This window comes from Amycolatopsis keratiniphila (assembly GCF_000400635.2).
Taxonomy (GTDB): domain Bacteria; phylum Actinomycetota; class Actinomycetes; order Mycobacteriales; family Pseudonocardiaceae; genus Amycolatopsis; species Amycolatopsis keratiniphila.
This window is the reverse complement of record NC_021252.1, coordinates 2,225,162-2,451,941: the sequence shown is the minus strand read 5'-3', so window position 1 is coordinate 2,451,941 and position 226,780 is coordinate 2,225,162. Positions and strand designations below refer to the sequence as shown.

Sequence of the window (226,780 nt, the reverse complement as noted above, 5' to 3'; positions counted from 1 at the left end):
CCATTGCGGTCCAGGATGGAGCCGCGCTGCGCGGGACTTTCGATCACCGACGTCCGCTGCCGTTCCGCCGCCTCGGACAGCGCGCCGGCCTCGAACCACTGCACCTGCACCAATTTGAGGCCGGCGAGCACCATCACGACGATCAGCAGGATCCGGACGCCGGTGAACCGGCTCCGGTTCCCGCCGTTGCCCCGGCGGGCGGTGGCACGGCGGGTCCCCGCGGCGTAGGTCCGCCGCGCGCTCCCCGCCGACCGGGCCCTGGCCTGCGCCGGGCGGCCGGGTGACATCACTGACCTCCCTGCGCCGGGGCCGTGTTCTCCTGGGGCACCGCGGGCTGGTCGCCCTCGTACGGCGTGCCCTGCTGCGTGCCCTCGGCGGGCGGGGGCGCCGTCGATTCGGCCGGGGCGGCGGGCGCCTCGGCTTCGGCCTTCTTCGGCTCACCGACCACAGTGGACTGTCCATCCGGGCCGACCACGATATGCGCGGGGTCGCCGCCGGGCACCATGCCCAGTTCCCTGGCCTTAGGCGCCAGCGAAGCGGGCGACTCGGCCTTCGCGACCTCGCGCTGCAGCCGCTCCTTCGCCTCGGCGAGCCCGGCGTTGGTCGTGCGGAGTTGTTCGAGCCGGTACGAATCGGCGATGGCCTGCGTGGTCAGCCACAGCGTGCACGCCACGCCGACGGCCAGCATGCCCATCATCATCAGCACGAACGACGCACGCGAACGCGGCCAGCGCAGCTTGAGCTTCTTCTTCGGCTCTTCCTTGCCCGCGCCGCCTTCCGCGTCGGGACGGTTGCGCTGCTGGTCTCGCTGCAGCAGATCGGCGCGCTGGGCACGGCGGGCGTAGGCACGCTCGGCCGCCGACGTCCGGCCACGGGAGGCGCGGGACGTCGTGGTCTCGGTGGTGTCGGGTGTCTGGTCGGCCGTGGCGGTCGCACGGGCACGCCGTCCGGGCGGCGGTGTCCGGCGGCCGCGGGACTTCGCGGGAGCGGTCATCGTGCTCGGTCTCCGATCCGTTCGGCGGCCCGTAGCCGCACGGAGGCGGCCCGCGTGTTCTGTTCGGTCTCCGCCTCGCCGGCCTTCTCGGCCCCTCTGGTGAGCAGTTTCAATTCCGGGCCGTGGCCCGGCAGTTCCACCGGAAGCCCTTCCGGCGTCCGGGATTTCGCCAGTTCCGCGAAGGCCTGCTTGACCAGCCTGTCTTCGAGGGACTGATAGGACTCCACGACGATGCGGCCGCCGACGGCGAGGCAGGACAGCGCCCTCGGCATCGCGCGCCGCAGCACCTCCAGTTCGCCGTTGACCTCGATCCGCAACGCCTGGAAGGTGCGCTTCGCCGGATGCCCGCCGGTGCGCCTGCTCGCCGCGGGGACCGCGTCGTACAGCAGTTCCACCAGCCGCCCGCTGCGCGTGAAGGGTTCCTTCTCCCGTTCCGCCACAACGGCTTTGACGATCCGCTGGGCGAAGCGTTCCTCGCCGTAGTCGCGCAGGATCCGGATCAGCTCACCGGGGGCGTAGGTGTTGAGCACGTCGGCCGCGGTGAACCCGGTGGTCGGGTCCATCCGCATGTCGAGCGGGGAGTCCTTGGCATAGGCGAAACCACGCTCGGCACGGTCGAGCTGCATCGAGGAGACGCCGAGGTCGAACAGGATTCCGTCCACTCTGGACAGTCCGAGGCCCGCCAGCGCGGACGGCATCTCGTCGTAGACGGCGTGCACGAAGTCGACACGATCACCGTGCCGCGCAAGCCGTTTCGCGGAGAGTTCCAGCGCGTTGGGGTCACGGTCGAGGGCGACCAGGCGCAGCGAGGGGAACGCGGTGAGCAGCGCGTCGGAATGACCGCCGAGCCCGACGGTCGCGTCGACCAGCACGGCCTCGCGGTCGGAGAAGACCGGCGCGAACAGTTCGACGATGCGCTCCAGCAGCACCGGGACGTGCTCGTGTTCGTCTGCCATGTCTTCCCCCCTTTCCTGTAGTGCCGGGGAAGATGCCGGATGCCGTCAGGTCCCTGTCCGCCCGCCTGCTGACCTGGTACCGGGGAAGGTGTACCAGGGCCACTGAGCGGACAGAGGCCTCACGGCATCCGTGTGGACGGTTCCCGGCGTGCCCGAAGCGTGAACCCGCGCCCCCCGACGGCGTGGGTGCTTCCTCGGCCACGTCTAGAAGACGCCCGGCAGAACTTCCTCTCGAGCCTTCGCGTAGCTGTCCTCGTGTTCGTCCAGGTAGCCCTGCCACGCTTGGGCGTCCCAGATCTCCAGCCTGGTGATCGCCCCGATCACCACGCACTCCTTGTTCAGCCCGGCATAGCGTCGGAGCTCGGACGCGATCGCGATACGTCCTTGCCCATCCGGGCGTTGTTCGTCCGTCCCGGCGAAGAGATAACGCTGATAGGCCCGGACCGCCTCGTTCGTGAACGGGGCGTCGGCGACCTTCCTCGCCATCTGCTCGAACTCGGCCCGGGGAAAGACGAAGAGACAGTGGTCCTGTCCCTTGGTGACCATCAGCCCACCGGCGAGCGCGTCGCGGAACTTCGCGGGCAGCGTGAGCCGCCCCTTGTCATCCAGCTTCGGGGTGTGGGTGCCGAGGAACACCGGCTCCACCTCCCTACCGATCCCGGCTGCGAACAACCAAGCTCGGCCACGGGGCTCCCTTCTGCCCCACTGCGCACCACCGTACCCCACTTTTCACCACAGTCAACGCGGCAAAAGCCGCGACCACTCCGTCGTGTCAGGCGTTTTCGCTGGTCAGCCAGGTGGGGCCTGGTGGGGGGTCGGTGGGGGACGGTGGCCAAGATCCCCCTGGGCGGGTATCGAAGCAACCTCATCCATGCCTGACACGTCCGGATATCGGCCGCCGGAACCCTGCTGTGGAGCGATGTGGGGGTGAAAGTGGGGAATCCGGTGGGGCCGGGTGGGGAGAACTCAGGACACTGTGGAGGGTGAGGTCGGGTCATCCCATGAACGGTGTCGACAAAGGACTCCCATCCCTCGTGGGTGACGAGGGACCCTCCGGTCCGTGTTCGTTCCGGAGCTCACGGCTTACTGCTGAGCCGATGGGTTGAGGATGCCGCGCGCCGCTCTCAAGACTTCGGCGTCGAGGTCCTCGACCGTGGCTTCCATGTAGTCGACTGTGTCGTAGAAGTCGTCGAGTTGGACGAGCCGCTCGGCGCGTTCAAGAGTTCCGTGGCCAAAGGTCGCGTGAGCCCATACGGCCAACTCCCTGGGAGTCATCGCACCCGACAGGACACGGGCGGCCATGGCTTGCAGCCCCGTCTCCTGCGCGGCCTGCGTGCCTTTCTCGAAGAAGGCCAGGCCCACATCCCGCAATGCTGCTTCCAGCAGTTCCGGGACCTCCTCGTCCGCGTGCCTTACCGACACGGCGGCGAGCATGCACAGCGATGGTCCGTCCAGACCTGCCACCAGCAGGTCACACGCCGTATGGACGATATCGGCGGCACGTGCCTGCCCCACGTACCAGCGTGCGACGACATCGCGCATGTGCGAGAGGGCAGTCTCGAGGTTCACCCGCCCATGCTGACCTGTCATGGTCGGCCTGTCATATGTCTTTCTTGCCCGCAGGTGATGGCCGAGCCGGTCGACATGCCACTCACGACGTCAGCGATCACCGGCACCTACCGGTCCGGGTCCAGCAACGAGGCCAGCCGCGCCGCCAGCCGCGGACCGTCCACAGGGGACACGTTCACCCACGCCTGCCCGCCGCGCCCCTCGGTCCGTGCCGCGCAGTACGCGCCGACGTCGGTGTCGAACCAGGTCAGCCCGCCCGCCCGGTGCGCCCGGCCGTCGCGGTCGCGGGTCCGCACGGTGAACTGGCCCGCGCTGTAGACGGGCCGTGCCTGGATCGCGAGCACCTCGCGCAGCTGATTGTCCGAAGCCGACGATCGCCCGCCGTCGCCGAACACCGGATCCTCCAGGGCGTCGCCGAAGCGCGCCGCGGGCAGGCTGATGCCGTAACCCGGACCGGGCCGCAGTTCGGGCAGGACGTCGACGATCGCCGCGAACACCTCGCCGTCGCCGATCCCGGAGAGCGCGATGGTCTGCTCGGGCTGCGTGGCCAGCACACCGTGCCGCCCCCTCGCGGCCGCGACCGCGCGGAACGGCGCCTGAGCCGTCATGTCGGCCAGCGCCTCGCATTCGACGTAGACCTCGGCTCGCGCGAGCAGGTCCAGCCGTGCTTCCAGGGCGGCGTCGAGCCGGTCCCCGTCATAGAGGCCTCGTTCGGCGAGGTTTTCGTAGACCGCGTCGCGGATCTCGGCGCGTTCCGCTTCCGTGACGCCGACGCTGCGCACGGACAGCGGCCACGGCGGAGCCGCGTGTCCCAGATCGGACCAGAGGACGTCGAACGCCGACGCGGAAACGCGGATCAAGACCGCCCCAGCTCGGGCGGCTTCCCGAAGGAGACCCGCGGGGTCAGCGCCCGCAGTGAGGCATCGCGGGTGTTCATGACGTCGACGGCCTTGCGGCGGGCCTCTTCGGCTTCCGCGTGCTTGGCCTCCATCTCGTCGGCGAGCGCGGCGAGGAGCGCGAGGTTCCCGCCCGCCGCGGCGCCGCGGATCATCGCGCCCGGGTCGTAGTCCACCGGCGGCGGCATGTCGGCACGGGCCCGCGCCGCCGCTTCGGCTTGCCCGGACACGGCCTTCCCGAGCGAGGACGAGAGGTCTGCGGACCAGGCCAGCCAGCCGGACGCGGTGGTCAGCACCCCGCGGAGCGCGTCGCCCGCTTCCCCGCGCCAGTTCTCTTCGCTGCTGCCGATCAGCCCGGCCAGTTCGGCCGTCGCGTCCTGCATACGCCGCGCGAGCGCGTCCCAGCCGGCGCCGATACCGCCCGCGGCCTCGGGGTCGTTGCCCGCTTCGACCTCGGCGGCCAGCGCTTCGTGGCTGTACGCCTCGTATCGCGTGGCCGCGACCGGGACCTCGCGACCCGGCGTCTCTCCTTCAGGCACTGTTTCTCCTAAGGCAGTTTGGGTTCGGCCAATCCCGCCACCGTCACCGCGCGCTCACAGGCGAGCGAGGTGTCGGTGAAGTTCGTGTTGCTCACGTCGATCTGGACGCTCGCCTTCTCCCCCATGCCGAGCAGGACCGCGCAGGTCCCGTCGGCGGCCTTCTTGTCGGCGACCTTGAGCGCATCCCTGCCGCCGACCTTTGTCCTGGTGGCGGTCTTGCGCGCGACCTCGAGATCGGCCAGGCCGTTCTTCTCGTCCACGGTGATGGTGACGCCGAAGGTCGCGGGCACCGTCCAGTCGCAGGCGCGGGCGCCGTTGATCTCCTTCGCGACGCCGAGCACGTTGATCCCCGCGGTCGACCGGTCGCTCGGATCGAGCAGCGTGCACGGATCGACGCCGCGATCCGGCGCGGGCGCCGAAGACGAGGGCGCGGGAGCCGGACCGTCGGCGGCCGGAATTCGTGCCTGCCCCGCGGGTCCTTGCCCGCAGGCGGACACCGCGAGGACGCCGAGGAGACCGAGCGCGGCAAGGCGGGATTTCACCGGGTCAGCCGCCGACACAGTCCACGTCCGCCGCCGCTTGTTCATCCTGCCGGGTGTAGCGGGCCAGCGCCTTCTCGATCCGGTTCTTGAGCGCCTCGAGTTCCTTCCCGAACGCGGTGAGCGCCTCGACCGCGGAGCCTTCGGCGCCGATCCCGTACTGCGCCATGAACTTGCCGACCTCGTCCGCGTATCCCCCGCCGAGGGGAACCGTGCGGCCGAGCACCTTGGCCTCGCGGACCATCTGGCCGACCACGTCTTGCAGGGCGGAGATCTTCACGTGGGCGTCGGCGGCCAGCTCCGGCGCGACCGCGAACCCGCTCAGATCGAACCGGGGTTTGGCGGTACTCACCTCGCTCATATGCGATTACGCCTCTCCGTAGTCGAGCGACCTCGCACCGGAGCATACGACAAAACAAGGCGTCAGCGGGAGCACCCGAAAACGCGCTCACCTCACCCGATCGAGGTAAGGTCTCTGGTTGCACAGAGTCATCGACTGGGGTTGGCGGGGTTCCCCCCACGAGTTCGCCCGAGTTTGACACACTTCGTGGGAGGCTGACCGCTACCCGGGGGACTGCTCGGGCCTTGAAAGCTGACCTTCAGCAGGATCCAGCGGACATCCAGCCACGCGGCATCAGGAGGTCGAGTGACGTCGAGAATCCAGTCTGCGACGCCCGGCGAACACCAGGGCGAGCAGGCAACCGGGCAAGCGCCGTACCCCACGGACGCCGGCTCGGTCAGCGGTCGGCAGAACGGCCGGGAGGCCAGAGCGTCGCTGGACGAACTGCACGAGACCGCGCGGCGGATCGCCGCCAACGTGGAGCGGGTACTGGTCGGCAAACCCGACGTCATCCGCATCGCGCTCGTGACCCTGCTCGCCGAAGGCCACCTCCTCGTCGAAGACGTCCCCGGGGTCGGCAAGACCTCGCTGGCGAAGGCGCTGGCCCGCTCGATCGACTGCACCGTCAGCCGGATCCAGTTCACCCCCGACCTGTTGCCCAGCGACGTCACCGGGGTGTCCATCTACAACCGGCAGAGCGGCGAGTTCGAATTCCGCCCCGGCCCGGTGTTCGCGAACATCGTGGTCGGCGACGAGATCAACCGCGCCTCGCCGAAGACGCAGTCGGCCCTGCTCGAATGCATGGAAGAGCACCAGGTCACCGTCGACACCTCGACGTACCACCTCGAAGAGCCGTTCATGGTGATCGCCACCCAGAACCCCATCGAGATGGAGGGCACCTACGCGCTGCCCGAGGCCCAGCGGGACCGGTTCACCGCGCGGGTGTCCATCGGCTACCCCGACCAGCAGGCCGAGCTGGCCATGGTCGACGAGCACGCCGGGCACAACCCGCTGGCCGATCTCGAGCCCGTGTCCGACCGCGAGTCGGTGCAGCGGTTGATCGAGACGGTGCGCTCGGTGCACATGTCGCCGGAGATCCGCCGGTACGCCGTCGACCTGGTGGCCGCGACCCGCCAGATGCCGGAGATCCGCCTCGGCGCCTCGCCGCGGGCGACCCTGCAGCTGGTCCGCGCCGCCCGCGCGCAGGCCGCGCTGTCCGGCCGCGAGTTCGTCGTCCCGGACGACCTGCACACGGTCGCGGTCCCGGTGCTGGCCCACCGCATGGTGCTCACCACCGAGGCGCACGCCGCCCGCCGGTCGGCCACCGACGTGGTCCGCGCGATCCTGCACCGCGTTCCCGTTCCGCAGGGCTCGAACCGCTGACACACGAGGAATAGCGCCATGCTGCGTGCTCTGTCCGGCCTGACCACACGCGGCCGCTGCCTCCTCGCCGCCGGCGTCGCCGCGGCGGCGTGCTCGTTCGTGCTCAACGAACGGGATCTGCTGCGGGTCGCGGTGTTCGTGATCGCCCTGCCGCTGCTGGTCGCCTTCTTCATCTCGGCGACCCGGCTGCGGCTGGGCGCGGCCCGCTCGCTGCGCCCCGAACGGGTCTCGGTCGGCTCGCCGGGCGAGGTCCAGCTCGAACTCTGGCGCAACGGCAGGCTCCCGGCAGGCGAGGTGCTGCTCGAAGACGGCGTGCCCTACGCGCTCGGTTCGCGGCCGCGATTCGTCGTCGAACGTCTCCCGCACGACCGCCGCGTCGCGCTGCGGTATCCGCTGCAGCCGGTGCTGCGCGGGATCCAGCAGGTCGGTCCGCTGCGGGCGACGATCACCGACCCGTTCGGGCTGTGCGAGTTCGAACGTGAGCTGATCGGGCATTCCCGGCTGGTCGTCGTACCGAAGGTGGCGGGTCTCTGGGGCCTGCCCAGTGGCGCCGGGATCGGCGCGGGCGACGACGGCAGCATCCGCCTGCACGCCGGGCAGGGCGAGTCGGACGTGATCGTCCGGCAGTACCGCCAGGGCGACGACCTGCGGAAGGTCCACTGGCGCTCGACCGCGCGCCGCGACGAGATCATGGTCCGCGTCGAGGAACGGCCATGGCGCGGTGGCACCACGGTGCTGCTGGACCACCGCGCGGCGGCGCATCACGGCACCGGCCCCGCGGCGAGCCTCGAATGGGCCGTCTCGTTCGCCGCTTCCGTGGCGCTGCACCTGCGCCGCTCCGGGCACCGGGTCCGCCTGATCACCGAACACGGCCAGACCCTGGCCGACACCCCCGGTGAGGGTGGCGAGCACTACGACAACGTCGTGCTCGACGTCCTCGCCGCGCTCCAGCCCGCGCACCAGCGCGACATCACCCTCGGCCACGACCCGGCCGAGGGACAGGAACTCATCGCGGTGCTCGGCACCGTCAGCAACGAATCCGTGCACGAGCTGTCCCGGTACCGCCCGCGCGGCATCCGGAGCCTCGCCGTGCTGCTCGACACCCCCGGCTGGTCGTCCGGCGTCAACCGCCCCGAAAACCGGGCCGCCGCCACCGAGGAATCGGTGGCGCTGCTGCGAGCCGCGGGCTGGGGCGTCGTCGTCGCCGGTCCCGGTTCGCCCATGCCGCAGGTCTGGGCCGAGCTCTGCCAGACGGCCACCCGCCGGGGCACGCTGATCGGAGGCGGCCTGTGACCGCGACCGCGCCGCCCCTGCCGCACACCCCCAAACCGCGTCCCGCCGCCCCGCCGCCCGTCTGGACGAGCAGCGTGCTCGCGCCGGTCGCCGCCGGGCTCGCCACGTTGTTCGCCTCGACCTCGCTCACCGGCGTGGTCTCCGGCTGGGCGTGGTTCGGTTATCTGCTGGTCGCCGTCGTGCTGATCGCCTCGACCGGGCTGGCCCTGCGCTCGCTGCGCGCGCCGACCATCGTCGTCGGGCTGGCGCAGCTGCTGGTGCTGCTGTTCCTGATCACCGGGGCGTTCACCACCAGCGGGATCCTGAAGATCTTCCCCGGCCCGGACGCGCTCGAAGAGCTGCGCGGTGTCCTCGCCGCGGCGGCCGAGCAGATCCGCGTCGGCCTGCCCCCGGTCGAGGGCACCCCGCCGATCCTCTGCCTGATCACCATCGCGATCGGCCTGGTCGCGGTCCTGGTCGACACGCTGGCCGTGGCCGCCGCCGCGCCCGCCGCGACCGGTCTGGTCCTGCTGTGCGTGTACGCCGTCCCGGCCGCGCTGGCCGAGGACATGCTGCCGTGGTGGACGTTCCTGCTCGGCGCGGCCGCGTTCGCCGGGCTGCTCGCCGTCGACGGCAACCACCGGCATCGCCGCTGGCGCAACCGGGACGCGCCCGGGCTGGGCAACTCGGCGAGCACGCTGTCGGCCCCCGTCGGCGTGGTGGCCGCCGCGATCGCGATGGGCCTGGTGATCGGCACCGCCGTCACCGGTGTCGGCACCGTCGGCAGCCTTCCCGGCGGCCAGGGTTCGGGCCGCGGTGGCGCGGGCGGCTTCGGCGTCGAGCCGTTCACCCAGCTGCGTGGCCTGCTCGACCAGGGCGAGAACGTGGAGCTGTTCAAGGTCTACGGGCTGGGCGCGGACAAGCGGCTGTTGCGCGCGTTCACCCTGGACACCTACACCCCGAACAAGGGCTGGGGGCTGGCGCAGAACGGCCGCGCCCAGCAGGGGGTGCAGGCCAACAAGGGACTTCCGCCCGCCCCGGGTGACGACGGCGCCGGGCCCGGCCGCGAGATCCGGATCGAGCCGACGAACTGGGTCGACAACTGGCTGCCGATCTACGGCGCGCCGAGGGCGCTCAACGGGCTGGCCGACAACTGGCTGTACGACCCGGTCGGCGGTGCCGTGTTCACCACGACCAAGCAGAACGCGCCCGCCTACACCGAGACCGCGTCCATCAAGGAACCGTCGAAGGACGAACTCCGCCTCGACGACGCCCGCCTGGCCGAGGTGCCGCCGCAGTTCACCCAGGTCGACCGCGTCGATCCCCGCGTGGTCGCGAAGGCCAAGCAGCTGACGGAGAACGAGTCCAACAACTTCGACAAGGCGCAGGCGCTCTGGTCGTTCTTCACCGCGCAGAACGGGTTCGTCTACGACACCAAGACCGCCGACGCCACCGACTCCGACGCGCTCGCCGACTTCATCCTCAACGGCAAACGCGGATTCTGCGAGCAGTTCGCGTCCGCGATGGCCGTGATGCTGCGGTCGGTCGGCATCCCGTCGCGGGTCGCCATCGGCTTCACGTCCGGGACGCCGAAGGGCGATCACGTCTCGATCAGCTCCGAAGACGCGCACGCGTGGGTCGAGGTCTACTTCCAGACGAAGGGCTGGGTCAGCTTCGACCCGACCCCGCTGGTCGACGGCCGCGCGGTCGTCCCGCCGTACCTGCAGAACGACGCGGGCAGCTCCACGACCAACGACACCCAGGAAGTGCCGAGCGCGCCCGCGTCGAGCGCCCCCGCCACCGGTACCCCCCGCGACCCGGGCGAGGACCTCGGCGCCGACGGCGGCACCGGCCAGCAGGAGGAAGAGCCGCTGTGGCCCGCGATCCTCGCCGGGATCCTCGGCGGGCTGGCGGCCGCGCTGACCGTGGTCGCGATCGTGCGGTCGCGGTTGAGATACCGGGCGCTGATGCGGTCGTCCTCTTCCCCGGATTCGCCCGCACCGGAACACGGGTTCCTGGACAACCAGAACGTGACGAACTGGCTGCCGCTGATCGCGATCGCGCTGTGGGTGGCGGCGTTCGCGTTCCTGGCGGCATGGGTGTCGTGGTGGTTCGCGCTGGCGCTGGTGGTCGTCCTCGGCGGGCTCGGCACGCCGACGGCGATCCGGGAGATCAAGCGACGGCTGCGGCTGCAGAAGATCGCGTCCCGCTCCCCCGCCGCGGCCGACGCGGCGTGGCGCGAGCTGATGGACGAATGCGCGGACCGCGGCCTGCCGCTGTCCGGCGGCGACACGGTGCGCGTGGCGGGCCGGAAGGTCGTCGAAAAGCACCGGCTGGACGAGGAGGGCCGCTCCGGCCTGCGGACGGTCATCGGTGTCGTGGAGCGCTCCTGGTACTCGGACCAGCCCGCGGACGACCAGACGCTGGGCCCGGCCTTCGACGAGGTCCGCAAGAGCCTGAAGCGGAACGCGCCGATGTCGTGGAAGGGCCGTCTGTTCCCGCGGTCGCTGCGGCGGCGGGACAAGTAGCGCTCGTGTCCTAGGTACGTCCCCACCGTGCGCGGGTGGCGATCTCGCGTGATCGGACGGACGACACACGTGTGCGGACGGACGACACGCGGCGACACCTCGGCCGAACCCGTGTCGTCCGTCCAATCACGCGTGTCGTCCGTCCAGTCACGCGTGCCGTCCGCCGGATCACGCGTGCCGTCCGATCAGCGCCTGCCGGGGCAGGACAACGCGAACATGCCGGCAGGGCGTCGCCCTGCCGGCATGTTCGCGTGTGTGAGAGCTATTGCTCCTCGAAGCGCTGGCGGAAGCGCTCTTCCATGCGCTGGGTGAACGAGCTCCGGCGCGTGGACGACTTGCCGCCGCCACCCCCGCCGGCCCCCGGGCCACCGCTGTCCTTACCGCCCTCCGCTTCGGCTCCTTGCCGAATCGATGTGACGGCCATCATGACTCCGAAGAACATCACGAGGAACCCGAGCACGCTGATCACTGGGATCTCGGCCACCCGGATGTTGACCACCACGCCGAGCACCAACAGTGCGACGCCCACTACGAACAGGGCGATGCCCTGCAAACGCCGTCGGCGGGCGGGGCGGCGCAACCGGGTGCCTCGCACCGTGGATGCGAACTTGGGGTCCTCGGCATAGAGCTCGCGCTCGATCTGATCGAGCAGCCGCTGCTCATGCTCGGAGAGTGGCATCTTTCCTCCTCCGGCACAGCTGTCGCGGGCGCCGGGCCGCGCAACGTCATGGACCCAACAGACAACCCCAGGCGGGGTGTCTCTGTCCAGGATACGAGCCCCGCGCTCGTCCGACTACCCGATCCCGTATCCAGAAGGAATCGAATTGGCCGAAACCACCCGACTCGGCTCTCTCGAAGACGATCGAGCGGGCGATGTCACTGGTCACGGGGGGTCAGCAGTGACGCGGGCCGCACCGCGGCGGCACCGAACTTCGACCGCGCGACGTCGGCGGCGACTTCCGCATCCCGCCAACGGGGTTCGGAAGATGCGAAAAGCAGTTGTTCTCCACTACTCTCCGTGCCCAAACCCTCGACCCTTACGCCGATCAGGCGGACTGCGCCCGTGGGCGCGTGCTCGGCGAGGAGCTCGACGGCCGTGCGGTGGATGTCGCGGGCCACGTCCACTCCTACGGCGGTTGTCCTCGCGCGGGTGATGGTCTTGAAGTCCGCGAACCGGACCTTGATCGACACCGTCCGCCCGCGAAGGCCCCGGCGGCGCAAGGTGGCGGCGACGCGCTCCGACAGCCGGAGCAGCTCCAGCCCGAGCGCCGCGCGGTCGTGGAGGTCGACGTCGAAGGTCACTTCGGCGCCGATCGACTTGTCCGGCGACTCCGGGACGACCTTGCGGTCGTCGTGCCCGTTCGCGAGCGCGTACAGGTGCTCCCCCAGCGCCCGCCCGAGCGACCGCCTCAGCCTCGCCAGTGGAGCGGCGGCGACGTCGGCGACGGTGTGGAGCCCCTGCTGCCGCAGGTGCTCCTCGGTGCGCTTGCCGACACCCCACAGCGCCGAGACGGGCAGCGGGTGCAGGAACGCGAGCGTCTCGGCCGCCGGGACGACGACCATGCCGTCCGGTTTCGCCATCCCGGATGCCAGCTTCGCGACGAACTTGACCTTCGCGACGCCGACCGAGCAGCTGATCCCGAAGTCGGCGGACACCCGCTCCCGGATCCGGGCCCCGAGCCGCGCGGGCGAGGAGTCCAGCCGTTTGAGCGCCCCGCTGACGTCCAGGAAGGCCTCGTCCAGGCTCAGCGGCTCCACCAGTGGCGTCAGCTCGCGGAAGATCCCCATGACGCCCTGGGAGACCTCGCCGTAGAGCCCCGGCGTCGGGGTGATGCAGATCAGCTGCGGGCAGAGCCGTTTCGCCGTCGAGAACGGCATGGCCGACCGGACGCCGAACTCGCGCGCCGCGTAGCTCGCGGCCGCGACGACCGACCTCGGGCCGCCACCGGAGACGACCACCGGCTTGCCCGCCAGCTCCGGGCGGGTGCGCAGCTCACAGGACACGAAGAAGGCGTCCATGTCGACGTGCAGCAGGCCGCAGCCGGTGTCGTCGGGCCAGGTGGTGGCCCCGGTCGTCACGCGGTAGCGGGCCATCCCTCCGGGCAGTTCGGCGTTTCGTCCCACGGGCAGACGCTAGCCCGGCCCACCGACAGTTCTCCGCTCCGAGTGTCATGAAAGGGTCGTTCAGGACATTTTTCGTCCTGAACGACCCTTTCATGACATCCGAAAGGCGCGCCGCGCCGTCAGGCGGGCCGGTGGGCCAGCAGGTGCAGCCGGCTGGAGATGTCCCGCAACGGCGGGACCGACGCCGCCGCCAGTTCGAACTCGGCCAGGTCCTCTTCCCGCACCCCTCCGGGCACGAAGTCGGCGACGACGCCGTCACCCTGCAGCAAGGTCACCTCGAGGCCCACCTCGATCAGCTGGGCGCGCAGGGCCTCGGCGTCGAAACGCCGCAGCACGGTCTCCCGGCCGCCGCCGAGCACGCCGCTTTCGGCCGCGAGCAGCTCCCGCGCCTCGCCGAGGCGTCCGGCCAGCGCGCGCTGCAGGATCGCGGCGTTCCGGTTCGCCACCAGCACCGAGACCGCGCCGCCGGGTTTGACCGCGGCGGCCAGCGCGGCGAGCACGAGCGCCGGGTCGTCGACGACTTCCAGCAGGCCGTGCGCGAGGACGAGGTCGGCCGATCCGGCGGCGACGTGGGCTCCGAGCGCGTCGGAGTCGTCGGCGATCACCGTGATGCTGCCGGAGACGCCCTCCTCCTCGGCGCGGCGGCGCAGGGTCGCCAGCGCGTTGGGGTTCGGTTCGACCACGGTCACCAGGCAGCCCGCCGAGGCCAGCGGCACCGCCCAGCCGCCGCTGCCGCCGCCGACGTCGACGACGTGCGGCTGTTGCGCGCCTCGCGCCCGTGCGGCCCGGAGTTCTGCTTCGAGAACCCGGCGAACCGCCCCCGATCCCCGCGTGGCCACGGTGTCCGTCTTCATAAACGCACAGGGTAATGCCCGCCTTCGCCGGCCCGTCGGGTGTAGTCCGATGCGGTGTTCGACACCTTGCCACGGGGCTGCCCCGCCGACTGCCCGTAGGCTGTATCGAGTGCACACGGTCGCTGTTCTCAGCCTGAAGGGTGGCGTCGGTAAAACGACGGTCGCCCTCGGTGTCGCGTCCGCCGCGCTGCGTAGGGGCGCCCGGACCCTCGTGGCCGACCTCGACCCGCAAGGCAACGCCACCACCTCGCTGGACCCGCCCTTCACCGATCGCACGCTGGCCGACGTCCTCGAGACGCCGGTGCGTTCGGTGCTCGAACGCGCGATCGCGCCCAGCGTGTGGAGCGACCAGATCGACGTCCTCGTCGGCGCCGAAGAGCTGGAGATGCTCAACGAGCCCGACGCCGACAGCCGCCGCCTGGAGAACCTCTCCCGGGCGCTCGACGAGCTGCACACGAACCCGCTGCGCGAGGAACCCTACGAACTGGTGATCCTCGACTGCCCGCCGTCGCTGGGCAGGCTGACCCGCTCCGCGCTGGTGGCCGCGGACAGCGCCCTGATCGTCACCGAGCCGACGATGTACGCCGTCTCCGGCGCCCGCCGCGCGCTCGACGCGATCGAGAAGATCCGCGAGGAGCAGAACCCGGGGCTGCGGCCGATCGGTGTCGTGGTCAACAAGCTCCGCGTGCGCTCCTACGAGCACCAGTTCCGCGTGGCCGAGCTGCGGGAGAACTTCGGCCCGCTGGTGATGCCGACGGCCATCCCGGACCGGCTCGCCGTGCAGCAGGCGCAGGGCGCGTGCAGCCCGATCCACGAGTGGCACTCCCCCGGCGCGCAGGAGATCGCGCTCACCTTCAACATGGTGCTCGCGAAGGTCCTGCGGTCGAGCCGGGCCGGGCGGCATCGCGTCCGCGGCGAGGAAGAGCCCGAGACCACCGAGGCACCCGCCAAGCTGAGCGACACCGGCACGGGATAGGCGCCGATGCCCGAAGGCGACACCGTCTTCCTCGCCGGCAAGGTCCTCGACAAGGCGTTGGCGGGCAAGACCTTGCTGCGCGGCGAGTTCCGGGTCCCACAGCTGGCCACGACGGATCTCACCGGACGTGACGTGCTCGGCGTCGGCACGGTCGGCAAACACCTGCTGACCCGTCTCTCCGGCGATCTGACCCTGCACAGCCATCTGCGGATGGACGGTAAGTGGGACGTCTACCGGGCGGGCGCGCGCTGGCGGCATCCGGCGCATCACGCGCGGGTCATCCTGGCCACCGGGGATCTGCAGGCGATCGGCTTCCGCGTGCACGACCTCGAACTCGTGCCCACGGACGAGGAAGACCGCCTGGTCGGCCATCTCGGCCCGGATCTGCTCGATCCACAGTGGACGGACGAGCTGGCGGCGCGGGCGGCGGCCGCGCTGGCCGCGGATCCGGATCGCGAACTGGGCGACGCCCTGCTGGATCAGCGGATCATGGCCGGGATCGGGAACATGTACAAGGTCGAGATGTGCTTCCTGCTCGGTGTCACGCCGTGGATACCGGTGTCCGAAGTGGACACGGCGAAAGCGGTCGCGCTCGGCCGCAAACTGCTGAAGAGCAACGCGTGGCGCACCTCGCAGACCACCACCGGCGATCTGCGGCGCGGCCGCGAGCACTGGGTCTACGAACGGACCAAACAGGGCTGCTTCCGGTGCGGCGGGCGGCTGAAGGTCGCGCCCCAGGGCGACGGGTACCAAGCGAGGCCGACCTGGTTCTGCCCGAAATGCCAGTCCGGGCCCGCTCCCGGCGGCTAAGCTGGCCCCGTGACGCTGTTCAAGCTCCCGCTCTACGGGGCCGACACCGAACGCGGCGACCTCGCTCCCTGAGCCGCCCGCTCCCTCCGCACGTCACCCTTCACTTCTCCCAGGGAGCTTTGTCATGCCCGGAATCCTCACGGGCGAGGCGCTGCGCGCGTTCGTGCACGCCCTGCCCAAGGTCGAACTGCACGTCCACCTCGTCGGCTCGGCGAGCCTGCCCACGGTGCTGGAGCTGGCCCGCCGCCGCCCGTCCGCGGGCGTGCCCACCGAACCCGCGGCGCTCGCCGAGTTCTTCACCTTCCGCGATTTCCCGCATTTCCTCCGCAACTACCTGGCGGTGACGTCGCTCGTGCGCGACGCCCGCGACATCCACACCCTCGTCACCGGGCTGGCGGCCGACCTGGCCACGCAGAACGCCCGCTACGCCGAAGTGACCGTGACGCCGTACAACCACGTCCTCGACGGCATGCCCGCCGACGATCTCCTCACCGGGCTCGCCACCGGACGGGCGGCCGCGCGGGCGGACCACGGCGTGGAACTGGCCTGGTGCTTCGACATTCCCGGCGAGAAAGGGGTCTTCGCCGGCCGTGAGACGGTCGTGTTCGCGCTGCGCGAACGCCCCGAGGGGCTGGTGTCCTTCGGTCTCGGTGGCCCCGAGGTCGGTGTCGGCCGTGCGCAGTTCGCCCCGTTCTTCACCACGGCGAGGGAGGCGGGGCTGCACAGCGTCCCGCACGCGGGCGAGACCACCGGACCCGCCACCGTCTGGTCGGCGGTGCACGATCTCGGCGCGGAGCGGATCGGGCACGGCGTCGGCGCGCACACCGATCCGGCACTGCTGGAATACCTTGCCGTGCAACGGATCCCGCTGGAGGTCTGCCCCACGTCGAATCTGCGGACCGGGCAGTTCCCCTCGATCGCGGCGCATCCCGTGCGGCGGCTGCTCGACCACGGCGTGACGGTCACGCTCAACACCGACGATCCGCCGATGTTCGGCGCCACCCTCGACGGCGAGTACGTGGCGGTGGCCGAAACCCTCGGGCTCACGGCGGCCGAAATCGCCCTGTTCGCGAAGAACGCCGTGGAAGCCTCTTTTCTGCCCTCGGCGGACAAGACCGTCCTGCTGCGGGAGATCGACGAAATCTTGTTGCAGGACCCCGAACTCCTCGCATAGCGTGGCGGTACACGAGAGAGGAGGTGGTCCAAAGTTGTATTCCAACAGGACTCGTGAGGTGGCTGTCCGCTAGCGGACCCCACGCGTAGGACTTCAGAGCAGCGATACAACGCAAGTTGGAGCCACCTTCGGCTCGTCGTCTCTGCTTCGCGTGATGCCTGCTAGCGAATACCAGGCAGTCACCGGGCCCCCGAGGTTCCCGAGCACCGGTCCGGCTCGGGCCCGGACGCCGATTCCCGGCGTCCGGGAGCCGCCTCGGGGGTACGCCTATTTCCGGGGCGGGCGGACCACCCGCCGCCCCGAAGGACCGTCCGCCGCAGTCCCGCCCCCAGGAACCCCGCAGACTGGATAGCCTGTCGCCATGCTGAGGCCCGATTTCCCGATCATCACCCAGCGACTGACCCTCCGCGCCTTCACCCCCGCGGATCTCGACGAACTCAACTCGTTCCAGTCCCGCGCCGACGTCGCCCGCTACCTCTACTGGGGCCCGCGCAGCCGGGCCGAATCCGCCGCCGCGCTCGCCAAACGCGTGCACAGCAGCACCCTGTCCAAGGAAGGCCAGTTCCTCGCGGTGGCCGCGGAACTGACCGAGACCGGTCAGCTGATCGGCGACCTGAACCTCGAGTACCTCAGCAGCGAGCACCGCCAGGGCGAGATCGGGTTCGTCTTCCATCCCGATCACCACGGGAAGGGCTTCGCCGCGGAGGCCGCGGTCGAAGTCCTGCGGCTCGGGTTCGAGGACCTCGGCCTGCACCGGATCATCGGCCGCTGTGACGGGCGCAACACCTCGTCCGCCGCGCTGATGGAGCGTCTCGGCATGAAGAAGGAGGCGCATCTGCGGCAGAACGAGATCGTGAAGGGCGAGTGGTGTGACGAACTCGTCTTCGCGATGCTCGAAGACGAGTGGAAGGCGAGGCCCTAGAGCTCACCAGGCATGATGGGGCCGTGCTCTTCGACAAGATCGTCCGCCCCGCTCTCTACCGGGTCTCCGGCAGCGACCCCGAAACCGTGCACGAACGCACCATCGGTTCGCTCGCCAGGCTGAGCCGGGTCTCCCCCGCGCTCGCCGCGCTCGGCCGCGTCTACCGGACGGACGATCCGGTCACCTTCCTCGGGCTGCGCTTCCCGAACCGGGTCGGCCTCGCCGCCGGGATGGACAAGAACGGCCGCGCGCTGCACGCCTGGCCCGCGCTGGGCTTCGGCTTCGTCGAGGTCGGCACGGTCACCCGGTATCCGCAGCCGGGCAACGACAAACCGCGGCTGTTCACCCTCGCCGAGACCGACGCGGTGATCAACCGAATGGGCTTCAACAACGAAGGCGCCGAAGCGCTCGCCGCCCGGCTCGCCGCGACCGGGAAGCCGCCGGTGCCGCTCGGCGTCAGCATCGGCAAGTCCAAGGTGACGCCGCTCGACGAAGCCGTCGAGGACTACCGGTTCTCGCTGCGGGCCTTGTACCCGTACGCCGACTACTTCGCGATCAACGTCAGCTCCCCGAACACCCCGGGGTTGCGCGCGCTGCAGGACAAGTCCGCGCTGGCCGAACTGCTCGCCGAGCTGCGCAAGACCTCGGCCGGGCTCGCCGGCGACGCGAAACCGACGCCGGTGCTGGTGAAGGTCGCCCCCGACCTCACCGACGAAGCCCTCGCGGAACTGCTGGAGGTCTGCCTCGATCACGGCGTCGCCGGGCTGATCGCGACCAACACGACGCTGTCGCGCGAAGGGATCGCCCCGCCCGAGGCCGCGATCGGCGAGCAAGCGGGCGGGTTGTCCGGCCGCCCGCTCACCGCGCGCTCGGTCGAGGTGGTGCGGTTCGTGCACGGCGAAACCGGCGGCAAGCTGCCGATCATCGGCGTCGGCGGGATCTTCGACGCCGGCGCCGCCGCCCGGATGCTCGACGCCGGCGCCGGTCTCGTCCAGCTCTACACCGGGTTCGCCCTGCACGGTCCCGGTCTGGTCAAGCGGGTCGCCCGAGGTCTCGCGGCCCGGCCGTACTGACGAACCTGAGGTAGGCGCGCCAGCACTGGTACCGCGTCAGCTCCGTCGCCGTCGCCGCGGCGGCCTGGTCGCACAGGACGGCCAGCGGCGTTTCCCCGTTCTCCAGCCGGATCCGGCCCAGGACGAACGGGGCGGGCAGCGTGGCGGCGAAGGCACCGAGAGCGGCGGGCGAGAGCCGCCAGCGTTCACCCGAAAGCATCGTGTGCTCGCCCGTGGCGCTCACCGGCACCACCCCCGGCTGGGGCGGATCGGTGGGCAGCAGCACCATCCGGTAGCCCTCGCCGGTCTGGACCGGCCCGGTGAACCGTGCACCAGCGCGGACCAGACTGCCGTTCAACGGCTGCCCGCGCAAATGCGCGCCGAACACCACGAGATCCGCACCCGGTGCGGGATAAGGGAAATCGGCCTGTTCGTCGGTGAGCACGGCGGCGAGGTCGATGGCGACCTGGTCGTCGAACGGCCGCACCACCACCGAAACCCCGTACGGCCCGAGATCCGACGGCGACGCCGGAACCGTGACGGCGGCGAGGTCGAGCAGGTTGACGAACGCCGTGAAGCGTTCCAGCCGCTTCGAGACACCGTCCGGATCGGACAGCGCCTCGGCGACGTCGGGATGGTCCGCGACGGTCGGGAGCACGAGGGCGTCGTACTCGGACAGCATCCGGAGCGCGAGCATCCCGGCTTCGGCGACACGGTGCCTGTCGGCGGTGAAGCCGTCGTCGTGGATCAGCTCGCCCACCTTCAGCAGAGCCGAGACCTCCACGGTCTCCACGAGGGCGCCGGACGCCCTCAGCGCCGAAACCGCGCCGAGGAAAGCGGATCGGGATTGCAACGAAAGGCCGGTGAGCGTGTCCGAGCCCGGGATCGCCACCCGGGGCCGGTCGCCGGCCGACAGCCGGACGTCCGGAGGCCAGTCGCGGGCGAGCGGGTCGATCCCGTCGGGACCGGTCATCAGGCCCAGCGCGCGTTGCCCCAGGGTGAGGCTGCGGGCGAACAGGGCGATCCCGCCGCACGGCGCGGCACCGGTCTTGGGCACGAGACCCAGCGTCGGCTTCAGCCCGACGATCCCGTTGAGCGAAGCGGGAATCCGGCCCGCGCCCGCCGTGTCCGTGCCGACGCCCAGATCGACGAGGCCGAGCGCGACGGCGACGGCCGCACCGCTGCTCGCGCTCCCGGAGACCCGGGCGGTGTTCAGCGCCGCGCTCACGGCGCCGTACGGGCTGCGGGTGTGCTCGAGGTCGCCGCCGAACCGGTCGCAGTTGGTCTTGCCGAGCACGACCGCCCCGGCCGCGGTCAGCCGGGACACGGACGTGGCGCCGGTGGCGCGGACCTCTTCCCCCGCCGTGGGAAGACCGGCGACGTCGATCACGTCCGCGACCGCCACCAAGGTGCCCGCGAGCGGCAGGTCCGCGCCCGCGCGCAGCCGCTCGTCGACGGCTTTCGCGTCCACGAGGGCGTCTTCCAGCGGGCGGAGGGTGATCCAGACGTCGGGGCGGTCGACTTCGGCTATCCGGTCGTAGGCGGCTATGACGCGCTGGTACGAGCTGGGAGGCGGGACGGGGGTCGGCTCTGGTTCCGGGGGGAGCGTCGTCACTGGGCGTCCTTTCCTCGGTGGGGACGAGAAAGACCACTGCGCGAGATCCACTGTGTCCGGTCCGCCACCCTGGGACGCCCGCTCACGCGGGCTGGGTTCAGGCCCGGGCTGGGATGAGCACTGCGTGCATGTAAGAAACGTTAAGCATCGCGGGTCGCCGTCACCAGCGGATTCGGGTCACGCGAGCGTTTCGGTACCACACAGTGAGCATGTCGTTACGCAATGGAGTATTAGCGACGACGAATGAGACGATGGTCCAGGAAAGCGCCTGCTCAGGCGCCGTGCGGCTGGGCGTGACTCGCGTGATTGAAGGCCGAACTCGCGTGATTGGAGGCGAAACTCCATGATGCGCCTCCAATCACGCGAGTTACGCCTTCAATCACGCGAGTTCCGGGTTCAGGAGAGTTCGCGCAGGGCCATCGCGAGGCCGGCGAGCTTGTCGGTGGCGTCGGACAGGGACTCCTTGGACGACGTCATGCCGTCCGAGCTCGCCGCGACGGTGTGCCCGGCGGCCGCGACGAGACCGCCGTAGCCGTCGAGGCCGTCTTCGAGCTGCTCGCGCAGTTGCTTGATGGCGGCGTCGAGGGCGCCGCGTTCCCGCTCGGGCGCGGCGTCGCGGCCGCGTTCGATGGCCTGGATCCGGCCGGCCAGCCCGCGCAGGGCCTGCGCCGCCTCGGCGGCGGTGGTGCGGGCGTCCGCGACCGCGATCTCCGAGACCGGCATGGTGCCGAGCGACGTCGGCTGCGAAAGCTGGCGAAGCAGCTCCGCCAGCGAAGCCTCGCTCTCGGCGAGGCGCTCCATCGGTTCCCGCGCGACCGACCGTGCCGGAGGCAGCGGCGGCGGAGCGGCGGGGGCGGCGGGCAGCACGGTGCGGTTGAGCGTCCGCAGCCGCAGCCCCGACTTCACCCCGAAAGTCCCGAAGATGACGGCGAAGGCGCCGCCCGCGATGGCCTGGAGGACGTCGGCCTGACCGTCCTTCAACAGGCCGGTGCCCGCGACGACGGCGAACAGTCCACAAAGGAAGGTGAGGAGGATCCAGAACGTCAGAGCCCGCGAGGCCCGGCGTTTGCGTCGCTCCAGTTTGGCGGCGGGTTCGTTCCAGCGCGCCCATTTGGCCTTCGCGTCGGCCACGACCGGGATCTGGCCCGCGGCCATCGACGTCAGCTGCTGCGAGATCTTCGGCATGGCGGGCATCTGCGGGCGGGGCCGCGGCGGCGCCGGCTGAGCGGGCCGCGAGGAACCCTGCTCGGAGGGCGGGATGTAGCGCTGCAGCTTCTCCTGCGCGCGCTGGGCGTAGTCGGGCAGCTTCTCGATGTGCTTCTCAAGCTTGGCGGTGAACTCCCCGAAGTCCTTGCGCCTGCCCTGCCCCATGCCCTCTCCCCTGTCTTCTGGTGAGACCGGTCCCGCACCCGCGCGGGGTGCGGGACCGGCTCCCGGTGGTGTGTCAGGCGGGGTTCTTGCCCTGTTCGGCCTGAACCCGTGCCTGGATCTCACGCTGGATGTCCGCGGAGCTCGACGCCTTCGGCGCGGCGGCTGTCTTGCCGTCGGTCACCTGAGCGACGGAGTCACCCTTCATGGACGCGCGGATCTGCTCGAGCCGCGAGTGCCCCGCGAGCTGCGTCGTGGAGGCCTGGACCTCCATCATCCGGCCCTGGACGGAGTTCTGTGCGAGTTCGGCCGAGCCGAGCGCGGTGGTGTAGCGCTTCTCGATCTTGTCGCGAACGTCTTCCAGCGACGGGGTGTTGCCCGGCGCGGCCAGCTGGCTCATCTGGTTCAGCGAAGCGGAGACCTGCTCCTGCATCTTCGCCTGCTCCAGCTGCGAGAGCAGCTTGGTGCGCTCGGCCAGCTTCTGCTGCAGCATGGTCGCGTTGCGCTCGACGGCCTTCTTCGCCTGCTCCGCCGCCTGGAGCGACTGGTCGTGCAGGGTCTTGAGGTCCTCGATGCTCTGCTCGGCGGTGACGAGCTGCGCGGCGAAGCTCTCCGCCGCGTTCTCGAACTCGGTCGCCTTCTGCTCGTCGCCCTTGGCACGCGCCTCGTCGGCGAGCACCAGCGCCTGGCGGGTCGAAGCCTGCAGCTTCTCCACGTCGCCGAGCTGGCGGTTCAGCTTCATCTCCAGCTGGCGCTGGTTACCGATCACCGAGGCGGCCTGCTGGGTCAGCGCCTGGTGGTTGCGCTGCGCCTCCTCGATGGCCTGCTGGATCTGTACCTTCGGGTCGGCGTGCTCGTCGATCTTCGACGAGAACGCCGCCATCATGTACTTCCAGAACTTCACGAACGGGTTGGCCATCTCCTCCGCCTGCCTTCTCGCATCCCACGGGCTGTTACCTCGAGGTGGGGCGTCCCCTCTGTGATGTTGCAACGTCCCGACCCCGGCGTTGAGTTCCATCGTGTCAGGTCGGCGTCCCGCGTTCCAGGCGACCCCGACGGAATTCAGGGATCCCCCTGACTGTGATGTCCACGACGTTTCGGGTTCACCCTCCGTCAGCGGCGCAGCGCGGTCTCCTCGTGCATGCGTGACAACTTCCCGGGGTTGCGCACCGCGTAGAGCCCGGTGACGAGTCCGTCCTCGATCCGCAGCGCGACGACCGTGTCGACCTCCCCGCCGAGCCGGAGGATGGTGTCGCTGCGGGCCAGCCAGCTCAACGGCTGCGGTTTCTGCGTCGACGCCCACGCCAAGGACCTGGCGGCCGCCGGGGAACCCGCGGTCCGGGTCAACCTGGTCGCCGCCTTGGTCTACCTGGTCGCGATGATCAACGCCGCCAACCGGCTGCTCGTGATCACGCACACCAAGGGCGGCTCCTACCAGGCGGGCACGTTCGACGCGAACTGACGCCGAAGAGGCCCCAGGCGGACTGCCTGGGGCCTCTCCGGCGTTCACGACCTTTGCTAGGCGGCGACCATCTTCGGGGCGGAGATCGTCGTCCGCAGCGTGGGACTCATCCGCGGCGGCGGCGAGATCCGCAGGTCGGCCAGATCGTTGCCGATCAGCTCGGACACCAGACGGCCGCCTTCGAGCTCGCCCGCTTCGGCGCTTTCCCGCTCCGGAGCGCGCCTCTTGCCCGCTTCGACCTTCTCGTCCACCGGGGCGACCTCGACGTTGTCCATCGCCGAGACGTCCGCCGCGACCTTGTGCAGGAGTTCGCCCAGCGGAAGGTCCAGGGCCTCGCAAATGGACGCCAGCAGCTCGCTGGACGCCTCCTTCTGCCCGCGCTCGACCTCGGACAGGTAACCGAGGCTCACCCTGGCGGCGCGGGAGATGTCCCGCAGCGTTCGACGCTGGTTCGTGCGGGCGTGTCGGAGCCGGTCGCCGATCGCCTCGCGCAACAGCACGGTCATCACGCGCCTCCCTTCCAGGACTGACTACCCCCTACGTTACCCAGTGCGGTGCCCTGGGCGCAGGTGTTGACACGGCAATACGCCAAGGGCGAACGCGGCGATCATGCGAGATGTTCCCCCAGCAGGGCGAACGCGCCGGAGACGGCACCGGTCCTGACCGAGGCTCGATCACCGCTCAAGCCCAGCGTACGGACGGTGAGCGTGTCCGGCCCGGCGAGGCCGATGTGGACGACGCCGGGCGCGACGCCGTCCTGTCCGTCCGGGCCCGCGACGCCGGTCAGCCCGAGGCCCCACGTGGCGCCGCACCGATCCCTCGCGCCGGCGGCCAACTGCGCCGCGACCTCGGGATGCACGGCCCCCTGCGCGGCGAGGAGATCCTCGTCGACCCCGGCCAGCTTCGCCTTGAGGTCGGTGGCGTAGACCACCAGCCCGCCTCGCACGACGGCACTCGATCCGGGGACCTCGGTCAGCGTCGCGCAGACCAGACCGGCGGTCAGCGACTCGGCCGTCGCCACCGTCTCTCCCCGCTCGATCAGGTGAGTGATCAAGGTCTCAGATCTCATGCGCCCGCGGCACGCCTTCCGGCCGCGCGCAGCCGGACCGCGCGCACGACGTAGTCGAGCCCGGTCACGACGGTCAGCACGAGCGCGAGCCCCATCAGCACCCAGCGCACCGGCTCGGCCGACGCGGGCAGGGGCAGCAGGTACGCGGTGATGGCCGCGATCTGCGCGAGCGTCTTCGCCTTGCCGCCCCGGCTGGCCGGGATGACGCCGTGCCGGATCACCCAGAACCGCAGCAGCGTCACGCCGATCTCGCGGACCGCGATGACGATGGTGACCCACCAGCCCAGTTCGCCGAGCACGCTCAGCCCGATCAGCGCGGCGCCGATCAGCGCCTTGTCCGCGATCGGGTCGGCGATCTTGCCGAAGTCGGTGATCAGCCCGTACTTGCGCGCGACCCAGCCGTCGACCTGGTCGGTGAACGACGCGATCGCGAACAGCGCGGTGGCGATCGCCCGCCAGAACGTGTCCTCCCCGTCCCCGGCGAACAGCGCCATCACGAACAACGGCACCAGCACCAGCCGCGACATCGTCAGCAGGTTCGCCAGGTTCAGGGTCGGGACCGGGGTGGCCTCGGGTACCCGGGCGGACTCACCGCCCGTCCCCTCACCGGCCCCGGCGTCGCTCGGGGCGGCATTCACCGGTCGGCCTCGGGCGGCGCGGGCCGCACGATCAAGTCGACACCCTCGGAATCGACGACCTCGCAGCGGACGAAGTCGCCCACCGCGAGCTTGGGCAGGTCTTCGGTCTCGATGAGGACGCATTCGCCGTCGACCTCGGGGGCCTGGTGCGCGGCGCGGCCGATCGGGTCCTCGCCGTCCTCCGCCTGCTCGATCAGGACGTCGACGAAGTCACCGATCCGGTCTTCGGCCCGCTGCGAGGTCAGCTCCTCGACCAGCGCGGAGATCCGCGCGACCCGCTCGGCGACCACGGACTCGTCGAGTTTACCGTCGAAGGTCTCGGCCTCGGTGCCGTCCTCGTCGGAGTACCCGAAGACGCCGACCGCGTCGAGCCGCGCGCCGGTGAGGAAGCGCTCCAGCTCGGCGAGGTCCTCCTCGGTCTCGCCGGGGAACCCGACGATGACGTTGGTGCGGATGCCGGCGTTGGGCGAGAGCTCCCGGATCTGGTCGCACAGGGCGAGGAAGGAGTCCGTGGAGCCGAAGCGGCGCATGCGGCGCAGCACGGTCTCGCTGGAGTGCTGGAAGGACAGGTCGAAGTAGTCGGCGACGCCCGGGGTGGTCGCGATGGCCTTGACCAGGCCGGGGCGCGTCTCGGCGGGCTGCAGGTACGAGACGCGGACGCGTTCGATGCCGGGCACCGCGGCCAGGCGCGGTACCAGCAGCTCGAGCGCGCGGGCGCCGTCGCGGCCGAAGTCCTTGCCGTAGGAGGTGGAGTTCTCCGAGACGAGGAAGACCTCCTTGACCCCGTTCTCCGCGAGCCACATCGCCTCGGCGACGATCTCGTCCGGCTGCCGCGACACGAAGGAACCGCGGAAGGACGGGATCGCGCAGAACGAGCAGCGGCGGTCGCAGCCGGAGGCGATCTTCAGCGCGGCCACCGGGGAGGTGTCGAGCCGCGTCCGCAGCACGCGCGGGCCCCAGCCGTGCTGCGCGTGCCCCGGCACCTCGACCGACTCGGCGGCGGTCGGGCGCTGGACCGGGCTGATCGGCAGCAGCTTGCGGCGGTCGGAGGGCGTGTGCGACTCGACCTTGCGGCCGGCCACGACGTCGTCGAGACGCTCCGCGAGGTCGGCGTAGTGATCGAAGCCCAGGACCGCGTCGGCCTCGGGCAGGCTCTCGGCCAGCTCGTTGCCGTAGCGCTCGGCCATGCAGCCGACGGCGACGACCTTCTTGCCGGTGTCGGAGGCCGCGAGCAGCGTGTCGACGGAGTCCTTCTTCGCGGACTCGACGAAGCCGCAGGTGTTGACGACCACGACGTCGGAGTCCTCGGGCTCGGCGGCGAGCTCCCAGCCGCCCGCCGCCAGCCGTCCGGCGAGTTCCTCGGAATCGACCTCGTTGCGGGCGCAACCGAGGGTCAACAAGGAAACGCGACGGGTGGCGACAGGATCAGTGGTGGGAGAAGGCACGTGCCTTAGGGTAGCTGGCCTGTTCGCGGGGTCGGCGATCGCTCGCTCGGGCGAGCCCTCGACCGGGCCGGGCGCCGGGGATGGCTTAATGGTGGACGTGCCCTCAGACCCTCTCCCGCACCGCCGCCCCACCGTCCGCCGGGCGCGGATCGCGGACGTCCGCAAGATCAAGGCGCTGGTCGACTCCGACGCCGGGACGGTGCTGCTGGAGAAGGAACTCGTCACCCTCTACGAGAGCGTCCAGGAGTTCTGGGTGGTCGAGGACGGCGACGACGTACTCGGCTGCGGCGCGCTCCACGTGCTGTGGGAGGACATCGCCGAGCTGCGCACCATCGCGGTCGACAAGGACTCCCGGGGCCGTGGCATCGGGCACGCGCTGGTGGGGCAGCTGATCGACTTCGCGCGCGAGATCGGGCTGAAGCGGCTGTTCGTGCTGACCTTCGAGACCCATTTCTTCGCCGGGCACGGGTTCGTCGAGATCGACGGCACTCCGGTGACCCAGGAGGTCTACGAGGAGATGCGGCGCTCGGCCGACCCGGGTGTCGCGGAGTTCCTGGACCTGCCGTACGTGAAGCCGAACACCTTGGGCAACAGCCGGATGCTGCTGGAGCTTTAGCCGAAGGGGACTTTCCCCGCGTCAGACGCGGTGAAGGGCGCTTTCCCCGCATCGCATGCGGTGAAGGACGCTTTCAGCCCTTCGCGGCGTGGCGCGCGACCCGGACGCGGTTGCCGCACAGCGACGGCGTGCACCACACCCGGCGGCTGTTGGCCGCCACGAACAGCATCGAACAGTCGTGCGCACCGCATCGCCGCAGCCGAGCCGCGCGCGGCCCGGACACGAGGTCGATCGCCGCGACCGCGACCGCGGCGAGCGCGATCTCCCCGCCGTCCCCGCCGTGCCAGCACGTCTCCGCTCGCCCGTCGATCAGCCGCGGGCTGGTGGGGACGGCGGCCGCGGCCGCGTTCACCCGCTCCGCCGCCCACGCCTCGGGCTCCCGCTTCGCCACGACCGCCTCCAGCAGCTCACGCACCGCCGAACGCAGCCGCCTCGTCTGCTCGGCCGAAGGCGCCCGGGCACCTTCGGGCAAGGCTTGAGTCGCCCAGAACTTCGCGTGCCCGTCGTCGAGCAGGTCGATCGACGGCGAGACGGCCAGCATGACCGTGTCGGCGAGGTTCACCGCGAGATCGTCACCGGGAAGCGAGTCGAGATCGAGCATGCCTTGACACTATCAGGTACTAATGGTTCGAGACAGTTTTAACCATTAGGGAGTGCTCATGGCGATCATCCGGCACCGTTCCGTCAAGCTCGGCGACGTCGAGGTCTTCTATCGCGAAGCCGGCGACCCCGACGCGCCCGTGCTGCTCCTGCTGCACGGCTACCCGACGTCTTCGCACCAGTTCGTGCGGCTGATGCGCCGTCTCGCCGGACGCTGGCGGCTCATCGCCCCGGACCTGCCCGGCTTCGGGCAGACCGTCACTCCCGAGGGCTTCACGTTCACCTTCGACCGGCTCGCGGAGGTCGTCGGAGACTTCGTGGACGCGCTGGAACTGCGGCGGTACGCGCTCTACGTCTTCGATTTCGGCGCTCCGACCGGCCTGCGGCTGGCCGTCTCGCGGCCGTCCCAGATCACGGCGCTGATCACGCAGAACGGCAACGCCTACGTCGAGGGGCTCGGCCCGGCGATGCCGGACTTCCCGTCCCTCACCGACGAAGCCGAGGCGCGGCGCGGGTTCGAGGCGATCCTCGAACCGGAACAGATCCGCTACCAGTACACCGGCGCGCGCGATCCGGAGACCATCGATCCCGCGAACTACCTGCTGGACGAGTACTTCCTCGGCCTGCCCGGGCGGGCCGAGGCGATGCTGGACCTGTTCTGGGACTACCGGAACAACCCGCCCGCGTATCCGGAGTTCCAGGCGTGGCTGCGTGAAGCCCAGCCGCCCGTGCTCGCCGTCTGGGGTCGCAACGACCCGTTCTTCGTCCCGGCGGGCGCCGAGGCTTTCCGGAATGATGTCCCCTCGGCGGAGGTTCACCTCTTCGACACCGGGCATTTCGCGCTGGAAGAGGACCTCGAACCGATCAGCGAGCTGATCGACCGCTTCCTGGCGAAGCATCTGTAGAAAGGCGGCATATGGACACCTCGGTCACCGATCATCTGCTCAGCACGACGCGAGCGGTCCGCCGCAAGCTCGACCTGGACCGGCCGGTGGAGCCCGAGGTGCTCGACGAGTGCCTGCGGCTCGCGCTGCAGGCGCCCACGCCGGGCAACCAGCAGGCGTGGCGGTGGCTCGTCGTGCGGGATCAGGGCGTGAAGGACCGGCTGTCCGAGCTGTTCCGCCGGGTCGGGAAGGCGTACCTGGAGACGAACGCGGCGGCGCTGGGCGAGGCGATCACCGAGCCCTCGGTGGCCCGAGCTTTCGCTTCGGGACAGCACCTGATCGACGTGATCGACCGGGTGCCCGTGTTCGTCATCCCCTGCCTGACCGGCAGGCCGAGCGGCGACAACGCGACCGACGCCGCCTTCTACGGCGGGATCTTCCCGGCGGTGTGGAACTTCCAGCTGGCGCTGCGGTCACGCGGCCTCGGCTCGACGCTCACGACGTATCACCTGACCCACGAGGCGGAGGCGGCCGAAATCCTCGGCATCCCCGCCGACGTCACGCAGGTCGGGTTGCTGCCGGTCGCCTACACGACGGTGCCGGACTTCAAACCCGCGGCGCGGGTGCCGCTGTCCGAAGTCGCGTATCTCGACGGGTGGGGCAACCCGAGCTAAGCCTTGGACACCCGCAGGGTGACCTGGTCGCCCCCCGAACTCACGGCGACCAGGTCCACCCGGCAGGCGGCGAACTCGACGGACTGCCTGCCACCACGTCCGGTGGAGGCGAGGGCCGCCGTCGTCCGCTCGCCGCGTCCCGGTTCGGCCAGGGTCAGCTCGACCACGGCCTCCCCTTCCCAGACGCAGACCATTCCCGTGGCGCAACGGGAATCGGACACCAGGCGAGCGAAGCGGATGCTGACGTCCTTCGACGCGACCTCGGTCGTGTCACCGGTCTTGAGGACGACGGTCTCCCCCAGCTCGACGCTGTTCTGGGCGTCGCGGGCGGGCTGAGGCCGTTGCACCGGCGCGGGCTGGGCCGGCACGGGTTGCTCGCGCGCGGCGGAGCTGCCGGCCCCGCAGGCGAGGCCGGCCAGTGCGCAGAGGACGACGAGCAGCTTCTTGAGGTCCACGGGTCATGGACGTAGCGGAGGCTCCGGTCCGTTGCACCGGTCTTTCGAAAAGGCCGGTTCAGTCGTCGGAGACGTCGCCGCCGTTCGCGTCCCCGCCGCCGCGGATCATGAACAGCACCGACTCCAGCTCCTCCGGCTTGATCAGCACGTCCCGAGCCTTCGAGCCCTCCGAAGGACCGACGACCCCCCGGCTTTCCAGCAGGTCCATCAGGCGCCCGGCCTTGGCGAAGCCGACCCGCAGCTTCCGCTGCAGCATCGACGTCGAGCCGAACTGCGAGGTGACGATCAGCTCGGCGGCCTGCAACAGCACGTCGAGGTCGTCGCCGATGTCGGAGTCGATCTCCTTCTTCTCGCCCGCCTTCGCCGCGGTGACGCCGTCGGTGTAGTCCGGCTGCGCCTGCTCCTTGGCGAAGTTCACCACCGCGGCGATCTCCTCGTCACCGACGAAGGCGCCCTGGATGCGGACCGGTTTCCCGGCACCCATCGGCAGGTACAGCGCGTCACCCATACCGATGAGCTTCTCCGCGCCCGGCTGGTCGAGGATGACCCGCGAGTCGGTGAGCGAGGACGTCGCGAACGCCAGCCGCGACGGCACGTTGGTCTTGATCAGGCCGGTCACGACATCGACCGACGGGCGCTGGGTCGCCAGCACCAGGTGGATACCGGCGGCACGCGCCTTCTGGGTGATCCGGACGATCGCGTCCTCGACGTCGCGCGGGGCGGTCATCATCAGGTCGGCGAGCTCGTCGACGATCGCCATGATGTACGGGTACGGCGCGTACACGCGCTCGCTGCCCGGCGGCGCGGTGATCTCGCCCGAGCGCACCTTCTTGTTGTAGTCGTCGATGTGCCGGACCTTGTTGACCTGCATGTCCTGATACCGCTGCTCCATCTCCTCCACCAGCCAGGCCAGCGCGGCGGCGGCCTTCTTCGGCTGGGTGATGATGGGCGTGATCAGGTGCGGAATGCCCTCGTACGGGGTCAGCTCGACCATCTTCGGGTCGATCAGGATCATCCGGCACTCGTCGGGCGTCGACCGCGCGAGCAGCGACACCAGCATCGAGTTCACGAAGCTCGACTTACCGGAACCGGTGGACCCCGCCACCAGCAGGTGCGGCATCTTCGTCAGGTTCGCGGTGACGAAGTGGCCTTCGATGTCCTTGCCGAGCCCGATGACCATCGGGTGGTTGTCCTTGACCGTCGACGGCGCGCGCAGCACGTCGCCGAGGCGCACCATCTCGCGGTCGGAGTTCGGCACCTCGATGCCGACCGCGGATTTGCCGGGGATCGGCGCCAGCAGCCGGACGTTGTCGGTCGCCACCGCGTAGGCGATGTTCTTGGTCAGCGCGGTGATCTTCTCGACCTTCACGCCGGGGCCGAGTTCGACCTCGTACCGGGTGACCGTCGGGCCCCGTGTGAAGCCGGTGACCTGCGCGTCGACGTTGAACTGCTCCAGCACGCCGGTGATCGCCTCGATCATGGCGTCGTTGGCCTTGCTGCGGGACTTCGGGGCGTCGCCGAGCTTCAGCAGGTCCGGCGGCGGGAGTTTGTAGTCGCCTTCGACGGTCCTGGTGACCGACAGCGGAGCCTCGGCCTTCTTCGGCTTCTTTTCCTCGACAGGCTTGGGTGCCGGCTTCGGCGCACGCAGCGGCGTCGGCGCCTCGGCCAGCGCGGCTTCGATGTCGAGTTGCTCGCCCTCGTGGTCGCCCGTGGCCTGGCGGCGCCGCGACGGCTTCCGCAGGCGGACGGATTTCGGGTCGGCTTCGGTGACGGCGTCGCGTTCCTCGTGGATGGCCTTGCGCTCGGCCTCGGCCTCCTCGATCTCCTCGGGGTCGAGGCCCCAGGTGCGCAGGCGGTGCGGGATCTCCCGGACCGGGGTCCCGGTGAACACGAGCGTGCCGAACAGCAGCGCCAGCACCAGCAGCGGCACCGCGACCCAGGTGGTGACCCCCATCGTCAGCAGGCCGCCGGAGAACGCGCCGATCACGCCACCGGCGTACATCCGGCCGTCGTTGGTCTCGGGCAACGCGGTGAAGATGTGCAGCAGGCCGAGCACCGCCAGCACCACCAGCAGGGTGCCGATGACCATCCGCGGCCGGGCCTCGGGCACCGGCTCCGACCGCATCAGCGCGACGGCCACCACGGTGAGCACCAGCGGGAGCGTCACCGCTCCGGCGCCCAGCAGCGAGCGGGTGCCGACCTCCACCCAGCCGCCGATCGGGCCGGCGGCCCGCCACCACACGCCGAACGCGATCACCAGCGCAAGCGCGATGAGACCGAGGGCGAGACCGTCGCGACGGTGCTCGGGTTCCAGTTCGCGGCCGCGGCCGACCGTCCGCGCGAGGGTGCCGAGGCCCTTCGCGAGCAGGTTCCAGGTGCCGCGCACGCCCTTGGCGAACGTGCCGGACGAGCGCTTCCGTGGCGCGGGACGTCGTGGAGCGGGCTTCCTCGCAGCCGTTGACCTGGGCTTCGCCGGGGTACGCGGCTTTCGCGCCGGCCCCTTGCTGCCGCCGCTTCGCGCCGTACTCCGCTTCCTGGTCGTCGACCCGCTAGCCATGTCTCCACGGTAGCCGTCTCGACCCTCCAGCCCCGGCCGCCACTCGGAGCACATCCGGAACATTCGTCTCAGGTCACAGCTTGAGCGGCCATCCGGGTGAAAAGCGGTTCATGACATGCTCTGCCCCATGTTCGCGCTGCATCAGGATGAGAATTCGGCTCGCCGCGCCCCGGCCATCTGGCGCACGATGCTGAACATCGACCGGGGGCTGGTCAACTTCGTCGGCAAACTGACCGTGACCGGCGGTGTTTCGGCGGAACTGCGACGGCAGCCCCTGCTCATGACGGCCAACCACATCGGCGTGTTCGACGCGTTCGTGCTGATGGCGGCCTGCAAACGGATCGGCATCAACCCGCGGTTCATGCTGGCGGGCGGCATCCTCGACGCTCCGGTCATCGGGCCGGCGCTGCGGGTCAGCGGTCACCTGCGGGTCGACCGCAAACAGGCGTCGACGGCCATCGGCCAGTTCGCCGAGGCCGCCGAAGCGCTGCGGACCACCCGCGACCCGCTGATCGTCTACCCCGAGGGCCGGATCAGCCACGATCCCGGCCTGTGGCCGGAGCGCGGCAAGACCGGCGCGGCGCGGCTGGCGCTGGCCGCCGGGGTGCCGGTGATCCCGATCAGCCAGTGGGGCGCGCACGAAGCCGTCTACTGGGGGACGGAGACCGTCAACGGCCCCGCCGATCTGGTGCCGCTCGCCAAGTCCGGGCTGAGCGCGCCCATGCGGCGACCGCGGTTCAAGGTGCATTTCGGCGAGCCGGTGGACCTGTCGGAGGTCGAGCCGGAGCGGCCGGGCGCCGGGGTCCGCGCGCACGCCAAGATCATGCAGGCGATCACCGACGGCCTGGTCCCGCTGCGCCGCGACGAACTGGACAAGCCCCGATTCCACGACCCGACGCGGCCGACGGACACCGTCAGCCCCTGGAAGAAGCACTGAGTCCCGGATCCTGAGACGGGGGCTCACGCTCGCCTAGGGTCGGCGGACGTGAGCACCCGCATCCTCGTCGTCTACTACAGCGCGACCGGCAACACCGCGAAACTGGCGTCGGCGCTGGCCGACGGCGCCCGCGAGGCCGGAGCCGACGTCCGCGTCCGCACGGTTCCCGAAACCGCCCCGCCCGGTGCGGTGGCGAGCAATCCGCGCTGGCAGGCGTGGGTGGACGCGGGGCCGCACCACGAGACGGCGACGCTGGAAGACCTGGAGTGGGCCGACGGTTTCGCCGCGGGCAGCCCGACCCGGTTCGGCGGGCCGGCCGCGCAGCTGAAGTCTTTTTTGGACAGCACCGGTGGCCTGTGGGCCAAGGGAAAGCTCGTGAACAAGGTCGCGACGTCGTTCACCACCGCGTCCACCGCGCACGGCGGGCTCGAATCGACCGTGCTGGCCACGAACAACATCTTCTACCACTGGGGCGCCATCGTCCTGCCGCTCGGCTACGCCGATCCCCACCTGCTCGAATCGGGCAATCCGTACGGCGGCTCGTTCGTCTCGCGCAAGTCCGCCGAACCCGACGATCTCGCCCTGGACGCCCTCCGTCTGCAGGGGCGACGGCTCGCCACCGTCTCGCGCTACATCGCCGACGGGCTTTTCAAGGACGGGTGAAGGGAACCGCGTGTCCATCTCCCGCGTCGTAGGGTGGTCACACAGCGTCACGCTACGGGGAGGAAGCGGGATGACCGGCGGGTACGAGGTGGCCTTGGCGGCGATCGGCGCGGCATCAGACGCGGCGAAACGGGCTTCGGCCGACGTCGGGAAGGTGGACCTCGCGGCAACGCTCGCCGGTGTCGCGGCGGGCTTGCCGGGTGGCGTTTCCGGTGAAGCGGCCCGGCTGCTCGCCGATGTCTGGGGGCGCGCGGTGCCCGGGTGGGCGCGGAACACCGCGGACTACGCCGAACGGCTCGACGAAGCGGCCGTCCGCTACCGCGCCAACGAGCTGGCGGCGTCACGGGAACTCGCCGTCTGATGCTCACCTGGGGTGAGGTGCGCCAGTGGGATCCGGCCGCGATCGGCCAGGTCGCCGACGCGCTCAACGACGGCTGCACCCGGATCATCGCCGCGAACGACGACGTCGATGCCATGGCGCGCTTCACCGGCTGGACCGGTGACGCGGCCATCGCCGCGTCGACGCGAGGCGAATCGCTGACCTCCACCCTGGAGGGACTCGTCGCCCAGGCGGCCGCGGTCCGGCGAGGCGCGCACGAGGTGCAGATCGCGCTGGACCGGATCGTCGCTTTCGTGCGGGAGACCGACGAACTGGCGCGACGGAACGGGCTGGCCATCGGTCCCGGCGGCGAGATCACGCCGGCGGGTGTCCCGTCGCCCGACCAGCCCCGTGTGATGGCGGAACTGGCGGACAGGGTCGAACAGGGCCTGCGCCGCGCGACCGACGTCGACGCCGATTTCGCCGAGATCCTGCGGCGGGCCCTTCGCGGCGAGATCACCGAACAGGGTGGCGGCACGCTCGCCCAAGCGGCCGACGCCGGAGCCGCGCAAAGCGGCCTGTCGATCATCGGCCCACCGGAGAACGGCACGCCCGGCGACAACAAGGCGTGGTGGGCGAGCCTGTCGGACACGGCGAAAGTCGCTCTGCTGCAAGGAAATCCAGGTCTCGTCGGGAATCTCGACGGTATCCCGGCGGCCGACCGTGACGCCGCCAACCGCGCCGTCCTCGCCCGCGAGATCGCACGACTCCAAGGCGATCCCAAACTCAGGGGTCTGGAAGCGATCCAACAGCGGCTGGACCGGTCGGACCCGCAGGCGTTCCTGCTGGGGTTGGACACCGGCGGCGACGGGAAGGCGATCGTTTCGGCGGGGAATCCCGACACGGCGGTGAACGTGGCGACGTACGTGCCGGGGACCGGCTCTGAGCTGTCGAAGATCGGCGGCGACCTCAACCGGTCCGACAAGATGTGGGCCGCGGCGACCACGTCGGGCTCCCCCTCGACCGCTGTGATCACCTGGCTCGGCTACGACGCGCCGAACGAGATCACCGACGCCGCGAGCCCCAAGTACGCCGACGGTGGCAAGGCGGCCCTCGCGCAATTCCAAGACGGGCTACGGGAAACGCATCAGGGAGCGCCCTCGCACAACACGGTGATGGGGCACAGCTACGGCACCACCGTCGTCGGGCACGCCGCCGTCGACGGCGGCCTCGCCGCGGACGAACTCGTCTTCGTGGCGAGCCCCGGCGTCGGCGCGCACGACGTGAGCGAACTGCATCTCGACGGGGTGAATCAGGACGAGATCGGCAAGCACGTGCACGCGACGGTGGCCGAACACGACATGATCAACCTGGCGAACCTCGAGATCGCCGGGTACGACCCGATCCTCGGCCAGGACCCGGCCGACGCGGACTTCGGCGGGCAGGTGTTCACGTCGGCGCCGGGCACGGACGGGTGGGGTGGGTACAGCAAGGAAGCGCACAGCGAATACTGGGAAGACAACAACCCGTCGCTCAACAATCTCGGCCAGATCATCGCCGGGAAACCGACGACGTGAACCGGGCCTTCACATTCATCCTCGCCTCGCTGATGTTCTCGGCGGCCTGTTCCCCTGGAGGTGGGGACGACATGGAATCGACGATCACCGAACAGCAGGCTCGCGACAAGGTCGAGCAGTACATCCAAGGCGCGCTGTCGGCGTTGCCCGCCGGTGCCGAGTTGAAGCCGTTCACGCGGAACCGTTCGGAATGCACGGACCCGACGGACAAAGGCCCGCTGGGCCGCTTCGAAATCTCCGCGACCTACGAGATCGTCGGCCTGGACTCCGCGAGCTTCGCCGAACACTTCACGGCGATCACCCAGTGGTGGGAGTCGCACGCGTTCAAGATCCTGACCGACTCCCGGCCGACGGATCAGTACGTCTTCGCCCGCAACACCGGCGATGCCTTCGACATGTCGATCAAGGCGAACGATCTCGGCAAGTTCTACGTCGGCGCCACTTCCCCCTGCGTCTGGCCGAACGGCACCCCCGAACCCCAGGCCCTCGAAGCCACCGCGCCCGAGCAGCCGGTCGCCGCTCCCCCGGAGCCGGAACCCGTGCGCAAACCGCGTCGCGCCCCCGTGGACGACGAGGACTTCGCCCAGACGAACTGGACCGACGGCGGCACCTCCTTCTGACCGCCCGCCTGCCACTGTGACTGCTGATGCATATGAGTGGTAAAGACGGCTCTAACCGACTCGTATTTACCTACCCTCTGGTGTGATTGGTGGTCGACGGGGGAGGATTCCGGCCGTTCAACGTCCGGAATCCTCCCCCGTCACCTCGTCTGCCACCGGTCGCGCCTCGCGACCTTGATCAACGGGAGGATCGGGGACGTTGAGTGTCCCGAACCTTCCGTTGATCAAGGTCCAAGGCCGTGCGTCCCTGGCGACGATGGAGAAATTGGGACGTTGAACGTCCCAAATCCTCCATCGTCGCGCCAGGCAGCCGCGGAACCCGAATCGCCATTCACTAGGACGGGGAACGGCACTCACGTGATCGAAGGCGAAACTCGCGTGATCAGCGGCGGAACACGCGAGTGCGGCCTCCAATCACGCGAGTCACGTCCCGGATCACGCGAGTCACGCCTTCCCTCACGCCACGCCCGCGGGCCCAGCTGGAGACCAGCGGTTGGGAAAACGGGTCGCCCCGCCGTCACCCGGCCTCTACCCTCCGGCCGTGACCGCCGAACTCGCCGCCGCCCCCAGCCAGCACGTCGCGCATCGCGGCCGGGGCATCACGCTGATCCTGCTCGCCGCGCTCTTCTTCGGCACCTCGGGTGTGCTGGGCAAACCGGCGATGCAGGCCGGGATGTCGCCGGAGCAGGTCGCGGCGATCCGCATCGGGCTGTCGGCGATCGTGTTGCTCACCCTGGTCGCCGTTTTCCGGCCGAAGCTCCTCAAAGTCACGAAGAACGAGTGGCCGCTGCTGCTCGCGTACGGCTCGCTCGGGGTCGCGGGCGTCCAGCTCATGTACTTCCTGGCGGCGGGCCGGATCCCGGTCGGGATCGCGATCCTGCTCGAGTTCACCTCGCCGGTGCTGATCGCGCTGTGGGTGCGGTTCGTGCGCCGCGTGCGGCTGCCGAGGGCGATGTGGGCGGGGATCGCGCTGGCGATGACGGGGCTCGTGCTGGTCGCCCAGGTCTGGGAGGGGCTCAGCCTGGACGTCCTCGGGTTGCTCGCCGGGCTCGGCGCGGCCGTCTGTTCGGCGGGTTACTTCCTCCTCGGCGAGCGCGGCGTCGCGGACCGGGATCCGCTCGGCATGGTCACCTGGGGGATGACGATCGGCGCGGTCCTGGTGTGCGCGGTCGCCCCGCCGTGGACGATCCCGTGGGGTGTCCTCGGCGCGCCGACGTCGTTCGGGCCGTGGGAGCCGCCGGTGTGGTCGTTGCTGATCGCGCTGGTGCTGATCGCGACCGTCCTCGCCTACGCGACGGGTATGGCGGCGCTGCGTCATCTCCCGGCGTCGGTGGCGAGCGTCGTCGGGCTGGTCGAGCCGTTGATCGCCGCCGCCGCGGCCTGGCTGTTGCTGGGCGAGGCGCTCAGCTGGATCCAGGCCGCCGGCGCGGTGGTGCTGCTGACCGGCGCGTACATCGTCCAGCTGAATTCGAACGTGGTCCAGACGGACTCAACCCTGCTGGAAGCCCCGTAGTTCGCCGATCTCCTGCTGCTGCGAACGCGAAGTCGTCGCGGCGAGATCGCGGGCGTCGGGGTTGCGGCCGTGCTGGGTCTCGGTGTCGGCGATGCGGACGCCCGCCTCGCGCTGGCGCAGCAACCGCGCGACGAACTGGCGGTCGAAGTCCTTTCCGGACAGTCCGGCCAGTTGCGCCATGTCGCCGGGGCTGACGTATCCGTCGCGCTGGACGTGTTCGAGGTTCGGGTCGTCCGGCGCGGGCTGCCCCCACGCCTCGATGAGCTTGGAGAGCCGCGCGATCTCCGGTTCGTGCGTGTCGATGATCCGCTTCGCGAGCGCCTTCAGCTGATCGTTCGCCGCGCGGGATTCGGCCAGGGAAGCCAGATCCATGCCCTGCTGATGATGCGCGAGGGCCTGCCGCGCGAAGGCGAGATCCGCGTCGTTGAACGGAACGGCGGCCTGCTGTGCCACCGGGGACGACCCGGGAGGCGCCGTCTGTGACTGGGGCGCCTCGTCCGAGCAGCCCGCGAGCACGACGGCGGCCAGGGCGACGGCGGGCAGGAACCGGAGGACGGCGTGCGGCATCGAAGAGCTCCTCGGAACGCGCGGTGGAGGTGCCTAGGTTGGCAGAGTCCACATCGGCCGGTTCACCTGGGGTTGCGCAAACACTTTTCCTCCCCGGCCCACGGTGCGACAATCCCGCGATCCGCCGCCGCTCCGACAGGAGGTAACCGCGACATGGACTCCGAAACCACGCGCGAACGGTCGGGTCTGCGCCCGGACCTGCGGCAACGCCACGTCCGGATGATCGCTCTCGGCGGCATCATCGGCGCGAGCCTGTTCATCGGCAGCGGCGCGGTCATCCACACCGTCGGCCCGGCGGCCGTCCTCTCCTACGCCATCGGCGGGCTCATCGTCGTACTGGTGATGCGGATGCTCGGCGAGATGGCGACCGCTTCGCCGTCGCAAGGGTCCTTCATGGAGTACGCGCGGACGTCGCTCGGCGGCTGGGCGGGCTTCACCGTCGGCTGGCTGTACTGGTACTTCTGGGTCGGCGTGGTCGCGTTCGAGGCCGTCGCCGGCGCGAAGATCCTCCAGACCTGGATTCCCGTTGTGCCGCAATGGATCTTCTCGCTGGTGCTGATGCTGCTGCTGACCGCGACGAACCTCGCCTCCGCCCGTTCGTTCGGGGAGACGGAGTTCTGGCTCGCGTCGGTCAAGATCGCCACGATCGTGGTGTTCCTGGTGGTGGGCATCCTGTTCGTGCTCGGCGCCTGGCCCGGCGGCTCGTTCTCGGTCGGCAACATCGCGCAGGACGGTTTCCTGGCCAACGGCCCGTTTTCGGTGGTGCACGGGGTGGTGATCGTGATCTTCTCCTACTTCGGCGCGGAGATCGTCACCATCGCCGCCGCCGAATCGCGGGAGCCCGAGACCGCCGTACGCAAGGCGACCTCGTCGATCGTGTGGCGGGTCATCGTGTTCTACGTCGGCTCCGTGACCCTGCTGGTGATGATCACCGGCTGGCGTGACATCCCGACCACGACCAGCCCGTTCGCCGCCGCCTTCGGCCGGTTCGGCATCCCCGCCGCCGAGACGGTGGTCAGCGCGGTGGTGCTGACGGCCGTGCTGTCGGTGCTGAATTCGGGGCTGTACACCGCTTCCCGGATGTTGTTCGCGTTGCGCGGCAACGGCTGGGCGCCGAAGTGGATCGCGGACACGAACCGGCGCGGCGTCCCGTGGAAGGCGATCCTGGTGTCGACTTCGGTCGGTTACGTGGCCGTGGTGATGAACTTCGTGTCCCCGGACAAGATCTTCTACTTCATCATCAACTCCGCCGGCGCGGTCGCGTTGTTCGTCTACGCGATCATCGCCGGATCGCAGCTGCGGATGCGGCGGCGCCTGGAGGCCGAAGCGCCGGAACGGCTGAAACTCCGCATGTGGGGCTACCCGTGGTTGAGCTGGCTCACCCTAGCCGGAACGCTGGCCGTGGTCGCGTCGATGTTGTTCGTGGACGACGACACGCGGGCCCAGCTCTACCTGAGCCTGATCAGCCTGGCGGTGATCCTCGCCGTCTACTTCATCCAGCGCCGGCGATCCGGCCGAGAGCCCCGTAAAACACCTCTTCGATCTTCGCGGGATCACGGCTGAGGAAGGCCTGGCCACCGGCGGGCGCGACGAGCTGCCCGAGCTCGGTCTCGTCGGCGTCCGGGCCGATCCCGATGGCGATCAACGGCACCGGACGCTCCCGGTCACGCAGCTTTTCCAGCTCGGCCACCAGGTTCTCGCGGCTGATCCCGCCAGGATCGGTGTTGCGGCCGTCGGTCATCACGATGACGAGGTTCAGCTTCCCACGCTCGAATTCCTTGTGCGCCAGCCGTTGGACGTCGAGGACGCTGTCGTAGAGCCCGGTCTGCCCGTCCGGCACGGCGCGGACGGCGCGCAACCGGCCGACCGCCGCCAGCTGCCGCCCGACCGGCGCCATCGGCAGGATCTCCCGGTAGTCCCGCTCACCGTCCACTTTGGTCGCGAAGGCCAGGAAACGGACCTGTGACGTGGGTTTGAACAAGTGCAGGGCGTTCTCCGCCGCCTCCAGCGTGATCGCCAGGCGGGACTTCCCGGTTCCCGGGACCGGCGCGCTCATCGATCCGGACACGTCGATCAGCACCTGGACCCGGGCGCTCGCGTTCACCGCGGCCCAGTGACTGAGCGCCTTGTCGACGTCGGCGGCCGCCGGGATTTCGGCACTGCGCTGCCCGTGCGTCTCGACGCGCCGATCGGTTTCGGGTAGCCGCAACGCTTGTCCTCCCGGAGCACGCAGCTCGGACCGCGGGCCGGTCGCGGCGCCGTAGAGCAGGGCGCGTTTCAGTCCGGCGACCGCCTCGGCCTGCCGCGGGGTCGCTCCCGCGATCTCGACGAACGGGTAGTCGAGCGCCGGAGCCGCGGGCTCGTACGCGGCCACCAACGCGGCCTCGCCTTCGGAAAGCGCGGAATTGTGCCGCAGCACCGCGTTCTCCGACGCGGGGAACACCGTCGCACCCGTTGTCGTGGCGGAGAACTTCCGGAGCAGGGCGACGTACGCGGCGGCGGGATCCGGCGCGTCCTTCGTGACCTCTCGGAGCGCCAGCAGCGCGGAAACACCGGCGGGATCGCGTACCGGGTCCGGCATCCCGGCGACGACACCGGCTCCGCCGAGCACCTCCGGCCACGTCAGCGGCTTGCGCGGCCAGCCGAGCGCCTGCGCGACCGGTTCCGCGACCGCGAGCACCACGGGCGAACTGGCGATCGACGGCCCGGAGGCGGGAACCCCGTCGGCGCGCCTCAAGAACAGCGTCGACGACGGGATCCAGGCCTGGGGCTTGGGCGCGGTTCCGGCCGGCTCGTCCGCCAGCTGGAGCGATTCCCTGGGCTGGACGTCGAACGTGACACACGCGAGTTGGAGGGCGCCCGCCGCCTCCTCGACGGCGGGGGCGATGTCGGGCGACGCCGCGACGACCACCCGCTCGGGCTCGCAGTCGGGTTCGGATCGCTCCATGGCCACGGCGACCCAGGTGGCCGCGCCGAGCACGGCCGCCAGCGCGAGCGCCAGCAGCGGCACCAGTATCCGTCTTCGGGTCCGGGTGGTGGCGTGGCGTCCCATCGGCTCTCCCGGCATGGGGCTCGAGGAGCGTCCGAGGGTACGCCGAGAGCACCCCTAGGGGAAGGCTACGACTTTCGGCGTAGAGAGACCCTACCGAGGCGGGAGGTGCGCCGGAGCGGCTCGCGAAACACTTGCCGGGTAAGGAAAGCACTCGAAACCGGGGGAATTCGTGATGAACCGGCCCACCCGTGCGGAACAGCGCAAAGCACGCAACGCCCTCTTCGGTCAGGCGATCACGGTCGCCTTCGCGCTGCTGCTCGCGTCCCGCCTCGTGAGTGGCGTTTCGGGTTAGAACCCGAAACGCCACTCACGAGGGCACTGACTAGACGGGGATGACCGTCGGCACGATCATCGGGCGGCGCCGGTAGGTGTCGGCGACCCAGCGGCCGACGACGCGGCGCACGGCCTGCGCGATGCGGTGCGTGTCGGTGATGCCCTCGGCCTCGGTCCTGGCGAGTTCCATCTCCACCATCGGGACCACGGCGTCGAGCGCCTTCGGGTCGTCGGAGAACCCGCGTCCGGACACCGTCGGCCGCGTCACCGCGCGGCCGGTGCTGGTGTCCACGGCGACGGTGATGGCGATGAACCCGCCCTCGCCGAGCACGAGCCGGTCGGACAGGGTCGACTCGCCGACGTCACCGACCGACAGGCCGTCGACGTACACGTGCCCGACCTCGACCCGGCCGGTCCGCGTGGCCTTGCCGTCGACGAGGTCGACCACGACGCCGTCCTCGGCGATCACCACGTTCTCCGGGGCGACACCGGTACGCACGGCCAGCTCTCCGTTGGCGCGCAAGTGTTTCCACTCGCCGTGCACCGGCATGACGTTGCTGGGGCGCACCGCGTTGTACAGGTACAGCAGCTCGCCCGCGGACGCGTGCCCGGACACGTGCACCTTGGCGTTGCCCTGGTGCACGACGTTGGCTCCGAGCCGGGTGAGGCCGTTGACCACACCGAAGACCGCGGTCTCGTTGCCCGGGATCATCGAGCTGGCCAGGACGACGGTGTCGCCGGCGCGGATCGAGATCTGCCGGTGCTCGCCGCGCGCCATCCGCGACAGCGCCGACAGCGGCTCGCCCTGCGAACCGGTCGACACGAACAGCACCTTGCCCTCGGGCAGGTCACTGGCCTGGTCGAGGTTGACCAGCAGACCGTCGGGCACGTTCAGCAGGCCGAGCTCGGCCGCGATGCCCATGTTCCGGACCATCGAACGGCCGACGAACGCGACCCGGCGCCCGTGCCGCACGGCCGCGTCGAGCACCTGCTGGACCCGGTGCACGTGGCTCGCGAAACAGGCCACGATGACGCGCTGGCCGACCTTGCGGACGACGTCGTCGAGCACCGGGCCGATGTCGCGTTCCGGCATGACGAAACCGGGCACCTCGGCGTTGGTCGAGTCGACGCAGAACAGGTCCACGCCCTCGTCACCGAGCCGGGAGAACCCGGCGAGGTCGGTCAGCCTGCCGTCGAGCGGGAGCTGGTCGAGCTTGATGTCGCCGGTGTGCAGCACGACGCCCGCCGGCGTGCGGATGGCCACCGCGAGCGCGTCCGGGATCGAGTGGTTGACCGCGAAGAACTCCAGGTCGAACTCGCCGACCTTGCGCCGCTCGCCCTCGCGGACCTCGATCAGGTTCGGCCGCTGGCGGTGCTCCTTGGCCTTGGCCGCGAGCAGCGCGTTCGTGAACCGGGAACCGTAGATCTTCAGGTCCGGCACGAGCCGCAGCAGGAACGGGACGGCGCCGATGTGGTCCTCGTGCCCGTGGGTGAGGACGAGACCGTCGATGTCTTCGAGGCGGTCTTCGATCGCGCGGAAGTCGGGCAGGATCAGGTCGACGCCGGGCTGGTCGTCCTCGGGGAAGAGAACCCCGCAGTCGACGATCAGCAGACGGCCGTCGAATTCGAAGACGGTCATGTTGCGGCCGACTTCGCCGATCCCGCCGAGCGCGACCACGCGCAAGGCGCCTTCGGGCAGCGCGGGCGGTGGGGTGGTCGGTCCGGGTCCGGTTGGCAATGAACTCACCGAGGCATGGTCCCTACGCTGGTATGTGAGGTCGGCGCCGTGTAGGCCGCCGCTGAATCTGCTTGTGCCACCCGTGCACCATGCCAGTCACTGGCCGCGCTTTCCCCGAGCGGCACGCCCCCCTGGGCGAGATCCGCGGAAATCGCCTGGAGCTGCTCGTCGTTCGCGGCCACGATGGGCAGCCGCGGGTCGCCGATGTCGAATCCGCGCAGCTTCAGCGCCGCCTTCGAGAACGCGACCCCGCCGACGCGGGACATCGCCCGCAGGACCGGCAGCATGCCGCGGTGGTTGGTGCGCGCGGTGGAGGTGTCGCCGGATTCGTAGGCGTCCATCATGCCGCGGATCCGGCCCGCCACGACGTGCCCGATCACGCTGACCACGCCCGCGCCGCCGACCGAGACCCACGGCAGGTTGAGGCCGTCGTCACCGGAGTAGTAGGCGAGCTGCGAGTTCGCGATGACCTCGGAGCCGGCGATCAGGTCGCCCTTGGCGTCCTTGACCGCGAGGATGCGCGGGTGCTCGGCGAGCCGCAGCAGCGTGTCGACCTCGATGGGCACGATCGAGCGCGGCGGGATGTCGTAGAGCATCACGGGCAGGCCGGAGGCGTCGGCGACCGTGGTGAAGTGCGCGTAGAGCCCGGCCTGGCTGGGCCGCGAGTAGTACGGCGTGACGACGAGGATGCCGTGGGCGCCTGCCGCTTCGGCCTGCTTCGCCTGCTCGATGCTGTGCGCGGTGTTGTTCGTGCCCGCCCCGGCGACGATCGTCGCGCGGTCGCCGACGGCCTCGACGACGGCGCGGACCAGCTCGGCCTTCTCGGCGTCGGTGGTGGTGGGGCTCTCCCCCGTCGTGCCGTTCACGACGAGACCGTCGTTGCCCAGTTCCACGAGGTGTTCGGCCAGCTCCTGGGCTCGCTTCAGGTCCAGCGCCCCGTCGGCGTCGAAGGGGGTGGCCATCGCGGTGAGCACGCGCCCGAACGGTCTTCCCGGCGCTGCGGTGGGTGGAGTGGACATGCTGTGAAGGTACCTCCTGCGAGCGCCGAACCCTTGCCGACGTGGTCGTTCCCGCCGAATGCGGGAGATTTTCCGCGATGAGGGCGAACTCGGCGCAAACTCTCTGTGAGCTATTTGACCTTGGTCGTGATCTGAGAGGGGATCTGGCTCCCGTCGGTCTTGGCGAGCAGGCAGTAGTAGCCCCGCGAATAGTCGCGGACCTCCTCGTTGGGCGACCGATTCCATTCCGCCTCGGTCGGGACGAGCGCCCGCCAGGTCAGCGAGGCCCGCTGCGCCGCGGGCACGACCTTCGAGTTGAAGGTCGCCGAGCAGGTCGCCTCGGCGATCCGGTTGACCGTTTCCGCCCCTGGATAGTCGACAATCTGCGCGTCGTCGTCGCTGGGGGACTCGACTTCGAGCAGGGCCCGCTTGGCGAAGATCTCCAGCAGGTGGTCCTTGTCGCAGCTGACCCCGTCGTTCAGGTTGATGCCCTCTTTGAGCGGCACGTTGTAGCAGTCCCCCGACGAACCGAGCTTGACCTGGCCGTTGATGCCGTAGGTCAGCGTCGGCTGCGCCTGCGAATTCCCCTCGGGCGCGGCCATCCAGCGGCCGAGGAAGATCCCGCCGACCAGGGCGCCGATCACGGCGACCGCGACGAGGCTCAGCCACAGCGGGCGCAGGTTGCGCTTCGCCGGGGCCGGAGCGAGCCGGGTCAGCGGCTGGCCGGACTGCGGCATCATCGCCGTGCCACCCGAGGGCGGCGTCGGCTGGGCCTGCACACCCTGCGCGGCCGCGAGCAGGCTGCGCACCTGGTCGTACGACATCCGCGCCTCGGGTTTGGTGACCAGCAGGCCGAGGATCGCGGCGGCCAGCGGGCCCTGGACCCGGGTCAGGTACGGCGCCTCGGTCATGATCGCGTGCAGGGTCGCGGCGGTGGTCGACCGTTCGAACGCGACGATGCCTTCCGCGGCGAAGAACAGCGTCGTGCCCAGCGACCAGAGGTCCGATTCGGGCATCGCGTCGCGGCCCTCGACCCGTTCCGGCGCCATGAACGCGGGCGAGCCGACGATCATGCCGCTGGTGGTCAGGCGCGGGTCGTCGGCGGCGTGCGCGATGCCGAAGTCGGTGAGCTTCACCCGGCCGTCCGGCGCGACCATGATGTTCGCGGGTTTGACGTCGCGGTGCACGATCCCGGCGGCGTGCGCGGCCCGCAGCGCGGACAGCACCCGCTCCCCCACCAGCGCGACCTGCTGGGCGGGCAGCGGCCCGCGTTCGCGCACCAGGTCGGCCAGCGTCGGCGCCTCGACCAGCTCCATCACGATGTAGGTGGCGCCGTTCTCGGTGACGACGTCGTACACGGTGACGACGGCCGGGTCGTTGAGGCGGCCACCGGAGCGGACCTCGCGCAGCATCCGCTCCGACAGCACCGAGGCGTCCTCGGGGGCATTCGGGAACTTGAGCTCCTTGATCGCCACCTGGCGGCCGATCACCTGGTCCTGCGCACGCCAGACGATGCCCATCCCGCCGCGGCCGAGCTCGCCCAGCAGGGCGTATCGGCCGGCGACGATCCGCGCGCCGGTGGCCTGCTGCGTCTGCTGGGGCGGCCCGTACGGACGGGTCTGTTCGTCGGTCAAGGTTCGGTGCTCCTTCGGTTCGCGCAGGATGCTAACTCGGACCCGTTCGCGTCCCGAAAGGTTCCTTCGCCCGGCTGGTGAATCAGACCGTGACCTCGTGCCCGGCCTCCCGGAGCGCCTTCACCGCGCGCTCCAGTTCGGCGGCACGGACCAGCACGTGGTCGGTGTCGAACGTGGACATCGAGAACAGCGCCACGCCGGCGGCGGCGAGCTCGCTCGACAACGCCGCGATGATGCCGGTCAGCGTGAACGCGAGCGGTCCGCGGACCGACAGCAGCCGCCAGCCGTCCTCGACGGTGGCCCCGGCCGGCGCGAGACCGGCCGGGCAGATCACCGACAGCTCCTCCGGCGTCCGCGTGAGGGAGATCAGCACGGGCTCGCCGGGGTCGAGCAGATTCGCCGGAACCGGCGCGTCCGGGGCGAGGCGGGCGACCGCGTACTCGCCGGGCCGGACGTCGATCGCGAGGCGTCGCATCAGCCCTCGAGAACCTTCGGGCTGGACGCGACCTCGGTGCCGTCGGGCAGCGCGGAGATGGTGAAGTCCGCGAAGACGTTGCTTGAGGCCTTCTGCAGCTCGCGCAGGCACTCGATGGCCAGGGCGCGGATCTCGACGTCGGCGTGCTCGGTGGCGCGCATCGCGATGAAGTGCCGCCAGGCGCGGTAGTTGCCGGTGACCACGATGCGGGTCTCGGTCGCGTTCGGCAGCACGGCGCGGGCGGCCTGGCGGGCCTGCTTGCGGCGCAGGGTGGCGCTCGGCACGTCGGCGAACTTCTCCTCCAGCCCGGCGAGCAGTTCGGTGTAGGCGTCCACGGCGGCTTGCGAGGCGGCGAGGAACTTGGCGTGCAGCTCCGGGTCCTGCGCGATGACGTCGGGCTCGACGAACGCGGCGTCGCGCTCCGGCACGTAGCGCTGCGAAAGCTGCGAGTAGGAGAAGTGGCGGTGGCGGATCAGCTCGTGCGTCAGCGACCGGGAGATGCCGGTGATGTAGAAGCTGACGGAGCCGTGCTCCAGCACCGAAAGGTGGCCGACGTCGATGATGTGCTCGAGGTAGCCGGCGTTGGTGGCCGTCTTCGGGTTCGGCTTCTTCCAGGACTGGTAGCAGGCCCGGCCCGCGAATTCGGCCAGCGCCTCACCACCGTCGGCATCGGTCGACCACGGTACGTCGGACGGCGGGAAGAACTCCGTCTTCGCGATCAGTTGAACCTTGGGTGACACGGTCTCGGCCACGTTCGCACTCCTTTTCGACCCCTGCTCCACGACTCCGGGCAGCGTAACCGCAAGCGACTTTGACGCCGGGGCGACATCACGGTGACGTCATGGCCTCCTTGACTGACACCACAGGTGACGTCATAGTGGTGTCATGGATCTGACGCCGTACATCACAAGCCTTCGCGAGGACCTCGCGAACACGGCTTCGGCCGGCGACGAGCAGACGCGGCGCGCTGCCGCGCTGCTGTCGTCGGCGCTGGAGCCCGCCGCCCGGCTGACCATCATGAACGCCCTCGCCGACCTCGCCGCCGAAGTGACTTCGGCGCTGCCGGGGCACGTCGTCGACGTCCGGCTCGACGGCCGCGACGTGCGCGTCGTCGTCACCGGCTCCGGCTCCGCGGAGGGCGCCGAGCGGTCCGCGCCCCGCTCCGAGGCGCCGCGGGAGACCCCGCGCCCGCCCAAGGTGGACACGGGCGACATCACCCGCATCACGCTGCGCCTGTTCGAGCAGGTCAAGGGCCAGGCCGAAGCCGCGGCCGCCTCGCAGGGGGTTTCGCTGAACACGTTCGTCTCGCAGGCCGTCCAGGGCGCGCTGGGCAAGAGCGGGAGCGAGCACTGGCAGCACAAGCAGAAGCCGGGCGGCGGTGCCGGTTCGCACCTGCACGGCTGGGTCCAGGGCTGAGGGGGACGGACATGACCGAGGAAAGCACTCCCGCCGGTGAAGAGACCGTGCGCGTCGAGGACTTCGAGGCCGAAGGCCCGATCGAGGTCGACGTGAGCGTGGCCATCGGCCGGGTGACCATCGAACTGACCGACGAGAACGGGGTCCACACCGAGGTCCGCCGGGACGGCGGCGAACAGCAGCCGTGGGTGGACGGGATGACGAGCCTGCTCAGCTGGGTCGGGGAACGTTTCGGCGACCAGCTCGGCGGCTCACCGGTGGGCTCGGCGGGCTCCGTGGGTGACGCCGTGGCGCAGACGCGGATCGAGAAGGTCGGCAACCGGCTGGTCGTCCAGGCGCCGAAGGCCTGGCAGCTGAAGAACGTCCCGCTCGCCGTGACCGTCCGGGCGCCCGCCGGTTCGCATCTGGAGGTGCGGGCCGGGGCGGCCGACGTCACGGTGACCGGTATCGCGGGCCGGGCCGACATCATGACCGGCGCCGGCAAGGTCGGCCTGGAGCGGGCCGACGGTTCGGCGATCGTCCGCACCGGCACCGGCGACATCAAACTCGGGCCGACCCTGTCGGGCCTGCAACTGCGCACCGGCAGCGGTTCGGTCGAGGCGGCCTCGGTGAACGGTTCGGCCACGGTCGCGACCGGCACGGGTGACGTCTGGCTCGGCGAGGTCGCGGGCGAGGTCCTGGCGCGCACCGGCAGCGGCTCCCTCTCGGTGGCGGACGCCGCCTCCGGGACGCTGGAGCTGACCACCGGATCGGGTGAGGTCCGGGTCGCCATCCGCGGTGGTGTCCAGGCCGAGATCGACCTCTCGTCGACGACCGGTTCGGTGTCGAGCGAACTGGAGGTCGCGGACAGCGCGCCCTCGGAGGTCTCGCTGAAGGTGCGGGCGCGCACCGGCACCGGTGACGCGGTGGTGACCAGCGCGGCCGGCTGAGCCGCGGACCGCAGGGGGATCGAGGGACCTTTGCTCGCACTTTTCCACGGGGGTGGGAGCAAAGGTCCCTTGCTCATTTCAGGTGCGCGGATCGGCGGAGAAGTAGCGAAGGCCTCCTTCCCTACTCTCAAGGTAGGGAAGGAGGCCTTCACGGACCTCCCCGCGAGAAGCGCCGACGCTATGAAAGGTCCTTTCATAGCGTTCGCGAAGCTCAGCGCACGAGGCGCGAAAGAACCGGAGCGAGGTCGCCCCGCTCCCCCACCGCGACACCGTCCAGCCCCTGCCATTCCGCCATCAGCCGCAGCTCGCCCGCCAGCTCGCTGGCGACCCGGGCGACATCGACCCCAGGCTCGGCGAAGGCGCCCTGGACGCGAAGCACCCCGGCGGCACGATCGCATTTGAGGTCGACCCGGCCGACGAGTTCGCCGTCGAGCAGGAACGGGAACACGTAGTACCCGTAGATCCGCTTCGGCTCGGGCACGTAGATCTCGATGCGGTAGAAGAAGTCGAAGATGCGCTCGGTGCGGGCGCGTTCCCAGATCAGCGGGTCGAACGGCGACAGCAGGGCCCGGCCGGTGACCGACCTCGGTGCCTTGGCCGCGACGTGCCGGTACGCCGGGGCGGGCCAGCCGTCCACGGTCACCGGTTCGAGCACACCCTCCTCGACCAGCTCCGCCACCGCACGCTTGCTGACGTCCGGGCCCAGCCGGTAGTAGTCCCGAAGATCCGGTTCGGTGCCGATGCCCAGCGCGACCGCCGCGCGGGTGATCAGTTCGCGGGCGCCTTCCTCCGGGCTCACGGTCCGCGACAGGATCTCCGGCGGGACGACGCGTTCGGTCAGGTCGTACAGCCGCTCGAACGACCGGCGCGTGCCGGTGGTCAGCTGCCCCATGCCGAAGAGCCACTCGCAAGCCTTCTTGACCTCCGACCGCTCCCACCACGAGCCCGGCTTCGCCCCGCCCGACTCGCCCACCAGGGCACGCTCGATGCCGCCCGCGCCGATCGGGCCCTGTTCCTTGATCACGGTCAGGATGTCGTCCACCAGCTGCGGCGTCTGGTCCAGCACCCGCGCGTAGTTCGTCCACCAGCCCATGCGTTTCGCCCCGGAGCGCAGCAACGGCCAGTCCGCCACCGGAAGCAGGCTCGCCTCGTGCGCCCAGGTTTCGACCAGCATCCGGGGTTTGCGCGCGGAATGGGACCAGGCCGCGTCGTCCACCAGCGTGGGCTCGTACGCGCCGAGCCGGGAGAACAACGGCATGTAGTGCGCGCGGACCGCGACGTTCACCGAATCCAGTTGCAGCAGCTGGATCCGCGACAGCACGCGCTGCAGATGCCTCCTCGTCACCGCTCCACCGGGACGCGCGTCGGCGAACCCTTGTGCGGCCAGGGCGATCCGGCGCGCGACCGGCCCGCTGATGGTCGTAGTGCTCATCGTCGGAATGGTGCCATCCACCACCGACAGTTTTCGGCGGTCCGGCTAATCTGCGCAGCATGGCCGCCGCCGAAGTCCGCCCAGCAGTCGTGTCCGACGCCCCCGAGATCGCCCGCATCCAGCGGGACACCTGGCGAAGCGCCTACACGGAGCTGCTCGGCGAAGCGGCTGTCGCCGGGCTCGACATCGAGGAACTCGAAAAGACCTGGACCGAGACGATCGAGTACCCGGGCACGCGGGTCTTCCTCGCCACCGAAGGCGAGTTCACCGTCGGTTTCTGCGTCGCCGGCCGCGCTCCGGTGAGCGAGGTCGCCACGGCCGACGGATCGCTGCCCGACGACGCGCCGACGACGGCGCTCATCGCCTCGCTGCTGGTCGAGCCGCGCTGGGGACGCCGAGGGCACGCGGGACGGCTGTTGGCGAACGCGTCCGCCTGGCTGCGCGAGGACGGCGCCACCCGCGGGATCAGCTGGGTCGCCCAGACCGATCACGCGTCACTGGGCTTCTTCCGCCGCGCGGGCTGGTCGCCCGACGGGACCGTCCGCATCCTCGACACCGGAAGCACGAACGTGCGCGAAGTCCGCCTCACCGGCGGCCTCGACCTCGAACTCACTCCCTGACTTCGCGAACACGACCCAGCGCATCACCGAGTACATGAACACGCCTTCGCACGCCCCGGCGATGAGCCGGGACAGGCGGTAGTCGACGCCCAGCGCGGCCAGTCCCGCGCCGACGCCGAGCAGGAACGCCACGTAGTTGATCACGATCGCGATCACGTACAGCACCGCCTGCCTGCCGACGGGCGCGTGCGAGCGGAAGTTCATGCTGCGGTTCAGCACGAAGCTCAGCCCGAACGCCGTCGCGTAGGCGAGCGTGATCGCCAGCCACACCGGCAGGCCGAGCCAGCCACGGAGCAGGGTCAGGAGGATCAGGTCGACCGCGAAGGTGAACCCGTTGATGAGCGCGAAACCGAGGAAACTCGGCGCCACCAGCCGGGAAAGCCCGAAGGGGAGGCGCCGCACCACGGCCGCGCAGAAGTCGGCGAAGCGATCCGCGAAACCCTTGCCGCGGACCGCGTCGTGCACGTCGGCCACGGCTCCAGCATGGCAGCGGCAGGTGGCCGCGAGCCGACGAACAGGTGATCTTCTGGTGCGGCCCCGAGGCCGGGAACGGGGGCTGGCCCCAGTGCGTCCAGGTTTTCAACTGATAACTTGGAGAGAACGAAGATAACGGGGAGGCAACGATGGTGGGCTGGTTGCTCCTGTCGTTCGGCGTCGCCTTCGGTTCGGCGATCCTCCCCGTGGTCAGCATCGAGATGTTCCTCATCGGCCTGTGCGCGAGCCAGCCGTCGATGCCGTGGCTGCTGCTCGGCGCCATCGTCGCCGCGGGTCAGGTGGGCGGGAAGACGCTCTACTACCTGGCCGCGAAGGGCACCATCAAGCTGCCGAAACCGCTGCACGACCGCCTGCACCGCGAGCGGCCGCCGACCCCGCGCCGGGAGCGGTGGCGGGCGCGTACCAAGAAGATGCGCGCCCGGCTCGACGCCCTGCGCGAGCGGTGCCATCGGCATCCGCATTGGATGGCGGGCACGTACGGCGTGAGTTCGGTCGTCGGGCTGCCGCCGTACATGGCCACGAGTGTGCTCGCGGGCCTGGTGCGGATGCCGCTGGTGACCTTTCTGGCCACCGGTTTCGTGGGCCGCTGGCTGCGGTTCAGCCTGCTGGCCGCCTCGCCCGCCCTGTTCGCGGGCTGGTTCCACTACTGACCCTGGGTCGTGAGTGGCGTTTCGGGTTAGAGCCAACCGTGTCCTGAGTACCTACTGGCGGTCTTGCGTGACTGGATGGACGACACACGTGATTCGACGGACGACATGCGTGTCTGGGCGGACGACTCACGGCGAAAGCTTCGCCGTGAGCGTGTCGTCCGTCTGATCACACGTGCCGTCCGGCCGATCACGCGAAGCCACCGATCGGTACAGGCGGTCTCAGGGGGCCACGGCCCCGCATTCAGTCCTCTAAGTGCGGGAGGCGGCTTCGAGTTCCACGGCTCGCCGCATCGTCGCGCGGGCCCGTTTCCGGTCCCCAGCGATCTCGTATGCGTACGCCAGCCGGTACCAGACGCGCCAGTTCTCCTGATCCGCCTCGACCTCGGCGCGGCGTTCGTCGAACCAGGCGTCCGCGGCGTCGCGGTCCACCCGGCCCGAGGGCCGCCGCGGCAGATCGGAGACGTCGGGCAGGCCGCCTTCCTCGTCCAGCCGCCGCGAGAGCCGCTGGATCTGGACGCCGGAACGCCAGGTGGTGACGATGATCCAGATCCCGAGGATCGGCAGCAGCAGGACCCCGATGCCGAAGATCACCGGCACCGTCTCGCCGGTGCGCAGCAACGCGATGGCCCGGCCCGCCAGCAGGACGACGTAGACGGCGAGCGCCGCCGTCATCACCAGCGCGAAATTGCGGGCCCTCACAGGTCGAGGATGTTCTCGAGACCGACCGTGAGGCCGGGCCGCGTGAGCACCGAGCGCACGCCGAGCAGCACGCCCGGCATGAACGACGTGCGGTGCAGCGAGTCGTGCCGGATGGTCAGGGTCTCGCCCTCGCCACCGAACAGGATCTCCTCGTGCGCCACCAGCCCGGGGAGCCGGACCGAATGCACGCGGACGTCGTCGACGAGCGCGCCGCGGGCACCGTCCACTTCGGACGTCGTCGCGTCTTCACCGGGAGCGAGACCGGCTTCCGCGCGGGCCTCGCCGATCAGCCGCGCGGTATGCGCGGCGGTACCGGAAGGCGCGTCGGCCTTGCGGTTGTGGTGCAGTTCGATGACCTCGGCCGAGTTGTAGAACCGCGCCGCCTGCTGCGCGAACCGCATCGCCAGCACCGCGCCGAGCGCGAAGTTCGGCGCGATGAGCACGCCGAGCGACGGGTCGGCCGCGAGCCACGAGCGCAGCTTCTCCAGCCGCTCCCCGCTGAACCCGGTGGTGCCGACCACGGCGTGGATCCCGTTGCCGGTCAGGAACTCCAGGTTGTCCATCACCGCGTCGGGATGGGTGAAGTCGACGACGACCTGTGCCTGCTTGAGCGCCGCGAAATCGTCACCGGCGTCGAGCGCGGCGACGAGCTCCATGTCGTCGGCGCCGTTGACGGCGTTCACCACTTCCTGGCCCATCCGGCCGCGTGCGCCCAGCACGCCGACGCGAATCCCAGCGGTCATGATGCGATCACCTCGTGCAGATCGTCCGGAAGGTCGTCGGCGTGAGCGTACGGCCCGACCACCGCCGCCGCCGACACGCCACCAGGGCGGGCGAGCAGAGTGCGAGCGAGCGCACAGACCTCTTCGGTGGTGACGGCGTCGATCCGCGCCACCGTGTCGTCGACGCCGAGATAGCGGCCGTAGTTCAGTTCGTTCTTGCCGATACGCGACATGCGCGACGAGGTGTCTTCCAGGCCGAGCACGAGCCCGCCCCGAAGCTGCCCCTTCGCCCGCGCGACCTCGGCTTCGCTCAGCCCGTCCTTGCCGACGAGTTCGAGCACCTCGCGGATCACGCCGGCGACCTCGCCGAGCTTCTCCGGCTGGCAGCCCGCGTACACGGCCATGTGCCCGGCGTCGGCGTAGCTCGCGACGGACGAGTACACCTGGTACGCCAGGCCGCGCTTCTCGCGCACCTCCTGGAACAGCCGCGAGCTCATCCCGCCGCCGAGCGCGGCGTTGAGCACCGACTGCGCGAACCGCCGGTCGTCGTGCCGCGACAGCGAACGCAGGCCGAGCATCACGTGCGCCTGCTCGGTGTCGTCGGTGTGCAGCGCGAGCTTCGGCGCCATCGCGATCCGCGCCCGCCCGCCCCGCGGCGGCACGGGGGTCGCCGTTCCGGTCAGCCGGTTCCGCAAAGCCTTGCGCACCAAGCGAAGCACCTGGCCGTGCTCGATGTTCCCGGCGACCGCGAGCACCATCCGCGGCAGCGTGTAGCGGCGCCGGTAGAACCCGCGCAGCGCCGAAGCGGACATCTCGACGATGGACTTCTCGCTGCCGAGCACCGGACGGCCGAGCGCGTGATTGCCCAGGATCGCGCCGACGAAAGTCTCGTGCAGCAGGTCTTCGGGATCGTCGTCGCGCATCGAGATCTCTTCGAGCACGACACTGCGCTCGGTCTCGACGTCCTTGTCCGTGCACAGCGCCTCGAACACGACGTCGGTGACGAGGTCCATCGCGAGCGGCAGGTCCTCGTCGAGCACCTGCGCGTAGTAGCAGGTGTGCTCCTTCGCGGTGAACGCGTTGAACTCCCCGCCGACCGCGTCGATCTCTTCGGCGATCTGGGTGGCGTCCCGGTTCGTGGTGCCCTTGAACAGCAGGTGTTCGAGGTAGTGGGCCGCGCCCTCGACCGACGACGGCTCGTCACGCGATCCGACGCCGACCCACAGCCCGACCGTCACCGAACGGGACGCGGGAACGTGTTCGGTGATGACCCGGAGGCCACCGGCCAGCACACTGCGCTTGACCACCGCGCCGTCCGAAGTGGACTCCAGCGTGCGGGTGCTGCCGACGGGCTGTTCGTGCCCGGGAACCTGACGAGCCAACGGATTCCTTACTCACATGTCAGGAAAGGGTCGTTCAGGACGAAAAATGTCCTGAACGACCCTTTCCTGACGTTTCACATCGGTCTAGCCAGGACTACTACGCGTCGGCCTTCGGGGCCTCGGCCTTGTCACCCTCGGCGGGCTTCTCGGCGGCGTCCGCAGCGTCGTCTTCCTTGACCACGATCAGGCTGATCTTGCCGCGGTTGTCGATGTCGGCGATCTCGACGCGGAGCTTGTCGCCCACGTTGACCACGTCCTCGACCTTGGCGATCCGCTTGCCGTTGCCCAGCTTCGAGATGTGCACCAGGCCGTCCTTGCCCGGCAGCAGCGAGACGAACGCGCCGAACGCGGCCGTCTTCACCACGGTGCCGAGGAAGCGCTCGCCGACCTTGGGCAGCTGAGGGTTGGCGATGGCGTTGATCTTGTCGATCGCCGCCTCCGCCGACGGGCCGTCGGCCGCGCCCACGTAGATCGTGCCGTCGTCCTCGATGGAGATGTCGGCGCCGGTCTCCTCGGTGATCGAGTTGATCATCTTGCCCTTCGGGCCGATGACCTCGCCGATCTTGTCCACCGGGATCTTCACGCTGGTGACGCGCGGAGCGAACGGGCTCATCTCGTCCGGGCCGTCGATCGCCTCGGCGATGACCTCCAGGATGGTGAGACGAGCGTCCTTCGCCTGCTTCAGCGCGGCCGCGAGGACCTCCGACGGGATGCCGTCGAGCTTCGTGTCGAGCTGCAGCGCGGTGATGATGTCCTTGGTGCCGGCGACCTTGAAGTCCATGTCGCCCATGGCGTCTTCGGCGCCCAGGATGTCGGTCAGCGCGACGTAGCGGGTCTCGCCGTCGACCTCGTCGGAGATGAGGCCCATGGCGATGCCGGCGACCGGCGCCTTCAGCGGGACACCCGCGTTCAGCAGCGCCATGGTCGAGGCGCAGACCGAGCCCATCGAGGTGGAGCCGTTGGAGCCCAGCGCCTCGGAGACCTGGCGGATCGCGTACGGGAACTCGTCCCGCTTCGGCAGGACCGGCACCAGGGCGCGCTCGGCGAGCATGCCGTGGCCGATCTCGCGCCGCTTCGGCGAACCGACACGGCCGGTCTCGCCGGTGGAGAACGGCGGGAAGTTGTAGTGGTGCAGGTACCGCTTCGTGGTCTCCGGGGAGAGCGAGTCGATCTGCTGCTCCATGCGGAGCATGTTCAGCGTGGTGACGCCCAGGATCTGGGTCTCACCGCGCTCGAACAGCGCGGAACCGTGCGCCCGCGGGATCACGGCGACCTCGGCGGCGAGCGAGCGGATGTCGGTCAGGCCACGGCCGTCCATGCGGATCTTGTCCGTGAGGACGCGCTTGCGCATGATCTTCTTCGACAGGGCCTTGAACGCCGCGCCGATCTCCTTCTCACGGCCCTGGAAGGCTTCGCCCTCGCCCAGGCCGATCTTCTCCAGCACCGCGGCCTTGACCTGGTCGGTCGCGTTGTCGCGGTCCTGCTTGCCCGCGATGGTCAGGGCGTTCGCGAGGTCGTCGGTCGCGATGGCGGCGACGGCGTCGTACGCGTCCTGCTCGTAGGCGAGGAAGACCGGGAACTCGCCGGTCGGCTTGGCGGCCAGCTCGGCCAGCTGCTGCTGGGCCTCGCACAGCACCTTGATGAACGGCTTCGCGGCCTCGAGGCCCTCGGCGACGGCGATCTCGTCCGGCGCCTTGCCACCGGCGGCGATCAGGTCGAGCGTCTGCTCGGTGCCCTCGGCCTCGACCATCATGATGGCGACGTCGTCACCGACGATGCGGCCGGCGACCACCATGTTGAAAGTGGCCTCTTCCAGCTGCTTCCAGGTCGGGAACGCGACCCACTGGCCGTCGATCAGCGCGACGCGGACGCCGCCGACCGGGCCCGAGAACGGAAGGCCGGCGATCTGCGTCGAGGCCGAGGCCGCGTTGATCGCGAGGACGTCGTACGGGTCCTCGGGGTTGAGGCTCTGGACGGTGATGACGACCTGGATCTCGTTGCGGAGACCGTCGGCGAACGACGGGCGCAGCGGCCGGTCGATCAGGCGGCAGGTCAGGATCGCGTCGGTCGACGGGCGGCCCTCGCGACGGAAGAACGCGCCGGGGATGCGTCCGGCGGCGTACATCCGCTCCTCGACGTCCACGGTCAGCGGGAAGAAGTCGAAGTGGTCCTTCGGGTGCTTCGACGCGGTGGTCGCCGAGAGCAGCATGGTCTCTTCGTCGAGGTACGCGACGACGGCGCCGGCGGCCTGACGGGCCAGGCGGCCGGTCTCGAAGCGGACGGTGCGGGTGCCGAAACGGCCGTTGTCGATGACGGCTTCGGTTTCGTGCACGGTGACTCCGGTGGAGTCGGTCATAAGGTGTATCTCCTCTTTTGATCCTCTGTAACGGCGCGAGTCTCCCACCCTGGGACCTGTTTCGCCTGCGGACGCTCGAGGAGTGAGGCCGGTCTTCGATCGAAGCCCCCGGGCCGTTGCCCGGAAGCCACTACCGAGGACCGGCGGACGGTTCCTCGTGCGCGCTCGCGCCGCGTGTTGCTGCACTTGGACCGAGGGGGAGCGACCGCAGTGGTCACTCCCCCTCGGGTTCAAGCTATCGGCGCAGGCCGAGACGCTGGATCAGCGCACGGTAACGCTCGATGTCCACCTTCATCACGTAGTTCAGCAGCCGGCGGCGGCGGCCGACCAGCAGCAGAAGCCCGCGACGGGAGTGGTGGTCGTGCTTGTGAGCCTTGAGGTGCTCGGTGAGGCCGACGATGCGCTTGGTCAGCAGCGCGACCTGGGCCTCCGGGGATCCGGTGTCCGAGTCGTGCACGCCGTACTCGGCAAGGATCGACTTCTTTTCTTCGGTGGACAAAGCCACAGTGGTGCTCCTAGATACTCTGTGCCGTGCGGCCCGGACGATGCTTCACGCCGGGTGAGACGGTCACGGCCGCCACGGACTGCAGCCGGACCCAATCATCGAGGTTACCAGCCTCGTGATCAGCGGCTTCAGTCGCGGGCGTGGTTCAACGCGTACGACCGGATCACCCGGTAGCGCGAGACGCCCTGCTCACGGTCACTGCTCATCAGAACGGCCTCGGTCGCCGTCCAAGTCTCACTGGTGAACCCGGCCAGCCGCTCCTCCCACGCGCTCGCGGCGTCCGGCCGGTCGCGGGGGAAGCGGGCCAGTGTCAGGTGGGCCACGTACGGCCTGCCCTCACTCTCCGCGCCGGCCCGCAGGGCCAGCTCGTGGAGCCCGGTTCCGGACACACTCAACCACAGCACCCCGGGGAATGTCGCGGCCTTTTCCAGCCGGAGGTCGAGCGGGCCCGCGCCCGCCAGCCGTCCGGCGAGCCAGTCGCCTCGTCCGGCCGGGTCGTCCGCGCCGTAGAAACCGAGGGTGACGTGCCAGTCCTCCCGCGGCGACCAGCGGAAACCCTCGCCGCCGGGAGTCCCCAGCGCGGCGGCGACCTGATCGAGGACGCGATCCGGCGGGATCAGCGCGCTGAAGAGTGTCACGAACCGTTCTTGGCCGCCCGGCGCAGCAAATCCGCCAGCGACGGGAAATCGTCGTCGAGCAGCTTCGCGGCCTCGGCGAGGTCTTCGTCCTCGCCGATGTCCCGCAGCGCCGCGAGCACACCCTGGTCGTCGGCGACGGCCCCGACCGGGATGCTGTCCCGGCCCACCGTCGGCCGCGAGTCGCGGACGTCCTCCAGCGCCTCCTGCATGGCCTTGCGGTCCCCCGCGGCGACCGCGGGGACGAGCACCTTGCGCTCCAGCATGATCATCTTCGCCAGGACGACCGGGTTCCCGATCTTCGCGCGACGCCCGCTCATCACCTGGCTGAGCATGGGCGCGCTGATGCCGAGCACCTCGGCGAGGAAGGCCTGGGAGATGTCGAAGGCGACGACCAGTCTCCGCACCCGATCGCCGAGCGGCTCCCCGTACCACTCCTTCTGCAGCGCGATGTTCCGCTGGACGATCTTGTGGTCCTCCACCTGGTCCGCTCCCCTAACCCCATCGAACGCCACGCGCGCGGTCCGTGACATCTTGCCACCGGAACGCACCCTGGCGGGCGTGTTTGTCGATTCTCGTCCGGCCGTGGCCGGGTCCGGTCAGTCCTGCTCGCCGAGCAGTTCCCTGGTCCGCGCGACGTCCTCGTCGATCTGTTTCACCAGACCCTCCGACGTCGGGAAACGGACCTGATCCCGCAGCTTGGCGACGAAATCGAGTGCGACGTGCTGTCCGTAGAAATCCTCGTCGATGTCGAGGACGAAGGCCTCGACGGTGCGCTCCCGCCCGGAGAAGGTCGGGTTGGTCCCGACGGACACGGCGGCGCGCAGCCGGCTGCCGGAATCCGACGAACGGGTGAACCAGGCGCTGTAGACACCATCGGCGGGCACCGCGGCGAAACGCGGCGTCGACAGGTTCGCCGTCGGGTAGCCGAGGTCGTGCCCCCGGCCGTCGCCCCGGACGACGATGCCCTCCAGCCGATGCGGCCTGCCGAGCGCCTCGGACGCCGCCACGACGTCCCCGGCGTCGATGCACGAACGGACGTAGGTCGAGGAGAACGTGATGTCGTTGTCCGCCTGCTCCTGCGCGAGCAGGCCCTGCAGTTCCGCGCCCTGCGCCACGAAACCGAACCGCTTCCCCAGCGTGCGGAGCAGGCCGACGTCACCGGCCGCCTTCGCGCCGAAGGTGAAGTTCTCCCCCACGATCACCGCGGCCGCGTGCAGTTTGTCCACCAGCACCTCGTGCACGAACTCGTGCGCCGTCAGCCGCGACAGCTCCAGGGTGAACGGCAGCACGCAGAAGACGTCCGCCCCCAGGCCCTCGACCAGTTCCGCCTTGCGGCGCAACGTGGTCAGCTGCGCGGGATGGCTGCCCGGCCGGATCACCTCCGACGGATGCGGGTCGAAGGTCAGCACCACGCTCGGCACGCCGCGTTCGGCGGCGGCGCGGACCGTCCTCGAGATCAGCTCCTGATGACCGCGGTGCACGCCGTCGAAGACGCCGATCGTCACCACGCACCGTCCCCAGCTCCCGGGGAGGTCACCCAAACCACGCCAACGCTGCACTTCTAGCCCCGTCTCCTCAGGCCCGCTCCGCGCACCAGCCTAGGCGGGCAGCAACACGACGACCGACCGGGCCAGTTCGCCTTCGTCCGCCGCGAGGGCGAGCACGCGACCGTCCGGCCCGAACATCCCGTACGTGCCCTTGATCCCGGCCGCGGGCACCCTCTGTCCATATCGGACCGCCTGCGCCGTGCGGGCGTCCAGATCGCGGCGCGGGAACGCGGCGGCGACGGCGGCGTCGAGGTCCAGCGACAGCTCCGGCTTGTCTTCGAGCTGGTCGAGGGTGCGGGCCTTGGCGAGGGTGAACGGGCCGACCGTGGTGCGCCGCAACGCGAGCAGATGTCCACCGGCCCCGAGCCCGGCGCCGAGATCGCGGGCCAGCGCCCGGACGTAGGTCCCCGACGAACATTCGACTATCGCGTCGAGTTCGATCCGGCCCGCCTCGCGGCGGGTGGCGAGCAGATCGAAACGGTGCACGGTGACCGGACGCGGCGGGATCACGACCTCTTCGCCCGCCCGGACGCGGGCGTACGCGCGTTTGCCGTCGATCTTGACCGCGCTGACCGCGCTCGGCACCTGCTGGATGTCGCCGGTCAGCGCGGCGATCCCGGCGGCGATCGCTTCGTCGGTGATCTTCTCGACGACATCCGGGGCGGCTTCGGCGATCGGCTCGCCCTCGGCGTCGTCGGTCGTGGTGGACAGTCCCAAGGAGAGGGTCGCGAGATAGGTCTTGCGGTCCAAGGCCAAGTGGCCGAGGAGTTTCGTCGCGCGTTCGATGCCGAGCACGAGGACACCGGTGGCCATCGGGTCGAGGGTGCCGGCGTGCCCGACCTTGCGGGTGCCCATGAAACGACGCGCCCTGGCGACGACGTCGTGGGAAGTCATCCCGGACGGTTTGTCGACGATGACGAGACCGGGCGGCGGGGCTGGACGTTTCTTGGCAGGAGCCTGATTGGGGCGCGACACGGGCCGAACCCTATCTTTCGGGCCTTCGCCTAGGACGAGACGGGCAGCGGCGCTTCGGCGTCCCAGCGGCGGCGCCGGATCTGCACCGGGATCGCCTCGCCGCGAGCCTCCGCCTCGAACAGCAGAGCGCGGGTGCGCCGCCACCACACGAGCATCCGGAAGGTGCCGAACGCGAGCACCGCGATCACCGACAGCAGCGCCAGGCGGAACGTACCGCCCGTCCACTCCAGCAGCACGCCGACCGCGAGGGCCGAGATCGTCGTGGCCACGAATCCGCCGACGTTCACCACGCCGGTCGCGGTGCCGACGCGCGCGAGCGGGTTGTAGTCCCGTGCCAGCGCGAAACCGATCATCGACGCCGGGCCGCCGAGGGAAAGGAAGGCGAACACGGGGACCAGGACCGCGACCGGGATCGTGCCGCCCCAGCCGAGCAGGATCACCCACATCACCGCGGCGCCGCCGATGTACCCGCCGACGAGCGGCATCCGCAGCGACGGGCGCCGCCCGATCAGCCCGCCGATCACGGGGCCGCCGAGCATCGAGCCGAACACGAACACGATCAGCAGCGAACTCGCGGTGGCCTTCGGGTATCCCTGCCCCTGCACGAGGAACGGGACACCCCAGAGCATGGTCAGCACGTTGGGCGCGAACATCGTGCTGAAGTGGACCCAGAACCCCAGCCGGGTGCCCGGGGTGCGCCACGCGTCGGCGACCTGGCGGCCCAGCAGCTTCGGGTGCACCCGTTCGCGCACGGGCGCCGGGCGGCCGGGCGGGGAGTCCTTGACGCGAAGGGCGACGACGGCGGCGTACAGCGCGGTCACCAGGCCGACGGCGAGGAACGTCGGGGTCCAGCCGGGACCGTCGAGCAGCAGGCCGAGCGGGACCGTCGCGGCGAGGTTGCCGACGTACCCGATGGCCCCGGTCAGCGCGGCGAGCAGGGCGTACTGGCGGCCGGGGAAATGCGCGGCGATCAGCCGCATGATGCTCACGAACGTCAGCGCGTCACCGAAGCCGACGACGGCGCGGGCGACCAGGCCGAGCGGGTAGGAATCGGCGACCGCGAGCAGGATCTGGCCGAGGCCGAGGAAGAACACGGCGGCGGTGAGTACCCGGCGTGGGCCGTAGCGGTCGACGAGGACGCCGGTGGGGATCTGCATCGCGGCGTAGACGCCGACCTGCAGGACGGTGAACGTGCCGAGCGCGGCCGCGCCGACCCCGAACCGGTCGGCGGCCTGGAGCCCGGCGACGCCGAACGAGGTGCGGTGGAAGACGGCGAGGAGATAGACGGTGACGGCGGCGAACCAGATGAACCAGGACCGGCGGGTGGCTCGGCCTGTCACGGTGTTTCCTCCTCGGGACGGTTTCGGACGGGAAGACGCCCGCGCTGCCGCCTCATATAGTTGTAGCTCCTAAGCAACGGTGAAACATAGCCGTTACCCGGGTGCTTTTCGCCACAGCGCCGGCCGCCACCACCGCGTTTCGTCCTCTGAATGCGGTAGTCGCACGCGCAAGGACCGCATCCAGAGGACTAAACGCGGACGGCGCCTTCCACGGCCCACCGGCCCGAGCGCCACCGCACCAGCAGGGTCGCCAGCCGCAGCAGCATGAACAGCGAGAGCCCGGTCCAGATCCCGGCCAGCCCCCAGCCGAAGGCGAGCGACAGCCAGATCAGCGGCAGGAACCCCACCGCCGCGCTCAGCAGGGTCGCGTTACGCAGGAAGGCGGCGTCGCCCGCGCCGAGCAGGACGCCGTCGAGTGCGAACACCACCCCGGCGATCGGTTGCAGCGCGACGAAGAACCACCAGGCGTGCGGGATCTGGCCGAGGACGGCCGCGTCCGAAGTGAACACTCGCGGCAGCACGCCGGCCACCGACGCGAACACGACGCCGAGGAAGCAGCCGAACACCAGGCCGTAGACGGTGATCTGGTTCGACACGCCGCGTGCCCGTTTGCTCGCCCCGGCGCCGAGCGCGGCGCCCACGAGCGACTGCGCGGCGATGGCGAGCGAGTCCAGCACCAGCGCGAGGAACGTCCAGAGCTGCAGCACGACCTGGTGCGCGCCGACGGCCTCGGTCGACGTCCGCGCGGCGACCGCGGCGGCGGACACGAAGCAGGCCTGGAACGCGAGACTGCGCAGCACCAGATCCCGGCCGAGGCCGAGCTGGGCGCGCATCACCTTCGGCTCCGGGCGCAGCGGGACCCGCTCCCGCACCAGGGCCGCGATGAACAGCGACGCCGAGATCACCTGCGCGACGACGTTCGCGATCGCCGAACCTTCCAGCCCCCAGTCCGCGCCGTACACCAGCACCGGGCACAGCACGGCCGAGATCCCGTTGCCCGCCAGGACATAGCGCAACGGTTTCGCGGAGTCCTGCACGCCGCGCATCCAGCCGTTGCCCGCCATCGTGATCAGGATGAACGGCGTGCCGAACAGCGCGATCCGCAGCCAGGAGACGGCGGCGTCGGTGATCGCGGCGTCCCCGGACAGCACGCGGGCGATCGGAGCGGCCAGCAGCTGCCCGGCGACGATCACCACCAGCCCGACGATCACCGCCAACCACGTCGCCTGGACGCCTTCGCGGACGGCGTCACCACGGCGGCCCGCGCCGTGCAGCCGCGCCGTCCGCGACGTGGTGCCGTACGACAGGAACGTCAGCTGGCTCGAAACCTGCGACAGCACGACACCGCCGACGGCGAGGCCCGCCAGCGGCAGCGCGCCGAGATGTCCGACGACGGCCGTGTCCACCAGGACGTACAGCGGTTCGGCGGCGAGGACGCCGAGCGCGGGCACGGCGAGGCCGAGGACGCGTTTCGGCGGGACGCGCTCGTCGGGTTCGGAAGCTTCAGGCACCACCGCAGACTAGACGTCTGGTACGACAGTCCCAGTCGCCGGGAAACCCGCCGGGCCGAAGCGGGCGTGCTTCACCCCGGTGGCGAACGCCCAGTACCGGTCGCCGTAGGACCAGTGCCACCATTCGCTCGGGTAGTTGACGAATCCGGTCGCGGTCATCGCGTCGATGAGCGTTTCCCGGTTGGCACGCGCTTCGGGACCGATCAGCGCGGACTCGGTGAAGCATTCCGTCCCGTATTCCGGCGGCGTCGCGTTCACGTCGGTCCCCATCGGCAGTTCGACGCCGTCGACGGTGCACAGCGTGAGGTCCACCGCTCCCCCGGCGACATGCGGCGCGACTTCCGGCGGTGACACGTAGGTGGCGGCTTCGGCGGCCACCTGCCCGGACGGCCATTCCGGGTTGGCGCGCGCGATCCGGGCCATGCTGTCCTCGAAGTACCGCTCCTGCACCTCCCTCGGCCGGAAGCCCTCGACGACGAGCAACCGGAGCCCGCGCGGGAGCTGGCATTGCGCCGCGACGAGCCGGTCGGCGACGCTGAGCCGCACGTGCGCGAAGGCACCCCGATCGTCGGCGAGCCTGGGGTCGATCCGGATGGCGCCGGTTTCCCGCAGGTCCACCAGGGGTTCCCCGCACTCCCGGACGGGCACGGCGGCGATACGGGGATCCGACAACGACACGAACGAAGACATGGGTCCCACTGTCGACGAGCGTCCTTCAGGAACGCTGTAACCCGGTTACAGCGAAGGCGCCCGATTTGGGTACTTTGGGAGGGGTCGCGAGTGGCAAAGAGGGTTACTGAGAGGCAAGTCAAACATGGCGTGATGGAGTTGGTGGCGAGAGCATGCTCACCACAGAGACCTGGCGCGCCCATGACTGTCCACAAGGGACAAATTCAGAGGCAAATTGCCCGATTTAGCCACTTTGCGCAGGGGTCGTGAGTGATTTGGGTGGTTCTAACCCTCATTAGCACTCACGACCTCGTCCAGAAACGGACATAAAGGCATCAATCGGATGCCCGATCGACGCGATATGTCCCTTGTGGACACTCGGGATCAGGCCTGTCCGCATCGCCAGTCCAGACTCTAGTGGCACACCACTTTAGAACGACCCGAATCACTCACGACCCCGCCCGGTTACAGCGGAGAGTTCCCGATACTCGCGGGCACCGTAGGTCCGGAAGATCTAGCACGCCTCCGCGGTCATCCGCTCCCCCGCCCGCACGTCGCCGAGCGCGTCGTGGACCTCCGCGAGCGTGCGCAGGGTCCGCGCCCGGAACAGTTCGGCGCGCAGGTCGGTCCACCGCCGGAGCGAGTCCTCCAGGCAGTCCTTCGCTTGGTACAACCGGCCTTCCGCGAGATGCACCTCCCCGACGACGCGGAGGGTGCACGCGTGGCCGAAGGCGTCGCCGAGTTCACGGCAGACCTCCAGCGCGTTCTCCGCCAGCCGCCGCGCCGCGACCGAATCCCCGCGCCGCAGCAGCGCCTTGGCCAGCGCGCGTTCGGAATACGCGGCCAGCATCCGGTCCTCGGTGCCCTCGAACACGGCGAGCGCGGCACGTGCGCACTCTTCGGCCTCGGCCCACTCGCCGCGGGCGCGGTGATACAGCGAAAGGCTGCGCAGGGTCAGCCCTTCACCGCGCCGGGACCCGGCCGCCGCGAACGACGCCCGCGCCTCGGTCAGCGCGGTCAGCGCTCCCGGGTATTCGCCCAGCTCCAGCCGCACCGTGCCGGCCAGCCGGTGGACGTGGCCCATCGCCCCCGGATCGTCCAGCCCGGACCACATCCGCCCGGCCCGGTCCAGGAAATGCACCGCCTCGGGCAGGTAGCCCTGCTCACGGCAGGCGGCGCCGAGCGCGGCGAGGGTGGCGGCCTCGCCGCGGACGTCACCGGCGGCGCGGAACATCGACAGCGCCTGGCTCAGATGCGCGCGGGACCGGGGGAAGTCGTCGTGCTCGTAGTACAACTGCCCGAGCCCCGCCAGCAAAGTCGCCTCGCCCAAGGCGTTCTCGGTGCGGCGGGCGGCGGTGAGCGCCGCGTCGTGGGTGCGGCGCCAGGAGCCGAGCGAATCGTCGAGCACCCGGTTGTGCCCGCCGAACGCGGTGCCGCACAAGGCCGACGAGAGCCCGACCGCGATGTCGACCAGGTCCAGTGCCGCCGCCAGCTCGACGGCGGTGGTCATCGCCTCCTCCTCGGCGCGGAACCATTCGTACGGCCTGGCCACGACCCGCCGAGCGATCTCCTCCCCGACCGGACGGCCCAGCCGGGAGATGCCCTGGATCGACGGCACGACCGGCGGCAGGGTCTCGTTGATCCGTTCCACCAGCCAGATCCAGCCACCGAGCACCCGCTCGACGGTGGCGGCGCGGTCCGCGGCGGACTCCTCCTCGACGGCACGTTCCAGCGCGAACAGGCGGACGAGGTCGTGCAGCCGGTAACGCATGAGCCCCAAGGGATCCACGCCGTCGACTTCGAGCAGCGACACGTCGACGAGGTCTTCGAGCACCTGCTCCGCGTCGTCCGGATCGGACTCCAGCGCCGCCGCGGCGACCCACGCGGGGAAATGCGCGAGACCGAGCGATCCCAGCCGTCGCAACGCGGTCCGCGCCGCCTTCGGCAGGAGCGTGTAGCTCAGGTTGATGCTGGCCCGCACCTCCTGGTCGCCGACCACCAGCTCGTCGAGGCGGCGCTGCTCCTGGGCCAGGCGGTTCGCCAGCCGGGACAGCGACCACTGCCGCCGGGACACCAGCCGCGCGCCGGCGACGCGGATCGCGAGCGGCAACTGCCCGCACAGCTCGGTGATCTCGGCGGCCGAAGCGGGCTCGGTGCTCGCCCGCTCGGCCCCGACGATGCGGGTGAGCAGGTCGAGCGCGGCGTCGGCGGGCAGCACTCCCAGTTCGCAGAAGGTCGCGCCCGCCAGTGCGGGAAGCCGGTTGCGGGAAGTGACGATCACCGCGCACCCCGGGCCGCCGGGCAGCAACGGGCGGACCTGTGCCTCGTTCGCGGCGTCGTCGAGCACGACGAGCGTGCGGGTGCCGGCGAGCACCGTCCGGTAGCGGGCGACGCGTTCGTCGAGCGAGCCGGGCGGCGTCGTCGCGGGGTCGAAGTCGCGCAGGACGCGGCCGAGCACTTCTTCGGCGGTCGCGGGGCTGCCGGTGGAACCGTGGAGTTCGAGATGCAGCTGCCCGCCGGGGAAGTGCTCGGCGATCTCGTGCGCGATCCGGTGCACCAAAGTGGACTTGCCGACGCCGCCCGCGCCGGACACGACCGCGACCGGCATCTCGCCGGGCCGCACCAGGGTCGCGCGCAGCTCCGCGAGTTCGGGCGCGCGGCCGGTGAAATCGGGTGGCGGCGACGGCAGCTGCCGCGGGGTGCGGGAGGTGACGGCCGGGAGCAGGGCGGCGTCGGACCGCAGGATCGACTCGTGCACCTGGCGCAGCTCCGGGCCGGGATCGATACCCAGCTCGTCGGCCAGCACCTTCCGGCCGCGTTCGTACACGTCCAGCGCTTCGGCCTGCCGTCCGGACCGGTACAACGCGACCATGAGGCCGCCGCGCAACCGTTCCCGCGTGGGATGCAGGGCGACCAGTTCGGTGAGTTCCGCGAGCAGCCGCGGGCCTTGTCCCGCCGCCAGATCCGCGTCGACGCGCTCCTCGACGACGGTCAGCCGCAGCTCGTCCAGCCGGCTCGCTTCGGCGCGCAGGAACGACTCCCCGATCCCGCCGAGCGCGGGGCCCCGCCACAGGGCGAGGCCGGAGCGGAAGAGGTCCGCCGCCCCGGTGTGGTCACCGCCCTGCGCGGCCTGCCGTCCCCGTTCCACCAGCCGCTCGAACATCCGCACGTCGAGGACGTCCTCGGCGACGTCGGCGCGGTAGCCGTTCCGATCGGACACGATGACCTGCGGCAGCCCCGCCGCGTCGAACGCACGGCGCAGCGTCGCGACATACGTCTGCACCACCGCGCGGGCGGTCGTGGGCGGCTCCTCGCCCCAGACCACGCCGATCAGCCGTTCGGCGGGCACCGTCCGGCCGTAGCCCAGCAGCAGCGCCGCGAGCAGCGTGCGCGGTTTGACCCCCGGGAGCGCGATCGGCCCCGACGGGCCCGCCACCTCCACCGGCCCGAGCAGAGAAAACCTCATCCGTCCCTCCCCAGAGCGGATCCACCTCCAGCGCGCCGCCTCGCTGTAGCCCGCGTTGAAGCGGGGCTACAGCGGCCTCCCGCAGCCTCTGTGTCGTCCACTCCACATCATGCTCAGGAAAGGTCGTCATGAACAGCTCCGGTTCTCCCAGAGCGGTCCGGTTCGCCGCCGCCCTCATGGCCCTCGTGACAGTCGTCGCAGGCTTGCTCACGTTCGGCACGCGGAACGAGGCGAGCGCGGCGTCCACGGTGGGCGGCGCGATCACCCGCGCCGAGATCATCGCCCGTGCCAAGTACTGGTACGACCGGGGTGACACCTGGTACAGCCAGGACCAGGCGGACGCGATCTCCGACGGCACCGGCGGGAAGTACCGCCCGGACTGCTCCGGCCTCGTCGCGATGGCCTGGCACCTGCCCAAGAAGTCCGACGGCTGGGACCTCAACACCGGCGACTTCGAGTCCTATTCGCACAAGTCCTGGCTGCCGAGCCTGCACGATCTGCTGCCCGGTGACGCCCTGCTCAAGAACGGTCACATCGAGCTGTTCGAAAAGTGGGTCGACCCCAAGGACCACTCGGCGGGCGCCTGGGTCTACTCGGAGAACACCTACGGCCAGAAGACCAACCACAACACCAACTCCTGGTCGGAGATGACCACCTACCGCGGCATCCGCTACGACAAGGTCATCGAGAAGTCCCTCGACGGCGGGGACTTCGACGGCAACGGGGCGGGCGACATCCACGCCACCGGAACCGGCACCCTGACGATCTGGAACGGCAAGGGCAACAACAACTTCGGCACCGCGGATCCCGTGGGTGGTGGCTGGGACGGCTTCACCCGCCCTGCGGCCGGTGACTTCAACAAGGACGGCAAGACCGACCTCGCCGCCGTCAAGAACGGCACGCTCTACGTCTGGAACGGCAAGGGCGGCAACAAGTTCGGCGCCGCCGACGCCGTCGGAAGCGGCTGGGAACCCTTCAGCGCCCCCGTCGCGGGTGACTTCAACAACGACGGCGTCAGCGACCTCTCCGCGGTCAAGGACGGCACGCTCTACATCTGGAACGGCAAGGGCGGCAACCACTTCACCCCCGCCGACTCCGTCGGTGGCGGCTGGGAACCCTTCACCGCGCCCGTCGCGGGCGACTTCGACAATGACGGGAAGACCGATCTGGCCGCGGTGCGCGACGGCAACACCCTCTACATCTGGAACGGCAAGGGAAGCAACAAATTCGGCGCCGCCGACGCCATCGGAAGCGGCTGGGGCAACTACCACGCCACCCTGATGTCCCTCGGTGATGTCGACAAGGACGGCCACAGCGACATCGGTGCCGTCAACAAGAACACGGGCACCCTTTACCTGTGGAACGGCAAGGGCGGCAACAAGTTCGGTCCGGCCGACGCCCTCGGCGGCGGCTGGCTCCCCCACTTCTGAAACGGTCAGCGGAGGAACGGTTCGTAGCGTCGTTGCCGGCGCAGCGACTCGATCTGCCGCGTGGTGTCGAGCGAGACACTGACCAGGAAAACGAGCACCACCTGCAGGGTCACCCCGGCGACGAACAGCGTCGCCGGGGTGACGCCGAGCAAGGCCAGGCCGGCGACCGGGATCAGCGCGACCACGCCCAAGCCGAACGCCCCGAAGGCGATGATCCGGCGGTTCACGTAGTCGAGGTACTCGGCGGTCCAGTTCCCCGGCCGGATCCCGGGGACGAAACCGCCCGCCCGCACCAGTTCGTCCGCCACCTTGTCCATGTTCTGCGCCACGGCCGCCCGGACGAAGGCGAAGAGGCAGACGAGGACGAAGTAGACCGCGATCCACCAGGCATCCTCCAGGCCGAAGAGGAGCACCGGCACCGACAGCAGGACCGCGGCGAGGACGGCCGGGCTGTTCGCTTGGGGTAAGCGAAGAGGAATGTAGGACGGCGTCCCGCCGAAAGCGCGCCTGCCGATCATCCGCTTGGCGTACTGCACCGGGACTCGGCGCTGCCCCTGCGCGACGACGATCGTGATCACGGTGACCGACAGCGTCACCACGGTCGTGACCGCGACGGCGGCCCAGCCCTTCCGTTCGTACAGGCGCAGGAACTCCGGCGGCAGCACCGCCAGGACCTGTGCGAGCAGCAGGATCCGGACCCCGTGGCCGAAACCCCGCTCGGTGATCAGCTCGGTCAGCCGCAGCACCACCGCGGTGCCCGCGGTCAGGCACGCCACCGTGACGGCTCCGTCCAGGACGTCCTGTCCTCGAAACACGACCAAGCCGACGGCACCGAGCAGGCCGAGCACGACGACGATCCGCCGCCGGTACCGCGCCAGCACCCGGGCTCCGGCTTCACCTTCCGCCCGGAGCGCCGCCAGTCGCGGGCTCAGGACGATCAGCGCTCGCAGGACGAACGGGGCGACCAGGCAGGGAAGGACACCGAACCCGAACACCGTGGCCAGGCGACCGCCGGTGAGGAGGTCGAGGATCCACCGCCACGAATGATCGCTCAGCGGCAGACGGCCCGTCTGGGGCGCGGGCAGGCTCTGGCCCAGCCGGAACAGCACGATCACGCCCAGCGTGACCAGGATCCGGCGGCGGAGGGGGTTTCGTTCGTTCATCGTGGCTCACGTTAGGAACCGCCGATGAAATTACGATGACACCGTTCGTCAGAGCAGCGGCGCCCTCGACAGGGCCTCCCGGATCTTGCCGAGCACCTCGTCGGCCGTGCCCTCGGCGGTGCACCCGGCCGCCTGGCGATGTCCTCCGCCGCCCAGCTCGCCGGCCGCGGCCGAAACGTCGACACCGCCCGCCGACCGGAGCGAGACCGTCCACCGTCGGCGCGGCCCGATCGGCGCGGCTTCCTTGAGCACCACGGCGACCCCGGCCTCGCGCACGGAGCGGACGACGTCGACGACCGCTTCGACCTCCTCGGCACGGACGGACCGCGCGGCGTCGAGCGTCACGACCGCGTGCGCGAGGCCGAAGCCGCGAGCCTCGTCCGGCTCGAGCCGGGCCCCCGCGAGGACGTCCGAGAGCATCGGCAGCCACGCGAACGGGTGGTCGTCGACGATCTCGCGGACCACCTTGTCCGGGTCGACCCCGGCTTCGAGCAGCTTCGCGGCCATCTGATGGGTGGAGGGCCGGGCCCGGCGGAACCCGCTCGTGTCGGTGACCAGCCCCGCGTACAGGCAGCGCGCGATCGGCTCGTCGATCTCGGTGCCGAGCTCCTCCAGCAACGCGAAGACGAGGACCGCGGTGGCTTCGGCGGTGTCGTCGACCACGTGGTGTGTGCCGTAGAAGACGTTGGACGCGTGGTGGTCGATCACCAGGACGTCGCCGCCCGCCGCGCGGACGGCGTCCACCCGCGGTGCGAGTTTCCCGAGCCTGCCCGGGGTGGGCGTGTCGAGCGCGACCAGCAACCCTTCGCTCTCCGGCAGCTCGCTCGCGGGGACGTAGAGCCCGCCGACGTCCAGGCTCCGCAGCGTTTCGGGCATCTCTTCGGGCTCGCCGACGGAGACGCGGACCTCTGCGCCGCGCAGCTGCAGTGCCCGGCCCAGGGCCAGCGCGCTGCCGAGCGCGTCGGCGTCCGGGCGGACATGGCCGAGCAGGGTCACGTCGGTGGCGCGCGCCAAGAGGGCGGCGGCTTCCTTCAGGTTCGGCACTGGAGTGGCTGTCACAATCAGTCAAGCTACGCTCTACCGGATGTCCGAGTACGCGATCCTGGTCTACCCGTCCGCCAACCGGGTCTACACCGACTCCACCCCGGCGCTGCTGCGCGCGGAGCTGGCGGTGTTCGGTCTGTCCGCTTTGGAGACCGAGGTCTCCGAGATCGGCGAGACGGAACTCGGCGGCGTCGGCTACCTCACCTTCACCACGCCCGCCCCGCTGAGCGAACGCGATCTCGCGCTCCTTTCGAACCTTTCGGCGCTGTACGCGCTGTTCGAAGTCGGTGACGGCGTCCTGAAGCCGGTGACGATCAGTCCGCTCGCGAACTTCGACTCGGATCTGCTGACCATCCAGAAGTACCCGGGCAAGACGAACGAGCTGTTCACCAAACTCCTCGTCAACGTCACCCTCCTGTCGATGGCGGACCCGGTCGCGATGCTGGACAAGCCGTTGCACTTGCTCGACCCGCTCTGCGGCCGCGGCACCACGCTGAACCAGGCGATGATGTACGGCTTCGACGCCACCGGCCTCGACGTCGACGGCAAGGACTTCGACTCCTACGAGATGTTCATCAAGACCTGGCTGAAGCAGAAGCGGATCAAGCACAGCGCCGAATCCGGTCAGGTGCGCCGCAACAAGGTCCGCCTCGGCAGGCGGCTCGACATCGGTTTCGGGATCACCAAGGAGCGGTACAAGGCGGGCGAGGTGCGCAGGCTGAGCTACCTCAACTGCGACACGCTCACCACCGACGAGCTGCTGCGGCCGAACTCGGTGGACCTCATCGTCACCGACGCCCCGTACGGCGTGCAGCACGGCAGCCACCGCACCCAGGACGCGTCGCTCGCGCGCAGCCCGCGCGACCTGCTCGCGGCCGCCGTCCCGGTGTGGACGCGGGTGCTGCGCCCCGGCGGCGCGCTCGGCATCTCGTGGAACACCAACGTCGCGCCGCGCGAGGAGCTCGCCGCGATCCTGGACAAGGCGGGCCTGGAGGTCCGTGAGGACGGCCCGTACGCCGGTTTCGCCCACCGGGTGGACCAGGCGATCGTGCGGGACCTGATCGTCGCCGCGAAACCCGCCTGACCCCCTCCTCCCGCATTTCGTCCTCTGAATGCGGTGGTGCGGGAGGGTCACGCGATGCGGTCCCCCACGAACTTCAGCACGTCGGGCATGATCTCGCGCCAGTAGTCGTCGTTGTGCGCGCCCGGCGTCATCTTCGCGACGGCGGGGTCCAGTGCCTTGATGAGTTTGCGGTCCGCGCGGGCGAAGGGATCCGAATTCCCGCACCACACCCCCGTCGCCGCGGCGGAAAGGTCGCCGGTGTGCAGCAGCGGCTCGTGTGATTCCCACTGCGCGCGATCCGCGAACACCTTGCGGGACTTGGCATCGGGCCAGCTCACGAACAATGCCGCACTGGCGACGGCGACGGCCTTGAGGTCCTTGTGGTCGCGGGCGTAGCGCAGCGCGCCGAACCCGCCCATCGAGATCCCGAACATCGCCGACGGCGGCCGCAGCTGCCGCTGGGCGAGCCAGCCGGGCAGTTCGTCGGACAGCATCCGCTGCGGGTCGTCGGCCTTGCCGACGTCCACCCAGTAGTTGTCCCCGTCGACGGCGGCCACCGCGAAGCCGGGCAGCCCGGCCGCGACGGCCTTGTTCAGCGCGTCCTGCACACCCAGGTTCAGGAAGGTCCGGGCGTCCGCGCCGCGACCGTGCAGGGCGACGCAGACCGGCATCCCGACCCGGGACACGCCGTCCGGCGCGATGATGACGAGGTTGACGTCGCGGTTCCGCGCCGCCGACCGCATCTTCTGCACCGTGACCGCTTCGGTGAGCGGGGTCGGCGTGCTCGGTGGGGCCACCGGCGGCGGCCCCACCAGCGGCGGTTTCTCGGCGCCGCAAGCGGAAAGCAGCGCCGAGCCGCCGAGAGCCGCGGCCCCCAGCAGGAGACCACGCCGGCTCACGGCGTGGTCCGGTCGCTCAGCGACGGGTCTCCTCGTCGGCGAACTCATCGTCTTCGGCCTCTTCCCGCGGCGGCTTGTACGGGTCGGCTTCGCCGGCGTGCTGCGCCCCAGTGGCCCGCCGGGCGACCTCCGCATCGGCTTCCCGCGCCTTCGCGAGAAGGTCCTCGATGCGCTTGGCGTCCTCAGGAATACTGTCGGCCACGAAGGCCAGCGTCGGAGTGTAGCGGACTCCGGTGCCCTGCCCGACCTTCGTGCGCAGCACACCGCGGGCGGATTCGAGCGCCGCAGCGGCACCGGCGTGGTCGGGCGTGGACTCCAGGTTCTCGCCGAGCACCGTGTAGTAGACCGTGGCGTCGTGCAAGTCCGCCGTGATCTTCGTGTCGGTGATCGTCACGTAGTTGAGCCGCGGATCCTTGATGTCGTGCTCGATCGCGTGCGCGACGATCTGTGAGATCCGCTTGGCGAGCTTACGAGCCCGAGCGGGGTCGGCCATGGGAATTCGTCTCCTCGAAAGGTCTTCGTCAGTCATCCGGGCCGAGCAGCCGGCGGTGGCTGGAGAGCAGTTCGAACTCCGGCCTCCCGGCCACGAGGCGCTCACACGAGTCGAGCACGTCACGAACGTGCTCGCCACTCGCCGCGACCACGGCCACACCGATCAGCGCGCGCCGGTGCAGGTCTTGATGGCCCGCTTCGGCGACGGAGACGTCGAAACGCCTGCGCACCTCGGCCAGCACCGGCTTGATCACGGATCGCTTCTGCTTGAGCGAGTGGACGTCGCCCAGCAGGATGTCGAGCTCAAGAGCTCCTACGAACATGTGGGGTTCTGGGTTGTTTCGAAGGTGAAGCGGCGCTCCCCCGCCCAGATGCGGAGGAGCGCCGCTTTGTCACTTACGCACGCGGCTTTTCGCGCTGCTCGTAGGTCTCGATGATGTCGCCGACCTTGAGGTCGCTGTACGACCCCAGCGTCAGACCACACTCGTAACCGTCGCGGACCTCGACCACGTCGTCCTTGAACCGCCGCAGCGAGCTGATCGGCAGGTTCTCGGCGACCACGGTCGCGTCGCGGAGCAGGCGGGCCCGCGCGTTGCGGCGGATCTCGCCCGAGGTGACGAGGCAACCGGCGATGGTGCCGATCTTCGAGGACTTGAAGACCTCGCGGACCTCGGCCTTGCCGAGCTCCACCTCTTCGTACTCCGGCTTGAGCATGCCCTTCAGAGCCTGCTCGATCTCCTCGATCGCCTGGTAGATGACCGTGTAGTACCGGACGTCGACGCCTTCGCGGGTGGCCCGCTCGGTCGCCTTGCCCTGCGCACGGACGTTGAAGCCCAGGACGATCGCGTCGGACGCGGTCGCCAGGTCGATGTCGGACTCGGTGACGCCACCGACACCGCGGTGCACGACGTTGAGTTCGACGTCGTCGCCGACCTCGAGCTGCACCAGCGAGGCTTCGAGCGCCTCGACGGTACCGGAGTTGTCACCCTTGATGATCAGGTTGAGGCTGTTCGTCTCCTTCAAGGCGGAGTCGAGGTCCTCGAGGCTGACCCGCTTGCGACGCGACGCGTTGAGGGCGTTGCGCGTCCGGGCGGAGCGGCGCTCGGCGATCTGCCGGGCGACGCGGTCCTCGTCGACCACCAGGAAGGTGTCGCCCGCGCCCGGCACCGAGGTGAACCCGATGACCTGGACGGGACGCGACGGGTACGCCTCGGTGACGTCGACGTTGTGCTCGTCGACCATCCGGCGGACGCGGCCGTAGGCGTCACCCGCCACGACCGAGTCACCGACGCGCAGCGTGCCTCGCTGGACCAGCACCGTGGCCACCGGACCGCGGCCGCGGTCGAGGTGGGCCTCGATCGCGACACCCTGGGCCTCCATGTCCGGGTTGGCCCGGAGGTCCAGCGCGGCGTCGGCGGTCAGCAGGATCGCCTCGAGCAGGCCGTCGATGTTGATGTTCTGCCGCGCGGAGATCTCGACGAACATCGTGTCGCCGCCGTACTCCTCGGCGACCAGGCCGTACTCGGTCAGCTGCTGCCGGATCTTGTCCGGGTTCGCGCCTTCCTTGTCGATCTTGTTGATCGCGACCACGATCGGCGCCTTGGCGGCCTGCGCGTGGTTGATCGCCTCGACCGTCTGCGGCATCACACCGTCGTCGGCCGCCACCACGATCACCGCGATGTCGGTCGAGTTGGCACCACGGGCACGCATGGCGGTGAACGCCTCGTGACCCGGGGTGTCGATGAAGGTGATCAGGCGCGGCGTGCCTTCGAGCTCGGTCTCGATCTGGTAGGCGCCGATGTGCTGGGTGATGCCACCGGCTTCACCTTCGCGCACCTTCGTCTTGCGGATCGTGTCGAGCAGGCGGGTCTTACCGTGGTCGACGTGACCCATGATGGTCACGACCGGCGGGCGGACCTGCAGATCCTCTTCCTCACCCGCGTCTTCGCCGTAGGTGATGTCGAAGGTCTCGAGCAGCTCCCGGTCCTCTTCCTCGGGACTGACGACCTGAACGTTGTAGTTCATTTCGCCGCCGAGCAGTTCCAGGATGTCGTCGGACACCGACTGCGTCGCCGTGACCATCTCGCCGAGGTGGAAGAGCACCTGCACCAGCGAAGCCGGGTTGGCGTCGATCTTCTCGGCGAAGTCGGTCAGCGAGGCACCACGCGGCAGCCGGATCGTCTCGCCACTGCCCTTGGGCAGGCGGACGCCGCCGACGCTGGGCGCCTGCATGTTGTCCATGTACTCCTGGCGCTTCTGCCGCTTCGACTTGCGGCCCTTGCGCGAGGGACCACCGGGACGCCCGAAGGCACCCGCGGTACCGCCACGGCCACCGGGGCCGCCACGACCGCCGCCGCCACCGCGGAAGCCACCGCCACCGGCCGGGGCGCCGCCCCCACCGGGACCGCCGCCACCGGGACGGAATCCGCCGCCACCGCCGCCGGGACGGAAGCCGCCACCGCCGCCGCCACCGGGACCGCCGCGGAAACCTCCGCCGCCGCCACCGGGACCGCCACGGGCGCCGCCGCCGGGGCCACCACGGGCTCCGCCACCGGGACCACCGCGGCCGCCACCGGGACCACCGGCCGGACGGGCCGGGCGGCCCGGCATCATGCCGGGGTTCGGGCGCGGGGGCATGTTGCCCGGGCTCGGCCGGTTACCACCGGGCGCGCCGCCACCGGGACGGGGAGCCGGACGGTCGCCGCCGCCCTGGCCGCCACCGGGACGCGGCGGACGGTTGTCGCCGCCCTGCTGGCCGCCACCGGGACGGGGGCCGGACGGACGCGGGGCCGGGGCACCGGAACCCACACCGAACGGGTTGTTGCCGACGCGCGGGGTGCGCGGGCCGGGCTTCGGACCGCCGGGCTTGGGGCCCTGCGGCTTCGGCGGCACGACCGAACCCTGCGACGGCGTCTGGGACGACGGCGGGGTGGCCGGGGCTGCCGGGGTCTCCTTCTTCGGCTCGGCCGGAGCGGCCTTCGCCGCCGGAGCGACCTCTTCCTTGGGCGCCGGCGGCCGGGGGCCGGGGCGCGGACCCGGGCGGGCGCCCGGGGTGGGCCGGGACGGCTGCTGGGCCGGGGCCGACGGTGCGGACGCCGCCGGAGCGGGTGCCGCGGGGGCGGCCGGGGCCTCGGACTTCGCCGAGGGCGCGGGCTGAGCGGGCTTCGCGGCCGGAGCCGGGGCAGCGGGCTTCGCGGGAGGCGCGGGCGAAGGGCGCGGGCCGGGGGTAGGAACCGGCTTCTTCTTGCCGTCCTTGGACGGGTACGCGTCACGGAGACGGCGGGCGACCGGCGCCTCGACGGTGGACGACGCGGACTTCACGAACTCGCCCTGTTCCTTCAACTTGGCGAGAACTTCCTTGCTGGTGATGCCGAGCTCTTTCGCGAGCTCATGTACTCGGGCCTTGCCTGGCACAGCTCTCCTCATCTGGGGAGGCCGGCGGCAGACCCGCAGACCTCGTCCTATTGTCGCGCGTTCATTGATTCAGCTTCACGGCTGACTCATGACGGGTCGACCTGCTTCCTGATTCCATCCGGCACCGGGGATGTCCCGGCGCCTTTTAGCCTTCGGCGTGCCGCTCCAGGCGTTCGTGGACACCCTGGGCGTCGAGCGACCCGGGAACACGGAGTGCTCGGGGGAACGCCCTGCGCCGCTCGGCCTTGGCCAGACAGTCCGGCACGGGGTGCAACCAGGCACCCCGGCCCGGCAGCCGCCGACGTTCGTCGACGACCAACCGACCGTCCGCCGCGACCACTCGCAGCAACTCGCCGATCAAGGCCCGCTTACGGCAACCGACACAAGTGCGAACCGGGGCTTCCCGGTCATGCTGGAGGTCGGTTCCCGGCGGCGGACTCTGAACCACTCGTAAGTCTAGCGCTTCGACCTTCACTCAGCCGAACCGGTTGCCGCGGCGGGCCGCGCCTGGCCGGCGTGTGCTTCGTCACCCTGCTCGGGAGCGGCGTCGCTGCGGATGTCGATCCGCCAGCCGGTGAGCCGCGCGGCGAGCCGGGCGTTCTGCCCCTCCTTGCCGATCGCGAGCGAAAGCTGGAAGTCCGGGACGACGACGCGAGCGGTCTTGGCCCGCTCGTCGACGACCTTCACCGACACAACCTTCGCGGGCGACAGCGCATTCCCGACGAACTTCGCCGGGTCGTCGGAGTAGTCGATGATGTCGATCTTCTCGCCGGCCAGCTCGCTCATCACGTTGCGCACGCGCGCGCCGACCGGGCCGATGCAGGCGCCCTTCGCGTTGACGCCGGGCACCGTCGAGCGGACCGCGATCTTGGTCCGGTGTCCCGGTTCCCGTGCGACGGCGGCGATCTCGACCGTGCCGTCGGCGATCTCGGGCACTTCGAGGGCGAACAGCTTGTGCACCAGCTTCGGGTGCGAACGCGACAGCGTGATCTGCGGGCCGCGGTTGCCGCGCGAGACGGTGACGACGTAGGCCTTGATCCGGTCGCCGTGCTCGTAGGTCTCGCCGGGCACCTGCTCGATCGCGGGCAGCACGCCTTCGATGTCGCCGACCTGGATGACGACCATGCCGCGGGCGTTGGCGCGGGCGTCGCGCTGCACCACGCCGGCGACGAGTTCGTTCTCCTTGGCGGAGAACTCGCCGAAGGTCTTCTCGTGCTCGGCGTCGCGCAGGCGCTGCAGGATGACCTGCCGCGCGGTGGTCGCGGCGATCCGCCCGAAGCCTTCGGGGGTGTCGTCCCATTCCTCGTCGGTCTGGCCGTCCGGGGTGAGGGTGTGCGCGAGGACGCGGACCAGCCCGCTCTTGCGATCGATGTCGATCCTGGCGTGCGGCTGGTGGCCCTCGGTGTGCTTGTACGCGGTGAGCAGCGCGGTTTCGATCGCTTCGATCACCGTCTCGAAGGGGATGTCCTTGTCCCGTTCGATCGCGCGCAGCGCGGCGATGTCGACGTTCACTTCGGCTCCTCCTTCGGCTCCGTGGTGGCGGCGTTCAGGGCCGACGCATCGGTTTCCAACAGTTTCAGGTCCTCGGCAGGTGGTTGCTTGAACTCGATCTCGATGACCGCCTTGGCCACCGAGGCGTACGGAACGTCCCGGATCTCGCCGTCCACGAGCACGCGCGCGGACTTCTCCCCCGCGTGCCCGACCCGGCCGATGAACGCCGCGCCTTCGGCCGGGGTGACCTTGACGAGACGGAACTTCGCGCGCCGCCAGTGCCGCCGCACGGTCAGCGGCCGGTCGAGACCCGGCGAGGTGACTTCGAGCGTGTACGCGCTCGCGATCACGTGCTCGTTCTCGTCGAGCGCGGCGGAGACCGCGCGGCTGACGCCCGCCACCTCGTCCAGCCCGACGCCGTCATCCCCGTCGACGACGACCTTGACCAGCTGACGGCGGCCTGCCTGCTGGACCTCGAAGGAATCGAGGTCGAAACCCGCGGCCTTGACGGCTTCGGCCACGATGGGCTCCAGCCTGCTGGCGAGGTCGTTGGGCACGGTGGAGCGCTCCTGTTCGGCTGTGGGCGACCCGGCGGCGTGGATCCGGGTTCGGTAGTGGACCAGCTTATCCGGTCACCCCCGCGTGACGCGCGAGCGGCGGCCCCGCACGGGGTACTGGCAGGATGGGGCGGCGTGACCGGAAGATCGACAGAGCCGAGCCGTCGCACTTTCCTGCGGATGGGGGCGCTGGCCGCGCTGGCCGTGCCGCTGGCGTCCGCCTGCTCCCCCGGCTTCGACGAAAGCCCCGACCCGCTGGGCCCGCTGCTGCGCGCGGCGGAGACCGACGCGGCCGGTGCGAAGGCGCTGGGCGCCGAGGGCGAAGCGGTCGCCACCGCGCGGGCCGCGCACGCGGCGGCGCTCAAGACCGAGGTGGACCGGCTCAACCGGCCGAAGCCGGATCAGCCGGGCCCGGCGGCGACTCCGCCGCCGTCGTCGCTGGACGGGCTCAAGGAGCGGCTCGCCGTGGCCCGCAAACAGGCCGAGGGCCTCGTACCGACACTGCCCCGCTATCGCGCCGGGATGGTCGCTTCGGTGGCGGCGGGCTGCGCGGCGCTGCAGCAGAGTTCGGAAAAGCTGGGCCGCGGCGACGAAGCCGGGGCCGTCGAGGTGCCCGCCGGGGTACAGCTCAGCGGTGAGGCGGCGGAGGCCGTCCAGCAGGCGCTGGCCGCCGAGCACGCGGCGATCTGGGTGTACGGGCTGGTCAGCGCGTACCTGCCGGCGGCGTTCAGCGGCGCGGTGTCGCGGGGTACGGCCGAGCACGTCAAACGACGGGACGTCTGCGAACGGATGCTTTCCGCGGCGGGCCAGGCGCCCACCGGGCCGGAGGCCGCGTACGTGCCGCCGAGGCCGGTGACCGAGGCGAACTCGGCGATGGAACTGGTGGCGACCGCGGAGTCGGACGCGTCGGCGGCCTGGCTCGGCGTGGTCGACCGGACCGACGACGCGGCCTTGCGGACGACCGCGCTGAACGCGCTGATCGGGTCGGCGCGGCGGGGGACGGCTTGGCGGGCGGAGTTCGGCGCGAAGCCGGTGGCGATCGCGATGCCGGGCCAGTCGGTCTGACCTCATGTCATGAAAGGGTCGTTCAGGACATCTTTTGTCCTGAACGACCCTTTCATGACACTTCGGAGGCGGGGGTTCCGGTCAGCGGCGCAGGTCGCCCGAGAGCCGCAGCGCGTCGGTCGCGATCCGCTCCAGCACCGGCTTGTCCTTCTGCTTGTCGTAGAAGCCGGCCAGCACGATGGCCACCTCGGCCCCGCTGACGTGGGAGTCGTAGGCCGCGTCCTGCCCCGAGATCTTCGGCGCCCCCTGCGCCTTGAAGGTCCCGTCGCGCACCAGGTCGGACACGTTGCCCGTGCCGTCCTTGTCGGTCAGCGTCTTGAGCTGGGTCGCGGTGACCTCGCCGGGCATGGTGACCAGGACGACCGACACCAGCGCCTTCTTGCCACCGGTCTCCGTCGTGTACAGCGCCCGCGACAGGCGCGTGCACGGCGTGTCGGTGAAGAACTTCTTGGTGTCGCCGTAGGCCTTGCTCGCGCAGTCGGTGGTGACCTGCGGCCCTTCGACCAGCGTGAACTGGAACTGGCCGCTCTTAGACGGCGTGTCCGCGACCGGCGTCGGCTCCGGCTCGTGCCGGATCAGCCACCAGAGCAGCGCCGAGACGACCGCGATGGCGACCAGCGCGCCGCCTTTGAGCGCCAGTGCCTTGGTGTCCCTCGGCGGCTTCGGCGCGGACGGCGGCCCGCCCGGCCCTGCCGGTCGCACCGGCTGAAGCCGGGTCGTTTCCGTCGCTCCCGGGGTAAATTGCGCACCAACCACGGGAACATACGGTAGTTCACGCCCGTCCGGCGGTTCACCTGAACGTGCTTATCACCCGTTCGACGTCGTCAGCCGTGTTGTAGAGATGGAAGCCGAATCGCTGCCGTCCGGCCCGGGTACCGGCCACGATGCCCGCTTCCGCCACCCGGCGGGCGTCGGCGTCGAGGGAGACGATCGCACTCCCCTGACCGGGTGAGCCGATCGCTTCGAGGAGCGAGTCGGCGAGGCCCACACAGTGCGCTCGGACGGCCTCCAGATCCAACGACGCGAGGTAGTCGAGCGAGGCGGCGGCGCCGACGAACGCGAGCCACGCCGGGGACAGGTCGAGCGATCGGGCGCCCTCCGCCAGGCGCAGCGGGAGCCCGTAGACGGTCTGCCAGCGGTCTTCGCCCGCGTACCAGTTCGCGGCGACCGGCACGGCCCGCTCCAGCACCCGCGGATGCGCGGCCAGCCACGCCGCCCCGCGCGGCGCGAGCAGCCATTTGTAGCCCGCGGCGACCACCCAGTCGGCCCAGTCGAGGTCCAACGGCCGCCACCCGGCGGCCTGGGTGGCGTCGAGCAGGACCGCGGCGCCCGCCGACTCGGCCGCGGCCCGGAGCGCGGCGAGGTCGACCTGGGCGCCGTCCGCCGACTGGACGACGCTGACCGCGACGAGGTCGTGTCCTTCGACGCGCTCCGTCAGCTCGGCCAGCGGGACTTCGGTGACCTTCACCCCCCGATGCGCCTGGGCGGCGAACGGGAAGGTGACGCTCGTGAAGTCGTTCGCGGCGACCAGGACACTGGCGCCATCGGGCAGCCCGGCGGCCACGTTCGCGATCAACTGCGACACGGACGCCCCGATCGCGACGCGCTCCGCGGGAACGCCGATCAGCGCCCCGAAGCCCGCCCTGGTCCGCGCGACGGGCTCGTCGAAGTCGGCAGGCCGGGCCTCGCCGCGCCGCCACCGCTCGACCGCCTCCGCCACCGCGTCGGCCACGTGCGAGGGCGGGATTCCGATGCTGGGGGTGTTCAGATATCCGGGCGGGACGGCGAATTCGGCTCCGAAGGTCTGCATGCCCCCGAGGTTAATGAGATTCCGGCAGCAGGGCCGCGACGTCGGCGTAAGACGGCGGCGTCAGCGGGAGTTCCCCGCCGTCGCGCACCGCCTCCACCGTGCGCAGCGTGGCGGCTAGCGCCATCCGGTACGGCAGCGACCCGAGGCTGATCCGGGCGACGCCGAGCCCGGCGAGCCCCGCGACGGTGACCTTGCCTGGCAGGAACAGCAGGTTCACCGGCACCCCGACGGCCTTCACCAGCTTCTCGACGTCCGCGGCTTCGGCGAGCCCCGGCACGAACACGCCGTCGGCACCCGCGTCCACATAGGACAGAGAGCGGCCGATCGCGGCGCCGATGTCGGGCGTTCCCAGCCAATGCGTGTCCGTGCGGGCGTTGACGAACAGACCGGGGGCACGGTCCTTCGCGGCCGCGATCTTGGCCGCGTGCCGCACGGGGTCGCCGAGGGCGTCTTCGAGATTGATGCCCGCGACACCGGCTTCGGCGAGCTCCGCCGCCAGCGCGCCGACCTCGCCCGGGTCCTCACTGAACCCGTCGGCGAGGTCGACGCTGATCAGCGCGTCGAGCCCGGTGAGCCGCCGCGCCAGCCGGACGGTGGCGTCCTTCGAGGAAGGGGCACCGTCCGGCTCGCCCTCGGCGGCCGAGACCCCGAGGCTGGTCGTGCCGAGCGCCGGGAAGCCTTGCGCGGCCAGGAAGGCGGCGGTGCCGAACTCCCAGACGTTCGGCAGGAGCAGCGGGGAACCGGGGACGTGGAGTGCGGCGAATGCGGTCATGGCACGACGGTAGCCAGCGGACGCTTCGGTGACGGCCGAAGCGTGGGTCCGGTGGGTCGTGAGTGGCGTTTCGGGTTAGGGCGAAGGGTTCCTTGAGTACCCCTACTGGACTTTGGCCGTGGCTGATCGCGGGTCGGGTCCGTGAAGGCCTCCTTGCCTACCCTGAAGGTAGTGAAGGAGGCCTTCACTACCTTCAGAGATCGCCACCCGCAGCCCACCTGCACCAGCAACCACAGCAATCACCACAGCGGCGCGTGAAGGCCCCCTTCACGTACTGCAGGGACCCAAACCGGTGGTCGTGAGTGGCGTTTCGGGTTAGAACACGAATCGCCACTCACGACCCACCGGACCGAAGCGTCAGGCCCGTTCGAGGAACGGCGTCAGCAGCTCCGGCACCGACTCCTCCGCGAACAGCAGCCCCTGCTCCTCCCCCGCGTCGTACACCGAATACGCCCCGGCGCCGGCGGCCGTGGTCGCCACGACGGTCAGCAAACCCTTGCGTCGCTGGAAGATCGACTGTTTCACCGTCCAGCCGATCACGCCGTCGCGCTCCAGGGCGAACGTGCTCCGCCGCACGGTCCCGTGCCGCCCGACGAGGTACCGCCCGGTGATCCCGTGCCCGAGGTTGCGATAGGCGTCCAGCGCCAGCAGCACCGACGCGGGCAACAGCACCACGCCGAGCGCGGCGCCGATCACCAGCAGGACGTCGGTCAACAGGAAGCCGAGGAGCGCGAAGATCGCCAGAAGCACCACCACCGAGCCGATCCACCAGCGCAGCAGCCGTCCCCGCGCGGCGCGCGGATGCCCGGTGAGCCGGACGGCTTCGGTCGGCGAGACCGGTTCGCGCAGCACCGCCGCGGCGACGCGGTTGGCCGTCGCGACCGGCGCGGCCGGCAGCAGCGTGTGGTAGTCGGTCTTGTCCTTGTCGGCGCTCTGCCGCATTCCGGTGGCGATCGCGTCGACCCGCGCCGCGCCCGAGATCCGGTTCCCGAGCGGTTCGACGAGGTCGATGCCGCGCATCCGGCGTTCCTCGATCGAGATCGAGCGCGTGGTGAACAGCCCGCGGCGCACCCGCAGCGTGCCGCCGGCTTCGCGGTCGAGCCGGTAGTTCCACCACATCTCGATCCACAGGCCCAGCGCGCCGATCAGGCCGACGAGCATCGCGATCGCCAGCAGGATCAGGATCGCCACCACCAGCGGGATCCCGCGGAACAGGCCGATCACCCAGTCGATCAGGCCCTTCTGCAGGCCCGCCCAATCCGAGACCTGCATCAGGCCACCGCCCGCCGCGAGGCCCAGTGTCGGCGTGAGGAACGACATCGGCGCGTAGCGGATCCAGCTCCGGTCGAGTTCGGCGAGCGGCGCGTCGTCGTCGGTCTCCTCGATTTCGGCGCGGCGCAACAGATCCGCGCGCAGCCGCTCGGCCTCGGCGCGTGAGACGGGGTTAAGCTTGATCCGGCCCTGCCCGCCCGACTCGTGCGAACCGGTGCCGATGGTCACCACCGCGACGCCGAACAGCCGGTGCAGCGGGTTGGCCGTCAGGTCGACGTTGCGGATCCGTTCCCGCTGAAGGGATTTTCGCGAGCGGAACACCAGGGTGAACGCCGTCTCCAGCCGGTCCGGCGTGACCCGGTACCGCACACCCTTCCAGTAGAACAGTTCCGCCAGCACGCCGCCGCCGACGAGCACCACCGCGCCGGCGACGACCCAGGCGAGCGCGACCCAGAAGCTCGCGCCACCGCCCACGATCGCGAGCGTGGTCGGGATCGCGGCACCGACGGCCGCGCCGGTCATCATCACCGCGGTGACGGCGAGCGTCCGCTTGTCGAGTGTGCTCCAGCCCTCGAACTCGCCCGAGGTCATGTCGCGTCCCCCGGCGTCGCCTGCGTCGTTTCGGTGAGCTGCTCCGCCAGGCTCGCGGCCAGTTCGTGGTCGAGGCCGCGGATCTTGACCGCGCCCCGCGCCGACGCCGTGGTGACCGTGACGGTCGCGAGCTTGAACACCTGCTGCAGCGGCCCGCGCAGGGTGTCCACGGTCTGGATCCGTGACATCGGCGCGACGCGCCACTCCTGCCAGAAGAACCCGGAGCGCGCGTACACCGCCGTCTCCGTGACCTCCCAGCGATGCACCTTGAACCACCACAGCGGCATCGCGATCACCCAGACGAGGCCCAGCACCGCGAACACCACCGCCGGCGTCAGCAGCCAGAACCGCGCGGGCGTGATGAGCAGCCCGAGCACCACCAGCACCAGCACCGGCGCGCCCCAGAAAAGCGTTCCCTGCAGCCGCCACCAGCCGACGACCCGCTGATCCAGCGCGTTCCGCGGCGGCCGCAGCCGCACCTTCCCCCGTTCGGCTTCCACCGAGTTCACCCCCGAGTTCGTTTACAATGCGATCGCATCGTAATAGCGTGGGACAGTAGTGGCAATGCGATCGCATTGCAAACGGCGGAACGGATGGTGAAGGTGCCGAAGCAGGTGGATCACGCCGCGAGACGTGCGGAGATCGCCGAGGCGCTGACGCGGCTGACGGCCACGCGAGGTCTCGAAGGAGTCAGCCTCCGGCACGTCGCCGCCGAAGCGGGCATGTCGATGGGCTTGGTGCAGCACTATTTCAAGACCAAGGACGAAATGCTGCTGTTCGCCGTCGAACGCCGCTCTCAGGTGTACGAAGAGCGCATCAAGGCCCAGCTGGAGGCCGGCGAACTGCCGTCGACGCCCAAGGCCATCATCCGCGCGATCATGGTCGAGATCCTGCCGCTCGACGAGCGCCGCCGCGGCGACTGGCTGATGGGCGTCGCGTTCTTCATCCGCGCGATCTCCGACCCGTCCTTCGCGGCCGCGTTCACCGACGGCGTGCCCCAGCTGTTCGAGCTGTTCGCCCTCCTGATCCGCCAAAGCCAGGAGGCGGGCGATGTCGACAAATCGGCCGACCCGATGCACGAGTCCGCGATCCTCTGGGCGCTCGCCGATTCCCAGGGCACCAACATCGTGATGAAGCACCGCACGCCGGAGGAGGCGCTGTCCACAGTGGACTACCACCTCGACCGGCTGTTCGGTCAGGCGGTGAGCTGACCGTCGTAGTTCTTGCGCGCGTCGAGCACTTCACCCATGTGGACACGGGCCCATTTGTCGAGCATCTCGAGCGGTTCGGCGAGGTTGCGGCCGAGCGCGGTCAGCTCGTACTCCACGTGCGGAGGGATCTCCGGATACGCCGTGCGCGTCAGGATCCCGTCGCGGACGAGGCTGCGCAGCGTCTGGGTGAGGACCTTCTGCGAGATGCCGCGCACGCGTTTGCCGATCTCGGTGAACCGGAGCGGGCCGTCGCCGAGCACGCCGACGATCAGCACGGTCCACTGGTCGCCGATGCGGTCGAGCAGCGCGCGGGTCGGGCAGTCGGGGTCGTACGGGTTTCCGAGCACGTGACCTCCTCACTCTCCCGGGGAGAGTAACACGCCTAGCGGGAGGGAGCGGGCTGCATCAGCGCCTCGAACAGCAGGATCAGATGACGGCGGCCGCGCTCCCAGCGCGCCTCCAGTTCGGTCTGGTCGCGGGTCGCCCAGCTGGCGATGAGGATGCCGCGGACGACGTCCATCGCCGTGTACACCGCGTGCAGGAACTCCGGATGCGCCGAATGGTCCGGCAGCAGGGCCTTGCCGAACTCGACCAGGCTGCTCGTCGCGATCGGCTCGACCACCGCCATCTGGGCGCGCAGTTCGGCGTCGGTCCGCGACGCCACCCACAGCTCGACGGTCGCCGAGAAGACCGGCCCCTGGTGCATCTCCCACAGCAGCTGCAACGCGTCCCCGACCGGGTCGGCCGAGGCCTTGAGCCGGTCGATCTCCGCCATCGCGACCTCGGTGCGCTTGGCCGCGAGATGCCGGATCGCCGAGGTGACGAGGTCGGTCTTGGTCGGGAAGTGGTGCACCTGCGCGCCGCGGGTCACCCCGGCGCGGTCCGCGACGCGGGTGGTCGTGGTGCCCGCGTAGCCGTACTCGACGAGACAGTCGATCGTGGCGTCGAGCAGCCTGACGCGCATCGCGGCGCTGCGTTCCTCCTGCGTGCGTCGTGGGGCTGCCATGCGCCTACTTTATGGTGCGCCGCGCGAGGCGCGCGCCACGAGGCTCTCGACCATGCGCCCGATGAAGTGGCCGAGGAAGCGCCGATGGAGCCAGCCGGTGCCCGGGATCTTGGCGGTGAACGTGGAATGCCAGTGGATCGCGGTGCCGCCCCGTTCGGGGGTGAGGTCGACGTAGGCGCGGTAGTCCCGCACCGGGAGCCCCTTCTTCAGCGAGTAGCCGAAGCGTTTGCCGGGTTCGAGCGCGATGACCTCTTCGCAGCTGTTGACGCCGTTGGTGCTGAAGACGCCGATGGCGCCGAGACCGTTGTCGTCACCCTTGTCGAGCAGCCGGAACGCGCCCATGGGCGACCAGTCGGGCCAATGCTCGCGGTCCACGAGGAGCGCGTAGACGTCTTGGGGGCTCGCGCTAGTGTGGCCGTGGACGGAAATGCGCTGGATCTTCGCCATACGTTCTCCTTGTCTCTCGCATTCAGAGGATGGGCACCGAAAGCGAAGTCCCGCCCAACTCGAACGTCACACGGGAGCCGAGCGTGGGCAGGGCCGGATCGAACATGTCCCCATCGGTCCCGCCAAGGACGAGCGCCAGCCGGTGCCCCGCCGGGACGACGTGGTCGAGACTGCTCAGCCGGAACGTCATCGTGTACGCCTTACCCGGCACGAGCGGCTCACCCCGCCACAGTGACCGGTGGTGGCCGAGATCCGCCCAGCCGGTCGCGACGATCCGTTTGTCCACAGTGGTCAGATCGGCGACGGTGTCGAGGAAGCAGCCGGTGTCCGCGGCGGTACCCGCGCCCCAGCAGGAGCGGGTCGTCAGGTCCTTCGTGCCGAGCGCCGGCCACGTCGTGTTCCGCACGGTCGCGGGCCCGTAGTCGACCAGTACCGCGCCGAGCCGGGCGCTCGGCTTGTCCGAGCGGGCGGTCACCGTCACGGTGGCGGTCCCGGCCACGCGCGTGTCCGCCCGCACGGGTTCACCGGCGAAGACGGCCCGATCCGGGCTGGGCTGCGACGGGTTCTCCACCCACCGGGACGCCCCGCGCGCCGGATCGTCGGTCACCGAAGCCGTGCCCGGCGACGGGCGATTCCCCAGCCCGCCCGCCTCCGTGGGCCACAACGTGCGCGACGCGGCACCCACCGGCGGCCAGCGGCGTTCGTCGGTCCAGCGATCCGGGGTGTGCTCGATCCGGATCGCGGGTTCGGTCTCGACGCCGTTGCGGACGCCGAGCAGCCAGCGGTCGAACCAGCGGTGCAGTGTCCGCACGAACAGTGACCGGTCGAGATCGAACGGATCGACGTGCGCCGCCTGGTGCAGCCACGCCTTGCGCGGCACCCCATACGCGTTCAGTGCCTCCCACCATGGCCCGAACTGGATCGGGTTGACGTTGAGATCGTGGAAGCCCATGGACGCGAAAACGCTCGCGCGCACCTTGCCGGTCTTCGCGACGTAGTCGAGCCCGCGCCAGTACTCGTTAAAGTTCCCGTCCGTCCCCGCGCGCCGCGCGTTGTCCTCTTCGAACGGACGGCACAGCTTCTCGGCACGCTCGTTGTAGAACCCGGCACCGCCCGCCCAGCCGAAGTAGGCGCCGTGGGAGTTGTGGACCTCGTAGTACGAACTGACCCCCGCGATCGGCACGATCGTCTTCAACCCCTCGATCCCGGACGCCGCCATGCCGATCGCGGTCGCGCCGTCCTGCGACTTCCCGATCGCGCCGACCGACCCGTTCGCCCAGCCCGCGCGGACCCGCTCGGGCCCGAACGGCGTGCGGAAGGCCTGAGCGCGCCCGTTGAGCCAGTTCACGACGCCGTTGCCGGACGCGACGTCGTCGAAGCACCCGGACGAGCGATTGGTGCCCCCGACGTCGACCAGCACCACCGCGTATCCGCGCGGGACGAAGTAGTTGTCGTAGAAGAGCGGGAACTGCGACGGCGTGCCGTCGGGAAGGTACGTCTTCGGCTGCCGCTCGTTGCCGCGCCCGACCTTCTCGTAGTACGGGCTGACGTCCATGATCACCGGAACGCGCTGCCCGCGGGCCGCCGGTTCCGCCGGGCGGATGATGTCGGCGGCGACGCGGTCGACCTGCCCGTCGCGGTCGAGGTCCTGGCCGGTCTCCACCCAGGCGGTCTCCCGGATGGCCTTCTCGTAGGAGAACACCGGCTCGCTGACGCCGTCACGCAGGACGAACGCGGGTGACGCGACGGCGGGTGCGGCGGTGAACAACAGTGTCGCCACGACGGTGGCGGTCAAGCTCTTGAGCCCCATCGTCCGAGTATCGCTTACAAAACCCGAACATTTCCCCCACATTCCTCGTATCCGGCCGCGCCACGCTCTTCGCATGCTGAAACACACCATCGCCGTCTGCCTCACCGCCGCCGGCCTCGTCGCGCTCGCCCCCGCCGCCTCGGCCCAGGCACCGATCACCCTGAGCCCCGAAGAGTCCCAGACGCTGTGCGCCGAATGGCTGCCCAAGCTCACCCAGCGCACCGCAAAGCTCACCGAACGCATCAACGGCGGCCCGGAGGTCCGCGGCTCGGTCGCGAACCTGAAGGCCAGGGCCGAGGGCCAGCGCAAGAAAGGCCACAACGACACCGCCGACAGGCTCCAGAAGCGCGCCGACAAGCGCAGCGGACGGCTTCCCGAACTCACCGCGGCGAAGCAGAAGCTCGACGCGTTCGCCGCCGCGCACTGCAAGGCGGGCAAGTGAAACGCCTCCTGGCGGCGGGCTTGACCGCGCTCGCGTTGTTCGGCACGGCCGCGTGCGGCGACGACGAGCCCGCGTCGAGCCCGGCGCCGGGCGAGCTGAGCGACGTCCAGCACACCCTCGACTCGATCGAGCAGGACATGGCCGGCGACCCGGCCCCGTGACAGGATCGGCCGGTGACGACACAACCGGGACGCGGGCTGGTGCTGGTCGTCGAGGACGACCCCGCGATCGCCGAACTCGCCTCGCTGTACCTGCGGCGGGACGGGTTCGGCGTGCACGTGGAGGCGGACGGCGGCGCGGCACTGGCCACGATCCGGCGGATGCGCCCGGTCGCGATCGTGCTCGACATCGGACTGTCCGGAATGGACGGTATCGAGATCTGCCGGACCCTGCGCGCGGACGGTGACTGGACGCCCGTGCTGTTCGTGACCGCGCGCGACGACGAACTGGACCGCTTGCTGGGCTTGGAGATCGGCGCGGACGACTACCTGACGAAACCGTTCAGCCCGCGTGAGCTCTCGGCGAGGGTCCGGACCGTGCTGCGCCGGGCCGCCGGGGCGCCGTCGCCGGCCGAGACCTACACCGCGGGCGGCGTCCGGGTCGACGTCACCCAGCGGCGTGTCTGGGCGGGCGGCACCGAGATCGCGCTGACGTCGACCGAGTTCGATCTGCTGACCCATCTGGCGCGACGGCCCGGCCAGGTGTTCAGCCGCGAACAGCTGCTCAGTTCCGTCTGGGGGTACGCGGCTTCGGCGGGCACGCGGACCGTCGATGTCCACATCGCCCAGCTGCGCGGGAAACTGGGCGAGCACAGTCCGATCAGGACGGTCCGTGGCATCGGTTACGCGGCGGACGCCGGATGAACCGGACGTCGCTCGCGCTGCGGATCACCGTGGTGTGCCTCGCGATCGCCGCGGTCGCGGTGGTGGTCGCCGGGCTGGTCGCGGCCCGGCTCATCCGCACCACCGGCACCGACGTGCTCCGGCAGTCGCTTTCGGCGCAGGCCGACGTGGTCGCGAGCCAGCTCGACGAGACCGGGATCGGGAACCGGCTCTCCGTCGGCAAGGTCGCCGAAGTCGTGCGCGGACAAGGGATCGACGTCGTCGTCCGCCGTCCGAACGGGACACTCGGCGGCGCCGGGACGGAGGCGGCGATCGCCGCCGCCCGAACGGGATTCACGCGCTCGGGCACGGTATCGGTGGAGGGCGAGCAGTACCTCGTCGAAGTCCGCACCGTGGGCACCAAGGGGGCCGCGTTCGCGCTCGTCCAGGCGACGGAGATCGGCGAGGCACGCGGCCGGACGCTGGTGCGCGACACCGTGCTCGCGCTCGGCGCCGGGCTGGCGGTCGCCGCGATCGCGGGACTGGTGCTGAGCCGGATGCTGTCGCGGCCGCTGCGCCGGGTCGCGTCGGTGGCGAGCGGGATGCGGTCCGGGCGTCGTGACCTGCGTGTTCCGGTGGAAGGCCCGTCCGAGGTCGCGGACGTGGCGAAATCGGTCAACGAACTGGCCGACGCCCTGCAGTACAGCGAGGCGCGGCAGCGCGAGTTCCTGCTTTCGGTGTCGCACGAACTGCGGACGCCGCTGACCGCCGTCACCGGATTCGCCGAGGCGATCGGGGACGGCGTGGCCGAAGGCGAGGACGCGCGCCGCGCCGGGCAGACCATCCATCGCGAGGCGGAACGGCTGGAACGCCTGGTCAGCGATCTGCTGGAGCTGGCCCGGCTGGGCGCGGACGAGTTCCGCCTCGACCCGGCACGGCTCGATCTCGCCGCGCTGGTCGACGAATGCGCGGACGTCTGGCGGCTGCGGTGCGCGCGGCAGGACGTCACGCTGGTGGTCGAGCGGCCGCCGGGCGAGGTGCCGGTGATCGCCGATCCGCGACGGCTCCGCCAGGTCGTCGACGGACTGGCCGAGAACGCCCTGCGCGTGACCCCGGCGGGCGCGCCGATCGTGTTCTCGCTGGTCGCGGCGGACGGCCAAGCCCGGCTGGCGGTGCGCGACGGCGGGCCCGGCCTGGCGCCGGAGGACTACGCGGTCGCGTTCGAACGCGGGGTGCTGAACCGGCGCTACCGCGACAGCCGCCCGGTCGGCTCGGGTATCGGGCTCGCGCTGGCGCACGGCCTGGTCACCCGGATGGGCGGCACGCTGACGGCCGGCCCGGCGCCGGAAGGCGGAGCCGCCTTCACGGTGGCGCTCCGGTTAGGGTGATCGGGTGGAGATGTTGCACCTGCGGTATTTCGTGGCCGTCGCCGAGGAACTGAACTTCTCCCAGGCGGCCCGCAAACTGCATATGGCCGCCTCCCCGCTGAGCCAGCGCATCAAGGACCTCGAACACGAACTGGGCCACAAGCTGTTCGACCGCAGCACGCACCATGTCACGCTCACCGCGGCGGGCTCCGCGCTGCTGCCCATCGCGCGGGACGTCCTCGAACAGGTCAACGCGATCCCCTGGCGTTTGCAGGAGGCGGTGAAACCCCGGCGGAGCACGGTGTTCGTCGGCATCCCCGCAGGCGTGCACCCGGCCCTGCGGGAGCGGGTCAAACGGCTCGAAGAACGCTGTCACGACCGCTTCGAGCTCAAGCGCTGGCCGGGGACGACCCCCGATCTGGTCGCCGCGGTGCACGAAGGCAAGCTGGCGTTGTCGCTGGTCCGGATGCCGGTGACCGATCCCGCGCTGGAGATCGTCCCGGTACAGACGGAGCGGCTCGGCGCCGTCGTCCCGGCCGCCCGGTTCGCCGGACGGGACACGGTGGACCTCGCCGAATTGCGTGATCTGTCCTATATCCCGTCGGCGTCGGAGAGCATTCCGGCCTATTCGGACGATATGGACCACACCCTGTCGAAAGCAGGCATCAAGAAACGACTCAAGGTCGGCGGAACCGAATATTCGGGCATTTCCGAATTGGTGGCGAACGGTTCGTCGTTCTCGATCACGATGCTCGATCCGGCGAGCCCGATGCATCTGTTCCTGGTCGACGGCGCGACCATCCTGCCGTTCGCCGATTTCCGCCCCCAGCTGGAGACCGCCCTGGTCTGGCGGCATGATCGCGGCGAGGAGGGCGACCTCGCCGAACTGGTGGCGGGGGTACGCGAGATCTTCGCCGAACCGCTTTCGACCTGAAGAATGGTATGACCACGGCGGTCATACCATTCCGCTTTTCTTGATCATTCCCTTTGCCGCAATTCGCGCCTAACTTCGGTGGTAGAGCGAACAACGGCGAAGGGAAGCAAAATGACTCACACCGCCACCGGACCACTGGACGGCGTTCGCGTGATCGACCTCTCGACGGTCGTCATGGGCCCGTACGCCGCACAGATCCTCGGCGACCTGGGCGCCGACGTGATCAAGATCGAGTCCCCCGCCGACACCGTGCGAGTGGGCAAGTTCCGTACGACGCCGGGCATGACCGCGCTCAACCTCAACGTGAACCGCAACAAGCGCAGCGTCGCCCTCAACCTCAAGGACGAAGAGGAACGCGAGCAGGCGCTCAAGCTGATCGACACCGCCGACGTGCTGATCACCAACATGCGCCCCGGCGCGCTGAGCAGGCTCGGCATGAACTACGCCGACCTCGCCGCGCGCAACCCCGGCCTGGTCTACGCCCACGCGCAGGGCTTCCGCGGCGACTCCGACCGCGCGGGTCACGCGGCCTACGACGAGACGGTGCAGGCGTCGTCCGGGCTGGTCGACGTCGCGAACCGCGCGCTGGGCAAGCCGGTCTACCTGCCGACGATCATCGGCGACAAGGTCTCCTCCCTGACCATCGCCTACACCGTGCTCGCCGCGCTGGTGCACCGCGACCGGACCGGCGAGGGCCAGCGGGTCGAGATCCCGATGACGGACACACTGATCGCGTTCAACCTCGTCGAGCATCTCGCCGGGCACGTCTTCGAGCCCGCCGAGGGGCCGACCGGTTTCGGCCCGTCGATGAACCCCGGGCACCAGGCGGTGCACACCAAGGACGGCATGGCCTGCGTGATCCCGTACAACCCGCAGAACTTCCGCGACTTCTTCCACGCCGCCGGGCGGCCGGAACTGGCCGAGGACCCGCGGGTCAACGGCGACGCGATCGACGGCGCCGACCACGAGGCACTGGCCGCGATGATCGCCGAATGCGCCCCGGCGCTGACCACCGCGGAATGGACCGAGGTCTGCGCGAAGCACAGCATCCCGATGGCACCCGTCCTCGAACTCGACCACGCGCAGGACGACGAGTACGTCCGCGACGGCCACCTGCTCGACCTCGTCGAGCACCCGAGCGAGGGCTCGATCCGCACCATCGGCATCCCGGTGAAGTTCTCCGCGACCCCCGGTTCGGTCCGGCGCCTGGCTCCCCTGCCGGGTCAGGACACCGAAGAGGTCCTGCGTGAACTCGCCACCACTCGCTGAGGAAGAACCATGAGCACCGACGAAGTACGCACGGAACGGGTCGGCGGCACGCTGCTGATCACGATCGACCGGCCGCGGGCGCGCAACGCGGTCAACGCCGCCGTCGCGGCGGGCCTGGCCGAAGCACTCGACCTGCTGGAAGCCGATCCCGCGCTGCGGGCCGGGGTCCTGACCGGCGCGGACGGCTCGTTCAGCGCCGGCATGGATCTCAAGGCGGCGCTGAAGGGCGAATCGCCCGAGATCCCCGGCCGCGGGTTCGGCGGGCTGACCGAGGCCGAACTGTCGAAGCCCCTGATCGCGGCCGTCGAAGGCTGGGCGATGGGCGGCGGGTTCGAGCTGGCGCTGGGCTGCGACCTCATCGTCGCCGCCGAGGACGCGAAGTTCGGGCTCCCCGAAGTGAAACGCGGGTTGATCGCCGCCGGTGGCGGCGTGATCCGGCTGCCGAAGCGGATCCCGCATCACCTGGCGATGGAGTTCCTGCTCACCGGCGAACCGATCGGCGCCGAGCGTGCCGGAAGCCTGGGCCTGGTGAACCGGGTCGTGCCGAGTGGCGAGGCCGCCGCGGTCGCCCTGCAACTGGCCGAACAGATCGCTGCCAACGCTCCCCTGGCGCTGGCACTGGTCAAGAAGATCGTCCGCGCGGCGGACGGCGTCCCCGACGCGCAAGCGTTTGCCTCCCAGCGTTCGGAGCTCCCGGCGCTGATGAAGTCGGCCGACGTCCGCGAAGGAATGCAGGCCTTCGCCGAGCGCCGCGCTCCACAGTGGACTGGAGAGTGAGATGAAGCAGCAAGACGTTCTCCGGCATGTGACCACGCCGCTCACGAACCCCGCGTACGCACCGGTGGTGCCGCGGTTCACGAACCGCGAGTACCTGAACATCGTCTACCGCACGGACGCCGACGCCCTGCGCGCCGTCGTGCCGGAGCCGCTGGAGATCGGCGAGCCGCTGGTGCGGTTCGAGGTGATGAAGATGGGCGACGTCAGCGGTTACGGGCCGTACACCGAGTCCGGGCAAGCGATCCCGGTGAGCTTCGAGGGCGAACGTGGCGAGTACCTGCACGCGATGTACCTCGACAACTTCCCGGCCACCGCGTCCGGCCGCGAGATCAGCGCCTACCCGAAGACCATCGGCTCGCCGAAGCTGTTCGCCGAGAACGGCGCGCTCGTCGGCACCCTCGACCACGGCAGCCAGCGCGTCGCGACCGCGACCATGGGCTACAAGCACCACCGGCTGGACGTGGCCGAGGCCGAAGCGCAGATCACCGTGCCGACGTTCATGCTCAAGACCATCCCGGACTACGACGGTTCGCCCCGGGTGTTCGAGCTGGTCCGCACCGAGATCACCGACGTGGTGGTCAAGGAGGCCTGGACCGGGCCGGCGCGGCTGCAACTGTTCCAGCACGTGCTGGCCCCGCTCGCCGATCTCCCGGTGCTGGAGGTCGTTTCCGCGAGCCACATCCTCACCGACCTGACGCTCGCCCCGGTCAAGCCGGTCTTCGACTACTTGAAGGGAGCACGGTCATGACTTTCCGCACCGCCGCGGTGATCGGCGCCGGCACCATCGGCCTGTCGTGGACGGCGTTGTTCGCCGCGCACGACATGGAGGTCCACGTCTCGGACCCGCGGCCGGACCTCGCCGAGGCCGTCGCGGGCGCCCTGGAGGCGTTCGCCCCGCATCTCGGCCGGACCGCCGCGGACCTCGCCCCTCGCGTCCACCTCGCCGCCGACGTCGCGGAGGCCGTTCGCAACGCGGATGTGGTGCAGGAGAACGGTCCCGAGAACGTCGAGTTCAAAAAGGACCTGTTCGCGACGTTGGTCCGTGAAGCACCCTCTCACGCGTTGTTGCTCAGCTCGTCGTCCGCGATCCCCTCGACGGCGTTCGCGGCGGAGCTGGACGACGCGTCGCGAGTCCTCATCGGACACCCGTTCAACCCGCCGCACCTGATCCCGCTGGTCGAGGTCGTGCCCGGTGAGCGCACCAGTGCCGAGTCGGTCGAGCGGGCCGTGGAGTTCTACCGGTTCGTCGGCCGCACTCCGGTGGTGGAACGCAAGGAGATCCCGGGCTTCGTCGGCAACCGGCTGCAGAACGCGCTGAGCCGCGAGGCGATCTACCTGGTGGAACAGGGTGTGGTGTCACCGTCCGAACTGGACGCGGTGATGACGAACTCGCTCGGTATCCGCTGGTCGACCGTCGGGCCGTTCCTCGGCTCGCATCTGGGCGGCGGCCCCGGCGGCTACCGGCACATGGCCGAGCACATCGGCAAGTCGATGAAGAAGATGTGGGCGGGCCTCGGGCAGCCCTCGCAAGATCCCGAACAACAGGAGCGGCTCATCGAAGCCGTGGAATCCGCTTACGGCTCCTCCACGTACTCGGAACTCGCCGAGACGCGCGACCGCAAGCAGCTCGCCGTGCTGTCCGCTTTGGACAGTGCCGCCAGGGAGGAGAACTGACATGACCGCCGACTTCTACGCCTACGAGGACCTGCTGCCGGAGGAGGAGCGCAAGCTGCTGCTCAAGACGCGTGACTTCATGCGCACCGAGGTCAAGCCGCTGGTGAACGAGTACTGGGCCAAGGGCGAGTTCCCGCACGAACTCGTCGGCAAGTTCCGCGAACTCGGCCTAGCCGGGCTGCCCTACGAGGGCTACGGCGAACACCTTCCGGCCACCAGCCACCTGCTCAGCGGCATGATGGCGATGGAGATGACCCGCACGGACCCGTCCGTGGCCACGTTCTTCGGTGTCCACAACGGACTCGCGATGTACAGCATCTACTCGGGCGGCGACCAGGAGCAGCGCGACCGCTGGCTCCCGTCGATGGCGGCGATGGACAAGATCGGCGCCTTCGCGATGACCGAGCCGCTCGGTGGTTCCGACGTCGCGGGCGGCATGCGCACCACGGCGCGCCGCGAGGGTGACACCTGGATCCTCAACGGCGCCAAGAAATGGATCGGCAACGCGACCTTCGCCGATCTGGTCGTCGTGTGGGCCCGGGACGAGGAAGACAACCACGTCAAGGGTTTCGTGGTCGAGAAGGACTCGCCGGGATTCGTGCCGGTCAAGATCGAGAACAAATTCGCGTTCCGGATCGTGGAGAACGCCGAGATCACCCTGACCGACGTCCGGGTGCCGGAGGCGAACCGGTTGCAGGGCATCGACTCGTTCCGCGACGTCGCCGAGATCCTGCGCGCGACGCGGGGCGGCGTGGCCTGGCAGGCGCTGGGCGTGATGATCGGCGCCTACGAACTCGCGCTGGACTACGCCAAGGAACGCGAGCAGTTCGGCCGTCCGATCGCGCGGTTCCAGCTGGTGCAGGACCTGCTGGTGAAGAGCCTCGGCAACATCACCGCGTCGTGGGGCATGCTGGTGCAACTGGCGCGGCTGCAGGACGCCGGGATCTTCAAGGACGAGCACTCGTCGCTGGCGAAGGCGTTCGTGACCTCGCGGATGCGGGAGGTCGTCGCCTGGGGCCGCGAGATCTTCGGCGGCAACGGGATCGTGCTGGACAACGACATCATGCGGTTCTTCACCGACGCCGAGGCGATCTACTCGTTCGAAGGCACGCGGGAGATGAACACACTGATCGTCGGGAAGGCGATCACCGGCCAGAGCGCCTTCGTCTGAGCGGCGCTTTGCGCGTGAAGGCCCCCTTCCCTCGGCTGAGCCGAGGGAAGGGGGCCTTCACGCGCGGTACTTCTTGCCGCAGATGTCCTGGGCGCCGGAGGAGAAACCGTCACGGAAGGCGGCGACTCTCGCGAAACCCGCCGGAAGCGTCCGGCCCCGGACATCCGCGGCGATCAGGCTGTTCCGGGTCAGCATCTCGGCGATCGCCTCGTCGAGGTCGCCCGGCGACAACGTGAGCGCGCCGCCGTCCGTGAGGGTCGACGCCCAGAAACCGGTGAGGCACGCGGTGCGCTGCGCGGCCACCGGACCGTCGAGCCGGAACCCGCCTTCCTGCTGGACCGCGAGCGTGTAGCGCGACGCGACCTCGGCGAACGCGGCGAAGTCACCGATGCCGCCCTGCCGCCCCCTGCGCGGCGGGGTCCCGATGCGGACGAGACCGTCGAGGTCGAGGTTGATCTGGTTGGACTCCGAGCAGTACGACGCGAGCGCGTCCTCAGCCGTCACGCCGCAGGCCGCTCCGGTGGTGAGCGTCGGCGGGGTGGCCGCGAGCCGGAAGGCCTGCCGCAGACTGGTGGTGAGGTCGGCCAGGGCCTGCCTGTCGTCGAGGCGGACGTTCGCCGCGGCCGAACCGAATCCGCCCTGTGTGCTCCGGCCTTCGATTTCCCGCACGTCGATCTTCGCGCACCGCGCGGGTCCGTCGGTGAACCCGAACTGGAACGCGGAAACCCGGTCGAACGCGTTGCCGTGCGCCCCGTCGTCGTCGAAGGCGACCCCCGCCGAGTCCCGGATCTGGAAAAGGGCGGTGAGCACCTCGTTGAGCCCGCGGCCGGTGGAAACCTGGAACATGGGCGACCTGCCCTCGGCGACCCAGCGGAGGTACGCCCCGGTGTAGCAGTCGGCCTGCTGCTCCTTGACGATCGACGGCGCCGTGCCCGGCAGGCCCAGCCGGAACTGGACGGCGTGGCCGATCTCGTGGGCGAGCACGGTCATCACCGCCGCCGGGCCGAGGGAATCGTTGAGCATCGGCAACAACTCGCCGCGGTCCCACGCGACGACGTCTTCCCCCGAGCAATAGAAGGCGTTCACCAGCCCGGCGGTCGAGGTGCCGCAGACCTCGCGGCCGCGGCCACCCGAGTCGTAGGAGACGAGGGTGGCCAGCGGCCGGAAGTCACGTTTGAAGGTCGCGGGCAGATGCTCGCGCCAATACCGCTGGACGTCGGCGACGGCGTTGGCCGCGAGCCGGTCGATCTCGCCACCGTCACCGCCGACGACCGGGAGACCGGCGTCGAGCACGCCGGGTTTGAGACCGCTGGGGCCGTCGGTGATCTCGAGCCCCGCGACGCGGGTCGAGTCCACCGGTTGTGCCGCTCCCCCTACCGTCGCGGCACAACCGGTGAGGCAGAGGGAAAGGCTCACCAGAATCGTCCAGCGCTTCATCACACCATCCCGTGTCCGTGACTTCCCCGGCTCCAGGGACACGGACGGCGGCGCGATGCGGTTCAAAAGAATCTTGGCCGGCTTCTTCAGGGTAGTCGCCGTTCTGAGACCAATCACCCTTCAGTGTTGTTCACACATCTCGTTTGTTGCTTAAAATTACGAACACGTGTTCGATTTCGAGGAGTATTATGGAGTCGTGTCCGAGACCTTCCTCCCCGAACTGCCGCAGGAGCTGTGGCGTGCCGGCAAGCTGGAGCTTGCCCATGGCGTGCAGCAGTTCTTGCAGGTGATTCGCATGGCCACTGCCGGATTGGAGCAGTTTCTGGCGGAGATCGAGAATCGTGGCGTCAAAGACTTATACGGGCATGGCAGTACGGCCAGCTGGTTCGCGGAGATGGCCGGGCTGTCGCGCGGTGAGGCGGGTGCGGTGGTGAAGCGGGCCCTCGCCCTGAACCCCACCCGAGCCTTGGACGGCACCGAGGTCCCGCCTGTCGCTCCCGCCACCGCCGCGGTCGCCGCTCAGGGACTGGTCGGTGACGAGCGGATCGACCAGATCCTGGAGATCTTGAAACGGCTCCCTGCCGACACCTCCGCTGAGGATCGGGCCAGTGCGGAGAAGATCCTGGCCGAGCTTGCCCCGAACGCCGGTCCCCGCCAGCTCTCCGAGGCTGAGACGAAACTGCTGGTCTGGCTCAACCCCGACGGCAACGAACCCAAAGACCCTGAACCCAAAGAGCCGCGCCGGGAAATGACTCTGGAGCGCCGCAAAGACGGCTTCTGGAAGCTGACCGGCCTGCTCGACGATGAGACCGGTGCCCGGACCGCCGCCGCGTTGGAAGCGCACGCCCAGCCCCGCCCCGTCGACGAGTTCGGCCAGGCGGATCTGCGGATGAAGTGCGAGCGCATGGGGGACGCCTGGGCTGAGCTTCTGGATATGGCGATCGCCTGCCCGGACCAGCCCGGCACCAGCGGCTACCGGACCCTCGTCCATGTCACGATCGGACTTGAGGAACTGAAGTCCGGTCTTGGGACCGCCTGCCTGGACTTTGTCAGCACGATGACCGCCCGCGAAGCCCGGCTCGCGGCCTGCGATTGCTTGATGTTGCCGGTCGTGATGAGCGGCTCGGGTGAACCGCTGGATATGGGACGCCTGAGGCGGTTCGTCACCCCCGGCCAGAGACGCGCACTGAACATCCGCGACGGCGGCTGCGCCTTCCCCGGCTGCCATCGGAAACCCAAGAACTGCCACGCCCACCACATTCACCACTGGGCAGACGGCGGCCCGACGGATCTCCGGAATCTCGTGCTGCTCTGCGGCTTCCACCACCGGCTGATCCACCACGGCGACTGGAAAGTACGCACGGCCGCCGACGGGTTACCAGAGTTCATCCCACCCCAATACCGAGATCCGCTCCGACAACCCCGGCGCAACACCCTGCATCACGTCTAGGCCCGAGGAGCCCGTTAGCCGCCTGGCGACGGGCCCCTCGGCATGCCCGCAGTCGGTGACCGTGTGGGTTTCGGGACATCCAACGCCCCAAAAGCCACACAGTCCATCGCCAACGGTCCGGTCACGATCGAACGACCGAGCCGAGATCCTCCGGACTCGTCCACTTCCTCGACGCCGAAGACCTCCACTCAAGGAAGACCCATCACCAAGGGGGCGACCGCTTGGCAGCCGACGACCTACCGGCGACGGGCCCCTCGCCATGCCCACACCGGAACCGTCCCCGGTCGTCGAGCCTCAGTTCACGCAGCCGGCCATCGCGGGCGGCACGGAAGACTTCGACGACGAAGGCGGCGCGGCGATCGAAGAAGTGGCCGCCACCGGCTTGATCCCGATCCCGCCCGTCGGGTCCCCCACCGCGGCGACGGTCGTCGCGTTCAGCGCGGACTTCACGAACGCCTTCACCTCGGCCGGATCGACCTTCACCGCGTCGCCGTCGGACGGCGTCGGCAGGGAGAGGCTCTGCACCGGGATCGTCTGGAACTTCAGCGCTCCCGAGCTCATCCCCCGCAGCTGCTGCGCGAAGCTGAGCACGTCCCAGCCGCGATCGAGCACGACCGAGCCCTGGATCGCGCCGATCAGGGAGCTCAGCCTGGTGGGGTCGGTGAAGGTCCCGGCGTCGAGGACGGTCTTGGCCATGCTCGACAGGAACGCCTGCTGCCGCGCGATGCGGTCCAGATCGCTGGGCAGGCCGTGCCGCTGCCGCACGAAGGCCAGCGCCTGCGGGCCCGAAAGCAACTGCTTGCCCGCGGGGAACGACGCGCCGGAGAACTTGTCCTGCACGGGGTTGTTGAGGCAGACCTCGACACCGCCGACGGCTTCGCTCAGCGCGGAGAACCCGGCGAGGTTGACGGCGGCGTAGTGGTTGATGGACAAGCCCGTGAACTGCTCGATCGTCTGGATCGTGAGTTTGGCGCCCGCCTCGTTGGCCTTGACCTCGAGCTGCGGGCCGGACAGCCCTTGGGCGCGCAGCGTGTTCATCGCGGCGTTCTTGCCGCGGCTGTACGCCGAATTGATCTTGTGCTTGCCGAACCCGCCCGCGATGTCCACATAGGAATCACGTGGGATGGAGATGGCCGTGGCACCCGTGCCGCCCGCCGGGATGTGGACCACGATCATGGTGTCGGTGGTGTCGCCGCCGTCGTCGCCGCTTCCGGCGTGCAACGCGTCGAGGACGTTCTGCGGCAACGGGTTCCCGTTGGTGTCGGTCCGGGAGTCGATTCCGACGAGCAGGATGTTCTGCGCCACCTTCAGCGGTTCGCCCGCCGGGCCGTCGGGCACCTGCGCGGAGGGGGCGATCACATCGGCCGTGACGATCCCTTCGTCCAAACGGCTCAACTGCGTCCACGCGAAACCCGTGACCCCCAGTACGGCCGTCGACACCAGGCCCAGTGCGACGCGGCCGCCGATCCGCCGTCCTCGCGACGTGAGCAGCACGACCTTCTCCCCGCTTCCGTGAATGATCCCCCGGATTCGAGGATCACCGCGTTAGCTGGGAATTACCTGAGAAACGTGTCATAACCGGGTCTTAAAGCCCGTTCGGACCATTCGAAGTGATCAAGCAGACAGCCGGTCGCGACACCGAGCGCCGGACCGACCACGCAGCGCTTCCCTAGCGGGGCATCCGGCGCCAGATCGCGCGTGGCACCACGCGCATCACCGCGAACATCGGCCTCAGGAGTCCCGGCACCCACACCGTTACCCGGCCCTTCCGGAGCGCGGCGACCGTCGCGTCGGCGACCTGATCGGGAGTGCTGGAGAACGGGGCCGGCGACATGCCCTCGGTCATCCGGCCGATCACGAACCCGGGCCGGACGAGCAGCAGCCGCACCCCGGTGCCGTGCAGGGCGTCGGCCAGCCCGCTCGCGAAACCGTCAAGGCCCGCCTTCGCCGATCCGTAGACGTAGTTCGCCCGCCGGACCCGCACCCCGGCGACCGAGGAGAAGACCACGAGGCTGCCGTTTCCTTGCTCACGAAGCACATTGGCCACATGCGTCAGCACACTCACATGTGCCACATAGTCGGTGTGGACGATCGCGACGGCGTGTCCGGCGTCCGCTTCCGCCCGCGCTTGGTCGCCGAGGATCCCGAACGCGGTGACGACGACGTCGAGCGGCCCATGCTCCGCGACGACCTTCTCCAGGAGCGGACCGTGCCCGGCGAGGTCGTCGGCGTCGAACTCGACGGCGTCGACGGTCTCCGCGCCCGCGGCCAGCAGCCGCTCGGACTCCGCGCCGAGGTCCGCGCTCCGTCGCGCGGCCAGCACGATCCGGCGCGCCCCGCCCTTGGCGAGCCGTTCCGCGACCGCGAGGCCGATCTCGCTGCGTCCGCCCAGTACCAGCACCGTTCCGCTCACCCGACGCAGTCTGCCATCCGGCCCGGCGCCGGTCGGCGGTGGCACGGTTCACAAACTGCAATTTTGCAGTATCTGCATCTTTGCGCGTATCGTGGTGCCCATGCCCGAACCCGTCAAAGGTCTCCGCGAGCGCAAACGGCTGGAAACCCACCGCGCGCTGGCGACCACCGCCGTCCGGCTCGTCGCCGAACGCGGCCTGGACCAGGTGACGGTCGAGGACATCAGCGCGGCGGCGGGGGTTTCCCCGCGCACGTTCTTCAACTACTTCGCGTCCAAAGAGGACGCTGTCGTCATCGCGTACGCCGACACCGCCGAGCGGACCCAGCGCACCATCGAGAAGTTCCTTGCCACGCCGAAGGAAGTCAGCACGCCCCGCGCTTTCGTGGACGCGCTGAAGGAAGACTTCGCCCAAGTCGACGAGAACCGCGAAGAGTGGCTCGGCCGGATGAAGGCCATCCAGGAGAACGCCACCCTGCATTCGCGCGCGGTGGCCATGAACCACGACACCATCGCGCCGCTGATCGAGGCGATCGCCCGCCGCACGGGCGTGGATCCCAAGGCCGAGCTGTACCCGACGCTGCTGCTGTCCACGCTCGGCGGCGCGGTCAACGCCGTGCTGATGCTCTGGTACCAGCACGACGGCCGGATGTCCGCGCTCGACCTGCTGGACGACGCCGTCGAACTGCTTCTCGCCGGGCTCCCCGAGCCCGGCGGCCGCGCGCGCTGACGCGCCCGGCACCACAGGAACACGAAGGGGGACCACCATGTCCGTATCCACGACCGAACCACGAGAACCGGAGGCCCCGGCGGGCTCGATGGGCCGCAAACAGGTCCTCGAAGCGATGTCGGGGCTGATGATGGGCATGTTCGTCGCCATCCTCGCCTCGACCGTGGTCGCGAACGCGTTGCCCCGTATCGTCTCCGAACTCGGCGGCTCGCAGGCCTCCTACACCTGGGTGGTCACCACCGAACTGCTCGCGATGACCGCGACGGTGCCGCTCTGGGGCAAGCTTTCCGATCTGTACAACAAGAAGCTGCTGATCCAGCTCTCGCTCGGATTGTTCGTGGTCGGTTCGCTGGTCGCCGGGTTCGCCGGCAACATCGAGCTCCTGATCGGCAGCCGGGTCGCCCAGGGCATCGGCGCGGGCGGGCTCACCGCGCTCGCGCAGGTGATCATGGCGGCCATCGTGTCGCCGCGTGAGCTCGGGAAGTACTCGGGGATCTTCGGTGCCGTGTTCGCCGTCGGGACCATCGCGGGCCCGCTGATCGGCGGGGTCATGGTGGACACGTCGTGGCTCGGCTGGCGCTGGTGCTTCTTCCTCGGGGTCCCGTTCGCGATCGCAGCGATCCTGCTGCTGCAGCGCACGCTGAACCTGCCGACGATCCGGCGTGACGTGAAGGTCGACTACCTCGGCGCGTTCCTGATCATGGCCGGTGTCTCGACGCTGCTGGTCTGGTCGTCGCTGGCCGGGCACCAGTTCGCGTGGGGCTCGTGGTGGACGGTCGGCCTGGTGACCGCGGGCGTGGTCATCCTCGCCCTCGCCGTCTACGTCGAGTCGAAGGTGGCCGAGCCGATCCTCCCGCTGACCCTGTTCCGCAATCACACGGTCACCCTCACCACCCTCGCGAGCTTCCTCGTCGGTGTGGCGATGTTCGGCGGGACGGTGTTCCTGTCGCAGTACTTCCAGCTGTCGCTCGGCAAGTCGCCGACGGTGGCCGGATTGCTGAGCCTGCCGATGATCTTCGGCATCCTCGTGTCGTCCACGGTCTCGGGTCAGCTGATCAGCCGCACCGGCAAGTGGAAGAGCCACCTGCTGCTCGGCGCGGCGCTGATGACCGCGGGCCTGGCGCTGCTGGGCACCATCGACGCGAAGACGAACCTGGTCGTCCTGGGCGCGTACATGGTGCTGCTGGGTGTCGGCGTCGGCATGCTGATGCAGAACCTGGTCCTGGTGTCGCAGAACGACGTCGAGGCGCACGACCTCGGCACGGCGACGTCGACCCTGTCGTTCTTCCGCAGCCTCGGCGGCTCGATCGGGGTGAGCGCGCTGGGCGCGGTGCTCGCGAACCGGGTCCTCGCGCTGATGAGCGAAAAGCTCGGGCCGCTGCCCGGCGGTGGCGAAGGCGGCGCGGTGCCGAACATCGCCACGCTGCCCGAACCGGTCGCGAACGTCGTCCGCGAGGCCTACGGGGAGGCGACCAGCGAGTTGTTCCTGATCAGCGCGCCGATCGCGCTGCTGGTGATCGTCGCCGTCGCCTTCCTCAAGCACAAGCCGCTCAAGACCCAGTCGGGCAACGAGCGGCTGGCCGAGGAGACCGCCGCCGCCTGATCGCCACGACGGAGGGGCCCGGTTCGCGGAACCGGGCCCCTCTTTTCGCGCGCACGAAGAACACGGTGGAAATTCGATGAACGCGAGCACGTGGTTTCAGGCAGCGTTGCCGACGCGAATCAAGTGGCGTCGTTCGCTGCCGGTCAGCCCGCCGAAAACGCCGTGGGCCAATCCGTTGTCCACGGCATAGGCCAGACAGGCCGATACGACCGGGCACCGCGCGCAGACGGCCTTCGCCCTGGCCGCTTGACGTGCGCCGGGGCCGGTTTCGGTGACCGGGAAGAACAGTTCGGGATCCTCACCGCGGCAAGCGGCCTCACTCAGGTCACCCGCCATCCTCATTTCCATTTTCCTATCACCTCCTTTTTTCCGATTTTCCCTTCCCCGTCAAACGACTTCCGGGTATCCGTCCTCGTACGCACCGCAAACATCACCTTGACCGAATCGTTACACTCAGCGGCCCGCTCACTGCACCTGTCCTGTGAGGGCATTCGCGTCAGGCGGCTGAGAGCGGTGAGTGCGGGTGATGGGCCACGAAGGGTTCGACGAGTTCTTCCACGCCGAATTTCCGCTGCTCACCGGCTTTCTGTGCAAGGCGGGCTTCGCGCTGGACCCGGCGCGCGACGCGGCCGCGGAGGCGATGCTCAACGCCTACGAAGACTGGCAGGGCATCACCCAGCCGGAGGCGTGGGTCCGCCGCGTCGGGCTTCGCCGGGCGAAGGAGCAGACCGCGGTCCGGGCCGATTGGGCCTCCGCCGACGCCGGCCGGGAAGACAAGCTCACCGCTCTCGCCGACGAGGCGTCGGCCGTCCTGACGATGCTGGGGAGCCTGCCGAAACGCCAGCAACTGGCCATGGCCTGGACGATGGACGGCTATTCGGCGCGGGAGATCGCCGGGGTGCTCGGGATCGCCGGCGAGGCGGTCGGCGCGACCCTGCGCCACGCGCGGGGCCGGCTGGCGGAGCACGATCCCGGGTTCGCCGACCGGCTGGACGGCGCCAACGGCGCCTTCCTCGACGCCCTGCGGATGGGACTCGACGCCGAAGACACCCTCGCCCGGATCAAGAACCGCGCGATGGTCCGGGAACTCGCCCTGGTCGCCCCCGGAACCCCGGCGGAGTCGGAACCCGAACAGGTGACGCCGTCGCAGTGGTACACCCTCGACGAACCCGTCGCGGCCGCCGGGAAAGGCGACCCGCGCGCGCTGAACCAGCTGCTGACCACCGTGCGGCCGCTCGTGATCAGGTACTGCCGGTCACGGATCGGCAGACAGGAACGGACGTACGCCTCGGCGGACGACGTCGCGCAGGAGGTCTGCGTGGCGATCCTGCGCGCGCTGCCGACCTATCGCGAACGGGGGCGGCCGTTCCTCGCCTTCGTCTACGGCATCGCCCAGCACAAGGTCGCCGACGCCCGCCGTGCCGCCGCCCGCAACCGCACGGAGCCCGTCGCCGAAGTCCCCGACGGGATCTCGGAATCCGTGGGCCCGGAACAGCGGGCGCTGCACAACGAATTGAGCGACCGGATGGGTGAACTGCTGCGGATCCTGCCGGACAAGCAGCGGGAGATCGTCGTGTTGCGGATCGTCGTGGGCCTGTCCGCGGAGGAGACCGCCGCCGTGGTCGGCTCGACGGCCGGAGCCGTGCGGGTGGCGCAGCACCGCGCTTTGACGCGGTTGCGGAAGATCCTCGCCGAAGAGTGAAGGTGGCGGCACGACTCAAGGGCGGCAGCGTTCCGCGCTCGCCGCGGCCGTCTTCAGCTCCGGTGCGCCCAGGACGGCCGCGACCGGGTCGAGCGCGCCGTGCGTGTCCTTCTGAGCGGCGAGGAGCCCTTCCACGGCACGGCTTTGCGCCGCGGTGTCGTTCGCACCCGCAGCGTCCAGAGCCGCCTTCGCTTTCACGGTCTTGTCGCGCGCCGAGGTGTACTTCGCGAGGAACTCCCGCTTCGCCGCGTCTCCGGCCGGAACCGGAGCGGCGGGCAGCGCGCCGAGGCCGTCGACCGTCTCGGCCAGGATCGCGGCGTAATGCCCGAGCTGGTCGCTCGTGCTCTTCTTGACGGCCTCCAGGGTCTCACCGCTCGCCGACGACATCTTGTTGTTGCCGTCGATGAAGTCCTTGACCGCGCCGCAGAAGCCGTTCATCCAGGCCACCGCCGCAGACTGCGAAGGCGCCGCCTCCTGGGCCGCCGGCGCCGGATCCGGCGCGCAGCCGCTCAGGACCGCCGCCGCCAGTGCGACTCCCGCCAGGGCCGATGTCTTGTGGGCAGCGCACATGTCCGTTCCCCTTTCCGCCGTCCGGTGTTCCCGGCGGCGTGAGGACGGTGACATGGCGCTACGCGCGCGGTCTGCGTCATCTGACTCAGAACGACACCCCGCCCTCGAACTCGTAACGTTCGGGGCACGGCGACCGGACGGCGTAACGGGGTGCGGGCAGGTGGCGAGTACCGCTTTACCCCTGTTCGCTTCGAGGGCACCCAGCCGAAGAGGTAGCACCATGGCCATCAAGATCATCGCAGCACGGCTCGAAGGTGGGAAGTTCCACGAAAGCATCACGAAGCTGCGCTGGGTCAACCCCGGCAGCGGCGAGACCGGCGAGAGTTTCGTTTCGGCGATCGTGGCGTGGCTCGAGGACGACGACGGGAAGGCCTACGTGGACGAGGGGATCCACCGGGTGGCCGTGGAGATCATCAAGCCGACCTTCGGCCCGAAATTCCTCCGCACGCGCGCGGACGGGATCTGGAAGAACAACCTGCTGGAGCTTCCCCGCTTCTGAGACGGCGGGCCGGTAAATCCGGAGACGGGCACATGAGCGCTCTGTTAGGTTGAGCGAGCACTCCCGGTGCGCGGGTAACGGTTACTTCCTCTTTCACAGGCACCGTTACCGACAATTTCTCGGGAGCCACAATTCCGGATGTGCCCGGTGCGCAGGCGACGGTTACTTCCTTTATCCAAGGGTCGCGGGTTCGAGCCCCGCCCGGCGGTCATCCCGCCGGTAGCTCAGTCGGTAGAGCATTGGACCACCACCGTCACCGACTTTTTCTCGGGCCTCATCCGGAATCGCGGCTTCCCTCGAACGAAACGAGAGTCGAGGGTGTCGAAGTTCAACACCACCGGTACACGGCCGGCCACGAGCTCACCGATCGTCGGTGAGCGGCGCCCCGGCGGCGTCACCCACCAAGGCGGAGACGGCTACGCGCGGGACACCAAGTCCGAGCTGTTCCTGCTCGCCGTCACCAACATGGTCGGCGAGAACACCTTCTACGAGACCGGCGACCAGCGCGACGCGCGGTACGCGGACCTCGTCCGGGAGACGGCACTGGCCGACCCCGAGTGGACCGCGCGGTTCCTGCGCTGGCTCCGCTCGGAGGCGAACATGCGGACCGCCGCGATCGTCGGCGCCGCCGAATACGTCCGCGCCCGGCTCGCCGGTGACCCGTCGTATGTCGCCCCCGTCGCCAACCGCGCCGTCGTCGGCTCGGTGCTCCAGCGCGCCGACGAACCCGGCGAACTGCTCGCGTACTGGACCTCCCTGTACGGCAAGAGGATCCCGAAGCCGCTCAAGCGTGGCATCGCGGACGCGGCCGTCCGGCTCTTCGACGAGAAGTCGTTCCTCAAGTGGGACTCCGGCGCCCGCGCCTTCCGGTTCGCGGACGTCCTCGGCCTGGCCCACCCGGACCCGAAGGACCCGGTGCAGGACGCCCTGTTCGAGCACATCGTCGACGTCCGGTTCAACCCCGGCCGCGAGATCCCCGCCGAACTGGAGGTCCTCGGCGCCCGCGCGGAGCTCATGGCGTGGGACAAGGAGAAGCGGCGCGCTCTCTTCAGCCGCCCCGAACTCGACACCGCGCGGTCCGTCCTCCGGCGGGCCGGTATGACGTGGGAGTCCCTGGCGGGCTGGCTGCAGGGCCCGATGGACGCGCGCGCTTGGGAAGCCGTGATCCCTTCCATGGGCTACATGGCGCTGCTTCGGAACCTCCGGAACTTCGACGAGGCCGGTGTGTCCGACGAGGTCGCCGAAGGGGTCGCGGCGCGATTGGCCGATCCGGACCAGGTCGCGAAGTCGCGGCAGTTCCCGATGAGGTTCCTCTCCGCGTACCGGGCGGCGCCGTCGCTTCGCTGGTCGTACGCGCTGGAAAAGGCGATCGCCCAGTCGCTGGCGAACGTGCCGCGGCTCGCCGGGCGGACGCTGATCTTCGTCGACACCTCGGGTTCGATGAACGCGGGTTTCAGCAAGGACGGCACGCTGATGCGCTGGGACGCGGCCGCGATCTTCGGGATCGCGCTCGGCGCCCGCTGCGAGACGGCGGACGTCGTGTCGTTCTCGAACGGCTACTACGGCGGCACCGGCTCGAAGTCCTTCGACGTGCCCGCCGGCGAGTCGCTGCTGCGTGGGCTCGACCGATGGAAGAACGGCGGCTACTTCATCGGCGCGGGCACCGACACCGTCGGCGCGATCCAGCGTCACCTGCGTCCCGGCCACCACGACCGGGTGGTGATCCTGACCGACGAACAGCACTCGTCCGGCAACGTCGGCCAGGCCGTGCCGAAGGACACTGCGTTGTACACGTGGAACCTCGCGGGCTACGAGCGCGGCCACTCGACGTCCGGGCGGGGTAACCGGCACACCTTCGGCGGCCTCACGGACGCCGCTTTCACGATGATCCCGCTCCTCGAAGCGGGGCGGAACGCGGACTGGCCGTTCTGAGTCGCGTTCAGGCGCCGAGGCGGCTGTAGAGCCGTGCCGCGAGTGTGGCGGCGAGCTGGTTGAGTTGTCCGGCGGGGTTGTGGAGGGCGTACTGGCCCAGCAGTTCCGCGACGACGTGGGCCTCGGTCTCCGACAGCAGCGCGACGCAGCGTTCGCGGCGGCCCTGCTCGGCCAAGCGCTTGAGGGCGGCGACGTACTCCTCGTGGTCGCGCACCCCGGTCAGGCCGAACGGGTCCTGCCGTGCGGTCGAGTCGGTCATCCCGCTTGCCCTTTCGAGTGATGTCGTTCGTCGCCGTCCCCGCATCGACCTGCGGATCTGTCGCGCCGGGGATTCTTCACACCCAGGCAGCAGAAAATCTATGCTGGCGAAGGTAGACATTCAACTTCGGGTGGGTGTAGTGTTCTTCTCGTACCGAGAGAGACAACGTCAAGCAGGCGCGGGAGATAACGGAACTGCCCGCGGAGTGAGACAAGACGGTCAGGCAGGACGAAGCCGATCAGTGAACAGGTTTCGGCTGGTGACCGGAGAAGTACCGGGATCGGGATGTGAACACGTGAACAGCAAGGCCGATCCCGGCGGAACAGTGCAGTTGCAGTGAACGCAGTGCGAAGTTGCAGTACCCGGTAAGAGAGAAACACAGGAAAGAAGGGACAGGGACCATCATTGGATCGCCCGCGGCGGCTGGGCAGTAATGCCGCGCGGGTACCGCAGGCCCATCGGATTGGAAGGTGGTTCTCGGTTACGAATCAGCGATCTCCGCATCGTCCGCCTCTCGGACGGACACCGCGGATGCACACCACCGGCCTCACGGTCGGTAGACAATGGTGAAACCCGACCCTGGGACCCCGGGCGCCGCACGTGGCGCCCGGGGTCCCTTGTGATGTGGAGGTGGAATGATTCCTGACCAACGCGAGACCCCGGCCACCGTTTCCGGTGGTGCCGACAAGTTCGACGACGACCACTACCCCGCCTACACGATGGGCCGCGCCGCGGACATGCTGGGCGCCACCCAGAACTTCTTGCGCAGCCTCGACGAAGCCGGGCTGATCACACCCCAGCGCTCGGCAGGCGGGCACCGCCGCTACTCCCGGCACCAGCTGCGCATCGCCGCCCGCGTACGGGAACTGGTCGATCAAGGCACGGCTGTCGACGCCGCGTGCCGCATCGTCTCCCTCGAAGACCAGCTCCACGAAGCCCAGCGCCAGAACGACGAACTCCGCACCGCCGAATAAGGAGTCAGGTCGTCGGAATCTACTGTGGTGCGGCGATTCCTTGGCCGATGCCGCCATCGACGGTAAGCCTGGCACCGGTGGTGAAGGTGGCGTCGAAGGCGAGGAACAGCACCGCCGCGGCGATCTCCTCGACCGTGCCGTGTCGCTTCATGGGGGTCACCTGGTCACCCATCGCCATGAAGGCGTCACGGTCCTCGTGGGTCATTCCGGTGATCCCCATGGTCGGGGTGTCGATGAAGCCGGGGCTGATCACGTTCACCCGGATTCCCCGGGGCAGCAGCGCGCTCGCGATGCCCTTGGCGATGGCCCGGACAGCGGCTTTCGCTCCGGAGTAGACGGTCAGGGCGTCGGTTCCGCCCTCGTCGGCGATGGACGTGGTGAAGACGATCGAGCCGCCGTCTCGGATGAGCGGGGCCAGGCGCTGGGCGGTGAAGAACGCTCCCTTGGTGTTGGTGTCGAAGCTTTGGTCGTAGGAGGCCTCGGTCACCTGATCGAACGGTTCGAGCCTGGCGTGCCCGATGTTGACGAAGAGGAAGTCGATGCGGCCGAGCTTGTTCTCGACGTCTCCGCCGAGGGCGCGGATGTCGGCCATGCTCGTGGCGTCGGAGCGGACGATGTGCGCCGGCCGGCCGGCGAGTTCGGTCCGAACCGTTTCGATGGACTTCTCGTTGCGGCCGGTCAGCAGAACCTCCGCGCCTCCGTCGAGGAGGGCTTTGACGACCGCGAGTCCCATGCCGTGAGTCCCGCCGGCGACGACGGCTTTCTTGTCCGAGTGGTTGTTCACGTGTTTCGTCACTTTCCTTGTTCCGGGCGGTTGATCAGGTCGACGAGGTCGTCGAGTGAGCGGCCCGCGGCCCGGCGGCCGATGAGGTCCCTCATGGGGATGAGCAGGTGGGAAAGCAGATCGCCGTCGACTCCCTGGGCGTTGCTGGCGTCAACGATGTTGGCGATCGCCACCGCTTGCATGCCGGACGGGGAATCGGAGTCCTGGGCCGTGTCCTGCTGGGCGAGGACGGGCAACCCGATCATCGTCGCGGTGAGCCAGGGGATCAGCAGGGACGAGGTGAACTCCGGCAGGTCGGCGTTCTCCGTCCCGACGAGGGCGAGCGCGTGGCGAGCACCGGCGAACTGTCCGTACATCGCGCTGAGCAGAGCCAGGTCGTAGAGGGACGCCGAACCCGGATCCGCGCCGACGTACCTGCTGCCCCCCATCCGGTTCAGCGTCTGCTCGTGCTGGTTGAAGGCAGCCTGTGAGCCGCTGTACAGGACGAGGGCCTCCGGTCGGCCGATCATCGCGGGCACGGCCATGATGCCGCCGTCGAGGTAGCCGACGTCGTGTCTTGCCGCCCAGGTGGCGGTTTCGCGAGCCTGCTCCGGTGTGCCGTTGGTGAGGTTCACCAGTGTCCGGCCGGCCAGGGCACCTCCCGACGGGTCGAGGACCTGGTGCAGGACCGGGTAATCCAGCAGACAGGTGATCACCAGCGGGCTCGCGGTGAGCGCCTCGGTGATCGTGGCCGCGCGTGCCGCGCCGGCGGCGACGAGGTCGTCGGCCTTGCCGGCTGACCGGTTCCAGACGGTCGTGGGATGGCCGGCCGCCAGGAACGCCGAGGCCAGTGCCATGCCCATCGCGCCGAGGCCGACGACCGTCACCGGGATGGGTTCTTTCCGTTCGTTCACGCGAACTCCTTCACATCAGTACCGACACCACCGTGCGGCCGGCCGCACCAGGTCTGGTCTAGGTCGCGCCTAGGCTGGGCCTGCGCGGTCCGGCCCGGTCGTCCGCCGGTTACCGTTGTGCCGTGCGTTTCGGGGTGCTGGGTCCGCTGGCGGTGTGGACGACGGGAGGGTCTCCGGTCACCGTCAAGGAGTCGAAAGTCCGCGCGCTACTCGCCGTTCTGCTGATCAACCAGGGAAGGCCCGTGTCAGCCGACCGGCTCATCGACGATCTGTGGGGCGGGCAGCTTCCGCTCAATCCGCTGAAGACCTTGCAAACGCGGGTCTGGCAGCTTCGGAAGGCTTTGGAAGACGCCGAACCAGGCGGGCGGGACCTGGTGGTGTCGCAGCCACCCGGATATCTGCTGCGCGTCGATCCGGAGATGGTCGACACCGGCCGGTTCCGGGCCCTGATCTCGCAGGCAAGAGCCACCGGCGAACCGGTCGCGAAGGCCCGGCTGCTGTCGGAGGCGCTGGAGCTGTGGCGAGGTCCGGCGTTCGCCGACTTCCGCGACGCGGAGTTCGCCGGACCCACCGTGCAACGACTGGAGGAACAGCGGCTTCTCGCCGTGGAGGAACGGACCGAGGCGAGGCTGGCGTGGGAGGATCCAGCCGATCTGGCCGTCGAGCTGAGCGAATTGGTCGGCCGTCACCCGCTGAGAGAACGCCTCCGCGCCGTCCACATGCGGGCGCTGTACCGCGCCGGCCGGCAGAATGACGCACTCACCAGCTACGGCACTCTGCGTCATCGGCTGGCCGAGGACCTGGGGCTGGATCCCGGTCCCGAACTCGCCGCCCTGCATCAAGCGATTCTGGAGCGAGCGCCCCACCTCGGTGCGGCACCGACCACTCCGGCGCCTCGCACCAACCTGCCCACCGCCCTGACCGCACTGGTCGGCAGGGCGGACGCGGTCACCGACGTACGTTCGCAGGTCACCGCCGCCCGGCTGGTGACCCTGACCGGTCCTGGTGGTGTCGGCAAGACCCGGCTGGCGGTGGAGGTCGCCACGCAACTGGCCGGCACCTTCCCCGACGGCGTCTGGCTGGCCGAACTGGCCGAACTGGACCACAGCACCCGCTCGGGCAGGCCCAGTTCACTCAGCGCCCTCGTGGACCTGGTGACCACGGTCCTCGGCATCCGGGCGGACCCCACCACGATCCCGCTCCCCGCGACGAAGCCGGCCACCTCGATCGAACACCTCGCTGCCGCGCTGCGAGCGAGAAGGCTTCTCCTGGTCCTCGACAACTGCGAGCACGTGATCGAGCCCGTCGCCGAGCTCACCGACCGGCTTCTGTCGGCCGCGCCAGAGCTGCGCATCCTGGCGACCAGCAGGCAGCCGCTCGAGGTGGACGGGGAGCTGTTATGGCCGGTCGCACCACTCGAACCACCTGCCCCCGGCGCGCCGATCGAAGCCGTTCGCCGATCCGGTGCCGTGCAACTGTTCGTAGCACGGGCAACGGCCGCCACGCCTGAGTTCACCTTGAACCAGGACAACGCCGACGCAGTCGCCACGGTCTGCCGCGCGCTCGACGGGATTCCGCTGGCCCTCGAACTGGCCGCCACCCGAACCCGCGCCCTGGGCGTCCGTGAGCTCGCCGCCCGGGTCGACGACCGGTTTCCGCTGCTGACCAACGGGAAACGGGGCGCCCCGGCCCGTCAGCGAACCCTGCGGGCGATGATCGACTGGAGCTGGGAGCTCCTCACCGAAGCCGAACGCGTCGTCCTGCGCCGTCTGTCCGTCCACGCCGGGGGCTGCACCATCGAGGCGGCCGAAGAAACCTGCGCCGGAGACGGCGTACCGCGGAACGCGATCGTCGACCTGCTGGCCCGGCTGGTCGACCGTTCGCTGGTCGTGATGACCGAGACCACGGACGGCCCCCGATACCGTCTGCTCGAATCCGTCGCGGCCTACTGCCACGAACGCCTGCACGAAGCGGGTGAGTCCACCCGGATCCGGCATCGGCATCACAGGTACTACATCGAGCTCGCCGAACATGCCGAGCCGCGGTTGCGCGGCGGGCACCAGCGACACTGGCTCCGGCGGCTGGACACCGAGACCGCCAACCTCCACCGGGCGCTGGACCACGCGATCCGGCACGGCCAAGCGGCCTGGGCCCTCAGGCTCGCCAACGCCTTGAGCTGGTACTGGTTCCTGCGCGGCAGGCTCGGAGAAGCACGCCGGACACTGAACCGCGTCCTGGACCTCGAAGGAACCGCACCCGCCGCGGCAAGAGCCATCGCCACCGTCTGGCGAACGGGTATCACGCTGCTGATCCGCGACAACGCCGAGGCGGACACGACCACTCCCGAACACGCCTTGGACACGCTGCACAAGAGCGTCGACGACCCCGCGGCACGGGCCTTCGCCGAATGGTTCCTGGTCTTCGCCCAGCTCGGCTTCGGCACCACCGTCACGACCGACGGATGGATAAACCGCCTCCGGTCGGCCTTCCACGCCATCGGGGACCGCTGGGGCATCGCGGCCACCTCGACCATGGGAGCGTTCGTCCTCGCCGAAGGAGATCTTCCCGAAGCCGCGCGACTCGGCCGTGAGAGCCTCGCCCTTTTCGAAGAACTCGGTGACAGGTGGGGGCAGCTGAAGGCCGGCCAGCTCCTCGCCATGCTCGCCGAAGCCACCGGCGACTACGAGCAAGCCGCACTCTTCCGGCGTCAAGGACTGCGCAACGCCGAGGAACTCGGACTGTGGACCGAAGCCGCCCACGAGCTGTCCAGCCTGGGCCGGAGCGCCTTGCTCGCGGGCGACTACGCCACTGCGAAGCAACTCCACACCCGTGCGATGCGGCTGGCCACCGAACAGTCCTACCAATGGGGCATCCAACACGCCGAAGTCGGCCTCGGGCTCGGCGCCCGGCGTCAAGGCCGACTCGACGTCGCCGAAACCCACCTGCGCAACTGGCTCGACTGGTGCCGCCGATGGAAGGGAACCCCCGGTCTCACGCTGATCCTCGCCGAACTCGGCTTCATCGCGGAACTACGCGGCGACACCCGGGCGGCGCTCGCGCTACAGCTCGACGGGTACGCCGCCGCCCGGTCCACCGGCGATCGTCGGGCGATAGCGCTCGCCCTCGAAGGACTCGCCGGCGCGCACTCGCTGGCCGACCGTCACGACCACGCCGCCAGGCTGCTGGGCGCAGCCGCCATGCTCAGGCGATCAGCGGGAGCACCGATGCCACCCGCCGAACACGGCGACATCGATCGCATCACCGCCAGGATCCGGCAAGCCCTCGGCGACGGTGCTTTCGCCACCGCGTTCCACCACGGACAGGAAACCGGGCTCGACACCATCGTCACCTGCGACCACGCGCACAGCCGGACCGCGTCCGGGGTGGATTGCGAAATTAGCTGAAAGTTCGTACATCTGGTGCTTCGGGAGAGGCGAGCCCGGCGGTTACGATGATCTTTCCGGCGGCAGTCGTGACTGGGGGGCAGGAGACGACATGAGTGCGCCACGTGCACCGTTCCGGTTCGGCGTTGTCCTGGTGTCCGAGGCATGTTCCCGGGCGGAGTGGGTGGCCAAGTGCCGCCGCGCGGAAGAACTCGGTTACGACGTCGTCTCCGCCTGTGAGCACGTGAACCTCCCGTCTCCGTTTCCCTCCGTGATCCTCGCGGCGGAAGCGACGGAGCGGCCGAGGATCGGTATCTATGTCCTGAACACCAGTTTTCACAATCCGGCGCTGCTGGCCCGGGACGTGGTCACGGTGGATCAGTTCGTGGAAGGCCGGCTCGAACTCGGACTGGGCACAGGCTACGTCGAATGGGAATTCCAGAAGACGGGCATTCCCTTCGGTACCCCGGGCAGCCGGGTGGACCGCCTGGAGACGACGCTCGGCGAGCTGCAGCGCCTTCTCGCCGATCCGGAGCACCCGAAGACGGTGCAGCGGCCACATCCGCCGATACTGGTCGGCGGACACGGCGATCGGGTCCTGCGGCTGGCGGCGCGGAACGCGGAGATCATCAGCTTCGTCGGCGCCCGGTACCGCCCGGAGTACGGCCGGATGGTCATCGCGCCCGCCGAGGAAATGGTGGAGCGGACCGAGTTCGCGCGTCGCGCGGCCGGTCCCCGGGCCGATGAGATCGAATACAACCTCCTGTCCAAGGCGACCGTGCTCACCAAGGACCGGAGGTCTGCGCTCGATCAGGTCCGCCGTTTCGCGCCGCACCTGGACGACGAACGGATTCTCGCCGCTCCGACGGTGTCGATCGGAACGCCGCGGCAGATCGCCGAACAGCTCCGGGAGAACCGCGAGGTGTACGGGATCAACTACATCACGGTGATGGAACCGGCGATGGAAGCCTTCGGCAAGGTGATCGAGGTTATGCGGTAACCGGTCGGGCCACTGTTGTCGCAATTCCGGAAAGAAGAAGCACTACGCGCCGCGGTTGCGTTCGTGTGCCTTGGTCAGCACGCTCGACAGTCTCGAGGCCTCCTCGTCGGAGCCGCTCAGGTTCGGCGCGACGAGCTGGACGGAGGTGAATCTCCCTCCGCTGCAAGTTTGTCCGTTGATGGCTTTGGGGTTCTCCCGAGTGGGAATGAGATTCACGGTGCGGGAGCTGCCGGCCGGTAGTCCTTGCACCTCCAGCAGCATGGAGAACAGTTCACAGGCACGATCCGGTGCGATCTCCTTGCCTGAGGCGATCAGGTCGCGAGCCGCTTCCAGTTTGCGAGCCGTCTCCGGATCGTCGAGCAGTCCCGACCTCTTCACCTGCTCGATTGCTGCCGGCAATTGCGTTGCCCACGTTCCGGCTGACGCACCGATCACCTGGACACGTCCCCCCGCAGGCGTCTCCCAATGACACGCCGGCATCCCGCCGACAGCCAAAGCCTTCGGATCGGACACCTCTCCGGTAAGCATCGACAGCTCAGCAGGCGTGAGAAGTTCACACAAAGCGTCCGGAGTGGACGTCTTGGTCTCCGGGTCAGCGGACGACGGGGCCGCGTTCTCGGCGGCCTTGCCTTGCGGCGCCGAACCAGACTTGTCCGACGAACACCCGACTAGACACAGCATTGCCGACGCGGCGACGAACACTGCGATTCGACCGGCTCTCAGATAGCCGAGGCACTCCACGTTTGGCATCTTGCGCTCATCTCCCCCATCCAAAGTGAAGGGAGGCTACCAGGAGTGCGGTTGCGAAGAGGATGATCACGTGTCCGACGACCATCCGTGAGTGATGTGAAGCCAACAGCTTGTCCAACTGCGGAAGCAAAGAACTTCTACTATCGGCACACCGGAGCAAACGGAGCCCAGCCGCGAGATTGCCGACGAAAAACCAATATCCCCGTAGGTCGGCAACGATATCGATGTGGCGGGCCGGGTCGGGCTCGAACCGACGGCCAAGGGATTGTGAGACTGCGGCTCCGGCATGTCATCCAGTGTCGTCAGATGCCAAATTCTGCCGGTTTGCGCAGGTCAACGCCAGTTTAAGCCAGGCCGATCCCCACTCGCGGATCAGGCGGTGTGGCGGTTGTGTCGTTGGTCGCGCGGGACTATGGCGGCGACGGCTTCGGCGGTGTCGCGGGCGAGCTCGGACAGGACGTGGGCGTAGGTGTCTGCGGTGACCGCGATGGAGGAGTGGCCGAGCAGCTCTTGCACGACTTTGAGTTCTGCTCCGGCGGCGATCATGAGTGTGGCCGCGCCGTGGCGGCGGTCGTGCTCGCCGACATTACGCCGCAGGCGCTGCGCAGACGGCTCGCCACGGCAACGTCTACGCCGCTCAGAAGGTCGACGCCGCGCTCGCCAACTACTTCTGAGTCGGCAATCTCACGGCCTTACGAGAGCTGGCTCGGCAGCAGGTGGCCGCCCAAGTAGACGTAACGTTGCAGCGCTATCGCAGCGAGCGATCACCGGTACCTGGGAAGCTCGGGAAGGATCTCCCCCGCGATCACCGGCGGGCCGAGAGCAAGCCCCTGCTCCGCGGGGCCCGATGCATCGCGCTGCGCGCCGGTACCGAGCGGCTGGAGTTATGCGTCATGCGCGGCGACGGACAAGCTGATGCTCCCCGAATACGACGCCGGCCCGGTGAACCGAAGTTCACCAGGCCGGCATGACCGTGAGACTCAGACCACCGGAACCGGTGGGGTCAGCAATGCCGTCGATATTCCGTAGTGAACGTAAAGCCCGCCAGTGGAACCGATCTCCGTCACGCTTGTCCACATTCCGTCCGTGCCGGAGTTTCCAGGGCTGGCTTCACCGACACCAGAACCAGCAGCGGCGGCAGAACTTTGCTGTCCAGCCCTAATCTCGTCGTTTAGATTTGCGCGAGCGAATTGCCGCGCCCAGCAGGGCGCCGATCGCGGCACCGATCAGGGGAACCCCGATCGAAGGAGCCTGGTTGACCCAGAAGACGACTCCTGTTCCGCACAGCACTATCAGGAAGATGTAGCCCGCGCGGTTCTTTGACATTTTCGTCCAATCTGCGGCCCGGGCAGCTCAGTCTGTTGGCCAGTTGTACTTGTCGAAGGGATCATAGGTCGAGTCGTTGGGATTGTTGCAGCGATAGGTTGTGGCGAGGCCGACTCCGCCACCTGCCACACCACTGCCCCACAGGCCTAGGGGAGACGCGAGGAGACCGACTCCAACGCTGAGTGCCGCGCTGGCGTAGTCGCAGAAACCGAGCGAATACCCACCGCCGCCTGCGCCGCCACCGCCGCGCCGACGTGGTGAGTAGTGCATTCGCCGTGTCACCACGCGATGGTTGCGCGCGTACCGGGACGATCGATGGTAGCCGCGATGGCCGGAACGGCCGTACCTGTGCTGAACGGCGCGATGGCGATAGCTGCGCTTGCTGTAGGAGCGGTGATAGTACTTGCGGTGGTAGTACTTGCGATGCCGGACGCGAGTACCGTCGAGATCCATCGCGTTCACGGGGTCAGCGGCGACGTAGTCGTAGTCGTTGGCGGAGCCACCCTCGACCGGGTCGACACTCAGGAACCGGCCGAGAACCGGACTGTACGGCCGTGCGCCCATTTCGACGAGCGCGAGCGCGCCGGCATGTTCGGTGCCGCGTTGATGTTGTCCGAGCCATCCGCCTTGGTCACCCACGCCATCGGCGGCGCCAAAGCAGAACGTGTCCGGCACGACTACGCCCCCTTGAACCTCGCGGCCATCGCCCTGCGCGTAGACGCTCCCACCGTCCTCGATGCCCTGCACATCCAGCGCGCCGCCGCACCCGCGGCCCGCTCACTCGGCGCCTACCCGTTCAACGACACCTTCACCCTCGGCTGCGGCGGACCCGAACTCGGCACCCACCTCTCGACGCCGACCCCACTCCCCCGTGGCACGAACCTGGGAACACGCGCGGCGAAATCAGCATGCCGCCGGCTGGAGACACGGTCCTCAGCGGCTGGGCCACCATCGGCGGCACGCGAGCCGACTGCGTTCTCGTCGTCGACCAGAACAACGTCGTCATCGGTGGCGGCCTCATCGGCCTGCCGGGTTCGGCCGCCAGGACGAAGACTCCCGCACCGGAAGGAATGGCCTGGCAAGCCGTCGCACCAGCCGGTACTTCGATCGGCGGAGTGATCGCCGTGAAGGCGGGCGCACTCTACCGACTGCAACCGCAAGAGTGATGATCGCCGCGTGGCCGCGTGTGGCGACTGCAGCAAGTCACCCCACGCAAGCGAGGCAAATCCCTTGGCCTTAACGCTCGCCGACCACGCCGGCCCGATGAGCGGAAGTCCACCGGGCAGGCTTGACCACGAGGGCCTCAGACCACAGGGGCCGTCGGGGTCAGCAGTGCCGTCGCCGTGCCGTAGTGAACGTAAAGGCCACCGGTGGAGCCGGTCTCCGTCACGCTGGTCCATGTTCCGTTCGTGCCGGGGTTTCCGGGGCAGGCTTCGCCGACCAACGGGATCTCGCCGGTTGTCGTGGTGGTACTGAAACCCTTCAGCGTGAACCCGGTGATCTGGGTCTTTACCCTGGCGTCGTAGGTGACCTCGTTGGCGACGGAGGTCGAGGTGGCATGGGCGACGTTGTGGGTCTTCTCGCCCTTCGTGCCTTCGCCCGTGACCCAGGTGCACACGGCCGCATAGGTGCCGGTCTCGTCGTAGGTGAAGCTCACCCCGGAGGCGTTGGCCTGCAGTTTGGCGTTGTTCCAGCCAAAAGGCGTCTGGACCTCGCCCTTGCCGACGAAACCGGTACCCGTGGCCGGGTCCAGCGTGTAGGCCTGGGCGATCCCGCCGAACAAGAGCGCGGCACCCGCTGCGGTCCCGGCGACGACACCGATCTTCCGATTGATCCTCATGGTTGAACGACCTCCATAGCAGGCGACCTTCTTCTGTTCCCGGTAGATCGCTGGAACGGCCGCTCTCGTTGGGAGTCCGAAGACCTCGATCTCTTGGGCCTTTCGACCCAATCCCGTTCGTTCAATACCGGCTTACCCCGGACGCGGTGAACGCGGCAGCGGCCCCCGGATCGATTCCGTCACGATGATCGTCACGGGAGCCGACGGCCTAGGCATTCACCGGGGACAGCGTGCCCCAGGGCGCCCGGCACCCCAATGGCCGGCGCGGCCGATCGCACTGTTCGCCGAACACTGGCGATGGGTACCCGAATGCCTGAAGTCCACCGTCTGGCGTGATCGCTTAACTACAAGGTGCACAGGACTGAGACGAAACCGTGTCTGTCGTTGACCTTCTGCTCGAGGTCACGCCCAACCGACCTACTGAAGCCCCCCACCGCAGCAGTTGCGACGAGGAATCAGAATGGCTGCGACGCCACCAACCGGCTCCGCAAAGCACTTCTCCTACTATCAGCACACCAGAGCAAACGGAGCCCAGTCACGATTAACGCCGAGGCGAAATTGCCGCCGAAGTACCAACATCCCGCAGATCGACAGCGATATTGACGTGGTGGGCCGGGTCGGGCTCGAACCGACGGCCAAGGGATTATGAGTCCCCTGCTCTAACCAACTGAGCTACCGGCCCCAACGGTGTCCTGACACCTCCGCGGGAGCCGTCCCAGCCCGAACAGCGGGTTTGCGAACGCACAGAAGTCCCAGTTCGTTCCAAGCTATCACAGCGTTCACCTGCCGCGATCGCCTAGGCCGATCAGTTGGTTTCCGGCGCGGGGCAAAGCCGGCCCGGCTAGGTTTCAGGGACCAGCGCCGGGCGGCATGCCGTCCGGGCCCGTCGGGCAGGGAGGCGCTCGTGGCGAATCCGGTCGCCATCGGGCTCGGTGTCGTGGCGGTCATCGGCATCGTGTTGTCACTGAGGGCGAGCATCCGGGTACTGCGGCGAGCCGGTCTTCGGATCGACGCGATCCTGTCCGAGGAGCTGGACGACCGGCCGAGGTAGTCGAGTACCGGTCTATTTTGGACGGTCAACGGCCCGGCGACTCGGGTGTCGTGAGCGCGGCCGGCGGCGGAAACAACCTCGAACTGGTCGGTTGAACGATCGGTGCGCCATAAGCCGCATAGCTGAACCAGATCGCCCCGCCCACCTTCGGCGTGGTCTGGTCGAACATCGCCCGCACCTTGAATGTCGTCGCCGTGTACGAGCCCTGCACCGTGTTCAGCATGTACGCGTTGAACTGCCCCGGCGTGTTCGCCGAGACGACCACCACCGCCGGGACCGCGCCCAGCGTGTGCTGCACGGTGCACATCCCGGCGCCGTCGGTCACGCACGACGTCTCCGCGGCCTGCACGCTCGGCGCCGGCGACGGGCCGACGGCGCCGGACGTCCCAGCGAACACGGTGCCCCCGGCCGCGGCGACGGCCAGCCCCGCCACGGCGAGCGCGGCCTTTTCCCTGGTCCTCATGTTCGTCCTCCTCGCTCGGAACCCGAAAGCAAGGGTCGGCGGCCGCGCCGCGAGCGTTACGCCACCCCGAGCCGTCGCAGCGCCGGCCGCCATCGGTTCCCGCCGGTCGCCAGGCCCAGCGCCACCAGGCCCGCGCAGTACTTGCTCACCGACTGCTGCTCCCGGATCCGCAGTTTCGCCAGCGCCTCGGTGACGCTGTTGCGCTCGAAAGCCGACTTCACCTCCAGCAGCACCAGGTCGTCCCCCGCCGCCAGGCTCCGGGGGCCGGAGCGCCAGACCAGCGACGTGTCGCAGGTGATCCGCGTGTCGGCGGTGACGAGGGTGGTCCGCCGGTAGTCGGTGACCAGCGCGGGGAGCAGCGGCCGGGGCGCGGGGCGGCCGTAGGCGGCGGTGAGGGCGTCGTCGAGGAACGTCAGCGCGGGCACGGTCAGGCCGTGCGCCGCCTCGGCCGGATGCGGGCGGCGGATCTTGACCGTTTCGTCCCGCCGTCCGCTGACCTTGAGCTCGCAGTAGGTGTCGGCCGAGTCGGTGTAGGTCCGCGTGCGGATCTTGAACCGGCGACGGCGATCCTGCCGGTGCGCGCGGAAGATCGCCAGATCCGGCGTGTCGAAATAGGTCGACGAGTAGCCGAACACCCGTTGCCCTTCGATCTCCAGGCAGCGGAGCGACAGCACCTCGGCGACGGCCAGGAAGTCGTTGAGCGGCAGGACGTACTTGCGGTCCGTCCGGCTCATCAGCCCGCTCGTGGCGACGACTTCGGCCAGCGACAGCGAAGGAAGCCTCTTCGCCACCGCGGCGACGGTGGCCGTGCCGCGCCCGCTCACCGGTGCCCCGCCGGGGCGCCGTGGACGACCGCGGCGGTGTCCGGCCGGAACCGGACGTCGACGACGGTGACTTCGCGGACATAGTCCACTTCGGACACACTGTGCCGCACGACCGTTCCGCCGAGCCGCGCACGCAGTTCCATCAGCATCGTCTGCTCGTCGGGGTAAACGGTGTCGAGCACGACCGTCCGCCGCTGCGGGCCGCGGGTGCGTGACGGGTGGTCGGCGACGTACATGACGGCCAGCAACAGCACATTGAAGACGGCGACGATCCGCCAGTCCGCGGACGGCAGCCCGTTCACCAGGCCGAGCACCAGCGCGACGAAGTAGTACGCGACCTCCTGCTGGCTGATCGAATCGGACCGCAGCCGGATGATCGACAGCACGCCGAAAAGCCCGAGCCCGAGCGCGCTCGCGGTCGACACGGACAGCAGCACGGCAACCGAGACGCAGACGCCGACGTTCAGCGCGAGATAGGCGCAGGCGAGGTCACCGCGGTGATGGCGGCGGGCGTAGATGCCGTAGGCGAGGATCACGGCGGCGACGAGGTCGACGGTGAGATGAAGCAGTGTCGTGGTCATGGAGACCACTGTGCGGCCCGAGAAAGAGACCGTCGTGAGATCCCGATGAGAACCGTCTCATCAGGACTCACCGAGCCGGTAGCCCATCCCCCGCACGGTTTCGATCCGCTCCGCGCCGATCTTCCCGCGCAGATAACGGATGTAGACGTCCACCACGTTCGAGCCGGGGTCGAAATCGAAACCCCAGACCCCGCCGAGCAGTTGCTCGCGGGACAGCACCTGGCCGCGGTTGCGCAGCAACGTCTCCAGCAGCGCGAACTCGCGGGCGGTGAGGTCCTTCTCCTCCCCCGCCACCGAAACCCGCCGTGTGCGCAGGTCGAGCGAGAGGTCCCCGGCACGCAGCACGGCCGGCTCGGCTTCGGGATTCCCCCGCAGCCGCAACCGGATCCGTGCCAGCAGTTCCTCGAACGCGAAGGGTTTGGCCAGGTAGTCGTCGGCGCCGTCGGACAGCCCGGCGACCCGGTCGACGACACTGTCCCGCGCGGTCAGGATGATCACCGGTACCGTCCGGCCCGCCGCGCGCAGGGCCCGCAGCAGATCCGAGCCGTCGAGGTCCGGCAGACCGAGGTCGAGGACGACGAGGTCGTGCGCGCCGGTCAGCGCCTCGGTCAGCCCTTCGGAGCCGGTTTGAACCCAGCGAGTCGCGAAACCCTGCGCCCGCAGGCCTTTCTCGACGAAGGCGCCGATCCTGGCGGAGTCCTCCACCACGAGCACACTGGTCACCGGTCCACACCTTCCGCGACGGGGATCTCCATGGTGAACGTCGCGCCTTCGCCGGGCACGGTGTCGAGCAGCACCCGGCCGCCGTGCGCTTCGGCGATCGCGGCGACGATCGCGAGGCCGAGCCCGGCGCCGTCGTCGCCGCTGGAGTTGCTGCCGCGTTTGAACCGTTCGAAGATCCGGCTCCTCGAATCCGGCGGGACCCCCTCGCCGGTGTCGCGGACCCAGAGCCGCGCCGTCGTCGCCGTCACCTTGGAGCCGAGGGCGATCTCCTGGCCGGGCGAAGTGTGCCGGACGGCGTTGGAGACCAGCTGCAGCAAGGCCTGCGCGAGCCGTTGCCCGTCCGCGCGGACCTTCACCTCGGCCACCGCGTCGAGCCGCCAGACCCGGTCGGCCAGCGGACGGGATTTGGCCAGGGTCTCGACGGTGAGGTCGGCGAGATCTGTTTCACCTGGGGCGAGGAAGTCGGGGTTGCCGGATTTGGCGAGCACCAGCAGATCGTCCACGATCCGTTGCATCCGCCCGAGTTCGTCGAGGACCAGCCGCCGGTTGGCCGCGTTCTCCTCGGGATCTTCACCCATCAGCTCGATATGGCCGCGGACGATCGTGATCGGGGTGCGCAGTTCGTGCCCGGCGTCGTCGATGAAGTCGCGCTGCCCGGCGAAGGCGCTTTCGAGCCGGTCCAGCATCGTGTTGAAGGTGCGCCCGAGCGCGGCGACGTCGTCCGAACCCCGCACCTCGATCCGGCGGGAAAGGTCGGTTTCGCCGATCTGCTCGGCGGCCAGGCGCACCTCCCGCACCGGCGCGAGGATGCGGCCGGCGACCAGCCAGCCGATCAGCCCGGCCAGCACCAGCGCCGCCCCCGACATCGCGGCCATCACGCCGACGACGTCGTTGATCTCGCCCGCGGCGTGGTCGACGAACTCGACGATCACCAGCGCGCCGCGGCCCGGCGAGCCCTCGATGGTCACCGGGACGACGCCGTAGCGCGCGGACCCGACCGCGGTGGTGACCGTGCCATACGCCGGGCTCGTGGCCCTGGAGAGTTCGGCGACGAATTTCGGGTCCGTGTCGAGACGGACCGGCGGCTCGATCGCGCTCCGCCTCGACGCGGCACCGTCGCTGATCGAGAAGAACGTCTCGTACTTCTCCGGCAGATTCCGTTCCAGGTGACGGCCGAGGACCGCCTCGACGGTGGCGGGCTGCCCGGCCGGGCGGGCGTCCGGCGACGCCAGGAAGGCACGGAGTTTGCCGGTCTCGTGCGCGATCTCGTTGTCGAGGCGCTGGTCCAGCTGGTTGTGCAGGACGGTCCGGGTGGCCAGCAGCGATCCGGCGAGCGCGAGCAGCACGACCAGCAGGACCCACGCGAGGATCCGGGCGCGGGCGCTCATCGGCCCCGCTCAGTCGTCGAGGTCGAAGTGGTCATCGGCGTCATCAGGGTCATCATCGACGTCGTCGTCGTGCCCGGCCAGCCGGGGCGGGACGACGGCGGGCGGGGCCCCCGCTTCACCCGGGCCGGTGACGGCCTGCCCCGCCGGGGCGACGACCGCCGGGCCGAGGTCGGGCGGTGAGTCCGCGGTGGCCGCGATGACGGCGAACGTGCCGGTGGCCGCCACCACGACGGCGGCGACCCCGGCCAGGACGATGATTCGGACTCGCATACCCCCAAGGCTGCCCGGAACCGGTGAGCCGCCGATGAGGGCTCGATGAGAACTTTCTCATCGAGCCCTCCCGCTCACTTGAACGCCGCCGCGTTGCGCGCCGCCCATTCGGCGAAGGTACGTCCCGGCCGCCCGAGCACCTTTTCGACGTCGGGGCTGACCCGCAGTTCGTCTTCCGTGGGCGTGCCGAGGATCGAGAGCGTGGCCTCCACGACCACCGGCGGCATGAACTCCGACATCGCGGCGCGGGCCTCGGCTTCGCTCAGTTCGGTGAATCGCAGCGGCTCGCCCAGTGCCTCGCCGAGGTCCGCCGCCTGCCGCCGGGGCGAGATCGGTTCGGGTCCGGTGAGCACGTAGGTCCGGCCGTGGTGGCCGGGTTCGCGCAGCACGGCCGCCGCGACGTCGGCGATGTCCGCCGGGTCGATGACGGGCAGGGCGACGTCGCCGAACGGCGCGGCGACCACCCGGTCGGCCCGGATCGCCGGTGCCCACTGGAAGGCGTTCGACGCGAACCCGCCCGGCCGCAGCACCGTCCACTCCGGACTCGACGCTTTGACCGCCTCTTCGAACGCGGGCGCGTGCCGCCCGGTCCCGACGCCTTGGGAGGACAGGAGCACGATCCTGGCTCCCCCGGCGGCCGCGACGATGTCCGCGACGTCGCCGCCCGCCGCCATGAATTCCCCTGACGTCAACAGGAAAATCCGATCCGCGCCGTCGAAGACCTGCTTCAATCCGTCGGACCTGGCGAGGTCGGCCTGCACGGTGCGCACGCCGTCGGGCACGTCCGCCGCCGAGATCCGGCGCGACACCGCCGTCACCTCTTCTCCTGCGGCGGCAAGGGTTTCCACCAGCAGCCGTCCCACGTTCCCGGTCGCTCCGGTCACCACGATCATGGTCTCTCCTCGATTCGCGTTTGCGTTGACGCGACCGAAGCTACCTTCCCTGAGATAGTAGGTACCTAGAGGAAAGTATTGGGTTCGTGAGCGCGATCACAACTTCGAGGACGGCGGCGGCCGCTTAGGGTCGGGCCATGTCCGAAACCGCACTCGGCCCGCTTCGCGTCCTCGACTTCTCGCGGGTGCTCGCCGGCCCGTTCGCCACCATGCTGCTGGCCGACCTCGGCGCGACGGTGATCAAGGTCGAGCGGCCGGGCACCGGCGACGACACCCGCAGCTGGGGCCCGCCCTACGACGCGGCCGGTCAGGCGACGTACTTCCAGTCGGTGAACCGGAACAAGACGAGTGTGGCGCTGGACCTCGGCGATCCGGACGATCTCGCCAAGGCCCGCGCGCTCGCCCTGGAGGCCGACGTCGTGGTCGAGAACTTCCGGCCCGGCGTGATGGAGCGCCTCGGCCTCGGCCCGGAGGTGCTGCTGGCGGCGAACCCCGGCCTCGTTCTCTGCTCCGTCACGGGTTTCGGTTCCGGCGGCGGCGCCGCGCTGCCCGGGTACGACCTGCTCATCCAGGCCGTCGGCGGGCTGATGAGCATCACCGGTGACCCGGACGGCGAGCCGCAGAAGGTCGGCGTCGCGCTCGTCGACGTGCTGGCCGGGCTGTTCGCGAGCGTCGGCATCCTCGCCGCCCTGCGCCACCGCGACCGCACCGGGCAGGGACAGCGCGTCGAGATCGACCTGCTGTCCAGCCTGCTCGCCGCCCTGGTCAACCAGGGCAGCGCCTACACCTCCGGCGGGACGGTCCCGGCGCGGATGGGCAACCGGCATCCCAGCATCGCCCCGTACGAACTCGTCCCCTGCGCCGATCACGAACTCGCGCTCGCCGTCGGCAACGACCGGCAGTTCGCGGCCTTGTGCGAGGTCATCGGCCTGCCGGACCTCGCGGAGGACAGCCGCTTCGCGACCAATCCGGCCCGGGTCGCGCATCGGACCGAACTGCGCGCGCTGCTCGAAGACCACTTCGGCAAACGGCCCGCGGCCGACTGGGCGGCGGAGCTGAGCGCGGCAGGCGTGCCCGCCGGGGAGGTCAACGACGTCGCGGGCGCGTTCGCGCTGGCCGAACGGCTCGGCCTGAGCCCGACGGTGGATCTCCCGCGGCCCGACGGCACGTCCGTGCGGCTGACCCGTAACCCGATCGGGCTGTCGGCGACACCACCGCGCTACGAGACAGCGCCGCCGGACGCGCCTGGGCAACTGCCCCTTCCCCTGCCCGGCTGGAGCTGACGGACGGCGGTCAGCGGACTGTCAGCGCTTCGTCAACGCCGGCCGTGAAGCTCCTGCCATGACGAACAGGACAGTCCTCATCTCCGGCGCGAGCATCGCCGGTCCCGCGCTCGCCTTCTGGCTCTCCCGCCAGGGTTACGCGGTCACCGTGGTCGAACGGTCGCGGGAACTCCGCGGCGGTGGCCAGGCGGTCGACTTCAAGGGCGCCACCCACCGCGCCGTGCTCCAGCGGATGGGCATCCTCGACGAGATTTACCGGCAGCAGACCGGCGGGCTCGACCAGACCATCGTCGACGCCGAGGGACGGCCGCTCGCCGTCCTGCCCGGCGAGTTCACCGGCGGCGACGTCGAGATCAGGCGCGGCGATCTGGCCCGGATCCTGTACGACCGGACCTCGTCGGACTGCGAGTACGTCTTCGGCGACTCGATCACTTCGCTGACCGAGACTCCCGGCGGCGTCGATGTCACCTTCGAGCGTGAAGCCCCTCGGCGGTTCGACCTCGTCTTCGGCGCGGACGGCATCCACTCCACCGTGCGACGGCTGGCGTTCGGCCCGGAAGCCGACTACGTGCGGCACCTCGGCCACTACTACGCCCTGGTCGAAACCGACGAGCCCGACGGCGGCCCGGCCGTGATGTACAACGAGCCCGGCCGGATGGCGGCCACCGGCGGGCCCAAGGCGAACGCGTTCTTCGTGTTCGCCTCCCCCGAGATCGACTACGACCGCTACGACACCGGCAGGCAGAAGGAGATCCTGGCCGCCGCGTTCGACGGCGGCGGCTGGCGGCTGCCCGAGCTGATGGAGATGGTGAAGCGTTCGGACGACGTCTACCTCGACTCGATCGCCCGGGTCACGATGGACGGCTACTCCACCGGCCGCGTCGCGCTCCTCGGCGACGCGGCGTACGGGAACACGCTGGGCGGCTTCGGCACCGGGCTCGCCGTCGTGGCCGCGTACGTCATCGCGGGCGAACTCGCCGCGGCGGACGGCGACCACGCACTCGCCTTCCGCCGGTACGACGAGAAGTTCCTCGGCTACGCCAAGATCGCCCGCAACGCCAACGCCGGGCCGTTCCTCGCACCGCCGACCACCCTGCGGATCAAACTGCGCGACCAGATGTTCAAGCGGCGGCTCCTGCTGCGCGGGATGCTGTGGGTGACCGACAAGTTCGCCACCGACATCACCCTCGACGAGTACCCCGCGCTCGCCCGGCAGGGCTGATTCAGAGCGGGGGCGCGGCCCCGTGTCCGCGCCCTTCCCCGGCTCCGTGCTCGGCGACCTGGAGCAGCAGTCCCGCCGCCACCCGCACGATCTCCCGTTCCGCGGGGGTCAGCGTTTCGTCGAGGGCCCCGGCCAGCCAGCGGTTGCCGTCGCTGACGTGTGCGCGCAGGGCTTCGCGGCCGTCGTCGGTGATCGCGATCCGCTGGGCCCGCCGGTCGTGCTCGTCGGGACGCCGGGCCACGCGGCCTTCCGTTTCGAGCGCGTTCAGCACCCTGGTCAGGGACTGCGGCTGCAATCCCTCGATCGCGGCGAGCGCGCTGACGGTCGACGGCCCGCTGTGCCGCAGGTTGGCCAGCACCGACGCGGCCAGCCTGCTCAGGCTCCGATCGTCGCCGGGCTGCTCCGCCCGCAGGCGGGACGACAGCCGCGAAACGGCCCAGCGCACCGACTCGGCGACCTGCGTGGCTTCACCCATGATGCGACGCTAACACTTATCGATTCCACACCAAACTCGCGAAACTGACGAATATAAGTAAGCGTAAGCTTTGCATATGACCCCGAGTCCGTGGCGCGTGTTCTGGGGGCTGCTGGAACACGATCTGCTCATCACCCGGAAACAGCTCGGCGGAGTACTGGCGCAGGTGCTCATGCAACCCGTGCTGATGCTCCTGGTGTTCGGAAAGGTCCTCGGCGCGCTCGGCTACACCCCACCCGGCTACGCGCGGCTGCTCCTGCCCGGGCTCGTCGCGCTGAACGCGTTCTTCGCCGCCGCCCAGAACGCGTCCTTCCCCCTGGCCATGGAGTTCGCCACCCGCACCATCGAGAACAGGCTGCGGGCACCCGTGCCGCTCGCCTGGATCGTCGTCGAGCGGATCTTCGCCGCGGCGTCGCGAGGTCTGGTCACGGCCGTGTTCATGGTCCCGGTCGGCGCGCTCGTACTCGGCGAACTGTCCTGGCGGCCGTCCGGTCTCCCGGCAGCGCTCGGGTACACCGTGCTCGGCGCGCTGGCGGGTGGCGCGGCGGGGGTGACGATCGGCTCACTCGTCTCCCCCGCCCGGATCGGGATCACCTTCTCCTTGGTGATGCCGCCATTGCTGTTCACCGGTTCCGCGCAGTTCCCGTTCCCCGAACTCGCCGCCGTCCCCTGGTTCCGCGCCCTTTGCGCGCTGAACCCGATGACCTACGTCAGCGAAGGCCTGCGCGGCGCGCTGACCCCGGAGGTCGCCCATCTGCCCGCGTGGCTCTGCTCGCTCGCGCTGGTGCTCGCGCTGGTCGTGCTCACCCCTGCGGGTCTGCATGCGTTCCGCCACCGGGCGATCACCTGACTTCGCCGTGCGCGATCCGCCGTGCCGTGGTCGGCTGGATCGGGTTTCCCGCGTGACGTTTCCGGGGAAGCGGTGTCTTAACGGGTGACCACCTGTCCGGGTGGGGTGAAGGGAGCTTCGGCATGACGGCGCTGCACAGGTGCGCTCGATGACGGCTTCGGCGAGAACAGAGCCGCTCGCGGCCGGCGAAACGGTGCTGGACGACGCGACGCTGGTGGCGCGCGCCCGCGACGGCGAGATCCGCGCGTACGAGCAGCTCGTCCTGCGGTTCCAGGGGCCGATGTACCGGCTGGCGCTGCGGATGCTGGGGAACAAAGGGGACGCCGAGGACGTCGTCCAGGAGGTGTTCCTCGTCGCTTGGCGGCGGCTCGACCAGCTGCAGGAGGACGCGGCGTTCGTCGGCTGGCTCTACCGGATGACGACCAACCGGTGCCTGAACGTGATCCGCGCCAGGAAACCGGTGGCCGACGTCGAGCTGGACCAGCAGGAGTCCACCGGTTCGGCGGGGCGGCCGGATCGCGCGGCCGAGACGAGCGCGCAGATGACGGCGCTCACCGGCGCGCTGGACCAGCTGACCGCGGAGCAACGGGCCTGCTGGCTGTTGCGCGAGGTCCACGGTCGCTCCTACGAGGAGATCGCGAAGGCGATCGGGGCGACCACCACCGCGGTGCGCGGACGCATCGCGCGAGCACGAGCACAGTTGGCGGAGGTGATGGCGCCATGGCGATGAACCACGCGACCCGCGACTACCTGCTGCCGTGCGGCCGTGATGTGGAACAGGTCTGGGACCGGCTCGACGAGGTCGACGCCGGCCGGGCGGACGCGCACGAACTCGACTGCCCGCACTGCCGGGCGACCCGCGAAAGCCTTCTGGTGCTGCGCGGGCTGACCAGGGAACTGGCCGAAGACGACGCCGAGCCGTCGCCGGACCTCACCGGCCGCATCATGTCCGCGATCCGCGCCGAGGTGCGGCGTCGCGATCTGGTGCCCCTGGCGAGCCCGGAGCCTGGCGAGGTCCAGGTGAGCGATCAGGCGGTCGCGGCCGTGCTGCGGTTCGCCGCGGACTCCGTCGACGGCGTCCGCGCGCGGCGCTGCCGGGTCCTGCCCGCACCGGACATCACGGACCCGCTGGCCGTGAACGTGGAGCTGAACCTGGCGATCGCGCATGATTTCGACGGTGACTCGCTGGACGTCGTCCGCGAGCGGGTCACCGCGGCGGCGGGCGCCAGGGTCGGTCTCCGCCTGGCCCGGCTCGATCTGGTGGTGGAGGACCTCTATGACGCGTGAGCAAGCACCGGCCCGGCAACTGGTCGAGACGGTGATCGCCCCGCCGGTGATCGCGGCGGTCGCCGCGCACGCCGCGGCCCGGGTCCCCGGCGTGGTACGCCTGGAACCCGGGCTGCGCGGGCTGGCCGGTTCGCTGACCAGGATCGCGCGGCAGCGGATCAAGGGCCTCGAACCGGCGCCCACGGAAGGGGTCCGCGCGTTCGTCGAGCACGACCCGCCGGACGTGCGGGTGGAGATCGACCTCTCGCTCTCCGGCCTGGACCAGGCCGCCGCGACCGCGCAGGCGGTGCAGCGAGCCGTGGGCAAAGCGGTCACCGAGGCGACCGGGCTCACCCCGTCGGCCGTCTCGGTGTCCATTTTGGACATCGAAATCCGTGGAGGACTGTTGTGACCGCACGATCCGAACTGACCGCTTCGCTGCTCAGCGCGCTTCGCGAGATACCGGGGCTGCGCGCGGCCACGCCGTCCACCACGGCCGCCGCGTCGGCGGTGCCGTGGGATCTCGACGTGATGGCCGTCGACATCTCCGAGAACGTCGTCGAGCTCCGCGTGGTCGCGCTGGAGGTGCCGATCCCGCCGCTCACGGAGGTCGCAGGGGCCGCGTTGCGCGCCGTGCTGGCCGGAACCCCTTGGGAGAACGCGAGTCTGCGGCTCGTGGTGACCGATGTGGACGCCGCCGCGCTCGTTCCCTGACACGAAGATCGCGGTGGCCGCGCCCGAAGGCGTGGCCACCGCGTTCTCGAGGCGGGGACCTAGTTCTTGTTGGTGCCCGGGGTCAGCACCTTGTCGATGACGAAGACGGTGGCGTTCTTGGTCGGGATGTTGCCGCACAGGACCTTGGCGCCGTTGACGGTCATGTTCTCGCCGGAGCCCTCGATCTTGACCGGGCCGCCCGCGGTGTTCAGGCTCTCCACCGACTTGGCGGACTCCAGGCCCTTGGCGTCGTAACGCTTGCCGACGACGTGGTACTGCAGGATCGGGGCCAGCTGGTCCGGCTTGCCCGCCAGCTCGGCGAACTTGGCGTCGCCCAGTGCCTGGAAGGCCGGGTCCGCCGGGGCGAACACGGTGATGGCCTGCTGGCTGTTGAGCGTGTCCACCAGGTTGGTGGCCTTCACCGCGGCGACCAGCTTGGTCAGCAGCGGGTTGGTCGAAGCGGCGCTGGCGACCGGCTGCGGGCCCATCGAGTCCAGCGAACCCGGCGCACTGCCCTGCGGCAGCTGCGAACAGGCCGGGCCGAACACGTCGGCGTTGGTGGTGACCCCGTCACCGGAAGCGGCGCTCGACATCGGGGCCGACATCGACGAGGACGGGGCGGGCGCGGGGGCGCTGCTGGAGCTGCCGGACGAAGCGCTGTCGTTGCTGCTGCAGGCGGCCAGGGCCAGCGCGGTGACCGCGGTGAAACCGATTCCTGCGACGCGAAGCTTGCTCACGGAAAATCACTCCATTTGTTTTTCGGACTCTTACCGGGTATTCGGAACCACGGTGAAATCGGATTGCCACCCATTCGAGTGACGCCGATCACCGTGCGGTGAAACTGATGACGTGCCAGCCGGTCGCCCCGTCGGGAACGGTTCCGGCGCGCGCGTCGATCTGGGTGTAGCCGGATTTGTCGACCGCCCGGACGGTGACCTGGTGACTGCCGGCCGGGACGTCGAATTCGGTCCACCACATCCGCCAGGTGTTCACCCCCACCTCACGGGAAAGCGTTGCGGGCAGCCAGCTTCCGTTCGCGCCGAGCCGGACTTCGACCCGCTCGATCCCGGTGTGCTGCGCCCACGCGACACCCGAGACGCGGACCTTGCCGGCGGGTACCGTTTCGAATCCTTTCGGACTGTCGATCCTGGACTGCGTTTTGATCGGGGCCTGCTCACCCCAGCCGCGTTCGAGCCAGTACGCCCGGCGCGCTTTCCACGTGGTGATCTCCAGGTCCTTGACCCATTTCGTCGCCGAAACATAGCCGTAGAGACCGGGGATGACCATTCGCGCCGGAAAACCGTGTTCGACCGGCAGCGGTTCCCCGTTCATGCCGATCGCCAGCATCGCGCCCCGTTCCGGATCGAGCGCGGCGACGACCGGGCTGCCCGCGGTCCAGCCGTCGACGCTGGTGGAGAAGATCTGCTCGGCACCGGGCAGGACCCCGGCCTCCCGCAGCAGGTCCCCGAGGTCCACGCCGATGAAGTTCGCGGTGGAGACGTAGTTCCCGCCGACCTCGTTGGACACGCAGGTCATGGTGATCGTGCGCTCGATCAGCGGCCTGCCGCGGATGTCGTCGTAGCTGAACCGTTTTTCCTCGCGCACCATGCCGTGCAGCCGGAGGCTCCAGTCCTCGGCCCGGACCTGCGGCACCGACAGCGCAGTGTCGACGCGGTAGAAGTCGCGGTTCGAGGTGAGGAACGTCGGCGTGCCGAGCTTCGCGAAATCCGCGTCGGCCGGGATGGGCGGCGCCGGCTCGGCGGGAACGAGCCGCCCGACGGCCGCCCGCGAGGACTCGGCGTCTCGCGTGCCGGCGAGGAGCTGACCTCCGGCCCCCGCGGCCCCGGCGGCCACGACGGCGCCGACCCCGGCCAGCAGCACCGATCTGCGTGATGCGCCCGCGACTTCGGCCTGGGGAGCGGCCGAGGCCAGGCGATGCAGCCAGAAGAAAACGCCGACCCCGGCGATCAGGCTGGCCAGCGGTGCGAGCAGCGCGACCGCCGAGAGGTCGGGCCGCTGCGCCACCGCGAACCCGCCCAGCAGCCCGAAGGCGGCGATCAGCGTGATGCCCGGAACGGGTGACCGGCGCGAGGCTATCCCGGCCACGGCGGCGGCGAGCACCATCACCACGGCCATCCCGCCGAGCAGCACGAGCTTGTCGTAGACGCCGAAGGTGCGGACCGCGAAATCCTTCAGCCCGACCGGCGTCAGATCGATCGCCCCGTTGCCGACCGCGAGGTACGGCGAAGCGTTGGCACTGATGAACCCGGCCACCAGATGACCGGCCGCCAGCGCCGCGGCGAGGGCGACGACCCCGATCAGCGCGGCCCCGAAGACGGGGAGGCGTGGTTCCCGAGCGGTCCGCGAAGTCTCCATGCCCGGTATTCGAGGCGGCCGGCCCTGCGGACAGGTCGGCCTTGCGTAACACCGTCTCGGTACAGGTGGTCGTGAGTGGCGATCCGGGTTAGAACCCGAATCGCCACTCACGACCCACGCGACCACTCACCCGAGTTGCGCCGCTCACCCCGGCTTGCATGGTCATACACTCCTATGCATATACTTCCATCATGTCCAAGGTACTCACCTCTCTGCCTGTCGGCGAACGCGTCGGGATCGCCTTCTCCGGCGGCCTCGACACCTCGGTAGCGGTCGCGTGGATGCGCGAGAAGGGTGCAGTGCCGTGCACCTACACCGCTGACATCGGCCAGTACGACGAACCCGACATCGCGTCGGTCCCGGGCCGGGCGAAGGCCTACGGCGCCGAGATCGCGCGCGCCGTCGACTGCAAGGCCGCGCTGGTCGAGGAAGGTCTCGCGGCGCTGTCCTGCGGCGCCTTCCACATCCGCAACGGCGGCCGCACCTACTTCAACACGACCCCGCTCGGCCGCGCGGTCACCGGCACCCTGCTGGTGCGCGCGATGCTCGAGGACGACGTCCAGATCTGGGGCGACGGCTCCACCTTCAAGGGCAACGACATCGAGCGGTTCTACCGCTACGGCCTGCTCGCGAACCCGTCGCTGCGGATCTACAAGCCGTGGCTGGACGCCGCGTTCGTCAGCGAGCTCGGCGGCCGCAAGGAGATGTCCGAGTGGCTGCAGGCCCACGGCCTGCCGTACCGGGACAGCACCGAGAAGGCCTACTCGACCGACGCGAACATCTGGGGCGCGACGCACGAGGCCAAGTCGCTGGAGCACCTCGACACCGGCATCGAGATCGTGAACCCGATCATGGGCGTCCGGTTCTGGGACCCCGAGGTCGAGATCGCGCCCGAGGACGTCACGATCGGCTTCGAGCAGGGCCGTCCGGTGACGATCAACGGCAAGGAGTTCGCCACCGCGGTCGACCTGGTCCTGGAGGCCAACGCCATCGGCGGACGGCACGGGCTCGGCATGTCCGACCAGATCGAGAACCGGATCATCGAGGCCAAGAGCCGCGGGATCTACGAGGCGCCGGGCATGGCGCTGCTGCACGCGGCGTACGAGCGGCTCGTCAACGCGATCCACAACGAGGACACCCTCGCCAGCTACCACAACGAGGGCCGCCGTCTCGGCAGGCTGATGTACGAAGGCCGCTGGCTGGACCCGCAGGCGATGATGCTGCGCGAGTCGCTGCAGCGGTGGGTCGGCGCGGCCGTCACCGGCGAGGTCACCCTGCGGCTGCGGCGCGGCGAGGACTACTCGATCCTCGACACCACCGGCCCGTTCTTCAGCTACCACCCGGACAAGCTGTCCATGGAGCGCACCGAGGACTCGGCGTTCGGCCCGGTGGACCGGATCGGCCAGCTCACCATGCGGAACCTCGACATCGCGGACTCGCGCGCCAAGCTCGAGCAGTACGCCGGGCTCGGCATGGTCGGCGGCGGGCACCCGACGCTGATCGGCGCCGCGCAGGCCGCGTCGACCGGCCTGATCGGGGCGATGGACGCGGGCGGCGCGCAGGCGATCGCCTCGCGCGGCAAGGCCTCGGGCGAGGACGAACTGCTCGACCACGCCGCGATCGAATCCGGCACCGACTGACCCGAATCGAACGGGACGCGAAAGCGCCGGGCGCGCGGCATCGAAGCCGTACGCCCGGCGCTGTTTCTTTCTACTTGCCGCCGAGCTGGGACCGCCGCTGCCCCAACTCGTCCACGAGCCGGGTGATCTCGACCTGCCCGATCGCTTCGGCCAGCACGGAAACCGAGGCGATGCTCTCGATCTGGTACTGGACGGGAACGCCGCCCGACGCTCGCGACCGGGCTTCCGCGTCCGCCTTCTTCTCCGCCTCGACAGCCGAGAAGACGCCGCCCGCCCCGCCGTTGACACAGCTGATCGAGCCGGAGCCGTTCATCGGCAGCGTGGCCGTGTTCCGGCAACTGCCCGCCGAGCGGCCGCCGATGGTGACGTTCGCGGTCATCGTGGCGTTGACCTGGCCGGTGACCTTCCCGCCGCTCGCCGAGGCGGAACTGGTGACGTTCGCGGTCACCGTGCAGCCCGAGGCACTGCACGCGACCGTGGCCGCGCCGTCCATGTCGAACCGCACGCCGGTATTGACGGCACCGGTCAGCTTCTTGGTGTTCGACGTCAGTTCTTCGTAGACGGCGTCGGTCTCCTGCGGTGACAAGGCGTCCACATCGGAGTCACCGAGACCGGCACCCGAGGGCAGCTGCGGCTGCGAACCCGCGCCGGGCAGGGGAGGCATGCCGCCGGGCATTTTCACGGAGTACCGGAGAAGCCGGTGCGGCGCTTCCTTCGACACGTACAGATCGCCGGCGGGCGTGCTCGCCTTGAGCGCCGGGACGTCCCGGACGTTCTGGCCCTCGGTGATCTCGTCCGCCCGCTCCAGCGCCTCGCGCAACCGGTTCGCGAGTTTCTCCGGGGACTCGAACTGCTGCAGGACCGGGCCGAACAGCTCGTCCTCGCCGGTGATCCACCGGTCCTTGAGCTCCTCGGCCGAGTCCGCGGACGCCCCGGGCAGCAGGCCTTCGGGCGCCTTGAAGAACACCTTGCCGCCGACGACCAGGATCTCGATCTTCTTGCCCTGGAAGGACATCGTGCCGGACGTCTCGCCGTACGCCGTGGTCTTGACGTCCGTCTCCATCATCCCGCCGACCGCGGAGGTGCTGTTCCGGACGGCGGGCGCCGAGGAAAGCCCGGCCAGTGCCTGCTCGAAGGGTTCACGGCCGGCGTTCGAGGGCCACAGCAACCAGGTCGTCAGACCCGCGAGAAGCACCACCACCAGCCCGGCGATCCCGGCGAACAGCGGCCACCGGGGTTTCCGGGCGGGCGGCGCCGGTACCGGTTGCGGGACCCAGCCCTGCGGCGGCGGCCACTGCGCGCCTCCGGGTGGGAATGATTGCTCCACGTCGCCCTCCATCACTGAATTCACCGAACGAACCCAAAGCTAGGGAGGAAGGATGAAAACTTGATGAAACGCGATCAGGTCCCCTGCCGCGCCGGGCGGACGCGGCAGGGGAAGCCGGTTCAGCCCTTGCGCGCGAACGAGATCCGGTGCAGCCCACCGGGTGTCTCGTCGGCCAGGTACAGCTCGCCGTTCTGATCGGTGCCGAACGTGGTGGCGTCGAGCGGGAACTGGCCGATGCGGGCGCTTTCGTAGGTGCCGTCGGCCTTCTTGCGGACGGCCCAGGCCGTTCCCTGGCAGAAGTCGGTGGCGAGATAGGTCCCGCCTGCCAGCGCGGCGTACTTCCGGCCGCGGTAGACGTGCCCGCCGATCACCGCGCAGCCCTCCGCGCCGGAGATGTAGTGGAAGACCGGTTCGGTGTAGGTCACGCCGTCCTCGCACCGCGTCTCGTCGAACACGACCGGCCCCTCCTTGCAGGACCAGCCGAAGTTCGCGCCACCCTTGCCCTTGGCGAGGTGGTCGACCTCCTCGAAGCGGCCCTGGCCGACGTCGCCGATCCACAGCGAACCATCGGCCGGGTCGAAGGAGAAGCGCCAGGGATTGCGCAGCCCGTACGCCCAGATCTCCGGCCGCGCGCCCGCGACGCCGGCGAACGGGTTGCCCGCCGGGACACAGTATTTGAGCGGACGGCACGCGCGGTTGACGTCGACGCGCAGGATCTTGCCCAGCAGCGTGTCCAGGCGCTGCCCGCTGGCCAGCGGATCGCCGCCTCCGCCGCCGTCGCCGATCCCCCAGTACAGGTAGCCGTCCGGACCGAACGCCAGCTGGCCGCCGTTGTGGTTGGAGAACTCGGCATGCGGCTGGGTGATCAGCTCGGTGAGCTCGCCGGTGTCGAACCGGACCCGGGACAACGTCACCGCGCTGTCGGACTTGCGGGTGTACGCGACGTAAGCCCGCCTGTCCTTGGCGATCGCGAGCCCGAGCAGCCCGCGCTCGACGTCCGCGCCGTTCACCTTGTCGCTGATGTCGAGGACCGGTTTGGCGGCGAGCCCGGTCCTGGGGTGGTAGGCGCGGACGACCCCTCGTTTCTCCACGATGAGGATCCGGCCGCTCCCGTCGTCGAGCGCCGTGATCGCGGTCGGGTTCACCAGCCCGGACGCGACCTTGGTCGCCGTGGCGGTCAGCTCACCGAGCGGAACACCCCGCGTTTCCCGCGTTTCCGCGCTGCTCGCGGCCGGGAGCAGCGTCCCGGCCAAGGCGAGCCCGGCCACCAGGGACAACCCCCGGCGGAGGTGCCGTCGCGTCATGAGGGACTCCAATCGCCAGTGAATGGTCTGGTCCAATTCAACAGCGGTCGGCGGAGCGGCGGTACCTCCATCCGCGAGGTTTTCGTTGGTTTCTTTCCGGCCGAGCACGAACATCTGCTCGCCCAAGATCGTTTTCTTGCCGTTCACCCTTCTTTCGGGGCAATTCGGACATGGGCCATACCCCCGAGTAGCCACTTGTGTGACTTCTGTATGCTCCGCTCTCGCTCGATGGGATTACTCATCCCCCATCCGGGCGAGCCGTTGCGGTCGGGGCCTGTGGTCGCACGCGGCACTGGCATTCGTGGTCCGTATTTCGGATAGGAGACACATGCACGGCAGGTCAGTTCTGGTTCGCGGCGGGATCGCGGTCGCCACCGCGGCCGTCGCGCTGACGATGGCCGCTCCGGCCGCCCTCGCCGACGACGGCGCGGCACGGGGCCGGGTCGTCGAAAATTCCGGCACCGAAGGTTTCAGCGTCAACTTCGAGGGCGGGCAGCACTACGTCACGAAGCTGTTCGGGCTGAAGCTCTCCGACGGCAGCAAGCTCAAGATGTACTGCGTGCAGGTCGAGGTCGGCATGCGCACCGATCAGGACATGATCGAACGTCCGTGGAACAAGTACCCGGACGCCGCTTCGCCGTTCAACAAGAACAACTCGAAGATCAACTGGGTCCTGCACCACGGCTACCCGGCCGTCGCCGTGAAGGCGCTCGAGGGCGCGCTCGGCAAGGACGTCAAGCTGACCGACGGCCTGTCCGTCGAGGAGGCCGTGACCGCGACGCAGGCCGCCGTCTGGCACTTCAGTGACGGCAAGAACCTCGACCGCAAGAAGCCGCTCCCCTACGAGAGCGCCGAAGAGTCCGCCGACGTGCTGGCCGTCTACGACTACCTCACCGGCGAGAAGAACGTCGGCATCGGTGCGCAGCCGAAGCCGACCCTCGACATCGGCCCGGCCAAGGCCTCGGGCGCGACCGGCTCCAAGATCGGTCCGTTCAGCATCGCCACCAACGGTGACATCACCGAGCTGACGAGCAAGCTGCCCGAGGGCGCCAAGGTCACCGACGCCGACGGCAAGGAGATCAAGGCCGCCGCCATCAAGGACGGCACCAAGGTCTACGTCGACGTTCCCAAGGACGCCAAGGACGGCAACGGTTCGTTCTCGCTGAAGGTGAGCGGCCACCTCGACACCGGTCGCCTGTTCGTGGGCGAGAACTACGCCAAGGTGCCCGCGCAGTCCCTGATCGTGGCGGAGTCCGAGAAGACCTCGGTCGTCGCGAACGCGACCGTGGCCTGGAAGCAGGGTGGCGCTCCCGCCACCGACACCCCGGCGCCCACCACCCCCGGTGGTGCCGAGTCGGGTGGCGGCGACGAGCTGGCCAACACCGGTGCCTCCGCGACCATGCCGCTGGTGATCGGCGGCGCGCTCCTCGGCGCGGGTGTGCTGATGGTGCTGCTGGTGCGCCGTCGCCGTAGCGAGGCGTAAGAAGCGAACGAAGAAGCGGGGCCGGTCCATTGTGGACCGGCCCCGCTTTCGCGTTCACCGGTCGTAGTGCGTGCCCGGCGTATGCCCGAAGGCGCGGCGGAAGACGTCGATGAACGCGCTGGTCGACGACCAGCCGCAGGCATGCGCCACCGCGGTCACCGGAGTGTCCTCGGAGAGGAGGGCCAAAGCGCGATAGAGCCGCAATTGTGTGCGCCACTGCGGGAAAGTCATGCCGAGATCGGCTTTGAAGAGCCTGGCGAGGGTGCGATCGCTCGCCCCGACGCGGGCGCCGAGGGCGGCCAGCGTCCGGTTGTCGGCCGGATCGGCGCTGAGTATCTCGCACAGTGCGCGCAGCCGCGGGTCGTCCGGCGTCGGCAGGTGCAGGGCTTGCTGCGGCGAGGCGCGCAGCTGGTCGAGCAGGACCGCTCGCAGCCGGCGGCGTTCCGGGGTGTCGTCGTGCGGCGGATCGGTGTACGCGCGGATGAGTTCGCGCAGGAGCGGGCCGACGGCCAGCACGCTCGGTTCGTTCAGCCGCAAGGGGTTCACGGTCGCGGGCAGGCCGACGAGGCGGAGTTCGAGGTCGCCGTGCGCCTGGTGGGCGTGCACGGTCCCGGCAGGCACCCAGATGGCCCTCGTGGCCGGCGCGACCCAGGAACCCTTGTCGGTCGTGATCGCCAGTACGCCACGGGCGGCGTAGACGACTTGGTGTTCGTCGTGGCGGTGCGCGTCGACGATCGCGCCCGAGGCCAGTGACCGGACCTGGGTCGGCGCCTCGGGCAGGTGGCGGATTTCCGTCATTGTTTGTCATTTTATCGGAAGCGCGACACCGACACCCGCGACAAGCATGGCGGGATGCCGAAGATCAAAGCGATCGCCCTGCTCTCGGCCGGGCACGCGTGTGTGGATGTGTATCAGGGTTCGGTCGCCGCGCTGGTGCCGTTCTTCGCGGCCGAACGCGCCTACGGATACGCGGCGGTGTCGGGTATCGTGCTCGCCGCCTCGCTGCTTTCGTCGGTGGCCCAGCCGTTGTTCGGCGCGCTGACCGACCGCTGGGCGATGCCGTGGCTGCTGCCGTCGGCCACGCTCCTCGGCGGGCTCGGCATCGGCTTCGGCGGGCTGGTCGATTCGTACGCGCTGACACTCGCGTTCGTCGCCGTGTCGGGAATCGGCGTGGCCGCCTATCACCCCGAGGCCGCCCGGGTCGCGAGGATCGCGGGCGGCGGCGGGCACAAGGCCATGGGCTGGTTCTCTCTCGGCGGGAACATCGGCTTCGCGGCCGCCCCCGTACTCGTGGCCGCGGTCATGGCGCTGGGCGGGCTCCGGATGTCACCGCTGCTCGTCGTCCCCGCGCTGGCCGGATCCGTGCTCTGCCTGCCCGTGCTGCGCGTCCTCACGCGGAAGGCCGGCGCCGGCGGCTCTCGATCGGACGTCGTCGGCGTCGACGACTGGAGGTCGTTCGCGAAACTGTCGGTGTCGGTCGTCTTCCGCTCGATCGTGTTCGTCGGGCTCAGCACGTTCGTCTCGCTCTACGCCCAGCAGCGGACCGGAGGCGGCACGACGACGGGCAGCGCCGCGCTGTTCCTGCTCTATCTCGGCGGCGCCGTGGGCACTCTGCTGGGCAGCAGGCTGGCCGGGCGCCGGGGCCGGGTCACCGTGGTCCGCTGGTCGTACCTGGCCACCGTCGTCACGGTCGCGGGAGTCGTGTTCGGACCCGGCCCGGCGTTCTTCCCGTTCGTCCTGCTGGCCGCGGTGAGCCTGTACATCCCGTTCTCCCTGCAGATCACCCTCTCCCAGGACTACCTCCCCACGCGGGTCGGCACCGCCAGCGGCGTCACCCTCGGCCTGACGGTCAGCATCGGCGGTCTCGCGAGCCCCGTCATCGGAACGATCGCCGACCAAACTTCCCTTCAAACAGGGCTGTTACCGTTGATCGCGCTTCCCGCCTTATGCTGGCTCGTGACCCGCTCACTGGGGGAACCGGACACGCCGAAGGCCACGGATCAGCGGAACACGCCCGATGGCGTGAAACTCGTGGACAAGAGAAACTGAAACCACGGCGAAAATCGCTCGTCCACTGTGGACTTGAGACGATATCCGGATGCCATAGGGTCGAAACGCCCGTGCGGACGCACGTGCAAATTCGTCTGTTCGTGTATTAATTGACCCACAATTCATCGCGTGCAACCCCATCATTGGAGACACTGGACAGTCGGAGACCAAACGGGGGGACACCGCATGGACTACGTGGGACAGCTCTCGCATCAGCCGGAAGCAGCCTGGAAGAGCGGTGGGGTCGGACGATGACCGCCCCGGCCGGTCTCGGAGTCCCCGCGGACCGGCCTTGGCAGATCCCCGCCGCACCGGCTGTGTTCGAGGCACGGGAGCGGTTCACCGCCGAACTCGACCGGCTCTGGCGGGAAGGCGCCGGACGCCGGTTGGTGGTCGTGAGCGGAGTGGGCGGAGTCGGCAAATCCTCACTGGCCCTCGATTGGCTCGAGCGCCAGGCGGACGAGTTCCCCCACGGCATCCTGTACAGCGACCTCGGCGGAGCCCGCGAGCATCCACCGGAAGATCCCGGAGAAGTCCTGCACGGATTCCTCACGGCGCTCGGGACTTCGCCCGCGGAGATCCCGATGAGCCTCGACCAGCGCGCGGCGGCGTTCCGCACGGTCACCGCCGCGCGGCGGATGGCGATGCTGCTCGACGACGCCGCGTCCGTCGCGCAGGTCCGCCCGCTCCTGCCCGCGGGCCAGGCGACGGTCGTCCTCGTCACCAGCCGGTGGCGGCTGACCGACCTGGGTATCGACGGGGCGCAGTTCGTCGACCTCCCGCCGCTCACCGATACCCAGGCACGGGCGCTGTTCGAGCGGTACGCCGGAACCGAACGCATCCAAGCCGATCCTCCCGCCGCCGCTGAAATAGTGACGTCGTGCGGCGGGCTCCCGCTCGCTCTCTCGGTGGCGGCGGCCCGTCTGAGAACCCGGCCGCGGCGAACGCTCGCTCGTGAGGCTGCCGCCTATGGGCGGTGGACGTCAACGGGCGGCAGGTCCGCAGATAAGGCGCTTTCCTTGAACGCGATCTTCGAAGTCGTGTACGAAGGGCTACCGCAGAGCGCGGCTGGGGTCTACCTGGCGTGCGGAGTGCACCCTGGGCCTTTCGTGTCCATAGAGCCCTTGGCCACCGCGTTGGGTCGTCCGGCCGGTTCCGTCGAGGACGATGTCGACGAATTGATCGAGGCGAATCTTCTGACCGAAACCGGCGAAGACCGATTCGTCCAGCACATGGTGCTGCACAGTGATGCGCGTACCCGCGCATCCACCGCCTTGTCGTTCGAGGAGCGGGAACGACTGGGCCGGTCGTTCGCCGGCTGGTATCTCGACCGGGTGCTGGCCGCGGACGAGGCGATCCATCCGCATCGGACCCGGTACGCCACTCGCGCGCGACGGTCGAAGGACTTCGTCGAGCGCGCCGACGGTCTCGCCTGGTGGCGTGAGCACCAATCTGTGATCCGCGCCGTGTTCAGCGAGGCGGCCGATCACGACTGGGATGACATCGTGTGGCAGTTCTGTGAAGGATCGTGGGGTTTCTTCCTGCATCACCGGGATTATCGGCCGTGGATCGCGATGAACGAGCGTGGCGTACTGGCCGCGACGCGTGCGAACCTGCCCTTGATCCAGGCGCGGCTCAGATCCCAACTCGGCTACGCCTATGCCAAGCTCGGCTGGTACGACAAGGCGGCCGACGAGAACATGATCGCACTTCGCTTGGGACGGCAGGAGAATCACGGGCCGACCCAGGCGACGGCACTCTCCCAGCTGGGCAGATCCGCGCGAGGGCGAGGTGATCTCGAAGGCGCCCTCGACTTCTACCGCCAGGCCGCCGATCTCCAAGAGGGGCTGGGAATTCCCCGAGGGGTCGCGTTGTGCCGCCGCCGGCAGGGTGAGGTGCTCGCCAAACTCGGCCGACACAGCGAAGCCATGATCGAGCTGACCGCCGCGGCGACCGTGATGGCCGAACTGGGCGATGCCGCCCAGCACGCTCGATCCGTCATGGCGCTCGCCGGTATCCAAGCCGACGAAGGTCGTGCCGAGGACGCGATCGTCAGGCTGGCCGAGTCGCTACGGACGATGCGAACCCTTGATTCCCCCTACTACACCGCCGAAATCCTGACCGCTCTCGGCCGTATCGAACTTCAATGCGGTCGAGAGAAGGAAGGCACTGGCCACCTCGCCGAGGCTCAGGTTCTCTACGGCGAGCTGGGTCATGCCAACGCCAGTGCACCCGGAGACGGACCTCAGCCGTGAACTCCAATCCCCCTGATCGCGTCGGCGCGGTTTCGCCGTCATCACCGTCGTTCCCGTCCGGGTGGCGATGACGCAGCCGTGCGGATGGACCGCGATCACGGCGGTCGCGCCGGGGTATCCGCTCAACGCCGCCTCGGCTGCCAACCGGGCCTGGCCGGCTGTTTGCCCGTCTCGCAGGAGCAACATGTCCCCCGCCGTCACCCACGCACGCGGCGCACGGTCGACAGCGACGGCGAGGATATCGCCGTCGCGATCGGCGATTCGCAGATGAAGGCGGGCCACTCCCGGCACGAGGCCGTGGACGGCGTACACGATTCCCATGACGTCACTCCTCGACCGGCAGAGGAACGGGCAGCGGCGGGACCATCGGCGGGCACTCCGGCTCCGGCAGTCCCAAGAGGCGGTACATGGCCGACCGCAAGATGCCGGCCGCTTGGCCCGGCCTGGAGCTGATCGCAGCCCCGATGACCGCAGAAAGGCGCTCTCGACGCCGGATCGCCGCCTCCTCCTGTGCGGGTAATGGCCCCGCCTCCAGGGTCGGAGCGGCCTCCCTGACGAGATCGGCGATGCTTCCGGGGCGCAGCCGGTCGCCCGGCTCGGCGGCCATGGTGACCGGGCATCCGATGGCGGCAGCGTACGCAGTGGTCGAGCCGTGGTCACCGATCACCCAGTCCGACGCGACCATGGTCGCCTGCCAGCCGTGATCCGGCGGGATCAGCCGCAGGCCGGCCTCGACGCAGTCGGAGAGCCAAGCCGTCACCTGTCTCCGTCCGTGGACAGTCCATACGTTGGGGTGCAGCACCGCCGCGACCGAATAGCGGGTCGCCGGCAGAGCGTCGAGAATCGCCTTGCAGAGACCCGGGACCCGGCCGAAAACCGAGTCGGTCGACCACGTCGAGCTGATCGTCACCAACCGCCGACGCGGCTTCACTCCGAGCGCCCGCCGGTAGTGTTCGCGGAACCGGCCGCCGTCGATCATCCGGTCCAGGCAGATGTCGCCCGCCACGACGGCGACGGGCAGCGCTTCCGGGCACAGCGACCCGAGCGCCTCCCTCTCCTCCTCGGTGGCCAGCGCCAGAGCCGAGGGAAGGATCCGGCCGCGGTAAGTCAGGAGTTCACGGTCGAGGCCCGTGGCGGGCAGCGCCGGTGTCTCCGCCTTACGGCTGTACAGATACGACTTCATCGTCCCCGCTCCGTGCCCGACCAGCAGGACCGGACCCCGGATCTGTTCGAGATGGCGATGGCTGGCCGCCAGGACGAGGTCGAACGTGTGGTGGACGGCCTGCGCCCACGGCATGAGCAGCCCGTGCCGGGCCCGGACGAATTCCTCCACCCCCGGCCATTGGTCCGTGGTGTGCGGAACCGTGAACACCACCTGCACCCGGTGATCCGATTCGAGCAGCGGGACGATGTCCAGCAGCCGCGTGCCCGCGGTCAGAGTCGGCACGATGACGAGTGCCGTCCGACACCCCGCCAGCGTCACCCTCGCCTCCGCACCCGTCCCGATCGGACCCCGGATCCACATCTCCCCGTTCACGAGCATCCCCTCTCGTCCGTCGAATGTGAGAGCGAGAGTGGCCGGTCCACCTGACATCAACCTTTCGTGCGGCGGTTGACACACCTGACAATGGATCACCACTCGTGCGGTCCACCCTGGCCACGCTGGTTCGAAACGAAAAAGAATGTGAAACTAGTGGGCGAGGCGAGGGGCGGCAGCGACACTGCCGAAGGGAAGGGGGCTGCCATGGAAGTTGCCTTCGGAGTTCTCGGGCAGACTACAGTGCGAATGCACGGGAATTTGGTCGTGAATTGGGGGCGACCACGCGAACAGGGCATCCTTGCAGCCCTGTTAACACGTCCCGGAAGACGTCTTTCCATCGAAAACGTAGTCGAATGGGTTTGGGACGAGCAAGAACAACGTCCACGTGACCCGCGGGCTACGATGTACCAATATGTCACCCGTCTTCGCCACCTTTTCCGGGAGACGCGTGCACCGGCGACACTGGTCACGGCGAACGGCCGCTACACCCTCGACGTCGACCCGTCGTTGATCGACTACGTCGCCTTCCGCAAGACGATGAAGGAGGCGAGGTCATTCGGGGACAGTGACGAACACCTGCGCGCGTGCGAGGCCGCGGCGGCGGCCGTGGGACTGTGGAGGGAGCATCCACTGGCCGATCTCACCACCCGCCCCGCGGAAGACTGGCGCACGTCGTTCGTCAACTCGGATTGGATACCCGCGAACGCTTTCCTGCTCGACGAACTGATCGCTACCGGGCAATCGGTCGCCGCGCTTCACCGGCTGGACGAACTCGATCGCGACCATCCCGACGAACTGAGCTTCGCCAAGCTCCGTCTGCGGGCGTTGAAATCCGCAGGCCGCCACGGGGAAATCAACGCGATCTACCTGAGAAGGTATCGAGCGTTTCGCGTCGAGGGCGATGAGCAGGCAGCCGACGAGCTGCGCGAGTTCCATCGCGAACTCACGGAGACGATTCCGAAATCTCTCCGGATCACCACGGGAACAATAGACAGAAAGCCGGAGAAAGTCGAGGAAAGCGTCGTCCCGCCGCGGCGACTGCCACGCGACATCGATCGTTTCGTGGGCCGCGAGGACATCCTGACGAAACTCGACTCCTTGACCACCGACTCCGCCGGGGCCCCGCTGGCGACGATCGTCTGCGTGACCGGACCGCCCGGTGTCGGCAAGACGACGACCACCGGACACTGGGCCCACCGTGCCGCGGAGCGGTTCACCAACGGCGTGATCATGCTCGACCTCCACGGATTCAGTCAGACACCGCGCCTGGAAGCCACCGACGTCGTCGATGCCCTGCTTTCGGCGTTCGACTTCCCCGTCGACCGGATCGTCAGCCCAGCCGGACGGATGTCGAAACTGGCCTCGATCCTTTCCCTGAGACCCGCGCTCGTCGTCCTCGACAACGTGGAAAACTTCGCCCATGTCCAGCCCCTGCTGGACGTGCTGACTCCGTGCACGGTGATCCTCACATCCCGTCGACGCATGACCCCACTGACAGCCCTGCACAACGTCCCCTCTGTCGCGCTCGAACCGTTGTCACCCGCCGAGTCGTGCGAACTGCTGGCGCACCGCATGCGTACCCGCGGACAGCACGAACCCGATGTCCTCGAGGCACTCGCTCGGTCGTGCGACTGCATTCCACTCGCTCTGAGCATCGTGGCCGACCGCGCGGCCAGCCGTGGCGGATTGCGCCTGCGCACACTCGCCGATCAACTGAAGGACGCGGAGACCCTTCTGACGATCGGTGACGACGGAGACGGTGCAGGAATCCACCTGCAGTCCGCTTACTCATGGTCCTACAACGCTCTCGAAGAGGCAGAGCAGCGCATGTTCCGCCTGCTCGGCCTGCATCCCGGCACGGAGGTGAGTCCCGCGGCACTCGCCGCGGCAGGGGCGATCAGCGTCCCTACCGCACGCAGGTCGCTGGATGCGCTGTTCGCCGCACACCTGATTCAGCATCCCGGCGATCTGGACCGATATCGCATGCACGACATCCTGCACCGCTACGCGGCGACCCTCGCCAGCCGCGAGTGTGGCGACGACGGTCCGCGAAGGCGACTGTTGTCGTTCTACCTGCACACTGCCTTCAACGCACATGCGACGGTGTACCCGCACAAACCACGGCCGCCGATGATCCCTATCGAGCCTGGTTGCGCTCCCCTCGCCTTCGCGTCACCCGCGAAGGCGCGCCAGTGGTGTCTTCAAGAGAGAACGAACCTCAACGCTCTCGTCGAAGACGCCCATCGGTACGGGCTGCACGAGTACGCATGGCGCATACCCCACGTCACCACCGACATCTACGACCGGTACGGGTTTTACGACGACATCGTGAACGGCCTGGCGATCGCCGCGAGATCCGCGGCGGCAACGGGTGACCGGGTCGCTGAGGCAGCCACACTGAACGATCTCGGACAGATCCACATGATCATCGGCAACGACCGCGAAGCGGATCATTACCTGACGAGCGCGTACGAATTGGTGCAGACACATGGCTACGAATTCGGCAGGCTCACCATTCTGCTCAACCGGGCACGGCAGCACCACCACGCCGGCCGCACGACCGAAGCCGTCGCGCGCTATCGTGAATGCCTTGAGTTGGCGCTCGTGGTGCGACATCCCGGCCACCTCGGAGTCACCGAATACAGGCTCGGCGACGCTTTGGAAGCGGCGGGCGAGCATCAGGAAGCGTTGGAGCACTACCGTCACGCCTTGCGGATGAACCAGGAAACGGGAGACGCTTCGGCGCAGTTGTCCGTGCACTCGGCGATGGCGATCGCCCTTACGCGGATGGGCCGCTTCGGCGAGGCCGAACACCAATGCGACAAAGCTCTGGTCCTGGCCGACGAGATTCATCATCTTCCGGCGACCATGAAGCTGTACACAGTCCTGGCTGAGCTAGCACACGCGAGACGCAGGGACGGAGAAGCGATGCGGTACGCCGACCACGCGATCGGCCTCGCCCTCCGCAGTCACAACGCCACGGGCTTGGCCCGCGCGAGGGCCACCCTTGGTCGCATCCTCGCTGATCACGGCAATGTTTCCGAAGCCCGCGAGCTTCTCGAAGAAGCAGCAGGGCTCTACCAAGACAGAGGACGGCACACCAAAGCGGCCGAGCTCGCACCGCTGATCGCCGAACTGGCCAGCCGCGAGCCGGAGATCCCGGCGACACGGACCGGCGACGAGGACACTGTCGCCATGCTTCCACCACCCCGACGCGCCGGGAAGATTCACTCCAGGTAGTGAATCTTGCACTTCCGCACTTGTCCGTCGGCCGGATCTTTGCTGCTCTCCGCGTTGCTGCCCGGCAACAGAGCGCGAGCGCGCGACTAGAGCATTGACGTCTGCTCACCAGCGGCCCTATCGTCCTCAGCGCGTCCATCAGGGTTTATTGACTCCCTGGACGTTCCCCACCTATTGCCTGAGGAGCACGTTGAAAAAGCTGTCACACTCCAGGTCGTTCACCATGTTCATGCTGTCCGCCACCGCGCTCGCGCTGGTGATCGGCGATTGGTGGCGCCCTTACTGATCAGTCGATGGGAGCGCCATAGCGGCAGCCCGAACAATCATGTGGAACGACCGGTCGTGTCCCCCTTCGGGACACCACCTTGGGGCCTGAGCGTCACCCCGCTCTGCAACAGCATTCGCCTGGCGACGCCGAAGCTCAACCGGAATCTCGTCGCCAAATCCTGAATACTCGCCCCTGCCAGGTAAGCCTGGACCAAGCCGGGCGGGGCCGGCGCCCCAGCCGGCCCCGCCTGCCTCAACACCACTCCGGCCGAGAGAAGAGCAGTACGCGTTTTGTAGTAGGTCATTCCGAAACGGGCAGCGAGTTCAGTAATGGTGGCGCCGCCTTCGTACGCGCTCACCAGCTCGGCATCGATCCCGAGCTCGTCTCTCCCGCCACAGGCGTCGGAGCCGTCCGCGCCTGTCATCTCAAGGCCACCACCCCACTCTTGAGCCGACCAGCCCTTCCACGGTCGTACCTGCGCGCCCAAAAATCCAGGTTTATTCGGGTAAATCCCCCACGCGCCGGAACCCGCTCCGGTACCACTTCAGGCATCGATCACTCTGAGACCACCAGGGGACCGACCGGGTGCGCCCACGCACACCGGGCATCAAGGGCGTGACAAGAAATCATGTACGCCTATGTACACCATCGGTTACCGGCTGGTAGGTTCCGGGAATCCAAAACGTGATCCACTTCATGATTCAAAGGGGAGTCATGACCCGAAAGCCCGCTCGCCTGCTGGCCGTCGCGATCGCCCTCATCGTCGGTTTCGCCGCCGCGCCCGCCGCCTCCGCCGCCCCCGCCACCGACCCGTTCTACAGCTACGACGGCAGCGAACCGTTGTCTTCGTACAGCCCCGGCACCGTGCTGAAGACCAGGACGCTCGATTACCACGTCCTCGGCATTTCCACGCCGCTCAAGGTGACCCAGTTGCTCTACCGGTCCACCGACGCGCAGGGGAAGCCGTCCGCCAACGTCACCTCGGTGCTGCGCAGCCTGACCGGCGACAGCACCAAAGCCGTTTCGTACCAATCGTTCTACGATTCACTCAATCCCGAGCACGGCCCGTCGAGGGCGATCGCCGGCGACGTCTCGCTCGGCGGGCTGATCGCCAACGCGGAGTCGCTGTTCATCGCGCCCGCCCTGTTGCTGGGCTACAACGTCGTCATCCCCGACACCGAAGGCCAGAAGGCGAACTTCGCCGCCGGGCCGGAATACGGGACGAACACGCTCGATTCCATCCGCGCCGCGACGAGGTCGCCGGGGACGGGAAATGAACGACAAGACCCGGTTCGGGCTCATCGGCTATTCGGGCGGGGCCATCGCGACCGGCTGGGCGGCCGCGCTCGCGCCGGATTACGCGCCCGAGGTCAACAAGAACCTCGTCGGTTTCACCGAAGGCGGAGTGCTCGTCAAGCCGTCGCACAATCTCAAATACGTCAACGGCAGTGTCGCGTGGACCGGGGTCATCCCGATGGCACTCATCGGGGTCTCGCGGTCGTTCGGCATCGACCTCAAGCCGTACGCGAATTCGTACGGGCTCCAGGTGCTCAAGGACATGGAGAAGGCGTCGATCGTCGACGCGCTCGGCCGTTATCCCGGGCTCACGTGGGAGAAATTCGTCAAGCCCGAGTACACGAATCCGAACAAGGTGCTGCCGTACGTCGAGGCCGTGAACAAGATCAACCTCGGCTCCGCGCCGACGCCCACCGTGCCCGGCTACATCGCGCAGGGCAACAACGGTGTCGTGGAGGGCACTTTCGGCAATCCGCCGGGGATCGGGACCGGGGACGGCGTGATGGTCGCCGGTGACGTGCGCTCGCTCGCCCGGCAGTACTGCGACACCGGCAACAAGTCGATCAAGTACGACCAGTACAACCTGCTGAGCCACGTCGGGGCGGCCGTCGCCTGGGCTCCGCAGGCCATCGGCTGGCTCAACGACCGGTTCGCGGGCAAGGCCGCGCCGTCCAGCTGCGGGAAGATCGCGCCCGGCAACTCCCTCGCCCCGGAGGTGCCGGTCAGCTGACCGCTCGGTCCGTGAAGGCCTCCTTCCCTACTCTGAGAGTGGGGAAGGAGGCCTTCACGGATTTCGGGGACCGGTACGGTGCCGCACGTGACCGAGCACCGCAAGCTGCCGAAGGGGCCGCACAACCTCAGCCGCGACGAGGTCGCCGGAACCCAGCGGGCCCGGCTGATCGACGCGGTTCTGGAGAACACCGGCAAACGCGGCTACGTCGCCACCACGGTCGGCCACATCACCGCCACGGCGGGCGTGTCACGGACCTCGTTCTACGAACAGTTCACCGGCAAACAGGACGCGTTCCTCGCCGCCTACCGCGAGATCACCACCGAGTTCATCGGCCAGGGTGTCGCCGCGGGCGCCAAGGCCGCCACCCCACTGGACGCCGTTGCCGCTTGCTGCGATTTCCTCGTCGACTACGTGCACCGGCGCCCTACCGCCGTCCGCGCCGCGCTGCTGGAGATCTACGCGCTCGGCGACGCGGGGCTCGAAGCACGCGAGAAGACCTTGCGTGCCGGGGAAGCCGTCTTCGACCGGACGGCGGAATGGCTGCGCGCCACCGATCCCGCGCTGCCGTCGCCGCCGCCGTTCACCGCGCGGACCGTCGTCGCCGCCACCATCGAGCTGATCACGCAGGCCATCTGGATCGGCACTCCCGAGGCCTACGGGCAGGCACGCGAAGCCGTCCGCTACACCTGGCTGCTCGGCCTGTTCGGGCACCGCAGCGTCGAGGGCTAGCGGGCGAGGCGCCGGCGTTCGAAGTCGACGATCAGTTTCGGATACCGCCGCGGGAGCAGCCGGACGAGCCGGTCGACGAGTTTCGCGTCGTTTCCGACGAGCACACGCGGTTTCCCCGCTTCGACGCCATCGAGGATGATGCGGGCGGCCTGATCCGCCGGCATCTTCAGCAGCTTTTCGTTGTACACGCGGACGCGTTCCCGCTGTTCGGCGGTCGGCTCGATGCCGCGGGCTTCGGCTTCCTTCAACGCCGCCGAGGCGATTCCGGTCTTGACACCACCCGGGTGGACGACCGTGACCCGCACCGGATGCCTGCCCGCGATCATCTCCGTGCGCAGCGCCTCGGTGAACCCGCGGACGCCGAACTTGCTGGCACAGTAGGCGCTGAGCGTCGGCTGGGCCAGGAAACCGTTGAGGCTGGAGATGTTCACGACCTGGCCGTCGCCGGAGTCGATCAGATGCGGCAGGAAGGCCTTGGTGCCGTTGATGACGCCGAAGAGGTTCACCGCGAGCGTGCGGTCGTACAGCTCCCAGTCGGCGTCTAGCACGGTCTGCCCGCCGCCGGCGATCCCCGCGTTGTTGTAGATCTGGTGCACCACACCGAATTGCCCGGCGACGGTGGTCGCGTACTCCCGCACGGCCTCCCGGTCGCTGACGTCCAGCGTGGCGCCCTGCACTTCCGCGCCGAGGGCCTTGACCTCGGCGACGGTCTCGGCCAGCCCATTTTCGTCCACATCGGACACCGCGAGCCGGGCTCCGCGCCGCGCGAGTTCGAGGGCCAGCTGACGGCCGATGCCGGAACCGGCTCCGGTGACGACGGCGACCTTGCCGCGAACGCCGCTCATCGGGTTTCTCCTGCCGGGTCGAGGGCCACTTCGGCGGTGAGCCCGACGAGCCGCTCCACCAGCTCCGGGGCGATGTGGTGCCCCATGCCGGGGATTTCGACGTAGCGGGAACCCTTGATGGCCTTGGCGGTCGCGCGGCCGCCGCTGTGGTGGACCATGCGGTCGGTGTCGCCGTGGACCACGACCGTCGGGCAGGTGATGCGGCCGAGTTCGGCGGTGCGGTCGCCGCTGGCCTGGATCGCGCCGATCTGGCGGGCGATGCCGCTGCGGGCGCGCCGTCCCCCGGCGCGTTCCCACAATCCCTCGGCCCAGGCCGTTTCGACGTCCTTGTCCAGCGGGAAAGAGGCCGAACCGAGGTGGCCCATCAGCGACAGGTGCCCGGCCACGGACTCCTCGATCGTCTGGGCGGGCCGCCTCGCCATACGCACCAGCGTCGACTTCGCCGGCTGGCCGACGCGGCGATGCCCGGTGGTGGAGAAGATCGACGTCAGCGACAGGACGCGACCCGGGTTCCGGGCGGCGACGGTCTGGGCGATCATGCCGCCCATCGACATGCCGACCAGATGCGTCTTCTCGATGCCCAGATGGTCCAGCAGGCCGACGGTGTCCGCCGCCATGTCGCCCAGGTCGTACGCGCCGGGCAGCGGTTTGGCCAGCAGTTGCCGGAGTTTGCCCGGGTTCGGTGCCTTGATGCGATCCGAACAGCCCGCGTCGCGGTTGTCGAACCGGACGACCCGGAAGCCGCGGCGGGTGAAACCGTCGATCATCTCCCGCGGCCACGACGTGAGGTCCAGGCCGAGACCGGCGATCAGCACCAGCGGCACCCCGTCGGCCGGGCCGTCCTCGCGGTAGCAGAGCCGCGGGCCGCCGGGCAGGTCGGCGAAGCTGTCGGTCACGAGCCCACCGCCTCACGGACCTTGGCGCGGGAGAAGTGCAGCTCGGGATCGGTGATGTCCTCCGCGCGCAGCAGTTTGATGTCCGAGTGGTAGCTCATCGACGTCAGCCACGGCATGCGGTCACCCTGCCGGGGGAGCTGGTCGAGCGCGCGCTGCACGTATCCGGCGGCGAAGTCCAGGAACGGCTTCGTCGGCATGTCCGGGTCGGCGAGGACGGGGCGGCAGACGTCGTAGCCATGGGTGTCCATATGGGTCAGCAGACGGCAGAAGTGCTCGCACAGCAGGCCGATCTTGAGCGTCCACGACGAGTTCGTGTAGCCGATCGCGAACGCGGCGTTCGGCACGTCGGAGAGCATCATTCCCTTGTACGCGACGGTTTCCGGCAGGATCACCGGTTTACCGTCGACGCTGAGCTTCGCCCCGCCGAACACCTGCAGGTTCAGGCCGGTGGCGGTGACGATGATGTCCGCCTCCAGCTCGCGCCCGGATTCGAGCCGGATGCCCTTCTCGGTGAAGGTCGCGATCTTGTCGGTGACGACGTCCGCCTGCCCCTTGCGGATCGCGGCGAACAGGTCGCCGCCGGGCACGGCGCACAGCCGCTGGTCCCACGGGTCGTACGGCGGGTTGAAGTGCTCGTCGACCGGATAGTCCTTGGGAAGCTGCTTCTTGTTGACGTACCGGATGAGCCCGCGGGCGGTCTTCGGGAACTTCTGGCAGAACTGCCAGACCGCGAGCCCCTTGCGGATGTTCTTGCGGCGGGTGAGCGCGTACGCCCGCTCGTCGCCGAGGATCTTGCGCAGGCCGTTCGCGATCTTGTCCTCGCGCGGCACCGGCATCACGTAGGTCGGGGTGCGCTGCAGCATCGTCACGTGCGCCGCGGTGCCCGCCATCGCCGGGACCAGGGTGACCGCGGTGGCGCCGCTGCCGATCACGACGACGCGTTTGCCCGCGTAGTCGAGGTCCTCCGGCCAGTGCTGCGGATGCACGATCGTGCCGGCGAAGCGGTCACGGCCCTCGAAACGCGGGGTGAATCCCTCGTCGTAGCGGTAGTAGCCGCCCGCGTTGAACAGCCAGCCCGCGCTGAGGCGGGTGCGCTCGCCGGTGTCGGTCCGCTCGATCTCCAGCAGCCAGCGCGCCTCGTCACTCGACCAGGCGGCCGAGAGCAGCTTGTGGTGATAGCGGATGCTGGGCTCGATGCCGTTCTCGGTGATCGTCTCGCGCAGGTACGACAGGATCCGGGGCGCGTCGGCGATCGACTGCTTGTCCCGCCACGGCTTGAACTCGTAGCCGAAGGTGTGGAGGTCGGAGTCGGAGCGGATGCCCGGGTAGCGGAACAGGTCCCAGGTGCCGCCGGACGTGCCGCGGGCCTCCAGGATGGCGAACGTCTTGCCCGGGTTCTCGGTCTTCAGGTAGCGCGCGGCCCCGATCCCGGAAATCCCGGCACCGATGATGACCACGTCGAGGTGCTCGACGGGTGTGCTCGTCGTCATGCGGTACTCCAGCCTCGTCTCGGTTCTCTCCACGATGCGGGTGCGGCGGGGATTTGCGCTAGCACTATCTGCACCATCATCATGCATTCATGGTGCAAAGTGCCGCATCGCCCTGGCCGACGCTGTCCCCCGAGGCCCGTGACCTCTTCCGGCAAGGCGCGGAAATCGTGCTGCATCCGCGCGCCGAATGGATCGAGGAGCTGCACGAAGCCTCCCTCGGCGGGGACAGCATGCGCGCGGTCGCCGAGGACCCCGTGCTCACCGAGGGGACCAAACGCGCGAACCTGGCGAATCTGCTGCACTGGGCGGCCGCCAACGTGCAGCGTCCCGGCGAACGCGTCTCCGCCAACCTGAACCAGGAGGTGCTCGACGGCGCCCGCGACATGGTGCGCCGCGGCTTCGACTCCGGCGGCCTCGACGCCTACCGGCGGGCGCAGGGAGTGGCCTGGCGCCGGTGGATCGAGATCTGTTTCGACCTCACGTCGGATCCGGTGCTGCTCCGCGAACTGCTCGACGTCTCGTCGCTGTCCATCACCACGTTCATCGAGGACACCGTCTCCGCGGTGTCGGAACGGATGGCCGCCGAACGCACGGAGCTGACCCGCGGCGCCCACGCCGAGCGGCGGGCGACGGTCACGCTGCTGCTGGAAGGCGCGCCCATCAGCCGCTCGCGTGCCGAAGCCCAGCTCGGCTACCCGCTCGCCGGCCCGCATACGGCCGCGATCGTCTGGAGCGGCTCGGTCACCCCGTCGTCGCAGCAGCTCGAAACCGCCGCGGAAACGCTCATGCGGGCCAGCGGCGCTTCACACCGGCTGACCGTCGTCGCCAGCGCCGCCGCGTTGTGGGTCTGGCTGCCCGGCCGGACACCGCCGCGCACGGACCGGCTCGCCGAAGACCTCGCGCCGCATCCCGACGTCCGGGTCGCGCTCGGGCGGCCCGGCAGCGGCATCGACGGGTTCCGCCGCAGCCATCTGGACGCCGCCGCCACCCAGCGGATGCTCGCCCGGCTCACCTCGCCGCGGCAGATCGCGCGGTACCAGGACATCCAGCTGCTCGTGCTGCTCACCGGCGATCCCGCGCAGGCGGACGAGTTCATCGCCGACACCCTCGGCGAACTCCGGCACGCCGACACCGAGACCCGGGAGACCGTGCGGACCTACGTGCACGAACTGGGCAACACGACGCGGACCGCGGAACGGCTCTACACCCACCGCAACACCGTCGTCCGGCGGCTGGCGCGGGCCGACGAACTGCTCCCCCGGCCGTTGGCGGAGAACGCGGTGGACGTGGCCGTCGCGCTGGAAACGTTGCGGTGGCTGGGAAGCGGCGCTTGACCCGTCAGGAGAACGGCAGGTCCAGGTTCCGGAGCATGGCGCGTTGTTCCGCGGTCAGCTCGCCCTCGACGGTGATGGTGAACGGCGGGGTTTCCTCGCGAGTGCGCAGAAAGCCACCCCAAGCGATCCCCAGGTTCGCCAGCCCGGTCAGGGAACCGATGGACATGCAGATGACCTCGAAGGCCCCCATCTCCCCCGTGTCCCGCGACCCGGCGAGGCTGATCGTCGCGGACCGCGCCACGTCGACGTCGTCGCGAAGCCAGCTGTAGAACTCGGTCAGCGCTTGTTCGTCGCCGGCGGCGTTGATCGTCAGCTCCATGGGGCCTCCCTCGAACGTGCTATGCCTCCCAGTCGTGGCCCCGGCCCGGCGCGTAACACGTTCGGCGCACTCAACGCCTCGTCGTGATGCGGGTGAAACCTCTAGATTGGCGGCATGGTTTCCACCGCCGAGAAGGCCACGCGGCTGCAGGAGTTGCACGCCGCCCCCGAACTGCTGCTCGTCGTCAACGTCTGGGACGCGATCACCGCGAAGGTCGTCGCCGAAACCCCTGGCACCCAGGCGCTCGCCACGCCGAGCCACGGTATCGCCGCCGCCCGCGGCTACCCCGACGGCGAGGTGATCCCCCGCGACGAAATGATCTCCGAGGTCGCCCTGGTCGTCCGCGTGGCCGGCGATCTGCCGGTCACCGCCGACCTGGAAGCGGGCTACGGCGACCCGGGCGGCACGGTCGCCCGCGCGATCGAGGTCGGCGCGGTCGGCTGCAACCTCGAAGACCAGATGAAGCCGCTGGCCGAGTCCGTCAAGGCCGTCGAGGCCGCGGTCGCCGCCGCTCAGGCCGCCGGTGTCGACTTCGTGCTCAACGCCCGCACCGACGCCTTCCTCCGGGCGGGCGACCGCGACCCCGAGGAGGTGCTGGCCGACGCGATCACCCGTGGCCGCGCGTACCTGGACGCGGGCGCGTCGAACGTCTTCGTGCCCGGCAAGCTCGACGAGACCCAGGTCGGCAGGCTGGTCGAGGCGCTGGGCGAGCGCAAGGTGAACCTGATCGGCGTCCCGGGCTCGATCCCGCTGGCCACCGCGCAGAAGCTCGGTGTCTCCCGCGTGTCCTACGGGCCGTTCAGCCAGAACGTCGCGCTCACCGCGCTGGCGAAGCTCACCGAGGACGTCTACGCCGGCGGCGGCCTGCCCGCCGACATGCGCAAGCTGAACTGAGCGGGCCGGAGCCCGTCGAAGTAGGGTCCCTTCCATGGTGCGCGGTGTCGGCCGGACGGAAGGGACCCTGCTGGCCGGCGCGGTGCTCGCGGCACTCGTGGCGACCGGCGTCCAGGCGAAATCCCCCGGCACGTGGCTGCTGGAAGTCGTCTGGGTGCTGATCGGGCTGCCGCTGGTGGTGGCGCTGCGCAAACGCTTTCCCTTGACCCGTTTGCTCTGCTGGCTGCTGGTGCTGCACGCGTTCGTGCTGTGTTACGGCGGGCAGTACACCTACGCCGAGACCCCGGCCGGGGAGTGGTTTCAGGCCTGGATGGGCACCCAGCGGAACAACTACGACCGGTTCGCCCACTTCGTCCAGGGTTTCGTCCCCGCGATCGCCGTCCGCGAAGTGCTGCTGCGGCGGACGCCGCTGCGCCCCGGCGGCTGGGTAGCGTTCCTGACCGTCTGTGTCTGCCTGTCGATCGCCGTCGGCTTCGAACTGGTGGAGTGGTCCAGCGCACTCGTCGCCGGTTCGGGTGCGGACGACTTCCTCGGCACCCAAGGGGACATCTGGGACACCCAGTGGGACATGTTCCTCTGCCTGTGCGGCGCGGTGCTTTCTTTGCTGGTCTGGCGCGGAATTCACGACCGGCAGCTGGCCGGGCGATAGCCGGGCCCATGGCCTCCCGAGGCGGCAGATACGGTCGTCGTCATGAATTTGCGAGCCGCGGCGGTGCGGCGTAAACCGGTCGCCGACCTGATCACCGAGAGTGATCACGGCACGCTGAAGCGCTCCCTCGGTCTCGGTCAGCTGACCATGCTCAGCATCGGTGCGACGCTGGGCAGCGGGATCTTCGTCGTCCTCGGCGAGGCGGTGCCCGTGGCCGGCCCCGCGGTCGTGCTGTCGTTCGTGCTGGCCGGCGTCACCGCGCTGTTCTCGGCGCTCTCCTACGCCGAACTGGCCGGCATGATCCCGGTGTCCGGTTCGTCCTACTCCTACGCGTACGCCACGCTCGGCGAGCTGGTCGCGTGGGTCTGCGGCTGGTGCCTGGTGCTCGAGTACGGCGTCTCGGTGGCGTCGGTCGCCGTCGGCTGGGGGCAGTACCTCAACGAGCTGCTGCGGCTGACGTTCGGTTTCGCCATCCCCGACGCGCTGAGCCAGCCGCCGGGGTCGGGCGGGATCGTCAACGTCCCGGCCATCGTCGTCGTGCTGCTGGCCATGTTCCTGTTGCTGTCCGGGGCGAAGGAGAGCGCGCGGGCCAACGCGATCATGGTCGTGATCAAGGTCGGCACGCTGGTCCTGTTCTGCGCGATCGCGTTCTCGGCGGTGCGGGCGGCGAACTTCACCCCGTTCCTGCCGCTCGGCCTGGCCGGGCTGAGCGCCGGCGCCGCGAAACTCTTCTTCTCCTACATCGGTTTCGACGCGGCGTCCACGGCGGGCGAGGAGGCGAAGAACCCGCAGCGTGACCTGCCGCGGGCGATCCTGCTCTCGCTCGCCATCGTCACCGTGCTGTACTGCCTGGTCGCCGTGGCCGCGGTCGGCGCGTTGCCGTGGCAGGAGTTCGACGGCCAGGAAGCCGCGCTCTCGCATGTGCTCGGCGTCGTGGCGGGCAACCCGGTGTGGGCCGGACTGCTCGCCGTCGGCGCGATCGTGGCCATCTCCAGTGTCGTGCTGACCGTCCTCTACGGACAGACGCGGATCCTGTTCTCGATGTCCCGTGACGGCCTGGTGCCCGCCTCGCTGTCCAAAGTGGATCCCAAAAGCGGCACGCCGCGGATCAACACCCTGGTGGTGTCCGGATTCGTCGCGACGCTGGCCGCGTTCGTCCCGCTCGGGAAGCTGGCGGACGCCACCAGTATCGGCACGCTCTTCGCCTTCGGGCTGGTGAACGTCGCCGTGCTGCTGCTGCGAAAGCGGCAACCGGAGGCACCACGTTCGTTCCGGGTGCCGTTCTCCCCCGTCACGCCGATCCTCGGGGTGCTGTGCTGCGGCTACATGATGCTCAGCCTCGACGGCGCCACCTGGATCGTCTTCGCCGGCTGGATGGCGCTCGGTCTGCTGATCTACTTCGGTTACAGCATGCGCCGATCCCGGCTGGCCGCGGAATAGCCCGTTCGCCGCCATAATTCCTAGCCTGTCCAGCCGCAGTACGGGCCGGATCATTGAAGTGACGGTGATCGATAGGGGACACTTCCGTCCGACCACGGAAAACCCTACCGTGAACCGAGGAATTCATGCGCCGAAATCGCATTACCGTGCTGACCGCGTGCCTCGTCCTGTCCCTCTCCCCATTCGCCGTCCCCGCCGCCGCGCAAGAGACGGCGGCGCCCTTCTGTTATGAAGAACCCGTACAACCGAAAGCCGATGTAAGTGACATAAAGGCCGGTTTCCAGTCCACGAAGTGGCTTCAGACGATCCAGGCCGTGTACCAGCGGCGCTGGCCCAGCGGTGAGGCCCTCGCGATCGCCCAGGCCAAGGACAAGTACTTCAGCCAGTTCGTGAACAAGACCAGCTTCAACGCGCTCGCCGAATCCCTGATGGTGGCGATCCACGAAGAGACCCACATGTGGGATCTGGATCCGTCGAGAACCTCGTGGGACGTCTACGTCTCCGCCTGGATCGACGCTTCCCGCAAGGCGATGAAGGTCCCGATCCACGGCGGATTCCCCCGCCGCGAAATACTCCCGCTGATCACGGACGATCTCACGCGGTCGATGGACGACATCTACCTGCGCGGCCAGCAGCAGGGTTCGTACCGGATGCAAGGTGTCATCGCGGAACTCAACGCCGGGCTGATGGGATTGCCCGCGGCGACCGTCGTCGCCGAGTACATCCAAGGGGTGGGCGCGAGCAATTCCCGCGACATCGCGGCCACGAACCTGCGCTACCTCCAGCTGTACCTGCGCGTCGCCAAGACGAAGCATCCCGATTACTGGGCCAAGATCAAGGCACAGCCCGAATTGCGCCAGTTCGTGCTCATCGAGTTCCTTCGGACGGCCTACTGGCTGGATCAGTCCGCCCCCCACGCCGCCAAACTCGGCAGCGCGGACGTGGCCAAGATCGTCGCCAAGAACTACGCACCGGAGAACATCGCGATCATCGAGGAGTTCACCGGCGCCAAGGTGAACACGGGCACGGCCAGGAACTGCACGGTCTGACCCCGTGCACGGCTCGCCGGTGACGGGCCCCGTCACCGGTGAGCCGTCCCGTCACGGCACGAACACCGGCTGGTCCAGCGCCCACAGCCAGGAACCGTCCGGCTGACGGCGGGCGACCTCGACGGTCATCTCACCGGTGGTCAGCGTGGACGCCGTGAGCGCGAGGTCCCCGCTCACCAGCGCCGGGTGCTGCCTGCCCGGCAGGAGTTCCGGCGCGGCCGCGACGAACTCCTCGTACACCTTGCGGATCTCCGCGTGCCCGGTCGCGACGTTGCCCGGCGGGAACGCCAGCACCGCGTCCGGTTCGTACAACGCCACCAGCCCGTCGACATCGCCCGCGTTGCCTCGTTCGATGAAGAACCTGCCCAGATCGTTCGGCTCAGTGGCCACAGTCCTGCTTGTCATGGGGATGAGCTTCGCAGCGAATACACGACATCCTGTGTCGTGTATTCCGCTAGAGTTTTCCCATGCGCGCCGACCGGCTGGTCTCACTGGTGTTGCTGTTGCGGCACCGGGGCAGGCTGTCCGCGACCACGCTCGCGCGCGAGCTGGAGGTCTCGACCCGCACCGTGCTGCGCGACATCGAAGCGTTGTCCGCGGCGGGTGTCCCGGTGTACGCCGAACGCGGCAGGAACGGCGGTTTCGCGTTGCTGCCGGGTTTCCAGACCGAGCTCACCGGTCTGAACCACGACGAGGCGCTCGCGCTGCTGATCGCGGGATCGCGGCGCGGCGCGCAGGCGTTCGGCCTCGGTTCCGCGCTCGCCTCGGCCATGCTCAAGGTGATCGACGCGCTGCCGGAAGGGCAGCGGGACACCGCGGCGGGCGCGGCCCGGCGGCTGCTCATCGACCCGGAGACCGATCTCCTCTCGCGCCGCGTGGTCGCCGAAGAGGTGCCCGACGCCATCGTCGCCGAGGTCCGGCGCGCGGTGTTCGCCGGGCACAAGCTGCGCATCCACTACGCGGCCTCGGGTCAGGCGGCGCGGTGGCGCACGGTGGACCCGATCGGCCTGGTCACCGTCCGGGATCAGGGTTACCTGCTGGCCACGAGATCCGGTGAGGACCGGACTTACCGGCTGTCCCGGCTGCGAGCCGCCGAGGAACTCCCCGAACCCGCGCAACGATCGGAGCGGGTCGATCTGGACCGGACCTGGCAGGAACGCAGCACGCGGTTCCGGTCCGGCGGGGATCAGGTCGCGGTCGAGGTGCGGGTGGATCCGGCTCGGCGTGATCAGCTGGTGAGCACCGCGCTGGCCGTCCTCGCGGAGGAGACCGAGGAGGACGGCAGGCTGAGGCTGGCGGTGACCTTCCAGGACGCGCGGCACGCCGAATGGGCGCTGTGGCAGCTCGCCGCGGACGCGGAAGCCCTTGGCCCGCCTTGGTTACGCGATTCCTTGCGGGACAGGGCGGCGGCGATCACGGCCCGGTACCCCGTGAGACAAAAGTCAAGTTGAGCCCGCAGGTCGGGGCGGGATAATCCGATCATGACGAACGCCGCCCCGGGCCGGGCAGCCACGAGTTTCCGTGTGCTGCTGAAGGGTTACCGCGTCCGCGCCGAACTCACGCAGGAGGAGCTCGCCGAGGGGTCCGGGGTGAGCGTCCGCGCCATCAGCGACATGGAGCGGGGGATCGCCAAAAGCCCGCAGCGCCGCACGATCGAAGCGCTCGCCGCGCCGCTGTCCTTGACCGACGAGGAGCTGACCGGCCTGCAGAAGGCCGCGAGGCAGGGCCGTGCCCCCTCGCCCGAAATCCACAAGACGTACCTGATCGGCGTTCTCCCGGCGGACGTCGACGACCTCACCGGACGAGAGAACGATCTCGACGCGTTGCGCGCCCTTTCCGCGGATCTGTGCGACGGCAGGCGCCGGTCGGGACGGGTCGCGATCCTGAGCGGGCCACCCGGGACCGGCAAGACCACCCTCGCGGTCCGAGTCGCGCACAACCTCGCCGAAGAGTTCCCCGACGGGACACTTTTCCTCAAGCTGCGCGGAATGTCCGCCGAACCGGCGAACCCGGCGGACCTGCTGCACCTGATCTTGCGCTCGCTGGGCGTCGACGCCGTCCGCATCCCCGCCGACCCCGAGGACCGGGCGGGCCTGTGCCGGTCGCTCCTGCGGGATCGGGCGACCCTGATCGTCCTGGACGACGCGGCCGACGAAGCCCAGGTCCGTCCGCTGCTGGTCGGCGGACCGCGTTGCCTCACCCTGGTCACCAGCCGCCAGATGCTGGTGGGGCTGGAATGCGCGAGCAGGCTCCCCCTCGACGTGTTCGGCGAACACGACGCGATCGCCCTGCTGTCGGCCATCATCGGGGCGGGCCGCGTCGCGCGCGAACGGCAGGCGGCGCTCGAACTGGTCGAGCTGTGCGGCAGGCTGCCGCTGGCGCTGCGGATCGCCGGCAACCGGCTGGCGAGCCGTCCGACGTGGCCGCTGTCGCGTCTGGTGGACCAATTGCGCGATCGCGGCCGACGGCTGACCACCCTGACCGCCGGCGATCTCTGCGTGCGCAGCGTGTTCGAACTGTCGTACCGCCAGCTCAGCCCGAACGCCGCCGCGGTGTTCCGGCGGCTGTCGCTCGTCCCGGCGGCCGACTTCTCGGTGGGCGCCGCGATGGCACTCGTCGAAGCCTCCGACGAAGACGACGCCGCCGTCTTCCTGGAGGAACTGGCCGACGCGAGCCTGCTGCAGACGTCACAGGAGAACGGGCGGTACCAGTTCCACGACCTCCTGCGGGTCTTCGCGACCGAACGGCTCGCGCTGGAGGAATCCCCCGAAGTCGTCACCGCGGCGGAGAAGCGGCTGGCCGACTGGCTGGTGCGCACCGCGACGGCGGCGGGCCGCTATTTCCACCCGAGCGACGGGGTGAGCCCGCTCCCGGTCGCCACGCCGTCGTTCGGTGATCACACCGGCGCGGGCAGATGGCTCGAAGTCGAGCTGAAGAACTGGCTCGCCGCGGTCAAAAGCGTCGCCGCGCGCGGCGAGCACCGGCCGGTCCTCGACCTGGCCGAGTCGATGCACTGGTATTCGGAGATCGGCGGGACCGCGAGCGTCTGGTACGACGTGTTCGAACTCGCCGTGAACTCGGCCATCGCGCTCGGCAGCAAACGGGACGAGGCGGTGCACCGGAACTATTTGTCCTGGGTGCAGGCTTCGCTGCGCGACCGGGCCGAAGAATCGATCCGGATGGCCCGGCTGGCGTGGGACGCCGCGCTGGAGGCGGGCGACCCGCGCGAACAGGGCTGGGCACGGGTGTACCTGACGAGCGCCCATGCCCGCGACACCGGCAGCACGACGTCGCCGGAGCTTTTCGACGAAGCCGTGCGACTGTTCGAGGAAGCCGGTTACCCACTCGGAGTCCATGTGGCACGGACGATGCGGGCCTCCTATCGGTTTCGGACCGGCCGGTTCGCCGACGCCGCCGAGGAGTTCGATGTCTGTGTCCGCTATTTCGCGCAGGAGCACGGCGGCACGCGGACCCCGGTGGACGACACGAACTACGCGTACGTGCTGCTGCGTTCGGCACAGAACCTGGCCGCGCTGGACGCGCCCGATCGGGCGCTCACCCAGTGCGAAACGGCGCTCGGCCTGTTCCGGCGGCACGGAGCGACCATGGGCCAGGCCCGCGCGCTGCAGGAGACCGGGCGGCTCCTGCGCCGCCAGGGCGACCACGCGAACGCGCACCGCCGCTTGTCCGAAGCCGGGGAACTCTACGAACGCATCGGGCTGACCCAGGCCCAGATCGACACGCTCGGCGAACGAGCGGCGCTGGCCGACGAGATGGGCGATCCGGGGTCGGCCCGCGCGGACCGGGAACGCGCTCGTGGTCTCGGTGATCGGGTCGGAGGGCTCCCGTGACCGTGGCACGCCGAGGCCGGATGGGGATCGGGGGGCAGCGGCCGATCGGCCGGTATCCCGCCGGCCTCGGCGTGTGTGTCGTCGGGGACGACGTCGGTTCGGAGACCGATGGGCGTGTCCGGATCCCTCGGTTCCGTGTCGCCGCTGAGCGACTGGCATCAACGTAGGCCGGTGGGCGGGGGGGTTTCTGCCGGTTTCGGGGTTATGCGGACGGGGTCAGCTCCGGTAAACCCTCGACTGCTGCAGGTCCACGGTGTTGGGGTGGATGACTTCTCGTAGGCCGCCGGCGGTCGGGCGCATAGTGATCGTCTTTCTGGAGTCGGAGGTCTCCGTCGTGGAGGAAGTGGACGGTCCTGAGGATCTCGGCTCGGCCTTCGATGGGCTGACTTGAAATCCACACGGTCGTGCGTGATCGATCCGGTCACGGTGGGTCGGCGGTCAGGGATGGATGAGGATGGCTTTGGGGCGTGCTGGACTGTGTGGGTTTTGGGACGTCAGATGTCCCGAAATCCACACGGTCACCGGTGCTGGGCATGCCGAGGGGCCCGTCGCCTGGGTGGCTGGCGGGCTCCTCGGGGGTTCAGACGTGATGCAGGGTGTTGCGCCGGGGTTTTCGGAGCGGATCTCGGTATTGGGGTGGGATGAACTCCGGTAACCCGTCGGCCGCCATGCGTACTTCCCAGTCACCGTGGTGAATCAAGCGGTGGTGGAAACCGCAGAGCAGCACGAGGTTTCGGAGGTCGGTGGGTCCGCCGTCTGCCCAGTGCTCGATATGGTGAGCGTGGCAGTTCTTGGGCTTCCGATGACATCCCGGGAAGGCGCAGCCTCCGTCGCGGATGTTCAGTGCGCGTCTCTGGCCGGGCGTGACGAACCGTCTGAGCCGTCCCATATCCAGCGGCTCACCCGAGCCGCTCATCACGACCGGCAACATCAGGCAATCGCAGGCGGCCAGCCGCGCCTCGCGGGCGGTCATCGTCCCGACGAAGTCGAGACACGCGGTCCCGAGACCCGATTTAAGTTCCTCAAGCCCGATGGTGACGTGCACCAACGTCCGGTAACCACTGGTGCCGGGCTGGTCCGGGCAGGCGATCGCCATATCCAGAAGCTCAGCCCAGGCGTCTCCCATGCGCTCGCACTTCATCCGCAGATCCGCTTGGCCGAACTCGCCGACGGGGCGGGGCTGGGCATGCGCCTCCAACGCGGCTGCCGTGCGAGCCCCGGTCTCATCGTCCAGGAGACCGGTGAGTTTCCAGAAGCCGTCTTTCCGGCGTTCCAGGGTGATTTCGCGGCGTGGTTCCTTGGGCTCTGGATCCTTCGGCTCGTTGCCGTCGGGGTTGAGCCAACCCATCAGTTTCGTCTCGGCCTTGGAGAGTTGCCGGGGTCCGGCGTTCGGGGCCAGCTCGGCCAGAATCTTCTCCGCACTGGCCCGATCTCCAGCGGAGGTGTCGGCAGGGAGCCGTTTCAAGATCTCCAGGATCTGATCGATCCGCTCATCCCCGACCAACCCCTGAGCGGCAACCGCGGCGGTGCACGGAGCGACAGGCGGAACCTCGGTGCCGTCCAAGGCCCGGGTGGGGTTCAGGGCAAGGGCCCGCTTCACCACCGCGCCCGCTTCGCCCCGCGACAACCCGGCCATCTCTGCGAACCAGCTAGCCGTACTTCCATGCCCGTATAAGTCTTTGACGCCACGAGACTCGATCTCCGTCAGGAACCGCCCCAAACAAGCGGTCGCCATTCGAATTACCTGCAAGGACTGCTGCACGCCATGGGCAAGCTCCAGCTTGCCGGCGCGCCACAGCTCCTGCGGCAGTTCGGGGAGGAAGGTCTCGGACACCCCTCAATAATACCGTAAATCCATCGAACATGTGTTCGTAATTTTAAGCAACAAGCGAACCGCACGAACAACACCGAAGGGTGAATCGGCCCCGAAGCCCATTCACCCTCGGCGAAATTCCGCAGAACCGACTCAACTCCCAAGCCGCCTAGGAGCCGCACTACCGCTGTACTCCCCAAGCCCCGCAACCAACTCCGCCACATCCGGCACGTCTCGGAACCGCCGCCGATGCACATCGGCGATCTTCGCGCCGATTTCCGGATCCGGATCGTCGGTGACGTCGTACGACACGAACCGGTCGATCAACGGCAACCCGGCCCGGTCCATCGCGAGATGTGCCGGGTGATTCATGTACTGCTCGTATCCCTCGATGTCTTCGAGGACGGTGACGGCGCCGTAGTCGAATTCACCACCGAAATCGGGTCCGACGACGCGTGCTTTGATCGCGGGAATAGCGTTGATGTGCTCGCCCATCTGCGCGAGACCCGCCGCTTTCTCCTCTTCGGAGACCCCCGGCTTGAGCGTGAACCGGATGCAGTGGTAGATCATCGGACGGCCTCGAAAGCCGCGGCGTAATCGCGGGCGAAATCGGTGACGTCTCGCGCGGGGTTTCCGGTCAGATCGGCGACGGACGTGTGCACCTCGGCGGCTTCGCCTCGGGCGTAGTGGGCGTAGTCCTCGATGAGACCGTCGACCTGCCACGGCGGGAGCAAACCGTTCAGCGCGGCGGCGAACTGATCGGCGGACGTGTCGTGGAAGACGACGCTCCGTCCCGTGACCATCGACAGTGCGTCGGCGATCTCGGTGTGGGTCACGGCGCGGGGGCCGGTCAGCGTGTAGGTCCGGCCGGTGTGCCCCGCATCGGTCAGCACGACCGCGGCGGCGGCCGCGATGTCCCTCGTGTCGATCGCGCTGACGGCGGCGTCGCCGATGGGCGCGGCGATGAACCCTTGCGCGATGGTGCGCGAGAAGCCGAGCAGCGCTTGCAGGTACAGGTTGGGGCGCAGCACGGTGTGATCGATCCCGAGTTTCCGGACGTATTCCTCGACTTCCGCGTGCCAGCGCAGGAATCGCACCGGCGAGTCCGCGTTCGCCGCGTACTGCGAGAGCAGCACGAGCCGCTTCACGCCGGCGTCCCGGGCCAGGTCGGCGAACCGGATCTGGTGTGTGGCGGCGTCGGCCGCGGAGGGGCTGTTGAGGAAGGCCGCGTCGACGCCTTTCAGTGCAGCCGCAACGGATTCCGGGTCACGCAGGTCGGCGACGACGGTCTCGGCGCCGGGCACAGAACGTCCGGGGTCCCGGGTCATGGCGCGGACGGCGACTCCGCGGGCCAGCAGGGCGGGGATCAATGCGGATCCGACGGTTCCGGTCGCGCCGGTCACCAGCACGGTGTCCATTGTGGAGTTTCCTTTCCTGGTGGAGGTCAACGTTTCGCGGAGACAAGCGATACCGCGAGGGCGATGACGACGAAGGCGGCTTCGCCGAGGAATGCGGTCGTGAACGAGATGTCGCCGTGTGTTCCGGCGGCGCCGATGGCGATTCCGGCGAGCGCGGCGAGCCCGACCGCACCGCCCAGTTGCTGCGCGGCGTTGACCAGTCCGCTGAGCAGACCCGCTTCGCCGTCCGCGCTGTCGCGGACCGCCATCGCGGTGGCGTTGACGGCACCCAGCCCGAGCCCGGTGCCGATCAGCAGGAACGCGCCCAGCAAACTCGCCGAGAAGCCGCTGGTCGTCGGATCCCAGGCCAGCCACAGGAAACCGGCGAGCAGGACGGTCAGGGCGGTCGGCAGCGCGCGGCCGGGCCCGACGCGTTTCGCCAGCATCGGCGCGAGGACACTGCCGACGATGATCATGACGGCGAGCGGGAGCTGGGTCATCCCGGTCGCCAGCGGGCTCATCCCGAGCGCGTCCTGCTGGTACTGGGGCAGGAAGAAGAACAGGCTCGTCAGGGTCCCGCCGATCAGCACCATCACCAGGTTCGCGGTGACCACCGGTTTCCGGCGGAACACCCCGAGCGGGACCAGGGGCCGCGCGGAACGCCGTTCGACGACCACGAACGCCGCCAGCGAAACGAGCCCCGCGGCGAGTCCGATGATCGTGCCGAGCGCGGTCCAGCCCGCGTCCGAGGCGGAGACCATGCCCAGCGCGAGCCCGGAGATCCCGACGGTGATCGTGACGGCGCCCAGCGCGTCGAACCGGCCCGGCCGTCCGGGCACCGGCGCCACCGCCCGCCACACGACGAGCGCGCCGACGACGCCGAACGGCACCGGTGCCACGAACACCGCCTGCCAGCCGAGCAGTTCGGTCAGGGTTCCGCCGAGGAAGACACCGGCGAGGCTGCCCGCCCCCGCGACCGCGCCCCAGACCCCCATCGCCCGGGTGCGTTCCGCGGGCGACGGGTAGAGGCCGAGCACGAGCGAAAGCGCGGCGGGCATCAGGACCGCGGCCCCGATCCCCTGCCCGATCCGCCCGGCGATCAGCATCCCGCCGCCGGTGGCCAGCGCGCAGAAGGCCGTCGCCGCGAGATAGGCCGCCATTCCGGCCAGGAACACCTTCCTGGCCCCGAGCACGTCGGCGAGGCGGCCGCCGAGCAGCAGCAGACCGGCGAAGGTCACCAGATAGCTGTCCACGACCGCGGTGAGCTCGGCGGCGGTCAGCCCCAGACCCTGCCGGATCCTGGATCCGGCCAGGTTGACCATCGCGGCATCGAGGATGACCAGGAACATGGCGCTCGCCAGGCCGGCCATCGCCACCCCGCGCGAGACCCGTCCCGTCTCTCGTACTGTCATGCCGCAACGATCGCGCGGTCCCGCCTTCGCTCGCGTCGGCGACAATCACCTAGTTCGTCTCGCTAGGGTTCGGGCCATGCCCACGACGTCCTCCCGTCCGCTCGTCGGCAGGCGCGACGAGATCGATCGCCTCCTCGTCCTGGTCCGCGCGGCGGCCCGGGGCGAGGGCGGGGTGCTCGTCCTCCGCGGTGAGCCGGGGATCGGCAAGAGCGCGCTGCTGGACCACGTCGGAGAGGCGACCGCGGGGGAATTCCAGCTCATCCGCGCCTCCGGGTCGGAATTCGAGGGCGAACTGCCGTTCGCGGCGCTGCACCAGCTGTGCGTTCCGGCGCTGGCGCACCTCGACACGCTGTCGGCTCCGTACCGCGAGTCCCTCCTCGTCGCCTTCGGGCTGGCCGACGGCGCGCCGGACCCGTTCCGGGTCGGCCTCGCCGCGCTCGAACTGCTGTCGACCGCCGCCGGGACGCGTCCGCTGCTGTGCCTGGTCGACGACGCGCATTGGCTCGACACCGCCTCGGCGAGGGCGTTGACGTTCCTGGCGAGGCGGATCGCGGCCGAGCCGATCGCGATGGTGTTCGCCGCCCGCGACCGGGATCCGGTCCGCGGGCTGGACGAACTGCCCGGGCTGACGATCGGCGGTCTGAGCGACGCGCACGCGCGTGCCGTGCTGGCCGGCGAGAAGACCGTGACGCTGGACGAGCGGGTGCGTGACCGGCTGCTCGCCGAGGCACGCGGCAACCCGCTCGCCCTGATCGAACTGCCGAAGGCGGGTGGTTTCGCACTGCCGGAGCCGTCGCCGGTCGCGAGCCGGATCGAGCGCAGTTTCCTGGCCAGGATGACGGAACTGCCCGTGGACGCGCGACGGCTGCTGATCCTCGCGAGCGCCGATCCCACCGGCGACCCAGCCCTGCTGTGGGCGGCCGCGCGGCGGCTGGACATCGCAGTGCCCGCCGCGAGCGCCGCCGCCGAGGCGTCCGGGCTGATCCGGTTCGACACGCGGGCGCGCTTCTGCCATCCGCTGGCGCGGTCCGCCGCGTACCGCGCGGCCGAGCCGGAGCAGCGCCATGCCGCGCATCGCGCGCTGGCCGAGGTCACCGACCCGGAAACCGCCGGGGACCGGCGGGCCTGGCACCGGGCCCAGGCCACCACCGGGCCGGACGAAGAGGTCGCGGCGGAGCTGGAGTTGTCGGCGTCGCGGGCGCAGGCGCGCGGTGGCGTGGCGGCCGCCGCCGCGTTCCTCGAACGGGCGGCGGCGCTTTCGCTCGATCCCGCCAAGCAGACAGAGCGCACCCTCGCGGCCGCGCGGACGACGCTCGAAGCGGGCGGGACGGACGCGGCGGCGGATCTGCTGGCCAGCGTCGACACGGAGACACTGGATGTGCCGCAGCACGCTTCCGTCGAACTGCTGCGCGGGCGGATCGCGTTCGTCCAAGGCGCGGAGGGAGCCGTGCGGGGGCCGGAACTCATTTTGCGGGCGGCCCAACGGCTCGCCCCCGTCGATCCGGAGCGAGCGCGCGAGTTCTTCGTCGCGGCACTGGAAATGGGGCTCGTCGTCGGCAGAGCCGCGGGAGTGCTGGATCGTGTCCTCGACGCGGCCCGCTCGGCGCCTCCGGGGCCGCCGGACCTCCTCGACGCGCTCGTGCGGCTGACCACCGAAGGACACCACGCCGGTGTGCCCGCGCTTCGCCGGGTTCTCACCGGCGACGACGACGGCTGGACCAGGACGCCTGCCCTGGCCACCGTGCTCGCAGGCGAACTGTGGGACATCGAACTGCACGCGACGATCGTCGACTGGCTCGTGCGGACCGGGCACGACACCGGATCGCCGATGACCATCCGGCTCGGCCTGTCCCAGGTGGCGCTGCACGCGGTGCTCACCGGGAACTTCGGCCGGGCCATGGCCGCGATCGCGGAGGAAGAGGCGATCGCGGACGCCGTCGGCGACGCGCCGCAGCTCTACCCGCGAGTGCATCTGGCGGCCATGCGCGGCCGCCGCGAGGAAGTGCTGGACCTGTTCGCCCAGGCGACGACGCGGGGCAACGGCCAGCTGACCGCGAACGCCCACTGGGCGACCGCGGTGCTGTACAACGGTCTCGCCGACTACCCCGCCGCGCTGGACGCGGCGACCCGTGCCGTCGCGAGCGGAGATCTCTTCCTCACCGGCATCGCGCTGCCCGAACTCGTGGAAGCCGCGGTGCGGTGCGGCGAGCCCGCCGTCGCCCGGTCGGCGCTGGACTCCTTGACCGAACGCACGGAGCCCGCCGGAACCGCCTTCGCCCGCGGAATCGCGGCGGCCACGCGGGCCTTGGTCAGCGACGCGGAGGCCGACCACCTGGAAGCGCTGGGGCATCTGGAAAACGGCCCGCTCGCGGTACACCTGGCGCGGGCGCATCTGCGGTACGGCGAGTGGCTGCGCCGCGAGGGACGCCGTCGTGAGGCCCGCGAACACCTGCGCACCGCGCACGAACGGCTGTCGGACATCGGGCTGGAGGCGTTCACCCGGCGGGCCGCCGACGAGCTGCGCACGACCGGGGAGGTCGCGCGCAGCCGCACCGGACGTTCCTACGACCACCTGACGATGCAGGAGACGCATATCGCGCGCCAGGTCGCCGCGGGCGCGACCTCGAAGGAGGTGGCCACGCGCCTGTTCCTCAGCCCCCGCACGGTCGACGCCCACCTGCGCAACATCTTCCGCAAGCTCGGCATCACCTCGCGCAGGCAGCTGAGGGACATGCCCGATCTTCTCGACGCCGGGGTCACTTCTTGACCGGGTAGGCCAGCGGCGCACACGAGTGGCAGCTCAGACCGGGATGTCGCCCGCTGTCCCCCATTGGGTGGTGAACAGGTTCAGGCCGTACCAGGTCCCGTTCGACGGGCGCCACACCACGAAGTCCGCCCGCGGGTCGCCGCCGAAGTCGCCTCCCATCGGCACGTCGCCCGCCACACCCCATTGCTGGGTCGCGATACCGAGCACGTACCAGACGCCGTTACCGGGCCGCCAAACGGCGAAATCGGAGCGGCCGTCCGCGTTGAAATCGCCCGCCACCGGAATGTCGCCCGAGACGCCCCATTGCTGGGTCGCGATTCCCCGTACGTACCAGACGCCGTCACTCGGCCGCCAAACGGTGAAGTCGGCGCGTCCGTCCGCGTTGAATCCCCGCGACCGGAACGTCACCGGCCACACCCCATTGCACGGTGGCGATACCCAGCACGTACCAGGTCCCATTACTCGGCCGCCAGACGACGAAATCGGAGCGGCCGTCGCCATTGAAATCGCCGGTCAGCGGAACGTCGCCGGCCACACCCCACTGCTGGGTCACCACCGCGCCGTTGCTGCTCTGGATGATGTACCAAATACCGTTGCCCGGCCGCCAAACGGCGAAGTCGGCCCGGTGGTCACCGTCGTAGTCGGCGGCGACCGGAACGTCGCCCGAGACGCCCCACTGCTGCGACACCACGCTGCCGTTGCTGCTGCGGATCACATACCAGACACCGTTGCCAGGGCGCCAAACCGCCTTGTCGGCGAACCCGTCGCCGTCGAAGTCCGCGGCGGTCTTCTGCGACGAGGGCGAGGCGGCGATACGGAAATCGCCTTCGTCCGCCGCCGCCCCGGGCGCCACGAGCAGACCGGCGAGCAGACCGGCCAACGCCGTCCCCAGCCGAATGGATCTTCGCATTTTGCTCGAACCTCTTTCCGTTCGGTGGATGCACTCTTCCCAGTTCGCGCTTTTTGACCGAAGATACGCACCGGGACCGTTCCACCCTGACACCGACGGGATGGCCTTGTCAGCAAGGTTTCCGTCCAGTGGACCGCGCGAGGGGATTTCAATGGAGACCAAGAGAAGACCGAGAAGCGTCCTCGAAGGTGCTTTCACCCTATTGGATGCCTTGGTACGGCATCAAGGTGAAGCGGGATTGACCCAGCTGGCGAATTCGTGCTCGATACCGAAAGCGACGGCACATCGATTACTCGAGCAATTGACCGCACTGGAGGTTGTCCAACGCAGCGAAAGCCGCTATCGCGTCGGCGCGCAGGCATTCCGGCTCGGCCAATCGTGGCAACCCTATCCGCGCCTGCTGGAGCTGGCCCGCGGCGAACTCCGGCGCCTCACCGCGGCCACGCGAGCCAGTTCGGTGCTCGCCGTGCCCTGCGACGGGCACATCCTGATCGCCGCCGCCAGCCTCGCCCGGCCGGAGGACCACCGCCTTTTCCGACCCGGATCGACCGTGCCGCAACGCATCGGCCGCTTCTGCCCCGTGTGGCAGGCGGAACACGGACTCGTCGCCGTCGAAGCGGCCATCACGTTGCCGACCGGCCGGGCGGTCGGTTCGATCGCGGCCGTGCTCGCGCCGCCGCAGCCGCTCGCCGCACTGTCCGACACGGTCGCCCGGGCCGCTCGCACCCTCGGCGCGGCACTGGTGCGCAAGGCCGACCCCGTGTCGCCGATGTCCCTTTGAGCGCGCTCGTGACAGAACGCCTGCCCATGACAACCTCCGCCGCCCGCGAACGTCTTGCACCTCAGGAAGAACCACTACCGAAACCTGGGGAACGCATGAAGAGACTTTCCGCCATCCTGACCGCGATACTGGTGATGCTCGCCTTGACACCTGCCACGCCCGCCGGCGCGACGACCCGCTTCGGCCGGGAGCTCGAAGCCCGCATCGCCCGCGCCCAGGCCTATGCCGACAGCAGGCCCGGTGACACCGGGATCGTCCTGCGGGACCGCTGGACCGGCGCCGTCTACCGGAGCGCGGACGCCGGGACCCTCATCTGGGCCTGCTCCACGCCGAAGCTGGCCATGGTCGTCGATCTGTTGCTGCGCAACGACTCCGGCGCCGTCCAGCTGACCGCGGAGGACCGGGAGCTGATGCGCCGCATGCTCGACTCCAGCGACGACGCCGCCGCTCACACCCTGTGGACCCGCTACGGCGGGGAGGCCGAGTTCGCGAAGCGCTTCCCGTCCTACGGGATGACCGACATGCGGTTCACCGACCAGCACCCGCATCACTGGGGCTGGATCCTGACCACCGCGAACGACCTGGACCGGCTGGTCAACTACGTCCTGACGAAGCTGCCCCGCCATCACCGCGACTACATCGTCCACGAGATGCGCACCGTCGACGCCAACCAGCAGTGGGGCGTCTGGGGCGCCGGGCCCGCCGCCCGCCCCGGCAACAAGAACGGCTGGTCCGACGACAACGACGACGGCTCCTGGATCATGAACTCGGTCGGCTTCGTCGGGCCGCACGAGCGGTACACCCTCGCGCTGATGAACAACACCAAGGTCATCCAGAACGGCTACGAAACCGGCCAGGAGACCACCACCAAGATCAGCGAGATCCTGTTCAAGGGCTATTTCAAGGGCTGACCGCGGCGCGCACGAAACCCGCGATGCGCGGCGTTGATCCGATCCTCGGAAATCCTCCAGTGCTCGAGGACCGCAACCGAGACCGCGTTCATCTGGGGCAACCGCCTTGACCTGTGTCAGCATCCTGACATACTCTCGCCTATGTCAGGATGCTGACACGACGAAAAGGAGCATGACCTTGCCCGCCACCGGCCCGGACTTCATCTCGCTGCAAGCGCGTGACCTCGACGCTTCGCAGGCGTTCTACGAGCAGTACCTAGGCCTCGTCCGCTCACCGGCCGGCCCTCCGCACGCCGTCGTCTTCGAGACGAAGCCGATCGCTTTCGCGCTCCGGGAGGTCATTCCCGGCACCGACCTCGACTCCATCCCGCAGCCCGGCATCGGCGCCGCGATCTGGCTGCACGCCACAGACGTCCAGACCATTCACGACACCCTCGTCGCCGATGGGCACACCATCGTCTCCGCGCCGATCGACGGTCCCTTCGGCCGGACGTTCACCTTCGCCGACCCCGACGGCTACCGCATCACCCTCCACGACCGCGGCTAAGACGCCGCCCAATCACGGAACGCGGTGACGAACTCCTCGGGAGCGTCGGATTCCACATAGGTGCCGGCGCCTTCGACGATCACGGTCGCGTGGTCGGCGAAGGTGGCTTCCAGGCGTTCACGTTCCTGGGGGCGGAAAGCGATGTCCTTGTCTCCCCACACGATCAGCGTCGGGAAGTGGGCGATACCCGGAAGCCCGGCCTCGATCTCGGCGAAGAAGGCGCGGCTGGCGAGGACCCGGTGAGGGAACATGGCGGAGGCCCGGCGTCGCCCGGGGTTGTCCATGGGCCGCCGGTAATGGGTCATTTCGAGCGCCGTCGGCTTGCGTCGCCGATGCCCCAAAGGGACGAACATGTTGACGACGAAGTTCAGCCGCCTGGCCAGAAAACGGCCAGGCGGGCCGCCGAAGATCCGGGAAAAGTACTCGAAGTGGAAGACGCCGTTGACCGGCCAGGCCCAGGTGTTGGCGAGCACCAGCCGGGTGAAGACGTCCGGCCGCCGCTGCACGGTGGCCAGGCCGATCAGGCCGCCCCAATCCTGGCCGACCAGAGTGACGTCCCCCAGGCCGAGCGCGTCGACGAACGCGGTGACGACGTCGGCGTGCTCCTCGGGCCAGTAGCGGTATCCGGGCTTCGGTGTCGACAGACCGAAGCCCGGGTAGTCGAGGGCGACACACCGGAAGTCCTTACGCAGCGCGCGGATCACGTCGCGCCAGAGGAACGACCAGGTCGGATTGCCGTGCAGGAACAGAAGCGTGGGGCCTGATCCCTCGTCGACGTAATGCACGATGTTCCCGTCGATGTCGACGAAACGGCTCTCGAACGGGAACAAGTCTTCGTCGACCCAGAAGGGCCTCACGTTCGCGGTGACATCCGACATGGCGACCCCTCTCCGGTAGACTTGAGCTTGTCACGCACACTTGAGAAAAACAAGTTGAGGGATTCCATGCGGAGCTACGGCCAGTACTGCGGGCTCGCCCGCTCCCTCGAAGTCGTGGGCGATCGGTGGAATCTGCTCATCGTCCGGCAGCTCCTCATCGGTCCCGCCCGCTACCGGGAGCTGCTCGACGGCCTGCCCGGCATCGCGACCAACCTGCTCGCCGACCGGCTCCGTGACCTGGAGTCCTCGGGTGTGGTCGAGCGGCGGCTGGCCGGCTCGGGCAGCGTGGTCGAGTACGCCCTCACGCCATGGGGCGCCGAACTTCGCGAGCCGATCGAGAGCCTGATCCGCTGGTCCACCCCGCTGATGACCCGAGGCCCCGGCGACGACTCGTTCCGGCCGGAGTGGCTCGCACTCGCCGTCCCCGCCTTGCTCGGCGCCCGGGTGAAGGTCCACTCCGCGATGACGATCGGCCTCGAGATCGGCGGCCCGCCCTACCAGCTCCGCGCGACACGCTCCGGCTTCGAGGTAGATCCGCACGACGGCCGCGAACTCGACGCCACCGTTCGCGCCGTCCCCGCCTGCGTCCTCGGCCTCGCCGCCGGCGCCCTCACCCTCGAAGACGCCCGCGCGCTCGGGCTGGTCGAGATCGACGGGGACGAGTCCGTCGTCCGCACCGTCTTCGCCGCCTGAACCGCCGGCGACCAGTCTCAAGAGAGTCTGCTGCGAACGTCGTGGATTTCCCTGCTGGTAACGCCGGCTGTGCGCAAGTACTGCTCGACATCGAAGCCTTCGAGGGTCGCCATGACGGCCTCTTCGACCGTGGTGCCCCGGTCCGCGAGGACAGCCTGGATCAGCGGCTCTTGGTCGGCAGTTCCCATCGCGGCGAACAGGGCCCTGAGGGCTTCGGCGGACAGGGCGTAGTCCGCGGCGATCGCCTGGGGTTCGACATCGGCCAGCGCAAGCAACAGAAGCGCGATCACTCCGGTTCGGTCTCGACCGGCGCCGCAGTGGAACAGAATCCCACCGGGATCGGCGTGGGCCATCGCCTTGATGACGGCAGCGCAACGCTCGGCCTTCCGCTGAAGGAAGACCGGATAGTAGAGCGGTGTGCCGTTGAGCCGCTCACGGTTGACGTGCTGCCAGAACTCGATGTCGTCGATGTCGTCGAGCGGGACTTCGAGCCGGTCGACGCCGGTCGGTACGGCAGGACCTATTGAGGCGGCGGCGAATTGTGCCGAGCCCGCCTGTGCCGTCAACGGAGTTTCAGCAGGCCGGATCTCGTCCGCGTTGCGGAGGTCGACAACCGTGCGGACGCCGGACTCACGCGCTTGGGCCCAGCCTGTCTCGGTGACGAAACGAAGGTCCGCCGCCCTGAAGAAAGCTCCATAGCCGGTCGTGCCGCCGGACGTGGTGGGCAGTCCGCCGAGGTCCCTGGTGTTGAAGAAGCCTTCCCAGGTCACGGCTCTGCTTGTGCTCATCGTTCGGGTGCTCCGTCCTCACTGGAGTCGTCGGCCAGCAGGGCGGTCGCGGCGGTGTAGGCCTGTTCGTCTTCGGCGAAGGTGTGCCATCCACCGAAATAAGCGAGCCGCCGTTCGCTGTCGACTACGGCCTGTGCCAGCTCGCGCACTCGATCGTCGGTCGCTTCGAGGTCAGCGAGGTGGCGCAGCGCGGCGATTCGGACAGGCAGGCAGTCGCCGTGCGCGAGCGGGTAGGCCAAGTCGGTCAGGATGGTCACAGGCTCGGTTGGATCGCCGGTGATCCGTGCCAAGGCGTAGGCGGCTTCGGTGCGAGTCCAGTCGTCGGCGGAACAGCTCAGGGAACGAAGCTCGTCCACGCACGATGCGGCTTGTGGACCGAGGTCGGCCAGCAGCGCGATCGTCGTGTGCCAGAGACCCGGCCTGGCTACGAGGTCTGTCAAGACGGCGACGGCCGTTTCGGGATCGGCGCCGGTGCGCCACAACGCCCATGCCACGGCCGGTTCGCTCGCGTGGCGACGCAACGCGTCCACCGCGCCGACACCGGCGGGCCCCATGGCACCGATCGCTTTCGCGGCCGCGGGCCGGACCTGCTCGTCGTCAAGGAATCGGATGACGACAGGTAAGGCGGCGGCCGCGCTCGGCCCCCATGCCGCGATCACCTGGCACAGGTTCAGCGCGAGTATGGAGTCACGGCGGGCTTTGGCCAGCCGGCCGATGACGGCGTCCAGAAGGGCATCGACGTGTCCGCGCAAGGGGATCAGTACCTCGCCGATCGCCGGCTGATCCAATATCGGATTGGTCCTGTCGTAGTAGGAGCCCGCAGGGCTGAACCCGAGGCTGCTACGGCACAGCCGTTTCACCAGACCCGGCACACAGCCTGGATGATGCTGCCTCGCCAATGCCCACACCGCGGCATCGCCCACGGTCGTCGCTGTACGAGGGGCCCGCGCCGTGTGATCGAGGGTGCGGGCGATCAACTGCTCGGCGTACGGCGCTCCCCTTTCACCCACGCAGGCGAGCAGGGCAGCCGCCCGGTAACGCGCTTCGGGTGATTCGTCGTCTAGGTGCGCGGCCAGCAGGGGAAGCAACTCTTCGGTGGTGGTGCGCCACAGGGACAGCACCTGTTGAACATGCCTGAGCGCGGCGACTCGCTTCGCCACGTCGCCGGAACGAGCGACGCCGAGTGCGAACGCGGTGGCCGCGCCCGGGTCGCCGAGCAGCAAACTCCCGGTCTTGTGGACGAGAGCCTCCGGGCCATGGCCGACCCATTCGGAATCCTGGTACTGCGCGGTATCAGCATTCAACACCCCGGAGATGAGCAGGCCGACCTTGTCCGTCGCGACAGCGGGATCGGACACGGCCAGAGCGTGCACGGCGGCCAGTCCGGTCAGTGGGTCGTCATCGGTCACCAGCGTGTGCAGGCACTCACCTGATGCCCCGTCCTGCGACCAGGCGAACACCACACCCAGCGCGCCCACGACATCGATCCGGATCGTGCGATCGGTCTCCACCGTCCACCGGCGACGCAGCATCGCGATCGACTCCGGATGACGGATACCGTGAGCGACCAGCGAGATCGCCGCCCGCCGAACGGCCGGATCCGCGTCGTCCAGCAGCGCAAGCAGTCGTGGTCTCACCCTGTCGAGCGCAGGCTGCCAACCAGCGTCGACGAACCGCTCGGAAACCTCGACCGCTTCACCCGCCAGCCAGCTGATCAGCTCAACCACCTCGTGCCGCCCGTGGACGGCCGGATCACCGGCGAGATCGGCCAGACCGGGCAGCGCGGCCGACGCCGCCGAGCACACCCATCCGCCCTGATGGAAAAGCTTGTTCGACAGGTCGAAAAGCGAGTTCGACGCCGTCTTCACATTCGGGCTCGCACAGCCTCGGAGCAACGCCGGGACATCCGCCGCGTTGCCGTAATTGTGCTCGAGCCGCGACCAGTCCACATCGTCCACCGTGTCCCCCATACCGCGACCCTAGACAAAAAGCCGCGATGGCGTCAGGCCCGGTTGCGCCAGACCTGGTTGCGCGCCGCGAGGCTGCACGGCCACTGGATGAGCTGGACCCCGCTACGGGTAGATCCGCCAGGGATGTCCAGGCACTTACCGGACCGTATGTTCTGGATGTAGTGGTAGTGCCAGCCGTTCTCGGAACGGATGTGGCGGAACTGCCACAACTGGCTGCCACCGGAATCGGATTGGCAGTCCCAGAGGTGGAGTTCGACCCCGGCCGCGCTGCTCTTGCCGGGTACGTCAAGGCACTTGGAGTTCCCGCTTCCGACCTGGAGCCGGAAGGTGTTCTCCCGGTTGAAGTCCTGGGAGAAGTGCCAGAGCTGGTTGGTGTCCCCATGGCAGGGCCACTGGATCGCTGCCGCGCCGTTGGGGGTGACCTTGGATCCGTTGCCGTGCGCGTCGAGACATTGGCCGTTCAGCGCGCTGACAATGGGCGACTCGATCGCCGCCGAGGCCGGCTGGGCGGCCGGCAGGGTGGCGATCAGCGCTGCCGAGCAGAGAGCGGCCATTACGCGGAGGTTGGTCACGTCTTTTCGTGCCTTCCGGTGGGTGGCTGGGTCGGTTTCCGGCCGTTGTGAAACCAGCAGCCCCTATTTTGATTTCCGGAGTCGCGAATAGCGATAGTTCCCAAGAGAATCAGTCATTCGGGTGTCCTCTGGCGTCTCACGACGACACCGGTGCCAGGCGACCACGGCCTCCATCACCCAACCGAACTATTCACCATCACTGGCCGGGTCCGCGCCGCGCCAAGCCAACCACTCTTCGAACGATTCCTTCAGACTGTCGCTGACCGCGTTGGCAGGACCTACAGCCAAGCCAGCCAAAAGAGTTTCGACTGATTCACGATCCAGATGAAGGGTCAGGAAGACAGCCGGGTCGACAAGTAGTGGTTCAGAAGCCAACCCAGCACCCTTGATGGCGGAGACCGCCTGCGATGCCTCGTCAGCAGTCAGCTCAGGTAATTCGATGCTCCAGCAGAACGACTGCTCGGCATCTGATCCCGTCCGGAAGCTCACGGGTTCGGAACCCGCGGTTTCCCCGCTACGCAGCTGTCCACGAAGTGATCCCCATGCAGCGAGATCCAATCCGCCGTGGCGCTGTACGGCTCGTCCCACGGCGCGCCACCGGTAAAGCGTTTGTAGTTGGTCAAGCACACCTCAGGCGCGCGAACCGCGGACTCCGCGAGGAGCGCGACGTGCGCCTCAGCTCCTTGCTCACCTGCCCTGCGCAGCTCCACCGCCTTTTGCTCCTCGCTCATCATCGAGCACGAGGAGACCAGGAGCACCATCGCACCGGCGGCCACCGTGCGCCCCCACTTCGTTGTCATGCACACAGCCAATCAGCACGGCGTTCGCGCGTCTGACACGCCTCCGGTGGCAGCGACCTCAGCGTCGTCCGTCTGGAAAGTCATCCACCAGCTCGTCGTGTACCAACCTGACAGCGGTCACCCACGTCGGAAAGGGCGCGTCGTTCTCGGTCGCTTGCTGCTGGGTTTGCGCGGCCACTTCCAGCACGAGGGCGTCACACCATCGCAACTGCGCGCCGATCCCGGCACGAATCGCGTCGACGTCGATACGACGTCGCTGGATCGCGTCCGCCATGCGCACGAGGAATCCGATGTACATGGTCAGGTGCTGATGGGTGTTGAGTTCGCCTTCGAGCTCACCGCGGTAGTAGTCCCGGTCGCCGGGATACCAGAAACCGCCGGCCACCTGCTCGGCGGTGACGTCGCCGTCCGACATCCGAGCCCGGAGATGTTCGAGGGCGATCCGGTGCGCCAGGAACGCGACGGACAGGAACTCCGTCATCAGGTGGTTCGTGGTGCTCTGCCGGTCCGCCCGCCGCGCGAGATAGAGAGACGAGGTGAATCCGCCGACCGAACCGAAGAAGGCGCCGAGCGCAGCAGTCACAAACGGAAGCCACATCCATCGAAGCTACCGAGAACCGCCGAACAGGAACACCGTACCGACTGAGGCCAGGCCAAAGTCCGGACACGAAGAAGGCCCAGGTCGATGACCTGGGCCTTGTGCTCCCCCGCTTGGACTCGAACCAAGAACCCTCCGGTTAACAGCCGAATGCTCTGCCAGTTGAGCTACAGGGGATTGTGCTCCGTACCAGCCGGATCGCTCCGACCGATGAGAGAACTTTAGCCCATGCCCTCCGGCGGCCGTGCACCCACCCCCCACTTTCGACATCACCTCGTCAAGCTCGCGTTTTGAGGGACAATGACAGCCGGAGCAAGATCGAACGGGAGGCGTGGACTCGGATGAAGATGTTCCTGCTGGGTGCGGCCGCGGGCTACGTACTGGGCGCGAAGGCCGGCCGCGGGCGGTACGAGCAGATCGTGCGGACCTACCGCAAGGTCGCCGACCACCCCATGGTGCAGGGCGCCGCCGGGGTCGCTCGCGCCAAGGTCGGTGAGCGGTTCGGGCGGCCTCAGCGCTGATCCTTCGCCGCGTCAGGCCACGACGGCGACCACGAAGATCCGCCGGAACTCGAACCAGGTGGTCCCGTCGGGGCGCGGCGGGTAGGCCTCGTCCAGCTTGCGGGCGAGCTGCGCGCGGAAACGGTCCCAGTCTTCCCCGTGCAGGACCTCCTTGACCGGCCGCAGCGCGGTGCCGGTGATCCATTCGAGTACGGCGTCCTCCCCGGACAGCCGCTGCAGGTACGTCGTCTCCCAGGCGTCGACGGCGCAGCCCGCGTCGGCGAGCAGGGTCCCGTAGCCGAGCGGGCTGTCGACGGCCTCGTTCTCCCGCAGGACGACGCCGGCGAGGCGCGGAGCCCACTCGTCGGTGCGCGCGAGAGCGCGGGTCAGGGCGTGTGACGGGGCGTCGAAGTTGCCGGGCACCTGGAACGCGAGGATCGCCTCGGACGGCAGGAGGTCCACCCAGCGGCGGAGCAGGTCACGGTGTTCCGGGACCCACTGGAGCACGGCGTTCGAGATGACCACGTCAGTGTCGGGCTCGGGCACCCAGTCGTTGACGTCCAGCACTCGCGCGTCGACACCTCGTGATCGCGCGGCTTCGACCATTTCGGGTGAACTGTCGCTCGCCTCGATGATCGCGTCCGGCCAGCGCTCCGCCAGGCCGGCGGTCAGATTGCCGGGGCCGCAGCCGAGGTCGACGACGCGGCGGGGCGCCTCGGCCGGTATCCGCGCGACGAGGTCGTGGAAGGGCCGGGCCCGCAGGTCGGCGTAGTCGAGGTACTTGACCGGATCCCACACAGTACGAGCGTACTGCTAGCTGTCCGGCTTCGCCAGCTTCCTGGCCGCTTCCTCGGCGATCGCCTTGACCAGGTCGACGTCGGTGCCGGGATCGGGCCGCACCTGCAGCACCGTGCCGTCCTGACCGGGGACCTTGCGCTCGACGAACCATGCTCCCCCGGTCCCGAGGTCCTTGCGGTACCGCCCGCGGACCGAGCCGTCGACCCGCTGCCGCACGAGGATCGGGACCTTGCCGGGCCGGGCGAGCTCGAACCGGACCGGGGTCTTGTCGGCCAGCAGCACGGCGTCCCCCGCCATGCCGGTCTCCTCGGATTCGGTCAGGGTCAGCACCCCGGTGGACCACGCGGCCTTGCCGACCAGATGCCAGCCGACCCGGCGCGGGCCCGGGATCCACAGGCCCAGCGGCGTGACCAGCAGATATCCGCCGCCTTCGACCGCCGCGCTCCCGACGACGTGCTCGCCGTCGTCCAGCGAGCCGTCGAAATCCGCCGGGACACGGTCACCCAGCAGGTGACGCAGCCAGCCCATGCTCAGTCCAATCCGCCGATGGCCTGTTCCTTCAGCGCCTTCCGGTACTGCTCGAGCGCGACGAGGTCGCCGAACAGCGCGCGGTAGTCGTCCGGCGCCTCGACCGGGGAAAGCCGCTGGAGCTTCGACTTGATCTCGTTGATCTGGCGGCCGACCAGGCTTTCCTGCACCGCCGCGAGCTGCGCGGAGATGTAGCGCGAGTCGACTTCGCCCTTGGCGCGTAACGGTTCCACCGAAAGCTCGCTGAGCACGCGCCGCACCGTGCCCTGTGGGCAGTGCGGGGCGGCCGCGTCGAGCAGGGCGGGCCCGGTCAGCCCGGAGCCCGCTCCCCCGGCGGACAGCAGCGCCTTATGGATGGCGACGTAAACCGGATGGGTGAACGCGTCTTCGGGCAGCGCGTCGTATTCGGCTCCGGCGAGCATCGGCTGCTGCAGTGCCGCCTTGAGCGCCTCACGCTGCGCGATGAAGCGCGGGTCGCCGGGCGCGGGCCGGGGAAGGTCCTCTTCGGCGGTGGCGGTGGCCGCGGCGGCGGGCCGCCGGACCTCGACGGTGGCGGAGCGTTTCGCCGCCGCCCCGGCGCTGCCGCGCACCCGGTTCACCACCTGCGCCGCGTCCTGCCAGCCCACCCACCAGGCGAGTTTCGACGCGTAGCCGTCCCGGCTGGCACGGTCCTTGATCCCCGCCACCAGCGGGACGGTCTTCTGCAGCGCGGCGACCTGGCCGTCGACGGAGTCGAGGTCGAAGGCCTTGAGCATGCTCTTGATCGCGAACTCGAACAGCGGGATCCGCCGCGCGACCAGGTCGCGCACCGCGGTGTCGCCCTTCGCGAGCCGCAGTTCGCACGGGTCCATGCCGTCGGGGGCGACCGCGATGTAGGTCTGCCCGGCGAAGGTCTGGTCGCCTTCGAAGGCCTTCAATGCCGCCTTCTGGCCGGCTTCGTCACCGTCGAAGGTGAAGATCACTTCGCCGCGGAAGGCGTCGTCGTCCATCATCAGCCGCCGGAGGACCTTCATGTGGTCCTCGCCGAACGCCGTCCCCGACGACGCGACGGCCGTCGGGACCCCGGCGGCGTGCATCGCCATCACGTCGGTGTAGCCCTCGACGACGACGACCTGGTGCCGCTTCGCGATCTCGCGTTTGGCCAGGTCGAGACCGAACATCACCTGCGACTTCTTGTAGATCGGCGACTCCGCGGTGTTCAGGTACTTCGCCGAGACGCGGTCGTCGTCGTACAGGCGCCGCGCGCCGAACCCGACCACCTCGTTGCCGACGTCGCGGATGGGCCACAGCAGCCGCCGGTTGAACCGGTCCATCGGCCCGCGCTGCCCTTCCTTGGCCAGCCCTGCCGTGAGCAGTTCCTTGACCTCGAACCCGCGGTTGAGCAGATGTTTGGTGAGCTTGTCCCAGCCCGCCGGCGCGTACCCGCAGCCGAACGTCTGCGCGGCGGCCGCGTCGAACCCCCGTTCCGACAGGAAGTCCCGCGCCGCGCGCGCGTCCGGGGTGAGCAGCTGCTCGGCGTAGAACTCCTGGGCCGCGCGGTGCGCCTCGATCAGCCGGGCGCGGGTGCCGCGATCACGCTGGACGCTTCCGCCGCCGCCCTCGTAGGTCAGCCGGAAACCCACGCGATCCGCGAGCCGCTCGACGGCCTCCACGAACGAGATCAGGTCCATCTTCTGGATGAACTTGATCACGTCACCGCCTTCGCCGCAGCCGAAGCAGTGGAAGGTGCCGTGAGTGGGGCGCACGTTGAACGACGGGGTCTTCTCGTTGTGGAACGGGCAAAGCCCTTTCAGGCTGCCCCCGCCCGCGCTGCGCAGCGCCACGTAATCACCGATGACCTCGTCGATCCGGTTGCGCTCGCGCACCTCCGCGATGTCGCTCTCCCGAATCCGTCCTGCCACGCTCATCACTCTAGTTCCCGCTCCCCGAGCGCTGTGCGGCACACTCGGGGAATGAGCACCGCCCTGGACGAACTCGCCGGGAACTTCGCCGCGCTGCGGCCCCACCTGGTGTCGGTCGCCTACCGGCTCACCGGCACGCTGTCCGACGCCGAGGACGCGGTCCAGGAGTCGTGGCTGCGCCTGAGCGGCATGGACGAACGCCGCCGCGCGGCCATCGAAGACCACAAGGGCTGGCTGACCACCGTCGTCAGCCGGATCTGCCTCGACCGGCTGCGGTCGGCGGTGGTGCGCCGCGAACGGTACGTCGGGGAATGGCTGCCCGAACCGGTCCTCGGCCCGCTGGGCACCCCTTCGTCGGAGGACCCGCTGGCCGTCGCCGTCCGCGACGACGGCATGCGCATGGCCGCGATGGTGGTCCTCGACCGGCTGACGCCGGAGCAGCGGGTCGCGTTCGTCCTGCACGACGCGTTTTCGGTGCCGTTCGGCGAGATCGCCGAGATCCTCGGCTGCACGACGGACGCCGCGCGCCAGCACGGTTCCCGCGGCAGGCGCGCGGTCGCCGACGCCGATCCGCCGCCGCGGACGGCGCTCGCCGAGCAGCAGCAGATCATCGAGAAGTTCATGACCGCGATGCTCACCGGCGACATCCAGGCGGTGGCCGAGGTTCTGCATCCCGACGTCGTCCTCGTCGGCGACGGCGGCGGCAAGGCGCGCACGGCGATCCACACGGTCGCCGGGTTCGACAAGGTCACCCGGCTGTTCCAGGGCCTCATGCGGATGTACGACCCGGCGGGGATGGAAAAGGCGAGGCTCGCGCTGGTCAACGGCGACCTCGGCGTCTATCTGCCGCCGCAGCCCGGTTCCGAGCGGTACCGGGCGCTGGACGAGCACGTCGACGCGTTCGTCATCCGCGACGGGAAGATCGTGGCGATCTACGACATGGCGAACCCGGACAAGCTCACGACCGCGCGGACCCGCGCCGGCCTCTGACCGCGTTTAGTCCTCTGAATGCGCCTGGGCGCATTCAGAGGACTAAACGCGGGAATCTCAGGGAAGCGGGATCTTGCAGGCATCGCCCGAGGTGAAGCCCTGCGCGGTGATGTCCAGCGCGCTGTTCATCCGGGCCCGCATGTTCTCGAGGCCGATCTGGTAGGTCAGCTCGATGACGCCCTTGCGGCCGAATTCGCGTTCCAGTTCGGCGACCTGCTCGTCGGTAGCGGTCACCGGGCTCGCGGTCATCGCGTCGGCGTACGCGAGCGCGAGCCGTTCCTGGTGGGTGAAAGCGGGCGACTTCGCGTAGTCGTCGATGTTCTTCAGCCGTTCGATGTCGAGACCCTCGTGCAGTTGCAGCATGGTCCCGAAGTCGATGCACCACGAGCAGCCGAGCTGGGTCGCGACGCGGTACACGGCCAGCTCGCGCACGTTCGACGGCAGTGTCTTGCTGGCCTTCTCCGCCATCATCTCGTGCATGCCGTTCGCCCGCAGCAGGGCCGGGTGGTGCGCGTAGACGGCCATCGGCTCGGGCACGGCGCCGAAACGCTTGCCTGCGAACTTGTAGAACAGCTTCAGCAGGAAACCGGCTTCGGCGGTCTTCACGGCGGGAATGCGCGGCATGGTGTCCTCCTCGTGCGAGTGCGTTCACCGACTGGACGAGGCGCCCCGCGCGGACGTGACAGCACCGTCGGTGACGTGCGCCACCCTCGCTTTTTAGCCTTTTCGCCGGAACCGCCAGTCGATCATCGACGCTACGCTGGTGAGCCGGCACTTTTCCTTCCACCGAGGAGGACCATGCTCGCCGTCGAGGATCCCGCCACCGGACAACGGATCACGACCGTTCCCGACTGCGGGCCCGCCGAGGTCGACAAAGCGGTACGCGCCGCGGCGGTCGCCTCCCACGCTTGGCGCGCGGCGGACCGGCGCGCGGCCTTGATGTCGTGCGCGGTCGTCGTCGAGGAGGCGGCGCCCGTGCTGGCCCCCGTTCTCACCGAGGAGCAAGGGAAACCGCTTCGCGAAGCCGAAGCCGAGTTCGCCGGAGCGGCGGCGCGATTCCGGCATTTCGCGGGGTCTGGGACCGAATCCCGAGTCGCGGACGAAGGGCCGGTCGCCGCGATCACGCCGTGGAACTTCCCCGTTCAGCTGGCCGTCGCGATGCTCGCATCGGCGTTCGCCGCGGGGAACACGGTGGTGCTCAAGCCTTCGCCGCGCACGCCGCTCACCACACTGCACCTCGGCCGGATGCTGGCGGAGGTGCTGCCGCCGGGTGTGCTGACCGTGCTCACCGGCCAGGATCCCCTCGGCGAGCTTCTCATCGCCCATCCCGGGATCCGGCAGGTCGCCTTCACCGGGTCGGCCGAAACCGGGAAGCGGATGGCGGCCGCGCCGGAATGGCGACAGCTGGCGCTCGAACTGGGCGGCAACGATCCGGCGATCGTCCTGCCCGGCACCGACCCGGCCGCCATCGCGGAACGGCTCTTCTGGAGCGCTTTCGCCAACTGCGGGCAGATCGGTGTGGCGGTCGAGCGGGTCTACGCCGTCGGACCGGTCTACGACGGCGTCGTCGAGGCGCTGGCGGCCATGGCGGCGGAAGTCGTGGTGGGCGACGGAAGGACGCCGGGAACGCAGATCGGCCCGGTGAACAACCGGCCGCGCCATGACCGCGTCACCGGTCTCACCGACGAGGCAAGGGCGAGCGGCGCACGGATCGTCACCGGCGGGCCGCTCGACGGGCCGGGCTACTTCTTCGCACCGGCGATCCTCGCCGAGGCGCACGACGGGATGCGGGTGGTGACCGAGGAGCAGTTCGGGCCGGTGCTCCCGGTCGTCCGATGCTCCACAGTGGACGAAGCCGTCGGGCTCGCGAACGCCACGGCGCCCGGCTTGTGCGGATCGGTATGGGGCGCGGACGAGGAACACGCCGCCGAAGTCGCGGCACGGCTCGCCTGCGCAACGGTTCGGGTCAACGAACACCGCGCCGGCGAGCCGTTCGCCGGCTCGCGGTGGTCCGCGAGCCGGGCCGGGCTCACGGAGTGATCGTCCGGACGTCCCACACCCAGACGCCGTCGACGAATTCGGCGGGCTTGCGCAGCAGAAGATCCACGGTGGTCCGGAAAGCGTCCTGGTGTTCGCGCGGGATCAGCACGAGCACGTCGGCGTTCCAGTACCGCAGATCCTCCAGCGCCTGCACCCGCTGCGATTCGGTGATCGTCGCCGGCACGCCGGTCTGCTTGATCTGGTCGAAGATGACCGACGTCGGCCGCTGGATGGCGCCGTAGCGGCCGCGTTTGTCGTCGGGCCCGCTCGGGCCCACGAAGTAGCCCTCCGGCATCGAGTAGCCGAGCCCCGCGTCGATCTGCCAGTGCAGCGGCTCGGATTCGCCGGAACTGGGCAACGGCACGGGCACGACGGTCCCGCCGGGCGCGACGTAGCTCCGCCAGGTGCCGTCGGCGAGGAACCTCGGCGTGGGCGGCCGGTCCTTGACGATCAGCTGGGTCGGCGCGATCGGCAGCAGGACCGCGATGACCACGCCGATCCACACCAGCCGCAACGGGAATCGCCGCTCCCCCGGAACTTCGGGCAGTTTCGACGCGACCGTGTAGACGCGTTCGGTCGCCAGCGCGAGCAGGGCGGCGATGAGCGGGATGCAGCCCATCGCCAGCCGCGATTCCAGCAGCGACTCGAACAACGGCAGTTCCGAAAACAGCTTCCACGGCCCCGGGATCCCGGTCTCCTCGTGCACCACGATCAGTTGCACACCAAGGGAAAGCCAGGCCATCACGAACATCGAGATCGCCAGCGCCCGCGCGAACACCTCGCGCCACAGCCAGGCGGTGATGACCACCATCAGCACGATCAGCGGCCAGCCGAAGAACGCGTTCTCTTCGGTGCGGTTCATCGACACGTCCGCGGCGGCCTGCGGCTGCCCGGCGACGGACTGCGTCGCGAACCGGGTGAACGCGGCGGTGTCGTTCCCGACCGGGCCGTGCTCGATCGCCTGATAGCTCTGCGGGCCGAAGAACTGCCACCACAGCGGGAAAGCGCACAGCACGAGCGCCACGAGCACCCCGATGCCGACGCCGATCCCCAGCGGTTTCGCCATCGGCGGGAACTCGCGGTAGTTCGTCGCGAAGTAGGCGATGGCGAAGATCGCGAACGCCATCGCGAAGATCAGCAGTGGTTCTTCGCCGAGGAAGATCTGGTACGCCGCCAGCAGGCCGAGGAAGATCCCGTTGCGGACCGGGCGTTCGCCGCGCGCGATCTTGAAGACCTTCAGCGCGATGAACGGCAGGACGAACCACGCGACGAAGTTCGGGTGCGCGTTGCCGTGCGAGATCATCGGCGGGGCGAAACCGGCGAACGCGCCGCCGATGGCCGCGCCGACCCGGTGGGTGACCAGATGCCGCGAGAAGACCCAGTACCAGGCCGCCGCCGTGCCGGCGAGACCGCCGGTGAGGGCGATGGCCCAGGTGAGCGTCGGGCCGAAGGTGAGCGTGACCGGCGCAAGCGGGATGCCGATGCCGAGCATGGCCGTGTTGGCCATCAGGTTCACGCCGAGCGGATGGTTCTGGAAGTGCGAACTGAGCGGGTTCCTCAGGTGCAGCACGTTGTCCGCGGTGACGGAGAAGAACCACTCCCACAGGTTCTGATCCGACGCGCTGTTCCAGAGATAGCCTTCCTCGAGGTCGAGCCAGAGCCCGTTGTAGAGCAGGAAGGCGAACAGCAGGAAGCCGCCCATGATGGCGGCGTCGGCGGCGGCGAACCGGCGGGGTCTCGTGGGAGTCTTCCCGGCGTCCACCTCCGCCGTCTCAGCCTGGAAAAGACTCACTGACCGTCCTCACGGCTCGACTACGCGGGCGAGAAAGTAGATCACACCCGTCGAGGCATGCCTGACGAGCAGAAGGAAGGGGCGATCGACGGCGACTTCCAGTGGCTCGTCGACGATGAGCGACGTCAGCCGCATCAGCACCGCCGTCGCGGCGGCGCCTTCGAGGCCCTGCTCGTCGATGCGGAGCACGGACTGGTGGAGCACCTCGGACACTTCGAGCCGGTCGTCGTCGGCGAGGCCGGTGAGGTCGGCGCCGGCGGTGAACATCGTCCGCACGCCGAGCTCCTGGAGTTTCGCCGTCAGCGGGCTGTCGACGTCGAGGTCGAGTTTCGGCAGGGACAGCGCGATCGTCTTGGACCGCGTGTTCTCCAGCAGGCCCGCGAGCTTCCCCGCGTCGAGTTCGGCGTCGTCGAGGTCGCCGTCCGGCAGCAGGACGATCGCCTCCACCCCGCCCTCGGCGCCGAGGCGGACGACCTGCCAGCCGTCCTCGTGGGTGTGGTCGAGCTGTTTTTCGAGCCACATCGTCGGCACCGTACGGGTGCCCGACGGCGCGTGGAAGTCCGCGGGCGCGGTGTTGTCACGCGAGAACGGATTGGTCCAGGCGGTTTTGAGATACAGGGCGTTGACGATCGCGGCGACGGTGTCCTCCGCGACCGTTCCCGGCTTCAGGAGTTCGGGGATCAGCTCGCGGGTGGCCCGCGCGACGTCGGCGTTGATCAGCCGCCGCGCGGCCTCCGGATCGTCGCCGAACGGGGCGCTCTCGACCTTCCCGCCCGGCCAGGTGGCGAGTTCCTCGCGGAAGGAGTCTTCGAGCGGGAGCCCGTCCCAGGCCCAGAGCGTGTTCGCGACCGCGAGTTCGGGACCGTCTTCGAGCAGTGACGAGGCCTTGCCCAGCAGGTCGGCGAGCTCGTCCGGGTCGCCGAGCAGCGCGATCAGTTCCTCGCGGGTCTTCCCCTTGGCGGCCTCGGTCACCAGGCCGAGCGCGCTCGCGATCGAGTACGGCGAGAAGCACGCGTTCTCCGCGCGGCTCGCCAGCACCCGATAGAGGTCCAGACCAAACCGGAGGTGGCTTTCGACGGCTCCCATGCCGCAGACCGTACCGTGCACGGGCCCGTCCGTCTCCTGTCCGAAAGTTCGGTTTCGGTTCGGCGGTCGTGCGTGTGTTAGGGGACGGCGCGTGTGATCAGGTGGACGACACGCGTGACTGGACGGACGACACACGCGTAGCCGGAGCCGTCCGCTTGAACACGCGTGTCGTCCGTCTGGTCACGCGTGTCGGCCATCCAGTCACGCGACACCGCCGTGGCGGCCGGTGTGCCAGGCGTGCCACGCGTACGCCTGCGCGTCCGTGAGCGACGCCACCTGGTCGACGACCACGCGCAGGCGGGCCGCGTCGTCCGCGGCGGCCTCCCAGGCGGGCAGGAAGAGGCCGTCCAGCGCGTCCGGCGCGCGGCGGCACAGGGCGCCGACCAGTTCGGCGAGCGTCTGACGCTGACCGTCCTGCATCGCGAGGCGCCGTTTGTCGCTCATCACGTACCGCAGCGCGAGCGCCTTGAACAACGCGACCTCGGCCGCGACCTGCTCCGGAACGACCAGGCGTGCGGCGTAGCGGCTCAGCGGTCCCTCGCCGTGGACCTCCCTCGTCGCGCCGACCACCGCCGTCGCGAACCGGCCGACCAGCTCACTCGTCAGCCGTTTCAACGCGACCTGCGCCTTGAGCGATCCGTCGAGCCCCGGTTCGGCGAGTTCCGCGACCACGGGCAGGTCGAGCAGTTCCTTCGCCGCACCTTCCAAAGTGGACTGCGACTGGTGCGAAAAACTGCGTGCCGCCTCGGCCACCGCCGCGCGTTCCTCCGCGTCGGCCAGTACCCGCAACGAGATCCGGCCCGCCAGCACGCCGTCCTCGACGTCGTGCACGGAATACGCGACGTCGTCGGACCAGTCCATGATCTGCGCTTCCAGACAGGTGCGGCGCTCCGGCGCCCCTTGCCGGACCCACGCGAAGACCTCGGCGTCGTCGGCGTAGACGCCGTACTTCGGATTGCCTTCTTCGCGAAGCCACGGGTACTTCGTCGAGGCGTCGAGACAGGCGCGGGTGAGGTTCAGCCCGCCGGCCGCCCCGCCTTCAAGCAGGACCTTGGGCTCCAGCCTGGTCAGGATGCGCAAGGTCTGCGCGTTGCCCTCGAAACCGCCGCACGGTTGCGCGACCTCGTCCAGCGCGCGCTCGCCGTTGTGCCCGAACGGCGGGTGCCCGATGTCGTGCGCGAGACCGGCGGTGTCCACCAGATCCGGGTCCGCGCCCAGTTCGTCCGCGATCCCCCTGCCGATCTGGGCGACCTCCAGCGAATGCGTCAGCCGCGTGCGCGGGACGCCGCTGACCTCGGCACCTTCACCCGGGCCGACCACCTGGGTCTTGCCGGCCAGCCGCCGCAGGGCCGCCGAGTGCAGCACGCGTGCGCGATCACGGGCGAAGGCGCTCCGCCCGTCTTCCGCGCCCTCCAGCGCCGCGCCCTTGGGCCGCTCGGGCAGCAGGCGCGCCCTGTCGGCCTCGGTGTAGGTGTCGCTCACCAGCCAAGCTTAAGCGCGATCACCGACACTTATCGGGTTCAGACCTCCGCGGGGAACCTGGTGAGGCGGTAGTACAGCAGCGCGCCGGTCTCGCGGACGATGTAGCGCGCCTGCGTCTCGCGGGCCTGCACGATCGGGCCGCGGTGCGTGGGCGACGTCCAGGCGTCGAGCCCCAGGTCGTCGGCCATCACCCGCGCCCGGAACGAATGCCACGGGTCGCTGACCAGGACGGCGGTCTTCCAGCCCCGCTGCTGCACCTGCTCGGCGACCGCGCGGAGGCTGCGGAGGGTGTCGCTGCCCTCACCGACCGGCAGGGTCGCCGACACGGGCACGCCGCGTTTGCGCAGCCACTGCGCTCCCGCGTGCGCCTCGGTGTAGTTGTCGTCGGCCTTCTTGCCGCCCGCGGTGACGATCACCTCGGCGACGCCCCGGTCGTACAGCGCCTTCGCCTTCTCCAGCCTGGCTCGGAAGATCTCCGACGGCCTGCCGTTGTACTGGGCCGCGCCGAGCACCACGATGACGTCGGCCCGGTCGCGCACGTCCTCCCGCGCCACCTGCCAGACCCGGAACGCCGTTCCGCCGATCAGCGCGACGACGATCAGCAGGAATCCCGCCAAGGTCCGGCGCACCCAGTTCGCGCGGGTGGGTTTGGTCCGTTCGGCGGTACTCACGAGGTGATTCTCGCAGAGCGGCGGAGTGATCTCAGAGCCAGCCGTGCTCTTCCGCGAGCCGCACCGCCTCGGCCCTCGTCCTCGCCCCGGTCTTGCCCATCGCGGCCGAAAGATGGTTGCGCACAGTGCCTTCGGAAAGGTGCAGCGAGCGGGCGATGTCGGCCACCGTGCTGCCGTCCTTCGCGGCCTTCAGGACGTCGTGTTCGCGGCCGGTGAGCGGGCTCGCGCCGGTGGCGAGCGATTCGGCGGCGAGTGCGGGATCGACCACGCGGAGCCCGCCGTGGACCCTGCGGACGGCGTCGACGAGTTGCTCCGGCGGAGCGTCCTTGACCACGAATCCCGCGGCACCGGCCGCCATCGCCCGCGACAGGTAGCCGGGCCGCCCGAAGGTGGTGCAGATGATGATCCGGCACAACGGGAGCGCGCCGTGCAGTTCGGCGGCGGCCTCGAGACCGTCCTTGCCCGGCATCTGGATGTCGAGCAGCGCGACGTCCGGGGCGGTCTCCTTCGCCCGCTGAAGCACTTCGTCGCCCGAGCCGACCTGGGCGACCACCTCGATGTCGGATTCGAGGCCGAGCACGGTGGCCAGCGCCCCGCGCACCATCGCCTGGTCGTCGGCGAGCAGGACCCGGATCACGCGCAGCCTCCAGCGGGTTCGGAGAGCGGCGCAGGCACGTCGCTCCGCAAGGCGGACTCGGGTACCTCCGCCCGGACGAGCCATCCTCCCCCAGGCGGCGTGGTGGCGGTCAAGGTCCCGCCGACCGCGTCCAGCCGTTCGGTGAGACCCTGCAGACCGTTCCCCGCCATCGCCTCGCCGCCTTCGCCGTCGTCCTCGACTTCCAGCCAGGTCTTGCCGAGACGGACTTTCACGTGCTTCGCGCCGGAGTGCCGGAGCACGTTGGTGACCGCTTCCCGCAGTACGTAACCGAAAGTGCGTTGCAGGGCCGGGTCGACGTTGTCCACCGCGTGCGGCAGGTCCGCGTCGATCTCGGCGGCCCGCAACGCCGCCCGCGCTCCGGCGACCTCCGCCGACAGCGACACCTCGCGATATTCGGACACCGTGGCGCGGATGTCCGAAAGGGCGCTGCGGGTCAGGCTCTCGACCTCGCGGATCTCCTGCAGCGCGCGGGAGTCGTCGTTGCCGCTCTCCAGGATCCGGCGGGCGAGCCCGGCTTTGACCGTGATGGTGGTGAGGCTGTGACCGAGGATGTCGTGCAGATCCCGCGCCAGGCGCTCGCGTTCACCCGCCACCGCGAGCGTGGCGATCTCCTGGTTGGCCGCCTCCAGTTTCCGCACCGCGCGGACCAGGTTCGCCATGAAGAACATCGCCGCGGTGATCGAGGCGACCGCCACGAGGTCACCGAAGTCGTCCTTCCCGATGGCGAGGTGGACGCCCAGCACCAGCAGCAGCGCGCCGCCGTCGAGGATCACCGCCCACGCCGGCGGCAGCGTGAACGCCAGCACCGCCGTCGCGTAGATCAGGATGTACGGGTTGTTGTCGTGCAGGAAGACCAGGGCGAGACCGACGAGCAGCATCAGCGCGGAGAAGACGTAGGTCAGCTTCCGGCGGGAAGGCCGCAGGCTGAGCGGGAACAGCACGTAGCAGGCGCCGTAGAAGAGCAGGAGAGCGGCGATCACCAGCTCTTTCCCGTTCGGCCCGTCGGTGGCCAGATCGACCGCCGCGGGGACGAAGCTGGGCAGGACGAAGGCGAGGCCGAAGATCACCCACCGCCTCGGACGGGGACCCCGGCCGGTTCGCGGCGGCATGTCCGCCCACCAGTTCTCCCGGGTGTTCAAACCCGTCTCGACCCTGCCCGGGTAGTCGCTCACCGGTTCACCCTTTTCTCAGACCCGCGCACTGTCCTTACGGTAACGCCTGATCACCAGCGTCCCGAGGACCGCGGTCCACGCCGCCAGCACGCCCAGCGCGGCCGGGAGGCTCACCGTGAGCTGATCGGTGACCACCGGGCGGACCAGCTGGATCAGCCAGTACGTCGGCGTCGCCTGGGCAAGGTCGGCCATCCACGACGGCATCCCGTCGATCGGGATCCACAGACCGCCCAGGAAACCCATGCCCATCATGACGATCATGTTCAGCGGCTGCATCGACTCCGGCGTGCCGAACTGGCCCAGCAGCAGGCCGAGCAGCACGAGCGGGATCGCGCCGAGCCAGATGCCGAGCACCAGCCGCAGCCAGCCGGCGGCGTCGAGGTGGACGCCCTGGAACAGGACGCCGACCAGCGGGACGACGAGCAGTGACGGGAGCGCGACGAGCATCGCCGAAAGCGCCTTGCCGCCGAGGTAGCCGGCGCCGGTCAGGGGGGTCAGCCGCAGCTGGCGCTGCCAGCCCGTGGACCGCTCGATGGCCAGTTTCGCGCCGCTCGTCATGGCGGCGGAGAAGGCGCCGAAGGCCATCATGTTGACCATGATCACGCCGGAGATGTTCAGCTGACCCGAGGCGAAAACGTTGGCCTGCAACAGGAACATCAGCACCGGGAAGGCGACGGCGAAGAGCACGAACCGGGTGGAGCGGAAGGTGCGGACGATCTCGGTCTTGAGATAGGTCGGGTTCATCGGACGGTTTCCTCGGTGGCTTCGGTGGTCAGGGACAGGAACGCGCCTTCGAGGCCGACGGCGCTGATCTCGATGTCGCGCGCTCCGGGGATTTCGGCCAGCAGCGCGCGCAGCGTGGCGTCGGAATCGGAACTGGAGATCGCGGCGCGGCCACCGCGGAGTTCGAACCCGGTGACCGCGGGCAGCCGCGCGATCACCGGCTCCGCCGCCGCGGGCACCACCGCGCGGATCGTGCGTCCCCCGGCCAGCGCACGGACCTGCGCGACCGAACCGTCCGCGACGATCCGCCCCGACCGCATCAGCACCACACGGTCGGCGAATTCCTCGGCCTCTTCGAGATAGTGGGTGGCGAACAGGACCGTGCGGCCGGTGTCCGTGTACTCGTACATGGACTTCCAGAACTCGCGGCGCGTGCCGACGTCCATCGCGGCGGTCGGCTCGTCGAGGATCAGCAGATCGGGGTCGCTCACCAGCGCGACGGCGAACCGCACCCGCTGCTTCTGCCCGCCGGAAAGCCTGGTGGAGCGGCGGTTCGCGAGGTCCTCGATCCCGGCGCGGCGCAACGCCTCCCGCACGGGCATCGGCTCGCGGTGCAGCGCCGCGACCATGCCGACGGTCTCGGCGACCGTGAGATCCTCGACGAGCGCGCCGCCCTGCAGCATCGCGCCGATCATCCCGTCGCCGACCGCGTCCCCCGGCTCGCGGCCGAACACGGTCACCGTGCCACTGTCGGGCACGCTCAGGCCCAGGATCATGTCGACGGTGGTGGATTTGCCCGCGCCGTTGGGGCCGAGGAGCGCGACCACCTCGCCCGGCGCGATCGTCAGGTCCACGCCGTCGACGGCGTGAACGTCGCCATAGTGCTTACGCAGCCCGGAAAGCCGGACCGCCGCCCCCGCGGTGATGTCTTGTTCTCGCATGCTTAGAGCATGTCGCGCGGGGGCGTCGCGGCCGTGGGCCGCGCGTCATGACCTGAGGGTGACAGTTGTCAGGGGTGCGCCGCGGGCTGAAGGGGCCCATCACCGCATCCGATGCGGGGAAAGCTCCCTTCGCCCAATCGCGCGCTCGCGGCCGCTTCAAGTACGTGAAGGCCCCCTTCACTGCGCTAGACGCAATGAAGGGGGCCTTCACGTACTTGCGGAACTCAGGCGCCGATCAGCCGGCCCGCCAGGTACGACTCGAGCTTGTCGATCGCGACCCGCTCCTGCGCCATGGTGTCGCGCTCCCGCACGGTCACCGCGAGGTCGTCGAGCGTGTCGAAGTCGACGGTGACGCAGAACGGCGTCCCGATCTCTTCCTGACGCCGGTACCGCTTGCCGATCGAGCCGGCGTCATCGAAGTCGACGTTCCAGTGCTTGCGCAGCATCGCCGCGACGTCGCGCGCCTTCGGCGTGAGATCGGCGTTGCGGGACAACGGAAGCACGGCGACCTTGAACGGCGCGAGCCGGTAGTCCAGCTTCAGCACGGCTCGTTTGTCGACGCCGCCCTTGGCGTTGGGGACCTCGTCCTCGTGGTACGCGTCGACCAGGAACGCCATCATCGACCGGCCGACCCCGGCCGCGGGCTCGATGACGAACGGGCGGAACCTCTGCTTCGAAGCCTGGTCGAAGAACGACAGGTCCACGCCGGAATGGTTCGAGTGCGTCGTGAGGTCGAAGTCGGTACGGTTCGCGATGCCCTCGAGCTCGCCCCATTCCTGGCCAGCGTTGAACGCGAAGCGGTACTCGATGTCGACGGTGCGCTTCGAGTAGTGGGAGAGCTTTTCCTTCGGGTGCTCGTAGTGGCGCAGGTTCTCCGGCTTGATGCCGAGGTCCTTGTACCACTCGGTGCGCGCGTCGATCCAGTACTGGTGCCAGGTCTCGTCCTCGCCCGGCTCGACGAAGAACTCCATCTCCATCTGCTCGAACTCGCGCGTGCGGAAGATGAAGTTGCCCGGCGTGATCTCGTTACGGAACGACTTGCCGATCTGGCCGATGCCGAACGGCGGCTTCTTCCGCGCGGTGGTCTGCACGTTGAGGAAGTTGATGAAGATGCCCTGCGCGGTCTCCGGGCGGAGGTAGTGCACGCCCTCCTCGGACTCGACCGGGCCGAGGTAGGTCTTGAGCATCATGTTGAAGTCACGCGGCGCCGTGTACTCGCCACGGTTTCCGCAGTTCGGGCACGGGACCTCGGACAGGTCGTCCTCGGTCGTCTCCTTGCCCGTCCGCGCCGAGAAGTCCTCGGCGAGCTGGTCGGCGCGGAACCGCTTGTGGCAGGAGAGACATTCGATCAGCGGGTCGGTGAAGACGTCCAGGTGACCCGAAGCGACCCACACCTGGCGGGGCAGGATCACCGACGAGTCGAGGCCGACGACGTCGTCGCGGCTCTGCACGACGGTCTTCCACCACTGGCGCTTGATGTTGTCCTTGAGTTCGACACCGAGGGGCCCGTAGTCCCACGCCGACTTGGTACCGCCGTAGATCTCTCCACACGGGAAAACGAAGCCTCGACGCTTGCACAGGCTGACGACGGTCTCAATGGTGTTGGCGGGCACTCCACGCTCCGAAGCATGCGGGGACGGGTATGGGCTAGAAGGACAAGACTAACCGCCCGTCCCCGCGCGACCTCCGGCGAGGTCGGACCGCTCAGGGCCTGCTGACCAACGAGGCGGTGACGATGCGGTTGTCCTCGTAACCGTCGGTCCCGCCGACGTACTCGCCACCGCAGGTGACCAGCACCAGCCGATGCGGTCCGTCCGGCCCGAACAGCTTCTCCGACTGCTCGGCGAGCTTCGTCTTGTGCACGGTGACGATCTCGCCGATCTTGTACACCCACTTGCCGCCGTCGGTGTCGACGACGTCGACCTGCTGGCCGGTCTTGAGCCGCCACAATTCGTCGAACGGGCCCTTCTTCCCCTTCCAGTTCACATGCCCGGAAAGCAGGGAAGCGCCCTGGTCGGCGCCCAGTTTCGCGCCCCACCAGGTGGCTTCGTCGAGGCCCTCGGGGATGGGGAGGGTCCCGTCCGCGGTCAGTTCCTTGCGGATCAGTTTCGCCGTTCCGCCGCCGGGGAGTTTGACCGTGCCGGGCGCCTGTCCCAGGTCGGCCGGGGTCTGGGGCGCCTGCGCCGCCGAAGTGGTCGCCTGGTCCTGCGCGGCCGCGACGACCGGATCACTCTTTCCGGTGAAAACCACCACGGCGACCACGGCCGCCACCACGAAGAGCGCGGCGCCGATGAGGATCAGCCCCAGGCTGGAGCGCTTCTTCGGCTGCTCCTCGCGCGCGTCGTCCACGTCGAACTGTCCCACCATCGGGTATTACTCCTTGCTCGCGTCTAGCCGGTGTCGCTAGACACGCGACGCGAGCCGAGAGAGGTTGCACCGATTTCAGGCGGGCGGGCCGGAAACGGGGGTCGCGACGATCACCCGGTTGTCCCGGTAGCCGTCCGTCCCGCCCAGATAGTCGCCGCCGCAGGTGACGAGGACCAGCCGGTGCGGCCCGCTCTGCGCGAACAGCTTCGCCGCCTGCGCGGGCAGGTCGTTCTTGTGCACCGTGACGATCTCCCGCACGCGATAGACCCAGATGCCGCCCGCCGCGTCGCTGACGGCCACCTCCTGGCCCTCCCGCATCCGCCACAACTCGTCGAACGGTCCTTTGACGCCGCCCCAGTTGACGTGCCCGGAGATCAGCGCCGTACCCGCTTCGGCGCCCAGCCGCGCACCCCACCAGGCCGCGTCGCCGAGCCCGCGCGGGATCGGGAGGACGCCGGTGGAGTTGACCTCGGAGCGCACGAGTTTCGCCGATCCGCCTTCGGGCAGGCGGATGGTGCCGGGTCGCTGCCCGCGTTTCGAACTGTCGGCGGGGAGCGCCAAGGGAGCACCGTCCTCACCGGGCGCGACCGCGGGTTCCGCGAACGACGACACCGGCTGTTCCGGCGGGATCCAGGTCAGCACGATCACGCCCGCGGAGATGGCGAGCGCGGAGACCACTGCGGACAGTGCCGCCTGCCAGGGCCGCACGGGGCGGCTACTTCTCCCGCACCGGAACGGGCTTGCGACGGCGGAGGAGCAGCATGGCCGCGGCGCCGATCACGATGCCGCCGCCCAGCAGGCTCAGCCCGACCACGGTCCGCGTCGAGTCGGCGGCCTGCGGCGGGATACCGCCCGCGGGCACCGTCCCCGGCACCGCGGGCTGCGCGGGCGCCGCGCCCGGTCCGGTACCGCCGGCGGGCTTCGCGACGAAGTTCTTCGGGATCGAGCAGCTCACGCCGCCGAGCACGAGCGTCGTGCGGGCCTCGCGCAGATCCTTGCCCGCGTCGTCGCGGACGTGCGTGACGATGTCCACCTTCCAGCCCGCCACCGCGGTCACGTCGCCGTTGCGCCAGCCGTCCTGCCGGATGAGCTGGTCGAAGGCGGTCACGCGGGACACGGTGAGGTCGGAGGTGGTGTCGTCCTTGCCGATGTTCTCGTTCTTGATGACCGACGGCGGGCCGAGCTTGAGGCCCTTGACGTCGACGCCCGAAGCGCCGGACGGCTTGAGCGCGCCGGTTTCGTCCCGCACCCAGATCTTGCCCACGCTCGTCGACGACGTCGTCTTGCCCGGCGACGAGCAGTCGACGGCGCTCTTCGCGCCTTCGAGCACCAGCACGGTGTTGTCGGCGGGCTTCGCGCCTCCGCGGCCGTTGTCGAGCAGGGCGAAGTTGCCCTCCGCGACCGCCGTCGGGACCGTGGTCTGCTGCAGCGCGGCGACCACGTTGTGATCGCGGCTGGCGATACCGGGCGGGAACGGGCTCTGAGCGCCGAAGCGGCCCAGGTTGACGGCCCATTTGTCGCCGAAGGTGCTCTTCTCGCCCTCGTCACGCGGGACGACGGTGCGGTCCGGGGAGAGTTTCGACAGGCCGGGCGTCAGCGGCGAGCGCTGGGTCTCGGTGATCAGCGATCCCGGGTTCCCGATGCGCACCGACGCCACGTTCGCGAACGACACGGGGCCGGTCTTCTCGTCGACGGCCTGCGTCGTCTGCGCCGAGGCGAGCCCCGGAACCGACGCCAAAGCGACGGCCGCCGTCGCGGCGGCCAGCTTCGTCACGAAACGAGTCATGTCTCCCCACTGCCTCTCCGGGCCGTCAGAGCGCGGTCGTCAGCGTAGAAGCGACGAAACGCTCCGCGACAACCTTGCACCGTTGGCGACCACATGCGAAGTGGAATGGTCATTTCTTTGCAAAGTCACCCGAATGGAGCAGTAACATTGCCGCCAAGTGGTCGCCCGGTCGGCGAACAGACCACCGGGGACGGGAACACTAAGATGGGCTGAGCTGTTACTGGCAATGACTTCGGAAATCATGATGGACTTGGAGGCGGCGATGGCTACGGTGACCCCGGACTCTGCCGCCCCGGGCCTCACGGAAGACCCCGGACCGCATTCGTCGGCCCGTCCCCCCGCCGAACCCGCCACCTCGGCCTCGCCCGCCGTCCTCGCGGACGCCGGCGACCTGCTCAGGGCGCTCGCCGCGCCCGTGCGCATCGCCATCGTCATGCAGCTGCGTAACGCGGACAGGTGCGTGCACGAACTGGTGGACACGCTCGATGTCGCACAGCCGCTGATCAGCCAGCACCTGCGGGTGCTGAAGACCGCGGGTGTCGTACAGGGTGAGCGACGCGGCCGAGAGGTGGTGTACCGGCTGGTCGACGATCACCTTGCGCATATCGTGGTGGACGCCGTAGCCCACGTTCAGGAGGGGAAGTGAGCATGAGTCCGACGACGGCCAACAGTTCCGCGCCGGTGCCGGGACGCCGGTCGACGAAACAGCGGGCCGCCGTGGTCGAGCTGCTCAAGGAGATCGACGACTTCCGTTCCGCCCAGGAACTGCACGACGAGCTGCGCAAACGCGGAGACGGCATCGGGCTCACCACGGTGTACCGGACGCTGCAGTCGCTGTCGGAGGCCGGCGAGATCGACGTCCTGCGCACCGACACCGGCGAGGCCATCTACCGGCGTTGCTCGTCGCACCACCACCATCACCTGGTGTGCCGTCTCTGCGGCAGCACCGTCGAGGTCGAGGGACCCGCGGTGGAGCGGTGGGCCGAGAAGATCGCTTCGGAGCACGGGTTCTCCGACATCAGCCACACCGTGGAGATCGTCGGGACCTGCTCGAACCACTGACGAGTGTCATGAAAGGGTCGTTCAGGACGAAAGATGTCCTGAACGACTCTTTCATGACATCCGGTCAGTACTCGTAGGGGTCCTTCGGCGCCGGCACCTGCCGCACCGAGGTGAGCGTCAGATCCGGCATGTAGCTGTTCTCCCGCACCGCGGTCCCCGGCACGACCGTCCCGGTGACCTCCAGCCAGGTGTCGTTCCCGAAGCCCGACACGCCCTCGCCCACCATCCGCACGGTGATCGGGAACGCGTCGGCCGCGCAGCAGCCGATCACCATCCGCGCCAGCATCGTGTTGCCCTCGTTGTGCACGACGAAGCCGGACAGCCGCACCGTCCGCCCGTTCAGCGAGCCGCTGGAATCCCATCCGGCGCGGCTGACGAACTCGTTGACCTCCAGCGGCACCACGTCCCCGGCGGGCAGGGGCGGGAAGGCGGCCGCGTTGCTCGCCGCGGCGCTCTGCGGCGCCCTGGCCTCGGTGCGGGTGACCGAATCGGCGCCCAGCGCGGGCGGCGCGACCAGGAACACGGCCAGCACCGGCACCATCAGCAGCCACGCCGAACGGGCGTTGTGCTCGTGCGCGTGGACGTCGCCGGACACCACGGCGGCGGCCCGCGCGGCCAGCAGGTCGCGGACGATCGCGACCGCGCCCAGCGCGACCATCACCGCGCCGCCCGCGATGATCCACGGCTGCTGCGCGGGTTTGACGTAGCGCAGGTAGTCGCCGTTGACGGTGATCTTGAGCAGCGCGCCGCCGAGCAGGATCAGCAGGATGTTCTGGGTCTCGCGTTTCACGCGCCACCTCCGAGGATCAGCACACCCGACACGACGGCACAGGACAAGGCGACCACGAACGTCACCGGGGCGAACCGCAGCGCGAAGGATTTGCCGAAGGTGCCGGTCTGCAGGGCGAACAGCTTCACGTCGATCGCGGGCCCGACCACCAGGAACACCAGTTTCGGCAGCAGCGGCATCGCGGTCAGCGACGCGGCGACGAAGGCGTCGGCCTCACTGCACAGTGCCAGCACGACGGCGAGCACGGCCATCACCAGCACCCCGAGCACGATCTGCTCCCCCAGCACCCCGAACCATTTGGCGGGCACCAGCACGTTCATCGCGGCGGCGATCATCGCGCCGAGCACGAGGAAACCACCGGCCTCGACCAGATCCGCCCGCGCGGTCTCGGCGAAGGTCTTCCACCGTGAGCCGTGCTGAACCTCGGGAAGCCGCCGCAAAGCCCGCTCCGCGATCCAGTCGAGCTTGCCCCATTTCGCCCACAGCCAGCCCATCACCATCGCGGTGGCGAGCGAACCGGCGAACCGGGCGAACACCATTTCCGGATTCCCGGGGAACGCCACCGCCGTGGCGACCAGCACCACCGGGTTGACCGCGGGCGCGGCGAGCAGGAACGTCAGCGCGGCCGCGGGCGCGACACCCTGGCCGATCAGCCGCCGCGCGACCGGCACCGACGCGCATTCACACCCCGGCAGGGCGACCCCGGCCAGGCCCGCGACCCCGACCGCCGCACCGGCCCGGCGAGGGAGCACCTTCTCCAGCACCCGCGCGGGCACGAACGCCGCGATCGCGCCGCTGATCAGCACCCCGAGCACCAGGAACGGCAGCGCCTGCACGCAGACGGCGACGAACACGGTCGAGCCGGTCCGCAGCGCGGGCACGTCGAACACCTGCTGGAGCCAGCTCTGCCCGAGGATCGCGATCAGCAGGATCGCGCAGAGCACCTCGATCGAGGTGATCTTGAACCGCCGGGCCGGCTTCTTCTCCGGGGCGCTTCTGGAAATGGTTTCCATGCGCGCGATGATGCCAGGTGACCCTGCGTTCCGGCGGTCACTCCCCCGCAGCGGAGCCCAGCAGGTCCGACCGCAGCTGCGACGCCGTCGACACGACCAGCATGAGCAGCGTCCCGAGCGGCGAGGGGTCCATGCCCTCGGCCGGGAACGCGTACCTCAGCGTGATGTCGATGCCCTTCTCCGAACGCACCACCCCGAGCGTCCCGAACAGGCCCTGTCCGGCACGTTCCGCCGCCGAGGCCGCGATCGCCGGGTCGTCCGGCAGATCCCAGGCGACGACGCAGGTCAGGCTCAGCACGGTCAGCCCTTCGGCCAGCCGGGTCGCCTGGATGACGCACGGGACGTCCGCGTGCGAGAAGGTCAGCGCGCCGTCGTCGTCGACGTGGACTTCGAGATAGCGCTCGAGGGCTTCCCGCGCCGACGTCAGCAACGCCGCCGTGTCCGCTGCTTCGGTGGTCATGCGGTCCCTTCGGAAGCCTTGTCGACGGCCCCGCCGAACCGGCGGTCCCGTTTCGCGAATTCGAGGCACGCCCGCCACAGGTGGGTGCGGTCGAAGTCCGGGAAGAGCGTGTCCTGGTAGACCATCTCGGCGTAGGCCGACTGCCAGAGCAGGAAGTTCGACGTCCGCTGCTCCCCCGACGGCCGCAGGAACAGGTCCACGTCCGGCATGTCGGGCTGGTACAGGTACTTGCCGATGGTCTTCTCGGTGACCTTGTCCGGGTTCAGCTTCCCGTCGGCGACGTCCTGGGCGATCCGGCGCATGGCGTCACCCAGTTCGGCACGGCCGCCGTAGTTGACGCACATGGTCATGTTCAGCGCCGTGTTGTGCTTGGTCTTCTCCTCGGCGACCTGCAGTTCCTTGATGACGCTCGCCCACAGCTTGGGGCGGCGGCCCGCCCAGCGGATGCGGACGCCGATCGAACCGAGGTAGTCGACCTGGCGGCGGATGGTGTCGCGGTTGAAGCCCATCAGGAAACGGACCTCCTCCGGGCTCCGCTTCCAGTTCTCGGTGGAGAACGCGTACACCGAAAGCCATTTGACGCCGAGTTCCACGGCGCCGCTGGCGACGTCGATCATCACGGCCTCACCGCGCTTGTGGCCCTCGATCCGCGGCAGTCCCCGCTGGTTGGCCCAGCGGCCGTTGCCGTCCATCACCAGCGCCACGTGCTTCGGGAGGAGTTCCTTGGGGATCTCCGGCGGCCGGGCACCGGACGGATGCGGCTCCGGCGCGCGAAGTTCGAATTGTGACGCCTTGTTCTCGCGTCCCCTGCGCAGCACCTTCGAGCCTCCTGATCGAGTGAAACCTGTGCCTGCGACCCTACTGCGCCTGCGTGCTGGTCTCCCGCGCACGCCTCTCCACCAGCGGCAGCGACCGCAACTGGCGCTCCAGATGCCACTGCAGATGCGCCGCGACCAGGCCGGACGCGTCCCGCCTCGGCACCGGCAGCGACGCCTCGGCCACCGGCCACTCGCCGTGCAGGAGCGCCGCGAGCAGCGTCAGCACCTCCGGGGAGGGGTGGACACAGCCGGGAACCCGGCAATCCGGGCACATCGAGCCCCCGGCGGACACGCTGAACGCCTTGTGCGGCCCGGGCAGGCCGCAGCGGGCGCATTCGGTGATCGCGGGCGCCCAGCCGGCGTAGGCCATGGCCCGCAGGAAGAAGGCGTCGAGGATGAGGGAACTGTCCCGTTCGCCGCTCGCCAGCGCGCGCAGCGCCCCGACGACGAGCATGTAGAGCTTGAGCACCGGCTCGCCTTCTTCGGCGGACAACCGGTCCGCGGTCTCGGCGATGGCGCTCGCGGCGGTGTAGCGCTGGTAGTCCGCCACCAGCGGCAGAGCGAAGGCGTCGACCGTCTCGACCTGGGTGATCACGTCGAGGGAGCGGCCGGTGTAGAACTGGACGTCGACGTGCCCGAAGGGCTCCAGGCGCGCTCCGAAGCGCGATGACGTCCGACGCACGCCCTTCGCGACCGCACGGACCTTGCCGTGCCGCCGCGTGAGCAGGGTGACGATCCGGTCGGCCTCACCCAGCTTGTGCGTCCGCAACACCACTCCGGTGTCGCGATAGAGGTTCACCACCCCGACATCGTCCCACCTGGGACCGACATCGGGGTGGTGCGCCCCGGAATCAGCAGTAGCGGCCGTAGCAGCTCGGCACCGACGCGGCCGCGGCGATCGAGATGATGATCATCACGATGGCGAACAGGCAGCCGAGGCCACCGATGATCGACGCGATCATGCACATGGTCCTCGTGGACCTCGACGCGTCCGCGGCGGCGGCGTAGTTGCCCTGCATCTTGTAGGTGTTGACCTCGTTGGACTTCATGATCGCGAAGATCGCGATGATCCAGCAGAGGAAGATGCAGCCGATCGCCCAGCCCTTGTAGTCCTTGATGGCGTTGATGTCGCCACCGCCACCGGGCATGCCGCCCGGCGCGCCGTAAGGGGAAGGCTGGCCGTACGGGGCCGGCTGGCCGTAGGGGGCGGGCATGCCACCGGACGGCGGACCATAGCCAGGCTGCTGTCCGTAGGGCTGCTGCTGGCCGTAGGGGTTGGTCATGAAAGTGGTCCTCGTTGTTCTTTCGGCTACGGGTCGGGCTAGATGCTCGCGGCGACCAGGACGATCCAGAGAATGGAGAACAGGCAGCCGACACCGCCGATGATCGAGGCGATCATGCACATGGTCTTCGTCGACTTCGACGCGTCCGCGGCGGCGGCGTAGTTGCCCTGCATCTTGTAGGTGTTGACCTCGTTGGACTTCATGATCGCGAAGATCGCGATGATCCAGCAGAGGAAGATGCAGCCGATCGCCCAGCCCTTGTAGTCGGGGATCGAGTTGATGTCACCGCCGCCACCGGGCATACCGCCCGGCGCGCCGTAGGGCGCGGGCTGACCGTACGGCGCTGGCTGGCCGTAGGGCGCAGGCTGGCCGTACGGCATCGGGTTCGGGCCGGAAGGCTGGCCGTACGGCGCGGGCGTGGCGCCGGACGGGGGTCCGTATCCGGGCTGAGGCTGCTGGCCATAGGGCTGCTGGCCGGGGCCGGGCTGCTGGCCGTACGGGTTCGTCATCGGGGTTCCCCACTTTTGTCGCATTTGCCGGCGGGTGGATCCCGCCGGTTTTTCCTTACTGGTGCGGTGTTCCGGGCCCGTTCGGCCCATCCGCTCCGGGCAGCTGCTGCCTCAGCTGGTCCGGGGTGATCTTCTGCGTCGGCTCGGCTTCGTCGAACCCTGACGGTGCCTGCTGGGGCTGCTGCCCCGGGCGAAGGACCTGAGTCGGCTCGGCCTCGCTCAGGGCCGGCTCAGGCTGGGACTCCGGTGACGGCGCCGCGGTTCCCCGCGGCGGCTGACCGAACGGCTGGGACGGCTGCTGCCCGAACGGCTGCGGCTGCTGGGGCTGCTGACCGAACGGGGACTGCGGCTGCGGCTGTTGTTGCGGCTGGCCGAACGGCGCGGGCGGCGCGGGGAACGGCGAAGACGACGGCGGCGCCGGGAATCCCGGCGTCTGACCGAACGGCGCCGACGTGGTCGCCGACGCTTCGCCCGGCACGACGATGGTGCTGAGAATCTTGTCCGCGAACGTCTGCTTCTTCTCGTCCCACAGCGGCCAGAGGTAGCCGAGACCGCAGACCCAGCCGTCCAGGTTGTGGCACAGGTCCCGGACGAACGCCATCAGCGGGCCGATCGGCTGGCCGTCGCTCTCGCGGACGAGCTTGATCTTCAGGATCTTCTTGCCGAGCGACTGGCCGGTGGTGCCCATCTTGATCCACCGGTTGTAGACGGTCCAGGCGAAACCGGCGAGATAACCGAGACCGGCGATGAACAGGCCGACCGTGTCAGGCCCCACCGCCGAGATGATCGCGCCGATGATCGGCAGCACGACGATCGGGCCGAAGTCGATGAGCGTCGCGCCCGCGCGCAGGCCCCAGTGGGCGTAGTCGGTCCGCGGACCGAACGGGGAAGCCTGGCCGAACGGCGAGGCCTGACCTTGCTGACCGAAGGGAGACTGTGGCTGCGCGCCGAACGGCTGGCTCGACTGCTGGCCGAACGGCGAAGACTGTGGCTGCTGCCCGAAGGGCGAGGGCTGGTCGCCTTGCTGCGGCTGCTGCCCGAAGGGCGAGGGCTGGTCGCCTTGCTGCGGCTGCTGCCCGAACGGCGAGGGCTGTTCTCCCGACGGCGGCTGCCCGAACGGCGACTGCGGCTGCGGTGACTGCTGCTGCCCATCCCCGGATCCGGGCGGCGGCTGCTGTCCCGGCGGCTGCTGGCCGTAGGGAGTGGTCATCGAAATCCCCTCGCTGGTTCCTCGCCCCTGGAGCACTGGGCCTCGTGCGGCGACCCGGGCTGAATGTACGGCATGGGTACATACCGAGCAGACCGGTGCGCGGGAGCGTACTCGGTACCACCGACGATCCGGGCCTCGGCCCGGCACTCACACGTATAGCGAGGTGAACGGGGCGAAGGGCAGGTTACGGATGACGAACCAGACGACGAACACGACACCGAACGCGAGCGGCGTCCAGCGCCAGTGCAGCCAGCTGTTCACCGCGCGGCCACGAAGCCTGCCGACCGCCCAGGCGACGGTGCTCCAGACGAGCAGCAGAACGACCACAAAGGACACCGCGTTGTAGTGCAGTGCGGCGGGAATGTCCCCGTGCAGCGCGCTGTAGACCATGCGCATGCCGCCGCAGCCCGGACACGCGATGCCGAGCAGGGTCTTGGTGGGACAGACCGGAAGCGGCCCGCCCGGAGTGGTGGGATCACCCAGCCAGAGGACGACACAGCCGAGGCCCGCCCCGGCGGCGATGGCCAGGGGCGGTCCCAGCGCGCGGGCCTTGGCTTTGAACCCGCGCGCCGGGAATCCCGTGTAGACGGACGACGTCACGGCGTGAAGCTTCCCGCCGACGCGCCGATGATGATCATCACCACGATGAAGATGATGTACAGCAGGAAAAGACCGCCGGTGGCGATCGCTCCCCACATGGACCACTTCTTCGCGTCGTCGGCGGCCTTCTGGGCTTCGGCGTGGAAGCCCTGCGACCACAACGTCTGCACCTGGCTCGACTTCACGATCGCGACGATACCCAGCGGCAAGCAGCACAACACCGTGCAGAGGATGGCCCACACCAGGTTGTTGTCCGGCGGGGGTCCGTAGTTCGGCATGCCGCCGTAATACGGCTGCTGCGGCGGTGGCCCGCCCGGGGGCGGGTAGTTCGGGTACTGGTCGGTCATGAGGTCTCCCCCTCGAGCGCCGGGATCAGCGGTAGTTGTTCACGTCCACCGAGGCCGCGAACACGCCGAGGAAGACGACGAGGACAACGTACAGAACGATGAGCACGCCACCGACGATCGCCGCGATGATCGACCACTTCTTGGCCGCGTCGGCCGCTTCCTGCGCGGCGGCGGGCTGGCCCTGCGCCCAGAGGGTGTTCACCTGGTTCGCCTTGACGATGGCGACGATACCGAAGGGCAGGCAGCACAGGATCGTGGTGAGGATGGCCCACACCAGGTTGTTGTTGGGCGGCGGGCCGGGGTTGTTGAAGCCTCCACCGCCCTGAGGGTCGCCGGAGTAGTTGGGCAGGCCCTGGTTGTCGGTCATTTACCGCTTTCCCTTCACGAATGAGATGTGGAACTGCGACCCGGGCGCGCCGCCCGATCAGCGATCACCGGAGTCAAGGGTTGAGACTCTAAGGTCACCCGTCCGGTTCCACACCATCAACCGGTCTCCGCGACCGAATCGAGACATTCCGTTCAGTCAGAAGCCCAGCCGTCGCAACTGACGGGGGTCGCGCTGCCACTCTTTGGCGACCTTGATGTGCAGGTCGAGGTAGACCTTCGAGCCGAGGAGCCCCTCGATCTGCTGCCGGGCGCGCGCGCCGACGTCCTTGAGCCGCTCACCCTTGTGCCCGAGGATGATGCCCTTCTGGCTCGGTCGTTCCACATAAAGGAACGCGTGCACGTCGATCATGTCGTCTCTGCCCTCGTGGGGCAGCATCTCCTCGACGGTGACGGCGATCGAGTGCGGGAGTTCGTCCCGGACGCCCTCCAGTGCCGCCTCGCGGATCAGCTCGGCGACCAGGGTCTGTTCCGGCTCGTCGGTGAGTTCGCCGCCCGGATACAGCTGCGGCCCCTCGGGAAGGTGCCGCACCAGCAGATCCGAGAGCGCGCCGACCTGGAAACCGTCCACAGCGGACACCGGGATCAGCTCCGCGAACTCCATGACCTCCTGCAGGGCGAGCAACTGCTCGGCGACCTGCTCGGGTTTCACGAGATCCGTCTTGGTGACGACGCCGATCACGGGGGTCCGCTTGGCGATCTTCTTGAGTTCGGCGGCGATGAACCGGTCCCCGGGGCCGACCTTTTCGTTGGCGGGCACGCAAAGCCCGACAACGTCCACTTCGGACCATGTGGAGTGGACGATGTCGTTCAGCCGCTCGCCGAGCAGGGTCCTCGGCCGGTGCAGGCCCGGTGTGTCGATGATCACCAGCTGGGCGTCGTCGCGGTGGACGATGCCGCGGATGGCGTGCCGGGTGGTCTGCGGTTTGCTGGAGGTGATCGCGACCTTGCTGCCGACGAGCGCGTTGGTCAGCGTCGACTTGCCCGCGTTGGGCCGTCCGACGAAGCAGGCGAAACCGGAACGATGCGGTTCGGCCATCAGTTCAGCACCTTGCCACTGGGGTCGGCCAGGTAGATCGGGGCCTTTTCCGCGATGTCCCGCACCGCGTGCACGGACGCCTCCTTGAGCAGCCCTTCGGCCGTGACCACGACGGCGGCCTCGATACCTTCGGCTCCACTCGAAACGGCGGCGGCGACGGCGGCCTGCAGCGCGGTGAGCTTGAACGACGGCTGGTCGACCGTGCTCGCCGCGTAGGTGCGGCCGTCGGTGTCGCGGAGCGCGGCGCCTTCGGCGGCCTGGGTGCGGGCTCGCGCGGACCTGGCCAGGGTCACCAGCTTCTGGTCCTCGGCGTCCAGCTCAGGCATGTTCGACACTCCTGTCACTTTCATCGGGCTGCGGGACCCGGGTCCGGCGCCTGCCCTGGGCTGCGTCGGTCACCGCGTCCGCGTCGGCGGGGTGGACGACCACCGTGGTGATCCGCATCCGCCCGCGCCGGTCCTTACCGCCTTCGGCGAACAGCCGAAGCCCGGCGACCTCGGCTTCGGCCCCCGGCAGCGGGACCCTACCCAGTCGCTCGGCGAGCAGCCCGCCCACGGTCTCCACGTCGTGGTCTTCGAGGTCGATCCCGAACAGTTCGCCCAGGTCGTCGACCGAGAGCCGGGACGAGACGCGGACCGCGCCGTTTTCGAGTTCCTCGACCTCGGGGCGTTCGTCGGCGTCGGATTCGTCGGTGATCTCGCCGACGATCTCTTCGAGGATGTCCTCGATGGTGAGCAGGCCGGCGGTGCCGCCGTACTCGTCGACGGCGATCGCCATGTGGTTGTGCGAGACCTGCATCTCCTTGAGCAGGTCGTCGAGCCGTTTGGAGTCCGGCACGAAGCTCGCCGGGTTCATCAGCGCCTCGACCTGCCGCTGCGAGCCGCCCTCGGCCATGTACGCGGGCATGAGGTCCTTGATGTTGACCACGCCCACCACGTCGTCGACGGAGTCGCCGATCACCGGCAGCCGGGTGAACCCGGTGCGCAGGGCCAGCGCCAGCGCCTGGCGCACGGTCTTGTCGTGCTCGATCCAGACGATCTCCGTGCGCGGCACCATGACCTCGCGCGCGACGGTGTCGCCGAGTTCGAACACCGAGTGGATCATCTCGCGCTCGGATTCCTCGACGACGCCGCGTTCCTGGGCGAGGTCGACCAGTTCGCGCAGTTCGACTTCGGAGGTGAACGGGCCTTCGCGGAAGCCGCGGCCGGGGGTGATGGCGTTACCGAGGACGATCAGCAGCCTGCTGAGCGGGCCGAGGATCGACCCGAGGACGCGCACGGGACCGGCGACGACGAGGCCGATCCGGTACGGGTGCTGACGGCCGAGGGTGCGCGGGCCGACGCCGATGATCACGTAGCTCACCACGACCATCACGCCCGCGGCGACCACGATGGCGAGCCACAGCGGCCGGATCCAGCCGAGGATGTCGACGGTGACCAGCACGGTGGCGGTCAGCTCGCAGGTCATCCGCAGCAGCAGGATCAGGTTGATGTGGCGGCGGCGTTCGGCGATGACCAGCGACAGCTGGCGCGCGCCGGGGCGGCCGAGCCGGACGAGGCCGTCGGCGCGGGCCTTGGAGACCGTGCTGACGGCGGCGTCGGCGGCCGCGAACACCCCGGCGAGCAGGATCAGCGCGATGGCGATGACCAGCAGGGCCGTGGGACTACCCATGTCCGCGAACCGCCTAGGCGGGCGGTTCCTCGGCGGGCGCGGCGTCGAGGCCGGCGGTGCCGAGGAGCCTGTCGTCCGCGGAGCGCTGCGCGTCGCGCTTGTTGTGCGCGGCCACGGCCGCCTGGAACTCGCCGAGGATCCGCTTCTGCAGACCGAACATCTCGCGTTCCTCGGCGGGCTCGGCGTGGTCGTAGCCGAGCAGGTGCAGCACCCCGTGCGTGGTGAGCAGGTGCAGCTCGTCCATCAGCGCGTGCCCGGCCGTCTTGGCCTGGTCCTTCGCGAACGCCGGGCACAGCACGATGTCGCCGAGCAGCGCGGGCGAGGCGTCGGGCGCGTCGGGGCGGCGCGACGAGTCGAGCTCGTCCATCGGGAAGGCCATCACGTCGGTGGGCCCGGGCAGGTCCATCCACCGCTCGTGCAGATCCTCCATCACCTCGAGGGTGACGAGCAGGATGGACAGCTCGGCGAGCGGGCTGACCTCCATCTTGTCGAGCGCGAAGCGGGCGGCCGACACGATGGAGGTCTCGTCGACGTTCACGCCCGATTCATTGGCGATCTCGATGCTCATGAACGGCGCTGCCCTTTCCAGCCACTGCCCTGATCCTTGCTGTCCTGCAGCGCCTGCCACTTCTCGTACGCGTCGACGATGTCGCCGACGAGCTTGTGCCGCACCACGTCCTGGCTGGTGAGCTGGGCGAAGTGCAGGTCCTCGACACCTTCGAGGATGTCGCGGACCACCCGGAGGCCGCTCTTCTGGCCGTTGGGGAGGTCGACCTGCGTGACGTCGCCGGTGACGACGATCTTGGCGCCGAACCCGAGCCGGGTGAGGAACATCTTCATCTGTTCCGGCGTGGTGTTCTGCGCTTCGTCGAGGATGATGAAGGCGTCGTTGAGGGTGCGGCCGCGCATGTACGCCAGCGGCGCGATCTCGATGGTGCCCGCCTGCATCAGCCGCGGGATCGACTCGGGCTCGACCATGTCGTGCAGCGCGTCGTACAGCGGGCGCAGATACGGGTCGATCTTCTCGTTGAGCGTGCCCGGCAGGTAGCCGAGGCGCTCGCCTGCTTCGACCGCGGGGCGGGTCAGCACGATGCGGGTGACCTGCTTCGCCTGCAGCGCCTGGACGGCCTTGGCCATGGCGAGATACGTCTTGCCGGTACCGGCGGGGCCGATGCCGAAGACGATCGTGTGCTTGTCGATGGCGTCGACGTAGCGCTTCTGGTTGAGCGTCTTGGGCCGGATCGTCTTGCCGCGCCGGGAGATGATGTTCATGCTCAGCACTTCGGCCGGTGACTCGTGGTCACCGGTGGAGAGCATGCCGACGGTGCGGCGGACGGTGGCCGGGTCGACCTGCTGGCCGCGGCCGGCGAGCGTCACGAGTTCGGCGAAGACACGCTCGGCGAAGGCGACGTCGGCGGGGGCACCGGTCAGGGTGACCTCGTTGCCCCGGACGTGGACGTCGGCGGCGAGGAGTTCTTCGGCGACCCGGAGGTTTTCGTCCCTCGAGCCGAGCAGGCTGAGCGCGGCGGCGTCGGGGATGGGGAATCGGGACTGGGCCGCTTCGGTGATCGCGGCCTCTTCAGCCTTCGTCGGGGTGACGTCCGCGGGAACGTCGGGTCGGGCGGCTTCACCCGGTACGGTTCCGGCCACGTGGCCTCGGGCCTACTTCCTGCGCTTACGCTGCGATTTTCAACGACAGTGACGGGTTCGATGTTACTGGTTGCGGGTGGCGGCACGCAGTCCGGTTTCCGCAGGCCGCGCGCTTCAGCGCCCGAAATGCCCCAGCTGCTCGCCGCCGAGCACGTGCGCGTGCACGTGGAAGACGGTCTGCCCGGCGTCACCGTCGGTGTTGAACACCACCCGGTACCCGGACTCCGCGATCCCCTCGATCTCCGCGACCTTGCGCGCCGTCGAAGCCACATCGGCGAGGAGTTGCGGGTCGCCCGAGGCCAGCTCGGCCAGATTGCGGTACCGCTTCTTCGGCACCACGAGCACATGCACCCGAGCCTGCGGCGCTATGTCCCGGAACGCATACGTCGTCGCGTCCTCGTACACCTTGTCGGACGGGATCTCGCCCGCGATGATCCGCTCGAACAACGTCTCCGCGTCACTCATCCCCCCACCCTATCGCCCACCGGGGCCAGTCCCTCGCTACGCCGCGACGGGGCGAAGGGAACTTTCGCCGCGTCGCATGCGAGGAAGTCCCCTTCGCGTCCACGCACCTCGGTCGGGGTGGTCGTTCTGGCTGGGGCTGAACGCAAGCCCGATCCGTGAAGGCCTCCTTGCCTACCCTGAAGGTAGTGAAGGAGGCCTTCACGGACCTCGTGATCACCAGTTTCACCCCAGAAGCACCAGCAGCCACAACGGCTGCGCTGAAAGCCCCTTCCCCAGTACTTGAAGCCGACAGGCCGCCGGCGACCATCTCGGTCGGGGTGGTCGTGAGTGGCGTTTCGTGTTCTAACCCGAATCGCCACTCACGACCACCTGTACCGATCGGCCACACTCACGTGATCGAAGCCGGAGCGCAGCAAGGAGCGAAGCGCTTCGCGAAGGGGTTCGAAATGAAGATGCCGCGGCGCGGTGGGCCCTGGGGGTCGGCCCACCGTCGCCGCGGCTCCGCCGGACCGAGGGGGGAGGTGCCCGGCGGGGATTCACGCGCGCGACCGGGCTTCATCCCCAGTGGCGCGCCGAAACCGTGTGTTGCGCGTCAGTTAACGAGAGTAACGGCTGTTTGCGTGATCGCGCCATAACTCGCCGCAAATTAGTGGGGTGTTTTTTACTTCCAGCGGTCGGTGAGAACCCCTAGCGCGCCGAGTGCCACGGCGGCGGCGGTGGAGGTGCGCAAAACGGTGGGGCCCAACCGGATGGCGGTGGCGCCGGCCTCGGTGAGGGTGTCCAGTTCGTCGTCGGTGATGCCGCCTTCGGGGCCGACGACGAGAAGGATGTCGCCCTGTGCCGGGAGTTCGATCTCGGTGAGGCGGGTGGTGATGCCGGATTCGAGGACGAGCGCGCGGGAAACGGTCTGGGCGAGTTCGGCGAGTTCGCGGGTGGTGACGGGTTCGGCGACTTCGGGGACGTGGGCGCGGCGGGCTTGTTTGGCGGCGGCGCGGGCGGTGGTGCGCCACCGGGTGAGGGCCTTGTCGCCGCGGGTCCCTTCTTCCCAGCGGGCGACACTGCGGGCGGCGCGCCAGGGGACGATGGCGTCGGCGCCGGCTTCGGTGGCGAGTTCGACGGCGAGTTCGCCGCGGTCGCCCTTCGCGAGGGCCTGGGCGACGATGACGCGCAGCGCGGGTGGTTCCTCGGTCCAGTGTTCTTCGATGGCGAGGGTGAGCGCCGCGTCGCGGCCCGCCTGGACGGCCTCGACGACGCAGCGCGCCATGCCGCCTTCGCCGTCGGAGAGCACGAGACGTTCGCCGACGCGCAGGCGGCGGACGGTGGCGGCGTGCCGGGCTTCCTCGCCGTCGAGGGTGGTGCGCCCGGAGCCGGGCAGCGCGGCGGTGAGGAAGACCGGCAGTGTCGTCTCGGGCACGGGTTACCGGTGGTTCTTGGTGCGCAGCTTGGAGAACAGCCCGCCGGGCTTGGAGCCGTTCGAGGACAGCGAAGGCACGTCTTCGCCGCGCTGCTGGGCGAGTTCGACGAGGAGGTCGCGCTGGGCGTCGTCGAGTTTGGTCGGCACGACGACGTCGATGTGGACGTGCAGGTCGCCCCGGCCGTCGACGCGGCCGGAAGACCGCAGCCGCGGCATGCCCTTGGCGGTGAGCACGAGTTCGGTGGCGGGCTGGGTGCCCGGCTCGATGTCGAGTTCGTAGTCGCCGTCGATGAGCGTCTCGATGGGCACCGTGGCGCCGAGGGCGGCGGTGGTCATCGGGATGCGGAAGTTGCAGTGCAGGTCGTTGCCCTGCCGGACGAACACCTCGTGCGGTGCTTCGTCGATCTCGACGTACAGGTCGCCGGCGGGGCCGCCGCCGGGGCCGACCTCGCCCTGGCCGGAGAGGCGGATGCGCATGCCGTCGCCGACGCCCGGCGGGATCTTGGCGGTGACGTTGCGGCGGGCGCGGACCCGGCCGTCGCCGCCGCACTGGCGGCAGGGGTCGGGGATGACCTCGCCGAAGCCGCGGCACACCGGGCAGGGGCGTGCTGTGACGACCTGGCCGAGGAAGGACCGCTGCACCGACTGGACCTCGCCCGCGCCACCGCAGGTGTCGCAGGTCTTGGTGCCGGTGCCTTCGGCCGCGCCGGCGCCGCGGCACAGGTCGCAGACGATGGCGGTGTCGACGGTGATCTCGCGGTCGACGCCGGTGGCGCACTCCTCGAGGGTCAGGCCGAGGCGGATGAGCGCGTCGGAGCCGGGCTGCACGCGGCTGCGCGGGCCACGGCCACGGCCGCCGCCACCCCCGGCGGCGCCGAAGAAGGCGTCCATGATGTCGCCGAGACCGCCGAAGCCCGAGAACGGGTCTCCCCCGCCGCCGCGGGCGCCGCCGTCCATCGGGTCGCCGCCGAGGTCGACGACCTTGCGCTTCTGCGGATCCGACAGCACCTCGTACGCGGTGGTCACCTCGCCGAAGCGGTGCTGGGCGTCCTCCGACGGGTTGACGTCGGGGTGCAGTTCACGGGCCAGTTTGCGGTACGCGCGCTTGATCTCCTGATCCGTCGCGTTCTTCGCCACCCCGAGAATGCCGTAATAGTCCCTCGCCACCGTCTTCGCCTTCTCCTTCTGACTTCGACCTCACCGCCGCGTTCAGCGGCCGGCGAGGATCTGCCCCACGTAGTTCGCCACCGCGCGCACCGCGGCGATGGTGTTCGGGTAGTCCATCCTGGTCGGCCCGACGACGCCCATCCCGCCCAGCAGCATGTCGTCCATCCCGTAGCCGATGGACACCACCGAGGTGCTGCGCATCTGCTCGTCCTCATTTTCCTCACCGATGCGCACGCTGATCGCACCGGGGTTGCGGGCGGCCGCGAGCAGCTTGAGCACGATGACCTGCTCCTCGAGCGCCTCCAGCACCTGCCGCAGCGATCCGGGGAAGTCCGAGACGTTGCGGGTGAGGTTGGCCGTGCCGCCGAGCACCAGCCGCTCTTCGGGATGCTCGACCAGGGACTCCACCAGCACGGTACAGACGCGGGTGAGGCTGTCGCGCAGTTCGCCCGGCGACTTCTCGGGCAGTTCGGCGACCGACGCCGCGGCCTCGGACAGCCTGCGGCCCGCGAGTGCCCCGTTGAGCACCGTGCGCAGCCTGCCGACGTTCTCCTCGGTGATGACGTCCCCGAGGTCGACGGTGCGCTGGTCGACGCGGCCCGAATCGGTGATCAGCACGAGCATCAGCCGCGCCGGGGTGAGCGGCACCACTTCCAGGTGGCGGACGGCGGAGTTGGTCATCATCGGGTACTGGATGACCGCGACCTGCCTGGTCAGCTGCGCGAGCAGCCGGACGGAGCGGCGCAGGACGTCGTCGACGTCGGTACCGCTGTCCAGGAACGCGGTGATGGCCCGGCGCTCGGCCGCGCTGAGCGGTTTGACCTCGGCTATCCGGTCGACGAACAGCCGGTACCCCTTGTCGGTGGGGATCCGGCCCGCACTGGTGTGGGGTTGTGTGATGTAGCCCTCTTCTTCCAGCGCCGCCATGTCGTTGCGCACGGTGGCGCTGGACACCCCGAGGTTGTGCCTGTCGACGATCGCCTTGGATCCGACGGGTTCCTGGTTGGACACGTAATCGGCGACGATCGCGCGCAGCACTTCGAAGCGGCGTTCTTCCGCGTTGGCCACCTGCACCTCCCTCGGCTCGTCCTCACAACGAGTTTACGGAAGGTGGAGTGCCCGGCGAGCCACCGGACTTCTTTGGGCCCCTCAGCCGCGCCCGCGCGGGGAGCGCCGCCGCGGCTCCAGGGGCTTCCGGATCACCCTCACCGACCCCCACCAGGCGAAACCCGTGACGCGCAGCACCGGCGCGCCCGCATCCGGGCTCCGTCGCCCGGTCCGGCGGCCGGTGCCGAATCCGCCCATCAGCCCGATTCCCCGGACGTCGAGGGCGAAGTCCTCGGGTACGACGATCTTGACGCCGCCCATGACCGCCACCGCCCTGATCGTGCAGGATCCGGTGATCCGGGCCCGCCGCAGATCGAGGCGCACGCTGCCCCAGAACGCGCGGCTGACGTGTTTCGACGGCAGTGGTCCGCCGAACCGCCGCGTGGTGGCGGACATGACCGCGAACGAGCGGCGTCCGCCTTGCTCCTCGTCGGCGGCGTGGGACAGGGCGAGCGCCCCGCCGGGCGACAGATCCGCGACGACGGGTTCGAATTCCGCGAACGTCTTGGCCGCGTAGACGGCGTCCAGTCTCGTTTCCAGTTCACCGGTGGTGATGCGTCCCGCACCCATGGCTTCGTACAGCAGTCGCGCGACGTTTTCGCGATCGGAATCGGCCACCCGCATCGCCGACCGCTTCGGTTCCGACATGACGGCGACGATAACCGGGATCGGCGAATTCCGGAAATAGCCCGGCCGCCACCCGGAAAGCCATGAGTGAAATCAGTTTCCCCGCACTGACGGGAATGACAATTCGACGAACGGCCATTGACCGCCCGGCACCGAAAGGTCTTCCATCTAGCTCACCTGCGGAAGTTCCGACTCAGCGTGGAGCGCACTATGACTTCTTCCTTTCGTCATGTCCTGATCGCCGCCATGACCGTGACGTTGGTCGCGGTAGGGGCGACTGCCGCGAGCGCGGAATCCGATTCGGTATACGTCTCCTCTTCACCGCTTCCGGCCGGTGAGAACGGTGACGTGATCAAGTCGCAGCCCTCGACCTACAACGGGGCGAAATCGACCCGGATCCAATATCTGTCCCGGGACAACAAGGACAGGCAAGTCGCGGTGAGCGGCACCGTCCTGGTGCCGGACAATCCGTGGACCGGTCCCGGCGAACGGCCGATCGTGGCCTACGCGCCGTTCACCTTCGGCATGGGGCCGGATTGCGCTCCCTCGAAAACCCTCGCGGGCGAGGGCGCCTCGGACCTGGTCTCCGGCTTTCAGGGCGGTTTCGTCAACGCGTTGCTGGGTGCCGGGTTCGCCGTGGCGCAGACCGACTACATCGGACCGTGGGTGACGGGCAGCGGCGACCATCCGTACGTCGTCCGGTTGTCCGAGGCGCACACCGTGCTCGACGTCGTCCGCGCCGCCCAGCGGCTGCCCGGCACGGGCCTGCCCGCCGATGGCCCGGTGGGCATCGCCGGCTACTCCGAGGGCGGCAGTGCCGCCGCGGCCGCCGCCGAACTGGCCGCCACCTACGCGCCCGAACTGGACGTCAAGGGTGTCTATTCCGGCGCGGCTCCCGCGGACAAGGCCGTGCTGTCGAAGTCGCTCGACGGCGGGATGTACGCCGGGTTCCTCGGTTACGCGCTGATCGGCATCAACCAGGCCTACCCGGAGGCCAGGTTGATGGACCTGGCCAACCCGGCCGGGGCCGATCTGTTCCTGAAGGCCCGGCAGACCTGCACCATGAACGCGGTCCTCCAGTTCATGTACAAGCAGACCAGCTCGCTGACGAAGGAGGGCAAGCCGGTGTCCGCCTACCTGGCCCAGCCGCCGTTCGACGCGATCGTGGCGGAGAACCGGATCGGCACCGTCAAGCCGGCCATGCCGGTCCTGGTCGAACACAGCCCGATGGACGACGTCATCCCCGCGGCCGTCGGCAAGCAGATGGCGAAGGACTGGTGCGGCAAGGGCGCCAACGTCCAATGGAAGGAACTGACGACCTTCACGCCGTTCTTCTCGCACGCGCTGGGCATGATGACCGCGTCCGGCGATGCCACCGAGTGGCTGAAGAGCGCGTTCAACGGACAAGCGGGCGGCGGCAACTGCGGCCGGTTCTGACCCGCACCGAAGTACATGAAGGCCCCCTTCCTTGCGCCTGGCGCAAGGAAGGGGGCCTTCATGTACTTCAGGAGCGAGGCCGCGTCAGCTGTTGCGCGGGAACCCGAGGTTCACCCCGCCCTGCGAAGGATCGGGCCACCGCGACGTGACGACCTTCGTCCGCGTGAAGAAGTGGAACCCTTCCGGCCCGTAGGCGTGGCTGTCCCCGAACAACGAGTCCTTCCACCCGCCGAACGAGTAGTAGCCGACCGGCACCGGGATCGGCACGTTCACGCCGACCATCCCGACCTCGACCTCGTTCTGGAACCGCCGCGCGGCCCGCCCGTCGTTGGTGAAGATCGCGGTGCCGTTACCGTAGGGGTTGGCGTTGATCAGCTCCAGCGCCGCGTCGTAGCCCTCGGCCCGCGCGACCGCCAGCACCGGCCCGAAGATCTCGTCGGTGTACACGGACATGTCCGGGGTGACCTGGTCGAACAGCGTCGGGCCGAGCCAGAACCCGCCGTCCTCGCCGTCGACCTCGATACCGCGGCCGTCGACGACGAGCCGGGCGCCCGCTTCGACCCCGGCCTCCACATAGGACTCGACGCGTTCGTGGTGGGCGGCGGTGACGAGCGGACCCATCTCCGAGGTGGGCCGCATGCCGTCGCCGACGCGCAGCCGCTTGATCCGCTCGGCGATCTTCGCGACCAGTTCGTCGCCGACCGGGTCGACGGCGACCACGACCGACACCGCCATGCACCGCTCCCCCGCCGAGCCGAAGCCCGCGGACACGGCCGCGTCGGCGGCGAGGTCGAGGTCGGCGTCCGGGAGGACGACCATGTGGTTCTTCGCGCCACCGAGCGCCTGCACGCGTTTCCCGTGCCTGGTCCCGGTTTCGTAGACGTACTTCGCGATCGGCGTCGACCCGACGAACGAGATCGCCTTGACGTCGCGGTGTTCCAGCAGCCCGTCGACGGCCACCTTGTCGCCGTGCAGGACGTTGAGGACGCCGTCGGGCAGGCCCGCTTCGGCGAACAGTTCCGCGATGAACACGGCCGCGGACGGATCCTTCTCGCTCGGCTTGAGCACGACGGTGTTGCCGCAGGCGAGCGCGTTCGGCACGAACCACAGCGGGACCATCGCCGGGAAGTTGAACGGCGAGATCACGCCGACCACGCCCAGCGGCTGCGAGATCGAGTACACGTCGACGCCGGTCGAGGCGTTCTCGCTGAACCCGCCTTTGAGCATCTGCGCCGCACCGCAGGCGTACTCGACGTTCTCGATCGCGCGCGCGATCTCGCCGGCGGCGTCGGATTCGACCTTGCCGTGTTCGCTGGTGACGATCTTCGCCAGTTCGTGACGCCGTGCCGAAAGCAGCTCACGGAAGGCGAACAGCACCCGGGTGCGCCCCGCCAGCGAGGTCCCGCGCCAGCCCGGCAGCGCCCGGGACGCGGCGGCGACGGCGGCGTCGACGTCGTCCTGCGCGGCGAAGGCGACCTTCGCCCGCACCTGGCCGGTGGCCGGATCGAACACGTCACCCGATCGTTCGCTCACGCCTTCGCACGGTTTGCCGTCGATCCAGTGGTTGATGCGGTCTGTCACGGGTTCCGCCTTCCTGGTCCTGATGCCTGCTCCCGGTCGAGTCTGGGTGCGCGCGCCACACCGACGCCATCGTCAACGTGTACGGACTCCCGGTCCCGCCCGTACAGTCTGTCCCCAGCGTTGTCGAACCGGGTGGGAGGCCGATGTACCCGACCGTCGCCGAGGTGCTCGCGCTGCCGGTGCTGCGACAGGGCAGGCCCCATGTGGTGGCGGGGGCGGCGGGGCTGGACGCGCCGGTCCGCTGGGCGCATGTCGCCGAGGTCGCGGACATCGCCCCGTTGCTGCGGGGCGGGGAACTCGTGCTCACCACCGGGGTCGCGCTGCCCGACGACGGCGCCGCGCTGGCCCGCTACGTCGGCGACCTGGCGGGGATCGGGGTCGCCGGGATCGTCGTCGAACTGGTCCGGCATTGGAGCGAGAAGCTGCCGCCCGCGCTGGTCGACGCCGCGGACCGCCACGGCGTCCCGCTGATCACCCTTTCGCGCGAGACGCGCTTCGTGTCGGTCACCGAGGCGGTGAACGGGCTGATCGTCGACGCCCAGGTCGACGAACTGCGCGCGGCCGAACGGGTCCACGAGACCTTCACCGCGCTGACCATCGCCGGCGCCGAGCCGGGCGAAATCCTGCGGGAGGTCGCGCGGCTCACCGAGCATCCCGTGGTGCTGGAGACGCTGTCGCACGAGGTCCTCGCCTACGACACGGCGGGCACCGACCCCGGCGAACTGCTGCCCGGCTGGCCGACCCGATCACGGCCGGTGCAGGTCGGCGAGCGGACCGGCTACCACCAGGGCGCGGGCTGGCTGATCACCGTGGTCGGCGCGCGCGGGCACGACTGGGGACGGCTGGTCGTCGTCTGCGGGGATCCGCCGCCGCACCGGCACGTGGTGGTCGCCGAACGGGCCGCGTCCGCGCTCGCGGTCCACCGCCTGGTCGCGAAGGACACCGACAGCCTCGAACGCCAGGCGCACCGCGCGATCCTGACCGAACTGCTGGCGAACCCGGTGCCGCCCGCCGAACTGACCGCGCGGGCCTCCGCGCTGGGCGTCCCGCTGACCGGACGGCTGCTGGTCGGGGTCGCCGTGCGGCCCCGGATCACGGTGACCGCCAAGACCGCGCAGTCCACCCCGGTGCTGCTGCGGGAACTCGCCGAGGCGACGGTGCTCGCCGCACGGCACGCCAAGGTGTCCGCGCTGGTGGCCTCCGACGACACCCAGGTGCGCGCGCTGATCGCGCTTTCACCGGAGGCGGGGGTCGACGCGGTACTGCGACGGCTGGCCACCGACGTCCACGAGGCCCGCGCCGGAGCGCCCGCCGTGGTCGCGGTCGGGACCACGGGCAGCGGGCCCGCCGAAGCGCGGCGGACGCTCGTCGAAGCGGCGCAGGTCGCCGCCGCGGCGCTCGCCGAGAACGTCGAACGGCTGGTCCACCGGCTCGACGACGTCCGGTTGCGCGGACTGCTGCATCTACTGGCCGGCGACGAGCGGATCACCGCGTTCGCCGCGCGGGAGCTCGGCCCGCTGCTGAGCCGGGACGCCGCGCAGGGCAGCAGACTCGTTCAGGCGTTGAGGCATTACTGCGAGCACGGTGGCAACAAGTCCGCGGCGGCCGCCGCGGCGCACACCTCCCGCACCGCGTACTACCAGCAGCTGGCCCGGATCGAGCAGGTACTGGGCGTGCGGCTCGAAGATCCGGAGTCGATGCTCTCGCTTTATGTCGCTTTGCTCGCCCACGACATTCGAAAAGCGGACGACCACACGTCCGGGTGAGCAAATCTCACCCGAGCGTGGAACACAGTGATCGGGCCACGTCAGCCGATAGGGTTGATATGGCTTTCTTCGAACCGATCGGCGCCTGCGTGCTCGCGCTGGCCTGTATGGCCCCGGCGCAACCCGCCGAATCCACGTTTCAGCTGACCAGCCACGACACCAGGGGCCGGATCGGCACCGTCTCGCTCACCTGCGGGCCCACCGGGGGTTCCCACCCCACGCGCGGGAACGCCTGCGGCAAACTGTCCGAAGTGGACGGAGAGTTCGGCAAGCTCCGGCCGGAACCGCGGGCCTGCACCCTCGAATACTCGCCGGTGGACGTCTCGGCGGTCGGCAAGTGGCGCGGCGAACCGGTCACCTTCCGCACCTCGTACGCCAACCGGTGCGTCGCCGACGCCGAGTCGGCCGGCGTCTTCACCTTCTGACCGAGGCACTTCCGTCGAGGTGACCGCCGGACCTCCCCCTCGGTGGCCCGGCGGCGCCGTTCACCGCCGCCTTGATCGCCCTCACCCCCAAGAGGGCGATCAAGGCCGTGGGTCACGGCTCAAGGACGGGGCAGGTACCGGCAACCGATCCCGTCCTTCGCGGTAACGGGGGTCTGACGCGCGAGGGACCGGCTCAGGTTCCATTCGCGCCAATCATCTTTCGGGATTCCCCGCACGACCGGTCCGAGCACACAGGACCGCAGCGGTTCGGGGAGCCGGTCGGCCGACGGCACCACGTCGGCGGAAAACCTTGACAGGTAAGTGGTGTCGAGTGTCTTGCCATGCGCGAGCCGGTCGATGTTGCGGTCGGCGATGAACCGTTCCGGATCGAGCACGGCCAGCCCGAGCAGCGCCGCGACGGCGGCCCCGATGGCCGCGCGCGGCAGCCAGGCCGACCGCAACGGGATCAGGGACGCGAGCACCAGCAGGAAGATCAGGCCGATCCAGAGCTCGCAGACCTCGACCAGCAGCCGCAGCACGGTGAACCCGTACGCCTGCTGATAAGTCCACATGCGACTCAACGCCGACGCGACCAGCACCAGGCTGAGCACGCTCAACGCGCCGAGCAACCCGCGCTGCCAGGCACGATCCGCCACCGAGGTCTTCGGCGCCCAGCGCAGCGCGGCGGCGACCAGTAGCAGAGTCAGCACGGTGATGGCGGAGAGCTGCCAGAAGCCGCTCCTGGCGTACTCGGCCGCCGTCAGGCCGCTCGTGGCCAGCAGGTATTCGGTGCCGCCGAACAACACGACCAGGCGGACCACGACGAAGCTCGTGAACAGCAACACCAGCACACCCAGCGGCAACGTCCATTCGAGCCGGTGCGCGAGCCGTTTGCGCGGGGCGTCGTCGTCGGCGGGCAGCGGGGGCGCCGCCAGCAGATAGCACGCCCCGGTGACGGCGAACGCGGCCACCACGAACAGGAAACCCCAGCGCACGAAGGTTCCCGGGTTCAGCTCGGGGATCACCGCGTCGACGACGCTCGCGAACGCGGCATCCGCGCCGCGCAGCAGCGGGACGAACACCAGCAGCAGCAAGGCGCTCGCCAGTACC

Annotated in this window: 227 protein-coding genes, 2 tRNA genes and 4 pseudogenes (2 of these 233 cut by a window edge); 84 read left to right on the top strand and 149 right to left on the bottom strand. The window is 69.4% G+C overall.

The features are described 5' to 3' along the window. From AORI_RS52450 to AORI_RS52410, 9 genes are all read right to left on the bottom strand, one after another. Positions 1-287, bottom strand: partial view of a peptidoglycan D,D-transpeptidase FtsI family protein gene (locus AORI_RS52450; RefSeq protein ID WP_016332670.1) — the start only. It extends 1,642 nt beyond the left edge of the window; the window shows 287 of its 1,929 coding nt (coding positions 1-287); the start codon lies at positions 285-287; the stop codon falls past the left edge of the window. Next, positions 287-994, bottom strand: coding sequence for a cell division protein FtsL (ftsL, locus tag AORI_RS52445; protein ID WP_016332669.1), 708 nt, complete (start codon positions 992-994; stop codon positions 287-289). Before ftsL ends, AORI_RS52450 begins: the two co-directional genes overlap by 1 nt. Beyond that, a complete protein-coding gene (rsmH, locus tag AORI_RS52440) occupies positions 991-1,950 on the bottom strand; it encodes a 16S rRNA (cytosine(1402)-N(4))-methyltransferase RsmH (protein ID WP_016332668.1) in 960 nt (319 codons plus the stop codon). The genes ftsL and rsmH overlap by 4 nt, the downstream gene beginning before the upstream one ends. A 204-nt stretch (positions 1,951-2,154) precedes the next feature. Then, on the bottom strand, positions 2,155-2,586 hold the full coding sequence (mraZ, locus tag AORI_RS52435) for a division/cell wall cluster transcriptional repressor MraZ (RefSeq protein WP_005156436.1): 432 nt from the start codon (positions 2,584-2,586) through the stop codon (positions 2,155-2,157). Between the two features lie 447 nt (positions 2,587-3,033). Then, positions 3,034-3,519 (bottom strand): hypothetical protein, encoded by a 486-nt coding sequence (locus tag AORI_RS52430; RefSeq protein ID WP_081809659.1) that lies wholly within the window; start codon positions 3,517-3,519, stop codon positions 3,034-3,036. A 107-nt stretch (positions 3,520-3,626) separates the two neighbouring features. Beyond that, the gene (locus AORI_RS52425) at positions 3,627-4,379 is read right to left on the bottom strand and encodes an ESX secretion-associated protein EspG (RefSeq protein ID WP_016332666.1); all 753 of its coding nucleotides are present in this window, start codon (positions 4,377-4,379) and stop codon (positions 3,627-3,629) included. Continuing rightward, positions 4,376-4,954, bottom strand: a complete 579-nt coding sequence (locus AORI_RS52420; protein ID WP_016332665.1) for a PPE domain-containing protein — start codon at positions 4,952-4,954, stop codon at positions 4,376-4,378. The genes AORI_RS52425 and AORI_RS52420 overlap by 4 nt, the downstream gene beginning before the upstream one ends. A gap of 8 nt (positions 4,955-4,962) precedes the next feature. Further along, positions 4,963-5,496: a DUF3558 family protein gene (locus AORI_RS52415; protein ID WP_228688338.1), complete on the bottom strand. Its 534-nt coding sequence runs from the start codon at positions 5,494-5,496 to the stop codon at positions 4,963-4,965. Positions 5,497-5,500: 4 nt separating this feature from the next. Next, on the bottom strand, positions 5,501-5,854 hold the full coding sequence (locus tag AORI_RS52410; protein WP_016332663.1) for a hypothetical protein: 354 nt from the start codon (positions 5,852-5,854) through the stop codon (positions 5,501-5,503). Positions 5,855-6,139: 285 nt separating this feature from the next. On the opposite strand from AORI_RS52410, the gene AORI_RS52405 reads away from it, so the two are divergent. The 3 genes from AORI_RS52405 to AORI_RS52395 are packed head-to-tail and all read left to right on the top strand — an operon-like array spanning position 6,140 to position 11,016. Continuing rightward, positions 6,140-7,216: an AAA family ATPase gene (locus AORI_RS52405; RefSeq protein WP_016332662.1), complete on the top strand. Its 1,077-nt coding sequence runs from the start codon at positions 6,140-6,142 to the stop codon at positions 7,214-7,216. 18 nt (positions 7,217-7,234) lie between these two features. Further along, positions 7,235-8,509 (top strand): DUF58 domain-containing protein, encoded by a 1,275-nt coding sequence (locus tag AORI_RS52400; RefSeq protein WP_016332661.1) that lies wholly within the window; start codon positions 7,235-7,237, stop codon positions 8,507-8,509. After that, positions 8,506-11,016: a transglutaminase TgpA family protein gene (locus AORI_RS52395; RefSeq protein ID WP_016332660.1), complete on the top strand. Its 2,511-nt coding sequence runs from the start codon at positions 8,506-8,508 to the stop codon at positions 11,014-11,016. Before AORI_RS52400 ends, AORI_RS52395 begins: the two co-directional genes overlap by 4 nt. Positions 11,017-11,278: 262 nt before the next feature. Here AORI_RS52395 and AORI_RS52390 read toward each other — a convergent pair whose 3' ends face one another. The 3 genes from AORI_RS52390 to AORI_RS52380 all read right to left on the bottom strand — a co-directional run bounded on the left by AORI_RS52390 (position 11,279) and on the right by AORI_RS52380 (position 13,994). Then, the gene (locus AORI_RS52390; protein ID WP_016332659.1) at positions 11,279-11,695 is read right to left on the bottom strand and encodes a DUF3040 domain-containing protein; all 417 of its coding nucleotides are present in this window, start codon (positions 11,693-11,695) and stop codon (positions 11,279-11,281) included. A gap of 197 nt (positions 11,696-11,892) precedes the next feature. Further along, positions 11,893-13,110 carry a DNA polymerase IV gene (dinB, locus tag AORI_RS52385; RefSeq protein ID WP_016332658.1) on the bottom strand — a complete coding sequence of 406 codons (1,218 nt, stop codon included), beginning with the start codon at positions 13,108-13,110 and terminating at the stop codon, positions 11,893-11,895. A 149-nt stretch (positions 13,111-13,259) separates the two neighbouring features. Continuing rightward, a complete protein-coding gene (locus tag AORI_RS52380; RefSeq protein ID WP_016332657.1) occupies positions 13,260-13,994 on the bottom strand; it encodes a methyltransferase domain-containing protein in 735 nt (244 codons plus the stop codon). Positions 13,995-14,103: 109 nt separating this feature from the next. Here AORI_RS52380 and AORI_RS52375 point away from each other — a divergent pair, with 109 nt between their 5' ends. From AORI_RS52375 to AORI_RS52355, 5 genes are all read left to right on the top strand, one after another. After that, complete coding sequence (locus AORI_RS52375; RefSeq protein ID WP_007029346.1) at positions 14,104-14,970, top strand: ParA family protein; 867 nt, start codon at positions 14,104-14,106, stop codon at positions 14,968-14,970. A gap of 6 nt (positions 14,971-14,976) precedes the next feature. Next, on the top strand, positions 14,977-15,780 hold the full coding sequence (locus AORI_RS52370) for a DNA-formamidopyrimidine glycosylase family protein (protein ID WP_016332656.1): 804 nt from the start codon (positions 14,977-14,979) through the stop codon (positions 15,778-15,780). A gap of 124 nt (positions 15,781-15,904) precedes the next feature. Next, a complete protein-coding gene (gene add, locus AORI_RS52365; protein WP_016332655.1) occupies positions 15,905-16,954 on the top strand; it encodes an adenosine deaminase in 1,050 nt (349 codons plus the stop codon). 361 nt (positions 16,955-17,315) lie between these two features. Continuing rightward, positions 17,316-17,876 (top strand): GNAT family N-acetyltransferase, encoded by a 561-nt coding sequence (locus tag AORI_RS52360; RefSeq protein WP_016332654.1) that lies wholly within the window; start codon positions 17,316-17,318, stop codon positions 17,874-17,876. Between the two features lie 23 nt (positions 17,877-17,899). Beyond that, positions 17,900-18,949 (top strand): quinone-dependent dihydroorotate dehydrogenase, encoded by a 1,050-nt coding sequence (locus AORI_RS52355; protein WP_016332653.1) that lies wholly within the window; start codon positions 17,900-17,902, stop codon positions 18,947-18,949. Here the strand turns inward: AORI_RS52355 and AORI_RS52350 are convergent. The 4 genes and pseudogenes from AORI_RS52350 to AORI_RS83275 form a co-directional block, all read right to left on the bottom strand. After that, complete coding sequence (locus tag AORI_RS52350) at positions 18,909-20,543, bottom strand: amidase family protein (RefSeq protein WP_016332652.1); 1,635 nt, start codon at positions 20,541-20,543, stop codon at positions 18,909-18,911. The genes AORI_RS52355 and AORI_RS52350 overlap by 41 nt on opposite strands. A 396-nt stretch (positions 20,544-20,939) precedes the next feature. Next, on the bottom strand, positions 20,940-21,914 hold the full coding sequence (pspM, locus tag AORI_RS52345) for a phage shock envelope stress response protein PspM (protein ID WP_016332651.1): 975 nt from the start codon (positions 21,912-21,914) through the stop codon (positions 20,940-20,942). A 73-nt stretch (positions 21,915-21,987) separates the two neighbouring features. Next, positions 21,988-22,830 carry a PspA/IM30 family protein gene (locus tag AORI_RS52340; RefSeq protein ID WP_007029352.1) on the bottom strand — a complete coding sequence of 281 codons (843 nt, stop codon included), beginning with the start codon at positions 22,828-22,830 and terminating at the stop codon, positions 21,988-21,990. 194 nt (positions 22,831-23,024) lie between these two features. Next, positions 23,025-23,159: pseudogene (locus tag AORI_RS83275) on the bottom strand (RNA polymerase subunit sigma-24); the annotation flags it as partial. On the opposite strand from AORI_RS83275, the gene AORI_RS52335 reads away from it, so the two are divergent. Then, positions 23,095-23,373: a carboxymuconolactone decarboxylase family protein gene (locus tag AORI_RS52335; protein WP_046199770.1), complete on the top strand. Its 279-nt coding sequence runs from the start codon at positions 23,095-23,097 to the stop codon at positions 23,371-23,373. The pseudogene AORI_RS83275 and the gene AORI_RS52335 sit on opposite strands and share 65 nt — an antisense overlap. A 56-nt stretch (positions 23,374-23,429) precedes the next feature. On the opposite strand, the gene AORI_RS52330 is transcribed toward AORI_RS52335, so the two are convergent. The 4 genes from AORI_RS52330 to rimO all read right to left on the bottom strand — a co-directional run bounded on the left by AORI_RS52330 (position 23,430) and on the right by rimO (position 26,525). Beyond that, positions 23,430-23,879: a helix-turn-helix domain-containing protein gene (locus AORI_RS52330; protein ID WP_043847994.1), complete on the bottom strand. Its 450-nt coding sequence runs from the start codon at positions 23,877-23,879 to the stop codon at positions 23,430-23,432. Positions 23,880-23,980: 101 nt separating this feature from the next. Beyond that, a complete protein-coding gene (locus AORI_RS52325; RefSeq protein ID WP_043847993.1) occupies positions 23,981-24,442 on the bottom strand; it encodes a CinA family protein in 462 nt (153 codons plus the stop codon). Beyond that, on the bottom strand, positions 24,439-25,080 hold the full coding sequence (gene pgsA, locus AORI_RS52320; protein WP_016332646.1) for a CDP-diacylglycerol--glycerol-3-phosphate 3-phosphatidyltransferase: 642 nt from the start codon (positions 25,078-25,080) through the stop codon (positions 24,439-24,441). Before pgsA ends, AORI_RS52325 begins: the two co-directional genes overlap by 4 nt. Further along, a complete protein-coding gene (gene rimO / locus AORI_RS52315) occupies positions 25,077-26,525 on the bottom strand; it encodes a 30S ribosomal protein S12 methylthiotransferase RimO (protein ID WP_043847992.1) in 1,449 nt (482 codons plus the stop codon). Before rimO ends, pgsA begins: the two co-directional genes overlap by 4 nt. 88 nt (positions 26,526-26,613) lie before the next feature. On the opposite strand from rimO, the gene AORI_RS52310 reads away from it, so the two are divergent. Next, positions 26,614-27,141 carry an amino-acid N-acetyltransferase gene (locus AORI_RS52310; protein ID WP_016332644.1) on the top strand — a complete coding sequence of 176 codons (528 nt, stop codon included), beginning with the start codon at positions 26,614-26,616 and terminating at the stop codon, positions 27,139-27,141. A gap of 73 nt (positions 27,142-27,214) precedes the next feature. On the opposite strand, the gene AORI_RS52305 is transcribed toward AORI_RS52310, so the two are convergent. Then, positions 27,215-27,742: an ABATE domain-containing protein gene (locus tag AORI_RS52305; protein ID WP_016332643.1), complete on the bottom strand. Its 528-nt coding sequence runs from the start codon at positions 27,740-27,742 to the stop codon at positions 27,215-27,217. 58 nt (positions 27,743-27,800) lie between these two features. On the opposite strand from AORI_RS52305, the gene AORI_RS52300 reads away from it, so the two are divergent. Both AORI_RS52300 and AORI_RS52295 read left to right on the top strand, forming a co-directional pair. Next, positions 27,801-28,646: an alpha/beta fold hydrolase gene (locus AORI_RS52300; RefSeq protein WP_016332642.1), complete on the top strand. Its 846-nt coding sequence runs from the start codon at positions 27,801-27,803 to the stop codon at positions 28,644-28,646. 11 nt (positions 28,647-28,657) lie between these two features. After that, the gene (locus tag AORI_RS52295) at positions 28,658-29,299 is read left to right on the top strand and encodes a nitroreductase family protein (RefSeq protein WP_016332641.1); all 642 of its coding nucleotides are present in this window, start codon (positions 28,658-28,660) and stop codon (positions 29,297-29,299) included. Here the strand turns inward: AORI_RS52295 and AORI_RS52290 are convergent. Together AORI_RS52290 and AORI_RS52285 are read right to left on the bottom strand one after the other, a co-directional pair. Then, positions 29,296-29,754: a hypothetical protein gene (locus AORI_RS52290; RefSeq protein WP_016332640.1), complete on the bottom strand. Its 459-nt coding sequence runs from the start codon at positions 29,752-29,754 to the stop codon at positions 29,296-29,298. The genes AORI_RS52295 and AORI_RS52290 overlap by 4 nt on opposite strands. A 58-nt stretch (positions 29,755-29,812) precedes the next feature. Further along, positions 29,813-32,140, bottom strand: coding sequence for a DNA translocase FtsK (locus tag AORI_RS52285; RefSeq protein ID WP_016332639.1), 2,328 nt, complete (start codon positions 32,138-32,140; stop codon positions 29,813-29,815). Positions 32,141-32,438: 298 nt separating this feature from the next. On the opposite strand from AORI_RS52285, the gene AORI_RS52280 reads away from it, so the two are divergent. From AORI_RS52280 to AORI_RS52255, 6 genes are all read left to right on the top strand, one after another. Continuing rightward, positions 32,439-33,248, top strand: coding sequence for a lysophospholipid acyltransferase family protein (locus tag AORI_RS52280; RefSeq protein ID WP_016332638.1), 810 nt, complete (start codon positions 32,439-32,441; stop codon positions 33,246-33,248). Positions 33,249-33,296: 48 nt separating this feature from the next. Further along, complete coding sequence (gene wrbA, locus AORI_RS52275; protein WP_016332637.1) at positions 33,297-33,911, top strand: NAD(P)H:quinone oxidoreductase; 615 nt, start codon at positions 33,297-33,299, stop codon at positions 33,909-33,911. 70 nt (positions 33,912-33,981) lie between these two features. Continuing rightward, the gene (locus AORI_RS52270; protein ID WP_016332636.1) at positions 33,982-34,272 is read left to right on the top strand and encodes a hypothetical protein; all 291 of its coding nucleotides are present in this window, start codon (positions 33,982-33,984) and stop codon (positions 34,270-34,272) included. Next, entirely contained in the window at positions 34,272-35,807 is a 1,536-nt protein-coding gene (locus tag AORI_RS52265; protein ID WP_016332635.1) for an alpha/beta hydrolase, read from the top strand. Before AORI_RS52270 ends, AORI_RS52265 begins: the two co-directional genes overlap by 1 nt. Before the next feature lie 71 nt (positions 35,808-35,878). Beyond that, positions 35,879-36,427, top strand: coding sequence for a hypothetical protein (locus AORI_RS52260; RefSeq protein WP_016332634.1), 549 nt, complete (start codon positions 35,879-35,881; stop codon positions 36,425-36,427). Between the two features lie 541 nt (positions 36,428-36,968). Continuing rightward, complete coding sequence (locus tag AORI_RS52255; RefSeq protein ID WP_043848682.1) at positions 36,969-37,940, top strand: EamA family transporter; 972 nt, start codon at positions 36,969-36,971, stop codon at positions 37,938-37,940. Here AORI_RS52255 and AORI_RS52250 read toward each other — a convergent pair. Next, entirely contained in the window at positions 37,917-38,507 is a 591-nt protein-coding gene (locus AORI_RS52250) for a DUF305 domain-containing protein (RefSeq protein ID WP_016332632.1), read from the bottom strand. The genes AORI_RS52255 and AORI_RS52250 overlap by 24 nt on opposite strands. 153 nt (positions 38,508-38,660) lie before the next feature. Here AORI_RS52250 and AORI_RS52245 point away from each other — a divergent pair, with 153 nt between their 5' ends. After that, positions 38,661-40,070: an amino acid permease gene (locus tag AORI_RS52245; RefSeq protein WP_016332631.1), complete on the top strand. Its 1,410-nt coding sequence runs from the start codon at positions 38,661-38,663 to the stop codon at positions 40,068-40,070. Here the strand turns inward: AORI_RS52245 and AORI_RS52240 are convergent. The 6 genes from AORI_RS52240 to thyX all read right to left on the bottom strand — a co-directional run bounded on the left by AORI_RS52240 (position 40,000) and on the right by thyX (position 47,429). Next, positions 40,000-41,559 carry a VWA domain-containing protein gene (locus tag AORI_RS52240; RefSeq protein WP_046199769.1) on the bottom strand — a complete coding sequence of 520 codons (1,560 nt, stop codon included), beginning with the start codon at positions 41,557-41,559 and terminating at the stop codon, positions 40,000-40,002. The genes AORI_RS52245 and AORI_RS52240 overlap by 71 nt on opposite strands. 322 nt (positions 41,560-41,881) lie before the next feature. Beyond that, positions 41,882-43,579: a ribonuclease J gene (locus AORI_RS52235; RefSeq protein WP_043847990.1), complete on the bottom strand. Its 1,698-nt coding sequence runs from the start codon at positions 43,577-43,579 to the stop codon at positions 41,882-41,884. Continuing rightward, on the bottom strand, positions 43,576-44,589 hold the full coding sequence (gene dapA / locus AORI_RS52230) for a 4-hydroxy-tetrahydrodipicolinate synthase (protein WP_043847989.1): 1,014 nt from the start codon (positions 44,587-44,589) through the stop codon (positions 43,576-43,578). The genes AORI_RS52235 and dapA overlap by 4 nt, the downstream gene beginning before the upstream one ends. Before the next feature lie 110 nt (positions 44,590-44,699). Next, positions 44,700-46,202: a serine/threonine-protein kinase gene (locus AORI_RS52225; RefSeq protein ID WP_016332628.1), complete on the bottom strand. Its 1,503-nt coding sequence runs from the start codon at positions 46,200-46,202 to the stop codon at positions 44,700-44,702. Positions 46,203-46,284: 82 nt separating this feature from the next. Continuing rightward, positions 46,285-46,677 (bottom strand): ACT domain-containing protein, encoded by a 393-nt coding sequence (locus AORI_RS52220; protein ID WP_016332627.1) that lies wholly within the window; start codon positions 46,675-46,677, stop codon positions 46,285-46,287. Then, positions 46,677-47,429: an FAD-dependent thymidylate synthase gene (thyX, locus tag AORI_RS52215; protein ID WP_007029376.1), complete on the bottom strand. Its 753-nt coding sequence runs from the start codon at positions 47,427-47,429 to the stop codon at positions 46,677-46,679. Before thyX ends, AORI_RS52220 begins: the two co-directional genes overlap by 1 nt. 133 nt (positions 47,430-47,562) lie before the next feature. Here thyX and AORI_RS52210 point away from each other — a divergent pair, with 133 nt between their 5' ends. Together AORI_RS52210 and AORI_RS52205 are read left to right on the top strand one after the other, a co-directional pair. After that, positions 47,563-48,093, top strand: coding sequence for a toxin-antitoxin system HicB family antitoxin (locus AORI_RS52210; protein WP_016332626.1), 531 nt, complete (start codon positions 47,563-47,565; stop codon positions 48,091-48,093). A gap of 11 nt (positions 48,094-48,104) precedes the next feature. After that, on the top strand, positions 48,105-49,022 hold the full coding sequence (locus tag AORI_RS52205) for a DUF4097 family beta strand repeat-containing protein (RefSeq protein WP_016332625.1): 918 nt from the start codon (positions 48,105-48,107) through the stop codon (positions 49,020-49,022). 211 nt (positions 49,023-49,233) lie between these two features. On the opposite strand, the gene AORI_RS52200 is transcribed toward AORI_RS52205, so the two are convergent. Beyond that, positions 49,234-50,454: a winged helix-turn-helix domain-containing protein gene (locus AORI_RS52200; RefSeq protein ID WP_043848681.1), complete on the bottom strand. Its 1,221-nt coding sequence runs from the start codon at positions 50,452-50,454 to the stop codon at positions 49,234-49,236. A 59-nt stretch (positions 50,455-50,513) separates the two neighbouring features. On the opposite strand from AORI_RS52200, the gene AORI_RS82830 reads away from it, so the two are divergent. Further along, positions 50,514-51,074, top strand: coding sequence for a GNAT family N-acetyltransferase (locus tag AORI_RS82830; protein WP_081809658.1), 561 nt, complete (start codon positions 50,514-50,516; stop codon positions 51,072-51,074). 66 nt (positions 51,075-51,140) lie between these two features. Here AORI_RS82830 and AORI_RS84245 read toward each other — a convergent pair. After that, positions 51,141-51,443 (bottom strand): annotated as a pseudogene (locus tag AORI_RS84245) (GtrA family protein); the annotation flags it as partial. 254 nt (positions 51,444-51,697) lie between these two features. Here AORI_RS84245 and AORI_RS52190 point away from each other — a divergent pair. Then, a complete protein-coding gene (locus AORI_RS52190) occupies positions 51,698-52,219 on the top strand; it encodes a YqaA family protein (RefSeq protein ID WP_016332621.1) in 522 nt (173 codons plus the stop codon). A 249-nt stretch (positions 52,220-52,468) separates the two neighbouring features. Here AORI_RS52190 and AORI_RS52185 read toward each other — a convergent pair whose 3' ends face one another. The 13 genes from AORI_RS52185 to AORI_RS52125 all read right to left on the bottom strand — a co-directional run bounded on the left by AORI_RS52185 (position 52,469) and on the right by AORI_RS52125 (position 68,029). Next, positions 52,469-52,918, bottom strand: a complete 450-nt coding sequence (locus AORI_RS52185; RefSeq protein ID WP_016332620.1) for a tetratricopeptide repeat protein — start codon at positions 52,916-52,918, stop codon at positions 52,469-52,471. Then, a complete protein-coding gene (dapB, locus tag AORI_RS52180) occupies positions 52,915-53,661 on the bottom strand; it encodes a 4-hydroxy-tetrahydrodipicolinate reductase (protein ID WP_016332619.1) in 747 nt (248 codons plus the stop codon). Before dapB ends, AORI_RS52185 begins: the two co-directional genes overlap by 4 nt. Beyond that, positions 53,658-55,022 (bottom strand): M16 family metallopeptidase, encoded by a 1,365-nt coding sequence (locus AORI_RS52175; protein WP_016332618.1) that lies wholly within the window; start codon positions 55,020-55,022, stop codon positions 53,658-53,660. The genes dapB and AORI_RS52175 overlap by 4 nt, the downstream gene beginning before the upstream one ends. 97 nt (positions 55,023-55,119) lie before the next feature. After that, complete coding sequence (locus AORI_RS52170) at positions 55,120-57,378, bottom strand: polyribonucleotide nucleotidyltransferase (RefSeq protein WP_016332617.1); 2,259 nt, start codon at positions 57,376-57,378, stop codon at positions 55,120-55,122. 235 nt (positions 57,379-57,613) lie between these two features. Then, positions 57,614-57,883 (bottom strand): 30S ribosomal protein S15, encoded by a 270-nt coding sequence (gene rpsO, locus AORI_RS52165; RefSeq protein WP_003084034.1) that lies wholly within the window; start codon positions 57,881-57,883, stop codon positions 57,614-57,616. Between the two features lie 128 nt (positions 57,884-58,011). Beyond that, positions 58,012-58,521 carry an RNA 2',3'-cyclic phosphodiesterase gene (gene thpR, locus AORI_RS52160; protein WP_016332616.1) on the bottom strand — a complete coding sequence of 170 codons (510 nt, stop codon included), beginning with the start codon at positions 58,519-58,521 and terminating at the stop codon, positions 58,012-58,014. Further along, complete coding sequence (locus AORI_RS52155; RefSeq protein ID WP_016332615.1) at positions 58,518-59,000, bottom strand: helix-turn-helix domain-containing protein; 483 nt, start codon at positions 58,998-59,000, stop codon at positions 58,518-58,520. Before AORI_RS52155 ends, thpR begins: the two co-directional genes overlap by 4 nt. Positions 59,001-59,117: 117 nt before the next feature. Next, a complete protein-coding gene (locus AORI_RS52150) occupies positions 59,118-60,080 on the bottom strand; it encodes a bifunctional riboflavin kinase/FAD synthetase (RefSeq protein WP_076153369.1) in 963 nt (320 codons plus the stop codon). Positions 60,081-60,119: 39 nt separating this feature from the next. After that, positions 60,120-61,043, bottom strand: coding sequence for a tRNA pseudouridine(55) synthase TruB (gene truB / locus AORI_RS52145; RefSeq protein WP_016332613.1), 924 nt, complete (start codon positions 61,041-61,043; stop codon positions 60,120-60,122). A 29-nt stretch (positions 61,044-61,072) separates the two neighbouring features. Then, positions 61,073-62,383, bottom strand: a complete 1,311-nt coding sequence (locus tag AORI_RS52140) for an MFS transporter (protein ID WP_016332612.1) — start codon at positions 62,381-62,383, stop codon at positions 61,073-61,075. 188 nt (positions 62,384-62,571) lie between these two features. Beyond that, positions 62,572-63,897, bottom strand: coding sequence for an MATE family efflux transporter (locus AORI_RS52135; protein WP_016332611.1), 1,326 nt, complete (start codon positions 63,895-63,897; stop codon positions 62,572-62,574). A gap of 6 nt (positions 63,898-63,903) precedes the next feature. Beyond that, entirely contained in the window at positions 63,904-64,584 is a 681-nt protein-coding gene (locus tag AORI_RS52130) for a M15 family metallopeptidase (RefSeq protein WP_016332610.1), read from the bottom strand. 493 nt (positions 64,585-65,077) lie between these two features. Then, on the bottom strand, positions 65,078-68,029 hold the full coding sequence (locus tag AORI_RS52125) for an AfsR/SARP family transcriptional regulator (RefSeq protein WP_016332609.1): 2,952 nt from the start codon (positions 68,027-68,029) through the stop codon (positions 65,078-65,080). 185 nt (positions 68,030-68,214) lie between these two features. On the opposite strand from AORI_RS52125, the gene AORI_RS82410 reads away from it, so the two are divergent. After that, complete coding sequence (locus AORI_RS82410; protein ID WP_158509123.1) at positions 68,215-69,459, top strand: FG-GAP repeat domain-containing protein; 1,245 nt, start codon at positions 68,215-68,217, stop codon at positions 69,457-69,459. A 5-nt stretch (positions 69,460-69,464) separates the two neighbouring features. Here the strand turns inward: AORI_RS82410 and AORI_RS52115 are convergent, their stop codons facing one another. Both AORI_RS52115 and AORI_RS52110 read right to left on the bottom strand, forming a co-directional pair. Next, positions 69,465-70,622, bottom strand: coding sequence for a preprotein translocase subunit SecY (locus tag AORI_RS52115; RefSeq protein ID WP_016332607.1), 1,158 nt, complete (start codon positions 70,620-70,622; stop codon positions 69,465-69,467). Positions 70,623-70,670: 48 nt separating this feature from the next. After that, positions 70,671-71,666, bottom strand: a complete 996-nt coding sequence (locus tag AORI_RS52110) for a DHH family phosphoesterase (protein WP_016332606.1) — start codon at positions 71,664-71,666, stop codon at positions 70,671-70,673. Positions 71,667-71,706: 40 nt separating this feature from the next. On the opposite strand from AORI_RS52110, the gene AORI_RS52105 reads away from it, so the two are divergent. Further along, positions 71,707-72,750 (top strand): TRM11 family SAM-dependent methyltransferase, encoded by a 1,044-nt coding sequence (locus tag AORI_RS52105; RefSeq protein WP_016332605.1) that lies wholly within the window; start codon positions 71,707-71,709, stop codon positions 72,748-72,750. A gap of 47 nt (positions 72,751-72,797) precedes the next feature. On the opposite strand, the gene AORI_RS52100 is transcribed toward AORI_RS52105, so the two are convergent. The 7 genes from AORI_RS52100 to rimP all read right to left on the bottom strand — a co-directional run bounded on the left by AORI_RS52100 (position 72,798) and on the right by rimP (position 79,582). After that, entirely contained in the window at positions 72,798-73,628 is an 831-nt protein-coding gene (locus AORI_RS52100) for an alpha/beta hydrolase (protein WP_016332604.1), read from the bottom strand. 16 nt (positions 73,629-73,644) lie between these two features. Next, on the bottom strand, positions 73,645-74,121 hold the full coding sequence (gene rbfA, locus AORI_RS52095; RefSeq protein WP_016332603.1) for a 30S ribosome-binding factor RbfA: 477 nt from the start codon (positions 74,119-74,121) through the stop codon (positions 73,645-73,647). A 28-nt stretch (positions 74,122-74,149) separates the two neighbouring features. Then, entirely contained in the window at positions 74,150-74,443 is a 294-nt protein-coding gene (locus AORI_RS52090) for a DUF503 domain-containing protein (protein ID WP_016332602.1), read from the bottom strand. A 73-nt stretch (positions 74,444-74,516) separates the two neighbouring features. Continuing rightward, positions 74,517-77,534, bottom strand: a complete 3,018-nt coding sequence (infB, locus tag AORI_RS52085; RefSeq protein WP_016332601.1) for a translation initiation factor IF-2 — start codon at positions 77,532-77,534, stop codon at positions 74,517-74,519. Positions 77,535-77,679: 145 nt separating this feature from the next. Then, positions 77,680-77,895 carry a YlxR family protein gene (locus AORI_RS52080; protein ID WP_016332600.1) on the bottom strand — a complete coding sequence of 72 codons (216 nt, stop codon included), beginning with the start codon at positions 77,893-77,895 and terminating at the stop codon, positions 77,680-77,682. Between the two features lie 110 nt (positions 77,896-78,005). Continuing rightward, positions 78,006-79,046 (bottom strand): transcription termination factor NusA, encoded by a 1,041-nt coding sequence (nusA, locus tag AORI_RS52075; protein WP_016332599.1) that lies wholly within the window; start codon positions 79,044-79,046, stop codon positions 78,006-78,008. Then, positions 79,043-79,582: a ribosome maturation factor RimP gene (rimP, locus tag AORI_RS52070; RefSeq protein ID WP_016332598.1), complete on the bottom strand. Its 540-nt coding sequence runs from the start codon at positions 79,580-79,582 to the stop codon at positions 79,043-79,045. Before rimP ends, nusA begins: the two co-directional genes overlap by 4 nt. A 135-nt stretch (positions 79,583-79,717) precedes the next feature. Between rimP and AORI_RS52065 the strand changes: the two genes are divergently transcribed. Beyond that, positions 79,718-80,647 (top strand): ferritin-like domain-containing protein, encoded by a 930-nt coding sequence (locus AORI_RS52065; RefSeq protein WP_016332597.1) that lies wholly within the window; start codon positions 79,718-79,720, stop codon positions 80,645-80,647. A gap of 81 nt (positions 80,648-80,728) precedes the next feature. Here the strand turns inward: AORI_RS52065 and AORI_RS52060 are convergent, their stop codons facing one another. The 5 genes from AORI_RS52060 to AORI_RS52040 all read right to left on the bottom strand — a co-directional run bounded on the left by AORI_RS52060 (position 80,729) and on the right by AORI_RS52040 (position 85,601). Continuing rightward, positions 80,729-81,349 carry a hypothetical protein gene (locus AORI_RS52060; RefSeq protein WP_016332596.1) on the bottom strand — a complete coding sequence of 207 codons (621 nt, stop codon included), beginning with the start codon at positions 81,347-81,349 and terminating at the stop codon, positions 80,729-80,731. An 88-nt stretch (positions 81,350-81,437) separates the two neighbouring features. After that, positions 81,438-82,457 (bottom strand): aminotransferase class V-fold PLP-dependent enzyme, encoded by a 1,020-nt coding sequence (locus AORI_RS52055; RefSeq protein WP_016332595.1) that lies wholly within the window; start codon positions 82,455-82,457, stop codon positions 81,438-81,440. Positions 82,458-82,467: 10 nt separating this feature from the next. Continuing rightward, a complete protein-coding gene (locus AORI_RS52050) occupies positions 82,468-83,229 on the bottom strand; it encodes an isocitrate lyase/PEP mutase family protein (RefSeq protein WP_016332594.1) in 762 nt (253 codons plus the stop codon). A 357-nt stretch (positions 83,230-83,586) separates the two neighbouring features. After that, positions 83,587-85,092, bottom strand: a complete 1,506-nt coding sequence (locus AORI_RS52045; RefSeq protein WP_016332593.1) for a PH domain-containing protein — start codon at positions 85,090-85,092, stop codon at positions 83,587-83,589. Further along, the gene (locus AORI_RS52040) at positions 85,089-85,601 is read right to left on the bottom strand and encodes a PH domain-containing protein (protein ID WP_016332592.1); all 513 of its coding nucleotides are present in this window, start codon (positions 85,599-85,601) and stop codon (positions 85,089-85,091) included. Before AORI_RS52040 ends, AORI_RS52045 begins: the two co-directional genes overlap by 4 nt. 84 nt (positions 85,602-85,685) lie before the next feature. On the opposite strand from AORI_RS52040, the gene AORI_RS52035 reads away from it, so the two are divergent. Beyond that, positions 85,686-86,303 (top strand): TetR/AcrR family transcriptional regulator, encoded by a 618-nt coding sequence (locus tag AORI_RS52035; protein ID WP_016332591.1) that lies wholly within the window; start codon positions 85,686-85,688, stop codon positions 86,301-86,303. Here the strand turns inward: AORI_RS52035 and AORI_RS52030 are convergent. From AORI_RS52030 to AORI_RS52015, 4 genes are read right to left on the bottom strand one after another with little or no spacing between them, the layout of a single operon-like run. Beyond that, the gene (locus AORI_RS52030; protein WP_016332590.1) at positions 86,288-86,650 is read right to left on the bottom strand and encodes a winged helix-turn-helix transcriptional regulator; all 363 of its coding nucleotides are present in this window, start codon (positions 86,648-86,650) and stop codon (positions 86,288-86,290) included. The genes AORI_RS52035 and AORI_RS52030 overlap by 16 nt on opposite strands. Before the next feature lie 35 nt (positions 86,651-86,685). Beyond that, complete coding sequence (locus AORI_RS52025) at positions 86,686-87,267, bottom strand: TetR/AcrR family transcriptional regulator (RefSeq protein WP_016332589.1); 582 nt, start codon at positions 87,265-87,267, stop codon at positions 86,686-86,688. A gap of 51 nt (positions 87,268-87,318) precedes the next feature. After that, positions 87,319-87,756 carry an SRPBCC family protein gene (locus AORI_RS52020; RefSeq protein ID WP_016332588.1) on the bottom strand — a complete coding sequence of 146 codons (438 nt, stop codon included), beginning with the start codon at positions 87,754-87,756 and terminating at the stop codon, positions 87,319-87,321. Positions 87,757-87,778: 22 nt separating this feature from the next. Beyond that, the gene (locus AORI_RS52015; protein ID WP_016332587.1) at positions 87,779-89,566 is read right to left on the bottom strand and encodes a CocE/NonD family hydrolase; all 1,788 of its coding nucleotides are present in this window, start codon (positions 89,564-89,566) and stop codon (positions 87,779-87,781) included. Between the two features lie 73 nt (positions 89,567-89,639). On the opposite strand from AORI_RS52015, the gene AORI_RS52010 reads away from it, so the two are divergent. The 10 genes from AORI_RS52010 (at position 89,640) to AORI_RS51970 (ending at position 98,021) form a co-directional block, all read left to right on the top strand. Beyond that, complete coding sequence (locus tag AORI_RS52010) at positions 89,640-90,008, top strand: hypothetical protein (RefSeq protein WP_016332586.1); 369 nt, start codon at positions 89,640-89,642, stop codon at positions 90,006-90,008. Then, complete coding sequence (locus tag AORI_RS83865) at positions 90,005-90,169, top strand: hypothetical protein (protein ID WP_167337766.1); 165 nt, start codon at positions 90,005-90,007, stop codon at positions 90,167-90,169. Before AORI_RS52010 ends, AORI_RS83865 begins: the two co-directional genes overlap by 4 nt. Before the next feature lie 12 nt (positions 90,170-90,181). Continuing rightward, a complete protein-coding gene (locus AORI_RS52005) occupies positions 90,182-90,871 on the top strand; it encodes a response regulator transcription factor (RefSeq protein WP_016332585.1) in 690 nt (229 codons plus the stop codon). Next, the gene (locus AORI_RS52000; protein WP_016332584.1) at positions 90,868-92,217 is read left to right on the top strand and encodes a HAMP domain-containing sensor histidine kinase; all 1,350 of its coding nucleotides are present in this window, start codon (positions 90,868-90,870) and stop codon (positions 92,215-92,217) included. Before AORI_RS52005 ends, AORI_RS52000 begins: the two co-directional genes overlap by 4 nt. Positions 92,218-92,221: 4 nt before the next feature. Continuing rightward, complete coding sequence (locus AORI_RS51995) at positions 92,222-93,130, top strand: LysR family transcriptional regulator (protein WP_016332583.1); 909 nt, start codon at positions 92,222-92,224, stop codon at positions 93,128-93,130. A gap of 111 nt (positions 93,131-93,241) precedes the next feature. Further along, positions 93,242-94,399: a CaiB/BaiF CoA transferase family protein gene (locus tag AORI_RS51990; RefSeq protein ID WP_016332582.1), complete on the top strand. Its 1,158-nt coding sequence runs from the start codon at positions 93,242-93,244 to the stop codon at positions 94,397-94,399. Positions 94,400-94,408: 9 nt separating this feature from the next. Further along, positions 94,409-95,176, top strand: a complete 768-nt coding sequence (locus AORI_RS51985) for a crotonase/enoyl-CoA hydratase family protein (RefSeq protein WP_016332581.1) — start codon at positions 94,409-94,411, stop codon at positions 95,174-95,176. A gap of 1 nt (position 95,177) precedes the next feature. After that, a complete protein-coding gene (locus tag AORI_RS51980; RefSeq protein ID WP_016332580.1) occupies positions 95,178-95,924 on the top strand; it encodes an acetoacetate decarboxylase in 747 nt (248 codons plus the stop codon). After that, positions 95,921-96,850, top strand: a complete 930-nt coding sequence (locus AORI_RS51975) for a 3-hydroxyacyl-CoA dehydrogenase NAD-binding domain-containing protein (RefSeq protein ID WP_016332579.1) — start codon at positions 95,921-95,923, stop codon at positions 96,848-96,850. The genes AORI_RS51980 and AORI_RS51975 overlap by 4 nt, the downstream gene beginning before the upstream one ends. A 1-nt stretch (position 96,851) precedes the next feature. Continuing rightward, positions 96,852-98,021, top strand: a complete 1,170-nt coding sequence (locus AORI_RS51970; RefSeq protein ID WP_016332578.1) for an acyl-CoA dehydrogenase family protein — start codon at positions 96,852-96,854, stop codon at positions 98,019-98,021. Positions 98,022-98,078: 57 nt separating this feature from the next. Here the strand turns inward: AORI_RS51970 and AORI_RS51965 are convergent, their stop codons facing one another. Beyond that, positions 98,079-99,377 carry a neutral zinc metallopeptidase gene (locus AORI_RS51965; protein WP_016332577.1) on the bottom strand — a complete coding sequence of 433 codons (1,299 nt, stop codon included), beginning with the start codon at positions 99,375-99,377 and terminating at the stop codon, positions 98,079-98,081. A gap of 277 nt (positions 99,378-99,654) precedes the next feature. Here AORI_RS51965 and AORI_RS51960 point away from each other — a divergent pair, with 277 nt between their 5' ends. Next, positions 99,655-100,908 carry an HNH endonuclease signature motif containing protein gene (locus AORI_RS51960; RefSeq protein ID WP_043848677.1) on the top strand — a complete coding sequence of 418 codons (1,254 nt, stop codon included), beginning with the start codon at positions 99,655-99,657 and terminating at the stop codon, positions 100,906-100,908. A gap of 294 nt (positions 100,909-101,202) precedes the next feature. Here the strand turns inward: AORI_RS51960 and AORI_RS51955 are convergent, their stop codons facing one another. Beyond that, positions 101,203-102,402, bottom strand: coding sequence for an LCP family protein (locus AORI_RS51955; RefSeq protein WP_016332575.1), 1,200 nt, complete (start codon positions 102,400-102,402; stop codon positions 101,203-101,205). Positions 102,403-102,577: 175 nt separating this feature from the next. After that, positions 102,578-103,321, bottom strand: coding sequence for a decaprenylphospho-beta-D-erythro-pentofuranosid-2-ulose 2-reductase (locus tag AORI_RS51950; protein WP_016332574.1), 744 nt, complete (start codon positions 103,319-103,321; stop codon positions 102,578-102,580). 100 nt (positions 103,322-103,421) lie between these two features. Here AORI_RS51950 and AORI_RS51945 point away from each other — a divergent pair, with 100 nt between their 5' ends. Both AORI_RS51945 and AORI_RS51940 read left to right on the top strand, forming a co-directional pair. Next, positions 103,422-104,048, top strand: a complete 627-nt coding sequence (locus AORI_RS51945; RefSeq protein WP_016332573.1) for a TetR/AcrR family transcriptional regulator — start codon at positions 103,422-103,424, stop codon at positions 104,046-104,048. Positions 104,049-104,136: 88 nt separating this feature from the next. Further along, the gene (locus AORI_RS51940) at positions 104,137-105,651 is read left to right on the top strand and encodes an MDR family MFS transporter (protein ID WP_016332572.1); all 1,515 of its coding nucleotides are present in this window, start codon (positions 104,137-104,139) and stop codon (positions 105,649-105,651) included. Positions 105,652-105,747: 96 nt separating this feature from the next. On the opposite strand, the gene AORI_RS51935 is transcribed toward AORI_RS51940, so the two are convergent. Then, positions 105,748-105,999: a WhiB family transcriptional regulator gene (locus tag AORI_RS51935; RefSeq protein ID WP_016332571.1), complete on the bottom strand. Its 252-nt coding sequence runs from the start codon at positions 105,997-105,999 to the stop codon at positions 105,748-105,750. Positions 106,000-106,177: 178 nt separating this feature from the next. Here AORI_RS51935 and shbA point away from each other — a divergent pair, with 178 nt between their 5' ends. Next, positions 106,178-107,353: an RNA polymerase sigma factor ShbA gene (shbA, locus tag AORI_RS84670; RefSeq protein ID WP_016332570.1), complete on the top strand. Its 1,176-nt coding sequence runs from the start codon at positions 106,178-106,180 to the stop codon at positions 107,351-107,353. Positions 107,354-107,368: 15 nt separating this feature from the next. On the opposite strand, the gene AORI_RS51925 is transcribed toward shbA, so the two are convergent. Then, on the bottom strand, positions 107,369-107,923 hold the full coding sequence (locus AORI_RS51925) for a hypothetical protein (RefSeq protein WP_016332569.1): 555 nt from the start codon (positions 107,921-107,923) through the stop codon (positions 107,369-107,371). A 220-nt stretch (positions 107,924-108,143) separates the two neighbouring features. On the opposite strand from AORI_RS51925, the gene AORI_RS51920 reads away from it, so the two are divergent. Both AORI_RS51920 and AORI_RS51915 read left to right on the top strand, forming a co-directional pair. After that, positions 108,144-108,422 (top strand): DUF3892 domain-containing protein, encoded by a 279-nt coding sequence (locus AORI_RS51920; protein ID WP_016332568.1) that lies wholly within the window; start codon positions 108,144-108,146, stop codon positions 108,420-108,422. A 318-nt stretch (positions 108,423-108,740) separates the two neighbouring features. Continuing rightward, the gene (locus AORI_RS51915) at positions 108,741-110,354 is read left to right on the top strand and encodes a TROVE domain-containing protein (RefSeq protein WP_016332567.1); all 1,614 of its coding nucleotides are present in this window, start codon (positions 108,741-108,743) and stop codon (positions 110,352-110,354) included. A gap of 7 nt (positions 110,355-110,361) precedes the next feature. On the opposite strand, the gene AORI_RS51910 is transcribed toward AORI_RS51915, so the two are convergent. Then, positions 110,362-110,613 carry a hypothetical protein gene (locus AORI_RS51910; protein WP_016332566.1) on the bottom strand — a complete coding sequence of 84 codons (252 nt, stop codon included), beginning with the start codon at positions 110,611-110,613 and terminating at the stop codon, positions 110,362-110,364. 635 nt (positions 110,614-111,248) lie between these two features. Here AORI_RS51910 and AORI_RS51905 point away from each other — a divergent pair. Continuing rightward, positions 111,249-111,587 (top strand): MerR family transcriptional regulator, encoded by a 339-nt coding sequence (locus tag AORI_RS51905; RefSeq protein ID WP_016332565.1) that lies wholly within the window; start codon positions 111,249-111,251, stop codon positions 111,585-111,587. Positions 111,588-111,606: 19 nt separating this feature from the next. Here the strand turns inward: AORI_RS51905 and AORI_RS51900 are convergent, their stop codons facing one another. Together AORI_RS51900 and AORI_RS51895 are read right to left on the bottom strand one after the other, a co-directional pair. Then, the gene (locus tag AORI_RS51900; protein WP_043848675.1) at positions 111,607-112,371 is read right to left on the bottom strand and encodes an SDR family oxidoreductase; all 765 of its coding nucleotides are present in this window, start codon (positions 112,369-112,371) and stop codon (positions 111,607-111,609) included. 8 nt (positions 112,372-112,379) lie between these two features. Further along, positions 112,380-113,264 carry an NAD(P)-dependent oxidoreductase gene (locus AORI_RS51895; protein WP_016332563.1) on the bottom strand — a complete coding sequence of 295 codons (885 nt, stop codon included), beginning with the start codon at positions 113,262-113,264 and terminating at the stop codon, positions 112,380-112,382. A 122-nt stretch (positions 113,265-113,386) separates the two neighbouring features. On the opposite strand from AORI_RS51895, the gene AORI_RS51890 reads away from it, so the two are divergent. Both AORI_RS51890 and AORI_RS51885 read left to right on the top strand, forming a co-directional pair. Further along, positions 113,387-116,668: an AfsR/SARP family transcriptional regulator gene (locus AORI_RS51890; RefSeq protein ID WP_016332562.1), complete on the top strand. Its 3,282-nt coding sequence runs from the start codon at positions 113,387-113,389 to the stop codon at positions 116,666-116,668. Positions 116,669-116,759: 91 nt separating this feature from the next. Continuing rightward, positions 116,760-117,647 carry a TIGR03621 family F420-dependent LLM class oxidoreductase gene (locus AORI_RS51885; protein WP_043847983.1) on the top strand — a complete coding sequence of 296 codons (888 nt, stop codon included), beginning with the start codon at positions 116,760-116,762 and terminating at the stop codon, positions 117,645-117,647. 42 nt (positions 117,648-117,689) lie between these two features. Here AORI_RS51885 and AORI_RS82825 read toward each other — a convergent pair whose 3' ends face one another. Then, positions 117,690-118,397 (bottom strand): DUF3558 family protein, encoded by a 708-nt coding sequence (locus AORI_RS82825; RefSeq protein WP_081809657.1) that lies wholly within the window; start codon positions 118,395-118,397, stop codon positions 117,690-117,692. A gap of 372 nt (positions 118,398-118,769) precedes the next feature. Beyond that, positions 118,770-118,943, bottom strand: coding sequence for a tyrosine-type recombinase/integrase (locus tag AORI_RS82820; RefSeq protein WP_016332559.1), 174 nt, complete (start codon positions 118,941-118,943; stop codon positions 118,770-118,772). A 30-nt stretch (positions 118,944-118,973) separates the two neighbouring features. Between AORI_RS82820 and AORI_RS84755 the strand changes: the two are divergent. Beyond that, positions 118,974-119,311: pseudogene (locus AORI_RS84755) on the top strand (sensor histidine kinase); the annotation flags it as partial. 439 nt (positions 119,312-119,750) lie between these two features. On the opposite strand, the gene AORI_RS84235 reads toward AORI_RS84755, so the two are convergent. Then, positions 119,751-120,398: an RHS repeat-associated core domain-containing protein gene (locus tag AORI_RS84235; RefSeq protein ID WP_016332558.1), complete on the bottom strand. Its 648-nt coding sequence runs from the start codon at positions 120,396-120,398 to the stop codon at positions 119,751-119,753. 233 nt (positions 120,399-120,631) lie between these two features. Here AORI_RS84235 and AORI_RS84230 point away from each other — a divergent pair, with 233 nt between their 5' ends. Then, positions 120,632-120,889, top strand: coding sequence for a hypothetical protein (locus AORI_RS84230; RefSeq protein WP_016332557.1), 258 nt, complete (start codon positions 120,632-120,634; stop codon positions 120,887-120,889). A gap of 137 nt (positions 120,890-121,026) precedes the next feature. Here the strand turns inward: AORI_RS84230 and AORI_RS82400 are convergent, their stop codons facing one another. Continuing rightward, the gene (locus AORI_RS82400) at positions 121,027-121,563 is read right to left on the bottom strand and encodes a hypothetical protein (protein WP_016332556.1); all 537 of its coding nucleotides are present in this window, start codon (positions 121,561-121,563) and stop codon (positions 121,027-121,029) included. 605 nt (positions 121,564-122,168) lie between these two features. After that, positions 122,169-122,245: transfer RNA gene (locus tag AORI_RS51860), tRNA-Ile, on the bottom strand. Between the two features lie 222 nt (positions 122,246-122,467). Between AORI_RS51860 and AORI_RS83860 the strand changes: the two genes are divergently transcribed. After that, positions 122,468-122,614 (top strand): hypothetical protein, encoded by a 147-nt coding sequence (locus AORI_RS83860; RefSeq protein WP_016332555.1) that lies wholly within the window; start codon positions 122,468-122,470, stop codon positions 122,612-122,614. A 25-nt stretch (positions 122,615-122,639) separates the two neighbouring features. On the opposite strand, the gene AORI_RS51855 is transcribed toward AORI_RS83860, so the two are convergent. From AORI_RS51855 to AORI_RS51825, 7 genes are all read right to left on the bottom strand, one after another. Beyond that, positions 122,640-123,077, bottom strand: a complete 438-nt coding sequence (locus AORI_RS51855) for a hypothetical protein (protein WP_016332554.1) — start codon at positions 123,075-123,077, stop codon at positions 122,640-122,642. Between the two features lie 56 nt (positions 123,078-123,133). Further along, positions 123,134-123,901, bottom strand: coding sequence for a VTC domain-containing protein (locus AORI_RS51850; protein WP_016332553.1), 768 nt, complete (start codon positions 123,899-123,901; stop codon positions 123,134-123,136). Next, a complete protein-coding gene (locus tag AORI_RS51845) occupies positions 123,898-124,482 on the bottom strand; it encodes a DUF4956 domain-containing protein (protein ID WP_016332552.1) in 585 nt (194 codons plus the stop codon). Before AORI_RS51845 ends, AORI_RS51850 begins: the two co-directional genes overlap by 4 nt. Positions 124,483-124,542: 60 nt before the next feature. Further along, positions 124,543-125,205 (bottom strand): response regulator transcription factor, encoded by a 663-nt coding sequence (locus AORI_RS51840; RefSeq protein ID WP_016332551.1) that lies wholly within the window; start codon positions 125,203-125,205, stop codon positions 124,543-124,545. Further along, positions 125,202-126,593, bottom strand: a complete 1,392-nt coding sequence (locus tag AORI_RS51835; RefSeq protein ID WP_016332550.1) for a sensor histidine kinase — start codon at positions 126,591-126,593, stop codon at positions 125,202-125,204. Before AORI_RS51835 ends, AORI_RS51840 begins: the two co-directional genes overlap by 4 nt. 9 nt (positions 126,594-126,602) lie before the next feature. Further along, on the bottom strand, positions 126,603-126,863 hold the full coding sequence (locus AORI_RS51830) for a hypothetical protein (protein ID WP_016332549.1): 261 nt from the start codon (positions 126,861-126,863) through the stop codon (positions 126,603-126,605). A gap of 74 nt (positions 126,864-126,937) precedes the next feature. Next, positions 126,938-127,756: an NAD(P)H-binding protein gene (locus tag AORI_RS51825; protein WP_016332548.1), complete on the bottom strand. Its 819-nt coding sequence runs from the start codon at positions 127,754-127,756 to the stop codon at positions 126,938-126,940. A 137-nt stretch (positions 127,757-127,893) separates the two neighbouring features. Here AORI_RS51825 and AORI_RS51820 point away from each other — a divergent pair, with 137 nt between their 5' ends. Both AORI_RS51820 and AORI_RS51815 read left to right on the top strand, forming a co-directional pair. Next, positions 127,894-129,039, top strand: coding sequence for a CaiB/BaiF CoA transferase family protein (locus tag AORI_RS51820; RefSeq protein ID WP_016332547.1), 1,146 nt, complete (start codon positions 127,894-127,896; stop codon positions 129,037-129,039). 58 nt (positions 129,040-129,097) lie between these two features. Beyond that, positions 129,098-130,261: an FAD-dependent monooxygenase gene (locus AORI_RS51815; protein WP_016332546.1), complete on the top strand. Its 1,164-nt coding sequence runs from the start codon at positions 129,098-129,100 to the stop codon at positions 130,259-130,261. A gap of 1 nt (position 130,262) precedes the next feature. Here the strand turns inward: AORI_RS51815 and AORI_RS51810 are convergent, their stop codons facing one another. After that, the gene (locus tag AORI_RS51810) at positions 130,263-130,736 is read right to left on the bottom strand and encodes a MarR family winged helix-turn-helix transcriptional regulator (protein ID WP_016332545.1); all 474 of its coding nucleotides are present in this window, start codon (positions 130,734-130,736) and stop codon (positions 130,263-130,265) included. 76 nt (positions 130,737-130,812) lie between these two features. Between AORI_RS51810 and AORI_RS51805 the strand changes: the two genes are divergently transcribed. The 5 genes from AORI_RS51805 to AORI_RS51785 all read left to right on the top strand — a co-directional run bounded on the left by AORI_RS51805 (position 130,813) and on the right by AORI_RS51785 (position 133,566). Further along, a complete protein-coding gene (locus AORI_RS51805; protein WP_016332544.1) occupies positions 130,813-131,586 on the top strand; it encodes an ABC transporter permease in 774 nt (257 codons plus the stop codon). Between the two features lie 148 nt (positions 131,587-131,734). Continuing rightward, positions 131,735-132,316, top strand: a complete 582-nt coding sequence (locus tag AORI_RS51800) for an RNA polymerase sigma factor (RefSeq protein WP_016332543.1) — start codon at positions 131,735-131,737, stop codon at positions 132,314-132,316. After that, positions 132,307-132,873, top strand: a complete 567-nt coding sequence (locus AORI_RS51795) for a hypothetical protein (RefSeq protein WP_016332542.1) — start codon at positions 132,307-132,309, stop codon at positions 132,871-132,873. Before AORI_RS51800 ends, AORI_RS51795 begins: the two co-directional genes overlap by 10 nt. Next, entirely contained in the window at positions 132,863-133,264 is a 402-nt protein-coding gene (locus AORI_RS51790) for an Asp23/Gls24 family envelope stress response protein (RefSeq protein WP_016332541.1), read from the top strand. The genes AORI_RS51795 and AORI_RS51790 overlap by 11 nt, the downstream gene beginning before the upstream one ends. Beyond that, positions 133,261-133,566, top strand: a complete 306-nt coding sequence (locus AORI_RS51785; RefSeq protein ID WP_016332540.1) for a hypothetical protein — start codon at positions 133,261-133,263, stop codon at positions 133,564-133,566. Before AORI_RS51790 ends, AORI_RS51785 begins: the two co-directional genes overlap by 4 nt. Positions 133,567-133,625: 59 nt before the next feature. Here the strand turns inward: AORI_RS51785 and AORI_RS51780 are convergent, their stop codons facing one another. Together AORI_RS51780 and AORI_RS51775 are read right to left on the bottom strand one after the other, a co-directional pair. Continuing rightward, entirely contained in the window at positions 133,626-134,303 is a 678-nt protein-coding gene (locus tag AORI_RS51780; protein ID WP_016332539.1) for a fasciclin domain-containing protein, read from the bottom strand. Positions 134,304-134,391: 88 nt separating this feature from the next. Beyond that, positions 134,392-135,942, bottom strand: coding sequence for a molybdopterin-dependent oxidoreductase (locus AORI_RS51775; RefSeq protein WP_016332538.1), 1,551 nt, complete (start codon positions 135,940-135,942; stop codon positions 134,392-134,394). A gap of 191 nt (positions 135,943-136,133) precedes the next feature. On the opposite strand from AORI_RS51775, the gene argG reads away from it, so the two are divergent. Further along, a complete protein-coding gene (argG, locus tag AORI_RS51770) occupies positions 136,134-137,582 on the top strand; it encodes an argininosuccinate synthase (protein ID WP_016332537.1) in 1,449 nt (482 codons plus the stop codon). 70 nt (positions 137,583-137,652) lie between these two features. Here the strand turns inward: argG and AORI_RS51765 are convergent, their stop codons facing one another. Next, positions 137,653-138,909, bottom strand: coding sequence for a type I-U CRISPR-associated protein Cas7 (locus AORI_RS51765; RefSeq protein WP_228688336.1), 1,257 nt, complete (start codon positions 138,907-138,909; stop codon positions 137,653-137,655). 119 nt (positions 138,910-139,028) lie between these two features. After that, complete coding sequence (locus tag AORI_RS51760) at positions 139,029-140,213, bottom strand: PQQ-dependent sugar dehydrogenase (protein WP_043848670.1); 1,185 nt, start codon at positions 140,211-140,213, stop codon at positions 139,029-139,031. Positions 140,214-140,541: 328 nt separating this feature from the next. Between AORI_RS51760 and AORI_RS51755 the strand changes: the two genes are divergently transcribed. Beyond that, complete coding sequence (locus tag AORI_RS51755) at positions 140,542-141,696, top strand: thioester domain-containing protein (RefSeq protein WP_016332534.1); 1,155 nt, start codon at positions 140,542-140,544, stop codon at positions 141,694-141,696. Between the two features lie 54 nt (positions 141,697-141,750). Here AORI_RS51755 and AORI_RS51750 read toward each other — a convergent pair whose 3' ends face one another. Continuing rightward, complete coding sequence (locus AORI_RS51750; RefSeq protein WP_016332533.1) at positions 141,751-142,494, bottom strand: AraC family transcriptional regulator; 744 nt, start codon at positions 142,492-142,494, stop codon at positions 141,751-141,753. Positions 142,495-142,548: 54 nt separating this feature from the next. Here AORI_RS51750 and AORI_RS51745 point away from each other — a divergent pair, with 54 nt between their 5' ends. After that, positions 142,549-143,745 (top strand): MFS transporter, encoded by a 1,197-nt coding sequence (locus AORI_RS51745; RefSeq protein WP_016332532.1) that lies wholly within the window; start codon positions 142,549-142,551, stop codon positions 143,743-143,745. A gap of 251 nt (positions 143,746-143,996) precedes the next feature. Beyond that, positions 143,997-146,000, top strand: coding sequence for a tetratricopeptide repeat protein (locus AORI_RS51740; RefSeq protein ID WP_016332531.1), 2,004 nt, complete (start codon positions 143,997-143,999; stop codon positions 145,998-146,000). 325 nt (positions 146,001-146,325) lie between these two features. On the opposite strand, the gene AORI_RS51735 is transcribed toward AORI_RS51740, so the two are convergent. Further along, the gene (locus AORI_RS51735; RefSeq protein WP_016332530.1) at positions 146,326-147,543 is read right to left on the bottom strand and encodes a hypothetical protein; all 1,218 of its coding nucleotides are present in this window, start codon (positions 147,541-147,543) and stop codon (positions 146,326-146,328) included. A gap of 399 nt (positions 147,544-147,942) precedes the next feature. Between AORI_RS51735 and AORI_RS51730 the strand changes: the two genes are divergently transcribed. Then, the gene (locus AORI_RS51730) at positions 147,943-150,780 is read left to right on the top strand and encodes an ATP-binding protein (protein WP_016332529.1); all 2,838 of its coding nucleotides are present in this window, start codon (positions 147,943-147,945) and stop codon (positions 150,778-150,780) included. Between the two features lie 323 nt (positions 150,781-151,103). On the opposite strand, the gene AORI_RS84750 is transcribed toward AORI_RS51730, so the two are convergent. Then, positions 151,104-151,352, bottom strand: coding sequence for a helix-turn-helix domain-containing protein (locus AORI_RS84750; RefSeq protein WP_420806986.1), 249 nt, complete (start codon positions 151,350-151,352; stop codon positions 151,104-151,106). 842 nt (positions 151,353-152,194) lie between these two features. Between AORI_RS84750 and AORI_RS84555 the strand changes: the two are divergent. The 3 genes and pseudogenes from AORI_RS84555 to AORI_RS51715 all read left to right on the top strand — a co-directional run. Further along, positions 152,195-152,251, top strand: a pseudogene (locus AORI_RS84555) (hypothetical protein); the annotation flags it as partial. 70 nt (positions 152,252-152,321) lie between these two features. Beyond that, positions 152,322-153,074, top strand: a complete 753-nt coding sequence (locus AORI_RS84550) for a lipase family protein (protein WP_016332527.1) — start codon at positions 152,322-152,324, stop codon at positions 153,072-153,074. An 87-nt stretch (positions 153,075-153,161) separates the two neighbouring features. Beyond that, positions 153,162-153,806 carry a TetR/AcrR family transcriptional regulator gene (locus tag AORI_RS51715; RefSeq protein WP_123798349.1) on the top strand — a complete coding sequence of 215 codons (645 nt, stop codon included), beginning with the start codon at positions 153,162-153,164 and terminating at the stop codon, positions 153,804-153,806. On the opposite strand, the gene AORI_RS51710 is transcribed toward AORI_RS51715, so the two are convergent. The 3 genes from AORI_RS51710 to AORI_RS51700 are packed head-to-tail and all read right to left on the bottom strand — an operon-like array spanning position 153,803 to position 157,037. Further along, positions 153,803-154,651 carry an SDR family NAD(P)-dependent oxidoreductase gene (locus AORI_RS51710; protein ID WP_016332525.1) on the bottom strand — a complete coding sequence of 283 codons (849 nt, stop codon included), beginning with the start codon at positions 154,649-154,651 and terminating at the stop codon, positions 153,803-153,805. The two genes, AORI_RS51715 and AORI_RS51710, sit on opposite strands and share 4 nt — an antisense overlap. Beyond that, on the bottom strand, positions 154,648-155,547 hold the full coding sequence (locus AORI_RS51705; protein ID WP_016332524.1) for an alpha/beta fold hydrolase: 900 nt from the start codon (positions 155,545-155,547) through the stop codon (positions 154,648-154,650). The genes AORI_RS51710 and AORI_RS51705 overlap by 4 nt, the downstream gene beginning before the upstream one ends. Beyond that, a complete protein-coding gene (locus AORI_RS51700) occupies positions 155,544-157,037 on the bottom strand; it encodes a flavin-containing monooxygenase (protein ID WP_016332523.1) in 1,494 nt (497 codons plus the stop codon). The genes AORI_RS51705 and AORI_RS51700 overlap by 4 nt, the downstream gene beginning before the upstream one ends. A gap of 89 nt (positions 157,038-157,126) precedes the next feature. On the opposite strand from AORI_RS51700, the gene AORI_RS51695 reads away from it, so the two are divergent. Beyond that, a complete protein-coding gene (locus AORI_RS51695) occupies positions 157,127-158,371 on the top strand; it encodes a PucR family transcriptional regulator (protein WP_016332522.1) in 1,245 nt (414 codons plus the stop codon). 4 nt (positions 158,372-158,375) lie between these two features. Here AORI_RS51695 and AORI_RS51690 read toward each other — a convergent pair whose 3' ends face one another. Further along, on the bottom strand, positions 158,376-158,690 hold the full coding sequence (locus AORI_RS51690) for an effector-associated constant component EACC1 (RefSeq protein WP_016332521.1): 315 nt from the start codon (positions 158,688-158,690) through the stop codon (positions 158,376-158,378). A gap of 114 nt (positions 158,691-158,804) precedes the next feature. On the opposite strand from AORI_RS51690, the gene AORI_RS51685 reads away from it, so the two are divergent. The 4 genes from AORI_RS51685 (at position 158,805) to AORI_RS51670 (ending at position 162,722) form a co-directional block, all read left to right on the top strand. After that, entirely contained in the window at positions 158,805-159,584 is a 780-nt protein-coding gene (locus AORI_RS51685; protein ID WP_016332520.1) for an isocitrate lyase/PEP mutase family protein, read from the top strand. A 34-nt stretch (positions 159,585-159,618) separates the two neighbouring features. Then, a complete protein-coding gene (locus AORI_RS51680; protein ID WP_016332519.1) occupies positions 159,619-160,233 on the top strand; it encodes a DUF2238 domain-containing protein in 615 nt (204 codons plus the stop codon). Between the two features lie 42 nt (positions 160,234-160,275). Continuing rightward, positions 160,276-161,673 carry an amino acid permease gene (locus tag AORI_RS51675; RefSeq protein ID WP_016332518.1) on the top strand — a complete coding sequence of 466 codons (1,398 nt, stop codon included), beginning with the start codon at positions 160,276-160,278 and terminating at the stop codon, positions 161,671-161,673. A 314-nt stretch (positions 161,674-161,987) separates the two neighbouring features. Then, positions 161,988-162,722 carry a hypothetical protein gene (locus AORI_RS51670; RefSeq protein ID WP_016332517.1) on the top strand — a complete coding sequence of 245 codons (735 nt, stop codon included), beginning with the start codon at positions 161,988-161,990 and terminating at the stop codon, positions 162,720-162,722. Positions 162,723-162,773: 51 nt separating this feature from the next. Here the strand turns inward: AORI_RS51670 and AORI_RS51665 are convergent, their stop codons facing one another. Next, on the bottom strand, positions 162,774-163,112 hold the full coding sequence (locus AORI_RS51665; RefSeq protein ID WP_016332516.1) for a YybH family protein: 339 nt from the start codon (positions 163,110-163,112) through the stop codon (positions 162,774-162,776). A 77-nt stretch (positions 163,113-163,189) separates the two neighbouring features. Here AORI_RS51665 and AORI_RS51660 point away from each other — a divergent pair, with 77 nt between their 5' ends. Both AORI_RS51660 and AORI_RS51655 read left to right on the top strand, forming a co-directional pair. Further along, positions 163,190-164,173, top strand: a complete 984-nt coding sequence (locus tag AORI_RS51660) for a helix-turn-helix transcriptional regulator (RefSeq protein ID WP_016332515.1) — start codon at positions 163,190-163,192, stop codon at positions 164,171-164,173. 30 nt (positions 164,174-164,203) lie between these two features. Next, positions 164,204-166,573: an ATP-binding protein gene (locus AORI_RS51655; protein ID WP_016332514.1), complete on the top strand. Its 2,370-nt coding sequence runs from the start codon at positions 164,204-164,206 to the stop codon at positions 166,571-166,573. Positions 166,574-167,153: 580 nt separating this feature from the next. Here AORI_RS51655 and AORI_RS51650 read toward each other — a convergent pair. The 4 genes from AORI_RS51650 to AORI_RS51635 all read right to left on the bottom strand — a co-directional run bounded on the left by AORI_RS51650 (position 167,154) and on the right by AORI_RS51635 (position 171,195). After that, positions 167,154-168,407 (bottom strand): HNH endonuclease signature motif containing protein, encoded by a 1,254-nt coding sequence (locus tag AORI_RS51650; RefSeq protein ID WP_016332513.1) that lies wholly within the window; start codon positions 168,405-168,407, stop codon positions 167,154-167,156. A 132-nt stretch (positions 168,408-168,539) separates the two neighbouring features. Next, on the bottom strand, positions 168,540-168,956 hold the full coding sequence (locus AORI_RS51645; protein WP_016332512.1) for a Dabb family protein: 417 nt from the start codon (positions 168,954-168,956) through the stop codon (positions 168,540-168,542). After that, complete coding sequence (locus AORI_RS51640; protein ID WP_016332511.1) at positions 168,953-169,804, bottom strand: SDR family oxidoreductase; 852 nt, start codon at positions 169,802-169,804, stop codon at positions 168,953-168,955. Before AORI_RS51640 ends, AORI_RS51645 begins: the two co-directional genes overlap by 4 nt. A 26-nt stretch (positions 169,805-169,830) precedes the next feature. Next, the gene (locus AORI_RS51635) at positions 169,831-171,195 is read right to left on the bottom strand and encodes an MFS transporter (protein WP_043847981.1); all 1,365 of its coding nucleotides are present in this window, start codon (positions 171,193-171,195) and stop codon (positions 169,831-169,833) included. A 76-nt stretch (positions 171,196-171,271) separates the two neighbouring features. Here AORI_RS51635 and AORI_RS51630 point away from each other — a divergent pair, with 76 nt between their 5' ends. Next, positions 171,272-173,962 (top strand): ATP-binding protein, encoded by a 2,691-nt coding sequence (locus tag AORI_RS51630; protein ID WP_016332509.1) that lies wholly within the window; start codon positions 171,272-171,274, stop codon positions 173,960-173,962. Between the two features lie 33 nt (positions 173,963-173,995). On the opposite strand, the gene AORI_RS84215 is transcribed toward AORI_RS51630, so the two are convergent. After that, positions 173,996-174,370, bottom strand: coding sequence for a hypothetical protein (locus tag AORI_RS84215; RefSeq protein ID WP_228688335.1), 375 nt, complete (start codon positions 174,368-174,370; stop codon positions 173,996-173,998). Next, the gene (locus AORI_RS84210; protein WP_016332507.1) at positions 174,303-174,872 is read right to left on the bottom strand and encodes an FG-GAP repeat domain-containing protein; all 570 of its coding nucleotides are present in this window, start codon (positions 174,870-174,872) and stop codon (positions 174,303-174,305) included. The genes AORI_RS84215 and AORI_RS84210 overlap by 68 nt, the downstream gene beginning before the upstream one ends. A gap of 151 nt (positions 174,873-175,023) precedes the next feature. On the opposite strand from AORI_RS84210, the gene AORI_RS51620 reads away from it, so the two are divergent. The 3 genes from AORI_RS51620 (at position 175,024) to AORI_RS51610 (ending at position 177,111) form a co-directional block, all read left to right on the top strand. Continuing rightward, positions 175,024-175,653 (top strand): helix-turn-helix domain-containing protein, encoded by a 630-nt coding sequence (locus AORI_RS51620; protein WP_046199765.1) that lies wholly within the window; start codon positions 175,024-175,026, stop codon positions 175,651-175,653. Between the two features lie 95 nt (positions 175,654-175,748). After that, complete coding sequence (locus AORI_RS51615) at positions 175,749-176,564, top strand: serine hydrolase (protein WP_016332505.1); 816 nt, start codon at positions 175,749-175,751, stop codon at positions 176,562-176,564. A gap of 178 nt (positions 176,565-176,742) precedes the next feature. Continuing rightward, positions 176,743-177,111, top strand: a complete 369-nt coding sequence (locus AORI_RS51610; protein WP_043848667.1) for a VOC family protein — start codon at positions 176,743-176,745, stop codon at positions 177,109-177,111. Here the strand turns inward: AORI_RS51610 and AORI_RS51605 are convergent. Continuing rightward, complete coding sequence (locus AORI_RS51605; protein ID WP_016332503.1) at positions 177,108-177,989, bottom strand: alpha/beta fold hydrolase; 882 nt, start codon at positions 177,987-177,989, stop codon at positions 177,108-177,110. The genes AORI_RS51610 and AORI_RS51605 overlap by 4 nt on opposite strands. 66 nt (positions 177,990-178,055) lie before the next feature. Between AORI_RS51605 and AORI_RS51600 the strand changes: the two genes are divergently transcribed. Continuing rightward, a complete protein-coding gene (locus AORI_RS51600) occupies positions 178,056-178,682 on the top strand; it encodes a winged helix-turn-helix transcriptional regulator (RefSeq protein WP_016332502.1) in 627 nt (208 codons plus the stop codon). A 17-nt stretch (positions 178,683-178,699) separates the two neighbouring features. Here the strand turns inward: AORI_RS51600 and AORI_RS51595 are convergent, their stop codons facing one another. The 7 genes from AORI_RS51595 to AORI_RS51570 all read right to left on the bottom strand — a co-directional run bounded on the left by AORI_RS51595 (position 178,700) and on the right by AORI_RS51570 (position 183,587). Next, a complete protein-coding gene (locus AORI_RS51595; RefSeq protein WP_081809654.1) occupies positions 178,700-179,452 on the bottom strand; it encodes a tyrosine-protein phosphatase in 753 nt (250 codons plus the stop codon). Positions 179,453-179,466: 14 nt separating this feature from the next. After that, positions 179,467-181,440 carry a HEAT repeat domain-containing protein gene (locus AORI_RS51590; protein ID WP_016332500.1) on the bottom strand — a complete coding sequence of 658 codons (1,974 nt, stop codon included), beginning with the start codon at positions 181,438-181,440 and terminating at the stop codon, positions 179,467-179,469. Positions 181,441-181,472: 32 nt separating this feature from the next. After that, positions 181,473-181,994, bottom strand: coding sequence for an RICIN domain-containing protein (locus AORI_RS51585; RefSeq protein ID WP_123798347.1), 522 nt, complete (start codon positions 181,992-181,994; stop codon positions 181,473-181,475). A gap of 204 nt (positions 181,995-182,198) precedes the next feature. After that, positions 182,199-182,501, bottom strand: a complete 303-nt coding sequence (locus AORI_RS83260) for a hypothetical protein (RefSeq protein WP_123798345.1) — start codon at positions 182,499-182,501, stop codon at positions 182,199-182,201. Further along, positions 182,498-182,812, bottom strand: a complete 315-nt coding sequence (locus AORI_RS51580; protein WP_043848666.1) for a hypothetical protein — start codon at positions 182,810-182,812, stop codon at positions 182,498-182,500. Before AORI_RS51580 ends, AORI_RS83260 begins: the two co-directional genes overlap by 4 nt. A gap of 58 nt (positions 182,813-182,870) precedes the next feature. Beyond that, positions 182,871-183,410: a hypothetical protein gene (locus tag AORI_RS51575; RefSeq protein ID WP_123798343.1), complete on the bottom strand. Its 540-nt coding sequence runs from the start codon at positions 183,408-183,410 to the stop codon at positions 182,871-182,873. 104 nt (positions 183,411-183,514) lie between these two features. Continuing rightward, positions 183,515-183,587: transfer RNA gene (locus tag AORI_RS51570), tRNA-Asn, on the bottom strand. A 113-nt stretch (positions 183,588-183,700) separates the two neighbouring features. On the opposite strand from AORI_RS51570, the gene AORI_RS51565 reads away from it, so the two are divergent. Then, positions 183,701-183,931, top strand: a complete 231-nt coding sequence (locus AORI_RS51565) for a hypothetical protein (protein WP_228688334.1) — start codon at positions 183,701-183,703, stop codon at positions 183,929-183,931. A 12-nt stretch (positions 183,932-183,943) separates the two neighbouring features. Here the strand turns inward: AORI_RS51565 and AORI_RS51560 are convergent, their stop codons facing one another. Genes AORI_RS51560 through dnaG form a run of 3 tightly spaced genes read right to left on the bottom strand, consistent with a single transcriptional unit; the run spans position 183,944 to position 187,143 of the window. Next, positions 183,944-184,708, bottom strand: a complete 765-nt coding sequence (locus AORI_RS51560; protein ID WP_016332495.1) for a trans-aconitate 2-methyltransferase — start codon at positions 184,706-184,708, stop codon at positions 183,944-183,946. A 15-nt stretch (positions 184,709-184,723) separates the two neighbouring features. Further along, positions 184,724-185,236, bottom strand: coding sequence for a hypothetical protein (locus AORI_RS51555; RefSeq protein ID WP_016332494.1), 513 nt, complete (start codon positions 185,234-185,236; stop codon positions 184,724-184,726). 2 nt (positions 185,237-185,238) lie between these two features. Then, positions 185,239-187,143, bottom strand: coding sequence for a DNA primase (dnaG, locus tag AORI_RS51550; RefSeq protein ID WP_037342879.1), 1,905 nt, complete (start codon positions 187,141-187,143; stop codon positions 185,239-185,241). Between the two features lie 45 nt (positions 187,144-187,188). Between dnaG and AORI_RS51545 the strand changes: the two genes are divergently transcribed. Continuing rightward, the gene (locus AORI_RS51545) at positions 187,189-188,127 is read left to right on the top strand and encodes a sigma-70 family RNA polymerase sigma factor (RefSeq protein ID WP_016332492.1); all 939 of its coding nucleotides are present in this window, start codon (positions 187,189-187,191) and stop codon (positions 188,125-188,127) included. Positions 188,128-188,184: 57 nt separating this feature from the next. Here AORI_RS51545 and AORI_RS51540 read toward each other — a convergent pair whose 3' ends face one another. Beyond that, entirely contained in the window at positions 188,185-188,751 is a 567-nt protein-coding gene (locus AORI_RS51540) for a carboxymuconolactone decarboxylase family protein (RefSeq protein WP_016332491.1), read from the bottom strand. 174 nt (positions 188,752-188,925) lie between these two features. Between AORI_RS51540 and AORI_RS51535 the strand changes: the two genes are divergently transcribed. Further along, positions 188,926-190,167, top strand: coding sequence for an aldehyde dehydrogenase family protein (locus AORI_RS51535; protein ID WP_016332490.1), 1,242 nt, complete (start codon positions 188,926-188,928; stop codon positions 190,165-190,167). Here AORI_RS51535 and AORI_RS51530 read toward each other — a convergent pair. From AORI_RS51530 to AORI_RS51475, 12 genes are all read right to left on the bottom strand, one after another. Continuing rightward, positions 190,157-191,959 carry a hypothetical protein gene (locus tag AORI_RS51530; protein ID WP_016332489.1) on the bottom strand — a complete coding sequence of 601 codons (1,803 nt, stop codon included), beginning with the start codon at positions 191,957-191,959 and terminating at the stop codon, positions 190,157-190,159. The two genes, AORI_RS51535 and AORI_RS51530, sit on opposite strands and share 11 nt — an antisense overlap. Positions 191,960-191,968: 9 nt before the next feature. Beyond that, positions 191,969-193,045 (bottom strand): serpin family protein, encoded by a 1,077-nt coding sequence (locus tag AORI_RS51525; RefSeq protein WP_016332488.1) that lies wholly within the window; start codon positions 193,043-193,045, stop codon positions 191,969-191,971. A 201-nt stretch (positions 193,046-193,246) separates the two neighbouring features. After that, positions 193,247-194,527 carry a deoxyguanosinetriphosphate triphosphohydrolase gene (locus AORI_RS51520; RefSeq protein WP_016332487.1) on the bottom strand — a complete coding sequence of 427 codons (1,281 nt, stop codon included), beginning with the start codon at positions 194,525-194,527 and terminating at the stop codon, positions 193,247-193,249. A 38-nt stretch (positions 194,528-194,565) separates the two neighbouring features. Next, positions 194,566-195,198, bottom strand: coding sequence for a YdcF family protein (locus AORI_RS51515; RefSeq protein WP_016332486.1), 633 nt, complete (start codon positions 195,196-195,198; stop codon positions 194,566-194,568). Between the two features lie 31 nt (positions 195,199-195,229). After that, a complete protein-coding gene (locus AORI_RS51510; RefSeq protein WP_016332485.1) occupies positions 195,230-195,835 on the bottom strand; it encodes a response regulator transcription factor in 606 nt (201 codons plus the stop codon). Then, positions 195,832-197,028: a sensor histidine kinase gene (locus tag AORI_RS51505; protein WP_016332484.1), complete on the bottom strand. Its 1,197-nt coding sequence runs from the start codon at positions 197,026-197,028 to the stop codon at positions 195,832-195,834. Before AORI_RS51505 ends, AORI_RS51510 begins: the two co-directional genes overlap by 4 nt. Positions 197,029-197,043: 15 nt before the next feature. After that, complete coding sequence (locus tag AORI_RS51500; RefSeq protein ID WP_016332483.1) at positions 197,044-197,772, bottom strand: ABC transporter permease; 729 nt, start codon at positions 197,770-197,772, stop codon at positions 197,044-197,046. Beyond that, positions 197,769-198,692 (bottom strand): ABC transporter ATP-binding protein, encoded by a 924-nt coding sequence (locus AORI_RS51495; protein WP_016332482.1) that lies wholly within the window; start codon positions 198,690-198,692, stop codon positions 197,769-197,771. Before AORI_RS51495 ends, AORI_RS51500 begins: the two co-directional genes overlap by 4 nt. A 224-nt stretch (positions 198,693-198,916) precedes the next feature. Next, positions 198,917-200,305 (bottom strand): glycine--tRNA ligase, encoded by a 1,389-nt coding sequence (locus AORI_RS51490; protein ID WP_016332481.1) that lies wholly within the window; start codon positions 200,303-200,305, stop codon positions 198,917-198,919. A 91-nt stretch (positions 200,306-200,396) separates the two neighbouring features. Beyond that, positions 200,397-201,059, bottom strand: coding sequence for a class F sortase (locus AORI_RS51485; protein ID WP_016332480.1), 663 nt, complete (start codon positions 201,057-201,059; stop codon positions 200,397-200,399). Between the two features lie 75 nt (positions 201,060-201,134). Next, positions 201,135-201,767: a class F sortase gene (locus tag AORI_RS51480; protein WP_016332479.1), complete on the bottom strand. Its 633-nt coding sequence runs from the start codon at positions 201,765-201,767 to the stop codon at positions 201,135-201,137. A gap of 7 nt (positions 201,768-201,774) precedes the next feature. Further along, complete coding sequence (locus tag AORI_RS51475) at positions 201,775-202,845, bottom strand: hypothetical protein (RefSeq protein WP_016332478.1); 1,071 nt, start codon at positions 202,843-202,845, stop codon at positions 201,775-201,777. A 262-nt stretch (positions 202,846-203,107) separates the two neighbouring features. On the opposite strand from AORI_RS51475, the gene AORI_RS51470 reads away from it, so the two are divergent. Beyond that, the gene (locus tag AORI_RS51470) at positions 203,108-203,491 is read left to right on the top strand and encodes an ArsR/SmtB family transcription factor (RefSeq protein WP_043848664.1); all 384 of its coding nucleotides are present in this window, start codon (positions 203,108-203,110) and stop codon (positions 203,489-203,491) included. Positions 203,492-203,493: 2 nt separating this feature from the next. After that, positions 203,494-203,907 carry a Fur family transcriptional regulator gene (locus tag AORI_RS51465; RefSeq protein WP_020629376.1) on the top strand — a complete coding sequence of 138 codons (414 nt, stop codon included), beginning with the start codon at positions 203,494-203,496 and terminating at the stop codon, positions 203,905-203,907. Positions 203,908-203,971: 64 nt separating this feature from the next. Here AORI_RS51465 and AORI_RS51460 read toward each other — a convergent pair whose 3' ends face one another. From AORI_RS51460 to AORI_RS51360, 21 genes are all read right to left on the bottom strand, one after another. Next, positions 203,972-204,697 (bottom strand): TIGR03943 family putative permease subunit, encoded by a 726-nt coding sequence (locus AORI_RS51460; RefSeq protein ID WP_016332475.1) that lies wholly within the window; start codon positions 204,695-204,697, stop codon positions 203,972-203,974. Then, entirely contained in the window at positions 204,694-205,710 is a 1,017-nt protein-coding gene (locus AORI_RS51455; RefSeq protein ID WP_016332474.1) for a permease, read from the bottom strand. The genes AORI_RS51460 and AORI_RS51455 overlap by 4 nt, the downstream gene beginning before the upstream one ends. A gap of 37 nt (positions 205,711-205,747) precedes the next feature. Next, positions 205,748-206,170: a hypothetical protein gene (locus AORI_RS51450; protein WP_016332473.1), complete on the bottom strand. Its 423-nt coding sequence runs from the start codon at positions 206,168-206,170 to the stop codon at positions 205,748-205,750. Next, positions 206,167-206,988 carry an isoprenyl transferase gene (locus AORI_RS51445; protein ID WP_016332472.1) on the bottom strand — a complete coding sequence of 274 codons (822 nt, stop codon included), beginning with the start codon at positions 206,986-206,988 and terminating at the stop codon, positions 206,167-206,169. The genes AORI_RS51450 and AORI_RS51445 overlap by 4 nt, the downstream gene beginning before the upstream one ends. A 40-nt stretch (positions 206,989-207,028) precedes the next feature. Next, the gene (recO, locus tag AORI_RS51440) at positions 207,029-207,790 is read right to left on the bottom strand and encodes a DNA repair protein RecO (RefSeq protein ID WP_016332471.1); all 762 of its coding nucleotides are present in this window, start codon (positions 207,788-207,790) and stop codon (positions 207,029-207,031) included. A gap of 49 nt (positions 207,791-207,839) precedes the next feature. Then, positions 207,840-208,271, bottom strand: coding sequence for a CD225/dispanin family protein (locus tag AORI_RS51435; RefSeq protein ID WP_016332470.1), 432 nt, complete (start codon positions 208,269-208,271; stop codon positions 207,840-207,842). A 38-nt stretch (positions 208,272-208,309) separates the two neighbouring features. Then, positions 208,310-208,780 carry a CD225/dispanin family protein gene (locus AORI_RS51430; protein ID WP_016332469.1) on the bottom strand — a complete coding sequence of 157 codons (471 nt, stop codon included), beginning with the start codon at positions 208,778-208,780 and terminating at the stop codon, positions 208,310-208,312. A 55-nt stretch (positions 208,781-208,835) separates the two neighbouring features. After that, entirely contained in the window at positions 208,836-209,990 is a 1,155-nt protein-coding gene (locus tag AORI_RS51425; RefSeq protein WP_016332468.1) for an RDD family protein, read from the bottom strand. 147 nt (positions 209,991-210,137) lie between these two features. Beyond that, positions 210,138-210,590, bottom strand: a complete 453-nt coding sequence (locus AORI_RS51420) for a DUF2752 domain-containing protein (protein WP_016332467.1) — start codon at positions 210,588-210,590, stop codon at positions 210,138-210,140. Further along, positions 210,587-210,937 carry a CD225/dispanin family protein gene (locus AORI_RS51415; RefSeq protein ID WP_016332466.1) on the bottom strand — a complete coding sequence of 117 codons (351 nt, stop codon included), beginning with the start codon at positions 210,935-210,937 and terminating at the stop codon, positions 210,587-210,589. Before AORI_RS51415 ends, AORI_RS51420 begins: the two co-directional genes overlap by 4 nt. A 25-nt stretch (positions 210,938-210,962) precedes the next feature. Further along, complete coding sequence (locus tag AORI_RS51410; RefSeq protein ID WP_016332465.1) at positions 210,963-211,304, bottom strand: CD225/dispanin family protein; 342 nt, start codon at positions 211,302-211,304, stop codon at positions 210,963-210,965. A 156-nt stretch (positions 211,305-211,460) separates the two neighbouring features. Beyond that, the gene (gene era, locus AORI_RS51405; protein WP_016332464.1) at positions 211,461-212,360 is read right to left on the bottom strand and encodes a GTPase Era; all 900 of its coding nucleotides are present in this window, start codon (positions 212,358-212,360) and stop codon (positions 211,461-211,463) included. Further along, positions 212,360-212,686 carry a hypothetical protein gene (locus AORI_RS51400; RefSeq protein ID WP_016332463.1) on the bottom strand — a complete coding sequence of 109 codons (327 nt, stop codon included), beginning with the start codon at positions 212,684-212,686 and terminating at the stop codon, positions 212,360-212,362. The genes era and AORI_RS51400 overlap by 1 nt, the downstream gene beginning before the upstream one ends. Then, on the bottom strand, positions 212,679-214,031 hold the full coding sequence (locus AORI_RS51395) for a hemolysin family protein (protein ID WP_016332462.1): 1,353 nt from the start codon (positions 214,029-214,031) through the stop codon (positions 212,679-212,681). Before AORI_RS51395 ends, AORI_RS51400 begins: the two co-directional genes overlap by 8 nt. A gap of 13 nt (positions 214,032-214,044) precedes the next feature. After that, a complete protein-coding gene (ybeY, locus tag AORI_RS51390; RefSeq protein WP_016332461.1) occupies positions 214,045-214,599 on the bottom strand; it encodes an rRNA maturation RNase YbeY in 555 nt (184 codons plus the stop codon). Continuing rightward, positions 214,596-215,681, bottom strand: coding sequence for a PhoH family protein (locus AORI_RS51385; RefSeq protein WP_016332460.1), 1,086 nt, complete (start codon positions 215,679-215,681; stop codon positions 214,596-214,598). Before AORI_RS51385 ends, ybeY begins: the two co-directional genes overlap by 4 nt. 114 nt (positions 215,682-215,795) lie before the next feature. Further along, entirely contained in the window at positions 215,796-216,146 is a 351-nt protein-coding gene (locus AORI_RS51380) for a histidine triad nucleotide-binding protein (protein ID WP_016332459.1), read from the bottom strand. 661 nt (positions 216,147-216,807) lie between these two features. Next, entirely contained in the window at positions 216,808-217,560 is a 753-nt protein-coding gene (locus AORI_RS51375; protein ID WP_016332458.1) for a 16S rRNA (uracil(1498)-N(3))-methyltransferase, read from the bottom strand. A gap of 3 nt (positions 217,561-217,563) precedes the next feature. Beyond that, positions 217,564-218,727, bottom strand: coding sequence for a molecular chaperone DnaJ (gene dnaJ, locus AORI_RS51370; RefSeq protein WP_016332457.1), 1,164 nt, complete (start codon positions 218,725-218,727; stop codon positions 217,564-217,566). A gap of 42 nt (positions 218,728-218,769) precedes the next feature. Then, complete coding sequence (gene hrcA, locus AORI_RS51365; protein ID WP_043848663.1) at positions 218,770-219,795, bottom strand: heat-inducible transcriptional repressor HrcA; 1,026 nt, start codon at positions 219,793-219,795, stop codon at positions 218,770-218,772. Positions 219,796-219,876: 81 nt separating this feature from the next. Then, positions 219,877-220,482: a DUF1707 SHOCT-like domain-containing protein gene (locus AORI_RS51360; RefSeq protein ID WP_016332455.1), complete on the bottom strand. Its 606-nt coding sequence runs from the start codon at positions 220,480-220,482 to the stop codon at positions 219,877-219,879. A 189-nt stretch (positions 220,483-220,671) separates the two neighbouring features. Here AORI_RS51360 and AORI_RS51355 point away from each other — a divergent pair, with 189 nt between their 5' ends. Beyond that, positions 220,672-221,898 carry a lipase family protein gene (locus AORI_RS51355; RefSeq protein WP_016332454.1) on the top strand — a complete coding sequence of 409 codons (1,227 nt, stop codon included), beginning with the start codon at positions 220,672-220,674 and terminating at the stop codon, positions 221,896-221,898. Positions 221,899-221,982: 84 nt separating this feature from the next. Here the strand turns inward: AORI_RS51355 and AORI_RS51350 are convergent, their stop codons facing one another. Beyond that, the gene (locus AORI_RS51350) at positions 221,983-223,479 is read right to left on the bottom strand and encodes a CoA-acylating methylmalonate-semialdehyde dehydrogenase (RefSeq protein ID WP_016332453.1); all 1,497 of its coding nucleotides are present in this window, start codon (positions 223,477-223,479) and stop codon (positions 221,983-221,985) included. Between the two features lie 143 nt (positions 223,480-223,622). Between AORI_RS51350 and AORI_RS51345 the strand changes: the two genes are divergently transcribed. Further along, the gene (locus AORI_RS51345; protein ID WP_016332452.1) at positions 223,623-225,245 is read left to right on the top strand and encodes a PucR family transcriptional regulator; all 1,623 of its coding nucleotides are present in this window, start codon (positions 223,623-223,625) and stop codon (positions 225,243-225,245) included. Between the two features lie 59 nt (positions 225,246-225,304). Beyond that, positions 225,305-225,670: an SSI family serine proteinase inhibitor gene (locus tag AORI_RS51340; RefSeq protein ID WP_016332451.1), complete on the top strand. Its 366-nt coding sequence runs from the start codon at positions 225,305-225,307 to the stop codon at positions 225,668-225,670. Between the two features lie 119 nt (positions 225,671-225,789). On the opposite strand, the gene AORI_RS51335 is transcribed toward AORI_RS51340, so the two are convergent. Further along, on the bottom strand, positions 225,790-226,780 hold the 3' portion of the coding sequence (locus AORI_RS51335; protein ID WP_016332450.1) for a DUF4153 domain-containing protein. It continues 602 nt past the right edge of the window; only the last 991 of its 1,593 coding nucleotides appear in the window; the start codon falls outside the window, past its right edge — the gene reads right to left on this strand; it ends in the stop codon at positions 225,790-225,792.

Bases quoted from the DNA above. Each gene is read 5' to 3' on its own strand.
- AORI_RS52010 (WP_016332586.1), top strand. From the start codon at position 89,640: ATGCTGAAACACACCATCGCCGTCTGCCTCACCGCCGCCGGCCTCGTC.
- AORI_RS51810 (WP_016332545.1), bottom strand. From the start codon at position 130,736: ATGGGTGAAGCCACGCAGGTCGCCGAGTCGGTGCGCTGGGCCGTTTCG.
- AORI_RS51555 (WP_016332494.1), bottom strand. From the start codon at position 185,236: ATGGGCTGGCTGCGTCACCTGCTGGGTGACCGTGTCCCGGCGGATTTC.
- AORI_RS51485 (WP_016332480.1), bottom strand. From the start codon at position 201,059: ATGGTGGGACAGTTCGACGTGGACGACGCGCGCGAGGAGCAGCCGAAG.
- AORI_RS84210 (WP_016332507.1), bottom strand. From the start codon at position 174,872: ATGCGAAGATCCATTCGGCTGGGGACGGCGTTGGCCGGTCTGCTCGCC.
- rbfA (WP_016332603.1), bottom strand. From the start codon at position 74,121: ATGGCCGACCCCGCTCGGGCTCGTAAGCTCGCCAAGCGGATCTCACAG.
- AORI_RS51815 (WP_016332546.1), top strand. From the start codon at position 129,098: ATGACGAACAGGACAGTCCTCATCTCCGGCGCGAGCATCGCCGGTCCC.
- ybeY (WP_016332461.1), bottom strand. From the start codon at position 214,599: ATGAGCATCGAGATCGCCAATGAATCGGGCGTGAACGTCGACGAGACC.
- AORI_RS51690 (WP_016332521.1), bottom strand. From the start codon at position 158,690: ATGGAGCTGACGATCAACGCCGCCGGCGACGAACAAGCGCTGACCGAG.
- AORI_RS51745 (WP_016332532.1), top strand. From the start codon at position 142,549: ATGCCGAAGATCAAAGCGATCGCCCTGCTCTCGGCCGGGCACGCGTGT.
- AORI_RS51395 (WP_016332462.1), bottom strand. From the start codon at position 214,031: ATGGGTAGTCCCACGGCCCTGCTGGTCATCGCCATCGCGCTGATCCTG.
- AORI_RS51605 (WP_016332503.1), bottom strand. From the start codon at position 177,989: ATGTCGGATGTCACCGCGAACGTGAGGCCCTTCTGGGTCGACGAAGAC.
- argG (WP_016332537.1), top strand. From the start codon at position 136,134: ATGTCCAAGGTACTCACCTCTCTGCCTGTCGGCGAACGCGTCGGGATC.
- AORI_RS52025 (WP_016332589.1), bottom strand. From the start codon at position 87,267: ATGCGCGTCAGGCTGCTCGACGCCACGATCGACTGTCTCGTCGAGTAC.
- AORI_RS52020 (WP_016332588.1), bottom strand. From the start codon at position 87,756: ATGGCGAAGATCCAGCGCATTTCCGTCCACGGCCACACTAGCGCGAGC.
- AORI_RS52410 (WP_016332663.1), bottom strand. From the start codon at position 5,854: ATGAGCGAGGTGAGTACCGCCAAACCCCGGTTCGATCTGAGCGGGTTC.
- AORI_RS51410 (WP_016332465.1), bottom strand. From the start codon at position 211,304: ATGACCGACAACCAGGGCCTGCCCAACTACTCCGGCGACCCTCAGGGC.
- AORI_RS52130 (WP_016332610.1), bottom strand. From the start codon at position 64,584: ATGTCTTCGTTCGTGTCGTTGTCGGATCCCCGTATCGCCGCCGTGCCC.
- AORI_RS51830 (WP_016332549.1), bottom strand. From the start codon at position 126,863: ATGCGAGTCCGAATCATCGTCCTGGCCGGGGTCGCCGCCGTCGTGGTG.
- AORI_RS51750 (WP_016332533.1), bottom strand. From the start codon at position 142,494: ATGACGGAAATCCGCCACCTGCCCGAGGCGCCGACCCAGGTCCGGTCA.
- AORI_RS51455 (WP_016332474.1), bottom strand. From the start codon at position 205,710: ATGGAAACCATTTCCAGAAGCGCCCCGGAGAAGAAGCCGGCCCGGCGG.
- ftsL (WP_016332669.1), bottom strand. From the start codon at position 994: ATGACCGCTCCCGCGAAGTCCCGCGGCCGCCGGACACCGCCGCCCGGA.
- AORI_RS52210 (WP_016332626.1), top strand. From the start codon at position 47,563: ATGGATCTGACGCCGTACATCACAAGCCTTCGCGAGGACCTCGCGAAC.
- dapA (WP_043847989.1), bottom strand. From the start codon at position 44,589: ATGTCCACTCCACCCACCGCAGCGCCGGGAAGACCGTTCGGGCGCGTG.
- AORI_RS51980 (WP_016332580.1), top strand. From the start codon at position 95,178: ATGAAGCAGCAAGACGTTCTCCGGCATGTGACCACGCCGCTCACGAAC.
- AORI_RS51925 (WP_016332569.1), bottom strand. From the start codon at position 107,923: ATGTGCGCTGCCCACAAGACATCGGCCCTGGCGGGAGTCGCACTGGCG.
- AORI_RS51790 (WP_016332541.1), top strand. From the start codon at position 132,863: ATGACGCGTGAGCAAGCACCGGCCCGGCAACTGGTCGAGACGGTGATC.
- AORI_RS51500 (WP_016332483.1), bottom strand. From the start codon at position 197,772: ATGAACCCGACCTATCTCAAGACCGAGATCGTCCGCACCTTCCGCTCC.
- AORI_RS51920 (WP_016332568.1), top strand. From the start codon at position 108,144: ATGGCCATCAAGATCATCGCAGCACGGCTCGAAGGTGGGAAGTTCCAC.
- AORI_RS51590 (WP_016332500.1), bottom strand. From the start codon at position 181,440: ATGGGGGACACGGTGGACGATGTGGACTGGTCGCGGCTCGAGCACAAT.
- AORI_RS51990 (WP_016332582.1), top strand. From the start codon at position 93,242: ATGACTCACACCGCCACCGGACCACTGGACGGCGTTCGCGTGATCGAC.
- AORI_RS52360 (WP_016332654.1), top strand. From the start codon at position 17,316: ATGCTGAGGCCCGATTTCCCGATCATCACCCAGCGACTGACCCTCCGC.
- AORI_RS51525 (WP_016332488.1), bottom strand. From the start codon at position 193,045: ATGGGAGCCGTCGAAAGCCACCTCCGGTTTGGTCTGGACCTCTATCGG.
- AORI_RS82400 (WP_016332556.1), bottom strand. From the start codon at position 121,563: ATGAGGATCAATCGGAAGATCGGTGTCGTCGCCGGGACCGCAGCGGGT.
- AORI_RS52035 (WP_016332591.1), top strand. From the start codon at position 85,686: ATGGTGAAGGTGCCGAAGCAGGTGGATCACGCCGCGAGACGTGCGGAG.
- rsmH (WP_016332668.1), bottom strand. From the start codon at position 1,950: ATGGCAGACGAACACGAGCACGTCCCGGTGCTGCTGGAGCGCATCGTC.
- AORI_RS51645 (WP_016332512.1), bottom strand. From the start codon at position 168,956: ATGATCTACCACTGCATCCGGTTCACGCTCAAGCCGGGGGTCTCCGAA.
- AORI_RS52015 (WP_016332587.1), bottom strand. From the start codon at position 89,566: ATGGGGCTCAAGAGCTTGACCGCCACCGTCGTGGCGACACTGTTGTTC.
- AORI_RS52310 (WP_016332644.1), top strand. From the start codon at position 26,614: ATGGTGGACGTGCCCTCAGACCCTCTCCCGCACCGCCGCCCCACCGTC.
- AORI_RS52170 (WP_016332617.1), bottom strand. From the start codon at position 57,378: ATGACCGACTCCACCGGAGTCACCGTGCACGAAACCGAAGCCGTCATC.
- AORI_RS52240 (WP_046199769.1), bottom strand. From the start codon at position 41,559: ATGGGACGCCACGCCACCACCCGGACCCGAAGACGGATACTGGTGCCG.
- AORI_RS51640 (WP_016332511.1), bottom strand. From the start codon at position 169,804: ATGGACACCGTGCTGGTGACCGGCGCGACCGGAACCGTCGGATCCGCA.
- AORI_RS52205 (WP_016332625.1), top strand. From the start codon at position 48,105: ATGACCGAGGAAAGCACTCCCGCCGGTGAAGAGACCGTGCGCGTCGAG.
- AORI_RS52400 (WP_016332661.1), top strand. From the start codon at position 7,235: ATGCTGCGTGCTCTGTCCGGCCTGACCACACGCGGCCGCTGCCTCCTC.
- AORI_RS51680 (WP_016332519.1), top strand. From the start codon at position 159,619: ATGGTGCGCGGTGTCGGCCGGACGGAAGGGACCCTGCTGGCCGGCGCG.
- AORI_RS51835 (WP_016332550.1), bottom strand. From the start codon at position 126,593: ATGAGCGCCCGCGCCCGGATCCTCGCGTGGGTCCTGCTGGTCGTGCTG.
- AORI_RS52055 (WP_016332595.1), bottom strand. From the start codon at position 82,457: ATGCAGACCTTCGGAGCCGAATTCGCCGTCCCGCCCGGATATCTGAAC.
- AORI_RS51700 (WP_016332523.1), bottom strand. From the start codon at position 157,037: ATGACGACGAGCACACCCGTCGAGCACCTCGACGTGGTCATCATCGGT.
- AORI_RS51805 (WP_016332544.1), top strand. From the start codon at position 130,813: ATGACCCCGAGTCCGTGGCGCGTGTTCTGGGGGCTGCTGGAACACGAT.
- AORI_RS51380 (WP_016332459.1), bottom strand. From the start codon at position 216,146: ATGAGTGACGCGGAGACGTTGTTCGAGCGGATCATCGCGGGCGAGATC.
- AORI_RS51985 (WP_016332581.1), top strand. From the start codon at position 94,409: ATGAGCACCGACGAAGTACGCACGGAACGGGTCGGCGGCACGCTGCTG.
- AORI_RS51545 (WP_016332492.1), top strand. From the start codon at position 187,189: ATGAGCACCGCCCTGGACGAACTCGCCGGGAACTTCGCCGCGCTGCGG.
- AORI_RS52260 (WP_016332634.1), top strand. From the start codon at position 35,879: ATGGAATCGACGATCACCGAACAGCAGGCTCGCGACAAGGTCGAGCAG.
- AORI_RS84230 (WP_016332557.1), top strand. From the start codon at position 120,632: ATGCCGCCGGCTGGAGACACGGTCCTCAGCGGCTGGGCCACCATCGGC.
- AORI_RS52200 (WP_043848681.1), bottom strand. From the start codon at position 50,454: ATGAGCACTACGACCATCAGCGGGCCGGTCGCGCGCCGGATCGCCCTG.
- AORI_RS51620 (WP_046199765.1), top strand. From the start codon at position 175,024: ATGGAGACCAAGAGAAGACCGAGAAGCGTCCTCGAAGGTGCTTTCACC.
- AORI_RS51575 (WP_123798343.1), bottom strand. From the start codon at position 183,410: ATGTGGCTTCCGTTTGTGACTGCTGCGCTCGGCGCCTTCTTCGGTTCG.
- AORI_RS51345 (WP_016332452.1), top strand. From the start codon at position 223,623: ATGTACCCGACCGTCGCCGAGGTGCTCGCGCTGCCGGTGCTGCGACAG.
- AORI_RS52340 (WP_007029352.1), bottom strand. From the start codon at position 22,830: ATGGCCAACCCGTTCGTGAAGTTCTGGAAGTACATGATGGCGGCGTTC.
- AORI_RS51935 (WP_016332571.1), bottom strand. From the start codon at position 105,999: ATGGAAATGAGGATGGCGGGTGACCTGAGTGAGGCCGCTTGCCGCGGT.
- AORI_RS82820 (WP_016332559.1), bottom strand. From the start codon at position 118,943: ATGATCGCCGCCGGAGCAGAACTCAAAGTCGTGCAAGAGCTGCTCGGC.
- AORI_RS52115 (WP_016332607.1), bottom strand. From the start codon at position 70,622: ATGAACGAACGAAACCCCCTCCGCCGCCGGATCCTGGTCACGCTGGGC.
- AORI_RS51975 (WP_016332579.1), top strand. From the start codon at position 95,921: ATGACTTTCCGCACCGCCGCGGTGATCGGCGCCGGCACCATCGGCCTG.
- AORI_RS51340 (WP_016332451.1), top strand. From the start codon at position 225,305: ATGGCTTTCTTCGAACCGATCGGCGCCTGCGTGCTCGCGCTGGCCTGT.
- AORI_RS51760 (WP_043848670.1), bottom strand. From the start codon at position 140,213: ATGACGCGACGGCACCTCCGCCGGGGGTTGTCCCTGGTGGCCGGGCTC.
- AORI_RS51600 (WP_016332502.1), top strand. From the start codon at position 178,056: ATGCGGAGCTACGGCCAGTACTGCGGGCTCGCCCGCTCCCTCGAAGTC.
- AORI_RS51630 (WP_016332509.1), top strand. From the start codon at position 171,272: ATGCCCACGACGTCCTCCCGTCCGCTCGTCGGCAGGCGCGACGAGATC.
- AORI_RS52190 (WP_016332621.1), top strand. From the start codon at position 51,698: ATGGTGGGCTGGTTGCTCCTGTCGTTCGGCGTCGCCTTCGGTTCGGCG.
- AORI_RS51580 (WP_043848666.1), bottom strand. From the start codon at position 182,812: ATGACAACGAAGTGGGGGCGCACGGTGGCCGCCGGTGCGATGGTGCTC.
- pspM (WP_016332651.1), bottom strand. From the start codon at position 21,914: ATGGGGCAGGGCAGGCGCAAGGACTTCGGGGAGTTCACCGCCAAGCTT.
- AORI_RS51655 (WP_016332514.1), top strand. From the start codon at position 164,204: ATGACGAACGCCGCCCCGGGCCGGGCAGCCACGAGTTTCCGTGTGCTG.
- shbA (WP_016332570.1), top strand. From the start codon at position 106,178: ATGGGCCACGAAGGGTTCGACGAGTTCTTCCACGCCGAATTTCCGCTG.
- AORI_RS52305 (WP_016332643.1), bottom strand. From the start codon at position 27,742: ATGCTCGATCTCGACTCGCTTCCCGGTGACGATCTCGCGGTGAACCTC.
- AORI_RS52330 (WP_043847994.1), bottom strand. From the start codon at position 23,879: ATGACCGTGCTGTTGCGCGAGGCGATCGGCGACCGGCTCCGACACGCC.
- AORI_RS52220 (WP_016332627.1), bottom strand. From the start codon at position 46,677: ATGCGACGCCTCGCGATCGACGTCCGGCCCGGCGAGTACGCGGTCGCC.
- AORI_RS51540 (WP_016332491.1), bottom strand. From the start codon at position 188,751: ATGCCGCGCATTCCCGCCGTGAAGACCGCCGAAGCCGGTTTCCTGCTG.
- AORI_RS82825 (WP_081809657.1), bottom strand. From the start codon at position 118,397: ATGCCAAACGTGGAGTGCCTCGGCTATCTGAGAGCCGGTCGAATCGCA.
- AORI_RS52265 (WP_016332635.1), top strand. From the start codon at position 34,272: ATGCTCACCTGGGGTGAGGTGCGCCAGTGGGATCCGGCCGCGATCGGC.
- AORI_RS52105 (WP_016332605.1), top strand. From the start codon at position 71,707: ATGTCCGAGTACGCGATCCTGGTCTACCCGTCCGCCAACCGGGTCTAC.
- AORI_RS51970 (WP_016332578.1), top strand. From the start codon at position 96,852: ATGACCGCCGACTTCTACGCCTACGAGGACCTGCTGCCGGAGGAGGAG.
- AORI_RS52295 (WP_016332641.1), top strand. From the start codon at position 28,658: ATGGACACCTCGGTCACCGATCATCTGCTCAGCACGACGCGAGCGGTC.
- AORI_RS51495 (WP_016332482.1), bottom strand. From the start codon at position 198,692: ATGCGAGAACAAGACATCACCGCGGGGGCGGCGGTCCGGCTTTCCGGG.
- AORI_RS51585 (WP_123798347.1), bottom strand. From the start codon at position 181,994: ATGGCCGCTCTCTGCTCGGCAGCGCTGATCGCCACCCTGCCGGCCGCC.
- AORI_RS52045 (WP_016332593.1), bottom strand. From the start codon at position 85,092: ATGACCTCGGGCGAGTTCGAGGGCTGGAGCACACTCGACAAGCGGACG.
- AORI_RS51905 (WP_016332565.1), top strand. From the start codon at position 111,249: ATGATTCCTGACCAACGCGAGACCCCGGCCACCGTTTCCGGTGGTGCC.
- AORI_RS51855 (WP_016332554.1), bottom strand. From the start codon at position 123,077: ATGAGGACCAGGGAAAAGGCCGCGCTCGCCGTGGCGGGGCTGGCCGTC.
- AORI_RS52300 (WP_016332642.1), top strand. From the start codon at position 27,801: ATGGCGATCATCCGGCACCGTTCCGTCAAGCTCGGCGACGTCGAGGTC.
- era (WP_016332464.1), bottom strand. From the start codon at position 212,360: ATGGCCGAACCGCATCGTTCCGGTTTCGCCTGCTTCGTCGGACGGCCC.
- AORI_RS52325 (WP_043847993.1), bottom strand. From the start codon at position 24,442: ATGAGATCTGAGACCTTGATCACTCACCTGATCGAGCGGGGAGAGACG.
- AORI_RS51825 (WP_016332548.1), bottom strand. From the start codon at position 127,756: ATGATCGTGGTGACCGGAGCGACCGGGAACGTGGGACGGCTGCTGGTG.
- AORI_RS51425 (WP_016332468.1), bottom strand. From the start codon at position 209,990: ATGACCACTCCCTACGGCCAGCAGCCGCCGGGACAGCAGCCGCCGCCC.
- AORI_RS52270 (WP_016332636.1), top strand. From the start codon at position 33,982: ATGACCGGCGGGTACGAGGTGGCCTTGGCGGCGATCGGCGCGGCATCA.
- AORI_RS51635 (WP_043847981.1), bottom strand. From the start codon at position 171,195: ATGACAGTACGAGAGACGGGACGGGTCTCGCGCGGGGTGGCGATGGCC.
- dinB (WP_016332658.1), bottom strand. From the start codon at position 13,110: ATGGCCCGCTACCGCGTGACGACCGGGGCCACCACCTGGCCCGACGAC.
- AORI_RS51800 (WP_016332543.1), top strand. From the start codon at position 131,735: ATGACGGCTTCGGCGAGAACAGAGCCGCTCGCGGCCGGCGAAACGGTG.
- AORI_RS51360 (WP_016332455.1), bottom strand. From the start codon at position 220,482: ATGTCGGAACCGAAGCGGTCGGCGATGCGGGTGGCCGATTCCGATCGC.
- AORI_RS51845 (WP_016332552.1), bottom strand. From the start codon at position 124,482: ATGACCACGACACTGCTTCATCTCACCGTCGACCTCGTCGCCGCCGTG.
- add (WP_016332655.1), top strand. From the start codon at position 15,905: ATGCCCGGAATCCTCACGGGCGAGGCGCTGCGCGCGTTCGTGCACGCC.
- AORI_RS52000 (WP_016332584.1), top strand. From the start codon at position 90,868: ATGAACCGGACGTCGCTCGCGCTGCGGATCACCGTGGTGTGCCTCGCG.
- AORI_RS52125 (WP_016332609.1), bottom strand. From the start codon at position 68,029: ATGAGGTTTTCTCTGCTCGGGCCGGTGGAGGTGGCGGGCCCGTCGGGG.
- dnaG (WP_037342879.1), bottom strand. From the start codon at position 187,143: ATGAGCGTGGCAGGACGGATTCGGGAGAGCGACATCGCGGAGGTGCGC.
- AORI_RS52245 (WP_016332631.1), top strand. From the start codon at position 38,661: ATGGACTCCGAAACCACGCGCGAACGGTCGGGTCTGCGCCCGGACCTG.
- AORI_RS51685 (WP_016332520.1), top strand. From the start codon at position 158,805: ATGGTTTCCACCGCCGAGAAGGCCACGCGGCTGCAGGAGTTGCACGCC.
- AORI_RS51470 (WP_043848664.1), top strand. From the start codon at position 203,108: ATGGCTACGGTGACCCCGGACTCTGCCGCCCCGGGCCTCACGGAAGAC.
- AORI_RS51660 (WP_016332515.1), top strand. From the start codon at position 163,190: ATGCGCGCCGACCGGCTGGTCTCACTGGTGTTGCTGTTGCGGCACCGG.
- AORI_RS51940 (WP_016332572.1), top strand. From the start codon at position 104,137: ATGGGCCGCAAACAGGTCCTCGAAGCGATGTCGGGGCTGATGATGGGC.
- AORI_RS51885 (WP_043847983.1), top strand. From the start codon at position 116,760: ATGAGTGCGCCACGTGCACCGTTCCGGTTCGGCGTTGTCCTGGTGTCC.
- AORI_RS52250 (WP_016332632.1), bottom strand. From the start codon at position 38,507: ATGCCGCACGCCGTCCTCCGGTTCCTGCCCGCCGTCGCCCTGGCCGCC.
- AORI_RS52380 (WP_016332657.1), bottom strand. From the start codon at position 13,994: ATGAAGACGGACACCGTGGCCACGCGGGGATCGGGGGCGGTTCGCCGG.
- AORI_RS51475 (WP_016332478.1), bottom strand. From the start codon at position 202,845: ATGACTCGTTTCGTGACGAAGCTGGCCGCCGCGACGGCGGCCGTCGCT.
- AORI_RS51415 (WP_016332466.1), bottom strand. From the start codon at position 210,937: ATGACCGACCAGTACCCGAACTACCCGCCCCCGGGCGGGCCACCGCCG.
- AORI_RS51820 (WP_016332547.1), top strand. From the start codon at position 127,894: ATGTCCGAAACCGCACTCGGCCCGCTTCGCGTCCTCGACTTCTCGCGG.
- AORI_RS52370 (WP_016332656.1), top strand. From the start codon at position 14,977: ATGCCCGAAGGCGACACCGTCTTCCTCGCCGGCAAGGTCCTCGACAAG.
- AORI_RS51535 (WP_016332490.1), top strand. From the start codon at position 188,926: ATGCTCGCCGTCGAGGATCCCGCCACCGGACAACGGATCACGACCGTT.
- AORI_RS51465 (WP_020629376.1), top strand. From the start codon at position 203,494: ATGAGTCCGACGACGGCCAACAGTTCCGCGCCGGTGCCGGGACGCCGG.
- AORI_RS52390 (WP_016332659.1), bottom strand. From the start codon at position 11,695: ATGCCACTCTCCGAGCATGAGCAGCGGCTGCTCGATCAGATCGAGCGC.
- AORI_RS51430 (WP_016332469.1), bottom strand. From the start codon at position 208,780: ATGACGAACCCGTACGGCCAGCAGCCCGGCCCCGGCCAGCAGCCCTAT.
- AORI_RS51730 (WP_016332529.1), top strand. From the start codon at position 147,943: ATGTACCAATATGTCACCCGTCTTCGCCACCTTTTCCGGGAGACGCGT.
- AORI_RS51435 (WP_016332470.1), bottom strand. From the start codon at position 208,271: ATGACCAACCCCTACGGCCAGCAGCAGCCCTACGGACAGCAGCCTGGC.
- AORI_RS84750 (WP_420806986.1), bottom strand. From the start codon at position 151,352: ATGACCTACTACAAAACGCGTACTGCTCTTCTCTCGGCCGGAGTGGTG.
- AORI_RS51710 (WP_016332525.1), bottom strand. From the start codon at position 154,651: ATGAGCGGCGTTCGCGGCAAGGTCGCCGTCGTCACCGGAGCCGGTTCC.
- AORI_RS51910 (WP_016332566.1), bottom strand. From the start codon at position 110,613: ATGACCGACTCGACCGCACGGCAGGACCCGTTCGGCCTGACCGGGGTG.
- AORI_RS51450 (WP_016332473.1), bottom strand. From the start codon at position 206,170: ATGACCACCGAAGCAGCGGACACGGCGGCGTTGCTGACGTCGGCGCGG.
- dapB (WP_016332619.1), bottom strand. From the start codon at position 53,661: ATGACCGCTGGGATTCGCGTCGGCGTGCTGGGCGCACGCGGCCGGATG.
- AORI_RS51945 (WP_016332573.1), top strand. From the start codon at position 103,422: ATGCCCGAACCCGTCAAAGGTCTCCGCGAGCGCAAACGGCTGGAAACC.
- AORI_RS52090 (WP_016332602.1), bottom strand. From the start codon at position 74,443: ATGTTCGTAGGAGCTCTTGAGCTCGACATCCTGCTGGGCGACGTCCAC.
- AORI_RS51755 (WP_016332534.1), top strand. From the start codon at position 140,542: ATGCACGGCAGGTCAGTTCTGGTTCGCGGCGGGATCGCGGTCGCCACC.
- AORI_RS51740 (WP_016332531.1), top strand. From the start codon at position 143,997: ATGACCGCCCCGGCCGGTCTCGGAGTCCCCGCGGACCGGCCTTGGCAG.
- AORI_RS84550 (WP_016332527.1), top strand. From the start codon at position 152,322: ATGAACGACAAGACCCGGTTCGGGCTCATCGGCTATTCGGGCGGGGCC.
- AORI_RS51735 (WP_016332530.1), bottom strand. From the start codon at position 147,543: ATGCTCGTGAACGGGGAGATGTGGATCCGGGGTCCGATCGGGACGGGT.
- AORI_RS51615 (WP_016332505.1), top strand. From the start codon at position 175,749: ATGAAGAGACTTTCCGCCATCCTGACCGCGATACTGGTGATGCTCGCC.
- AORI_RS51775 (WP_016332538.1), bottom strand. From the start codon at position 135,942: ATGGAGACTTCGCGGACCGCTCGGGAACCACGCCTCCCCGTCTTCGGG.
- AORI_RS51695 (WP_016332522.1), top strand. From the start codon at position 157,127: ATGGTGCAAAGTGCCGCATCGCCCTGGCCGACGCTGTCCCCCGAGGCC.
- AORI_RS51400 (WP_016332463.1), bottom strand. From the start codon at position 212,686: ATGCCTGAGCTGGACGCCGAGGACCAGAAGCTGGTGACCCTGGCCAGG.
- AORI_RS51795 (WP_016332542.1), top strand. From the start codon at position 132,307: ATGGCGATGAACCACGCGACCCGCGACTACCTGCTGCCGTGCGGCCGT.
- AORI_RS52280 (WP_016332638.1), top strand. From the start codon at position 32,439: ATGTTCGCGCTGCATCAGGATGAGAATTCGGCTCGCCGCGCCCCGGCC.
- AORI_RS82830 (WP_081809658.1), top strand. From the start codon at position 50,514: ATGGCCGCCGCCGAAGTCCGCCCAGCAGTCGTGTCCGACGCCCCCGAG.
- AORI_RS51675 (WP_016332518.1), top strand. From the start codon at position 160,276: ATGAATTTGCGAGCCGCGGCGGTGCGGCGTAAACCGGTCGCCGACCTG.
- AORI_RS52050 (WP_016332594.1), bottom strand. From the start codon at position 83,229: ATGACCGCATTCGCCGCACTCCACGTCCCCGGTTCCCCGCTGCTCCTG.
- AORI_RS51355 (WP_016332454.1), top strand. From the start codon at position 220,672: ATGACTTCTTCCTTTCGTCATGTCCTGATCGCCGCCATGACCGTGACG.